This is a genomic window from Arthrobacter sp. Y3223151, assembly GCF_059091125.1.
On sequence record NZ_JBNHGI010000002.1, the window covers coordinates 225,332 to 449,697 of the forward strand.

General features: G+C 66.6%; 212 protein-coding genes, 1 tRNA gene and 6 riboswitches (2 of these 219 running past the window's edge). Of the genes, 95 read left to right on the forward strand and 118 right to left on the reverse strand.

What is annotated here, in order from left to right:
- On the reverse strand, positions 1-418 hold the beginning of the coding sequence (locus tag AC5RUP_RS04810; RefSeq protein ID WP_494090992.1) for an MFS transporter. 905 nt of this gene lie to the left of the window's left edge; only the first 418 of its 1,323 coding nucleotides appear in the window; its start codon is at positions 416-418; the stop codon falls past the left edge of the window.
- Between the two features lie 178 nt (positions 419-596).
- Here AC5RUP_RS04810 and AC5RUP_RS04815 point away from each other — a divergent pair, with 178 nt between their 5' ends.
- Positions 597-1,760, forward strand: coding sequence for a PucR family transcriptional regulator (locus AC5RUP_RS04815; protein ID WP_494153462.1), 1,164 nt, complete (start codon positions 597-599; stop codon positions 1,758-1,760).
- A 192-nt stretch (positions 1,761-1,952) separates the two neighbouring features.
- On the opposite strand, the gene AC5RUP_RS04820 is transcribed toward AC5RUP_RS04815, so the two are convergent.
- Positions 1,953-3,329, reverse strand: coding sequence for an NAD-dependent succinate-semialdehyde dehydrogenase (locus AC5RUP_RS04820; RefSeq protein ID WP_494153463.1), 1,377 nt, complete (start codon positions 3,327-3,329; stop codon positions 1,953-1,955).
- 176 nt (positions 3,330-3,505) lie between these two features.
- On the opposite strand from AC5RUP_RS04820, the gene AC5RUP_RS04825 reads away from it, so the two are divergent.
- Both AC5RUP_RS04825 and AC5RUP_RS04830 read left to right on the forward strand, forming a co-directional pair.
- Positions 3,506-4,267 (forward strand): FadR/GntR family transcriptional regulator, encoded by a 762-nt coding sequence (locus AC5RUP_RS04825; protein WP_494153464.1) that lies wholly within the window; start codon positions 3,506-3,508, stop codon positions 4,265-4,267.
- Positions 4,264-4,980, forward strand: a complete 717-nt coding sequence (locus AC5RUP_RS04830; protein ID WP_494153465.1) for a cache domain-containing protein — start codon at positions 4,264-4,266, stop codon at positions 4,978-4,980. The genes AC5RUP_RS04825 and AC5RUP_RS04830 overlap by 4 nt, the downstream gene beginning before the upstream one ends.
- Positions 4,981-4,996: 16 nt before the next feature.
- On the opposite strand, the gene AC5RUP_RS04835 is transcribed toward AC5RUP_RS04830, so the two are convergent.
- From AC5RUP_RS04835 to AC5RUP_RS04870, 8 genes are all read right to left on the reverse strand, one after another.
- Positions 4,997-5,845 (reverse strand): gamma-glutamyl-gamma-aminobutyrate hydrolase family protein, encoded by an 849-nt coding sequence (locus AC5RUP_RS04835; RefSeq protein ID WP_494153466.1) that lies wholly within the window; start codon positions 5,843-5,845, stop codon positions 4,997-4,999.
- The gene (locus tag AC5RUP_RS04840) at positions 5,842-6,579 is read right to left on the reverse strand and encodes a gamma-glutamyl-gamma-aminobutyrate hydrolase family protein (protein WP_494153467.1); all 738 of its coding nucleotides are present in this window, start codon (positions 6,577-6,579) and stop codon (positions 5,842-5,844) included. Before AC5RUP_RS04840 ends, AC5RUP_RS04835 begins: the two co-directional genes overlap by 4 nt.
- The gene (locus AC5RUP_RS04845) at positions 6,576-7,307 is read right to left on the reverse strand and encodes an ABC transporter substrate-binding protein (RefSeq protein ID WP_494014540.1); all 732 of its coding nucleotides are present in this window, start codon (positions 7,305-7,307) and stop codon (positions 6,576-6,578) included. The genes AC5RUP_RS04840 and AC5RUP_RS04845 overlap by 4 nt, the downstream gene beginning before the upstream one ends.
- Positions 7,304-8,731 carry a glutamine synthetase family protein gene (locus tag AC5RUP_RS04850; RefSeq protein ID WP_494153468.1) on the reverse strand — a complete coding sequence of 476 codons (1,428 nt, stop codon included), beginning with the start codon at positions 8,729-8,731 and terminating at the stop codon, positions 7,304-7,306. Before AC5RUP_RS04850 ends, AC5RUP_RS04845 begins: the two co-directional genes overlap by 4 nt.
- 34 nt (positions 8,732-8,765) lie before the next feature.
- Complete coding sequence (locus AC5RUP_RS04855) at positions 8,766-10,016, reverse strand: NAD(P)/FAD-dependent oxidoreductase (protein ID WP_494153469.1); 1,251 nt, start codon at positions 10,014-10,016, stop codon at positions 8,766-8,768.
- Positions 10,017-10,018: 2 nt separating this feature from the next.
- Positions 10,019-10,210 (reverse strand): ferredoxin, encoded by a 192-nt coding sequence (locus AC5RUP_RS04860; RefSeq protein WP_493968506.1) that lies wholly within the window; start codon positions 10,208-10,210, stop codon positions 10,019-10,021.
- A gap of 68 nt (positions 10,211-10,278) precedes the next feature.
- Positions 10,279-11,478: a cytochrome P450 gene (locus tag AC5RUP_RS04865; protein WP_494153470.1), complete on the reverse strand. Its 1,200-nt coding sequence runs from the start codon at positions 11,476-11,478 to the stop codon at positions 10,279-10,281.
- Between the two features lie 65 nt (positions 11,479-11,543).
- Positions 11,544-13,049, reverse strand: a complete 1,506-nt coding sequence (locus AC5RUP_RS04870) for an APC family permease (protein ID WP_494153471.1) — start codon at positions 13,047-13,049, stop codon at positions 11,544-11,546.
- Between the two features lie 478 nt (positions 13,050-13,527).
- On the opposite strand from AC5RUP_RS04870, the gene AC5RUP_RS04875 reads away from it, so the two are divergent.
- Positions 13,528-14,241 (forward strand): gamma-glutamyl-gamma-aminobutyrate hydrolase family protein, encoded by a 714-nt coding sequence (locus AC5RUP_RS04875; protein ID WP_494153472.1) that lies wholly within the window; start codon positions 13,528-13,530, stop codon positions 14,239-14,241.
- A 517-nt stretch (positions 14,242-14,758) separates the two neighbouring features.
- The gene (locus tag AC5RUP_RS04880) at positions 14,759-16,162 is read left to right on the forward strand and encodes a trimethylamine monooxygenase (protein ID WP_494153473.1); all 1,404 of its coding nucleotides are present in this window, start codon (positions 14,759-14,761) and stop codon (positions 16,160-16,162) included.
- Positions 16,163-16,287: 125 nt separating this feature from the next.
- Here the strand turns inward: AC5RUP_RS04880 and AC5RUP_RS04885 are convergent, their stop codons facing one another.
- The 3 genes from AC5RUP_RS04885 to AC5RUP_RS04895 form a co-directional block, all read right to left on the reverse strand.
- On the reverse strand, positions 16,288-16,686 hold the full coding sequence (locus tag AC5RUP_RS04885) for a hypothetical protein (RefSeq protein ID WP_494153474.1): 399 nt from the start codon (positions 16,684-16,686) through the stop codon (positions 16,288-16,290).
- A gap of 11 nt (positions 16,687-16,697) precedes the next feature.
- The gene (locus AC5RUP_RS04890; protein ID WP_494158325.1) at positions 16,698-17,171 is read right to left on the reverse strand and encodes a J domain-containing protein; all 474 of its coding nucleotides are present in this window, start codon (positions 17,169-17,171) and stop codon (positions 16,698-16,700) included.
- Between the two features lie 97 nt (positions 17,172-17,268).
- The gene (locus tag AC5RUP_RS04895) at positions 17,269-17,691 is read right to left on the reverse strand and encodes an Hsp20/alpha crystallin family protein (RefSeq protein ID WP_494153486.1); all 423 of its coding nucleotides are present in this window, start codon (positions 17,689-17,691) and stop codon (positions 17,269-17,271) included.
- A 105-nt stretch (positions 17,692-17,796) separates the two neighbouring features.
- Here AC5RUP_RS04895 and AC5RUP_RS04900 point away from each other — a divergent pair, with 105 nt between their 5' ends.
- Together AC5RUP_RS04900 and AC5RUP_RS04905 are read left to right on the forward strand one after the other, a co-directional pair.
- Positions 17,797-18,150, forward strand: a complete 354-nt coding sequence (locus tag AC5RUP_RS04900) for a MerR family transcriptional regulator (protein ID WP_494069288.1) — start codon at positions 17,797-17,799, stop codon at positions 18,148-18,150.
- A gap of 78 nt (positions 18,151-18,228) precedes the next feature.
- A complete protein-coding gene (locus AC5RUP_RS04905) occupies positions 18,229-18,852 on the forward strand; it encodes a class I SAM-dependent methyltransferase (protein WP_494153485.1) in 624 nt (207 codons plus the stop codon).
- A 49-nt stretch (positions 18,853-18,901) separates the two neighbouring features.
- Here AC5RUP_RS04905 and AC5RUP_RS04910 read toward each other — a convergent pair whose 3' ends face one another.
- Positions 18,902-19,126: a hypothetical protein gene (locus tag AC5RUP_RS04910; RefSeq protein ID WP_493978740.1), complete on the reverse strand. Its 225-nt coding sequence runs from the start codon at positions 19,124-19,126 to the stop codon at positions 18,902-18,904.
- Between the two features lie 151 nt (positions 19,127-19,277).
- On the opposite strand from AC5RUP_RS04910, the gene AC5RUP_RS04915 reads away from it, so the two are divergent.
- From AC5RUP_RS04915 to AC5RUP_RS04925, 3 genes are all read left to right on the forward strand, one after another.
- Positions 19,278-19,484, forward strand: coding sequence for a YegP family protein (locus AC5RUP_RS04915; protein WP_494153484.1), 207 nt, complete (start codon positions 19,278-19,280; stop codon positions 19,482-19,484).
- A 415-nt stretch (positions 19,485-19,899) separates the two neighbouring features.
- Complete coding sequence (locus AC5RUP_RS04920) at positions 19,900-21,294, forward strand: DNA cytosine methyltransferase (RefSeq protein ID WP_494153483.1); 1,395 nt, start codon at positions 19,900-19,902, stop codon at positions 21,292-21,294.
- Entirely contained in the window at positions 21,272-22,453 is a 1,182-nt protein-coding gene (locus AC5RUP_RS04925) for an MvaI/BcnI family restriction endonuclease (protein WP_494153482.1), read from the forward strand. Before AC5RUP_RS04920 ends, AC5RUP_RS04925 begins: the two co-directional genes overlap by 23 nt.
- Before the next feature lie 482 nt (positions 22,454-22,935).
- Here the strand turns inward: AC5RUP_RS04925 and AC5RUP_RS04930 are convergent, their stop codons facing one another.
- The 5 genes from AC5RUP_RS04930 to AC5RUP_RS04950 all read right to left on the reverse strand — a co-directional run bounded on the left by AC5RUP_RS04930 (position 22,936) and on the right by AC5RUP_RS04950 (position 33,169).
- Positions 22,936-23,364, reverse strand: a complete 429-nt coding sequence (locus AC5RUP_RS04930; protein ID WP_494158326.1) for a very short patch repair endonuclease — start codon at positions 23,362-23,364, stop codon at positions 22,936-22,938.
- 646 nt (positions 23,365-24,010) lie between these two features.
- Positions 24,011-25,018 (reverse strand): PD-(D/E)XK nuclease family protein, encoded by a 1,008-nt coding sequence (locus AC5RUP_RS04935; RefSeq protein ID WP_494153480.1) that lies wholly within the window; start codon positions 25,016-25,018, stop codon positions 24,011-24,013.
- Positions 25,019-25,028: 10 nt separating this feature from the next.
- Positions 25,029-30,383, reverse strand: coding sequence for a DEAD/DEAH box helicase (locus tag AC5RUP_RS04940; protein WP_494158327.1), 5,355 nt, complete (start codon positions 30,381-30,383; stop codon positions 25,029-25,031).
- A gap of 54 nt (positions 30,384-30,437) precedes the next feature.
- Positions 30,438-31,139 carry a hypothetical protein gene (locus tag AC5RUP_RS04945; protein ID WP_494158328.1) on the reverse strand — a complete coding sequence of 234 codons (702 nt, stop codon included), beginning with the start codon at positions 31,137-31,139 and terminating at the stop codon, positions 30,438-30,440.
- Positions 31,140-31,345: 206 nt separating this feature from the next.
- Positions 31,346-33,169, reverse strand: a complete 1,824-nt coding sequence (locus AC5RUP_RS04950) for a hypothetical protein (RefSeq protein WP_494153478.1) — start codon at positions 33,167-33,169, stop codon at positions 31,346-31,348.
- Between the two features lie 818 nt (positions 33,170-33,987).
- Here AC5RUP_RS04950 and AC5RUP_RS04955 point away from each other — a divergent pair.
- Positions 33,988-35,703 (forward strand): nuclease-related domain-containing DEAD/DEAH box helicase, encoded by a 1,716-nt coding sequence (locus tag AC5RUP_RS04955; protein ID WP_494153477.1) that lies wholly within the window; start codon positions 33,988-33,990, stop codon positions 35,701-35,703.
- 335 nt (positions 35,704-36,038) lie between these two features.
- On the opposite strand, the gene AC5RUP_RS04960 is transcribed toward AC5RUP_RS04955, so the two are convergent.
- On the reverse strand, positions 36,039-36,770 hold the full coding sequence (locus AC5RUP_RS04960) for a DUF2306 domain-containing protein (RefSeq protein WP_494153476.1): 732 nt from the start codon (positions 36,768-36,770) through the stop codon (positions 36,039-36,041).
- 108 nt (positions 36,771-36,878) lie between these two features.
- Here AC5RUP_RS04960 and AC5RUP_RS04965 point away from each other — a divergent pair, with 108 nt between their 5' ends.
- The 4 genes from AC5RUP_RS04965 (at position 36,879) to AC5RUP_RS04980 (ending at position 42,036) form a co-directional block, all read left to right on the forward strand.
- Positions 36,879-37,574, forward strand: a complete 696-nt coding sequence (locus AC5RUP_RS04965) for a TetR/AcrR family transcriptional regulator (RefSeq protein ID WP_494153475.1) — start codon at positions 36,879-36,881, stop codon at positions 37,572-37,574.
- A gap of 151 nt (positions 37,575-37,725) precedes the next feature.
- Positions 37,726-39,459: a serine hydrolase domain-containing protein gene (locus AC5RUP_RS04970; protein WP_494158329.1), complete on the forward strand. Its 1,734-nt coding sequence runs from the start codon at positions 37,726-37,728 to the stop codon at positions 39,457-39,459.
- A 100-nt stretch (positions 39,460-39,559) separates the two neighbouring features.
- Positions 39,560-40,501: a DMT family transporter gene (locus AC5RUP_RS04975; protein WP_494154357.1), complete on the forward strand. Its 942-nt coding sequence runs from the start codon at positions 39,560-39,562 to the stop codon at positions 40,499-40,501.
- A gap of 134 nt (positions 40,502-40,635) precedes the next feature.
- Positions 40,636-42,036, forward strand: coding sequence for a dihydrolipoyl dehydrogenase family protein (locus AC5RUP_RS04980; RefSeq protein WP_494154358.1), 1,401 nt, complete (start codon positions 40,636-40,638; stop codon positions 42,034-42,036).
- Here AC5RUP_RS04980 and AC5RUP_RS04985 read toward each other — a convergent pair.
- The 3 genes from AC5RUP_RS04985 to AC5RUP_RS04995 all read right to left on the reverse strand — a co-directional run bounded on the left by AC5RUP_RS04985 (position 42,033) and on the right by AC5RUP_RS04995 (position 43,446).
- Complete coding sequence (locus AC5RUP_RS04985; RefSeq protein WP_494158330.1) at positions 42,033-42,248, reverse strand: hypothetical protein; 216 nt, start codon at positions 42,246-42,248, stop codon at positions 42,033-42,035. The genes AC5RUP_RS04980 and AC5RUP_RS04985 overlap by 4 nt on opposite strands.
- Positions 42,249-42,253: 5 nt before the next feature.
- On the reverse strand, positions 42,254-42,598 hold the full coding sequence (locus AC5RUP_RS04990; RefSeq protein WP_494154360.1) for a hypothetical protein: 345 nt from the start codon (positions 42,596-42,598) through the stop codon (positions 42,254-42,256).
- Between the two features lie 104 nt (positions 42,599-42,702).
- Complete coding sequence (locus AC5RUP_RS04995; protein WP_494092811.1) at positions 42,703-43,446, reverse strand: ANTAR domain-containing protein; 744 nt, start codon at positions 43,444-43,446, stop codon at positions 42,703-42,705.
- A 213-nt stretch (positions 43,447-43,659) separates the two neighbouring features.
- On the opposite strand from AC5RUP_RS04995, the gene AC5RUP_RS05000 reads away from it, so the two are divergent.
- A complete protein-coding gene (locus AC5RUP_RS05000; protein WP_494154361.1) occupies positions 43,660-44,598 on the forward strand; it encodes a serine/threonine-protein kinase in 939 nt (312 codons plus the stop codon).
- Here AC5RUP_RS05000 and AC5RUP_RS05005 read toward each other — a convergent pair.
- On the reverse strand, positions 44,595-44,987 hold the full coding sequence (locus AC5RUP_RS05005) for a YkvA family protein (protein ID WP_494154362.1): 393 nt from the start codon (positions 44,985-44,987) through the stop codon (positions 44,595-44,597). The two genes, AC5RUP_RS05000 and AC5RUP_RS05005, sit on opposite strands and share 4 nt — an antisense overlap.
- 226 nt (positions 44,988-45,213) lie before the next feature.
- Here AC5RUP_RS05005 and AC5RUP_RS05010 point away from each other — a divergent pair, with 226 nt between their 5' ends.
- On the forward strand, positions 45,214-45,606 hold the full coding sequence (locus AC5RUP_RS05010; RefSeq protein WP_494001641.1) for a VOC family protein: 393 nt from the start codon (positions 45,214-45,216) through the stop codon (positions 45,604-45,606).
- Here AC5RUP_RS05010 and AC5RUP_RS05015 read toward each other — a convergent pair.
- The 7 genes from AC5RUP_RS05015 to AC5RUP_RS05045 are packed head-to-tail and all read right to left on the reverse strand — an operon-like array spanning position 45,551 to position 51,724.
- Positions 45,551-46,420: a glycosyltransferase family 2 protein gene (locus AC5RUP_RS05015; RefSeq protein WP_494158370.1), complete on the reverse strand. Its 870-nt coding sequence runs from the start codon at positions 46,418-46,420 to the stop codon at positions 45,551-45,553. The two genes, AC5RUP_RS05010 and AC5RUP_RS05015, sit on opposite strands and share 56 nt — an antisense overlap.
- A 59-nt stretch (positions 46,421-46,479) precedes the next feature.
- Positions 46,480-47,337, reverse strand: coding sequence for a prenyltransferase (locus AC5RUP_RS05020; RefSeq protein WP_494158331.1), 858 nt, complete (start codon positions 47,335-47,337; stop codon positions 46,480-46,482).
- Positions 47,334-47,681, reverse strand: coding sequence for a lycopene cyclase domain-containing protein (locus tag AC5RUP_RS05025; RefSeq protein WP_494158332.1), 348 nt, complete (start codon positions 47,679-47,681; stop codon positions 47,334-47,336). The genes AC5RUP_RS05020 and AC5RUP_RS05025 overlap by 4 nt, the downstream gene beginning before the upstream one ends.
- Positions 47,678-48,058 carry a lycopene cyclase domain-containing protein gene (locus tag AC5RUP_RS05030; RefSeq protein WP_494155389.1) on the reverse strand — a complete coding sequence of 127 codons (381 nt, stop codon included), beginning with the start codon at positions 48,056-48,058 and terminating at the stop codon, positions 47,678-47,680. Before AC5RUP_RS05030 ends, AC5RUP_RS05025 begins: the two co-directional genes overlap by 4 nt.
- Positions 48,055-49,743 carry a phytoene desaturase family protein gene (crtI, locus tag AC5RUP_RS05035; protein ID WP_494158333.1) on the reverse strand — a complete coding sequence of 563 codons (1,689 nt, stop codon included), beginning with the start codon at positions 49,741-49,743 and terminating at the stop codon, positions 48,055-48,057. Before crtI ends, AC5RUP_RS05030 begins: the two co-directional genes overlap by 4 nt.
- Positions 49,743-50,627, reverse strand: a complete 885-nt coding sequence (locus AC5RUP_RS05040; protein WP_494153890.1) for a phytoene/squalene synthase family protein — start codon at positions 50,625-50,627, stop codon at positions 49,743-49,745. The genes crtI and AC5RUP_RS05040 overlap by 1 nt, the downstream gene beginning before the upstream one ends.
- Positions 50,628-50,632: 5 nt before the next feature.
- Positions 50,633-51,724 carry a polyprenyl synthetase family protein gene (locus tag AC5RUP_RS05045; RefSeq protein WP_494153891.1) on the reverse strand — a complete coding sequence of 364 codons (1,092 nt, stop codon included), beginning with the start codon at positions 51,722-51,724 and terminating at the stop codon, positions 50,633-50,635.
- Between the two features lie 298 nt (positions 51,725-52,022).
- Between AC5RUP_RS05045 and AC5RUP_RS05050 the strand changes: the two genes are divergently transcribed.
- Entirely contained in the window at positions 52,023-52,298 is a 276-nt protein-coding gene (locus tag AC5RUP_RS05050) for a hypothetical protein (RefSeq protein ID WP_493987741.1), read from the forward strand.
- A gap of 79 nt (positions 52,299-52,377) precedes the next feature.
- A complete protein-coding gene (locus AC5RUP_RS05055) occupies positions 52,378-53,196 on the forward strand; it encodes a CPBP family intramembrane glutamic endopeptidase (protein WP_494069260.1) in 819 nt (272 codons plus the stop codon).
- Between the two features lie 137 nt (positions 53,197-53,333).
- On the opposite strand, the gene AC5RUP_RS05060 is transcribed toward AC5RUP_RS05055, so the two are convergent.
- The 6 genes from AC5RUP_RS05060 to AC5RUP_RS05085 all read right to left on the reverse strand — a co-directional run bounded on the left by AC5RUP_RS05060 (position 53,334) and on the right by AC5RUP_RS05085 (position 57,955).
- A complete protein-coding gene (locus tag AC5RUP_RS05060) occupies positions 53,334-53,894 on the reverse strand; it encodes a Dps family protein (protein ID WP_494001651.1) in 561 nt (186 codons plus the stop codon).
- A gap of 125 nt (positions 53,895-54,019) precedes the next feature.
- On the reverse strand, positions 54,020-54,823 hold the full coding sequence (locus AC5RUP_RS05065) for a TspO-related membrane protein (protein WP_494153892.1): 804 nt from the start codon (positions 54,821-54,823) through the stop codon (positions 54,020-54,022).
- Positions 54,824-54,891: 68 nt separating this feature from the next.
- Entirely contained in the window at positions 54,892-55,680 is a 789-nt protein-coding gene (locus AC5RUP_RS05070; protein WP_494153893.1) for an anti-sigma factor, read from the reverse strand.
- On the reverse strand, positions 55,667-56,239 hold the full coding sequence (locus AC5RUP_RS05075; RefSeq protein WP_494153894.1) for an RNA polymerase sigma factor: 573 nt from the start codon (positions 56,237-56,239) through the stop codon (positions 55,667-55,669). The genes AC5RUP_RS05070 and AC5RUP_RS05075 overlap by 14 nt, the downstream gene beginning before the upstream one ends.
- 64 nt (positions 56,240-56,303) lie before the next feature.
- The gene (locus AC5RUP_RS05080) at positions 56,304-56,996 is read right to left on the reverse strand and encodes a class F sortase (protein ID WP_494153895.1); all 693 of its coding nucleotides are present in this window, start codon (positions 56,994-56,996) and stop codon (positions 56,304-56,306) included.
- Positions 56,997-57,133: 137 nt separating this feature from the next.
- Positions 57,134-57,955 (reverse strand): DUF4397 domain-containing protein, encoded by an 822-nt coding sequence (locus tag AC5RUP_RS05085; protein WP_494153896.1) that lies wholly within the window; start codon positions 57,953-57,955, stop codon positions 57,134-57,136.
- Positions 57,956-58,145: 190 nt separating this feature from the next.
- Here AC5RUP_RS05085 and AC5RUP_RS05090 point away from each other — a divergent pair, with 190 nt between their 5' ends.
- The 3 genes from AC5RUP_RS05090 to AC5RUP_RS05100 all read left to right on the forward strand — a co-directional run bounded on the left by AC5RUP_RS05090 (position 58,146) and on the right by AC5RUP_RS05100 (position 60,799).
- On the forward strand, positions 58,146-58,661 hold the full coding sequence (locus tag AC5RUP_RS05090) for a DUF6328 family protein (protein WP_494153897.1): 516 nt from the start codon (positions 58,146-58,148) through the stop codon (positions 58,659-58,661).
- A 67-nt stretch (positions 58,662-58,728) separates the two neighbouring features.
- Complete coding sequence (locus AC5RUP_RS05095; RefSeq protein ID WP_494153898.1) at positions 58,729-60,324, forward strand: SDR family oxidoreductase; 1,596 nt, start codon at positions 58,729-58,731, stop codon at positions 60,322-60,324.
- Positions 60,325-60,334: 10 nt separating this feature from the next.
- Positions 60,335-60,799, forward strand: coding sequence for a hypothetical protein (locus AC5RUP_RS05100; protein ID WP_494153899.1), 465 nt, complete (start codon positions 60,335-60,337; stop codon positions 60,797-60,799).
- Positions 60,800-60,873: 74 nt separating this feature from the next.
- Here AC5RUP_RS05100 and AC5RUP_RS05105 read toward each other — a convergent pair whose 3' ends face one another.
- Both AC5RUP_RS05105 and AC5RUP_RS05110 read right to left on the reverse strand, forming a co-directional pair.
- Positions 60,874-61,689, reverse strand: coding sequence for a cache domain-containing protein (locus AC5RUP_RS05105; RefSeq protein WP_494158334.1), 816 nt, complete (start codon positions 61,687-61,689; stop codon positions 60,874-60,876).
- Positions 61,686-62,471, reverse strand: coding sequence for a winged helix-turn-helix domain-containing protein (locus tag AC5RUP_RS05110; protein WP_494154308.1), 786 nt, complete (start codon positions 62,469-62,471; stop codon positions 61,686-61,688). The genes AC5RUP_RS05105 and AC5RUP_RS05110 overlap by 4 nt, the downstream gene beginning before the upstream one ends.
- 185 nt (positions 62,472-62,656) lie before the next feature.
- Between AC5RUP_RS05110 and AC5RUP_RS05115 the strand changes: the two genes are divergently transcribed.
- The 4 genes from AC5RUP_RS05115 to AC5RUP_RS05130 all read left to right on the forward strand — a co-directional run bounded on the left by AC5RUP_RS05115 (position 62,657) and on the right by AC5RUP_RS05130 (position 66,891).
- Positions 62,657-63,721, forward strand: a complete 1,065-nt coding sequence (locus tag AC5RUP_RS05115) for an ABC transporter ATP-binding protein (RefSeq protein ID WP_494154307.1) — start codon at positions 62,657-62,659, stop codon at positions 63,719-63,721.
- A 43-nt stretch (positions 63,722-63,764) separates the two neighbouring features.
- Positions 63,765-64,964, forward strand: a complete 1,200-nt coding sequence (locus tag AC5RUP_RS05120) for an extracellular solute-binding protein (RefSeq protein WP_494154306.1) — start codon at positions 63,765-63,767, stop codon at positions 64,962-64,964.
- 182 nt (positions 64,965-65,146) lie between these two features.
- Positions 65,147-66,076 carry an ABC transporter permease gene (locus AC5RUP_RS05125; protein WP_494154305.1) on the forward strand — a complete coding sequence of 310 codons (930 nt, stop codon included), beginning with the start codon at positions 65,147-65,149 and terminating at the stop codon, positions 66,074-66,076.
- A gap of 11 nt (positions 66,077-66,087) precedes the next feature.
- Positions 66,088-66,891: an ABC transporter permease gene (locus tag AC5RUP_RS05130; protein ID WP_494026219.1), complete on the forward strand. Its 804-nt coding sequence runs from the start codon at positions 66,088-66,090 to the stop codon at positions 66,889-66,891.
- Positions 66,892-66,942: 51 nt separating this feature from the next.
- Here the strand turns inward: AC5RUP_RS05130 and AC5RUP_RS05135 are convergent, their stop codons facing one another.
- Entirely contained in the window at positions 66,943-68,010 is a 1,068-nt protein-coding gene (locus AC5RUP_RS05135) for an enoyl-CoA hydratase/isomerase family protein (RefSeq protein WP_494154304.1), read from the reverse strand.
- Positions 68,011-68,157: 147 nt separating this feature from the next.
- Here AC5RUP_RS05135 and AC5RUP_RS05140 point away from each other — a divergent pair, with 147 nt between their 5' ends.
- Positions 68,158-69,297 carry a copper resistance D family protein gene (locus AC5RUP_RS05140; protein ID WP_494133601.1) on the forward strand — a complete coding sequence of 380 codons (1,140 nt, stop codon included), beginning with the start codon at positions 68,158-68,160 and terminating at the stop codon, positions 69,295-69,297.
- Between the two features lie 61 nt (positions 69,298-69,358).
- On the opposite strand, the gene AC5RUP_RS05145 is transcribed toward AC5RUP_RS05140, so the two are convergent.
- On the reverse strand, positions 69,359-71,086 hold the full coding sequence (locus AC5RUP_RS05145) for a DUF4389 domain-containing protein (protein WP_494158335.1): 1,728 nt from the start codon (positions 71,084-71,086) through the stop codon (positions 69,359-69,361).
- A 390-nt stretch (positions 71,087-71,476) separates the two neighbouring features.
- Entirely contained in the window at positions 71,477-71,920 is a 444-nt protein-coding gene (locus AC5RUP_RS05150; RefSeq protein WP_494154327.1) for a glutaredoxin family protein, read from the reverse strand.
- A 141-nt stretch (positions 71,921-72,061) separates the two neighbouring features.
- On the opposite strand from AC5RUP_RS05150, the gene AC5RUP_RS05155 reads away from it, so the two are divergent.
- The gene (locus AC5RUP_RS05155; RefSeq protein WP_494158336.1) at positions 72,062-72,826 is read left to right on the forward strand and encodes a SurA N-terminal domain-containing protein; all 765 of its coding nucleotides are present in this window, start codon (positions 72,062-72,064) and stop codon (positions 72,824-72,826) included.
- A 106-nt stretch (positions 72,827-72,932) separates the two neighbouring features.
- On the opposite strand, the gene AC5RUP_RS05160 is transcribed toward AC5RUP_RS05155, so the two are convergent.
- The 3 genes from AC5RUP_RS05160 to AC5RUP_RS05170 form a co-directional block, all read right to left on the reverse strand.
- Positions 72,933-73,367, reverse strand: coding sequence for an Hsp20/alpha crystallin family protein (locus tag AC5RUP_RS05160; protein ID WP_494154329.1), 435 nt, complete (start codon positions 73,365-73,367; stop codon positions 72,933-72,935).
- Positions 73,368-73,523: 156 nt separating this feature from the next.
- Complete coding sequence (locus AC5RUP_RS05165; RefSeq protein WP_494133606.1) at positions 73,524-74,084, reverse strand: GNAT family N-acetyltransferase; 561 nt, start codon at positions 74,082-74,084, stop codon at positions 73,524-73,526.
- A 74-nt stretch (positions 74,085-74,158) separates the two neighbouring features.
- Complete coding sequence (locus tag AC5RUP_RS05170; RefSeq protein WP_494133607.1) at positions 74,159-74,719, reverse strand: type 1 glutamine amidotransferase domain-containing protein; 561 nt, start codon at positions 74,717-74,719, stop codon at positions 74,159-74,161.
- Positions 74,720-74,917: 198 nt separating this feature from the next.
- Here AC5RUP_RS05170 and AC5RUP_RS05175 point away from each other — a divergent pair, with 198 nt between their 5' ends.
- From AC5RUP_RS05175 to AC5RUP_RS05195, 5 genes are all read left to right on the forward strand, one after another.
- Positions 74,918-75,976, forward strand: a complete 1,059-nt coding sequence (locus AC5RUP_RS05175; protein WP_494154330.1) for an iron-containing redox enzyme family protein — start codon at positions 74,918-74,920, stop codon at positions 75,974-75,976.
- The gene (locus AC5RUP_RS05180) at positions 75,973-77,007 is read left to right on the forward strand and encodes a glycosyltransferase family 2 protein (RefSeq protein WP_494158337.1); all 1,035 of its coding nucleotides are present in this window, start codon (positions 75,973-75,975) and stop codon (positions 77,005-77,007) included. Before AC5RUP_RS05175 ends, AC5RUP_RS05180 begins: the two co-directional genes overlap by 4 nt.
- Positions 76,946-77,152 carry a CDGSH iron-sulfur domain-containing protein gene (locus tag AC5RUP_RS05185; RefSeq protein ID WP_494133610.1) on the forward strand — a complete coding sequence of 69 codons (207 nt, stop codon included), beginning with the start codon at positions 76,946-76,948 and terminating at the stop codon, positions 77,150-77,152. Before AC5RUP_RS05180 ends, AC5RUP_RS05185 begins: the two co-directional genes overlap by 62 nt.
- Before the next feature lie 117 nt (positions 77,153-77,269).
- Entirely contained in the window at positions 77,270-78,133 is an 864-nt protein-coding gene (locus AC5RUP_RS05190) for a phosphatase PAP2 family protein (RefSeq protein WP_494158338.1), read from the forward strand.
- A gap of 120 nt (positions 78,134-78,253) precedes the next feature.
- Positions 78,254-78,553 (forward strand): hypothetical protein, encoded by a 300-nt coding sequence (locus AC5RUP_RS05195; protein ID WP_494069231.1) that lies wholly within the window; start codon positions 78,254-78,256, stop codon positions 78,551-78,553.
- 21 nt (positions 78,554-78,574) lie between these two features.
- On the opposite strand, the gene AC5RUP_RS05200 is transcribed toward AC5RUP_RS05195, so the two are convergent.
- The 3 genes from AC5RUP_RS05200 to AC5RUP_RS05210 form a co-directional block, all read right to left on the reverse strand.
- The gene (locus AC5RUP_RS05200) at positions 78,575-79,123 is read right to left on the reverse strand and encodes a DUF488 domain-containing protein (protein ID WP_494154915.1); all 549 of its coding nucleotides are present in this window, start codon (positions 79,121-79,123) and stop codon (positions 78,575-78,577) included.
- Between the two features lie 13 nt (positions 79,124-79,136).
- A complete protein-coding gene (locus AC5RUP_RS05205; RefSeq protein ID WP_494154916.1) occupies positions 79,137-79,565 on the reverse strand; it encodes a LapA family protein in 429 nt (142 codons plus the stop codon).
- A gap of 196 nt (positions 79,566-79,761) precedes the next feature.
- Positions 79,762-80,556 carry a hypothetical protein gene (locus tag AC5RUP_RS05210; protein WP_494158339.1) on the reverse strand — a complete coding sequence of 265 codons (795 nt, stop codon included), beginning with the start codon at positions 80,554-80,556 and terminating at the stop codon, positions 79,762-79,764.
- A gap of 86 nt (positions 80,557-80,642) precedes the next feature.
- Here AC5RUP_RS05210 and glsA point away from each other — a divergent pair, with 86 nt between their 5' ends.
- The gene (gene glsA / locus AC5RUP_RS05215; protein ID WP_494158340.1) at positions 80,643-82,457 is read left to right on the forward strand and encodes a glutaminase A; all 1,815 of its coding nucleotides are present in this window, start codon (positions 80,643-80,645) and stop codon (positions 82,455-82,457) included.
- A gap of 4 nt (positions 82,458-82,461) precedes the next feature.
- Here glsA and AC5RUP_RS05220 read toward each other — a convergent pair whose 3' ends face one another.
- Positions 82,462-83,925 carry an aldehyde dehydrogenase family protein gene (locus tag AC5RUP_RS05220; RefSeq protein ID WP_494154377.1) on the reverse strand — a complete coding sequence of 488 codons (1,464 nt, stop codon included), beginning with the start codon at positions 83,923-83,925 and terminating at the stop codon, positions 82,462-82,464.
- Between the two features lie 286 nt (positions 83,926-84,211).
- On the opposite strand from AC5RUP_RS05220, the gene AC5RUP_RS05225 reads away from it, so the two are divergent.
- On the forward strand, positions 84,212-85,282 hold the full coding sequence (locus AC5RUP_RS05225) for an MBL fold metallo-hydrolase (RefSeq protein WP_494154378.1): 1,071 nt from the start codon (positions 84,212-84,214) through the stop codon (positions 85,280-85,282).
- On the forward strand, positions 85,279-86,640 hold the full coding sequence (locus AC5RUP_RS05230; protein ID WP_494154379.1) for an MFS transporter: 1,362 nt from the start codon (positions 85,279-85,281) through the stop codon (positions 86,638-86,640). Before AC5RUP_RS05225 ends, AC5RUP_RS05230 begins: the two co-directional genes overlap by 4 nt.
- Positions 86,641-86,823: 183 nt before the next feature.
- On the opposite strand, the gene AC5RUP_RS05235 is transcribed toward AC5RUP_RS05230, so the two are convergent.
- Complete coding sequence (locus AC5RUP_RS05235; RefSeq protein ID WP_494133620.1) at positions 86,824-87,756, reverse strand: LysR substrate-binding domain-containing protein; 933 nt, start codon at positions 87,754-87,756, stop codon at positions 86,824-86,826.
- A 250-nt stretch (positions 87,757-88,006) separates the two neighbouring features.
- Positions 88,007-88,171, forward strand: a riboswitch (cyclic di-AMP (ydaO/yuaA leader).
- A 3-nt stretch (positions 88,172-88,174) separates the two neighbouring features.
- On the opposite strand from AC5RUP_RS05235, the gene AC5RUP_RS05240 reads away from it, so the two are divergent.
- From AC5RUP_RS05240 to AC5RUP_RS05250, 3 genes are all read left to right on the forward strand, one after another.
- Entirely contained in the window at positions 88,175-89,080 is a 906-nt protein-coding gene (locus tag AC5RUP_RS05240) for a C40 family peptidase (protein ID WP_494158341.1), read from the forward strand.
- A gap of 465 nt (positions 89,081-89,545) precedes the next feature.
- Complete coding sequence (locus tag AC5RUP_RS05245; protein ID WP_494153794.1) at positions 89,546-90,982, forward strand: MDR family MFS transporter; 1,437 nt, start codon at positions 89,546-89,548, stop codon at positions 90,980-90,982.
- 239 nt (positions 90,983-91,221) lie between these two features.
- On the forward strand, positions 91,222-93,003 hold the full coding sequence (locus AC5RUP_RS05250; RefSeq protein ID WP_494153793.1) for an HNH endonuclease signature motif containing protein: 1,782 nt from the start codon (positions 91,222-91,224) through the stop codon (positions 93,001-93,003).
- A 95-nt stretch (positions 93,004-93,098) separates the two neighbouring features.
- Here the strand turns inward: AC5RUP_RS05250 and AC5RUP_RS05255 are convergent, their stop codons facing one another.
- Both AC5RUP_RS05255 and AC5RUP_RS05260 read right to left on the reverse strand, forming a co-directional pair.
- Positions 93,099-93,482, reverse strand: a complete 384-nt coding sequence (locus tag AC5RUP_RS05255) for a hypothetical protein (protein WP_494153792.1) — start codon at positions 93,480-93,482, stop codon at positions 93,099-93,101.
- A 106-nt stretch (positions 93,483-93,588) separates the two neighbouring features.
- On the reverse strand, positions 93,589-93,942 hold the full coding sequence (locus AC5RUP_RS05260; RefSeq protein WP_494153791.1) for a DUF3040 domain-containing protein: 354 nt from the start codon (positions 93,940-93,942) through the stop codon (positions 93,589-93,591).
- 402 nt (positions 93,943-94,344) lie between these two features.
- Here AC5RUP_RS05260 and AC5RUP_RS05265 point away from each other — a divergent pair, with 402 nt between their 5' ends.
- From AC5RUP_RS05265 to AC5RUP_RS05275, 3 genes are all read left to right on the forward strand, one after another.
- Positions 94,345-94,803 (forward strand): ferritin family protein, encoded by a 459-nt coding sequence (locus tag AC5RUP_RS05265; protein WP_494153790.1) that lies wholly within the window; start codon positions 94,345-94,347, stop codon positions 94,801-94,803.
- On the forward strand, positions 94,800-95,621 hold the full coding sequence (locus AC5RUP_RS05270; RefSeq protein WP_494153789.1) for a family 1 encapsulin nanocompartment shell protein: 822 nt from the start codon (positions 94,800-94,802) through the stop codon (positions 95,619-95,621). The genes AC5RUP_RS05265 and AC5RUP_RS05270 overlap by 4 nt, the downstream gene beginning before the upstream one ends.
- A 239-nt stretch (positions 95,622-95,860) precedes the next feature.
- Complete coding sequence (locus AC5RUP_RS05275; protein ID WP_494069217.1) at positions 95,861-96,511, forward strand: SDR family oxidoreductase; 651 nt, start codon at positions 95,861-95,863, stop codon at positions 96,509-96,511.
- A gap of 53 nt (positions 96,512-96,564) precedes the next feature.
- On the opposite strand, the gene AC5RUP_RS05280 is transcribed toward AC5RUP_RS05275, so the two are convergent.
- Positions 96,565-96,867, reverse strand: a complete 303-nt coding sequence (locus AC5RUP_RS05280) for a DUF4193 domain-containing protein (protein ID WP_493979582.1) — start codon at positions 96,865-96,867, stop codon at positions 96,565-96,567.
- 208 nt (positions 96,868-97,075) lie between these two features.
- Positions 97,076-97,825 (reverse strand): M50 family metallopeptidase, encoded by a 750-nt coding sequence (locus AC5RUP_RS05285; protein WP_494153788.1) that lies wholly within the window; start codon positions 97,823-97,825, stop codon positions 97,076-97,078.
- 72 nt (positions 97,826-97,897) lie between these two features.
- Here AC5RUP_RS05285 and AC5RUP_RS05290 point away from each other — a divergent pair, with 72 nt between their 5' ends.
- Both AC5RUP_RS05290 and AC5RUP_RS05295 read left to right on the forward strand, forming a co-directional pair.
- Positions 97,898-98,512 (forward strand): GyrI-like domain-containing protein, encoded by a 615-nt coding sequence (locus tag AC5RUP_RS05290; RefSeq protein ID WP_494153787.1) that lies wholly within the window; start codon positions 97,898-97,900, stop codon positions 98,510-98,512.
- 221 nt (positions 98,513-98,733) lie between these two features.
- Positions 98,734-99,162 (forward strand): DoxX family protein, encoded by a 429-nt coding sequence (locus AC5RUP_RS05295; RefSeq protein WP_494153786.1) that lies wholly within the window; start codon positions 98,734-98,736, stop codon positions 99,160-99,162.
- A 323-nt stretch (positions 99,163-99,485) separates the two neighbouring features.
- On the opposite strand, the gene AC5RUP_RS05300 is transcribed toward AC5RUP_RS05295, so the two are convergent.
- Positions 99,486-100,094 carry a helix-turn-helix domain-containing protein gene (locus AC5RUP_RS05300; protein ID WP_494153785.1) on the reverse strand — a complete coding sequence of 203 codons (609 nt, stop codon included), beginning with the start codon at positions 100,092-100,094 and terminating at the stop codon, positions 99,486-99,488.
- 298 nt (positions 100,095-100,392) lie between these two features.
- Between AC5RUP_RS05300 and AC5RUP_RS05305 the strand changes: the two genes are divergently transcribed.
- A complete protein-coding gene (locus tag AC5RUP_RS05305; protein WP_494133632.1) occupies positions 100,393-100,812 on the forward strand; it encodes a MarR family winged helix-turn-helix transcriptional regulator in 420 nt (139 codons plus the stop codon).
- A gap of 30 nt (positions 100,813-100,842) precedes the next feature.
- Here the strand turns inward: AC5RUP_RS05305 and AC5RUP_RS05310 are convergent, their stop codons facing one another.
- Positions 100,843-101,319: an acyl-CoA thioesterase gene (locus AC5RUP_RS05310; protein WP_494153784.1), complete on the reverse strand. Its 477-nt coding sequence runs from the start codon at positions 101,317-101,319 to the stop codon at positions 100,843-100,845.
- A gap of 113 nt (positions 101,320-101,432) precedes the next feature.
- Here AC5RUP_RS05310 and AC5RUP_RS05315 point away from each other — a divergent pair, with 113 nt between their 5' ends.
- From AC5RUP_RS05315 to AC5RUP_RS05325, 3 genes are read left to right on the forward strand one after another with little or no spacing between them, the layout of a single operon-like run.
- On the forward strand, positions 101,433-101,750 hold the full coding sequence (locus tag AC5RUP_RS05315; protein WP_494153783.1) for a hypothetical protein: 318 nt from the start codon (positions 101,433-101,435) through the stop codon (positions 101,748-101,750).
- A 52-nt stretch (positions 101,751-101,802) separates the two neighbouring features.
- The gene (locus AC5RUP_RS05320; protein ID WP_494158342.1) at positions 101,803-102,201 is read left to right on the forward strand and encodes a YidH family protein; all 399 of its coding nucleotides are present in this window, start codon (positions 101,803-101,805) and stop codon (positions 102,199-102,201) included.
- The gene (locus AC5RUP_RS05325; protein WP_494158343.1) at positions 102,201-102,551 is read left to right on the forward strand and encodes a DUF202 domain-containing protein; all 351 of its coding nucleotides are present in this window, start codon (positions 102,201-102,203) and stop codon (positions 102,549-102,551) included. Before AC5RUP_RS05320 ends, AC5RUP_RS05325 begins: the two co-directional genes overlap by 1 nt.
- Positions 102,552-102,719: 168 nt before the next feature.
- Here AC5RUP_RS05325 and AC5RUP_RS05330 read toward each other — a convergent pair whose 3' ends face one another.
- The gene (locus AC5RUP_RS05330) at positions 102,720-103,127 is read right to left on the reverse strand and encodes a YchJ family protein (RefSeq protein ID WP_494153955.1); all 408 of its coding nucleotides are present in this window, start codon (positions 103,125-103,127) and stop codon (positions 102,720-102,722) included.
- A gap of 2 nt (positions 103,128-103,129) precedes the next feature.
- Entirely contained in the window at positions 103,130-103,801 is a 672-nt protein-coding gene (locus AC5RUP_RS05335; protein ID WP_494069207.1) for a TetR family transcriptional regulator, read from the reverse strand.
- Positions 103,802-103,881: 80 nt separating this feature from the next.
- Here AC5RUP_RS05335 and AC5RUP_RS05340 point away from each other — a divergent pair, with 80 nt between their 5' ends.
- Entirely contained in the window at positions 103,882-104,379 is a 498-nt protein-coding gene (locus tag AC5RUP_RS05340) for a CarD family transcriptional regulator (protein WP_494069206.1), read from the forward strand.
- Positions 104,380-104,562: 183 nt separating this feature from the next.
- Here the strand turns inward: AC5RUP_RS05340 and AC5RUP_RS05345 are convergent, their stop codons facing one another.
- Positions 104,563-105,621, reverse strand: coding sequence for an App1 family protein phosphatidate phosphatase (locus AC5RUP_RS05345; protein WP_494153956.1), 1,059 nt, complete (start codon positions 105,619-105,621; stop codon positions 104,563-104,565).
- Between the two features lie 171 nt (positions 105,622-105,792).
- On the opposite strand from AC5RUP_RS05345, the gene AC5RUP_RS05350 reads away from it, so the two are divergent.
- The 3 genes from AC5RUP_RS05350 (at position 105,793) to AC5RUP_RS05360 (ending at position 108,203) form a co-directional block, all read left to right on the forward strand.
- Positions 105,793-106,188: an SRPBCC family protein gene (locus AC5RUP_RS05350; protein ID WP_494069204.1), complete on the forward strand. Its 396-nt coding sequence runs from the start codon at positions 105,793-105,795 to the stop codon at positions 106,186-106,188.
- A gap of 193 nt (positions 106,189-106,381) precedes the next feature.
- A complete protein-coding gene (locus AC5RUP_RS05355) occupies positions 106,382-106,852 on the forward strand; it encodes a DUF4383 domain-containing protein (RefSeq protein ID WP_494153957.1) in 471 nt (156 codons plus the stop codon).
- Positions 106,853-106,952: 100 nt separating this feature from the next.
- Positions 106,953-108,203 (forward strand): hypothetical protein, encoded by a 1,251-nt coding sequence (locus AC5RUP_RS05360; RefSeq protein WP_494069202.1) that lies wholly within the window; start codon positions 106,953-106,955, stop codon positions 108,201-108,203.
- A 165-nt stretch (positions 108,204-108,368) separates the two neighbouring features.
- Here the strand turns inward: AC5RUP_RS05360 and AC5RUP_RS05365 are convergent, their stop codons facing one another.
- Together AC5RUP_RS05365 and AC5RUP_RS05370 are read right to left on the reverse strand one after the other, a co-directional pair.
- Entirely contained in the window at positions 108,369-109,085 is a 717-nt protein-coding gene (locus AC5RUP_RS05365; RefSeq protein WP_494069201.1) for an NADPH-dependent FMN reductase, read from the reverse strand.
- Between the two features lie 280 nt (positions 109,086-109,365).
- Positions 109,366-109,875 carry an Lrp/AsnC family transcriptional regulator gene (locus tag AC5RUP_RS05370; RefSeq protein WP_494069200.1) on the reverse strand — a complete coding sequence of 170 codons (510 nt, stop codon included), beginning with the start codon at positions 109,873-109,875 and terminating at the stop codon, positions 109,366-109,368.
- A 132-nt stretch (positions 109,876-110,007) separates the two neighbouring features.
- Here AC5RUP_RS05370 and AC5RUP_RS05375 point away from each other — a divergent pair, with 132 nt between their 5' ends.
- Together AC5RUP_RS05375 and AC5RUP_RS05380 are read left to right on the forward strand one after the other, a co-directional pair.
- Positions 110,008-111,255, forward strand: a complete 1,248-nt coding sequence (locus AC5RUP_RS05375) for an NAD(P)/FAD-dependent oxidoreductase (RefSeq protein ID WP_494069199.1) — start codon at positions 110,008-110,010, stop codon at positions 111,253-111,255.
- A 90-nt stretch (positions 111,256-111,345) separates the two neighbouring features.
- A complete protein-coding gene (locus tag AC5RUP_RS05380) occupies positions 111,346-111,558 on the forward strand; it encodes a FitA-like ribbon-helix-helix domain-containing protein (RefSeq protein ID WP_494069198.1) in 213 nt (70 codons plus the stop codon).
- Between the two features lie 189 nt (positions 111,559-111,747).
- Here AC5RUP_RS05380 and AC5RUP_RS05385 read toward each other — a convergent pair whose 3' ends face one another.
- From AC5RUP_RS05385 to AC5RUP_RS05395, 3 genes are all read right to left on the reverse strand, one after another.
- Positions 111,748-113,058, reverse strand: coding sequence for an Nramp family divalent metal transporter (locus AC5RUP_RS05385; protein WP_494133639.1), 1,311 nt, complete (start codon positions 113,056-113,058; stop codon positions 111,748-111,750).
- A 320-nt stretch (positions 113,059-113,378) separates the two neighbouring features.
- Positions 113,379-113,882: a PIN domain-containing protein gene (locus tag AC5RUP_RS05390; RefSeq protein ID WP_494158344.1), complete on the reverse strand. Its 504-nt coding sequence runs from the start codon at positions 113,880-113,882 to the stop codon at positions 113,379-113,381.
- 20 nt (positions 113,883-113,902) lie between these two features.
- Positions 113,903-114,052 carry a hypothetical protein gene (locus AC5RUP_RS05395; protein WP_494069195.1) on the reverse strand — a complete coding sequence of 50 codons (150 nt, stop codon included), beginning with the start codon at positions 114,050-114,052 and terminating at the stop codon, positions 113,903-113,905.
- A gap of 29 nt (positions 114,053-114,081) precedes the next feature.
- A riboswitch (SAM riboswitch) is annotated at positions 114,082-114,204 on the reverse strand.
- A 222-nt stretch (positions 114,205-114,426) separates the two neighbouring features.
- Here AC5RUP_RS05395 and AC5RUP_RS05400 point away from each other — a divergent pair.
- From AC5RUP_RS05400 to AC5RUP_RS05410, 3 genes are all read left to right on the forward strand, one after another.
- Positions 114,427-118,011, forward strand: coding sequence for a TM0106 family RecB-like putative nuclease (locus tag AC5RUP_RS05400; RefSeq protein WP_494158345.1), 3,585 nt, complete (start codon positions 114,427-114,429; stop codon positions 118,009-118,011).
- A 228-nt stretch (positions 118,012-118,239) separates the two neighbouring features.
- Positions 118,240-118,869 carry a superoxide dismutase gene (locus tag AC5RUP_RS05405; RefSeq protein ID WP_493979557.1) on the forward strand — a complete coding sequence of 210 codons (630 nt, stop codon included), beginning with the start codon at positions 118,240-118,242 and terminating at the stop codon, positions 118,867-118,869.
- A gap of 145 nt (positions 118,870-119,014) precedes the next feature.
- Positions 119,015-119,440, forward strand: coding sequence for a pyridoxamine 5'-phosphate oxidase family protein (locus AC5RUP_RS05410; RefSeq protein WP_494154589.1), 426 nt, complete (start codon positions 119,015-119,017; stop codon positions 119,438-119,440).
- 99 nt (positions 119,441-119,539) lie between these two features.
- Here the strand turns inward: AC5RUP_RS05410 and AC5RUP_RS05415 are convergent, their stop codons facing one another.
- Positions 119,540-120,163 carry an FMN reductase gene (locus AC5RUP_RS05415; RefSeq protein ID WP_494014640.1) on the reverse strand — a complete coding sequence of 208 codons (624 nt, stop codon included), beginning with the start codon at positions 120,161-120,163 and terminating at the stop codon, positions 119,540-119,542.
- 177 nt (positions 120,164-120,340) lie between these two features.
- Between AC5RUP_RS05415 and fdhA the strand changes: the two genes are divergently transcribed.
- The 3 genes from fdhA (at position 120,341) to AC5RUP_RS05430 (ending at position 123,599) form a co-directional block, all read left to right on the forward strand.
- Positions 120,341-121,552, forward strand: coding sequence for a formaldehyde dehydrogenase, glutathione-independent (fdhA, locus tag AC5RUP_RS05420; RefSeq protein ID WP_494133642.1), 1,212 nt, complete (start codon positions 120,341-120,343; stop codon positions 121,550-121,552).
- A 34-nt stretch (positions 121,553-121,586) separates the two neighbouring features.
- On the forward strand, positions 121,587-121,988 hold the full coding sequence (locus AC5RUP_RS05425) for a GlcG/HbpS family heme-binding protein (protein ID WP_493979553.1): 402 nt from the start codon (positions 121,587-121,589) through the stop codon (positions 121,986-121,988).
- Between the two features lie 476 nt (positions 121,989-122,464).
- A riboswitch (cyclic di-AMP (ydaO/yuaA leader) is annotated at positions 122,465-122,642 on the forward strand.
- A 3-nt stretch (positions 122,643-122,645) separates the two neighbouring features.
- Positions 122,646-123,599 carry a M23 family metallopeptidase gene (locus AC5RUP_RS05430; protein WP_494153644.1) on the forward strand — a complete coding sequence of 318 codons (954 nt, stop codon included), beginning with the start codon at positions 122,646-122,648 and terminating at the stop codon, positions 123,597-123,599.
- A 79-nt stretch (positions 123,600-123,678) separates the two neighbouring features.
- Here the strand turns inward: AC5RUP_RS05430 and AC5RUP_RS05435 are convergent, their stop codons facing one another.
- Entirely contained in the window at positions 123,679-124,623 is a 945-nt protein-coding gene (locus AC5RUP_RS05435) for an aldo/keto reductase (RefSeq protein WP_494153643.1), read from the reverse strand.
- 150 nt (positions 124,624-124,773) lie between these two features.
- Between AC5RUP_RS05435 and AC5RUP_RS05440 the strand changes: the two genes are divergently transcribed.
- Entirely contained in the window at positions 124,774-125,202 is a 429-nt protein-coding gene (locus AC5RUP_RS05440) for a very short patch repair endonuclease (protein ID WP_494153642.1), read from the forward strand.
- Between the two features lie 103 nt (positions 125,203-125,305).
- Here AC5RUP_RS05440 and AC5RUP_RS05445 read toward each other — a convergent pair whose 3' ends face one another.
- The 3 genes from AC5RUP_RS05445 to AC5RUP_RS05455 all read right to left on the reverse strand — a co-directional run bounded on the left by AC5RUP_RS05445 (position 125,306) and on the right by AC5RUP_RS05455 (position 128,865).
- A complete protein-coding gene (locus AC5RUP_RS05445; RefSeq protein ID WP_494153641.1) occupies positions 125,306-127,000 on the reverse strand; it encodes a thiamine pyrophosphate-binding protein in 1,695 nt (564 codons plus the stop codon).
- Positions 126,997-128,058, reverse strand: a complete 1,062-nt coding sequence (speB, locus tag AC5RUP_RS05450) for an agmatinase (protein WP_494153640.1) — start codon at positions 128,056-128,058, stop codon at positions 126,997-126,999. The genes AC5RUP_RS05445 and speB overlap by 4 nt, the downstream gene beginning before the upstream one ends.
- 231 nt (positions 128,059-128,289) lie before the next feature.
- A complete protein-coding gene (locus AC5RUP_RS05455) occupies positions 128,290-128,865 on the reverse strand; it encodes a helix-turn-helix domain-containing protein (RefSeq protein WP_494069412.1) in 576 nt (191 codons plus the stop codon).
- A gap of 194 nt (positions 128,866-129,059) precedes the next feature.
- Here AC5RUP_RS05455 and AC5RUP_RS05460 point away from each other — a divergent pair, with 194 nt between their 5' ends.
- Positions 129,060-130,580, forward strand: coding sequence for a sodium:solute symporter family protein (locus tag AC5RUP_RS05460; RefSeq protein ID WP_494069411.1), 1,521 nt, complete (start codon positions 129,060-129,062; stop codon positions 130,578-130,580).
- Between the two features lie 17 nt (positions 130,581-130,597).
- On the opposite strand, the gene AC5RUP_RS05465 is transcribed toward AC5RUP_RS05460, so the two are convergent.
- Positions 130,598-131,422 carry a serine hydrolase gene (locus AC5RUP_RS05465; RefSeq protein ID WP_494153639.1) on the reverse strand — a complete coding sequence of 275 codons (825 nt, stop codon included), beginning with the start codon at positions 131,420-131,422 and terminating at the stop codon, positions 130,598-130,600.
- A gap of 47 nt (positions 131,423-131,469) precedes the next feature.
- Between AC5RUP_RS05465 and AC5RUP_RS05470 the strand changes: the two genes are divergently transcribed.
- Complete coding sequence (locus AC5RUP_RS05470; RefSeq protein WP_494153638.1) at positions 131,470-132,492, forward strand: LysR family transcriptional regulator; 1,023 nt, start codon at positions 131,470-131,472, stop codon at positions 132,490-132,492.
- Here the strand turns inward: AC5RUP_RS05470 and AC5RUP_RS05475 are convergent.
- The 4 genes from AC5RUP_RS05475 to AC5RUP_RS05490 form a co-directional block, all read right to left on the reverse strand.
- On the reverse strand, positions 132,476-133,966 hold the full coding sequence (locus AC5RUP_RS05475; protein WP_494153637.1) for an N-acyl-D-amino-acid deacylase family protein: 1,491 nt from the start codon (positions 133,964-133,966) through the stop codon (positions 132,476-132,478). The two genes, AC5RUP_RS05470 and AC5RUP_RS05475, sit on opposite strands and share 17 nt — an antisense overlap.
- A 136-nt stretch (positions 133,967-134,102) precedes the next feature.
- The gene (locus AC5RUP_RS05480) at positions 134,103-134,870 is read right to left on the reverse strand and encodes an amino acid ABC transporter ATP-binding protein (RefSeq protein WP_494153636.1); all 768 of its coding nucleotides are present in this window, start codon (positions 134,868-134,870) and stop codon (positions 134,103-134,105) included.
- Entirely contained in the window at positions 134,867-135,814 is a 948-nt protein-coding gene (locus tag AC5RUP_RS05485; protein WP_494153635.1) for an amino acid ABC transporter permease, read from the reverse strand. Before AC5RUP_RS05485 ends, AC5RUP_RS05480 begins: the two co-directional genes overlap by 4 nt.
- Positions 135,801-136,703, reverse strand: a complete 903-nt coding sequence (locus tag AC5RUP_RS05490) for an ABC transporter substrate-binding protein (RefSeq protein ID WP_494153634.1) — start codon at positions 136,701-136,703, stop codon at positions 135,801-135,803. Before AC5RUP_RS05490 ends, AC5RUP_RS05485 begins: the two co-directional genes overlap by 14 nt.
- 457 nt (positions 136,704-137,160) lie before the next feature.
- Here AC5RUP_RS05490 and AC5RUP_RS05495 point away from each other — a divergent pair, with 457 nt between their 5' ends.
- A complete protein-coding gene (locus AC5RUP_RS05495; RefSeq protein ID WP_494069422.1) occupies positions 137,161-138,264 on the forward strand; it encodes a VIT1/CCC1 transporter family protein in 1,104 nt (367 codons plus the stop codon).
- A 128-nt stretch (positions 138,265-138,392) separates the two neighbouring features.
- The gene (locus AC5RUP_RS05500) at positions 138,393-139,478 is read left to right on the forward strand and encodes a matrixin family metalloprotease (protein WP_494158346.1); all 1,086 of its coding nucleotides are present in this window, start codon (positions 138,393-138,395) and stop codon (positions 139,476-139,478) included.
- On the opposite strand, the gene AC5RUP_RS05505 is transcribed toward AC5RUP_RS05500, so the two are convergent.
- The 10 genes from AC5RUP_RS05505 to glyA form a co-directional block, all read right to left on the reverse strand.
- The gene (locus AC5RUP_RS05505; RefSeq protein ID WP_494158347.1) at positions 139,473-140,744 is read right to left on the reverse strand and encodes an LOG family protein; all 1,272 of its coding nucleotides are present in this window, start codon (positions 140,742-140,744) and stop codon (positions 139,473-139,475) included. The genes AC5RUP_RS05500 and AC5RUP_RS05505 overlap by 6 nt on opposite strands.
- A 107-nt stretch (positions 140,745-140,851) precedes the next feature.
- Positions 140,852-142,519, reverse strand: coding sequence for an MDR family MFS transporter (locus tag AC5RUP_RS05510; RefSeq protein WP_494158348.1), 1,668 nt, complete (start codon positions 142,517-142,519; stop codon positions 140,852-140,854).
- Positions 142,516-143,160, reverse strand: coding sequence for a TetR/AcrR family transcriptional regulator (locus AC5RUP_RS05515; protein WP_494154717.1), 645 nt, complete (start codon positions 143,158-143,160; stop codon positions 142,516-142,518). The genes AC5RUP_RS05510 and AC5RUP_RS05515 overlap by 4 nt, the downstream gene beginning before the upstream one ends.
- A 141-nt stretch (positions 143,161-143,301) precedes the next feature.
- On the reverse strand, positions 143,302-144,165 hold the full coding sequence (purU, locus tag AC5RUP_RS05520) for a formyltetrahydrofolate deformylase (protein ID WP_494154716.1): 864 nt from the start codon (positions 144,163-144,165) through the stop codon (positions 143,302-143,304).
- Positions 144,166-144,258: 93 nt separating this feature from the next.
- Positions 144,259-145,737 (reverse strand): L-serine ammonia-lyase, encoded by a 1,479-nt coding sequence (locus AC5RUP_RS05525; RefSeq protein WP_494158349.1) that lies wholly within the window; start codon positions 145,735-145,737, stop codon positions 144,259-144,261.
- Between the two features lies 1 nt (position 145,738).
- Positions 145,739-146,368, reverse strand: a complete 630-nt coding sequence (locus tag AC5RUP_RS05530; protein WP_494158350.1) for a sarcosine oxidase subunit gamma — start codon at positions 146,366-146,368, stop codon at positions 145,739-145,741.
- Positions 146,361-149,294, reverse strand: coding sequence for a sarcosine oxidase subunit alpha family protein (locus tag AC5RUP_RS05535; RefSeq protein ID WP_494158351.1), 2,934 nt, complete (start codon positions 149,292-149,294; stop codon positions 146,361-146,363). The genes AC5RUP_RS05530 and AC5RUP_RS05535 overlap by 8 nt, the downstream gene beginning before the upstream one ends.
- The gene (locus AC5RUP_RS05540) at positions 149,291-149,617 is read right to left on the reverse strand and encodes a sarcosine oxidase subunit delta (protein WP_494069402.1); all 327 of its coding nucleotides are present in this window, start codon (positions 149,615-149,617) and stop codon (positions 149,291-149,293) included. The genes AC5RUP_RS05535 and AC5RUP_RS05540 overlap by 4 nt, the downstream gene beginning before the upstream one ends.
- A 14-nt stretch (positions 149,618-149,631) precedes the next feature.
- A complete protein-coding gene (locus AC5RUP_RS05545; RefSeq protein WP_494091884.1) occupies positions 149,632-150,849 on the reverse strand; it encodes a sarcosine oxidase subunit beta family protein in 1,218 nt (405 codons plus the stop codon).
- On the reverse strand, positions 150,849-152,141 hold the full coding sequence (glyA, locus tag AC5RUP_RS05550) for a serine hydroxymethyltransferase (protein WP_494158352.1): 1,293 nt from the start codon (positions 152,139-152,141) through the stop codon (positions 150,849-150,851). Before glyA ends, AC5RUP_RS05545 begins: the two co-directional genes overlap by 1 nt.
- 172 nt (positions 152,142-152,313) lie before the next feature.
- Between glyA and AC5RUP_RS05555 the strand changes: the two genes are divergently transcribed.
- Positions 152,314-152,982, forward strand: coding sequence for a GntR family transcriptional regulator (locus tag AC5RUP_RS05555; protein ID WP_494133654.1), 669 nt, complete (start codon positions 152,314-152,316; stop codon positions 152,980-152,982).
- Positions 152,983-153,009: 27 nt separating this feature from the next.
- On the opposite strand, the gene AC5RUP_RS05560 is transcribed toward AC5RUP_RS05555, so the two are convergent.
- Positions 153,010-154,518 (reverse strand): PucR family transcriptional regulator, encoded by a 1,509-nt coding sequence (locus tag AC5RUP_RS05560; protein ID WP_494153692.1) that lies wholly within the window; start codon positions 154,516-154,518, stop codon positions 153,010-153,012.
- A 163-nt stretch (positions 154,519-154,681) separates the two neighbouring features.
- Between AC5RUP_RS05560 and AC5RUP_RS05565 the strand changes: the two genes are divergently transcribed.
- The 5 genes from AC5RUP_RS05565 (at position 154,682) to AC5RUP_RS05585 (ending at position 159,901) form a co-directional block, all read left to right on the forward strand.
- Complete coding sequence (locus AC5RUP_RS05565) at positions 154,682-156,268, forward strand: purine-cytosine permease family protein (RefSeq protein WP_494153691.1); 1,587 nt, start codon at positions 154,682-154,684, stop codon at positions 156,266-156,268.
- A 71-nt stretch (positions 156,269-156,339) separates the two neighbouring features.
- Positions 156,340-157,593, forward strand: coding sequence for a M24 family metallopeptidase (locus AC5RUP_RS05570; protein WP_494133657.1), 1,254 nt, complete (start codon positions 156,340-156,342; stop codon positions 157,591-157,593).
- A gap of 104 nt (positions 157,594-157,697) precedes the next feature.
- The gene (locus AC5RUP_RS05575) at positions 157,698-158,522 is read left to right on the forward strand and encodes a creatininase (protein WP_494153690.1); all 825 of its coding nucleotides are present in this window, start codon (positions 157,698-157,700) and stop codon (positions 158,520-158,522) included.
- Between the two features lie 85 nt (positions 158,523-158,607).
- Positions 158,608-159,030 carry a cupin domain-containing protein gene (locus AC5RUP_RS05580; RefSeq protein WP_494153689.1) on the forward strand — a complete coding sequence of 141 codons (423 nt, stop codon included), beginning with the start codon at positions 158,608-158,610 and terminating at the stop codon, positions 159,028-159,030.
- A 61-nt stretch (positions 159,031-159,091) separates the two neighbouring features.
- The gene (locus AC5RUP_RS05585; protein ID WP_494153688.1) at positions 159,092-159,901 is read left to right on the forward strand and encodes an IclR family transcriptional regulator; all 810 of its coding nucleotides are present in this window, start codon (positions 159,092-159,094) and stop codon (positions 159,899-159,901) included.
- A 40-nt stretch (positions 159,902-159,941) separates the two neighbouring features.
- Here AC5RUP_RS05585 and AC5RUP_RS05590 read toward each other — a convergent pair whose 3' ends face one another.
- Both AC5RUP_RS05590 and AC5RUP_RS05595 read right to left on the reverse strand, forming a co-directional pair.
- On the reverse strand, positions 159,942-161,084 hold the full coding sequence (locus AC5RUP_RS05590; protein WP_494153687.1) for an aromatic ring-hydroxylating oxygenase subunit alpha: 1,143 nt from the start codon (positions 161,082-161,084) through the stop codon (positions 159,942-159,944).
- 48 nt (positions 161,085-161,132) lie between these two features.
- Positions 161,133-162,338: an NAD(P)/FAD-dependent oxidoreductase gene (locus AC5RUP_RS05595; protein ID WP_494153686.1), complete on the reverse strand. Its 1,206-nt coding sequence runs from the start codon at positions 162,336-162,338 to the stop codon at positions 161,133-161,135.
- Between the two features lie 247 nt (positions 162,339-162,585).
- Between AC5RUP_RS05595 and AC5RUP_RS05600 the strand changes: the two genes are divergently transcribed.
- The 3 genes from AC5RUP_RS05600 to AC5RUP_RS05610 all read left to right on the forward strand — a co-directional run bounded on the left by AC5RUP_RS05600 (position 162,586) and on the right by AC5RUP_RS05610 (position 167,504).
- On the forward strand, positions 162,586-162,936 hold the full coding sequence (locus AC5RUP_RS05600) for a bifunctional 3-phenylpropionate/cinnamic acid dioxygenase ferredoxin subunit (protein WP_494001748.1): 351 nt from the start codon (positions 162,586-162,588) through the stop codon (positions 162,934-162,936).
- A gap of 31 nt (positions 162,937-162,967) precedes the next feature.
- Positions 162,968-164,878, forward strand: a complete 1,911-nt coding sequence (locus AC5RUP_RS05605; RefSeq protein ID WP_494153685.1) for a BCCT family transporter — start codon at positions 162,968-162,970, stop codon at positions 164,876-164,878.
- Positions 164,879-165,020: 142 nt separating this feature from the next.
- On the forward strand, positions 165,021-167,504 hold the full coding sequence (locus tag AC5RUP_RS05610; RefSeq protein ID WP_494158353.1) for a GcvT family protein: 2,484 nt from the start codon (positions 165,021-165,023) through the stop codon (positions 167,502-167,504).
- A gap of 63 nt (positions 167,505-167,567) precedes the next feature.
- On the opposite strand, the gene AC5RUP_RS05615 is transcribed toward AC5RUP_RS05610, so the two are convergent.
- The 5 genes from AC5RUP_RS05615 to pcrA all read right to left on the reverse strand — a co-directional run bounded on the left by AC5RUP_RS05615 (position 167,568) and on the right by pcrA (position 174,580).
- Positions 167,568-168,623, reverse strand: coding sequence for a zinc-dependent alcohol dehydrogenase family protein (locus AC5RUP_RS05615; protein ID WP_494158354.1), 1,056 nt, complete (start codon positions 168,621-168,623; stop codon positions 167,568-167,570).
- Positions 168,624-168,742: 119 nt separating this feature from the next.
- Positions 168,743-169,663 (reverse strand): succinate--CoA ligase subunit alpha, encoded by a 921-nt coding sequence (sucD, locus tag AC5RUP_RS05620; protein WP_494069387.1) that lies wholly within the window; start codon positions 169,661-169,663, stop codon positions 168,743-168,745.
- An 18-nt stretch (positions 169,664-169,681) separates the two neighbouring features.
- Positions 169,682-170,845, reverse strand: coding sequence for an ADP-forming succinate--CoA ligase subunit beta (sucC, locus tag AC5RUP_RS05625; protein ID WP_494001753.1), 1,164 nt, complete (start codon positions 170,843-170,845; stop codon positions 169,682-169,684).
- A gap of 215 nt (positions 170,846-171,060) precedes the next feature.
- On the reverse strand, positions 171,061-172,107 hold the full coding sequence (locus tag AC5RUP_RS05630) for a mechanosensitive ion channel family protein (protein ID WP_494158355.1): 1,047 nt from the start codon (positions 172,105-172,107) through the stop codon (positions 171,061-171,063).
- Positions 172,108-172,183: 76 nt separating this feature from the next.
- A complete protein-coding gene (pcrA, locus tag AC5RUP_RS05635; RefSeq protein WP_494154173.1) occupies positions 172,184-174,580 on the reverse strand; it encodes a DNA helicase PcrA in 2,397 nt (798 codons plus the stop codon).
- Positions 174,581-174,676: 96 nt separating this feature from the next.
- Here pcrA and AC5RUP_RS05640 point away from each other — a divergent pair, with 96 nt between their 5' ends.
- A complete protein-coding gene (locus AC5RUP_RS05640; RefSeq protein WP_494154174.1) occupies positions 174,677-175,333 on the forward strand; it encodes a hypothetical protein in 657 nt (218 codons plus the stop codon).
- A 17-nt stretch (positions 175,334-175,350) separates the two neighbouring features.
- Positions 175,351-175,423 (forward strand) — tRNA-Arg (locus AC5RUP_RS05645).
- A gap of 552 nt (positions 175,424-175,975) precedes the next feature.
- Here the strand turns inward: AC5RUP_RS05645 and AC5RUP_RS05650 are convergent.
- The 12 genes from AC5RUP_RS05650 to AC5RUP_RS05705 form a co-directional block, all read right to left on the reverse strand.
- Positions 175,976-177,205, reverse strand: coding sequence for an ROK family transcriptional regulator (locus AC5RUP_RS05650; RefSeq protein WP_494158356.1), 1,230 nt, complete (start codon positions 177,203-177,205; stop codon positions 175,976-175,978).
- A 114-nt stretch (positions 177,206-177,319) separates the two neighbouring features.
- On the reverse strand, positions 177,320-179,200 hold the full coding sequence (locus AC5RUP_RS05655) for an ABC transporter ATP-binding protein (protein ID WP_494154471.1): 1,881 nt from the start codon (positions 179,198-179,200) through the stop codon (positions 177,320-177,322).
- A gap of 169 nt (positions 179,201-179,369) precedes the next feature.
- A complete protein-coding gene (locus AC5RUP_RS05660) occupies positions 179,370-181,679 on the reverse strand; it encodes an FdhF/YdeP family oxidoreductase (protein WP_494154472.1) in 2,310 nt (769 codons plus the stop codon).
- Between the two features lie 51 nt (positions 181,680-181,730).
- A complete protein-coding gene (gene fdhD / locus AC5RUP_RS05665; protein ID WP_494154473.1) occupies positions 181,731-182,615 on the reverse strand; it encodes a formate dehydrogenase accessory sulfurtransferase FdhD in 885 nt (294 codons plus the stop codon).
- A gap of 71 nt (positions 182,616-182,686) precedes the next feature.
- Positions 182,687-183,856, reverse strand: a complete 1,170-nt coding sequence (locus tag AC5RUP_RS05670) for a molybdopterin molybdotransferase MoeA (RefSeq protein ID WP_494158357.1) — start codon at positions 183,854-183,856, stop codon at positions 182,687-182,689.
- Entirely contained in the window at positions 183,853-184,131 is a 279-nt protein-coding gene (locus tag AC5RUP_RS05675; protein WP_494158358.1) for a DUF6457 domain-containing protein, read from the reverse strand. The genes AC5RUP_RS05670 and AC5RUP_RS05675 overlap by 4 nt, the downstream gene beginning before the upstream one ends.
- A gap of 49 nt (positions 184,132-184,180) precedes the next feature.
- Positions 184,181-184,882 carry a molybdenum cofactor guanylyltransferase gene (gene mobA / locus AC5RUP_RS05680; RefSeq protein ID WP_494158359.1) on the reverse strand — a complete coding sequence of 234 codons (702 nt, stop codon included), beginning with the start codon at positions 184,880-184,882 and terminating at the stop codon, positions 184,181-184,183.
- Positions 184,879-185,379 (reverse strand): HNH endonuclease, encoded by a 501-nt coding sequence (locus AC5RUP_RS05685; protein ID WP_494069377.1) that lies wholly within the window; start codon positions 185,377-185,379, stop codon positions 184,879-184,881. Before AC5RUP_RS05685 ends, mobA begins: the two co-directional genes overlap by 4 nt.
- Before the next feature lie 319 nt (positions 185,380-185,698).
- Positions 185,699-186,490 carry an NlpC/P60 family protein gene (locus tag AC5RUP_RS05690; protein WP_494158360.1) on the reverse strand — a complete coding sequence of 264 codons (792 nt, stop codon included), beginning with the start codon at positions 186,488-186,490 and terminating at the stop codon, positions 185,699-185,701.
- Between the two features lie 4 nt (positions 186,491-186,494).
- Positions 186,495-186,663: riboswitch (cyclic di-AMP (ydaO/yuaA leader) on the reverse strand.
- A 395-nt stretch (positions 186,664-187,058) separates the two neighbouring features.
- Positions 187,059-187,769, reverse strand: a complete 711-nt coding sequence (locus AC5RUP_RS05695) for an NlpC/P60 family protein (RefSeq protein WP_494154520.1) — start codon at positions 187,767-187,769, stop codon at positions 187,059-187,061.
- Between the two features lie 16 nt (positions 187,770-187,785).
- Positions 187,786-187,959, reverse strand: a riboswitch (cyclic di-AMP (ydaO/yuaA leader).
- Between the two features lie 117 nt (positions 187,960-188,076).
- Positions 188,077-188,673, reverse strand: coding sequence for a M23 family metallopeptidase (locus AC5RUP_RS05700; RefSeq protein WP_494150433.1), 597 nt, complete (start codon positions 188,671-188,673; stop codon positions 188,077-188,079).
- Positions 188,674-188,850: 177 nt separating this feature from the next.
- Positions 188,851-189,064, reverse strand: a riboswitch (cyclic di-AMP (ydaO/yuaA leader).
- Positions 189,065-189,163: 99 nt separating this feature from the next.
- Positions 189,164-189,859, reverse strand: coding sequence for an iron-dependent transcriptional repressor DtxR (locus tag AC5RUP_RS05705; RefSeq protein ID WP_494154519.1), 696 nt, complete (start codon positions 189,857-189,859; stop codon positions 189,164-189,166).
- Positions 189,860-190,107: 248 nt separating this feature from the next.
- On the opposite strand from AC5RUP_RS05705, the gene serC reads away from it, so the two are divergent.
- Both serC and AC5RUP_RS05715 read left to right on the forward strand, forming a co-directional pair.
- Positions 190,108-191,241 (forward strand): phosphoserine transaminase, encoded by a 1,134-nt coding sequence (gene serC, locus AC5RUP_RS05710; protein WP_494154518.1) that lies wholly within the window; start codon positions 190,108-190,110, stop codon positions 191,239-191,241.
- 313 nt (positions 191,242-191,554) lie between these two features.
- Positions 191,555-193,489 carry an HNH endonuclease signature motif containing protein gene (locus AC5RUP_RS05715; protein ID WP_494158361.1) on the forward strand — a complete coding sequence of 645 codons (1,935 nt, stop codon included), beginning with the start codon at positions 191,555-191,557 and terminating at the stop codon, positions 193,487-193,489.
- 103 nt (positions 193,490-193,592) lie between these two features.
- Here the strand turns inward: AC5RUP_RS05715 and AC5RUP_RS05720 are convergent, their stop codons facing one another.
- The 3 genes from AC5RUP_RS05720 to AC5RUP_RS05730 are packed head-to-tail and all read right to left on the reverse strand — an operon-like array spanning position 193,593 to position 196,161.
- Positions 193,593-194,858: an MFS transporter gene (locus AC5RUP_RS05720; RefSeq protein ID WP_494154685.1), complete on the reverse strand. Its 1,266-nt coding sequence runs from the start codon at positions 194,856-194,858 to the stop codon at positions 193,593-193,595.
- Between the two features lie 48 nt (positions 194,859-194,906).
- Positions 194,907-195,767, reverse strand: coding sequence for a DUF3027 domain-containing protein (locus AC5RUP_RS05725; RefSeq protein ID WP_494154684.1), 861 nt, complete (start codon positions 195,765-195,767; stop codon positions 194,907-194,909).
- Positions 195,768-195,777: 10 nt separating this feature from the next.
- Positions 195,778-196,161: a cold-shock protein gene (locus AC5RUP_RS05730; RefSeq protein WP_493979440.1), complete on the reverse strand. Its 384-nt coding sequence runs from the start codon at positions 196,159-196,161 to the stop codon at positions 195,778-195,780.
- Positions 196,162-196,391: 230 nt separating this feature from the next.
- Here AC5RUP_RS05730 and AC5RUP_RS05735 point away from each other — a divergent pair, with 230 nt between their 5' ends.
- The 3 genes from AC5RUP_RS05735 to AC5RUP_RS05745 all read left to right on the forward strand — a co-directional run bounded on the left by AC5RUP_RS05735 (position 196,392) and on the right by AC5RUP_RS05745 (position 201,033).
- Complete coding sequence (locus tag AC5RUP_RS05735; protein ID WP_494154683.1) at positions 196,392-196,646, forward strand: hypothetical protein; 255 nt, start codon at positions 196,392-196,394, stop codon at positions 196,644-196,646.
- A 142-nt stretch (positions 196,647-196,788) separates the two neighbouring features.
- A complete protein-coding gene (locus tag AC5RUP_RS05740) occupies positions 196,789-199,377 on the forward strand; it encodes a helicase-associated domain-containing protein (protein ID WP_494158362.1) in 2,589 nt (862 codons plus the stop codon).
- Positions 199,378-201,033 (forward strand): DNA repair helicase XPB, encoded by a 1,656-nt coding sequence (locus AC5RUP_RS05745; protein ID WP_494154600.1) that lies wholly within the window; start codon positions 199,378-199,380, stop codon positions 201,031-201,033.
- A gap of 48 nt (positions 201,034-201,081) precedes the next feature.
- Here the strand turns inward: AC5RUP_RS05745 and AC5RUP_RS05750 are convergent, their stop codons facing one another.
- Positions 201,082-201,345 (reverse strand): hypothetical protein, encoded by a 264-nt coding sequence (locus AC5RUP_RS05750; protein ID WP_494069365.1) that lies wholly within the window; start codon positions 201,343-201,345, stop codon positions 201,082-201,084.
- 178 nt (positions 201,346-201,523) lie between these two features.
- On the opposite strand from AC5RUP_RS05750, the gene AC5RUP_RS05755 reads away from it, so the two are divergent.
- From AC5RUP_RS05755 to AC5RUP_RS05765, 3 genes are all read left to right on the forward strand, one after another.
- The gene (locus AC5RUP_RS05755) at positions 201,524-202,234 is read left to right on the forward strand and encodes a response regulator transcription factor (protein WP_494069364.1); all 711 of its coding nucleotides are present in this window, start codon (positions 201,524-201,526) and stop codon (positions 202,232-202,234) included.
- 3 nt (positions 202,235-202,237) lie between these two features.
- Positions 202,238-203,698, forward strand: coding sequence for a sensor histidine kinase (locus AC5RUP_RS05760; RefSeq protein ID WP_494154601.1), 1,461 nt, complete (start codon positions 202,238-202,240; stop codon positions 203,696-203,698).
- Positions 203,699-203,815: 117 nt separating this feature from the next.
- Positions 203,816-204,106, forward strand: coding sequence for a WXG100 family type VII secretion target (locus AC5RUP_RS05765; protein ID WP_493987611.1), 291 nt, complete (start codon positions 203,816-203,818; stop codon positions 204,104-204,106).
- Positions 204,107-204,254: 148 nt separating this feature from the next.
- Here the strand turns inward: AC5RUP_RS05765 and AC5RUP_RS05770 are convergent, their stop codons facing one another.
- Positions 204,255-205,250 (reverse strand): RNase H family protein, encoded by a 996-nt coding sequence (locus AC5RUP_RS05770; RefSeq protein WP_494154200.1) that lies wholly within the window; start codon positions 205,248-205,250, stop codon positions 204,255-204,257.
- Positions 205,251-205,337: 87 nt separating this feature from the next.
- Here AC5RUP_RS05770 and AC5RUP_RS05775 point away from each other — a divergent pair, with 87 nt between their 5' ends.
- A complete protein-coding gene (locus AC5RUP_RS05775; protein WP_494154199.1) occupies positions 205,338-206,270 on the forward strand; it encodes a DUF4031 domain-containing protein in 933 nt (310 codons plus the stop codon).
- A gap of 86 nt (positions 206,271-206,356) precedes the next feature.
- Here AC5RUP_RS05775 and groL read toward each other — a convergent pair whose 3' ends face one another.
- The gene (gene groL, locus AC5RUP_RS05780) at positions 206,357-207,985 is read right to left on the reverse strand and encodes a chaperonin GroEL (RefSeq protein WP_494014691.1); all 1,629 of its coding nucleotides are present in this window, start codon (positions 207,983-207,985) and stop codon (positions 206,357-206,359) included.
- 394 nt (positions 207,986-208,379) lie between these two features.
- Here groL and AC5RUP_RS05785 point away from each other — a divergent pair, with 394 nt between their 5' ends.
- Positions 208,380-208,910 (forward strand): TM2 domain-containing protein, encoded by a 531-nt coding sequence (locus AC5RUP_RS05785; RefSeq protein ID WP_494069360.1) that lies wholly within the window; start codon positions 208,380-208,382, stop codon positions 208,908-208,910.
- A gap of 113 nt (positions 208,911-209,023) precedes the next feature.
- Here AC5RUP_RS05785 and AC5RUP_RS05790 read toward each other — a convergent pair whose 3' ends face one another.
- From AC5RUP_RS05790 to AC5RUP_RS05800, 3 genes are all read right to left on the reverse strand, one after another.
- Positions 209,024-209,230, reverse strand: a complete 207-nt coding sequence (locus AC5RUP_RS05790; protein ID WP_127515201.1) for a cold-shock protein — start codon at positions 209,228-209,230, stop codon at positions 209,024-209,026.
- Between the two features lie 275 nt (positions 209,231-209,505).
- Positions 209,506-210,153 carry a LytR C-terminal domain-containing protein gene (locus tag AC5RUP_RS05795; RefSeq protein WP_494154198.1) on the reverse strand — a complete coding sequence of 216 codons (648 nt, stop codon included), beginning with the start codon at positions 210,151-210,153 and terminating at the stop codon, positions 209,506-209,508.
- Between the two features lie 60 nt (positions 210,154-210,213).
- Positions 210,214-210,522, reverse strand: a complete 309-nt coding sequence (locus AC5RUP_RS05800; protein ID WP_127515197.1) for a DUF3263 domain-containing protein — start codon at positions 210,520-210,522, stop codon at positions 210,214-210,216.
- 270 nt (positions 210,523-210,792) lie between these two features.
- On the opposite strand from AC5RUP_RS05800, the gene AC5RUP_RS05805 reads away from it, so the two are divergent.
- Together AC5RUP_RS05805 and AC5RUP_RS05810 are read left to right on the forward strand one after the other, a co-directional pair.
- Positions 210,793-211,548: a uracil-DNA glycosylase gene (locus tag AC5RUP_RS05805; RefSeq protein ID WP_494069358.1), complete on the forward strand. Its 756-nt coding sequence runs from the start codon at positions 210,793-210,795 to the stop codon at positions 211,546-211,548.
- A gap of 200 nt (positions 211,549-211,748) precedes the next feature.
- Entirely contained in the window at positions 211,749-212,636 is an 888-nt protein-coding gene (locus AC5RUP_RS05810; protein WP_494154197.1) for a siderophore-interacting protein, read from the forward strand.
- A gap of 78 nt (positions 212,637-212,714) precedes the next feature.
- On the opposite strand, the gene AC5RUP_RS05815 is transcribed toward AC5RUP_RS05810, so the two are convergent.
- Positions 212,715-214,343, reverse strand: a complete 1,629-nt coding sequence (locus AC5RUP_RS05815) for a threonine/serine exporter family protein (protein WP_494133685.1) — start codon at positions 214,341-214,343, stop codon at positions 212,715-212,717.
- 138 nt (positions 214,344-214,481) lie between these two features.
- Positions 214,482-216,005 carry an exo-alpha-sialidase gene (locus AC5RUP_RS05820; RefSeq protein WP_494158363.1) on the reverse strand — a complete coding sequence of 508 codons (1,524 nt, stop codon included), beginning with the start codon at positions 216,003-216,005 and terminating at the stop codon, positions 214,482-214,484.
- A 152-nt stretch (positions 216,006-216,157) separates the two neighbouring features.
- On the opposite strand from AC5RUP_RS05820, the gene AC5RUP_RS05825 reads away from it, so the two are divergent.
- From AC5RUP_RS05825 to AC5RUP_RS05845, 5 genes are all read left to right on the forward strand, one after another.
- On the forward strand, positions 216,158-217,558 hold the full coding sequence (locus AC5RUP_RS05825; protein ID WP_494069354.1) for an OFA family MFS transporter: 1,401 nt from the start codon (positions 216,158-216,160) through the stop codon (positions 217,556-217,558).
- A 1-nt stretch (position 217,559) separates the two neighbouring features.
- On the forward strand, positions 217,560-217,661 hold the full coding sequence (locus tag AC5RUP_RS05830) for an MFS transporter small subunit (protein WP_493968694.1): 102 nt from the start codon (positions 217,560-217,562) through the stop codon (positions 217,659-217,661).
- A gap of 125 nt (positions 217,662-217,786) precedes the next feature.
- Positions 217,787-219,205 carry a lipase maturation factor family protein gene (locus tag AC5RUP_RS05835; protein WP_494154091.1) on the forward strand — a complete coding sequence of 473 codons (1,419 nt, stop codon included), beginning with the start codon at positions 217,787-217,789 and terminating at the stop codon, positions 219,203-219,205.
- Positions 219,206-219,283: 78 nt separating this feature from the next.
- Positions 219,284-220,321 (forward strand): LLM class flavin-dependent oxidoreductase, encoded by a 1,038-nt coding sequence (locus AC5RUP_RS05840; RefSeq protein ID WP_494154090.1) that lies wholly within the window; start codon positions 219,284-219,286, stop codon positions 220,319-220,321.
- A 241-nt stretch (positions 220,322-220,562) separates the two neighbouring features.
- Positions 220,563-221,828, forward strand: coding sequence for a CAP domain-containing protein (locus AC5RUP_RS05845; protein ID WP_494154089.1), 1,266 nt, complete (start codon positions 220,563-220,565; stop codon positions 221,826-221,828).
- Between the two features lie 78 nt (positions 221,829-221,906).
- Here the strand turns inward: AC5RUP_RS05845 and AC5RUP_RS05850 are convergent, their stop codons facing one another.
- Both AC5RUP_RS05850 and AC5RUP_RS05855 read right to left on the reverse strand, forming a co-directional pair.
- Positions 221,907-222,071, reverse strand: coding sequence for a hypothetical protein (locus AC5RUP_RS05850; protein WP_494154088.1), 165 nt, complete (start codon positions 222,069-222,071; stop codon positions 221,907-221,909).
- Positions 222,072-222,111: 40 nt separating this feature from the next.
- Positions 222,112-222,630, reverse strand: a complete 519-nt coding sequence (locus AC5RUP_RS05855) for a hemerythrin domain-containing protein (protein ID WP_494154087.1) — start codon at positions 222,628-222,630, stop codon at positions 222,112-222,114.
- A 309-nt stretch (positions 222,631-222,939) separates the two neighbouring features.
- Here AC5RUP_RS05855 and AC5RUP_RS05860 point away from each other — a divergent pair, with 309 nt between their 5' ends.
- A complete protein-coding gene (locus AC5RUP_RS05860; RefSeq protein WP_494154086.1) occupies positions 222,940-223,542 on the forward strand; it encodes an NADPH-dependent FMN reductase in 603 nt (200 codons plus the stop codon).
- 198 nt (positions 223,543-223,740) lie between these two features.
- Here AC5RUP_RS05860 and AC5RUP_RS05865 read toward each other — a convergent pair whose 3' ends face one another.
- Positions 223,741-224,226, reverse strand: coding sequence for a general stress protein (locus AC5RUP_RS05865; RefSeq protein ID WP_494133693.1), 486 nt, complete (start codon positions 224,224-224,226; stop codon positions 223,741-223,743).
- 96 nt (positions 224,227-224,322) lie between these two features.
- Between AC5RUP_RS05865 and AC5RUP_RS05870 the strand changes: the two genes are divergently transcribed.
- On the forward strand, positions 224,323-224,366 hold the 5' end (the start) of the coding sequence (locus AC5RUP_RS05870; protein ID WP_494158364.1) for a MarR family winged helix-turn-helix transcriptional regulator. 493 nt of this gene lie beyond the right edge of the window; only the first 44 of its 537 coding nucleotides appear in the window; the start codon lies at positions 224,323-224,325; its stop codon lies beyond the right edge, outside the window.

Below are 224,366 nucleotides of genomic sequence, written 5' to 3' on the forward strand. Positions count from 1 at the left end.
CCACAAACAGTCCCTGGGCCACACGCAGCAGCACCAGCAGCACCGGGGCGGCCACGCCAATGGCGGCGTACGTCGGCAGCAGGCCGATCAGGCCGGTCACCACGCCGATGCCCACAATGGTGACCATCAAGGTCTTGCGGCGACCGATCTTGTCGCCCATGGCCCCGAAGAACATGCCACCCAGCGGTCGTGCCACCAGGCCGACGCCGAACGTGGCGAAGGACGCCAGCGCCGCCGCCGTTGCGTTCTCATTGGCGAAGTACTGGACATTGAACACCAGCGCCGCCGCCGCGCTGAACAGGAAGAAGTCGTACCACTCCATGGCAGTGCCGATGAGGGCACCGATGGAAACCTTCATCGCCTCCTTGTCCGTGATCTGCCGGGTGGCCCCGGCCTCTAGGTTCAAGGTTTCTGACATGGTTCCTCCGTGTTGGGTGTTCAGGTGTTCCGTTGTGCCGGACGCCACAACGCGTGACGATGCACACCAGCCTCCCAGAGTGTGCCGCGTCACACCCGCACGAAACGTTGCGGCTTTTCGCGGCTAAGATGTGCAAAAGCACACGATAGGGGTAAAAAACGCCATGGAAGCACCGCTCATGGCAAACCACGACGACGATGCCTCCGCAGCCCGTTGGAACCTGCTGCTGGACCAGCTGTCCGTGGACAAGCTGACGGACCTCTTCATCGAACGCATCCTGCAACTCGACGACTACCGGGACGGGGTGCTGCCGGCCAGCGAAATCCGCCGCACGGGGGCGGCCTCGTTCCGGGCGCTGATTGAGAGCCTGCGCCCCGGCGACGACAGCGAACGCCTCATCGCCGAGCGGCAAGGCATTTCATTGGACGTCGGTGTCTCCCGGGCGAGGACCGGCATCCCCGTGGAGTCCCTGATGACCGCAATCCGCATCGACTTCACCGTGATCTGGGGCGAACTCATGGCACTGGCGGGCCCGGACGACGCCGAGCTACTGGTGCGCCGGGCCGAAACGGTGTGGCAGGTGGTGGACTCCTACGCGGCGGAAACCCAAGCCATTTATATGGCCGAGCGCCAGCGCATGGCTCAGGAAGAATCCTCGGTGCGTCAAGGACATGTCGCCACAATATTCGGGCAGGTCGACCCGCCGTCGGAAACGCTCACCCGCATCGCCGACGAGCTCGGCATCGATGAAACTGCTCCCCTCGTGGTCGCGGCAGCCACAACCGACGACTCCGCCGCGCTTCGTGTGGAGGTTGCCTCGGCTTCCCGCCGTGGCACAGAAATATTCACCCACCCCCTGCCCGACGGACTCGTCGCCTTCTGGGCAGCCGATGACCGCCCGGGCAGCGCCGCCCGCGAAACCACCGAGCACATCAAGAACATCCGCTGCGGCCTGGTTGCCCAGGTCGGAGGCCTCACCGACCTGCGCGTCGCCGCCCAAACCGCCCGCGCCCTGGCGTCCTTGACCGAAGACAGCGATCAGCAGGCCCTCACGATGCAAAACGCCTGGGCCAGACTGGCTCGGCACCGCCTCTCCGAAACCGGAGTTCCGATTGTCCCCGACGTGGACGCCGCGCTGGCCCGATGCGGAACGGTGGAACGGGCCCGGCTGGTGGAAGCGGTCCGGTCCTACCTTTCCACGGGCAGCATCGCCCAGTCCGCAGACCAGCTCTTCTGCCACCGGAACACCCTGATGAACCGGCTGCGTCGCTTCACGGAATTAGTCGGCGTCGACGTGACCATCCCCCAACAAGCCGCCCGCCTCGTCGTCGCTTGGTCCTGACCGAGCGACGCAGCCAATCCCGCTGGCCAGGCCTCGCCGCATCTGGGAGTACCTCCGGATGGAAGTCCTGGCTGCGGGAGCCCAGCCGCGGCCCTGCTCGCAGGCCACGTGGAGCACGAGCACCCGGGCCACGAGCGCGGGGAAAAGGCCGGCGCGATTTGGCTCAGCGCTGCCGGCCGCTACCCTGTGCTGCTACTGGAGCGGGACCCTAATCAGTTTTTTGTTCACGAATTCATCCATGCCGAAACGGGCAAGTTCGCGACCAACGCCGGAGCGCTTAACCCCGCCGAAGGGCAGGTCGGCTTGGGAGTCGGGGGTGGAGTTGATGAACACCATGCCGGTGTCCAGACGGTCAGCGACTGCTTTTGCCTTCTCTACATCCGCACTGAAGACCGCGCCGCCTAGTCCATAGGGCGAGCTATTCGCCAGTTCGATGGCTTCCTCTGCATCGGCGACCTTGTAGATAACAGCAACGGGACCGAAGAGTTCCTTGAGGTGCGCCCGCATACCGGGCTTCACGTCAGTCAGAACCGTAGGCTCGACGAACGCGCCGGGACCGTCCACGTGCTTGCCTCCAGTACGCAGAGTGGCCCCTTTGGACACCGCGTCCTTGACCTGCTCGATGAGTTCGTCGGCAGCGGCCTTGGAAGACACCGGCCCGAACCGCGTCTCGGGCTGGAGCGGATCGCCCGGCTTGATGCGGGCCATGCGGGTGGTGAATTTTTCCACGAACTCGTCGTAAAGGTCCTCGACGACGAAAAACCGCTTTGATGCCGTGCAGGCCTGCCCGGCATTGCTCATCCGGCCGGCAACTGCCGACTTTACTGTTTGGTCCAAGTCGTCGCTGTCGAGGACGATGAAGGGGTCGCTTCCTCCCAGCTCGAGAACATATTTCTTCAGGTTTCGGCCGGCAACTTCGGCGACGGCGGCACCGGCGCGCTCGCTGCCAGTGAGGGAGACTCCCTGCACGCGGGGATCTGCAATGATCTCGGCAATCTGCTCGTTGGTGGCGAAGATGTTGATGTAGCCGCCGTCCAGTAATCCCGCATCCTCGAAGATCTGTTCCATGGCCAGTGCGGACCTCAGGCACTGCCGGGCATGCTTGAGCAGAATGGTATTCCCGAGCATCAGGTTCGGCGCGGCAAAGCGGGCCACCTGGTAGTACGGGTAATTCCACGGCATGATGCCCAGCAGCACGCCGATCGGCGCACTGCGGACAACGGCTTCACCCCCGCCCTTCACGGTCAGCCGCTCGTCGGCCATGAAGCCGGGACCTTCGATGGCGTAATACTCGTAGATGTCTGCAACGAGGCTGACCTCGCCCCGTGCCTGGCTAACGGGTTTGCCCATCTCCTGGCTGATGATCCTTGCGAGCCCTTCTTTGCGCTCGCGGTAAAGTCCTGCCACCCGCAGCAGGATGCTGGAGCGTTCCTGCACCATCGTATTGCGCCAAGAATCAAATGCGGCGTGGGCGCTTTTCACTGCCCCGGCGACCTCCTCGTCACTGGAGGCCGGCATTTCGCATAGAATTTCGCCCGTGGCCGGGTTAATTGTCCTGTAGTAGCTCATAAAGATTGAGCATACCTGTCATCGACTTCGGCAATCCAACATTCCCGACAAGCCCCCACCGCCGATTAACACTGTCCGGCATGAATGTCCTTTCATCGTTCAGCGGGTAGAATATCTATGTTCGAGATCAGACCGGAGAACCCGGCGTCTTGATTCGATCCCTAGGAGAACAACCCGTGGCTTCACCGATGGCGCTTCAGTCTCAAATCTATCGATCGTTGCCGGACATGGAACGCTCGGAGGCCATCGTCCGCCGGATCTCGACGGCAATCTCCTTAGGCATGCTGCGGGTCGGGGAACGCCTTCCGGTTGAGGCTGAGCTGTCAGAGATGTTTGGCGTCGCTGGCGCAACCCTTCGTGATGCCTTGGCAGAGTTGCGGGACCAAGGTGTGGTCGAAACCCGGCGGGGGCGCAACGGCGGCACTTTCGTGGTGAAGTTCCCTGCCACGCAGGAGGAGAACCTGCGCCAGTACCTGCGCGAGACCTCCATCGCTGACCTTCGCGATCTGGGCGACGAACAAACAGCCGTTGCTGCCGCCGCCGCCCGGCTGGCCTGCGACCGGGCAGATCCCAAGGACCTAGACCGGTTGGAACAATTGGCCCGCGGGCTTGAGCAGGCGGCTACCCCCGAGGTCCAAGCGCGGGCCGACAGCCGCTTCCACATCGAATTGGCGGTGGTAGCCCAATCGCCGCGGCTGACCAGCCAGGAGATCAGGCTGCAATCGGAAGTCGGGCAACTACTGTGGACTCCGCTGGCAGGCGTGTTCGATGCCCTGGCCGCCGCGCGTGAGCACTTGGGAATCGTGGCCGCAGTGCGGGAGGACGACCCCGACAGGGCGCAGCGCTTGGTCTTGGAACACATCCGCCGTAACACCTACCACTTGATCGATACCAAGCTGACCCTTACCCATGCCGGCGAAGAACAGGAGATTTCATGACCGCGCCAGCAACTTCACAGGCGGCCGAGAGTGCCGCCGCCATCGAGGCATGGCTTAACGGGCTTTACCAGGACCTCCACACGTCGTCCAAGAAGGTGGGACAGCGCCTAGAGGAAAAAGTCTCCCCCGGCAGCAAAATGTCGCCCACTGAAATAGTGGGCATCGGCGAAATGGCGGACTCTTTCCTAAATTCGCATGACATTGCTGTGGGCGCCGGCGAGATATTCTCCCTGTCCGCCATAAAGGACTCCCAAGGCGTCCTGGAATGGTGGACCCGAAACAATTCCGGGAACATTGAAAAATTCGGTTTCGACCTGGCCCCGGAAGGTGATCGTTTCTACGATTACGAGAAGCTACCCTGGTTCTCCATTGCCGCTAAAACGGGACAGCAATCGATCGCCGGACCCTACGTCGACTATCTGGGGTTCGACGAATACATCGTCACCTGTGCCGTTCCCACCTACGTGCATGGCACATTCATCGGTGTCACGGGATGCGACATCCGGGTCCGGGACTTGGAAAACAAGCTGATCCCGATCGTCCGCCGCATTCCGGGCGATGCAGCCCTCCTCAACGACCAGAACCGCGTGATTCTGGGCAATTCGGGGCGCTTCATTGTCGGTGAACGGATCAAGTCCGCGCCCGCAGGGTTCGGGTTCCTTCCGCTGGAGGTACCTAACCTGAACTTGCGGTTAATCTGCGCGACCGAGTAGCCGCGCAGATCAACGCTCAAACATTCACTCGATCAGCCAATCGTCCGAGGGCTCTGGCACCTCCGTTCCGGCGCTGTTCGTGCCTGCTCTGGCGGACGAACTCGGCAAACAACGCCATCCGGTCATCGGCGTTGCCGCCCGAATCCTCCGGGTGCCACTGCACGCCAACCACCCAGGTCTTGCCCGGATGCTCGGTTCCTTCAACAACACCGTCGTCGGCAACGGCCGTTACCGTCAGTTCCGCGCCCACCTGCCCTACGGCCTGGTGATGCCCCGACCGGACGGTCAGCCGTTCACAGTCCATGATCGAGGCCACCTTTGAGCCGGGGAGCAACCGGATGGACTCATCCAAAAACATCGGTTCCCCCGGTCCCCCGCGGTGCAGGTGCCACGGATCAAGATCCGGAATCAGGGTGCCGCCGCAGGCCACGTTCAGCAGCTGCGAGCCGCGGCAGATGGCCAGCATCGGCTGGTCCCGCTCGAGTACTCCCTGGATCAGCTCCAGGCAGTACTCGTCCGCTCGGCGGTCCACGCCGTAGGAGTTTGGCACCGGATCATGGTGGCCGTACAGCTTGCCGTCCACGTCTCCGCCGCCCAGGAAGAGCACGCCGTCGAAGTCCGCCAGCTTCTCGGCCGGCATGAACTCCGTGGCCGCGCTGTCCACCAGCTCGCCGCGCGCACCGGCGGCCAGCAGCGTCTCAAAGGCAGTCCGCGTGAATCGCTCCATGAGTTCCAGCGTCTGGTTCGTCATCCCGGGAAAGGTCAGGGAAACGACGACGCCGATGCGCGGCGCGTCCGCCGGCAGGTCGGCGAACCCGGCCGGCAGCACGGCCGCGGGGTCAACCCGGAGCTCCTCCCCGCTCACCGCGCACCCGCCGCGGTCAGTCCGCTCTCGGCGGTGGCACGGCGCCGTGCTGCCGCTTGAACCACCCACTGGAACAACGCGTGGTCGCTGGCATTGGTCTCCGCGGTGTCCTCCGGATGCCACTGGACGGCCAGCATCGGCGCTCCTGCAACTTCCACCGCTTCCACCACGCCGTCGGTGGCGGTGGCGGTGACCGTCAGGCCCTCGCCCAGTACTTCAATCGCCTGATGGTGGTAGGAGGAGACGTCCGCCGTCTCGCTCCCCACGACCTCGGCCAGCAGCGAACCTGCGGCGACCTGGACCGGATGGACTGTGCCCTTGTGCTGCACCTCCCCGGGTGCGAGGTGCTGGATCAGAGTCCCGCCGCGACCGACATTTAGCAGCTGCAGGCCGCGGCAGATGGCGAGCAGCGGCACGTCCGCGGCGAGGCAGCCTTCGATGATCTTGGTTTCGTAGTCGTCCTGTCCGTCGTAGTCGGTGGGCCAGTAGTGCTCGTCGGGCTCGGCACCATACAGGGACGGCGCCACGTCGGCTCCGCCGGGCAGCACGACCCCGTCCAGCCGGGCCAGCTGTTCCGCCGGACTCTCGCCGGTACCCGGAAACATGATCAGCGGCTCGCCGCCGGCACGAACAATGCAGCGCAGCACCGCGGCGGCCACGGCGACGCCGTCGTAGCGCAGTCCGTGGACGGAATTGGACCACATCCCCGGCACTCCAATCAAAGGCCGTCTCATGCCGGGACCTCCGTGCTCAGCGGGAACGGCAGGTGCGGCATCCACTCGGTCCACACGGCCTCCAGCCGGCCGTCGGAGACGACAACGCCCAGTGCGCGGTTGAGTTCGGCCAGCAGCTGCGGGTTGTCCTTCGCCACGCCGATGCCCCAGCGGTTGCCGGTCCGGGCGGTGAAGGCCACGTCGTATGCAGGGTCCTCTCCCAGCGGAACGGTCACGACGTCGTCGTCCACCATGGCGTCCACCTCGCCGTTGCGCAGCGCCGCGAGCATGTCACCGAAGACGTCGTCGCTGGCGCCGAACGCTACCGGAATGATCCCTGGGAAAGTGGAGGCGAGCCGCATATTTGCGCTGCCTTCGATGGCCGCGACCCGGTATCCGGAGAGTTCCTCCGGTGAACGTGCCGGATCGCCCTTCCGGACCAGGACGGTCTCGTCGAACACCGCGTACGGCTCGGTGAAGTCCACTATCGCCTGGCGTTCGGGGATGATTCCCTGACCGCACCAAACGGCGTCGACCCGGTGGTCCCGCACCGCCGGGAGCATGTCGTCCCAGGCCATGAACGCCCACTCCACCCGCAGGCCCATGGCGGAGGCGACCAGTTCGGCCGCTGCCGGTTCGTATCCGCGGCGGTTGCCCTCACTGTCCGCCAAATTGAACAGCGGCGGCGCCTCGGAGTCGATGCAGGCCAGGCGCAGGGTCCTCGGGGTCAACGTGCTGACGGCGCTCACGGGATGGTCTCCCAGTACATCTCGCGGTCCCACTCGGTGATGGCACCGCAGTAACGGGCCCATTCCTCCTGCTTCAGCTGCGTGTAGATCGCCACCAGGTCCTCGGGCAGCGCCGACGTGAGGTAGGTGTCGGACACGAACGCATCGATCGCGTCACCCAGCGTGAGCGGCAGTTGCCCGCCGACCGGGCCGCCGGCGCCGCCGTCGGGCATTCCGGGATCAAGCTGGCGGTCCAGCCCGTCCTGCATGGCCGCGATCAGCAGTGTGTGGGACAGGTAGGGGTTCACGGCCGCATCCGGCACGCGGTACTCCATCCGGCCGTTCGAAGAGATGCGGATCAGGCAGCCGCGGCTGTCGAGTCCCCAGTTGGCCAAGCTCGGCGCGAACTGGCCGGCATCCCAGAACCGCTTGTAGGAGTTCACGGTGGAGGCCATGACGGCCATCGACCCCGGGGCGTGGGCGAGCATGCCGCCGATGGCGTGCCTGGCCGTCTGTGAGACGTGCAGTTCCACCCGGCCGGCGTCCTCGGTAACGTTTGTGTCGCCGTCCCACAGGCTCAGGTTGTGATGGCAGCCGTTACCCATCTGGCCGTTGTAGGGCTTGGGCATGAAGCTGGCGGTGACGCCGAATTCGCGGGCTACCTGCTTGCAGATCTGCCGGTAGGTCACCAGCCGGTCGGCGGTGTTTTCCACCCGGTCGTACATCCAGTTCAGCTCGAGCTGGCCGTCGTCCTCGTAGTCGCCTTCAATCATGTCCAAGCCCATGGCCTTGGCGTAGGTGACCAACCTTTTGTAAATGGGGCGCATCCGCTCCAGGTTCTCCACCTGGTAGGCGGGGCTGGTGCCGGGCTTCTTGACAACCTCTAGGCCGGGTCCCTCCCACGTCATCTCCGGTTCGGTCCCGGAACGCACCTCGAAGCCGGTGCGGGCGGTGAACGCCTCGTGTGAGCGGATCAGCAGGGACCGGGTGTCGATCGGCATCAGGCGGCCACCGACCTCCGGAAGATGCGGAGGCTCGTAGGCGGTGCAGAAAATTCGGGCGACCGAGGTGTCCCAGGGCAGGACCACGAAAGTGTCCGGCTCCGGCAGCGCCCAGAACTCGCGGGCCTCGATGCCGCCGCCGATCAGGTTGCCGTGGCGGTCATTCTGCAGGTCCGACAGCGCGGTGCGGTGGAAGCAGATGCCCTTCTCCAAGTTGCGGCGGAAGTGATTGGCAGGAACCATTTTCGCTACCATGCGCGAGCCAATGGTCGGCAACGCATAGTAGACGTATTCAACACCGGCTTCTTCGATCTTGCGGCCAAGTTCGCGCACCGTTTCGGGGCGCAGGTTGCGCTCTTGGTGGCGGGCAAAGGCATCGCGGTCGCTCAAGACAGCCAGCATCTCGGTCGCGGCCTCGTCGGGGCGTACAGGGGTTAGTGTCATCTCAGTTTTCCTTCGGGTCTGTGGCCAGTCCGTTTTAGACGGCGGCGAGCTGGGAGCTTGCAGGCAGGCCGGCCTCGGTCACGAGCTTCCGGTAATGCAACTGGCGGTCGGCGGGCAGTGCGGAGGTAACGGCACCGATCAGCCGGCCGCCGAGGTAGTAGGCAAGAGCAGCACCGTCGGCGGGCCGGGACGGGTCCCCTTCAAGGACCTCGATCCGGTCTGCGACGGCTGGGCTGCCTACGCCCTGAACGCGGATACCGAAGATGTCCGTCCAGAATGAGGGCAGCGGCACAGTCGGTTCCGGGGTTTCCATTCCGTTCAGTCCGGCAACCAAGGCCGGTGCGGCGATCTTGGCGGTGTCGGCAGGTGTGGCCCAGTGCTCAACGCGGCGTGGGCCGGTGCCGGCGCGGCGGTCCGGGTAGCGCGCCACGTCGCCGACCGCGACCACGTGCACGGCCCCGAACACCCGCAGGTGCTCGTCGCAGAGCACGCCGTCAGTCAGGTCCAGGCCGTTGCCAGCCAACCAGTCGACGTTTGGCTTGGAACCGACAGCCTCGATTACGGCATCGGCCGGCACCTCTCGTCCGCCGGTCAGGCGGACCCCGGTGCAACGCTGCGGCCCGTCGGCGCCGTCGTCGTGCCAGGTGAATGAGGTGACGCGTTCCCCTGAGACGCACTCGACGCCGCGTTCGGTCAGGAAGTTGCGCATGCCCTTGCTCAGCTCGCGGCCGAGCGTGTGCTGCATCGGCCCGCTGCTACCTTCGATCAACGTCACCCGGCAGCCCAGCAGCGTGGCCGTGGCAGCTGCCTCGCAGCCGATGAATCCTGCGCCGACCACCACAATCCGGGCATCCGGGCGTAATTCCCGGTGCAGGCCCAGCGCGTCCTCCAGCGTGCGGATGACGTGCCGGCCATACAGCGGCCCGGGAACCCGGACGCGTGCCGGCCGCAGCCCGGTGGCGACCACCAGTCCGTCGTAGCTCACGTGCTCGCCAGAAGCGAGGGCGAGGGTCCGGTGCGCGAGGTTTGCGCGAGTGACCGGTGCTCCGAGCTTCCAGTCAATGTCGGCGGCGGTGCGGCGCTGCCGCAGAGTCACGGACGCCAGGGCTTCCTGCATCGAGCCGGGCGACTTCAGCAGTTCCTTCGAGAGCGGCGGCCGGTTGTAGGGAGGATGGACTTCTTCGCCGATCACGAGGATCTCCTCCTCCCAGCCGGCCGACCGCAACTGTTCAGCGGCACGTAAACCTCCCATCGAGGCTCCGGCGATGGCGATTCTGCGGGCCATGATCAGTCCTTGAGGAAGATCGCTTGGACGGGGCAGACGTCGATGGCTTCTTCGACCTCGTCCAGAAGGGAATCGTCGAACGTCGGCTCGTACTCGAGGACGCCGTCCGGGTTCATACGGAATACTTCCGGCGCGGCGATAGCGCACTGGCCATGGTTGTCGCACAAGCTGCGGTCGACATCAACGGTCTTCATGGGGTCCTGCTTTCTGTTAGTGCTGAAGTGCTGGGTGGTGCTGAAGTGCTAGTGGTGCTGTCTACGGTTTAGGTGCGCTTGGTGAAGCCGATCGGCAGGCGGATGGGCCCGGTGTTGCCGGAATCGGGCAGCCACTCGTCTCCCCCGGCCAGGTACGGGGCAGCGATGCGGCTGGCCAGCAGCGGCAGGGCCTCGCTCATATCCGCTCGTGCAACGAAGTGGCCCAGACAGTGGTGCACGCCGCCGCCGAAGCCGTAATGCGGCGCATGCTCGCCGAGCAGATCCATCTCCGGGTTGGGGAAGGCCTTCGGGTCGGTGCCGGAAGACTGGGTGAAAAGGTGTACCGTCGTGCCCTTCTCAATGAAGAGGTCCTGATAGGTGAAGTCCTCCACCGCTTCCCGGGTGACCCAGGTGACCGTCGGGTTAATCCGCATGACCTCTTCGACGGCCTTAGCGCCCAGTTCCGGGCGCTCCGCCAGCAGCTCCCACTGCTCTGGGTTGCGGATGAAGGACTGCATCGCCAGTCCCAACTGGTTGCGGGTGGTGTCCATGCCGCCGAAAATCAGCAGCACCAGAGCGTTGCGCAGCTCTTCATCGCTGAGCCGGTCTCCGTCGCGGCTGGCAAGTACCAAACGGCTGACAAAGTCCTCGCCCGGGTTTGCCTGGCGATCCTTGATCAGCTCGTCGGCGTATTCGTAGAGCTCCGCGACTGCCGCCTCCACCTTGTCCAAGTCCCGCTTGAACGTCACGCCGAGGGCCAGTCCAACAGTGGAGGCCAGCCGGGCGATCGTCGGCCACTCGCTCTCCGGAATCCCAAGAAGGATGGTGAGCACCCGAGTGGCATAGGGCTCGGCGAAGTCGCGGATAAACTCGCACTCGCCCTTGTCGATAAACGCGTCGATCAGTTCGTTGGCTAGGGCCTGGAACCGCGGCACCAGGTCCTTGATCAGCCGGGGCGAGAACGCCGGGTTAAGCAACCGGCGGATGCGGTGGTGGTCCTCGCCTTCCAGCACCAGCAGATTCTTGGTCCACCAGTCGTAGAACAAGCCGCCGTGGACCCCGTTGTGCGCTGGCCACTGGGCACTGCCCTGCTTCAGCTTGGGGCTCTTGAGCAGTTTGCTCACCTCGTCGTACCGCAGCACGGCGATGCCGTAATTGGTCCTCGCGTACCAGTTGGCCTCGCGTGCATTGCGCAGCTCTTCGGACTGCATGGCGAACGACGGATCCGAAATGTTCAGGTACGGAATGTCAACAGTGGGCGTACTCATGGGTAGAACCTTTTCCTCATCTTGCTATCGGTGAATTGCTGAGCTGGAAGGCTCGGACTGTAGTGCTAGGCGGACAGGGACGCGGAGGGTATGGCATCTCCTGCGGGAGCGTCGCCCTTCAGATAGGGCTTCTTCCACGCCATGTAGAGCAGGCCGATAAGCACGACCCCGACGGCGGAGATCAGCACAATGTAGTTGGCGAACCATCCCGCTTCCGGAGTCCGGGGCCAGGCCATGTTGATCATGCCCAACACACCCCACGCGAGAGCTGCGATGTTGACCGGAATGCTCCAGACCCCGAGCCGGAAAGCCCCAGCGGGCTTCCAGCCCTTCAAATGGGCCCGCAACGAGGCCAGGACAACCATTTGGAAGCCCATGTACATGCCCATAGCGGCGAACGAGATGATGGTGACCAGGGCATCTTCGGAAACCTTGGAGCCAACCACGATGATCGCCGGGACCAAACCGGCCAGCAGCAGAGCGTACGGCGGCACGTGCCGGGTCTCGCTGAACTTGCTGAGCAGTTTGCTGCCCGGCAGGATTCCATCGCGGGCCATCGAGTAGGCCAGCCGCGAGGACGCCGCTTGCAGGCTCAAGGCGCAAGAAACAAAGGAGATCAGCACGACGGCGAGCACCACCTTGAAGCCGACCGGTCCGAAGGCACCCAGCAACGCGCTACCGATGGGATCGGAGTTTTCCCCGGAGATCACGGCACCGAAGTCGGGCACGGCCAATATCAGCGACAAGCACACGAACATGGCAGCGAAACCGCCAATGTAGATGGTCATGCGCATGGCCTTGGGGATCCGGCGCCCAGGGTTCGGTACTTCTTCGGCAACATCGCCGCAGGCTTCGAAACCGTAGTACTGGTAAATGCCGATCAACCCGGCAGCGGCGAAGGCGATGAAGTAGTTGCTGCCTTCACCCGCCCCGAAACTCTGGAACAGCACGCTGAGATCGTGCTCCCGGGCTGTTACCAAGAGCCAGACACCGACGATGAGAGCTCCGCCGAGTTCCGCCAGCAGGCCCAGCATGGCCACCTTGCTCAGCACCTTGGTGCCTCCGAGGTTCAACACGGTAGCCAAGGCAATGACCGCCAATGCCGAAATGATCACCGAGTCGACGGTGCTTTCCATCCCCAGCAACAGGCTGAGAAACGGTCCGGCGCCGTAGGAAACGCTGGCGATGGTGGCCAGCAAAGCGCAGAGGTAGACCCACCCGTTCATCCAGCCCCACTTGCGTCCCCAAAGACGGCGGGACCAAGGGTAGACGCCGCCGGCAACGGGGTAGTTGGAGACTACTTCCCCGAAAACCGTGGCAACCAGCAGCTGGCCGATGCCGACAATGATCAGGGACCAGAACATCGGCGGTCCGGCCATCCCCAGCGAAGCCGCGAACAGTGAGTAAATCCCCACCACAGGGGACAGGTAGGTGAAGCCCAGGGAGACGTTCCCCCAGAACGTCATTTCGCGCTTAAATTGCTTCTCATACGAGTAGCCAAGGCTGGCAAGGTGCTCCGCGTCTTCATCGACGTCCGGACCTCCAGCGGGTCTCGTCATTTCGGCTGACATTGCGCTCCTTCAAAACGAATGGTCAGTGCGGTGAACGGGCCGTGAGAGCTGCCTCCCCGCGGTGATCGACGTCACAGTGAGGGCGATCACAAAAAACCCTACAAATGAATGTTTTATTTGGCAAGCACTTGACCGAAAGTGATGCTGCAAGCCGCGCAGCCACGAAAAACGGCCCCCAAATGGGCTCCAACCAATACATGCGGTAGCGAGAGATATCTCCCGCGCGCGTACCGCACCCGGCAGCGGCTATGTTGTGCAGACCAACTTCCGCGAGGGGCGCCGCCCGTTGTGTCGGTGACCTAGGACCTGGTGTGTCCGACGTAACATCTAAAACATCTGAATTTTAACGTTTAATTCCAGCGAAGATCGTGAGTTCATGCTGCTTCAACCTGCCGCGGATGCCGAGACATCCCAGCCAATAACCCGGCCCCGAATTCTTGTCACCTGTTCCCTAAGCGGACCTAAGAACGACCAATGGTTGACCGAATCCTTGACCGCCTACGCCCGGAACATCGGCCACGAACTGCACATGCAGGAGGCAGACTTCCTACTCCTCGACGTCGGGACTCCTGCTGCGCAGGCGATGGACGCGGCAGCCAGTCTCGACGGGTTTGATGGCCTACTGGTTCTTGGGGGCGGGGATATCCACCCCTCCCTCTACGGACAGCCACCAGCCGCAGCGCCGGGATATGGGGTGGATGCACGGGTCGATGAAGCAGAGATTGCGCTGGTTCGAAGCGCGGCCGCTTCGGGGCGGCCGGTGATGGGGATTTGCCGAGGCCTGCAGGTCATCAACGTTGCCTTCGGCGGCAGTTTGATTCAGGATCTGGGCCCGGATTCCATTCATCAGGTACACACGGAAGCTCCAGGCATGATCGGCCATGACGTCAAGGTCAAGCCGGATACCCTGCTCGCCACCGCCTTGGGCGCGGAAAGCATACCGGTCCTCTCCGGCCATCATCAGGCAGTTCAAAATCTCGGCACCGGGATGGTCACCGCTGCAGAGGCCCCAGACGGGATAATTGAAGCCATTGAACACCGGGAGCACTGGATTCTGGGAGTGCAGTGGCACCCCGAAGACCCCGGGACGACCTCGGGGCAACTCGCCTCACTGCTGCGCCTATTCATAGATCGGTGCCGGAGCGGCTTGCCGCCAGCGCCCGAGCCGGGCGGGCACACGCTCGTCGCCTGAAGTCCTCGCCTTAAAAACACCACTCCCTCTCCTTGAGGTATCGAAAGGTGAAGATCGTTGAAGCGATCCGAATCTAGAGAATGACGAATGCGTACTCGGGCCGTTCGGACTGCCGCGGCCCGAGTACGGACACGAAAGCGCAGGCCCTGCTCATCGGCCTCGCTCCTTCCGACGGCCTTGTCCTCTCGATGTTGCGGGAAACGTGACGGATCTCTCCGCTTTTGACTTGCCACACCCGACCTGATGCTATTGAGGAAGGCCAACCGGTGTTATTGGATCTTCGGTTGGCCGCTCCGAATCGCTCGCGCAGGCATCCTCGCCTGCCCGCGGACACGGTGCCCGTCTCCCCCTCGGGATTGATTATTCAGGGCCCGGCGCCTTCCTGCGCCGCCAGTGTCATACCGCTGCGCACCTAGCGCCTTTGTTCACCGCCACCGGTGCGCCGATACGGCCGTTCCGTGGATTCGGAGTGTCGAGCCTGACGGAGAGATCCAATGAATGAGGAGATGCATTTAATATGCGAGTCGGAATCATTGGTGCAGGACCCAGCGGCATGGCCCAATTGCGCGCGTTCGAATCAGCCCGCAAACTCGGAGCCGAAATCCCGGACATTGTGTGCTTCGAAAAGCAGTCCGATTGGGGCGGACAGTGGAACAGCAGCTGGCGCACCGGCCTGGACGCCGCCGGCGAGCCCGTGCACAGCAGCATGTACCGGCACCTGTGGTCGAACGGGCCCAAGGAAGTCCTCGAGTTTTCCGACTACACCTTTGATGAGCACTTCGGCCGACCCATCTCCTCTTTCCCGCCGCGGGAAGTCTTGTTCGACTACATCGCCGGACGCGTGGAGAAATCCGACGTCCGCAAGTACGTCCGGTTCAACACCGTGGCCCGCTGGGTCTCCTACGACGAGAAGTCCCGGGAATTCACCGTCACGGTCGAGGACCTCGCGGCGCACCGCACCGAAACGCACGTTTTCGACAAGCTCGTAGTCTCCACCGGCCACTTCTCCTACCCGAATGTGCCGGCGTTCGAGGGCATCAACAGCTTCCCGGGTGAAGTACTCCACGCCCACGACTTCCGCGGCGCCGAGCGGTTCGCCGGCAAGAACCTGCTCATGATCGGCAGCAGCTACTCCGCCGAGGACATCGGCATGCAGGCCCACAAGATGGGGGCGAAGTCCGTCACGTTCAGCTACCGCAGCGGCCCGATGGGCTTCGACTGGCCGGAGTCGGCGGTCGAGCGCCCGCTCGTGACCCGCTTCGAGGGCAGCACCGCGCACTTCAGCGACGGCACTGCCGGCGAGTTCGACGCCGTGATCCTGTGCACCGGCTACCTGCACAAGTACCCGTTCCTCCCCACCGAACTGTCGCTGCAGTCGCCGAACCTGCTCTACCCCGGCAACCTCTACAAGGGCGTGGTCTGGCAGCAGAACACCAACCTGTTCTATCTGGGCGCGCAGGACCAGTACTACACGTTCAACATGTTCGACGCGCAGGCATGGTTCGCCCGCGACGTGATGCTCGGCCGAATTGAACTGCCGTCGCTGCAGGAACGCCAAGCGGACATCCAGGCCTGGCTGAACCGTCAGGACGCACTCCCCGACCACGACGCCGAGGCCGATTTCCAGACCGACTACCTGCGCGACCTGATCGCCCTGACGGACTACCCCGAGTTCGACCTGGACGCCGTCGCGGTGCTGCTCAAGCAGTGGATGAAGGACAAAGAAGAGAACATCCTCGGCTACCGGGACATGATCCACCGTTCCGTCATGACCGGAACCATGGCCGCCCGGCACCACACCCGCTGGATCAACGCCATGGATGACAGCATGGCGCGCTACCTCGGCGGCCCCTCCGAGGACATGGACACCGGAGCGCTGGCCGCCCTGACCGGGGACACCAAGCAAGCCGCCGGCAGGTAGGACCCGCCAAGAACCACGGACGACGGCGGGTGGGCCGGGAGCGCTGCCTCCCCGCCACCCGCCGTCGTCACCTCCAGTGCCCCGGTTGAACCCGGGCTCAGGTGTTTACCCCGGTGGCCCAGCGCCTAGTGCCCGTTCCCGCCTGTTCCGTAGATGAACTCCTCGGCGTGGGACACGGCCTTTTTGAACGAGTCGTTGCGCAAGGCCGCCTGTTCCGGGCCGCCGTTGACGCTTTCCGTGTAGTTCGTGAAGCCCGGGCGCAGCGCCCAGATGCCACCGGCCGGCGGCAGGTAGAACACGGCGAAAGACCGGTGTTCGCCGTCGTCGTCCTCCCACACCGGCACGACGGCGACCGCAGCGCCGGTATCGACGTTGATCCACTGCGCACGCGGCCTCGGCTGGCCTTCCTCGAACACGCTCGGGTCCAAAAACGGCGCCGTCCCCGGCCCCCAGCGCTCCTCGAACCGTTCATGGAAAACGGGAAACAGGTGATGGTCGTACCGACGCCAACTGGAAACAGGCATTGATCCTCGCTTCATCGAAAGGGGAATAGCAGCCACTCAGGCCACACGGTATCGTCCGGCTCCGGTCGTGGGAAGCCGAGGTAGACCGGATCCGCCACCTGCATGGCCGGGCGCACTGCGGGCGCGGGACGGGGACGGGTCCTGGGCGTCGCGGGCCGTCCCCGCGAAGCCTCCTGCGCGCCGCCGGGCGCAGCCGCCGTTTGGTCGCCGCGGCGGCCGCCGGACGAAGCCCCCGTTTGCCCGCGTCCGCTGCCCACCCGGCGTCCGCGGTCGTAATCTCCTCGGCGTCCCGCGTCACCCAGCACGGAATAAGCCTGCAGGATGGCACCCATCGCCAGGCCGTCGGCGCGCGACCGCGGCGCATCGCCGTCGTGGTTCAAATCCGGGTGATGCATGCGCAGTAAGGCCCGGTAGGCGCGTCTGATGTCCGCCTCGCTGGCATCGGGCGCCACGCCGAGGATGGCGTAGAAGTCGGCGTCACCCATGCTGGCCTCCCTCCTGCTGCCGAAAACTGCCGCCGCTCATGGCCAGCCGGTGGCTCCGCCCGCGCCCGGGCGTCACCACCGGCTGCGATCCCACAGGTCAGGCGTCGATCATCTGCTTGGTGTCTCCGCTGCTGATCTCGATCTTGCGCGGCTTGGCCTGCTCGCGGATGGGGATCCGCAGGGCCAGCACGCCAGCCTCGTAGTTCGCCGTGACCTTGTCCGTATCCAGCGTGTCGCCCAGGATCAGCTGGCGGCTAAACGTGCCGCTGGGCCGTTCGGCGGCAACAACTTCCTTGCCGTCCTCGATCTTGGACTTGCGCTCCGCAGCAACCGTGAGGACATTGCGTTCCACGTCCAGGTCAATGGTGGACGGATCGACGCCGGGCAGGTCGAGTTCGACAACGAACTCCTCGCCCTCGCGCCACGCATCCATCGGCATCGCCACCGGGCGTGCCTGGTTTCCGAAGACCTGCTGGGTCAGGCGGTCCAGCTCACGGAAGGGATCAGTTCGCATCAACATGGCAGCCTCCTTCAGTTCTTCTCCTTGGCGCTCACCAAATCTGTGTTCGAGCGCATAGATATTATGACTCTGCGCTACTATGTTTGCAAGTCGGTTTTGGGAGGAATGTTGGCAAGCGAGAAGAAGCAGCCGCGGACGGACAAGGGTGTCTACGGCATCTCCGTGGTCTCCGACATCGTGGGCGTGGGCGAGCAGACCCTGCGCCTGTACGAACGGCGCGGCCTGCTGGAACCGGAGCGCACGGCGGGCGGCACCCGGCGGTACAGCCAGGACGACGTCGACCGCCTCCGCAGGATCGGCGAGCTCGTGGACGACGGCGTGAACCTGGCCGGCGTCGGCAAGGTCCTGGAGCTGGAAGACGACAACGCTTCGCTGCACCGGCAGCTCAAAGCGGCCAAGGAACGCGCCGCCGGACGGGAGCAGCGCGAAGAACCGGAGGAAACCACGCGGCCGGCCTGAACGCCCTCCCTTCCGCCCGGCACGCGGAGTATGGTCGACACCGGGACCTACATCGGAGCTAAACAGAGGACCACGCTCATGGGACTGCGAAGCGCGCTGTTCGCCGCGCAATACGATGCCGCCATTCGCCGCGAACCGGCGGAGCTCGCGTCACACCGCACCGCCTTGTTGTCCGGTTTGAGCGGGATTGTGTACGACGTCGGTGCGGGCACCGGCGCGAATCTGCCCTACTTCCCGCCGGGGTGCTCCGTGACATTGGTCGAGCCGGACCCGAACATGCGCAAGCGACTGGAGTCCAGAGTGGGGTCCCACTCCACAGCGCTGCGCGTCGTGGATGCGGTCGCCGAGGACTTGCCGGCCGAGGACGCCAGTGTGGACGCCGTGGTGTTCACCCTGGTGCTGTGCAGCGTGCCCGACCAGGCGGCGGCGCTGGCCGAGACCAAGCGCGTGCTCAAGCCGGGCGGCAAGCTCCTCTTCCTGGAGCACGTCCGCGGCCCGGGCGCGCACGGCAGGGTGCAGGACCTGCTGCAGCCGGTGTGGTCGTTCGCGGCACAAGGCTGCGAGCCCAACCGGAACACCGCGGCGGCGATAGCCGCCGCTGGCTTCGACGTCTCAGTGCAGGACGAGTTCGCCGTCGGCCCGGCATGGCTCCCGATAAATCCGATGGTGGCGGGCACGGCAACGCCCGGAGCCAACCGCTAGGCTGTCTCCGGGCGCTGCGCGGCGCGGCCGCTTTAGGCGGAAGCGTTGGTTACCCGAATCCCCCGAGCTTGTCCTTCATGCCGCCCAGCTTCTCGCCCAATCCTCCGGGGAGCTTGCCGAGCAGCGCGTCGACGTCGATGCCCAGCCTGGACAACAGCCCCGAGTCGCGCTCGGTGTCCACCTTCTCCGGCAGTTCTGCATCTGCCGCAACTGCCTGGTCCTCTTTTCCCTGCTGCTTAAGGAAATCGATGATCTGCTGCTTGTCGATCTGCATGGGTTTTTCCCTTCGCTAGCGTGTCAGCGTACTGACCACTCTCCTCGCGGCCGGCACGTGTGGCAAGGGCTCAAGACGGCAGCAAACGCCGGATGGCATACTGTTTGGACTCCACAGCGCTGTGGAAACCTCGTGGACAGGAACGCTAGACATGGCAGGGCATTTCGAAGTGATCAAGGCGCCCGACGGCGGCTACCGGGTCAGAATGCTGGACGGTAAGGGAAAACTCATGGCCGAATCGGTCACGTATCCGTCCCTCCAGGAGGCTAAGGACGGCATCGAGCTGGCCCGGGAAATCGCCGGCACCGGCCGGGTGATTGACCGAACGGACGGCGCGAATCCGGAGCCCGACGCGTAGCGTCGGAGGCCTGTACGTGTGGCGGAAAAGGGCATGCCCTCCAGCTCGCCAGCGGCGGGCGCGAAGAGGGCGTCGTCCACCGTTTCGGTCAATTTTCGGCCTGCGGCAGACCATCTGCCGCCCAGCCGGCCAGCTGCAGCGCCCCAGCGAGCAACAGGTAGGCGGCGATGAGCGACGCCGAGTGGCCGAAATGCTCCGTGCTTCGAGCAGAACTGGAAGCACTAGCGCCACATCGACAGCAATCTTCGGGCTGGTTAGGGCCTTTCGTCCGTGGTAATAGGTCCCCTCGGGCACTTTTGCGTCCTTCACGAGACGCGATCCACCGTGACACCTCGCGTATTGCCACCCAAGTTATCCACACCACTCACAGTTGTCCTGGAAATTGTGGGTCTGGTACGGCACAATTGATCAAGTGATGAAATACGTAGACCTCTTTGCCGGTTGTGGCGGACTTTCCCTTGGTGTTGAGCGAGCCGGAGGACGGCTCGTTGTGGCAGTCGAAAAATCTGATATGGCCGCAAGGACGTTCTTCCACAACCTTGTGGGAGACGCCTCCGACGTGCGGGAGTGGGACCGATTCGTAGCCTCGCCTACAGCCAATCAGGTACAACACGGAGTACTCGTCCGGGAACTGAGCGTCCTTCTGGCTGACGAGGATGTCATGGACACTCTGGCGGCCGAAGGAATCGATCTGGTCGTGGGAGGGCCACCCTGTCAGGGCTTCTCTCTGGCAGGCCGGCGCAATCCGGAAGACATTCGCAACAAACTGCCATGGGAGTACCTCGAGTTCGTCGAACGCACGAAGCCCAAAGCAGTCGTCATCGAGAACGTCCTCGGAATGCACCAGAAGTTCAGCAGCGAGGAAGAGTCGTCGTTCACCCAACTGCAGTGGGCACTAGCCGAGATCCATCCGGGGTACGTCGTACAGGGAGTTCAGGCCAACGCAATGCACTATGGTGCACCCCAGCATCGTCCGCGACTTATGATAATCGCGGTTAGGAAAGATGTAGCTGACGCGAAAGGCATCAAGTCAACAGGTGTGCTTTGGAAGTCGGACTTCTCCGACAAAGTGACCGCCCCGCTACCCGATCTAGCGCCGATCCCAACGATTGAAAGCAGTCGCGTCCGTACTGTCGCTGACGCCATTTCCGACCTCTCCCCTCATGCATCCAAGCCAGGGAAGGCATCGCGCGAATATGTTGCAGAATTGCGAAGCCCTGACTGGGGCATGCGTCTGGCTCCGGGCAAGCAGGAGCACAACCACATTCCCCGCCGGCATAATACTCGAACGGTACAGCGGTTCCGTCTGTATCAGTACCTCGCCGACTGCGGTCTTGACCAGCGCCTCCTCAGCCGCGCGGCTGCCTTGCCAGAATCGGATGCTGTTCTCTACGTAAAAAACGAGCTGTCAGACGCCGTCCTTCCCGCTGTCTCGCCTGACGGGACTGAGCTAGCCAGAACGCTAGAAGAACTTTCCGATCTCGTTTTCGCGCTCGCCACCAAGAAGCACTCCCAAAAAGTACTAGGTTGGAAACAGCCAGCACGTACCGTAGTCACCTTGCCCGACGACTACGTTCATCCAGTTGAACCACGTATTTTCACCGTCCGCGAAATGGCACGCTTTCAAGGCTTCCCGACGGCGTTCGAGTTTCTGGGCAAGGAAACCACCGGCGCGCATCGGCGCCGAGTCGAGGTACCCCAGTACTCTCAAGTGGGAAATGCGGTCTCTCCCTGGCTATCGTTGGCGGTTGGACGCCGCATAGCTGAATTACTGGGGGAGACCAAACTTGAGGGAACTGAACGACTTTGAGATAGAAAATATCGGGTTTCTTACTCGATATGGCTTGGACTACGGGCTTCTAGAGCCGACGCTCACAGGTCTCGGCAAAAGCATCATGGACGCCACAGCCGATATCCGATCATTTCTGCGCCGAAATGGCATCCACGACTTCGCAAGCCAACTGCAGGGCGTCGAGAACAAATCCGGGGTACCGGCCTCAGTCATTACAGCCGGTGGTGACTGCATGCGAGCCGACGCCACGTTGTACCGGCCACGAACCAAGGCGGGGGATCCAAGGATTTGGTTCTCGAAACTGAACAGATATTGCACCGCGGGAGACATCCTCGTCATCCTTTGGGCGCAGGAACGGATATGGGTACTCAATGCCACCCAAGTCCGCTTCGATGATGTAGCCAGCCGTCTTCCGGTCTATCGGAGCCTGCTCCGACCACTTGTCAGCCACCGAGAATCAGTGTTTGAGGAACTGCTAGACATGCTGACGAGGCTTTCTGCTAAAGGGTTCGTTCCGGCCATCAAACGCGGTGACACGGCTGTGGGGCACCTTCTCGAAACGGAACTCGGAATCAAAGCAAATTCCAAAAGGATTCCGGATTACAAAGGTGTCGAGCTCAAGGCTAGCCGGGCACGGGCTACGTCGAATCAGACAATGTTCGCACGAGTACCGGATTGGAAGATCAGCAAACTCAAAAGCTCCCGCGAGATACTCGATACGTTTGGATACGAGCGTGGAGATAATTTCAAGCTTTACTGCACGGTCAGCTCGCTGAGATTCAACTCACAAGGCCTCAAACTCTCCGTGGACGAGAAAGCGGGTCTACTGCACGAGGTGTCGGATCGACCCGAGATAGGAAGAGCAGTCACCTGGAGGATTAGAGACCTGCAGGATGCACTCGCTTCCAAACACGCTGATACGTTCTGGATTGATGCGGAGTCGAAGAACCGGGGTGGAACCGAATTCATTCACTTCCGCTCAGTCAGACAAACGACCAAGCCCGTCGTCGAGCAGATTGCTCCCATGCTCGTTGGGGGAACAATCACGCTGGACCACCTCATAAAACGATCTGGGGCGAAGGTAAGCGAAAAGGGGCCCCTATTCAAGATCAGCAAGAATCACTTCGATGATCTCTTCCCCGACCCCATATTCCACGATTTACGGCTCGAGCGGTAGCGAGATCTGCCCTCACATACGGAAATAATAGCGACAACGCGAACTGCTCCCGCGCTACTGCCACCGTGGCGAGACATCTTGAGCATCCTCGAATGTCTCGCCTGGGACCTCGGGCCCCTTCTCCCCGTGCGGATCCTTTTTCGTTGTAGGATCGGGCTTACGCTATCCTTACTGGCGATGAGGGCGAATAGTTCCGGAAAGAAGTTTAATGCGTGGGACTGCGGCACCCAAAAAATAGAAAGGCATTCGAAAATCGCAATACAGCTTTTCTGGAAACTCAGAAGTGGGACTCTAAACTGCAGCGGGTGACTGACACGTCCTGAATCGATCGGGAGAAGCTCCAACCGGCCACGGGAGGAACCATAAAAGTCGTCAAGAACTGGTCTCCATTCGATGAAGATCTTCACGTCAGCCGGTACGTGTACGACGTGCCGTGATGACCGCCTTCTCAACTTCAAGCTTCTCTATGAGATTAGATACTCTTATGCGGTGAACTCCGTATGCTCGTCCAGAAATTGTTTCATCTTGTCGAGTAGATCGCAATCGTTACCGATTTCGCATTCCCAAACGATCGAAACCTCCCATCCCATGGCGCGGAGCTCATCGCGCTGCCTAAGATCACGGTCCTGATTCCGCATACGCTTGTTAGCCCAAAACTCGGTATTAGATTTAGGCAAACGTGACCCAACCGGACAGGAGTGCCCGTGCCAGAAGCATCCGTTGACGAAAATCACCTTTCGCCTGCCGGGAAATACGAGATCTGGTTTTCCTGGCAGTTTCGGATCGTGAAGCCGGTATCTGTATCCAGCACTGTGAAGCAACCGCCTGAGCCGGAGTTCAGGCTTCGTATTCTTGGAACGAATGTTAGACATATGCGCGCTTCGCTGCATGGCACTCATGAAGTCAGCCATGGCACAATAATAAGTTGCCAGCGACCCTTTCGCACTGCGGCGGTCCCAGCTTCTGACTTTCTGAGCGGGGCCTGCGGAAACCGGCCGTCTCGCCGGCGTAGATCACTTTGCCTACTAGCCCGCGACACGTCCCGCCAGGCGATGACGAGGTTCATCTGATCACCTTCGAGTCTGGCGAGATCCGTTCGGCGTTGGCTATGGAAGCGGGAGGCTCTACTGCTGGCTTGTCCATAGCGAAGACACGATGCAGGAGTACGTTGCCGGTTTGCGTCCTAGTAGGCGAGCCCGTGGGCGTCGACATGTGGTTGAAGTCATAGTCAGCGTTGATGACTGCCGGTACTGATCAAAATCTGTAGGAGCGACGTGGGATTCAGGTCGTCGGCATGAGCGAAGCGTCGATGATCGCCTGCTTTGCGCTTCAGTGCCTGCGGCCCGGAGCCGTGGGTCCTGTTCCAGATTGATCGCCTAGCATACTCATCGGAGCAAAGTCCTAGGCCCATCTTGTCCTCAACGATCGAACTCATTCCCGCGAACCACAAAAAAGCGCGGTCACCTCGACTTGAAAAGTATGTTGCGAACCGAGAAGGTTGCTCTAAATCGTCGGCGTCAGAACCTATATCTCCAAGTGATCGACAATAGCTTGTTTCTAACCCGCGGGCACAACGCGTACTTCTGACATATCCCCCACTGACATAACTGACGGCTCTCCGCCTTGCTTGTGCTTACGACCCCTGAGCCGGATTGCTTGAAGGCGCTGTCCTATGATCGAGGGACCAGCTTGACCTTGAAATCCTCGAAGCCACACTCTTGCGCCTGACTCGCTCACAAGCAAAGACGCCCGTCCCTTAGGTTCGGACAACTGCTGCTCTACGATCCCATCTAAATGGTCAGGCCAGGCCTCGTCGTAAGCCGCCATCCATTGCGGCACACATTCCATTCGGACTGGACAAAATTCACAAACCCTTCTCTTCGGGTTAGCCGGAAGAGCTAATCCGCCTGAAACTCGCTGCCTATATTCGCGGATAGCAGTGTCGATGGATTCAACGATGTCAGGTTCATCTTCCAAATCCATGATTCCATGGACAGGACTGGCCAGAGTAGCGCGGATTTCGCTTTGCGGGAACGCCGTCTGTGCCAGCATACGATAACCAGCGATTTGCACTGACGCTCGTCTGCTTGGCTCCGAGCGGGCGTTCCAGGCGTCACGTCCCGTCTTGTACTCGACGACATGCACCAAATCCTTGGAGACGAGCAAGAGGTCTACCCTTCCCCGCATACCTCGTTTCTCATCCACCAGATCCTGTTCGGGCAATATTATAACGCTCGAATCGGCCCAGACGATCTCTCTTAGCTTGGCCTCAAAACGAGACAAGCGGATACCCATAACCCTCCCGCCCGGGAGGCTGTTGACGTCCACCCCGTGCCTCTTCCCGGCAGAAATATAGAGGTCTCGAAGATTTTGAGCCTTCTGGTCAACGTGAAGTTTTGCTGGAGCAACCCACTCCTCAAGCGCCGAATGCGCCCACCTACCGAGGCTGGAAGGGTCTGTAGATACGCCGCTCTTGAGTTGGCTGACACTCGGCCGAATGGATGCCATGCACTCAAGCATTCTGGGCAGAGCAGATGGCGTTATCCAGCTGATACTCTGGTCCATTTGGTACCCTTTAGACCAACTCACGCAGGCGGCTTAAAACAGCAGCCGGAGACCGATCCATTAGGAAGGTATCAGCAAATAGGATGGCGTGGCTCGGAAGTCGTTCAGATACTTCCACAAACAAAGTTGCACTCCGCTCACTGCTGCATTGTTCTGATACGCCTTCAAAGGGATGACAGGGAATTATGACGGCAGGATCGAAACCATTCCTCTCAAGGACAATAAAAGGGCTTTCATCATATTCGTCTAGTCTTCCACCGAAGGCATTAACCCAGCTTGAGCCTAAGTTTTGCAAGTGTCTCCGATCGACCTTCGGCTCGCCTCCTTCCAAAAGCTCGAAGAGAGATGCTCCAAGCCGCCAATCAAGCAACGCATGGAGACTCATATTCTGATAATCCCTGAGGCACTTGTAACACGAGCCCCCACAAGAGGAAAGGTGCGTTTCTTCAAATAATTCATCTTGAATCAAGTTTTTCATTTGAAGTAGTAACTGTTCAAAGTTGGACTTTTGTCCCAGGTAGGTCGAAAAGCCGGCGCCGTTTTCGAGTTGATCAGCGAGGAAGGCAAACGTCAAAGGCTCGCCCTCATGCAAGGCGGAATGAATGCCGGCAGTCAGTTCTTGGGGATGAATGTCTAGCCAAGTTGCAGCAGCCTTGCGGAGCATGAACGCAAATGAGTACCATCCAGCCCTTCGACCCTCTACGTTGTCTTCAAATCCGCCAAATTGAGTGTGAGTATTAGCTAGATTCAGTCGCCAACCATCAGAGGTGCCGGAAACCTGCGGCCCCACGAATACAAAATCGGTCTTCTGCACTACACCCAGAGAGACTTCCAAAGGATCATCGCTGTAATAACTGCGAAGGTTTGGTTTGATTAACCGTCGCTCCGTGTAGGTCGGGTACTTCAAATCTTGGACAAACTCGAACTGCTTTCCGCGATTATCGTTCACTACATACTTTGATCCGGCGCCCGAGAATGTTGTCAGACTATTCAGGGTGACTTTATCCAGCTCATGAAGATCTACGTGTGCGCGCGCAGGCATTGCATTTGGCGTCCAAGCAAAATTCCCGTCGAAGGGCCTGCGCTCTCGCCAAGGAGCGTAGAACCCCTTCGGCTCGCGCATTGCCACGGCATTGGCAATTCCCGGCTCCGCACCGCATTGTGGGCAAGGCTGTGCAACGTCGGGCTTTTTCTCTAAGTCGTTTAGATAAGAACATCGTCGACAGATGAAGACGATCTTCTCCGGTCCCCAGGGATGTTCCTGCTTGGGCTTGAACTGTCCCGGCGCCCAGGAGGCGATAGAGGTGGCACGATAAATCCAACCATCGCGGATGATTTCGCTTCCCGGTGAGAATGATGATATGGCCATTGCTGCATCCCGATCTACCGACATGTCAGGTGGCCATGGGAAGGACTGCTTTGGCTTGTTCAGGAATAGCTGCCGGATCTGAGACGGGAACCCAAACATGGGCAGGACACCATGCTCTGCGAGGCGCTGGCTTAAATCCTCGTGGCCGACAATTGTCGATTGCACGTTGTCGTCAATCTGTTGGTGGAGCCATTCAATCACCTCCGCGGTCCTACGCTCGAGCTCGTCCACAAATTTCGTGCCTATCAGTAGTTCTGCTGCAGATGACACTAGACTGGAAAAATTGTCGCTGCACCACTGTGATATTACGGGTCTTGTCTTGGTCCAATCCGATGCCAATCCAAAGGACCCGTGTGTATTATTCGTGAGATTCAGCTTTTCCAGCTCCACGAGTTTTCGCACTTCATTAGAGGCGAAGGATTGCCTCAGTATTTCAGCAGCTAGCACACGACGGCATACTTCCCAGCTGTCCATCGCCAGATATGGCCGAGGTGTGGGATCACTAATAATTGCGTCGGGATTCTCAAAATAGTGCTCGTCGTGGCTACGGGGCCGACAGACGGTTAAAGCGATCGACACCATCGATCCACGACGGCCCGCTCGTCCTACTCGCTGCTGGTAGTTGAATCGTGTTGGCGGCATGTTTCCCATGACGACGGCATCTAAGGAGCCGATGTCGACGCCCGCTTCCATGGTCGTTGTAACTGAAAGAAGGTCTAACTCATCCGGAAGATGATGGTCGTCCTCGCTCAAGAAGATTCCTTGGAACCGGGCTTGGCGGAGCTGCGCCTGTCGCTTATCCGTCTGTCCTGTGAGCTCCGCACAGTGGAGCCGGAAATATCCGTCCTCTGCCTCCGCGATGGACGCGTAATAGTCACGCACACGCTGCACGGGTACCGGCTTGCGCCCTAGATCACCGCGGCACTGGGTGCACACTCCAGCCCCAAAGAGCACATGCTGACGGCCACACGTGTTGCAGGCATAGCCATCCTCAGGTGCTTGTTGAAGGAAGACCAGATCCGGCATGATCAGAAATTTTTTCACTGCCTTTCCCCAGAAGGTTTCCACATCGTCCCGAAGACGTTGCCACTCCCCACCTCGTTTCAGTGCAACGGCTTTCCAGTATGCGCTAAGGGCTGCAGGAGGTTCCTCTAATTCACTCCTTAACCCCCAGAAGCGTCGTTTCTCCCCAAGAAGCCTCAGACTGGCCTGAGCAATGCCCGCCAACTCATTTGTACGCAAAGAATCAATAGAATCACTGCTGGAGGCTAGCCAACCCAGTCCTAAAGACTCAAAGTCTCGCCCAGAACCAGAAACGAGTGAAGAAATGACTTCCTCAGAAGTGCGGGCGCTGATCCTGCTTCGTAGCTCCTCAAGAGGCGCAGGCAGAACTTGCTTGAAAGACGGTTTCGGCCCCTTCCAATCATAGATTCCGGACCATGCGTGCTCCTGATTTGCAGAGTCTGCCGACTGCAGGTCGGCCGACGGCCCCGCAGGATTCATTCCCCGAGCCAGCAACCTTCCTGCTACATCCGAGGCAAGAGTCGTGATGCTCATTGATGAACTGATCGAAGACAGCACGTCATCCTCCGATTCCTCACCAACTCCGCGCCAAGCCTCTGAAAGCCGCACCGTAATTTCTGGGTGGTCCTTCACAAGTTGGTTGTAGGCAGGCAATCCATCGAAGTCTTGATACTTGATAAAGGATCTGGCTGCTGCAAGACCAGGAAGATCGGAGCTAGATCGTAGGCTATCGACAACTGCGGACCGTATCGCGTCCTGATAATGGCTGAGGCCAATGCCAGAAGCCAATTTGGCTGCATCCTGCCTACTGTCAGCGAAGACCACGCACTTCCGCTTGTCCGACGGCAGCTCACGCATTAGGTTCGTGATAAGAACCTGATTGACCTTCTCAAAGCCTGTCCTCATCGTTCTAATGGACGACCGCATTGCCCGGGGATCCGTTCGTGGCAGAGCACCCTCAGGTCCATATAAGATGCGCCAATCATCCCCACAATTGGGACAGTTGATTGGGAAGGGCGACGCTGTTGATGCGCCTCGTTCCTTTGGTTTCTTAGCGATTGCGCGGAAGACCCAACCGTTCGGATCGTCCTTCGGCTTAACTCCTCGGATATGCCCCGAAGCGGGCACAAATTTAGCAGGTGCGTATCGATACGCAATGTCACCCGCTGTCGTCTCCTTGTCCACTAAAGTGACGGGCTTCTGCATTCTGGGCCAATAAACGGCGTAGTTGTCAGCAGTCCTTTCAACGTTGGCATTGTCCGGTAACATTGAGATTTCCGCTACGTCGGCCAGCATTGGGAGATCGATGCTCTGGGCCTGTGTGCTTCCCTGAGGGACGAAGCCGCCCAGAAGGACTACTCCACAACTTTGGCAGTAAAGGAGCTCGAGCACCCGTGCACCACAATCACATCGCGGTGTCGGTGCAGAATGCAGTCGCCCAACACCGCTCGCTGTTGACCGATAACTAGGCATCGCAGAACACTGCGGATCACTACAAGCCCACATACCAGGGACGTTGCGAAAGAACATGTGGCTTCGCAGCTTGGGCCACTGACTGTCGAATGAGGCAGCTGATACCTTCTCTAAGACTGTCTCGGTAAGTGTCTTTGCGCTGACCGGGTCCACTGCAGGAAACAGCCGTGCGGCTAGAGCGGCAGTCGTACGAGGTTGAGGAACGGAGCCCGACTCACTATCGAAAAACGCGTCTTCTAGGAGTGGCCCATCTAGCGAGTCATCTAATTCATTAGTTGCTACACGGTGAGGAAAATCGTCTAGGAGGGAAAGTTTTACTTGGCGGCGCACAATGTTGCCTCTGATGAACTCGAAGGACTCCTTGTCAAGTCCGAAGAAATCAGCTAGATACTGCTGGTCCCTATCAGGATCGAGCGACGCTGACGCCGCAATCACTCGCAGTTGACCTGCTCGTTTACGTAGTCCAAGACGTGCTAATAGCCCACGGATTATATATGCAACCGCAGTTCCAGCGGTGCCCCGGTATGAATGCATTTCGTCGAGCACCAACGTGAAAACGTGTTCAGATGAACTGTCAAGCCAAGCGCGAGTGCGAGCAAATATTTTCTCTTCACGTTCGCGCATCATCATAACGTTCAACATGGAATAGTTGGTGATCATTATGTCCGGCGGAAAGGCAAGCATGTCCCACCGCGAGAACTGTTCTGCACCACCGGGGCGCTGAACGAAATACCTCTTATCACCAGGCTCTAGGCATGCTGCGCGATATAGATCATCGGCATCCCTTAGTAAACCACGCAACTTAGGGGTATTCTTCGGACCGGGGCTACCATATACCGGAGTCGAGCCGGTGTATCGGCCGAAATAGAAGCGGTTGCCACCTCGATTCTTATCAAACCATTCATGAGCCGAGTCGCTGTCAAGGGCTTTCCGAAGTCGAACAAGCTGATCGTCAACCAGCGCGTTCATAGGGTAAAGGACCAAAGTTCGAACAGCCGCCATGCGATCCGCCGTCTGCCGCCGTGATGGAGCGAAGTCCGCGCCACTATGCTTCCACCATGTGCTGCCGCTAAGGTCGTGCGACCCCCAGGAACGAGACTCTCTTAGCAGCTGCGCAAAGACAGGTAGCAAGAACGACTCCGTCTTACCCGCTCCAGTTCCAGGCGTGAGAACGAGATTACGGTTCGGCTCGGCCGTGAGCGCATTGCTTTGATGTGTGTACGGCTGCGCACCGGGTGGAAGCAGAGCACCGGAGAGAAACGCAGCCTCAACCGATGAGAGCCCCGCCGACCCGGCAGCCTCCTCAAACGATCCCTCCGCGAGAGCGTAGGAGGGACGCAGCTCGATACGTGGCTCCCTGTAAAGACCACCGTCTCGGTCCAACAACTCCCTTCGTTCCCGCATGATCGTATCGTCAGCTACGCCGAATGGAGTGTCATAGTAAGAAAGATACCGCTCGCTAAGCGCCCTAAAAGATTTGACTGGATCGATTCCGGCCATCGTTCCCCCTCATTGATTTCAGCGCGAAAGTCGCTTTGCCTGACAGTAATAGCATCAAAATTCTTGCCGGAGCGTCCGGGTCACATCGTCGGCCACCCGTCTCGGAACATTTACGAAAACCGACCTATTACCAATTATCAAGGGCAAGATCCCGGAACATCCACGCATCAGCTCGGCGTGTTGTCTTGGAAGTCCTAGAACTGAGGGGTACGAAACTTCTCCTATATCACGATCATCGGACGGAGTCCATCGCAGGACACGATCGTTGAGACGGTTGAGCTCTAACCATTGGCCTTCCGCGCGCTCAACGCCATACCAGTGGTTGTCCGATCGAATCCAATACTTGACTGGCCCGTTCAGTCGCTGTCGATAGAGGCCGTTTTCAACTTTGTCTTCCCACCTGACGAAGCGGTACGTAATCTCATCGAACCGCTCAAGATGAGTCGCACCATAATTGACCGGCCCAGGGGAAATATCCTTCGGAAATATGATGGGATCCAGCAGAAACTTTTCAGCGCCGTACCGGTCACCCAAAAAACGAATTCCTGCCGTCGCAGCAAGAGTGACAAGATCATGATAGGAGTCATACATGACGAAGAGACTCTTGGGTAGGATGTTTACACGTGATGCATCCTCGTCCGGGTGCAACCAGAGCGGCTCAACGTTGGAGTGGTCAATATAGTGACGGATCGCGTACGGTCTGCATCCGGTAACTAATGCTAGCCCCTGGTTCCCTGGCAGAATATGCATGGCCATTGCTCTAGCTTGCCAACTGGACGTGGCCCAATCGAGACGTATATATCCTAGCGTCTCAAGGTCGAAGATGACACGGTCTAATGACGTTTTGTCGGGCTCGTGCATCACCTCCCTGTACATTCCACCCAAAACCTGTCTCAGTTGGGCAACTGATCCTCTGCCATGATGACCGAGCCAAACAAGAAGCAAAGAAGAGTGATCACTAACTACCATCGAATGACAGACCTCACTAGGAGGAGAAGATTTTCAATTTCATCGTCCTTAACATCAGGGACAATCTCGAGGAGCCTCACCCAAGTGCCGTGTGAGGCGTTTATGGCGTTTCGATCGACGAGCACTCCTTTATTTGCCAGCCGGCGTGTTGTCGGCTTCAGCCCTACCTTGCCGGCGACATACCAAATAGCAGTCGGAGGGACACTTAGCTCACAAAGAAGCGGTTCAGATTCGCAACCCCGCGCTCTCATCCAGCTGGGCCACCGGGGAAGTTGCCCTTCAGAAATGAAGCCATCTTCATGGATAAACCAATGGTGTCGCCTGCGGTTGACCAGAAGTTTGTCACCCACTTCGTGGGCCGGCGCAAGTGATTCATCATCAGGGACTGCAAATTTTACTGCTTTGGGATCTATCGTCGTGAAACGGAGATTATGTCTCTCGGATACCACCATTGAATGTTCGCCGACATTTAGGTTCAGAGTCGAAAGCGGCATGGGGCGACCGTTAGCTAAAAATTGCTGCGCTCGTCCTCCATCGATGGTGAGAGAGTATGTCCCTTCTGCACTTGGCACGACGAGGGAAGGCTCCGCGCCCCTAAGATAATAGGTGATATTAGCCAGTGTCTTAATTCGCATTCCACCGATTAAAGAAGGACGTTTATCCGATTCTTCAACGGAATCTCCGATAGCATAGACTTTATTCAGAAACGCGGCAATCTCTGGACGATCAAGTTTGACATCGAGCAGCAATTCCCAGCCGTCTATCAACTGACCAAACTGCGAACCCTTTCGAAACGTTGCTCCGATGCTCTCGAGTTGCTCCTGCATCTGGTGGACATCGCTTTGTGGGATGAGAATAGAAACGGTTTTCAGGCCCCCAACAGCGCGCCGAGACATCAGAGAGTCGGGATCTTCCGTCGGCCCGAATATCCACAGCCTTCGAGGGACGATCCGGACGCGTGCATGCTCATTGTCCGACCACATTCGTCGCACAAGTAACGTTGAAGCGTCGGCTACGGGAAGTCCCTCAGCGATAAAGATGTCATTGGAGTATCCGCGCTCGACTTTCAGGGAACCGTCACCGGTCTCCGAGATCAGTTCAAAAGAATTCCACTTAGCTTCGACAGGGATCACCCACTCTATGGTCCATGCGGTGACGTCGATCCACAGCTCAGCTTCGATCGTCTTGATAGAGACCTGCCGTTTAAGCCCATCCCACCGATCGGCAGCCGAACGGACTATCGCAAGCAATTCTTCGCGTCTGGCAGTGCTAGTAGAATCCATCGCGCCCCTGAAGCCAGGCGAAAATTGTTCACGCCGATCATTCCAGCGTCGAATTTCGGAAAGAAGTGCGGCATTACTCACCGTAGACAGCGTCGTCTTCCCCATTGCAGCAAATAGACCGATAAGTCGGTGGTGGTCTTGCCTGCTTAGTAAAGCTTGTGACCGGGGGTAACCGATCCTGTTATGCCCTCCTAGCACCTTTATAGTGCTCGGTCCCAGCCAATCTTGCGCGTTAATCCAGTCGTTGACCGCCAGCCACATATTGACAGCATCATCAAAAGAGGCGTTGAGTTGTGCAAATATCGCTGGTCTTCCGAGAAGCTGGGCCAAACGCTTGTAGTACATATTAGCCGAGCCGTCTTTATCATTTCCCATGCGACCGGCGGCGATGACAGTTAATGCGAGAATTGGCAATACAGGCGGAGGATTTTTTGTATCCCCGTTTGCCTTCCACGCTCCGCACTTGCGGGCGACAGGAAAGAAAATTTGTGTACCGCGGTGAAAATCAAGCTCAACGGCGATCGATTCGGCCAAGTCGGCTAAGGCATTGTCGACCTCAGGAAGGCTGGACTCAATAATCTGTTCGTCAATAAAGAGAACTACTGGGTCAGCTGGATCCTGATCAGCAAACCATATCTCTTCCAGCCGCTCCTGCCAATATTTATAGCCGTGGATCGCAGATCCCCCCTCTTCGCGCAGGCACTCGCGCCATAGACATACGTTCCTGCCCTACCAAGCACCCGTATGCATTCACCATAAACCATGCCAGTGACAGTCTCCTTATGTACCACGTTTTCTGCGTAGTCGTGCGTTTAGTCCAAGGTGGCCCGGATCGTTCTAATATTCGAAGTGCGGCCCTGCGGCCATGTGAGGGACACTGTGTACCAAGGGTCGCCCAAGCCTGTCCTGGTTGTCCTACCACGATTGTCAGCGGCTGCAGATTTCGATCAGGATAGGCTTGCGCCGCCATTGTCCAGACAGTCCGGCTGGCGACAGCATTTCGTCGTAGGGGTTTCACAGTCCAATTCAAAAACACATCCTGCTTCAGAACTAGGTCGGCATCATGATGTTATTTCGACGCCTCTCGGCAAGTCGCCGACGGACGGCTGCGCCGTTGTTCGCGCATAAAGAATTGTCTTCAGCTAACTTGTGCTCGGCCCGATCCGACTGTAAGGCATGAGAAGTCAGGTCCCGGTTATTTCAAATGCAGTCCTCGCTGAGACGCGGAGGCAGGATGGAGTTTAGATCGTTATCAGCGAATCCCACGTTCGTTCGGCGCTGCCACAAGATGGGAAGCTCGTGCTCCGAGCGGAGTTTACTTGGCTTATTACTAAGGACATGGGAGGGGAACAATGGTGCGGTGCTTTCCGGAGGAGCCGGAGTTCGGGGACGGGTTTTCGGCGGAGCAGGCGGTCTGGGCAAAACTACGGGACAACTTGCCTGACGAGGTGGTGCTGGCACATTCAGTTCAAGTGCGTCACGGCCGAGCCGAACATGAGATCGACCTGCTGATCCTCTGGCCGGGTGTAGGCCTTGCCGCCATCGAGGTCAAGGGCGGGCTGGTCAGCGTTGACGAGGGCCAGTGGTACCAGTCCGACAGGGGCGGCCGACACAAACTCCAGAGCCCCGTCGCGCAGTCCCAGTCCTCGATGCACGCTTTCCGAACGTGGATCGGGGGACAGCTCGGGACGCCTCTCTCGAGCCGCTTCGCTTACATGGTCTGCCTGCCGTACACGAACGTGCCGCAAGACTGGTCGATGGCCGGCTGCCCGCGTTCGTTAGTGCTGGACGCAGAGGATCTCGCCAACCTCCCGGAGAAGATCCGGCGGGCCATCGAGACCGAAGGCAGCGGCGCAAGTTCCCTGGCGCCGTCGTACATGGAACGTATCATCGGCCGCCTAACCGGAACCCTGCCCTTGATCGACAGGGAATCGGCGGAGGCTCAGGAGCTGGAAGACCGTCAGGACCAGCTCACGGAACGCCAGTCCGTCCTGCTAGCCGCAACCCGGGACCTAACAAGGGTCCGATTCGCCGGCGGGGCAGGGAGCGGCAAGACGTGGTTGGCGGTGGAGAAAGCCAAAAGATTGTGCCGGGAACGCAAGAGCGTAGGCCTGTTCTGCTACAACAAGGGGCTCGGGCAGTACTTGCAGGAGCGGACGTCGGGCTGGCGCCACGCAAAGCCGGCTTTCACTGGCGAGTTCCATGAGTACGTGCGCGCTCTCGGCGTTCCTGACGGGTCGGGCCAAGCGTATTTCGATGAAGAGATGCCCCGCCTGCTCAAGGAACTGGCGGCGGACTTGCCGCACGAGCAGAAGCTGGACGCCGTTGTCGTCGATGAAGCACAGGACTTCGCCCCGCTTTGGTGGGAGGCGCTGCTCGCCTGCCTCAAGGATCCCGCAGCTGGCGAGGCCTATGCGTTCATGGACGACCGCCAGGATGTCTACCGGCGATGGACCGGCGTGGGGGTGGACGGAGTGGCCGGCCCGATCAGCAACTTTGTCCCGATCCACATTGACGAGAACCTGCGCAACACGCGGCGGATTGCCGACACGTTCAAGGACTTCGCCGGTGAGTACTTTAAGCCGCGCGGTGGTACGGGGCTTCCGGTCCGGTTCGTCCAGTGCAGCACCGATGATGCCTTGGATGTGGCCGGCGATTGCGTGGACTCTCTGATCGAGGAAGGGTGGGCCAACAACCAGATCGCGCTGCTTACGACCCGGCATCGTCATCCGGTGCACCAAAGCTATTTTGAAGGTGGAGTGATCGCCGAGTATTGGCGGGACTTTCACGCCAATAAAGAAGAGTTCTACGGGCATGTGCTCGGCTTCAAGGGACTTGAACGGTCCGTGGTGATCCTTTGTGCCAACGGCTTCAAGGAGCTGGACCGCGCGCCGGAGCAACTTTACGTGGGGCTGTCCCGGGCCAGGAGCCTGCTCGTGGTGGTCGGTGACATGGACTCACTAGCTCAAGCCGGCGGATTACAGCTGGAGGCAGCGCTGAAGAGAGCCGAGCCTTGGTTCCCAGCGCTACCCGAGGCTGAAGATACGCCGGTGAATGTAGGACCGTGAACCGCGCGGTCCCCGGAAGCTAAACCGTAGGTCCCGGACGCTAGGTTTGCCGCATGAGAAGCAATCAGGCGCCGGAAGTGGCTGGTGACGGTACGACGACATGTCCGCGCTGCAGCCACGAAGCCTGGCCCGTGGTCTACGGCACGTGGGTACCATCTCTCGATGATCCGGAGGCCAAGGTGATCCGTGCAGGATGTGTCATCGAACCGGGCAGCCCTCATTGGCAGTGTCTGAATGATGAATGCGGCTACTCTTGGCGTGTTTGGGAACCCTGACCCGGCCGAATCGCATTCTGTAAGGACCGGTGATTTGCAGGACGACGTTGCCGGCGCCGGTCATCGCGCAGCCCCTGTCGGGAGTGCCGTGGCTCTGCCGGATATGCGCCTCGAGTACCCGGACCTCCGGGAACGGCGGCGGATGAAGTACTCGGCGACGGCGAGGTTGAGCAGCCAGGCCGCCCCCATGAGCACCGCACGGCTCAGTTCGTTGGTCGGCCCCAACAGGAGAATCCACGGGATGGTCACTAAGGCTTGCGTTCCCGCCGCGATTCCGATGGCGTAGCCGCGGGCCATCCAGGCACCGTGAGCGGCGAAGTCGCGCCGCTTGATCGCGAGGATGCCCAGGATGATGCTCGCCGTCATGCCCGTGCCGAACACCAGTCGAAGGACGAGCAGGATGACGCCGTCGTCGGGCGGGAGGTCGTAGAAGACGGACATCCAGAGGCCGGAGAGGGCAGCCAGCAGGCCGGCTGGGATGAGGACAACCCCGGCGATGCGGTGCCAGCTGCGCCGGCCTCGCTTGCCGCGACGGAGCGAGGGCACAAACTGGAAGGCCCCGACCAGGCTGTAGACGATGGCCGCAGGGATGTGGATCAGCACGGGAAGAGGCGAGTCGAAGAACCGCTCGTTGGCCGGCGTGACCGCCGCTCCCCCGGTCAGCTCGGCCACGCGGATCGACCCGAAGATGACCGGGATGAGGCTGACGAAGATCAAGCCGGCAGGTATGAGCCAGCGGCCGCGGGGCCGGCGCCCGGAGGCCTTGGTGACGGCGATGGTTGCTGCAGCCATGGTTAGTTCCCCAAAGTCTTGGGTGTACGGCGTACACCTTGTGATCTAAAGGTAGGTGTACGTTGTACACTTGTCAAGAGATAGCTGCCGTCAGAAAGGGTGGTCCTGATGGCTCAGCAGGTGGAGTCGGCACGCCGCACCCCGCTGAACAGGGAGCGGGTGTTGAGCGCCGCCGTCGCTCTTGCCGACGAAGCCGGCGTCGACGCGCTCAGCATGCGCAAGCTGGCTCAGGAGCTGGGCGTGGTGCCGATGGCCCTCTATAAGCACGTCGCCAACAAGGAAGAACTGCTCGACGGCATGGTCGACGTCATCGTCGGCGAGATCGAGACGCGACCCAACGGGACCGACTGGCGGAACGCCGTCCGTCAGCGGGTGTTGTCGGCCCGGGAGGTCCTGCTGCGCCACCCGTGGGCCCGCCAAGTGCTCGAGTCACGCACCAACAAGACGCCGGTTGTCCTGGATTACATGGACTCGGTGATCGGCATGTTCCGCGCCGGCGGATTCTCGGTCGACCTCACCCACCACGTGATGCACGCCCTCGGCAGCCGGATGTGGGGTTTCACCCAGGAACTGTTCGACGACCAGCAAAGCGCGCCCGCGGACGTTCCGCCGGAGATGCTGCGCGCGATGGCCGAGCGGTATCCGCACATCGCGGAAGTGGCCATGGCCGGATCCCACGACGAGGGGTCCGTGGTCGGCCAGGGCTGCGACGACCAGTTCGAGTTCGAGTTCGCGCTGGACCTCCTCCTCGACGGATTCGAAAGGCTGCACCAGCAGGGATGGACGTCGGCGCGGCGGTCATGAAGCCCGCGGCCTGCCGTCGCTCATGTGCGCGATCCGCGCGCCAGCCGCCAGTGACCCACGTGGCCAGGTGCGCGGTGGGCTTCATTCCATTGTGCTCTCATGCGCCAGCCTCTACCGTGAATGAACCGCAATCCGAACCGCAGGAGCGGGCATGGGCAATAACCGCGGACGGATGGGGCGGACGCCGTTGCAGTTCCGGACCGCCTTCACTCTCGCTTGTGCCGCCGCCTGCCTCCTCGCCGTCGGGACCTGTTCGGCAGCCTTGGGAACCTGGCCTGCGGCGGCTGCGGCCGGCGGCGCGGCAGCCACCACGACAGCGGCATCGGCGCCCCCGCTCCCGGGCCGCGGTGCGCCCGACCCGGCCTTTGCGGCAGTTGACGCCTACTTGCAAGACCAGATTGAGGCCCTCGGGGTTCCGGGAGTCTCCCTCGCCATCATCCGAGACGGCGGACTGGTGCACCAGGCGGCGTTCGGCAGCGCCGATGACTCGGGGCGCCCCATGACCGCCCAGACGCCGGTTCTTCTGGCGTCGACCAGCAAATCCCTGACCGCCATCGCCGTGATGCAGCAGGTGGAGGCCGGCCTGCTGGAGCTTGACGAACCCGTGCGGACCTACCTGCCGTGGTTCAGCATGCGTGACCACCGCGCGGCCGCCATCACGGTCCGCCATCTGCTCCATCAGACCAGCGGGCTGTCCACGGCAGACGGCTCGGCTTACGCAGCATCGGATACCCAGGATCCTGCAGCGCTGGAACAGGGCGTGCGGGATCTGTCCGGCGCCAGCCTGGCTAGCCCGCCGGGGGCAACGTTCGCCTACTCCGATGCCAACTACAACGTCCTCGGCCTCTTGGTGCAGACCGTTTCCGGCCAACCCTTCGGGGACTACATGCAGGACCAGGTGTTCACGCCGCTCGAGATGGCCAACACCCACACCACGCGGGCAGCTGCGCGCGCGGATGGCCTGGCGTCGGGCTACTCACTGTGGTTCGGCACCTTGTGGCGACAGACGGACGTGCCGGCCGCGGTAACGGGGATGCCCTCGACCGTGATGTACTCATCGGCCCAGGATCTCGGCCACGAGTTGATCGCCCTGCTGCACGGCGGCGCCTACCTGGACCGCCAAATCCTCCGGCCGGAAAGCGTGGGGACGCTGCTGACGCCCCGGGTCCGTGTGGACGAGTCCAAAAGGTATGCCATGGCGTGGTTTGCGCGCCCCCTGCTGGAATCCGCTCACCCGGACGCCTCTCCCGAAGGGGACGGCGACCTGCCGTTGCTGCTGGAGCATCAAGGCGAATGGGGAAACACGCACACCTATCAGGCCATGGTTCCGTCCTCCGGGCTGGGCCTTGCCCTGCTGATCAACGGGAACGACACATCCGCGCCGTCCCGACTGCAGGCGCTGGACAGCAATGTCCTGCGGATTCTCCACGGACAGCCTCCCGAACCCCTGGCCGCGGACGAGGACTGGCTGCAGCAGTACGGTTGGGCCGTCGCCCTGGCGCTGCTGCTCGCCGAGCTGGCGAGCCTCGCGCTGGCGCTCCACTTCCTGGCGCGGAAACGCATCGGCCCGCGTCGCGGCGGCCCTGCCACCACAGCCGGAGCCAGCTCCGCCGGCACGCGCGGAAACGACCCGGCCGGCATGGCGCGGTACCGTGGAGTGATTGTGCTCTGGGCCGCCGTGGCCCTGGCCCTGGACGCGTTCCTCGTCTGGTTGGGATTCGTTTACGCACCTGCCCGGTTCGAAACCTACCTGGCCGTCATCATCCGCCAGCTTCCCGACGTCGGTGCCGCGCTTGTACCGGCACTGACGCTGGCCATCGTCTGCTCCCTCCCCCGGACGGTGTGGCTGCTGTCCCGGCTCTGGATGCCCCGGCACGCCGCTTGACTAAGCCAAGACCCCCGGGCGACACAAGGCTGCGGCCCGGCGCAGTGTTTAGCACGTAGGGTGTGTGGGACAAGCGCCGGAAACCGACCCAAGGAGGAAAATGCGCGCCTACGTCCTCCTCCTGCTGGTGGTCGTCTTCTATGCCGGAAATATCCTGACCGGCAAGGCGCTCAGCGACCTGCCGCCTTTGACCATCGCGTTCTTCCGGGTCTTCATTGCCTTCCTGGTGCTGTTCCCGCTGGGATACCGCAGCGCCTGGCAGTCCCGCCGCCTGTTCCTCCAGCACCGCAAACCGCTGCTGCTGCTGACCCTCACGGGAGTCGCTCTCTTTAATACGCTGATTTACAGCGCCCTCCAATTCACCTCGGCCACCAACGTTTCCGTGCTGGAGGCATCGGTTCCGGCGGCAACGGTGGCCCTAAGCTTCTGGCTGCTGCGCGAACGGCTGCGGTCTATCCAATGGTTCGGCGTCGTGCTCTCCCTGTGCGGGGCGCTGTGGGTGGTGACCAACGGGCAGCTGATGAGCCTCGCGGACCTGTCCTGGAACATCGGCGACGCCATTATGGCGGCGGCCGCGGTGTCCTGGGCGGTGTATTCGATCGCGGTGAAGAAGTATCTGCACCTGTTCCCCTCCTACGGGGCGGTCCTGGTCATGACCGGACTGTCGGTCATGATCCTGCTGCCCGTCATGGTGGCGGAGTGGATGGTGGTGGGTGTCCCGCAGATCGGCGGAGGCCACTGGTCGGGCCTGGTGTACCTCGGCGTCTTTCCGTCGGTAATTGCCCTGATGCTCTACAACCGGGCCGTTGCAGTCCTCGGGGCGTCCCAGACGTCCGTGTTCCTGAACTTCGTGCCTGTCTTCACGATGCTCGGTGCGTATCTGCTGCTGAATGAGAGCATCAGCGGCATGCAGCTGCTCGGCGCAGCCCTGGTGATGTGCGGCGTGTTTTTCACCACCCGGGACACGAGGACCGTCCGGCGCAAGGGCTCGCGCCCTGCCCTGGAACCCCGCAAGGATGCGGCGCCGGAGGAGATCCCGTAAGCCCACCTCCCGGCGGGAACGCTCGACGCCGGTCGGCGTAGGGTGGCCTTGAGGCGGCATCATGCGCCGCGGGCCGAGGGCGCGCCCGGTGAGTAGCGCATGGTCCGTGAAAGCAACCCGAGGGAAGGATGGACATGGAACCCGAGGATTTCGACCTGCTGGTAGTCGGCGGCGGGAAGGCCGGCAAATCGCTGGCCATGGACCTGGCCAAATCCGGCCAAAAGGTGGCGATGGTCGAGCGGGCGATGGTCGGCGGCACCTGCATCAACGTGGCATGCATCCCCACCAAGACGCTCATCCAGTCCGGCCGGGTGCTGGACACCGTGCGCCGGGCGGCCGAGTTCGGCGTGGCAGGCGCGGAGCAGCCACGCATGGACCTCGACCTGCTGCGCCTCCGCAAGGAGGACGTGGTGGACACCATGGTCGCCGGGCAGCAGAAGCTGTTCACGGGATCAGGCATGGACTTTATCCTGGGTGAGGCCAAGTTCGTCGCCGGGAAAACCGTGGAAGTGGCGCTGAACGACGGCGGCACCCGCCTCCTGCGCGGCACCGACGTCGTGCTCAACCTGGGCACCGAGCCGGCCCTGCCCCCCATCGACGGCCTGGCCGAATCCGGGGTGCAGACCAGCAACACCCTGCTGCACCTGGAACAGCTGCCGGCGAGCATCGTGATCCTGGGCGGCGGCTACATCGGCTGCGAGTTCGCCGACCTGCTGAACACCATCGGCGTGCAGGTCACGGTGATCCAACGCGCCGGGCAGCTGCTGCCGCGGGAGGACGCCGACGTGGCCGAACTGGTGGCCGGGAAGTTCACCGACGCCGGGATCACGCTGAAACTCGAGGCGTCCGCGGAGAAGATCGAGCGCGCCGCCGACGGGAGCGTGACCGTGACCCTTTCCACCGGGGAGACCGTCACCGCGGACGACGTACTGGTGGCGCTGGGGCGGCGGCCGATGACCGACGGGATCGGGCTGGAGAAGGCCGGGGTGGAGCTGACGGACAAGGGCTTCGTCCAAGTTGACGAGCAACTGCGCACCACGGCCGACGGCGTGTGGGCCGCCGGCGACGCGGCCGGCTCGCCGCAGTTCACCCACGCCTCCTACGACGACTACCGGATCCTGAAAACCAACCTGGCTGCCGCGCGGGGCGAGGGCGAGCCGCGGTCCACCCAGGGACGGCTGATCCCTTACACCGTCTTCACTACGCCGGAGCTCGCCAGGGTGGGGATGACGGAGGCCCAGGCCCGAGAGGCCGGCCACGAGGTGCGGATTGCCAGGATGCCGGTGAGCGCGATTCCGCGCGCCCGGACCCTCGGTCAGCTCGACGGCGAGTGGAAGGCCGTGCTGGACCGAAAGACCGGCAAGATCCTGGGTGCCGCGCTGCTGGGAACAGGGGCCAGCGAGGCGATCGCGGTGCTGCAGATGGCGATGATCGGCGGGATGGACTTCTCCACGGTGCGCGATGCCGTCATCACACACCCCACCGTCTCCGAGGGGTTAAACCTGCTGTTCACACCCGCGTGGCTGGAGGACTAGGCGCCTAGGCGGCTTCGGTTGTCACCGTCCTCCAGGTCTTCGTCCCGCATTTCGAGCTCCGCGGTGAGGGCGTAGTACTGGACGAACGCGTCCCGGGCCGGGTGCTCGCAGTCCAGCTGTTCGAAGCACTGGTTGCTGAGCGTCAGGAGCTGGTCCGTGGAAAGGACCGACAGATCGCGGGGAAACGCCGGGGACCCGGGCGGTGGCGTCATGCTGTTCACGCTGCCCCCTGGAATCGGGCCCGGCCCGCGGGCGCGTCGGGGCACTCCGGGAGATCCGTGGGCGCGGTGATCGCCAGCCTGCCGGTGAAGGGGGCGGCCTGCGACGCAGTGACTGCTTCTCCGGCACTGAACAGCTCGAGCATCTGCAGGCCGCGGCGTTCAATGTGCTGCGCATCGGAAAGATCGACCGTGACCACCATTCCGTGGGCCAGGCGGTCCATGCGTTGGACAAGAGGTAAGAGGGCCGTGCAACTGTCGGCCGTCAGGCATCCGCCCACTTCGATGAACGCCGAGACGCGGTCGATATCCAGCCGGACGAGTACTCGCAGTTTGTGCTCCATGATCGACGCTCCAATGAGTGGATCGATGGCCAACTGCTTAACCGGGATCAACCGTACAAGAACTTCACCCCGTTGCTCAAGGGTTTGAGGCGATGCGGTGCCGGCTATTTGTCGAAGTGGGTTTCGGCGGAGGGGGTTCCGGTGGAGGCGACGATGTCGGAGGCCAGGTCGCGGAGTTTGATGTTGCGCGTATTGGAGGCGGATTTGAGCATCGCGATCGCTTCGTCCTGGCTGCAGCGGCTTTGGCCCATGATGATCCCGACGGCCACGGCAATGGTCGTTCGGGATTCCAGCGCCGCCTTCAGGTCAGCCTCGGTCTCGCGGTGGCGGGCCAGCCGGACCGCAAGGGACAGTGCCTGGGAGGCCTGATGGGCATATTGCTCGGCCGCGTGAAGGGCGTCCGCGTCAAACCTCCGTGGCCGGTCGGAGTAGAGGTTCAGCCCGGCGCTGTCGCCGGTTTCGAGGGGGATCGGCACGGCCAGGATGGACCGGATGCCCTCGGCCATGACGTCCTTGGTGTAGGCGGGCCAGCTCGTCTCCACCTGCAGGTCGGCGATGTGCACGACCGTCTGCTCGCGGGCCGCGCGCAGGCAGGGTCCGTCGGAATATTCGTACTGAATCTCGTCCATCTTCTGCGCCCGATCGCTGCTGCTGGCGACCGTGCCGGCCTTTTTATGCCGCAGCAGCGTGATGCCGCTCAGGAGTTCCTCGCCGGGCTGGGACAGGTTGTGCACGGCCAGCCGGGCCACCGCGTTGAGGAACGCCTCGATGTCCGCGCTGTCTGCCGCCAGACCGTGAAGGAAATCCCTGACTGTCGTCTCGGAATCATCAAAAATCTCGCCCGTCATGATGTCCTCCAGTGGTGCTCCGGCGTAGGCTCCACGCTACACCCTGTGAGGCGGGTCACAGCCAGGGCAAGTGGAGCGAAGTCTGCACCTACGGCCTCCCCGCCGCCCGCTGATAACGATTCGGACTACCGATCGCTTCAGGCAACTATTTGGCACTCGGCACCGTACGATGCTAAGTGTGCTGTCAAAAGGCCAGCCGGAAAGCAGGAGACGTTGACCAGTACGCCTCATTCAAGTCGGGCCGGCACCCTCCTGGGCGGGCGGTACCGGCTCAAGGAACTTGTCGGGACCGGAGCGAGCGCGCGGGTGTATCGGGCGGAGGATGCAGTCTTGGGGCGCGAGGTGGCCGTCAAGGTCATCCAGCGGCCCTCGATGAACGAGGCGGAGTTCCACCGCGATGACGCTGAAATCAAGCTCCTCGCGCGGCTGAACCACCCCAACCTGGTAATCCTGCTGGACGCGGGCATCGACCGGGTGGAGGCGGCACACCCGCAGATCTACCTGGTCATGGAGCTGATCGAAGGCGCGGACCTGCGCAGGCGCCTCACGGAGGGTCCGTTGCCGCCGCGCCACGTGGCCCAGGTCGGTCGCGAGCTGGCGGAGGGAATCTCCTACATCCACAACAACTCGGTGGTCCATCGCGACATCAAGCCCGGCAACATCATGCTGTTCAATTACGACGACGACGCCTCCCGGCTCCGGGCCAAGCTCACCGACTTCGGCATCGCCGTCGTGATCTCCGAAGATGCCCGCGAGGACGGCATCTACGGGACCGCCGCCTACCTGAGCCCGGAGCAGGCCAAGGGCGAGCCGGCCGGCCCGGTCAGCGACATCTACTCGCTGGGACTTGTGCTGCTGGAGTGCCTGACCGGCAAGCCCGCCTATCCCGGCCCGCCGCTGGAGGCGGCGGTTGCGCGGCTGCTGCGGGATCCAGAGATCCCGGCCAGCCTCGGGCCCGACTGGGTGCTGTTGCTGGGCGCCATGACGGCGGCCGACCCGGCGGACCGCCCCACCGCACGGGAGGTGGCGCTGGCGCTGGAGGAGATGGAGATTTCGCTCCGGGGCAGGCGTCGGCTGTGGGGCAGGCGCAGGCTGGACGCCCCCGTCGTCCCGAACCATGGGCCCCAGCGCCTGAAAGCGGCCGCGCGCTAAGGCTTTCGAGGCCGCTCTGCCGGTCCGAAGCCCGACGCCGGAAGCCCGGCCAACCGTTCAATCACGCGAAGTCCCGCCGCGGTACCCGTCCAGTGCCGGCGCAGCGCCTCCGGCCCGGCCGTCCGGATCAGCAGCCGCAGGCCCCAGGCCACGACCAGGACGTCGTCGGCGTAACCGATGACGGGAAGGAAATCGGGCACCAGGTCGAGGGGGCTGGCCAGGTAGGCCAGCAGCAGCACGAGCAGCATTCGGACCCGGGCAGGTACCGTGCGGTCCCCCGCCAGCCGGCGCAGCAGCCGCAGCAGATCCGGCAGCAGGCGCAGGGAGTCCCGCATTCCCACGGTCTCCGGGTGCTGACGGGCGTACCACCACAGGCCGGCCAGCAGCACCGATAGACCAGGACGAGGCCACCGGCAACACCGACCAGCAGGTCAACCCAGTCCACGTTCTGCTCCCTTCCCGGCACGGCCCGACGTCGTCCTTTTCTTGGCCGCGCTACGGCAACTGTAGGGCAGACAGGGACGTCCATGTGCGGTAGCGTCCAACCATCACGGCGGCCCGGCGATTGCCGGGGCGGTTCGGCAATCCTTCGAAGGGAGACCCATGCTGCGCGGAATGAGTACGGTCAGTTACTACACCCCGGACCTGCCGGCGGCGGTCGAGTGGTACTCCGACCTGCTGGGGAAGAAGCCCTACTTTGAGCAGCCGGGCTATGCGGAGTTCCGGGTCGGCGACTACGAACATGAGCTGGGGCTGATCGACACCATGCACGCTCCGCCCGGGCACGCTATCGACCCCGGCGGCGCGATCCTCTACTGGCATGTGGACGATGTGCGGGCCGTGCGGCAGCGCCTGCTGGACAAGGGTGCGAAGGAGTTGGAGCCCGTCACGGAACGCGGCCACGGATTCGTCACGGCCTCGGTCGTGGATCCGTTCGGCAACGTGCTGGGCATCATGCAGAACCCGCACTACCTGGAGATGCTGGGCTCCTCCGCTCCTGCGTCCTGACGTTGAGGCGCCGCAGCCACCGCTGCCCGGGTGGCTGGACCGCCCAGTTCACCGTCACGGTGCTGAAGGCCCACCGGAAGCGTTGGGCAAACGCGGCCCGGTCGGCGAAGATCCGGCCGGCCGCGCCGACGCGCAGCCGCCAGTCGAACCGGATCCGCGCCCACGGAGCCAGTTGGAAGCTCAGGTCCAGGTCGTCGTGGATGTCCTGCCGGTCGCGGTGGATGCCTGCCCTCGCCCGTTCCCACGCCGTCCGGCGTATGGCGAAGTTCGATCCCCACACCGGGGTGGCCGCCATCGCGAGGCCGGCGCCGATCCGGTAGCCGGAGCCATACGCGGCGCTGGCCAGCCAGGCCACCGGCCGCGGCAGGTCGTAAAACCGGCCCGGACCGGTCAGCGCGTCCAGGCAGGGATCGGCGTCGAAGGCGGCACCGATCCGGGCCAGCCATTCGGCGGGAGGACGGGTGTCGGCGTCGCAGCGGACGATCACCGCGGCGGCGGCATCGAGCTCCGGGACGGCGGCGAAACCGGCAGCGGGGGCGGCGAGGCTGGGAGCGGCGGCGGGGGTGTCGAAGCGGGCGGCAGTGTCGAAGCCGGCGACGGCGGCGTCGTAGCCGGCTGCCGATGCGGCCGGAATCCCTGGGCGTGGTTCGACGACGACGCGGGCACCGGCGGCCCGTGCCACGTGCGCCGAGGAATCGGTGCAGTTGTTGTCCACGACGATGACATCGAAGGGCGCACGCGTCTGCCGCCCCAGCAGCGCGAGGCACTCGGCGAGCGCCGCGGCGTCGTCGAGCACCGGGATCACCACGGTCATGATGGTGCGATGCAGGTCCCCGGGACTGGCCTCGGCGGCCCCGTCGTAGCCCCGCGGTCTCACCGGACTCCCGCGTACCAGATCAGCAGCATGGTGACCAGGAAACCGACCACGTAGTTCAGCCACAGGAACCGTTTCCACCCCGCGTTCGCGGCCGCCGAGCCGGCGTCGTCGATTCCGGCGAAGCGCAGCACGTTGGCCAGGTAGGGCAGGGCCAGGAGCCCGGCCAGCGGGCCCGGCCATTCGGCGGCCAGCATCAGCAGTCCGGCCGCGGCGTAGGCGGCGGCGGAGACCAGCACGGTACGGCGGGCACCCAGCACCGTGCCGATCGATCCGAGCCCGGCCTCGCGGTCCGGGACCACATCCTGCACCGCGCCGAAGGCATGGCTGGCCACGCCCCACAGGAAGTACGCGGCCAACAGCGCCCACAGCCCCGGGGTAAAGCCGGCGCCGGCCAGGACCAGCCCATAAACCGCGGGCGAGACGAAGTGCGTGCTGGAGGTCAGCGAATCCAGGAACGGCCGTTCCTTGAACCGCAGACCCGGCGCGCTGTAGGCGTAGACCGCGGCCAGCGAGATAAGCAGCACCAGGTTGGACGCCACGCTGCCCGCTACCGCCAGGACGGCGATGAACGGCACTGTGGCCACGGCGCTGGCCTGCAGGATCGAGCGGTGTCGTGCCCTGTCCACCACCGCCCCCTCGGCCCCGCCCTTGCGCGGGTTGAGCAGGTCCGATTCGTAGTCGAAGACGTCGTTAATGCCGTACATCGCCAGGTTGTACGGGACCAGGAAGAAGATCGTGCCCACCACCAGCAGCCAGTCGACGCCGCCGGAGGCCAGCAGGTATCCGGCGGCGAAGGGGTAGGCGGTGTTGACCCAGGACACCGGCCGGGAGGTGATGACCAGTTCGCGGATCACGACGGTTCCCCTCCCCGGTCTCCCCTGTCTTCGGCGCGGCGGCGGCGCGGACCCGTGAGCAACAGCCACACCGCGGGCAGCAGCAGCGCCGCGCCCAGCGGGTAGGCGAAGTCCTCGATCGGCGCCAGGCCGATCCGGAGCCCGGCCAGGGCGTGTCCGCCGTAGTCGAACAGCCCGGAGGCGATCATGACGTTGTCGAACACGGCGGTGAGCACCCACAGCGCCGCGACGGACAGGCCGGCCGCCGCTGCTGCCCCGCGGGGCACCCGCCGGGCCAGGACAGCGCCCACTGCCGCCACCATCGCGACGCCGAGGAAGACCGCATTCAGCTCCAGGAAACTCACGCCGGACCACCGCCCGCCGTCGTGCCGTCGTCGTGGCTGAGCAACTGCGGTCCGGCCGTGCTGACACCCCGCCGGTGCCGGCCCCACGCCAGCAGCCCGGTGAACAGGATCATGGTTTGGTAGCAGAGGAAGGCCAGGAAGAACGCCTCCTCGAGCGGCAACTGGGGACCCAGCATCAGGCCGGTCATCAGCGGCGAGTCGCGGTGCACAAAGATTCCCAGCGCGATCGCCCAGACGTCCCAGGCCAGGAAGTACGCCAGTCCGATGGCCAGGGTGACGGCGGCCGCGACCGGCCGGGCGAAGAAGAACAGCTTGTAGCGCGCGTCCAGCAGGGCCATGCAGCCCAGCAGCGCCACCAGCACGGCCAGGTAGATCATGTGCTCCTCCCCGCACTGTCCGACGACGGCGCGGGGCCGGGCGCCGCCGGGTCCGGTTCCGGCAGCGCCCCGGGCGTCCCGATCCCCTCCACGGCCTTGAGTACCAGTTCCGCACTGATCAGGCACATGGGCACGCCGATGCCCGGCCGGACCGAGCTGCCGGCGTAGTGCAGCCCGTCCACCCGGCGGCTCCGGTTGCCCGGGCGCAGGAAGGCGCTCTGCCGCAGGGTGTGCGCCGCACCCAGCGCGCTGCCGCGCCACGCGTTGAAGCCGTCCGCGAAGTCCGCCGGGCCGTAGGTGCGCCGGACGGCGATCCGGCCGCGGAGGTTCGCGACTCCCGCCCAGGCGGCCAGCTGGTCGATGGCCGCGTCCGCGACCGCTTCCACGGCGGCCGCCCCGGACCCGTCGTCGCCGCCCGCGCCCCAGGCCGGAGCCGCAGGGGCGGGAACCAGGATGAACACGTTTTCGTCCCCGGGCGGCGCCGCCCCGGCGTCGGTGGCGCTGGGCTTGCACACGTAGATGGAGGTCTCCCGGGCCAACGCCCGCCCGGAGCGAATGCGGCCGAAGTTCTCCTTCCAGTCCCGGGTGAAGAGCAGGTTGTGGTGGGCCAGCTGCGGCAGCGGCCCGCGCACGCCCAGGCAGACCAACACGGCGCTGGGACCGGGGTCGCGGCGGCGCCACACCCGTTCCGGGTGGCTGCGCAGGTGCGCCGGCAGCAGCGCGGTCTCCACGTGGTGCAGATCGGCCGCGGCGACGACGATGCCCGCCGCCGTCCGGTGTTCGGCACCGGCGGCATCGGACCAGAGCACTGCCTCGCAGCGCGCCTTCGCGCCGGAGCGCCCGGTGACGATGTGCCGGGCGGTGGCGCGGGTTTCGATCCGGACGCCGGCCTCCCGCGCCAGCCGCTCCATCGCATCGACCAGGGCGGCGAATCCGCCCATCGGGTAGTACACGCCGTCGTCGAGGTCCAGGTGGCTCATCAGGTGGTACATGGCCGGCGCCCGGTACGGGCTGGTACCCAGGAACACCGCCGGGTACCCCAACACCTGATGCAGCCGCGGGTCCGTGAACCGTTCGCGGACGTAACGGTCCAGGCTCCAGCCCAGCAGCTTGGCCAGCCGGGGCGCCCGGCGCAGCACCTGCGGGTGGGCCAGGCCGCGCAGGCTGGCGAAGTCGTCGTACAGGAAGTGCTCCTTGGCCAACCGGTACGTTTCGGCTGCCTCGTCCAGGTAGCGGTGCAGCGCCGGCCCGGACCCCGGTTGCAGTCCTTCGAACAGTCCCGCCACGTTGTCGCGGCCCGAGCGGACCTCCGTGGCCTCCGGATACGCCTCGAACCAGATCCGGTAGCCGGGGTCCAGCCTCACCAGCTCCAGCGCCTCCGCTGCGCTGGAGCCCATCAGCTTAAACCAGTGGTCGATCACCTCCGGCATCAGGTACCAGGACGGGCCGGTGTCGAAGCGGAAGCCGTCGCGCTCGTGCCGTCCCGCCCGGCCGCCGAGGCCGGAGCGCTGCTCCAGCAGGGTGACGCGGTGCCCCGCCCGGGCCAGCAGCCCGGCCGTTGCCAGTCCGGAGACCCCGCCGCCGATGACCACCACGGGTTGCCCCTTAACGCCGCCGGACAGCGGCGCCGTTCCCGCTGCCCGTCGGCGGGCGGTCAGCCTGGTTTTGAACGAGGCGGTGCGCATCAGGCGGCGCTCCTTCCACGCAGCCGCTGGCGGGCGAGGATCCGCAGGGCGATCGCGGCCTTCTGCGGCGTGCCGACGCGCACCCGGCGGGACAGCAGCTCCTCCGCCGGTATCCGTTCCAGCCGGTTCACCAGCGCGCTGAACAAGGCATGGGCCAGTTCGACGGCGCTGCAGGCGCCGGGCGGGAGCAGCGCAATGCCCCGCCGGGCGGCAGCGAGGTCCGCGCGGATGTCGGCCACCAGCGCGAGCTTCCGTTCCTCGTCCAACGCCTCGGCGCGCGTCTGCGGGAAGTAGCTGCGGCCCAGTTCGGCCCGGTCGGCGGCGAGGTCGCGCAGGAAGTTGACCTTTTGGAAGGCGGAGCCCAGCCGGCGGGCGGCTGCGCTGAGTTCGTCGTCCCGGCCGGGTGTCGCGCCGGGCATGGTTTGGAACACCCGCAGGCACATCAGGCCCACGACCTCGGCGGAGCCGTAGATGTAGTCCGCCAACGAATCCGCGGTGTGTTCGGCCACCGTGATATCCGCGCGCATGGAGGTGAAAAACGGCCGGGTCAGGTCGGCGCCGATGTTGCACGCGCGGGCGGTTCCGGCGAACGCGTGCACCACCATGTTGGTGCTGTAACCGGTCAGCAGCGCGGTTTCGGTCTCGTGTTCCAGCCGGTTCAGCTGGTCGCGCACGGCCACGGCGTCGAGCCCCGCCGCGGCAGCCGCGCCGTCGACCGCTTCGTCGGCCACCCGCACCAGCGCATAGATGTTGGCGATGTGCCGGCGTTCCTCCGGCCCGAGCAGCCGGCACGCCAGCCCGAAAGAGGTGGAATAGCGGGCAATCACGACGCCAGCGCTGCGGCCCGCGGCGTCGGTATAGCGGAGCAGTGGGTTCGGTTCCATGGCCGCTAATTCCCCCTCGTCAGCACGTGGTTGCAGACCCGTGCCAGTTCCCTGAACGCGCCGGCGTCCAGGGGCAGGCTGCGGGACTCCTCGAGCGCTTCGTCCACCAGGCTGCGGGCCAGCCCCATCGCCTGCGCGTCGGCACCGCAGTCCTTGAGCGCCGCACGGACCTCGCCGACCCCCGCCTCGCCGCGGCGAAACGCGGCCAGCAGGTCATCGAACCCATCCGCCTCCGCCGCATACGCGGTCAGCACGGTGCGTTTACCTTCGCGCAGGTCCGATTCGGCAGACTTGCCCGTGGTACCAGGCTCCCCGAAAGTCCCCAGAACGTCGTCCACAATTTGGTAGGCCAGGCCGATGCGGCGACCCACCGCGGCGAGCGCCTCGGCCGGGTGTCGGTCGGCACCGGCCAGCAGCGCCCCGGCCTGCAGCGGCGCCTCGAACGAGTACGCCGCCGTCTTCAAACTTTCCATGCCGAGGACGTCACCCAGGCGCGGGCTCTCCGTCGAGGCGGACAGCAGGACATCGTCGAGTTCGCCCGCCGCCGAGGCAAAGACGGCGTCATGGACCGTATCCATCAGCACGTCGGCGCACGGCAGCCCCGCGCCGGAGCTGCCGGCCATCCGCAGGGCACCGGTCAGCAGGAGGTCGCCGGCAATGATCGACGCCGCGTGGCCCAGGTGTTCGGCCTCGGGACGGGACAACCCCAGACCCACGGCGTCGTCCCGGTAACGGGCTCCGATGGTCGGCAGGCCGCGGCGGAGGAAGTCCCTGTCGATGACGTCGTCGTGCACCACCAACGCGATGTGCAGCAGCTCGAATGCCGCGCCCAGCCGGGCGCAGCGGCCTGGATCCTCGCCGCCGAAAGATCTGTAGGCGAGCTGCACCATCCTGGGCCGCATCCGCTTGCCGCCGCCCAGCGCGGCATCAATGCGGTCCCACAGCACGGGGAAAGTACGCGAGAGCGTGCCGGCCCGGCTGCGGTTCTCTGCTGTGAAACGCTGAAGCTCCGCTTCGACGAGGGGGCCTACGCGTCGCCAGCCACAGGGGTCCGACGCTGCCTCGGCGGCCGCGCGGCTTTCGGCGTTCAAAGTCATGACTGACCTTCTCCCCAAGGTTGGGACGCGGTGGCTGCCCCCGCCAGTTGTGCAATTCGTTGTTCCATAGTGTGCGTCACCGGGCCCCGCTGCGCGACCATTCCCGCCAATTGACGTGGTCCGTATCCCCAAGTACACGGCCGGTTTGGCGAGCCCGGGGCCAATGTCCGGCAAAGGCTTGCCAGCGGCTGTCCCATCATGGAAAGTGGTAAGCACACTTAGCATCGTTGGGGTAGATCGTCCGGACCCTGACGCCAGGTGAGGCCGGTTAAGGCTTCCTCGCGAAAAGGAAAGAACCATGACACCGACACCGCAACAACCCGTCACCGACGACAGCATCAAGGTCCGCCAGCTCAGCCACTACCAGTTCACCTGGGTGGCTGGCGAGCCAGGCGCCCCGGGCACCTGGACCCTGCAACTGGTCCTCGACCAGGGCGCATGGGAAGAGGTGCTGACGCTGGATGCCGACGACGCCGACAATCTCCAGGACCTCCTTTCCACCGCGGAGACCGTGTACTACGACATCAAACGCCGCACGCTGATGTTCGGCACCACCAAGGCCGGCCACCACTAGCCAGCGCCGGAGTGGAACCAACCGGGCGCTAAGCCGTCAACGGTTTCCGCGCGGGCGGCTGTGCTGCCATGCTGGTTGCGTGACAACAATCTCGACCGAACCACCCCGGACCGCGCTGAGCTGGAAACTGGTGCCGGCGGTGTTCCTCTCGGCGTCCGGCGTGCTGCTTTTTGCCGTCGAGAATGGCCCCCTTGGCTATAGCCTGCTCGCGCTGAGCGTGGCCACGGCGGCGCTGGTCGACCTGGAGTTTGTGCGGCACCTCGGGCTGATCGCGGCGGGAATGCTGATCATCAGCCTGGTACCGCTGAACGCCGACCTGAGCATCGGGCACATGGCCCTGATGGGTGGCGCCCTCGCGCTGGCCGTCCTGGTGCCGTGGCTGGTGTCGAGGTTTGTCTACCGCGAGAAAATCATCAGATTCCCGATCAACACCGGCCGTAAATGGCCGTTGTCTGCCAAGCTGTACCTCATCGGCGTGGTGGCTCTCGGCTATTTCATCCTGCCGGTGTACCTGGTCAGCACGGGCGTCTACCAAAACTGGCCGGACGCCTCCGACCCCACGATCTTCTGGCGGCTCTTTCTCGGCGTGAACGCCGTTGGCATCTGGGACGAACTGTTCTTCATTTGCACCACCTTCACGCTGCTGCGCCGGCACTTTCCCGACTGGCTCGCGAACATCCTGCAAGCCGTCGTGTTCTCGTCCTTCCTATGGGAAATCGGCTACCAGGCGTGGGGGCCGCTGCTGACCTTCCCGTTCGCGCTGCTGCAGGGCTATACCTTCAAACTGACGAAGTCGTTCACCTACGTGGTATCCGTGCACCTGATCTTCGACTTCGTGCTGTTCCTGGCGCTGGTGCACGCGCACAACCGCGACTGGCTGCCGATCTTCCTGTACTGACCCTGCTGCTCCCGCGCGCACCGGCGGACGCAAAGGGGTCGGGGGCACGGGGGACGCAAAGGGGCCCGGCGGCACTCCCTGTGTGGAGTGCCGCCGGGCCCTGGATGCGGCGAGGCGCGCCGGAGGGCGCCGCCTGCCTACTTGGTCTTCTTGGCCGCGCCCTTTTCGGTCCGGGCGCCTTCGGTCGCCAATTCGCCGGCGCTGTTTTCCAGGTGTGCGCGCATGAACCACTGGAACAGCTCCAGCTCGGCGGTCTGGCCGATCAGCATGTCCTCCGTGACCGGATCGATCTCACCGACGGTTTCGATGGCCTCGCGGTGGTCCGAGATCACGCCGTTGTACACCACGTCCAGGGCGGCCAGATGCTCGGCGGTCCCGGCACGGTGGATGTCGTAGTCATCCCAGCTGCGTTCCTTGACCAGGGCGCCCGGTAAACCGTTCGGCGAGACGCCCAAGGTGGCGATGCGCTCGGCGGTCTCGTCGATCATGGCGCGGACCTTTTCGATCTGCGGGTCCAGCATTTCGTGGACGCCGATGAAGTCGCGGCCCACCACGTTCCAATGTGCGTGCTTGAGCGTCAGCTGCAGGTCGTTGAGGGCGTGAAGCCGCATCTGCAACAGGTCGGCAACCTTGACACCCTCTTCAAGTTCGAGCCCCGGTACGGTGTAGCTTGCCTTCGATCGGTTCGTTTCCGCCATGAGAAACCTCCTTGTGTAGGTGCTGCCGCTTGTCGGCGTGCTGCTATGTCCAACCTAGCCATGGCCGGCAGTTTCGTCCCGTCGGAGCCGCGTCCGTCAGCCAAGGGCGAAATTCAGCACCCTTACTAATCTCCCGGGGCTCCCCTGGCAATGAACCGGATGACGACGGCGGAGAGCAGCACCACCGCCGCGCAGATGCCGGCCGCAATCGCGGTGCCTTCGTCGACCAGCCCGCCGTCCAGACGTCCGACGGCGATCCAGGCCAGGCCCCAGGTGGTCGCCAGTGCAGGCGCAAGCCGGCCGCGGCTGTAGAGGGCGGTCCCGACCCCGACCGCCGCCGCGACGGCAAGCACGATGGCGGACAGCAGGGTCACCGGCAGCCCCACGCCGTCCAGCCCGGACGCCGCGAGGACGGCGGAGGTGTTGGCGACCGTGGCCACCGTGACCCACCCCAGGTACAGCCCGAAGGTGCCGTCGGTGATCAGGCTGTCCAGCCACGAGCCGGACGTGGACCAGACCAGCAGCACGAGGATGCGCGCCAGCACCGCCAGCAGGACAATGATCACGATCAGGCTGAACACCAGCAGGCCGGCCTGCACCACCCAGATCCAGGCGGCGTTCAGGAGCATGGCCGCCACGGCCCAGGGTCGCAGGGCGGCGTGCCGTTCCGACTGCCGCTGTGCCGGCAGCAGTTGCCACACCGCGTAGGCCAGCAGGCCCAGGTAAATGAGCGACCAGATGCGGAAGGCGGCCGAGGCCGGGGCCAGCGGCGTCGAGTCCTCGTTCAGCCAACCCCCTGCCGCCTCCTGGATCGGGGTCCCCATGAGCGCCCCGCTGCCGAGAAAGGCGGCGGCAATGGCCACCAGGGAACTGGCCAACACCAGGATCGGCACGGCCGGCCGTGTCCTCGTCTCCGTTTGCTGCTGCATGGTTCCTCCGGCTGTCGACGGATGTTCGGGTGCGCTGCGGGACCTTCCTGTCGTTACCGGAGGGACGGCTAGGTATCGAGGGTGCCGCGGACGATGCTGACGCTGGAGTGCTCGGGGTTTCCGTCCAGCGGTTCGTCCGAGACGTCGACGATGGGGAACTGCGACAGGTCCAGCCCGTCCGGGATGGCGAACCTGCCGGTGTCCGAGTCCATCACGCCGAGGCTGACCAGGGCGGACAAATCCGGCGCTATCAGCCACACCTCCTGGTATCCCTGTGCCTCGTTCTCGCTCAGCCGGATCTCAAGTTCCCTGGTGCCGTTGGCTTCCACTACCCGGGCCGTTCCGGTGGCCGCGTATTGCTCCAGCGGTTCCAACTGCGCCTGCGCCAATGTGGCAGCGTTGCGGGTGACGCCCCAGGAGATGCCGATGGCGGCAACAATCACCACCGCGGCCGCCGCGGCCAGCCAGGCGGGCAGGTGCCGGGAGGGCAGGCGCCGGGAGGACGGAGGCCCGGCGGGGAGGCGTCGGGAAGCGTTGGGCTTGCCAGACACCCCCCGCGCTGAGATGGTCCGGGATGGTCGGCGGCCCGCCGGGGTGGTTTCCGGGTGACCCTGCAAAGGGTCCGCGGCCAGTTCGGGGGACAGCGCGAGTTCCCTGTGAATGGTTTCCCACACCGCCGGGCCGGGCGACTTTAGGGTTGGTTCGGGGTTGGCCCTGGCCGCCTCCACCGCCCGGCGCAGCGCTTGGTACTCCTGGGCGCACTGGCTGCAGCGGCGCAGATGGTCCCTGTCGGATGGGTTGCCGACGGCGTCGTCCAGCGCCAGCAAGCTGATCAGTTCCGGTTCAAGATGCTGCATGGTCGACCTCCAATCGGCTCCTCAGGTGGTGCAAACTGCGATGAATATGGCTCTTGACGGTACCAACGGGAAGGTCCAGCCGGTGGGAGATCTGCTCGTGGGTCAGATCCTCGTAGAACGCCAGGCGCATGATGGATCCCTTAGGTTCACCCAGCCGCTCCAGCTCATCGTCCAGCAGCAGGCGGTCCGCGAGGATTTCCGGCGACTGGGAGTCCCGGGCGAATTCGGGGTCGGGCATGACCGCCGAAACGGCCCGGAGTTTGTGCTGCTCCCGGGCGGCGGAGGAATACGCATCGGCGATGGCGCGGCGGGTAATTCCCACGATCCACGCCGGCAACCGGCCGAGCGCGGGATCGAATCCTTCCCGGGATCGCCACGCCCGGATGAAAACTTCCTGGGTGATATCGTCCGCCGCGGAGGCGTCCCGCAGGGCCCTGGAGGCCAGCGTGTGGACGAGCGGGGCCAGGTGCCGGTAGGCCTCGGCGATGGCAGCCTCTTCACCGGCGGCGAAGGCTGCGTCGATGTCCGTATCCCACGCGTCGAAAGGATGAGGTACCAAGCCTGCGTCCTTCCGGCTGGTCGGAGGAAACGCCACGCGAACAGTTGTTGCGGGACCGGAGAAGTCAGTCGGGAACTGCCGTGACAACCACATTGTGGCTGTAATCCTCTCGCGCGTCCAGCCATTGGCCGCCGCAGGTGACCAGCTTGAGCAGCGGTTTTCCATCACGGCGAAAGATGCCGTTTCCGTCGAAGTCGTCCTTATCCATCAGCGCGACCTCGGTGACGCGGTAGGTCACGGGATCGGCGGCAGCCCGTTGCACCGTGATGCGTGCGCCCTGCTCGAGCTGCCTCAGTTCGGAGAAGGGAGCCAGGCCCGCCAGGGTGTCGACGTGGGCCGCTATCACCGCGGTCCCCGTCCGGTCGCCCGGCGCGGCACCGTAGCGGTACCAACCCGCCTGCTCCACCGACTCGGGGATCTCCAAGGCGTTATCCGTATTGACGCCGACGTCGACGACGCGCACATCGATTGACGTGCCGTCCACGAGCAGTCGGGTGGGCGGGGCCTCCTCGCTGCCGGCGGTCAGTGGCGCGGCCAGCCGCACCGGAATGTCCGCAGGGTCCGGGATTTTGTCGGCCGGCGGGGCGGCGGTTTCGCGGGGCAGGGCGGGGGTTTCGGAAGGTGCCGGGGAGGCGGCCGGAACCAGCTGCCGGCCCGCGGCCGGCTGCATCGGCGCGGTACAGCCGGTGGCGGCGATCAAGACACCGCAGCACAGTAGCCCTGCGCGGGTGCCCATCGTCGTCGGTACGGTTGCCATGATTCTTTCCTCGCGGAGTGGTGTCGGTGTCGGTGCGGAAACGATGGTTGCCGGCGGCAAAATGGAAGCCGCCGGAGGGATGGAAGCCGGCGGCGCCCCGGGCTGGCGCCGCCGGCTTCTTTTCAGACCCGTCGCAGTTAGTCGGTGGTGCGAACCGCTTGCCTGCGACGGGCGACTACGCCGGTGCCGAGGAGCAGCAGCACTGCCCCGCCGGCAACCGCGGCGATGGTGTAGTCCGGGCCGGCCTCAGCAGCCGCGCCCGACATGCCGCCCGGCACTGCGCCCGGCGCGGAATGCAGTCCTTCGATGTTCTGCACCGCAAGGGCCAGGTTGCCGTCATCCAGGCTGCCCCAGGCGTAGACGACCGTGTGGGTGCCCTCCGCCACCGGCACGTCGGCCGGCCCGATCACCGGTTCGGTGGTGCCCGCCGCGGCTACCGCCGCGGAGATGGTGCCCGGGTCCAGGGTGAGGGTCTGTTCGTCCGGGTTGGACAGGCCCTGGATCACGGGGGACCCGCCGGCCAGCACGTCGACGGCGGGGGCGGCGGCCGTGTGGCGCACGGTCAGCTTGCCCTTGCCGGCGTCAATAGCCGAGACGTCGTTGGTGAACAGGTTCGCCGTGGGATTGCCCTCGGCGTCCAGGTTGGCCACGGCCGTGTAGTTGCCGCCGCCCTCCAGTTGGACATCCACCGGGCCAATGGCGGGGCTGTCGGCGTTCTCGGCGTCCGAGGCGGTGATGGCCAGCGAGTACGCGCCCGCAGGCAGTGCCAGCGGTCCGGCCAGGTCGCCGGGAGCGAAATCATCCAGCGTCCGCTCGCCGTTCACCCACACGTCCACCGTCAAATCCGGGACGCCGTGCAGGACCGAGAGTTGGGCTTCCTGTTCGGCCGCCTGGGCGGGACTTGCCACGCCGAGTGCCAGAAGCCCCAGGGCTGAAACCGTAACGATGCTCTTACGCATTTTGTTCTCCTTCAACGGCCCGGGTGCTCCGGGCTGATCGGTGCTTACACCCCTACTACTGTCCGGGCAGGGTGTTTGGATGCACTTTCATGGAAAATTTTTTTGCCGGCACCCCTCCCCTCCCCCTGGAGGCACCGCCGTCGTACTTCCCGGTTGAGTGCAGAGCCGCCGGAGACGCTAAGTTTTTCCTATGGCTACGGAAGACCGCGTTAACGAACATTCAAAGGGCCGGACCGAAACCTTCGAGGAGAAGCTGGACCGGAATTGGAACGAACTGCTGCAGGAGCTGCGGGTGATGCAGACCGGCGCGCAGATCATCACCGCGTTCCTGATGACGCTTCCCTTCCAGAGCCGCTTCAGCGATCTGGCCCCGTACCAGGTGAGCCTGTACATCGCGCTGTTGGTGCTCGCGGCGCTCATGACCGGGGTGATCCTGACGCCGGTGGCGATCCACCGCCAGCTGTTCGGGCTGCACCTCAAGGACGCGACCGTGGCACACGGGCACCGGATCGTGAGGGTCGCGGTGCTGGGGATCGGGCTGCTGGCCACCGGCTGCGTGGCGTTCATCGTGGACGTGATCGCCGGGGACATCCCTGCCCTGGCGGTGGGCGGCGGCGTGCTGGCGTCGATGTTCTTCCTGCTGTGGATCCTGCCGTACCTGCTGCAGCGCGGGCTGCGCGGTGCAGAGCCGCGCTCCCGGGACTGAACTGCCGCGGGGCTTTCCCGCTCCTTAACCCCGTGACAGGGCCCGCCGCGGGTGGAAGCATGGCGACATGGCCACTCCACCGGAACCGACGCCGCAGCTGGTGCTGGTCACCGGCGCCACCGGCTACATCGGCGGGCGGCTGGTTCCGCGGCTGCTGGCCCGCGGCTACGCCGTCCGCGTCCTGGTCCGTTCACCGGGCAAGCTCGCGGCGGTTCCATGGCACGACGACGTGGACATCGTTGCCGGCGACCTCGCCGACGCCGACGACGCCAAGCGGGCCTGCGCCGGCGTGCGGACCGTGTTCTATCTGGTGCACTCCATGGCCTCCGGGACCGACTTTGAGGAGCGCGAACTGGCAATAGCGCGCACGGTCGCGGCCGCCGCCGCCGCGGCCGGGGCGCAGCGGATCGTCTATCTGGGCGGGCTGCATCCGGAGAACGTCGAGCTGTCCCGCCACATGCGTTCGCGCGCCGCCGTGGGCCGGGCGCTGCTGGAAGGCGAGGTGCCGGCGGCGGTCTTCCAGGCCGGCGTCGTAATTGGCTCGGGTTCCGCCTCCTTCGAGATGATCCGGCACCTGGCCGAAAACCTGCCGGTCATGCCGGCGCCCAGCTGGGTGCGGCGCACCGTGGAGCCGATAGCGATCAGCGATGTGCTGCACTACCTGGAACGGGCGCCGGAGCTGCCGGCCGGGCTGAACCGCACCTTCGACATCGGCTCGCGGGAACGGATCACCTACGCGGGGCTGATGTACGGATACGCGCGCGAGGCCGGGCTGGCGCGGCGGCTGATTTATGCCCTGCCGATTCCGGCTCCCGCGCTGGCCGGCTGGTGGGTGGCGCTGACGACTCCGATACCGCACGCCATGGCCGTGCCGTTGGTGGAGTCACTCCAGCACGACGCCGTCTCCGCCGAGCAGGACATCGACCGCTACATCCCGCCGCCCGAGGGCGGGCTGACCGGGTACCGCCGCGCGGTGCAGCTGGCGCTGGGCAAGATGGCCAGCGGCGAGGTGGAAACCAGCTGGACCAACGCCTCCAACAGCCCGCCGTCGGACCCGCTGCCCAGCGACCCGGAGTGGGCGGGCCGCACCGTCTTCGTCGACGCGCGGGAACGCGGCTCCGCCGTTGCCGCGGATGACATCTGGCGGGTGATCCAGGGAATCGGCGGGGACAACGGCTGGTACTCGTGGCCCGCGGCCTGGGCCATCCGGGGCGTGCTGGACAAATTGGTGGGCGGCGCCGGACACAACCGCGGCCGGCGGCACGCCGACCGGCTCAGCGTGGGCGACGCCGTTGACTGGTGGCGGGTGGAGGCCATCGAGGACGCGCCCGAGCGCCGGCTGCTGCGGCTGCACGCCGAGATGAAGGTGCCGGGCCAGGCCTGGCTGGAACTGTCGGTGGTCCCGGCGGACGGCGGCAGCATCTACCGGCAGCGCGCCATCTACTTCCCCACCGGGCTCTCCGGAAAGCTCTACTGGTGGCTGGTGCTCCCGTTCCACGGGCTGATCTTCCCCTCCATGGCCCGCAACATCATTCGCCGCGCCGCCGGGCTCGGGGCTGGCGGGGGTGGGGCTTCCGCGGACGCGGCATACAAACTCGGGGTCGCCGGACTCGGGGCTGCCGGACGTGGGGCTGCCGGTGACGCGACAACCGGCAAGCGCTAGAGTGCCCACCATGACAAAGCGACCGGAGGACGTGCCCGCCGAAAAGTACCGGCGCCCCGCCGGCCTCGACGACGCCACCCTCGAGGCCCTGGGCAAAATCTCCGAGGCACTGGAAGCAGTGGAACACGCCCGCGGCCTGCTGTACGGCTTTCACCGGCTCACCGGTACGGCCGACCTGGCGCTGGGCGAGGCAGTGCAGCTGCTGCGCAAGGCCGGACACCATGAACTGGCCGAGCGGGTCGATCGGGAGATCGTGGGCCGCAACGTCATCGAGGGGCATTGGACGTTCCAGATCATCGACGAGTACGACGAGATCTACTACGGCCCCTTCAAGGAGCTGGAGCGGCAGGCACGTGAAACGCTGGCCGGCGGCCGCAAGCACCTGTTCGAAGCTTCCATGAAAGAGGACCGGCGCACTCACGGGCTCCGTAACCACGAGGCAAACGCCCCGGGCCAGCGCGACGCCGGCGCCTGATCCCGGCCGGCACGATCCCGCAAGCGACTTCCAGGACCGGCCTTCACGCCACGACGTTCGCCGTCGGCTGCCCGCTACGCTTGCGGGTGCACAACCGCCAGCGGCAGCCGGCCGCAGTCCAGCACGACCAGTTCGCCATTGTTGTACCGGTCGCCGCGGGGCGGCACCGTCCGCGGGCGGCCCGTCGCGGGCGGACCGGGCGGGCTTTTCGGATCTCCGCCTCCCCCTGTCGCCGGACCGGACGCCGGCACGGCACCCGGTGCCAGCAGCGTGCCGGCAGCCAGCTGGGCGTCGGCGGAGACCACCACCCGGCCGGCACGGTTGACCAGGGCTGCCGCCGGGTGCAGTTTCTTCAGGGCCGGCAGCAGCAGCGGTTCCAGCGATTCGACAAAGACGTCGGCACCGGCCACGCCGACGCGCCGGTCCCCCACCGCGACCGGGACCGTCATGGTCATGGTGTATTCGTCGGTGCAGAGGAAGTCCACGTAGGGTCCGGTGACATGCGGCAGTCCGGTCTCCATCGGCTTGGTGAACCATTCACGGCGCATATAGGCGTCGGATGCCGAAGCCAGGGCGGGCAAGACCAGCCGCTCCATGCTCTCGCCCTGCCACCAGGCCATGTGCCAGGAAGCGTCGGCGACTGCGTGGGCAGCGGCCACAAAGCCGGAGCCGACCACGGGCCATCGCCCGCTCCCCACCAGCGCAGCGGCCATCGGCTGCATGGTCGCGGTGATCTGCTTGCCGCCCGGCGGCCGGGCCGGGTCCTCAAACAGCCCGGCCAGGGCGGGCACCCACGCGTTCACTTCGGCCAGGATGTCTTCGAAGAATCCGGTGACCTCGGCGAGCGGATCCGCCGCACCTGCTGGTGCCGGTTCGGTCATGGCGTTCATCCCGTCCTCCTTCGGGCGGTAGCGGGGGTCGGGCCGGCGGGCCGGTCGGTCAGCCGGGCGTGTTCATCGATCAGCGCCGCCAATCCGGTCTGGATCTGCGCGCTCACTGTCTCGCGCGCCGTCGCGGCATCGGCGGCGGCAACCGCATCGGCAATGCGATCGCACAGCTGCACCATCGCGGCGTCGAACTCTGCGTCCTCGTGCAGCACCGACAACAACGGACCAAAGTCCTTGTAGAGCCGGACAAATTCACGCGTCAGCCGCGCCGACTGGCTCAATGCTGCCAACTCCAGCAGGAAATCGCCGACGACGGCTCCGCCGGTGCCTGTCGAACGGGAAGCATGCAGGATCCGGCGCAGCATTTCAGCGTCGTCGGGATCCGCAAAATCCGCCGCCAGTTCGGCGGCGGTCGCCGCAATGGCACGGTAATGGATGGCCAGGTCGCGCAGCTCCACCCGGCTCATCCGGCCCAGGCGGTCGCGGACCAGTTCCGCACGCCGTCCGGTGGGGACGGTGACGAAGGTGCCTCCGTCGCGGCCCCGCCGGGTGGCCACCAGCCCGCGGGACCGCAGGCCCACCAAGGCTTCCCGGGCCGTCACGGTAGCCACGCCCATGGAGGAAGCCAGCTCGGCCTCGCTGGGCAGCCGGTCGCCGTCGGCCAGCACACCCGCGGCAATCCCTTCCAGGATCCGGTCCTCCACGCGCTGCGCCTTGCCGCCCTCGCCCAGCGGGGCGAAGACCGCGGCGAGCAGGCGCTGGCGCGGCGGTGAGTCCTTGGGCATGCGTCGATCCTTCCAGACGGACCGTCCGCAGGGCTGCAGGACGCGGCGGAGGGCCTACGCCCGGAACGGGCCGTCACAAGAAATCTACACGATGTGACCCGCTTTACATTTAACCTCTGGTTTCATAGGTTTAGGCAAGACGATGTAGTCCACGCCACATCAGCCCTTCCTGAAAGGACCCAGCCGTGCAAGCCACAGCCACCTCCGCAACCACCGCGCCGGACAGCACGGGGGCCTCCGCCACGCCTGCCATCTCCCTGCAGCAGGTCGCGAAGACCTTCGGCGACTTCACCGCCGTCAAAGGGTTGGACCTGGACATCCGCCAAGGCGAGTTCTTCTCCTTGCTGGGCCCCTCCGGCTCCGGGAAGACCACCGTGCTGCGAATGATCGCCGGCTTCGAACTCCCCAGCTCCGGCCGCATCGACCTGGCCGGCCGCGACGTCACCCGCAAGGCGCCGTTCGAACGCGACGTCAACACCGTGTTCCAGGACTACGCGCTCTTCCCGCACCTGAGCGTGGCACAGAACGTGGAGTACGGGCTCAAGCTGCGCAAGACGCCCCGGAGCGAGCGCCGCAGGCTGGTGAACGAGGCGCTGGAGATGATCCGCCTGCCCCGGGTGGCCGACCGGCTGCCCTCGCAGCTCTCCGGCGGGCAGCGCCAGCGCGTTGCCCTGGCCCGGGCACTGGTCCTGCGCCCGCAGGTACTGCTGCTGGACGAGCCACTCGGCGCGCTGGACAAGCAGCTGCGCGAACAGATGCAGGTGGAACTGAAGCAAATCCAGCGCACCGTGGGCATCACGTTCGTCTTCGTGACCCACGATCAGGAAGAAGCGCTCACGCTCTCGGACCGGGTCGCCGTCTTCAACGAAGGCGTGGTGGAGCAGGTGGGCACGCCCGAGGATCTGTACGAACGCCCCGGCAGCAGGTTCGTCGCCTCCTTCCTCGGCAACACCAACCTGGTGGAGGGTGCGCTCGCCCGGCAGCTCACCGGCTCCGACGCCCTGCTGAGCATCCGTCCGGAGCGCATCCACATCCGCCGCCTCGACGAGCCGGTGGAAGCCGGGCTGTCCACCGTGGAAGCGGAGATCGAGGAGGTCATCTACACCGGCCCCTCCACCCGCTACGTGGCGCGCACCGGCGTCGGCCAGACCCTGATTGTCCAGGAGCAGAACGATTCCCGTGCCTCCGGCGCCGGGCGTGGCGACCGGGTCCGGCTGCAGTGGTCCTCCCGCTTCAACTACACCGTCTAGACCTGCACCACCAGCACTACGCACCCTGAAGGAAAGGTACTCCATGAAGATCACCAAGGCACTGCCGCTGGCGGCACTCGCCTCGCTCTCGCTGGTCCTGGCCGGCTGCGGCGGCTCCGCTCCCGCCTCGTCCGCCGGCGGCGGCATCCAGGTCCCTGACCTCCCGGCCGCCACCGAGGTGGGCGAGTCCGAGGGCGAAGTCAACATCATTGCCTGGGCCGGTTTCGTCGAGGACGGCTCCACCAACCCCGACGCCGACTGGGTCACCGAGTTCGAAAAAGAGACCCAGTGCGAGGTCAACCGCAAGGTCGGCGCCACCAGCGACGAGATGGTCCAGCTGATGCGCACCGGCGAGTACGACCTGGTCTCGGCCTCCGGCGATGCCTCGCTGCGCCTGATTGCCGGCGGCGACGTCGCCCCGATCAACACCGACCTGATCCCGAACTTCGGCCACATCGTGGACGGCCTGAAGGGCCAGATCTACGACACGCTCAACGGCAAGACCTACGGCGTTCCCATCGGCCGCGGCGCCAACGTCCTGATGTACAACACCGAGGCGGTGCCCGAAGCCCCCGACTCGTGGGAAGCCACCTGGGACCCGAACAGCGAGTACGCCGGCGAGATCATGGCCTACGATTCGCCAATCTTCATCGCCGACGCGGCCCTCTACCTGATGGCCACCCAGCCGGACCTGGGGATTACCAACCCCTACGCGCTGGATAAGGAGCAGCTGGCCGCGGCGGTGGAACTGCTCAAGACCCAGAACGGCGTCGCCGGCGAGTACTGGAACGACGCGCTCAAGGCCGTCTCCTCCATCTCCTCCGGGACCGCGTCGCTGGGCACCGGCTGGCAGGTCATCGTGAACATCGCCCAGGCCGACGGCGGAAAGGTTGAGTCCGTGCTGCCGAAGGAAGGCGCCACCGGCTGGTCCGACACGTGGATGCTCTCCGCGCAGTCCAAGAACCCCAACTGCGCCTACCAGTGGATGGACTGGGCTTCCTCCGCCGAGGTGAACGCCAAGATGGCGCAGAACTTCGGCATGGCCCCGGCCAACGCGCTGGCGTGCGAAGGCTCCAAGAAGAACGAGGAGCACTGCGCCACCTACCACGCCACGGACGAGGACTACTACAAGCAGGTGTGGATGTGGACCACCCCGGTGGAGCAGTGCATTGACGGCCGCACCGACGCCACGTGCACCAACTACCAGGAGTGGACCAAGGCCTGGACCGAGGTCAAGGGCTAGTCCCTCCCTCCAGCACCCCTCCCCCATGGCAGGGGCGCGCCGCGCGGTGAGCACCGCCGTCGTGCCCCTGCTGTGGAGGGCGCTCCTCAGCACGACGCCGGTGTCCCCACCGGCCGTGCACACGCATCCTGATCAGCACGCATCTGAAGGAGGAACGGCGGGCAGGCCCGCCGGAAACCACCATGGCAGCACCAACGATCGAACCGGAGACCGCGGCCGGCAGTGCCCCGGCGCCGGGCAGCGAGCGCAGCGGACTGGGCGACCGGATCTCCCGACTGTTCTACGCCCGGCCCAAACTGCGGCTGACCGCGCTCCTGACCCTGCCGCTGGCCTGGCTGGGCGTGCTGTACATCGGATCGCTGATCCTGTTGTTCATCACCGCTTTCTGGACCACCGACTCCTTCACCTCTAAGGTGATCCCCGCGTTCACCGTGGAGAACTTCGTGGAGATCCTCACCGTGCCGGCCTATCAGTTCACCGCGCTGCGGACCATCGGCATCGCGCTGGCCGTGACCGTGCTGTGCGCCGCGCTGGCGCTGCCGCTGGGACTGTACATGGCCAAGGTCGCCTCGCCGCGGATGCGCGCGGTCCTGGCCATCGGCATCACGCTGCCGCTGTGGGCCGGATACCTGGTGAAGGTGTTCTCCTGGCGCATCACGTTCTCCAGCGGCGGCCCGCTGGACTGGCTGCTGGCCCCGCTGGGCATGACCGGGCCGGGCTACGGCACCGCGGCGCTCGTGGTCACGCTGGCTTACCTGTGGTTCCCGTACATGGCGGTGCCGGTGTACTCGGCCTTCCGCCAGATCCCGGACAACCTGTTCGACGCTTCCTCCGACCTGGGCGCGAAGGCCTGGTCCACTGTGCGCACCGTGGCCGTCCCGCTGTTGAAGCCGGCGTTCATTGCCGGCTCCATCTTCACGTTCTCGCTGAGCCTGGGCGACTACATCGCCGCGCAGTTCGTCGGCGGGAAAACGCAGGTGATCGGCACGGTGATCGCCTCCAACATCAACCTCAATCCGCCGCTGGCCGCCGCCTTCGGCACCGTGCCCATTGTGGTGGTTGTCCTGTACCTCTTCCTGGCCCGCAAGTCCGGCGCCCTCAAGCAGCTTTAGGAACTTCACCGATGAGACTCTCCTCCTCCGCCAAGGTCACCCTGCGCCTGTTCGCCGGGCTGGTGATGGCCGCCATCTACCTGCCGCTGCTGCTGGTGATCGTCAACTCGTTCAACGCCACCACCTCCGGCGCGTTTCCGATCACCGAATTCACCACCCGCTGGTGGGAAGCCGCCTTCCGCAACGAGGGGGTGCGAGAGGCGCTCTGGACCTCGCTGCGCGTGGCCACGGTAGCCACCGTGATTGCCCTGGTGCTGGGCAGCATGATCGCGTTCGCGCTCTCCCGGTACGACTTCTTCGGGAAGAACACGGTCAACCTGCTGGTGGTGCTGCCCATCGCACTGCCGGGCATTGTCACCGGCGTGGCACTGAACAACACGTTCAAGACGGTGCTGGAACCGCTGGGCATCGGCCTCGGGCTGTTCTCGGTGATCGTGGGCCACGCGACCTTCTGCATCGTGATGGTGTTCAACAACGTGCAGGCCAGGCTCGGCCGGATGAACAAGGGCCTGGAAGAGGCCGCCATGGACATGGGCGCCAACGTGGTCAAGACCTTCTTCCAGGTCACCTTCCCGGGTTTCCGCTCGGCATTCGTGGCCGGCGGCCTCCTGGCCTTCGCGTTGAGCTTCGACGAGATTGTGGTGACCACCTTCACGGCCCCGCCCGGTACCGAGACCCTGCCGATCTGGATCTTCAACAACATGGCCCGGCCCAACCAGGCGCCGGTGGTGAACGTGATCGCCGCGGTACTGATCATCGTGTCGATGATCCCGGTCTACCTGAGCCAGCGGATGACCGGAGACGATAAGAAGTAGCAACAGCAGGAACGGCGCGGGTTTCCGGTTTCCGGGGCCCGCGCCGTTCGTTTAGCTGCCCGCGGCGGGTTGTGCCGCCACCGTTGCGGCCAGGCCCAGTTCGTCCTCGCCGAGGTCCGCGAAGTAGGACTCGACGGCGGCACGGTCCACCTCCGCGAGCGTGGCCGGGTTCCACCGCGGATTGCGGTCCTTGTCGATCACCTGGGCGCGCACGCCCTCGGCGAAGTCCGGGGCAGCAACCAGCCGGATGCCCAGGCGGTAGTCCTGGTCCAGCACCTCCTCCAGCGTCTCCATTTTGCCTGCGCGGCGGAGGGCCTCGAGCGTGAGCTTCACGGCCGTGGGCGATTTCAGGGCGATCTCCTCGGCTGCGGCCTGTGCGGCCGGGACCAGCGAGTTCCGCAGGGCGGCGAGGATCTGCTCCGCGTCGTCGTATGCGTAGCACTCATCGATCCAGTGGCGTTCCTTGTCCAGGTCCGACGCCGGGACGTCCGTGTGGGAGAAGGCCGCCATGGCCTCGATGGCGGGGGCTTCGGCGAGCGCGGCCGCCAGCGCCGGCAGCTCGGCGCTGTCCACGAAGTAGTCGGCCAGGCCCATCACGATGGCGTCGGCTCCGGTCCCGGTGCCTGCGGTCAGCGCGAGGTGGGTGCCGAGCTCCCCCGGTGCCCTCGAGTACAGGAAGCAGCCCCCGACGTCGGGAATGAACCCGATCCGGGTCTCCGGCATGCCGACCTTGGTCCGCTCCGTCACGACCCGGTAGGACGCGTGTGCCGACACTCCGACGCCGCCGCCGAGCACCACGCCGTCCATGAACGCCACGATCGGCTTCGGGTAACGGGAGATCAGCGAATTCATCCGGTACTCGTCTTCCCAGAAGAGCTGGTCGCCGCCGTCCTTCATGTGCCGGTAGATGGCCACGATGTCGCCGCCGGCGCACAGTCCCCGTTCCCCGGCGCCGGAAATCAGGACGGTCTCGACGGCGTCGTCCTCGGCCCACTCGCGGAGGGCCGCCGTGATCGACGTGATCATTGAGTCGTTGAGGGCGTTGATCGCCTTCGGACGGTTCAGGACGATGTGGCCCAGGCGGCCGGTGCGCTGCAGCAGTATCTCGTTGGTATTCATCGCTGGACAGCCTACCCGGCGGCGGCCGCCGCGTCAGCGGGAGTGGGGCAGCTGGCGGCGGCAACCGGCTGAGGCGGGAACGGTTGAAGGGCGGCCGTGGGTGTTCGGCCTCTCGACGCCGCGAGGTGGGCAGCCTATCCTGCACGAATGACCCATCCCGACGCGGAACCGGGCACGCAGCCGCCGTCCGGAGCTCCGGAACGGGGCACGCAGCCGGCATCCGGACCTCCGGAACCGCCACTGCGCCGGCTGCCGGTGTGGGCTGTTGCGGGCTGCTGCCTGCTGCTGGGGGCCGGCCTGATGGTCCTGGGACTTGCCGCGGGAGGCGCGGTCGCGCCGCCCCTGCCGGGTCTGCCCTCGGCGGGAGCAGCGACCGCGTGGGGGCTTCCGGCGGCAACGCTGCTGGCCACCGTCGGCATGGTCCTCGCCGTCGGCTTCGCCTGCGTGGCGCTGCTTACCCTCCCCGCGGGAAGCCAAGAACTGTCGCCTGCCGGCCGGAGGCTGGTCGTCTTGGCGGCCGCGCTGGGAGCCGCTGCAGTGCCGGCCGTGGTGGTCCGCCTTTGGTTTACCGGGAGCGAACTGCTCGGCGTGCCCGTCACCCAACTGGACCCCGCGGAGCTGATGCGGGTGGTCTTGGAGGTCAGGCCCGGCAGGGTCCTGCTCTTCCAAGCAGCACTGACGGTCGTGGCGGCGGTGACCGCGCGGTTCTCGCGCACGGCGACCGGCGCGGGACTGGCGCTGATCCTGCTGGTGGCGGCCCTCGCCATGCCGCCGCTGGCGGGCCACGCCTCCAGTCACGATGAACACTTCCTGGCGGTTGCCAGCCTGGGCCTTCATGTATCCGCCGCGGGCCTCTGGGCGGGCGGGTTGGCGGGCGTGGCGTACCTGGCGCTGCAGCCACCCGACGACTTCCTGCGGACCGTGCGGCGCTACAGCACGCTGGCGCTGGCCTGCGCCACGGCGGTGGCTGCCAGCGGCATGGTCAATGCCGTGCTCCAGGTTCAGGCCCCGGCCGCGTTGGTCTCCGGCTACGGGTTCCTGGTGTTGGGCAAGGCGGCGGCGTTCGCGCTGTTGATTGTGTGCGGCTGGCTGCATCGCCGCACGACGCTGCGCGCCTTTGCTGTCCGGGAACGTGCTCCCGCCGGCCTCCCGGCCATGGCGGATCCCGGGCTGTCGGCCGGACCCGCGCCGCTGCGGCCGTTCCTCCGGCTGGCCGCCGCCGAGCTCGTGGTGATGGCGGCGGCCTACGGCCTGGCGTTAGCGCTGGCGCGGACGCCCCTGCCCTAGCTGGGCACGCGGCGTGGCCGCCTGGAACGCGGGTGAAGGCTGCCGGGAGCAGTCTCTTGGCTTAGGTCGTTCCTGGCGGGCGGGTCCACGGCTCCGGTCCCCCGTTGCCCGGGGGCGGTGTTCCGGGTGTCCCGGGTTCTTGCGGCCGGGCTGTCGGCGCCTGCGGGTTGGCGGGCCCTTGCGCTGCGGCCGGAGCCGACGGATCGACGGGCCCCTGCGCTGCGGCCGTGGCAGACGGGTCGACGGGCCCCTGGTCGAGGCGGAAGGGCGGGTACTCGTCGCGCATCAGCAAGACGTAGGCCGCCACCCGGTAGGCCCAGCGGTTGATGCCGACGATCAGGGCGAACAGCTCCTGCCGGTAGCGGCCGCTGAAGAGCAGGATCACCGCGGTGATCAGCACGAGCAAACCCAGCAGCGAGGGGCCCCACGTGGCCGGGGACGCATACGAGTCCTCGCCCCAGCCCCTGCCCCAGCCCCGGTCCCAGGCCGCTCCGGTGCCGCTGGTGAAGATGCCGACAATGAGCAGGTGCGGGATGGCCAGCAGCCACCATTTCACCAGCACGAGCCAGTGCGAGAGACGCTGCGGGTACGCCACGTCCAGGTCGGCCGGGTAGTCCGCGGCGGCCAAGGTGAATGGCGGATACCGGTCCGTGCCCAGCGCGGAGTACCCATAGAAACCCACGCGCCAGGACCAGCGCAGCACACCGACGTTGAACCAGAACCAGGACCTCGGATAACGCCCGGTGAACAGGATCACGATCCCGGCCGCGATCGTGGCCACCAGCACGGCGATCCACAGCACGGCCAGGACGATGTAATGCGGAATCGCCAAGAGCCACTTGACGAGCCACAGCCAGCGCGAGAGCCGGCCGTCCAGGAAGCCGGCCACCAGTACCGGGTAGATCTGCGTCGACCTTCCCCACCCGGCATTCCCGGCCGGCGCGGCGCCGGGGCCCTGGCCCGGGCGGCGGTACGGATCCATGCCGTCCGGCTGGCCCGGACGGGATCGATCCGGATCGATGTCGCGGCCCAGGCCGGCGGAGCCGAGCAACAGGAGGGGAATACCGATGACCAGGCCGATCAGCCCGGCGATCAACAGGCCGTTGCCGGCCGGTCCCAGCACGTCGGATCGTGCCCCTGCCTGCGCCTCCACCCACACCGGGCGGGAAGCGTCCGCGTTCATCACGACCAGTGACCATTGGCCGGGTTGCAGATCCCAGGCAATCTGCTGCGGGCCGCTGCCGGAGGTCGATTCCGTCCAGAAGTCCTGCTCGCCGGGCGGGGCCGGCACGCGGTCCCCTTCCGAGGTCACCTCGTCGTCGTCATCGAACCACGACGAGCGCCCCGGCCGGTCCCCGGTGTCGGAGCGGGAGGCGTCACCCAGCGAGGTGTAGGAGACGCCCTCCAGGTAGGCCGCCGCGTCGGAGGCCTCGGCGATGCCCACGAACACCTCTTGGTCCGGGACCACGGGGGTGACGCGCACCTGGAAACTGGCCAGGTCTCCGAGTGCCGGAATATTGGGCATTCCCGCAGCCCCGGCGTCGACGTCCACGGAAGGACCGACCAGGGCATACCCCGTGCTCTGGTACTGTTCCGTCGGCCCGGTCAGGTAGCGGCCGTTGCCCTGCACGGCGCTGGCACCCAGAATGACGGCGGCGCTGATGGTCAAGGCCAGCCCGGCGACGGTCAGCAACACGCCGAGGACCAGCAGCACCCAGTGTCCGGGCTTCATCCGTGCGGCTGGCGGCGCCGGACCGGGCGCGGGAGGCGGGGCAGGTTGGGCGGTCATGACGGTCCTTTCGCAGCGCGTGCCGGAACCGTGCCCGGATTAGGCGCCTACGGCTGGGGTTGCAGGATGCGGGCAGCCAGATCGGCGCCCAACTACCGGGTTCTCTTGCGTCAGCGCGTCAGCAATCCGCTGAGCGATCTTCAACGTCGCACCGTGGGGACTGGCAGAGGCAATCGAAACCCGCATCGTGCCACCTCCCCCTGGGTGCGCTTCCCCGTGACAGTGCATCTCCAGCGCCCGGCTCCCGCTTCATGCAGCAGGAACGGGGCCCGTCTGGACGCCGGCGCACATCAGGCAGCCCAGTCCGTCACATGCCCGGCCTCGCGCTCGACGCGCGTGGCTGCAGGCACCATGGTACTCAGCCGCTCCGACCGGCGATAGGGTCTACGCTCACCTGCCGGCCAAGGCCCGGCCGACAAGGGCGGGCTCAGGGTTCGTCAGGACCTCGCCGCCCAGCAACACCGTGGGGACGGTTTCATTTCCGTGGTTGTGCTGCCGGACGTACGCCGCGCCGTCCCGGTCCTGCCAGATGTTCACCCAGTGGGCGGCCCGGCCGTGGCGGCCCAGGGTTGCCCGGAGCCGCAGGCAGTAGACGCAGCCGGGCCGCCAGAAGATGACCACCCGGCCGGAGTCGTCGGTTTGGTCCCGCAACGTGGTCCAGGGGGCGGCCCGCCGGCTGCCGAAGAAGGGACTGACCGCCCACGCGCCGGCCAGCAGCAGCGTGGCGAAGATGATGCCGGGCAGCCATTCGCCGTCCTGGCCCTTATAGAGCAGGGCAGCCACGCCCAGCCCGGCCAAAGCTGCTGCGGGAAACCATCGCTCGTAGCGTTTCATGGACACAGCGTACGCGCGCCCTACCGCCGGTCCCGACGCCTTCCCTCCGCTTTTGCCTAGGTTTCTCCCAGCTTTCGCCACGGCAACACACATGGTGGGCCAGTAGTGTCGCTGACTTATGCACCGAGATGGGAGAACAGTGTGACTAAGAAGTGGTTATTGAGCCTGGCCGTTGCCGGCTCCATCGCCGTCCTCACCGCTTGCGGGGCGCCGGCGGAGAGCGGTTCGAGCCCGGCGGCCTCCGCGGAAGCCGGCGCGGGCGCGGAAGTGCAGGCCCAGCTGCCGGAGCCGGATCTTGAAGGCATTCCGGACGTGGTGGCCGTGGTCAACGGGACGGAAATTCCCAAGGACAAGTTCACCGCCGCGTACGAAGGGCAGTTCCAGCAGATGGCCATGCAGTCCCAGATGACGGGGCAGGAAGTGGACCAGGACGCGCTGAAGAAGCAGACGGCCGAGGCCATGGTCGGCACGCAGCTGCTGATCCAGGAAGCGGACACCCGCGGGATCAAGGCGTCCGACAAGGAGGTGCAGGCCTCACTGGAGGAGATGGCGAAGGCCAACCAGTTCAAGACCGTGGACGAGCTCATGGCCGCCATCAAGGAACAGGGCATGACCGAGGGCGAGGTCAATGCCGAGATGGAGACCCAGGTCCGGGTGGACAAGCTGATTGCCGAGGAGGCAGGCGACGCCAAGCCCACCGAGGACGAGCTGAAGGCCGCCTACGAGCAGGCCAAGAAGCAGCAGGAGCAGATGGGCGAACAGACCGGCCAGAAGGCCGAGGTCCCCTCGATGAAGGAAATGCGGCCGAACCTGGAACAGCAGATCCAGGCGCAGAAGGAAACCGAAGCCACGCAGGCCCTGGTGACGGACCTGCGTGAGAAGGCGGACGTCAAGATCCACCTCTGATTCCTCTCTTGCGAAACTACGACGACGGTGCCCGCCTCAGCGGGCACCGTCGTCGTAGTTGTGGGGCGGCTGACGAAGTTGTCGGGCGGCTGACGGAACCGGGGCCCTACCCGCGCCTGACCTGTATCTTTTGCCGCGGCGTTTCCGGCCCCGGCTGCGGAACCGGGGCCTTGATCTCCAGCACCCCGTCCCGGTAGGTGGCGGTGATGTCCTCGTCCTTGACACCCTGGGGCAGCGGCACGCTGCGGGAGAAGGATCCGTAGCGGAACTCCGAGCGGTAACTGCCCTTCTCCTTCTGTTCTTTCCGCTCATGGCGCTCGGCGTGGATATGCAACTGCCCCTCGGAGACCGAAATCTCCGCATCCTTTTCCGGGTCGATACCCGGCAACTCGGCGCGGATCGTCAGGACGTTGTCCTTGATCTCCTCCTCCACCCGGATCATGGATTTTTCGTGTTCACCTTCGAAGAAGCGGCGGAACGGCTCCGCCAGTTCGAAGGGCGAGCGGCGCTCGAACGGCGACCACCTGGACACATCACTCATGGCTCACACTCCTGTGGCAGAAACCGGCAGGCCGGCGGCCAAGCGCCGCCCGCCCGTCATACCCTTCAGTTTTCGCAGGTGCAGGTCCCGGCATAACGCACCCGGTGCGTTCGGCACGGCTACATGGTATAGCTGCCCGGCATAAACCGGAATGGGTCAGGTCTGCGGGCGGATCGCGGCATAGAGCAGCATGTCCCGGCGCACGCCGCCGATGGTTTGGTAGCTGCGCAGCAGGCCCTCGCGGCCGAAACCTGCGGACTCGGCGGTCCGGACCGAGGCGTTGTTCCAGGGCTCGATGTAAAGCTCCAGCCGGTGCAGTTCCGGGATGGTCCAGGCGAAGGCCGCGAGCGCCGCGAGCGCATCCGCTGCCCGGCCGCGCCCCCGGTGTGCCGGGGCCATCAGGTAACCGGCGGTGGCCCGGCCTTCCGGCAGGTAGGTCAGCCACAGCCCGATCTGGCCGACCGCCCGGTCCGACTCCGAATCTGCCACCGCGAAGGAGTACCCCGCACCGGAGGTGAACCGCCCGTTCTGGCGCAGGATCCACTCCACCGCATCATCCTCCCGGCACGGCGAGGGAATGGAACTGATCAGCGGGATGTATGGATCCTGGGCCAGCTCCAACGCCAGGTGGGCGTCCTCGCTGCGGAATTGGCGCAGCACCACGCTGCCCCGCGCCGGCGTGACCTCCGGCCAAGCCAAGGGCAGGCGTGCATCCATGTCTGCGATGGTGCCGGTTCCCCTGCGCGTGGCCGGCACCGGCGGCGCGGAAGGGACCGGCGATACCTCCGGGCTCAAGTGGTTTCGGCCAGGACGTCCATGATGCCGCCCACGAACTGGTCCAGATCGCCCGGGTTGCGGGAGGTGATCAGGGTCCAGCCGTGCTCGCGGTCGATCACCACGGGCTCGTCGTCCCACTGGCCGCCCGAATTCATGATGTCCGCCTTGAGCGAGATATAGGAGGTGAGGGTCTTGCCGCGGGTGCGCCCGGTTTCCACCAGGAGCCACGGGCCGTGGCAGATGGCGGCGATCGGCCGGCCGGATTCGGAGAACGACCGCACGATGCCCTGGGCATCCGGATCCAGCCGCAGTTGGTCCGCGTTCAGCGTCCCGCCGGGCAGGACCAGCAGGTCGTAGTCGCCGTCGGAAACATCCGGCAAGGGTTTGTCCACCGGGATTTTTTCGCCGCGGTCCCAGTCCCCGACCATGGTTTCCACGTCGCCGGCTTCGGGTGCCGCGATCGTCACGTCGACCCCGGCCGCGCGCAGTTTTTCAACCGGGACTTTCAGCTCGTCCTGTTCGACGCCGCGGTTGCTCACCGCTACCAGGACCTTTTTGCCTGCAATTTCGGGCATGTTTTCCGTCCTTCCAGTCGAGATGTTCGGACATCTTCCACCTTGCCATTGCTGGGAAGCGAAGCCAAGGCGCTGCCGCGCAGGTGCCGCCGCCGGCAGGCGCCCGGCGCCGTGCCAACTCTTGACGTGTCCCGGGGGCCGGGGTCAACTGGAGATCACGAACCGGCGCGACGTGCGCCGATCCAGTAAGGAGACGCCGTGAAGCTCCCACACCCCCGGGGTCTTGTCAGCGAGACATTGTTGAGCGCCCTGCACAGCAGCCAGATTCCCGACGCGCTCCCGGAGCTGCAGGCCGCGGCCGAGAACACGCTGGCCGTCACCGAGGACGTCCTGTTCGACGAGGACCTGCAGCTGGCACTGTTCTGCTTGTACGAACTTCACTACGGCGGGCTGGACGGCGTGGACGACTGGTGGGAGTGGAACCTGCCCCTCCTGCGGGTCCGCGCCCTGATCGAGCAGCGGATGGAGGCCCGGCTGCGGGCGGCCGTCTCCGTTTCGGCCCCGCAACAGCTTTCGCCGCAGGCGGTGGCGGACCGGCTGTTCGAGCTGGCGGCCGACGACGACGGGCCCAGCCTCTCCGCGTTCATGGCCCGCGAGGCCTCGCTGGAACAGGCCAAGGAATTTTTGGTCCTTCGCTCGGTGTACCAGTTGAAGGAAGCGGATCCGCACACCTGGGCCATCCCCCGGCTGGACGGGCGGGCCAAGTCGGCCATGGTGGAGATCCAGGCCGACGAATACGGGGGCGGCAAGCCCGGCCGGATGCACTCGGAGCTCTTCGCCCGCACCATGCGCGGCCTGGGGCTGGACCCCTCCTTCGGAGCCTATGTGGACTCCGTCCCGGCCATCACGCTGGCGTCGGTCAACAGCATGTCGCTGTTCGGGCTGCAGCGGCGGCTGCGCGGAGCGATCTGCGGCCACCTGGCCATTTACGAGATGACCTCTTCGATCCCCAACGGCAAATACGCGCGTGGTTTCCGCCGGCTGGGTTTCGACGGCGATGTGACGGAATACTTCGAGGAACACGTGGAGGCCGATGCTGTCCACGAACAAATCGCCGGGCGGGACCTGGCCGGCGGGCTGATCGCCGAGCACCCGGTCCTGGCGGCCGACGTGTTCTTTGGCGCGGGCAGCGCGCTCTACCTGGACGGGCTGGCCGGCGGCTGGCAGCTGGATGCCTGGAGCTCCGGCCGTTCGGCGCTGCGCCAGCCCCTGGATGCGGGCCAGCAGGCACCGGTCGCCGCCGGCGCCTCGGTGTGAGGATCGAGTACGTCCTGCCGCTGAAGTGGCAGGACGGTGGCGGCGACGCCGAACTGACCCGGTATCTGCTGTCCCTGCCGGAGTGGGTGGACGTGACGGTGGTGGACGGCTCGGCGGAGCCGGTTTTCGCCGGGCATCACCGACTCTGGCGGCGGCGCGTGCAGCATCTCCGCCCGGACGGGCCGCCCACGCCCAACGGGAAGGTGCAGGGGGTGCTGACCGGATTGCGGCACGCGCGGCATGACCGGGTCATCATTGCCGACGACGACGTCCGTTACACCCCGGAGAACCTTGCCGCCGTCGCGGAATTACTGGGGCAGGCCGAGCTGGTGCGCCCGCAGAACTACTTTGCCCCGCTGCCGTGGCATGCCCGCTGGGACACCGCGCGGTCCCTCCTGAACCGGGCGATCGCGTCCGACTACCCCGGCACGCTCGGCGTCCGCCGCTCGCTGCTGCTGAGGACCGGCGGCTACCGCGGCGACGTGTTGTTCGAGAACCTGGAACTGATCCGCACGGTCCAGGCGGCGGGTGGACGCCAGGTGTGGGCCGACGGCATCTATGTCCGGCGGCTGCCGCCGACCTTCCGGCACTTCGTGGGCCAGCGGGTCCGGCAGGCCTACGATTCACAGACCCAGCCCGCGCGCCTGGCCGTCGAACTGCTGCTGGCCCCGCTCCTGCTGCTGCAGGCCCGCCGGCCGGCGGGCTACGGGGTGTGGGCCGCCGCCGCCGTCGTCCTTGCGGAAGCGGGGCGGCGGCGTGCCGGCGGTGCCCGCGTGTTCGGCGCGCGCGCCGCGCTGTGGGCACCGCTGTGGGTGCTGGAGCGGGCCGTGGCCTCATGGCTTGCCGTGGGCTGGCGCTGTGCGGGCGGCGTGCCGTATGCCGGCCGTCGGCTGCGGAGCGCGGCCAGCAGCCCGGCCTCACTGCGGCGGCGGTTCAGCCACCTCAACGCCTCGATAGGAGAAAACAATGATGAGCCAGGAACCGACGGAAATCGTCGTCTGCCCCGACGGGCCGCTGCTGGTGCGCGGTGACTTTGCCCTCGTGGACGGCGACGGGGCGGCGGTGCCCCGCACGCGGGAGACGGTTGCCCTGTGCCGCTGCGGCGCGTCGGGCATCAAACCGTACTGCGACGGAACGCACAAGCTGCTCGCGGCGAGGCGGAAGGCCGCGCAGTAGCGCGGTCGTGCGGCCCAGTAGCCCGGTGGAAGTCGGCGCAGTAGCGCGGTTGTGCGGCGTCGTAGCTCGCCCGCGCGACGCTGCAGGAGCGCCACGCGACGCTGCTGAGGGTGCGCCGTGCCTGACGAAGTGAACGACGACGCCGGGGCACCGTCCCGGCCAGTCGACGGGCTGCGTGAAGAGCGCTTTCTGGGCGGGCGGGACCTGACCAGGTGGAGCACGCCGCCGGGCAGGTTCCTGGCGCGGGGAATGCACCGCCTCAGCAGCATCCTGGGTCCACACGCCGCGTTGATCCTCACGCTGGCCGCAGGAGCGCTGGTCGCCGTGCTGCTCACCGTCGCGTCGGCGGAGATCTACGAGGCGGTGACCGACGAAGACGGCGTTGCCGAATTCGATCAGCCGGTCCTGGACGCGGCACAAAGCGTCCGGTCGCCCTGGCTCAATACGGCGGTTACCGCGTTCACGAACATCGGCGGGCCCATCGGGATGCCGATCCTCGCGTTGCTGGTCATGGCTATCCTGACCTTCCGCCGGCGGTCCTGGACGCCGGCCATCCTCATCACCACCGCCGCCGCCGGGTCGCTGTTGATGACGGTTGCCGCCAAGCAGTTCATAGGACGCGCCCGCCCGGCGCTGCGGGAGGCGGTGCCGCCCTTCGAATATTCGGCGTCCTTTCCCAGCGGGCACTCCCTCAACGCGGTCGTCATCGCCGGCGTGGTGGCCTACCTGCTCATCCTGCGCCAGGCCAGGCGGCGGTCGAAGATCCTCACGGTCGGCGCCGCGGCCCTGTTCGCGGTGGCCATGGGATTGAGCAGGGTCTTTCTGGGCCATCACTGGTTCACCGATGTCCTGGTCGCCTGGACCCTCGGCGTAGCGTGGCTGGCGCTGGTCATCACCGCCCACCGCCTGTACCTCACCGTCTGGCACCGCGGGGCCGGCCGGGAGTCAACCAGAAGGAGATCCCCGCCCGCGGCACCCTAGCGGCACCTCGGGCAGATGCCTTCAGGCGGGTTCGACCAGGACGCCGGCCAAGGTTGCCGAGCACCCCGCTGGCGAGTGGGCGGGGATAGTCTGGAAGTCCCGACGTACAAGGAGATGCCCATGAGTTCCGTCCTCCCCACCCTGCTCACCAGCACCGGCCTGCTCGGCGGTTTCAAGACCGGCCAGGCGACCAAGAACCGCCCGCTGGCCGGCGCCGTGCTGGCCGCTGCGGGAGCCGGAGCCTTCGCGATGTGGCAGCGCAACGCCGGCACCGGCCGGGCGGCGGCACTGACCGGTGGCTATCTGACGGCCTTCGGCGTGTCCCACCCGCTGGCCAAGAAGATCGGCGCCTGGCCGGCGGTTTATACGGTGACGGCTGCGACAGCACTGGCTTCGCTGGTCTTCGGCCGCAAGCGCTGACCGCCCCCCAGCGCGCGGGCGTCAGGCCGCCGGCAGGTCCCAGTACAACCGGCCGGCATCGGTTCGCGCACCCGCCGACGGCTCGTGCAAGGATTTCTTGCCGCCGGGCAGCAGGTGCACCACCTCAAAGGCGTGCAGCAGTACCAAGACGTCCGAGATGATCCGGCGGTGGCAGCGCCACCACACGCTCTCGCTGCACATGATCGCCACGTCGGCGGCCTCGGCGTCGGTCAGCAGGCGTCCCAGTCCGTTGGCAAATTCCGGGGTGCGGGTGTAGGCGGCATAGGCCCGGAACGCAGCGACTTGCCACCAGCTGTCCGGCTCCGGCTCGCCGGCGGGAATCCGCCGTCGTCCGCCCAACTCTTCTTCCCAGCGGTAGCCGAGGCCCGCCGTCGGAAGCCATTCGGTGAGCGCGTCGCGGCCCATGTCCGGATGCTTGCGGCTGCCCGGGAAGCGTCGGACATCGAGGACCTTTTGCACGCCGGCACCGTGGAGCAGTTCGGCCAGCTCTTCGGGCGTGCTGGTGCCGTGACCGACCGTGTACAGCCGGCGGTGTACGTCTTGTGGCATCTGCGACCCCGGGTTAACGCGGGACCGAACCGTTCTTGCGGCTTACGCGGGTGCGGTAGCGCAGCTGGATGATGCGGGCAGCCCCGGCGGCGGCGACGAAGATTCCCCCGGCGACCGACGCCACGAACAGCGCCAGCCCCAGTGCGACCTGCCCCTCGAAACCGAAATAGCGCAGCAGGACCTGGTCCTGGTTCTGCGCGATGAACACAATCAGCAGCACCAGCAGGAGCAGGGCAACGACCACCGACGTCCAGATCATCCCCAGCCGCGTGCCTTGTTGCCTCGCCTCGCGCCCATCCTTGCCTGTCCCGCCGGTTTTGGGCCCAAGGCCGTCGGGCGTGCCCTGCCCGGAGCCACCGGACGGCCCGGCTCCCGATCGGCCGGTGTTGGTGCCCCCGGCCTCGGCTCCGTCCCGTCCCGTGCCCTGCGGATTGGAAGTCATTGCTGTCCTGCCTTTCGCCGCGGCGCCTTTTCCCTCAGCGTAGACGATGCATCAGCGCAGCGACACCGGCGTCAGACCGTGAACACGTCGTGCACCGCGACGTGATGCACTTCGATGTGGCCGCCTGGCAGCTTCCAGCCATGAACGGGACGGCCTGCCGCATGGCCGAGCCTTCGAGGTCCGCTGCCGGCCCTTGCTAGTCCGCGAGGTTGCTGCGCAACAGCTTGAAAAAGCGCTTCTGGTAGTCCGGCCATTCGTCGCTCACCAGGACGCGTTCAATCCCCTGCCGGACCCACTCGGCGTCCCAGTAGCCCAGCTTGACCAGTTGGGGCAGCAGAACCGCCAGCTTGCGGTTCTCCCAGGGATTGCCCTCATCGAACTGCATAGCGCTGGCACCCTTGATTCCGGGTACGTGGAACAGTTCCTTGAGCGTCACGTCGATTAGGCCCGGCCGCGCCCGCAGGAACTTTAGAAAGTCGATGGCTTTAACCTGCGTCTGGCTCAACAGCAGGAGCATCGCGCCTCGATGCGCCGGGGCGGGCACGAGGCCGTCGCGGACCCAGTCAAACATCGCGTCGATACCGCGGTTGCGGTCCCAGCCTTTGGGATTGCGCAGGTAGCGGGCCGCCCATGCCTCGACGAACAGGTCCAGGTGGCCCGGAAACAACACCGGCGGCACGTCGCGCGCAACTTTGAAATCGGTGTAGGACAGGCCGGCGGACCGTTCCGCGCCGATGCAGGCCATGTGGGCGATGTCCGCGGCGGCCCAATGATCGGGCTGCAACGGGCCCCGCCACCACCCGTCCGGCGAGCGCTCGCCGGTCGGCTCTGCCGAGACCACCATCCGGAGCCTCCGGACCATCGACTTCTGGCGCCGCTTTTCGCTGTCCGGCATGGCTGCCGCGTAGCCAAGGACCCCGGCGCGATCACCGGCGCTCAGCAAGTCGAACAGCGGATTGTCGGCGGCCGGCACCGGCCCGGGATCGGTCATACCGCCAATCTAACCTGCCGGGTTCCGGGCTTGGCCTAGCCCGGTCCCGGTGGTTGTACGTTCCAGCCACCCCATAGGCTGGCATCATGGACTCCCCTATCCAGAGCTATCTCCGCACCCTGCACGCCGAGCTCGCCGGCCTCAAGGACGGCAAGCCGTACGGCGGGATTCCCGCGATGGCCGGCGCGGACCCGAACAAGTTCGCCATCTGCTTGGCCACCGTGGACGGCTACGTGTACGAGGTCGGCGATTCGAACGAAGAGTTCACCATCCAGTCCATTTCCAAGCCCTTCACGTACGGGCTGGCGCTCTCCGACCTGGGTCTGGACGCCGTGGACCGCAAGGTGGACGTGGAGCCGTCGGGCAACGCCTTTAACGAGATCTCGCTGGCTCCGGGCACCGGCCGACCGGCCAACGCGATGATCAATGCCGGGGCGCTAACCGCCACCTCCCTGATCAAGGGCAGCGGCGGCAAGACGGGTTTCCGGCGCATCCTTGAGCACTATTCCGCCTTCGCCGGCCGCGACCTGTCGGTCAGCGAGCGCACGTTCCAGTCGGAGGCGCGGCACGGCTACCGCAACCGGGCGCTGGCCCACCTGCTGCGCTCCTTCGAGATCATCGAGCAGGATCCGGATCCGGTGGCCGAGGACTACTTCCGGCAATGCTCGGTGCTCGTCACTTGCCGCGACCTCTCGGTCATGGCGGCCACCCTGGCCAACGGCGGCACGAACCCGCTCACCGGAAAGCAGGTGCTGGACCTGGAGGTGGAGGAACGGGTCCTCTCCGTGATGGCTACCTGCGGCATGTACGACGACGCCGGTGCGTGGCTCTCGGACGTGGGCATGCCGGCAAAGTCCGGGGTCGGCGGCGGCCTGCTCGCGGTGCTGCCGGGCCAGTTGGGCCTGGCCGTTTATTCGCCGCCGCTGGACGACCACGGCAGCAGCGTGCGCGGCGTGGCGGCCAGCCGGCGGATCTCGCACGACATGGGGCTGCACTTCGTCCGGGCCGCGCGCACCGGCCGCAACGCCATCCGCGCCAGCTACGACATCACCGACGCCCCCTCCGGGATCCGCCGCAACGACGAGGCCGCCGAGGTGCTGCGCGCCAACGGGCACCGCGCCCGCGTGATCGAGCTGAACGGAGACCTGCTGTTTGCCGGCACGGAATCCATGGTGCGCGAGGTCAGCGACCTGGACGAGTCGGTGGAACTCGTCATCCTGGACATGCGCCGGGTGGACGAAACCGCCCCGGTCGCCCTGGACATGCTGGAGCAGCTTCGCGCCTCGCTCGCGGATGCCGGGCGCGAACTGGTGATGATCGACGGCGAGGGCGCCCTCGCGCAGCGGTTCGAGGAATCCGGGCGGCCGGTGCCGTCGTTCGCCACCCGCAGCACCGCCGTCGAATTCGCCGAGAACCGGCTGATCGCCGGCTATGGCGACGAGCTCTGCAGGCCCGCCACGGTGGAGGTGCCCGATTCGCCCGCGCTCAGCCCGCTCGGCCCGGAGGACTCCGCCGCGCTCGCGGAGCTGATGGAAGAGCGCGAGTATGACGAAGGCGAGCTCATCCGCCGGGTCGGCCAGCGCTTCGCCGGTGTCTATTTCATCCTGTCCGGCCGCGTCACCACCACCTCCACCGGGCCGGAGAACACCAGGGTCAAACTCACCACCCTCAGCGCCGGCATGACGTTCGGTGAAATGGCGCTCGGCAGCGCGGACCGGCAGGAAACCACCGTGCGCGCCGTTGGCCCGGTTCGGGTCAGGCTCCTCCCGGCCGAAACCATGAGCCGGCTGGAGAGCGAAAACCCGCGCCTCGCCGTCGAACTCTGGAAAGCCCTGACCCGCGACGCGTACGCGCACGTGGACCGGTACATGCGCGAAACGGCCGTGCGCATCCGCGACTGACAGCTCAGAACGGGTACTGCGCGTGCCCGTTCTGCTGGATGGTGATCCAGCGCTCCTCGGTGAACGAATTGATGCCGGCCTGCCCGCCGAACTTGCCGTAGCCCGACGCCTGGATGCCGCCGAACGGGGCCATCGGCTCATCCAGCACCGGCTGGTCGTTGACGTGGCCAATGCCGGTCTTGAGCCGCTGTGCCACCTCGATGCCCTCGGCCAGGTTCTCCGTGATGACGCCCGAGGTCAGGCCGTAGTTAGTGTCGTTCGCCAGCTTCACCGCCTGTTCCGGTCCGTCCACCTCCATCACCGTCGTCGCCGAACCGAAGATCTCCTCGTCGTAGATCCGCATCTCTTCGGTGATCCCGGAGAGCACGGTCGCGGGCACCACGGCCTGGGCCGCCTTCCCGCCGCCGGCCAGCACCGTCGCGCCCTTGGACACGGCGTCGTCGATCAATGCATACTGCCGGTCCGCCGAGGCCTGCGTGACCTGCGGCCCGATCACCGTGTCCTGCTTCATCGGGTCCCCGGTGGGCAGCTTGGCGACCTTCTCCGCAAACCGGCTCGAGAACTCCTCGGAAATGCTGCGGTCCACGATCACGCGATCCACCGACATGCAGATCTGCCCGGCGTTCATGAACGAGCCGAAGGTCGCCGCTTGCACGGCGTAGTCGACGTCGGCGTCCTTGAGCACCACCAGGGAGTTCTTGCCGCCGAGCTCAAGCACCGCGGGCTTCAGGTTTTGCGCCGCCAGCGTGCCGATGATGCGTCCCACCTTGGTGGAACCGGTGAAGTTCACGTTCCGCACCCGGGGGTCGGAGACCAGGGTGCTCACCACCTCGTTCGCGTCCGCCCGGTCGTTCGTGATGACGTTCAGTACTCCCGGGGGCAGGCCCGCATCCAGCAAAGCGTCCGCCAGGAACAGGCCGCAGGAAAGCGGCGCGTCCTCGCTGGGCTTGAGCACCACGGTGTTTCCCACGGCCATCGGGATGGCCATGGCCCGCATGCCCAGGATGAAGGGCGCGTTCCACGGAGACAGCGCCGCCACCACCCCGTAGGGCTGCCGGACGGAGAACGAGAACTTGCCGGGCAGGTCGGTGGCCAGCACGTCGCCGCGCGGTGCGGTGGTGGCTGCGGCTGCCGAGCGCAGGATGTTGGCGGCGAGCTGGACATTAAACCCGGCCCAGACCGCCACGCCGCCCACTTCTCCGGCCATCAACTCGATGCCCTGCTGCATCCGTTCCTCGAACAGGTCCGCCGCTTTCAGGAAAATCTTGGCCCGCTGGGTGGGAGGCGTTGCGGCCCACGCGTCGAAGGCCGCCGAGGCCGCGTCAACCGCTCGCGTGACGTCTTCCGGCCCGGCGGCAGCGACGGTGGCGAAGGGTTCGCCCGTGTAAGGGCCGATGTCCTCGGTGGTCTTGCCGGAGGCTGCCGGGACGTGCTCGCCGTTGATGATCAACTCACGCGTGATGGGCATGGCGCTCATTCCTTTCCGAAGTGGCTGGGCCGCGCCGCCGGCCACAGCCGAAGCGCCGGCCGTCCCCGCAGCCCGGATAAGGCGGAGCCTACTCCCGCCGTCGGGCCCGGACAATGGCAAGGACGCGGATGAGGGCAGGCTGCCGGCCGCTTGCTTGCCTGCGTCATAAGTAAAAGCGTTTAAGTTGGCCGGTTATTACCGTTTTACGAAACTGTGTGTGAGCCGCATCATGGAATTCAGGTTCCGCCGGTACCACAGGCGGAAAGAATTTCGAGGAGCTCGACCCATGACCCTTTCCCTCAAGCCGCACGTCGTCACGCTGGGCACGGCGGGCGGTCCCCGCTGGTGGACCGGTGAGAACGCCGGCCGCCGCACCGGCATCGCCACCGCCGTCGTCGTCGGCGATGCCGTCTATCTAGTCGATGCCGGCAACGGCGTCGGACGCCAGCTGATGAAAGCTGGCCTGCAGGTTTCGTCCCTGCGCGGGATTTTCCTGACCCACCTGCACTCAGACCACACGATCGACTTGGCCGGGCTGGCGATTTTCGGCCTATTCACCCTCACCCCGGGACAGCGGAGCATCCGCATCCTGGGACCGGGCGACCGCGGTGAATTGCCGCCGCCCTCCCCCCGCGCCACGGTCCCGCCGTCGCCCGTTTTCCCGCAGTTGCCGACGCCGGGCACCCGGGACATGTTCCACCACCTGATGCAGGCGTACGCCACCGATCTCAACGACCGGGTCATCGACGCCCTGCGCCCCTCGCCGCTGGACTATTTCGTGGCCGAAGACATCGTCGTCCCCGAGGCCATCGGCTACCACCCGAACCAGAACCCGACGCCGGCCGGGATGGAGCCGTTCGAAATCTACCGCGACGAACTGGTCACCGTGACAGCGACCCTGGTGGAGCATCCGCCCGTGGCACCCGCCTTCGCCTTCCGGTTCGACACGGCCGAAGGCTCGGTCACGATCTCCGGCGACACCGCCCCTTGCCAAAACCTGGTGCGACTGGCCCGCGGCACGGACCTGCTCCTGCACGAGGCCATCGACTTCGACTGGGTGCAGCGGGCGTACGGCAGCATCGATACCGACGAAGCCCGGGCCTCCATCGACCACCACCGCAGGTCCCACACCTCGCCGCAGGACGCCATCGCGATTGCGCGGCAGGCCTGCGCCCGCACCCTGGCGCTGCACCACCTGGTGCCGGGAACCACGCCGGACGCCGTCTGGCAGGCACACGGCAAAGACTTCAACGGCACGTTCCTGATCCCCGACGATCTGGACGTTATCTCCTTCTCTTCCAGCGACCCGGAATTCACCGGAGTCGCCGATCATGACGAAATGGCGGTTGCACCATGAGCAATGACACGACGACGGCGTCGGCCCCTGCCACGAACGACAGGCAACCCGGGGACCTGAAGGTCCCCAGCCTCAACACCCCGGAAATGCGGCGCATCCTGGCGTCAAGCTTCCTGGGCAGCGCCATCGAATTCTACGATTTCATCCTCTACGCCACCGCGGCGGCGCTGGTTTTCAACACGGTGTTCTTCGTGAACCTGGACCCCGCAGTGGGGATCTTCGCCTCGTTCGCCACACTGGCGGTCGGCTACATCGCACGGCCGCTCGGCGGGATCATCTTCGGCCACTTCGGTGACCGGCTGGGGCGCAAGGGCGTGCTGATCACCTCCATGGTGCTCATGGGCGTCGCCACCACCCTGATCGGCCTGCTGCCGACCACGGCGCAGATAGGCATGGCCGCTCCGCTGGCGCTGATCGTCCTGCGCATCGTCCAGGGCTTGGCCGTCGGGGGCGAGTGGGGCGGTGCCATGCTGATGGGCCTGGAACACGCTCCAAAGGAACGCCGCGGGTTCGCGGCCAGCTTCGCCAACATGGGAGGTCCCGCCGGCGCGGTGTTGGCCACCCTCGCGGTTTCGGCCGTGTCCGTACTGCCGGACGAGCAGTTCCTGACCTGGGGCTGGCGGCTGCCGTTCCTGATCAGCATCGTCCTGGTGGGCATCGGCCTGATCGTCCGCCTCAAGGTTGCCGAGTCCCCGCTGTTCCTGGCGCTGGAGGACAAGGCCGAGGAGAAAAAGATCCCGATTCTCGAGGTGCTGACGAAGTACCCGAAGAACGTGATCATGGGCACGCTGGTGGGGATGAGCTCCTACACCGTCCAGGGCCTGATGACCGTCTGGGCCATCTCCTACGTGGTGGACGAGGTCGGCCTGGACCGCACCAGCGTCCTGAACGTCAAAGCGTTGGGCGCGGCGCTGACCGTCGTCGCCATCTGGTTTGCGGCCCGGCACAGCGACAAGCTCGGCCGCCGGCCCGTCATGCTGATCGGCATCACCGCCGGCGCGGTACTGGCCTTCCCCATCATGTGGATGCTGGAGCTCGGGACCCTGTGGCTGTTCGCGATCGGGCTGTTCCTGGCCAACGGCGTCATCCAGGGCACGATCTTCGGCCCGTTCGGGGCGTTTACCGCAGAGCTGTTCCCAACCCGGATGCGCTACACCGGCGCCTCGCTGGTCTACCAGCTCTCCTCGACTCTGGGCGCAGGTTTCACGCCAATGATCGCCAGCGGCCTGGTGCTGGCGGCCGGCGGCGCGCTGTGGCTGGTGGCGACAGTCTGGGCCGGCGCGTTCGTCCTCGCGGGGCTGTGCATCCTGGCGATCAAGGAAGGAAAGGACCAGGACCTTACCGCGGAGAACATGTAGTTCCTCCAGCCATGCGTTTAACCGCGACGGCGGCCGTTGCCCGGGGCAGCGGCCGCCGTCGCGGTTAAGCATTGTCACGCCGTCGTGTGCCCGCCCCGGCACTTTGCTGGCCGCGTCGCCGAGGCGGGTCACGCCGTCGTGTGCCCGCCCGTCACCTTGCTCGCCGAAACTGACAGGGCTGGGTCACGCCGTCGTGTGCTCGTCCCATCCGCTCGCCGCCGCGCCGCCGACCTCGGCGCAGAAGTCCAGGAATGTCCGCAGCCTGAGGCTGGGCCGGGTGACGCTGGCGTAGGCCACACAGACGTCGCTGTGCCCGACCGGTCCGTCGATTTCCACCGTGGCCAGGGGAAGCCCGTCGTAGCTGTAATTGCCCGGCGGGCGCTGCACCAGCACGGTGTAGCCGAGGCCGCGCGCCACCATGCCCCGCACCGCCTCAAAACTTGACGAACGCCAGGCGATCTTCGGATCCAGCCCGGACAGCCGCAGATTGACCAGCTGGTTGTCGCGCACGGTGGGGATGTCCAGCGAGACAAAGTCCTCTTCGGCCAGCTCGGCCAGCCGGACGCTTTTCCGGGAAGCCAGCGGGTGGTCCGCGGCCAGCAGGACGTAGGGCCGGCCTTCCTTGACGGTGCGGGCCTGCACGCCGGGCAACAGGTGCCGAGTGTGCGTCAGCACCGCATCCAGGTAGCCCTCTTGCATCCGGTGCTGCAGCTCGGCGGCTTCGCCTTCCTCCATGGTCACGGTGAGGCGCGGATGCGGCTTGATGAACCGTTCGCTGATCACCGGAACCCAGAAGGCGGACAGGGTGCTGTAACAGCCGATGGCCAGCGGGCCGACCAACCCCTGCTGGCGCTCGATGATGCTGTTCTGCACGTCGTCGGCATGCCGGACCAGGCTCCGGACGTCGCGCAGGAACTGCTGCCCGACGCCGGTCAGGGCGATTCCGCGGGACCGGTGCCGGACCATCAGCTGCGCGCCGACGATCCGCTCCAGCTCTGTCAGCGCTTGGGACATGGCCGCCTGCGAGATGTGGCTGGCGGCCGCGGCGGCCGAGATTGAGCCATGATCGGCCACTGCGACAAAGTACTGCAGCTGTTTAATCGTGAAGTCCACCACTCTGCCAGCGTACAAGTTGGCCCGCACCGGCTGCGTAACCAGCAGATTGTTGCGCCCGATGTACCGTGTCGGGCGCTTTCCAGCGGCCGCGGAGAGCTTGCGTGCTCCCCAACGATGGATGGCTTTCAGGTTATGCACAGGTAAATTTCAGGGCTTGGACAGTTACCGAACCGTTATGTAATGTTTTCATCACGTCGGCGATCATGCGCCGATGTCCTCGGAGGGTATTGCCTAGCTCTGCCAGCCTTTCCGAGTTCGTTCGCTAGACATCTGGCAGAGGCGGGGGACCCACTTTCCGGGCCCCTCTTGGGGCTCTTGGGGTTAAGTCGTACGGAGTGCATACCGCGCTGCCGCACGGCCGGGTGACTCCCACCCGAACCCGACAGCTTACCTCGCAGGCATTGGGAGAGGTATCTTCTTGCTGCTCAAAAACAATCGCGCACGCCACCGTGCCACCCCGGTCCGCAACGCCACCGTGGCCGGTCTGTCCCAGGCTGTCTCGTCCCGCGCCGGAACCGTCGGCCGCGGCGCCGCCGTCGTCACCGCCGCCGGTGGCCTGATGCTGGGTGCCGGCCTGCCGGCCAATGCCGCCGCCGATGTCACGGTCCCGACCTACGGCGCTGCCAACGCGACGGACACCGTTGCCGCTCCGGCCAACGCCGGCTTCGAGGTGGAGCGCGCTTCCGTTACCAGCTCGGCTGTCGACGCCGGTGCCACCACGCACACCGTGGTCGCGGGCGACACCGTGGGCACGATCGCCGCCCAGTACGGCAAAAATGTGCAGGACGTGTTGGCCATCAACGGCCTGGGCGCGTACTCGATCATTTACCCGGGCGACCAGATCGTGCTGACCGGATCCGCGCAGGGCACCCAGTCCGGTGGCGGCCAGGCAGCGCAGGGTGGCGGCGGAGCCGCTACGACCCTGGCTGCGTCGACCGACGCCGCGACTGTCTCGCTGGCCAGCGCCGACATCAAGCCCGCCTCAACCGGCGGCAACCAGAGCATCGTGGACATCGCCATGTCGGCACAGGGAACGCCCTACGTCTGGGGCGGCACCTCCACGGCCGGCTGGGACTGCTCCGGCTTCACCCAGTGGGTCTACGCACAGGCTGGTGTCGACCTGCCCCGCCTCAGCCAGCACCAGGGCAGCGCCCTGACCCCGACCAGCAACCCGCAGCCGGGCGACCTGGTGGTGCAGAACGGCGGCGGCCACGTGGGCATCTACTTGGGCGGCGGCAAGATGATCAGCGCCCTGAACCCGAGCCAGGGCACCTTGGTGCACGACGTGAACGCCATGCCCGTTACCGGTTACTACACGATGTAACCACCCCAAAGACTCCTGGACCGGCTATTCCCCCAACGGCCGGTCCAGGATCACAGGGAAGCCTCGTCGGCCTTGCGCCGGCGGGGCTTCTCCTCTTTTAACGCGTGCGGGGATTCTCACTCCACTTCTACTATGGGCGGGAGTGCTCCTCTTGACGGGGACCGGGGCGGGAACCATTCGCGCGCGTACCCTCCCCCGCAGGTGGCGGTTCGCGCCCGGCGGCGAGCACCGGCGTCGTTGTTTATTCGAGGTTGACGGCCGGGAATAGGAGTCAAAGGGGGCAGGTTAAGCTACTACTCCGCCTGCGCCCGGCGTTTTTGGGCTGTTTCCGGCCGCCCGCAACAGCACGATTTCCACTCGAGGATCTTCCCGTGAATAAAGATATGTCGACGAACAGAGCCTCGGCACGGCCCGGACCTGCCCGCAGCGGGCTGACGTCTGATGAGTCGTGGCCGGAACCGCCGCGTGATTGGCATCCTGTTGGTCTCAGCGTTCGTGGTGATCCTGAACGAGACCATCATGTCCGTCGCGCTGACCGAACTGATGGGCGACCTGGACATCAGCGCCCGCGCGGCGCAGTGGCTGACCACGGCGTTCATGCTGACGATGGCGGTGGTCATCCCGGTGACCGGGTTCCTTCTGCAGCGTTTCACCACCCGTCAGGTCTTCACCGCGTCGATGGCGCTGTTCTCCGCGGGAACGCTGCTGGCCGCGCTGGCTCCCGGGTTCGAAGTGCTGCTGGTGGCCCGCGTGGTCCAGGCGTCGGGCACCGCGATCATGATGCCGCTGCTGATGACCACGCTGATGAACCTGGTGCCGGCCGAGGACCGCGGCAAGACGATGGGCAACGTCTCGATTGTCATATCGGTGGCGCCGGCCATCGGCCCGACCATCTCCGGCATCATCCTCAACACCTTGTCCTGGCGCTGGATGTTCTGGCTGGTGCTGCCGATCGCGCTGGCCATGCTGGCGGTCGGCAACCGGCGGATCCAGAACGTGACCGAGCCCCGGCCGGTGCCGCTGGACCTGCCGTCCGTGGCGCTCTCCGCCATCGGCTTCGGCGGCCTGATCTACGGCCTCAGCCAGGTCGGCGCCGGGCACGGAACAACGACGGCGGGTCCGGGCACGGGTGCCGCCATGTGGGTTGCGTTTGCGGCCGGCGGCGTGGGGCTGCTGGTATTCCTGCTGCGTCAGGTCAGGCTGCAGCGCTCCGACAGGGCGTTGCTGGACCTGCGGACCTTCCGCTCCGGCAACTTCTCCGTGTCCGTCGGGCTGATGGCTGTCAGCATGGCCGCGCTGTTCGGCACCATCATTCTGCTCCCTATATATATGCAGCAGGTTTTGGGGCTCGAGCCGCTGCAGGTCGGGTTGATGCTGCTGCCGGGCGGGCTGTTGATGGGCCTGCTGGCCCCGGCCGTCGGACGGCTCTATGACAAGTTCGGCCCGATGGTGCTGCTGGTGCCGGGGACGACGGTAGTCAGCGCCGTGCTCTGGTTTTTCTCCACGGTCGGCGAGGACACCGCCCCGCTGACGCTGCTGGCGGCGCACATCGTGCTCAGTGTGGGCCTGGCGCTGCTGTTCACGCCGTTGTTCTCCGCTGGTCTCGGGTCGGTGCGGAGGCAGCTGTACTCGCACGGGAGCGCCGTCATCGGCACGGTGCAGCAAGTGGCCGGCGCCGCGGGCACCGCCATGTTCGTCACCGTCATGTCCATGCAGGCGGCCGCCCTTTCCGCCGGAGGTGCGGCAACGACGACGGCGGTGGCAGGCGGTGTGCGGATGGCTTTCCTGACCGGCGCCCTCATCTCCATCGTGGCCGTGGCGGCGGCGTTCTTCATCCGGAAACCGGTGGAGGAGCCTGCCGACGAGCCGGCTTCAGTGGACGGCGCGCCGGTCGCCCGCTGACGGTGCTTCTGGAGCCCAGCTGCACTTATCCGGCCGAGCTCCTTCACGCCCCAGTCGGTCGAGGTCCGGTCGCTTGAGCCGGTCAACGTCGGACTGCACACATCGAGAACGCTTGACGCTCGATTCCCGTGCTTGAGCACTCATTCACTTCTTCTCCACAGCCAGCCCCGTGCGCGTGCTCATCCACATACCGACCCTTGGTTCTCCTACCCTGTTCGAGGGCTTCATAGGCTGTATTTATGGCGATTGAGGTGCTGGATGAGGCTCCGGGAGCAGGGCAGGATGATTCCGTCCTGCTGGCCCGGATCCGCGCCGAGGTCAGTGAACTGAATCATCGCCTTCGGCGCGACGGGCTGACCCGCAGTACCAAGTCGGTGGCCCGGACGGCGGCACAGGTTGAAGAGCTGGCCAACATTGTTGGTCAAACCCAGCTGATTCTGGCTGGCATCATCAAAGCGCAAAACATCGCCGCCGTTGGAGAAACGGACAAGCCGCATGACCCCGAGGAACCAAATCAACGTCTGCGCGGCGCCTACAAAACGAACGAAGACTATCTGCGGGCGAAGCTGGGCATTCCCCGGCAGGAGGCTGCACGACGCTTCCAGCTCGCCGAAGCCACCGAAGTCCGCCCGGCGCCCCAGGGTAAGCCTGTTGTGCCGCCCAGGCTGCCGGTGCTCGCCCGTGCAATGGACGAAGGAATGGTCTCCGGCCAAGCCGCAACTCTTATCCGGAAGGCTGTCGACGGGCTGCGTCGCACCGCCTGCCCGGAGCAGCTCCGCAAGATGGAAGAGGCACTGGTTCAGCATGCCTCCGATTACGACACCGACTCGCTCAGGCTGCTGATCCGGCATTGGGAAGGCGGCCTCAACCCAACCGGCGCCGACCTGGGGCCAGCCGAGCTCAAAGCACGTCAGGGCCTGTTCTATCGCGGGCGGCGCAATGGCCTGCACTGCTACGAAATCAACGCCACCGACGAGCAGAACGAGGTTCTTGCAACCGTCTACAACACCGCCACCAACCCTCGGTTGAGGGAAGGAACGGCCACGGCCGGGGCAGTAGGATTCAACACGGTCGACGCACCTGACACCGACTCCCAAATGAACGGCGCTTCCGAGAACGACGCCGACACAGACGCGGATGCTGAGGACAGCGGAGCGGACGTTTTAGTTGATGCGACGGTAGAGGACGGGCGTACCCGCCAGCAGAAGCAGCTCGACGGACTCATTGGTGCCTGCAAAATCGCTCTCACCACCGATCTTCTGCCAGCCGCTGGCGGACGCCGCCCGCAACTGCTGGTCACCATCGACTACCAGGACTTGGCCTCCGAAGTCGGACGTCCGGGAACCAGCATCTTCTCCGGGCCGCTGACCGCCAAGACAATCCGGCGGATAGCTTGCGATGCCGACATCATCCCGGTGATCCTCTCCGGTACGGGTGCGATTCTGGATGTCGGCCAGTCCCAGCGGTTATTTCCGAAGTACATGCGGCTGGCGATCATTGCCAGGGACGGAGGTTGCGCCTTCCCCGGCTGTACTGCGCCCGCTCCCTGGACCGAAGTGCATCACATCCAGTGGTTTGAAAAGGGTGGTTTGACCTCTGTCGACAATGGCGTCTTGCTCTGCGGGCACCACCACCATCTGCTGCATCAGGGCGATTGGCGGGTCGAGGTGAGCAAGGGCGTGCCTTGGTTCTTACCGCCGCTCAGCGTCGACCCGGCTCAAAAGCCTCTTCGCAACCACGTGTGGTTGAAAGCCGCGCGGCTGCCCGAACGCCAGCCGGAGCCGGCCGAGGCGGGCTCAGGCTCCGGTCCGCCCGGCGGCCCTTCACCGGGTGGAGGCGGCCCATTAGACTCTGACGCGGCGGTCCGCAGGGCGGCCGTGCGCCACTCCAATCCGTCGCAGGTCCCGATGCAGTCGGAACTCGATATCGGGGTGGACAGAGCCGCGGGAGCCACCGCGCACAGCAAAAGTTCCAGTCCATTTGACGGTTGGCCAGCCCAGCCTGACATGCCCCCGTTCTGATAACGGGCGTTGCCGCCGGGCGCAACTCCCTCGGTGACCCATAAGCTCTCCCATTCCGCGCAAGAGCGTTTGGGAGTGGTCAGTTGGTTGCCTGACTACCCAGCACCGTTGTTGTCGCAGGCTTGCTGCATGGAGGCCAGGGCGTCGGCCGGAATCTGGTCGCCGGACTCGGCGATCTGCGACATCGGCCCTGTGATCTCGGCGGGAACGCCGGCTGCGTCGGCGGCAGAAACCAGACCCCCGAGCATCTCCTTTTCCTTTGGACCGATGCTGCCGTCCTGAATCGGGGCACACACCTGCTTGACTGCTTCCCCGACCGCTGCGTTGGCCAAGTTGGACGCGGCTTGGTTCACAGCCTCGGAAGCAGAATTAGCGGCCTGGTCGACGGCGTCGGAGGCGGCCTGCTCGACCTGCGCACAGCCGGTGGCAAGCAGGGCGACGAGCGGCAGCATGAGCAAGGCGGAGTTTCGGCGAATCACCCTGCAACTTTACTATGCCGCGGTAGCGTTCCCGATAACGCGTCCGCGTCGCCGGGCCGTTCCCTAGCGGTCCGCCGTGGACTCGTCGGCCGCGCCGGGCCGTTCCCTAGCGGTCCGCCGTGAACTTGCCCGCGGCGATGAGCAGGAGACCTCCGGCTGCGGCGGCCACGGCGCCGGTCACCGTACTTGCAGCCACCGTTGCCACCCCCGCCGCCATGAGCCAGCGGCCCTGGCGGCGCCGCTTCTGAACCTGTGCCGGCGGAGGACTTTGCTGGCCGACGATAGGCAGCGAAAGCGTGATCACCGCGCCGGTGTCGCCCTGCGCAGCCGCGTCGGCTCCCTGCTGAAAGTTCAGCGTTCCGGCGGGCATCGACAGCGCCCGGGCTAACGCCGGATCTTCGGCGGCGAGATGCCGTTTAATTTGTGCGAATTCGCGTCGTTCTGCGTCAGAAAGTTGCATCGTTGGTGCCGGCCCGTTCTGTGATGGACGCGTGCACCTGCGTGTGGTTCTTCATGGGATTTTTCCGGTGGGTACTGCGTAGGGCCTTTTAGCACTATGAAAATCAAAGACCGCCGAACAGTCGGTTGCGAAGTGTTACGCCGACGTGTCACGGGGAATGAAAAAGGGCGGATTTCACCGGCAGAAGCCCTCATTCGATGGGGCAATCCTAGCGCCCGAAAATGGCCGATCTCGGCCGGCGAGAGATCGACAAAAACGCAGCAGCTCGGCCGATCTGTGGCTACGCCTCAGGGGCACACGGTAGCCAGGCCGCACTCCCGGGCCATCGGGCCGTCAAAGGTAGTCAGCCGGCGGGGCCGTGGCTACGCTGGCAGAGAGGCACAACCTCACGGAGGAATCCAGATGGGCTTTGACCAGTACCACGAACCCGCCGCAGAGCTCTCCGCCGAGACGCGGACCTTTGCGCGAATGTGCGCCAACCTGACAGAGGAGGCCGAGGCGATCGGCTGGTACGAACAACGGATGTCCCTGGAGAAGGACCCGGAATCGGTCGCCATCATGGAGGATTCCCTGGCGGAGGAGTTCAAACATTTCAGCATGGACCTCGAGTTTCTCCTGCGCAGGAAGCCTAAATGGCGCCAGATCGCCCGGGGCACGCTCTTTCAGGACGGCGACATTGTGGCCAACGGCGGGGCGGCCGAGGCAGCAACGGCTGCCGGCACGGACGAAACTGTAGTCCCCGCGCCCGGGCCGGTCGGCCAGCCTCCGTCGGGTGCGGTAACTCGTACGTACCCTCGCCGGAGGCGACCCGGTTCTGATTCGTCCCTGGGAATCGGCAGCCTCAAGGAGGACTTCTCATGACCATGGATCACCTGCTGCGCGAGCACGCCCCCATCTCCGACGGTGGGTGGGAGCTATTGGACCGGGAGGCCAAGGAGCGGCTCACCGTCGCGCTCGGGGCCCGCAAAATGGTGGATTTCGCTGGTCCGTTCGGCTGGGAGTATTCGGCGACAAATCTCGGCCGCACCGAAAGCATCACGGGTCCGGCCCTGGCCGACGGCGTGGCGACGCGACGGCGCGGGGTGCTGCCCCTGGTGGAGATGCGCGCACCGTTCAAGGTTTCCCGGCTGGAACTGCTTGACCACGACCGGGGTGCGGCCGATGTGGACCTCACGGACTTGGCCGAGGCGGCGATGCAGATTGCCATTGCGGAGAACGCGGCCGTATTCCATGGCTGGAGACAGGTGGGCATTGAGGGGGTCACGAGCGCCACCCCGCATTCGCCGGTTCCCCGCGTGAATGACTTCAATGACTACCCCAAGCGTATTGCCAAGGCCGTATCGGCGCTGCTCCAGGCCGGCATCGGAGGTCCGTTCGGCCTGGCGCTCGGGCCCGGACACTACACGGCCGTGGTGGAGGCGACCGAGCGCGGCGGCTACCTGCTGTCCGAGCATCTGCGCAAGTTGCTGGGCGGTCCGATTGTCTGGGCGCCGGGAGTCCGCGGGGCGATCGTCATGAGCCTGCGCGGCGGGGATTTCCTGTTCGAATCCGGCCAGGACCTCTCGGTGGGGTATGACCGGCACGACGAAGAGTTCGTGTACCTGTACATCGAGCAGTCCTTCAGTTTCCGGGTGGCCACGCCGGAAGCCGGGATCCATCTCACCGGCAGCGACGGCTAAGACGGCGAAATCGGAGGGCCGGGCCCGCAGCGGACCCAGGCAAAACCCGCGAAAACCAGATGAGCCGCACCAGCCGCCAGGCGGGCGCCGCGCAGCCAGCACAGCGACAAGCAGTGACCGAACAAGGCACAGTTGGGGCCGGGTTACGGCCGGGCCGCCAGCGCCGCCTGTGATGCCGGCCATTGGCCGCCGCTCGACTCCGTGCCTAGATTGGGATGGACCACACCGAAAGGAACCCCATGTCACGCATTGCCATTTTCGGAGGCCACGGCAAGGTCGCGCTGCACTTGTCCCGCATCCTCACCGCTCAGGGCCACGAAGTCAGCTCCATCATCCGCAATCCGGACCACGTCGCCGATGTCCGGGAAACCGGTGCGGTGCCGGTGATCGCCGACGTCGAGAAGACGACCACCGACGACCTGGCAGACCAGCTGCGCGGCCACGACGCCGTCGTCTGGTCGGCCGGCGCTGGCGGAGGCAATCCCGCCCGGACCTATGCGGTGGACCGGGACGCGGCCATCCGGTCGATGGACGCAGCCGTGGCGGCCGGGGTGCAGCGCTACATCATGGTGTCTTATCTGGGCGCCGGCAAGAACCACGGCGTGCCGGAGGACAACGCGTTCTTCCCCTACGCCGATGCCAAGGCCGCCGCGGACGACTACTTGAAGTCCACATCACTGGACTGGACAATCCTGGGGCCAAGCTCGTTGACGCTGCAGCCCGCGACCGGGAAGATCCAAGCCGGACCGGGTACTCCCGGCGGTGAAGTGAGCCGCGAAGACGTTGCAATGGTGGCGGCCGAAGTGCTGGCCGTTCCTGCCACGGCAGGCAAGGTGATCGAGTTCATCAACGGCGGCACGCCGATCCGCGAGGCCGTCCGAAGCGTGTGATTTAACCACAGAACCCCGCGCTGGTCCCAGCGCGGGGTTCGGAAGTTGGGGATTTAGCCTTCGCAGTCGCGGCAGTACTTCTCGCCGTTCTTTTCGCGGGCTACTTGGCTGCGGTGACGGACGAGGAAGCAGGAGCCACAGGTGAATTCGTCCTCACGGGGAGGAACAACCTGAACCACCAGTTCTTCACCGGAGAGGTCGGCACCGGGCAGATCGATGCCCTCGGCGGTGTCCGAGTCTTCGACGTCGATCAGCGCGGTCTTCGCACCACCGGAGCGCTGAGCCTGAAGGGCTTCGAGCGACTCATTATTGTTGTCGTCGTCCTTGTTGCGCGGTGCGTCGTAATCGGTTGCCATGCGGGTTTAAAACTCCTGAAGTTCTCGTTGTTTTGACCTATCTGCGAGCGCCCATCATAGCTGCTGTTCCACAGATTTCAACATCGGTCAACAACGTCTCACACACGGCGATAATTCCCGTGCAACGACGCGGTCCCTGCGGGCCCCACGGCGAATGACATTGCTGTGAGCAGGGCCACTCCGGAAGGCCGAGGGGACCGGGAATCCGTTACAGAACCGCCAGCGGGACGACAGCGGCGGCGGTCGCCACGGCAGCCGCCCAGCAAAGCAGGATGACCACCGCGAACCCGGCCAGCCAGAGCGCGGCCGGGACACCGGTCCGGCGCGCCATGATGAAGGCGTCGGAATTGGCCAGCTGGTGCCGGCGCCGGGTGTGCACGCTCACCAGATTCAGCCAGTCCCGCACGGCCCCCACCAGAAGCCCAACGCCGATGGCGAGCGTCAGGTGCCCGAGCCACTCCACCGGCGCGAACCACACCAGCAGCTGAGCGCCTACCGCCAACCCCACGGCGATGACGACGCCCTCGAGGTTCCGGATGAACAGGAGCGTGGCCAGCAGCAGCAGCGCGCTGACGGACAGGGCGGCACCGGACCAGCCGCCGAAGGCGGCCCACACCAGCGCTGCCCCGACCAGCGCGGGCACCGGGTATCCCCAGAAACCGGTCCAGGCCGCTGCTGCCCGGCCCGCCCCGCGACTGATCATGGCGCCGGATTGGTCGAACCGCAAATGGATTCCGCGCACCAGCCGCCCCGTGGCCAGCGCCGCGAACGCGTGTCCAAGCTCATGGACCGCTGTGACGAACAACCCGAAATACCGCCAACTTGCTCGGGGCACCGACAAGAGCAGCGCCGCGGCCAAGATGGCCGCCAGTTCCGGCACTCCGGCTTGGAGTGGTTCACCGCGCATGAAGCCGGCGGCGATCCTGGCCCACCATTCGGCGGCGAATTGCTGCAGCATGTTCCTCGTTTCATCCGTGACTAGGCGATATAACTAGACCACACTGCCCACTGCCCACCACCGGAAAGCCCCATGGACAAGCTGGATTTCAAGAAGGACCAAAAGGAGCTGTACGCCCCGGGCAAGGATTTCCAGCTGGTTACCGTACCGCCCATGCAGTTCCTGCAGGCGGACGGGCACGGCGATCCGAACACGGCAGCCGCGTACGGGCAGGCGGTCGAGGCCTTGTACGCAGTGTCCTACACGCTGAAGTTCGCCAGCAAGAAGCAACTCGGGCGCGACTATGTCGTCGGTCCGCTGGAAGGCCTCTGGTGGGCGGAGGACATGACCGCCTTCACCCGGCGGGCCAAGGACGAGTGGTCGTGGACGATGATGATCCGCCAGCCTGACTGGCTGGAGCCGGAACACATCGAAGACGCGATGCGGCACGCGGCAACCACAAAGGATCTTCCCGCGGTGGGATCGCTCCGGCACGGTTCGCTGGACGAGGGGCTAAGCGTCCAGGTCATGCACGTGGGTGCATACGACGACGAAGGGCCGGTCCTGGCCCGCCTGAGGGATGAATTCCTACCGGCCAACGAGTTGGAACCGAACGGGCACCACCACGAGATCTATCTCGGCGACCCGCGCAAGACCGAACCGGCCAAGCTCAAGACAATCCTGCGCCAACCGGTCCGCCGCGCCTGAGCTTAAGGGGGCAGGCTCTCTGGCGTCCTGGGTTCGGGACGGCCAGCCCGTGCGGGCCAGCCGGGTTATGGGGTCCTGCCCGCCTCGGACGGTCAGCCAAGACCCGAAAGTTGACACTTCAACCTATTTGCTGTCAATATTTGATTGAAGCGTCAAGTTATTGATGCTTATCGCTCGTTCCAGACGGCCGATCCTCTGACCATTGAAACGGTGAAAACATCATGACTAATTCCGCTTTGACCACCACTGCACGCACAGTTCTTCGCGTCGTCCTAGGCTTCCTCTTCGTCGCCCACGGCTGGCAGAAGTTCAACGAATGGACCATCGCCGGCACCCAGGCCGCCTTCGGCCAGATGGGCATCCCGGCCGCCAATGTCGCCGCACCGATCGTGGCCGGCCTGGAGCTCGCCGGCGGCATCGCCCTGATCCTCGGCCTGCTGACGCGGCTGGTGGCGGCCCTGTTGACGCTGGACATGCTCGGCGCCCTGGTGCTCGTCCACGCTCCCGCCGGCGTCTTCGTGGACGGCGGCGGCTACGAACTGGTGCTGCTGCTCGGCGCCGCAGCGCTGGCGCTGGCACTGGTTGGCCCCGGCCGGATCTCCGTGGACCGCGCCGTCTTCGGCAAGACCAAGCTGGCCCCCCTGGCCTAAGTTCTGAGGCGGCCCGGCCGGACCCCGCCGGGCAGCCCCCGGAACAGGAGGTAACCGCAACGGGCAACCGCCCGAACGGGCAACTCCGGATCGAGCGGGCGCCCGAACAACGGGCGGACACCGAAACGGGCAGGCGCATCCGAAAGGCTGCACCTGCCCGTTTTGCTGTCCCCGGCCGCAGCCGTTCGCGCACGCGCCGCAGACGCCGGCGCAGTGTACGGAGGCGAGCAGCGGCGGCGGGGTCGTTGCCGGAACACGTCCAGCCGCGTGGCGCATGCGCACGGCGACTGAATGCCTTCAGCACGTCCATGCCGCGGGTATCGTCAGGCGGCCCTCAGCATGGCCGGCGGCCCACCTTGAGCGCCCTTCTCCAGGCCCCCGCCCGCATCCGCCGGGGCGTGCGGCGCCAGGTCGCGGTCGGCGAGGACTGCAGCAAGCAGGTCATCGGCGTCAATATACTGCAGGCACCCATCGGTCAGGCCGACAGAACGCCGGCCGGCCGAATCTGCATCCTGCCGCCCCCTGTCGGCCAGGTTCCCTGAGGCCACACACTGTGCCAGGGGCGGCGGCACGGGCGCACTGCCGCCAAGGCCGGAAGAGTCCGGATCGGCCGGCGACGTCTCCCCGCCGGTCAGTTCCTGCCGCGCAGGGCCAGCGGGTTGCGCGGCCCATGGCGTGGACTGAAGATGCAGCACGGCCTTTCCTTCGGCCGCCGCCAATTCACGGTGCACTGCTGCCAGGAAGGCGGCCAGCCCCGATCCCAGCGACGCGCAGACTGCCGCCAGGATCTCCGAGGAGGCCTCCTTACGGCCGCGTTCAATCTCCGAGAGGTACTGAAGGGACACGCCGGCCCGGCTGGCCACGTCGTCGAGGGTCCGCCGCTGGCGCCGGCGCTCCCTGCGCAGCACCGCCCCATAGACGTCGCGGAGCAAAGGCGGAGGCCCTGAACCTGGACCTCGGTGAAGCTTCTGAAGTTCGAGCACGCCGGAGCTCCCTTCTGGCTGCTTCCATCGTAGGAAGCGGCGCCGTCGGCGTCAGCAGGGTCTGCTCTGGGCAGAAAGCGGCTCCGTCTTAGCCCCACCGCGCGCCCCAGAATGCAGCCCGCCGGGCTTAACGGCGTGCCCGTCAGAACACGGTTGATGTCAGCCCCGGGGTGCTTTTGCCTTCGGAGCGGCGGCGTGTCCGGCAATTTCAGTCGATCGGCCGCGCGGACCCTTGTAGGGTGGCGGCATGGCACCTCTACGACCTATCGGTTATTGGCTGAAGCTTGTTGACCGGCTGCTCGACGAGCAGTTCATCGAGACCATGGAGGAACACGGCATCACCCGCCGGCAGTGGCAGATGATGAACCTGCTCGCGGACAAGCCATCCACCGCCGGCGAACTCGCGGAAGCCCTGGGACCTTTCATCCCGGAGGAAGAGGGCGAAGGGCCCCAGGAACCGGTCGAAGAACTTGTGGAAAGCGGCTGGGTCAGCGCCGAGAACGGTCACTATGCGCTGACCGACACCGGGCGGGCCAGCCTTGCCTCACTCGGCGAGGTGGTCGACCGCGCGCGCGCCCGCATGGCGGACGGCATCAGCGAGGAAGAGTACACAGCCACCCTCGACGTGCTGGAGCGGATCGCCCGCAACCTCGGCTGGGAGGGCTAGGCACGACGGCGGCCCATCGCCGTCGTCGTCTCAGCGGAAGTTGGACTCCCCCAGGTAGGGTTCCAGGATCGATCGCTGGCGCTCATTCAGGCGCAGGAGCCGGCCTGTGTCCGTGTGGAAGAACGCGAGCGTGGTTTCGGCCAGCACGCACTGCTCGGCGGTTACCGGGTCCATGATCCGGTAGGCGATGGTCAGGCTGGCGCCCTTGATCGCGCTGACCCAGACCTCCACGTGTGCCGGGATGTTGCGGTAACTGAGCGGCCGGACGTACTTCACCCGGTGCTCCGCCACCAAAGCCTGGGTGGACTCGGGCAGGTCGGAGAAGACCGGCAGGTCCACCTCGAGCCCGGGACCGCCGGTGCCGGCCGGAGGCCCGAACGCGTGGATGCGTGCTTCCTCCAGGATGCGCAGGATTTCCACGTTGTTGATGTGCCCGTAGGCATCCATGTCTCCCCAACGCATCGGCACGTTGCAGGTGAGGCGCTGGGCGGAAGGTGTCTGAGTCATCGCTCGATTTACTTTACCGGCCGTTTACGCAGGGGAAACCGTTTGGCATTCCGCATGGTGAACCCTATAGTGGGAGGGCGCCACAGGGTGTGACGCGCAACACAGGTCTCGTGATGAACACATACAAAACAGAAGATACAGCCAGCAACACCGTGGGATTCGACGTTTGGGTGGACGTCGAACTGCACATAGATACCGAGTTGGGACTCATCCAGTTCTGCCTCGAGGGGGAACGCGTTCTGGGGTGGTCCGACCATATTGACGCCATCGCTGCGGCTGCCGCGGATTCCGGCGGCGCCGCCCAGTGGTGCGAAAAATACTCCAAACTCCTGGTGCCGAGTTCGCGCAAGGGGGCGGGCAACCGCTTCTTCACCGTGGCCCGCATGGACCAGGACAACGACGACGACCGGGACCGGCCGGCGGCCGTCTGATATGTGACGCTGCCGTCGCTGCGCCTGCTGCGGACACGGTTACCATGAAGCCGTGCCTACTTCTTCGCCCCCGCCCAGCCCGGAACGCGGCAAACTCGCCGGCAAACTGCTCCGCGGCGGCACCGAGCCCGACCCGAGGTTCACGCTGGCCAACGAGCGTACCTTCCTGGCGTGGATCCGCACCTCGTTGGCGCTCCTGGCCGGCGGCATCGCGGTGGAGGTCTTCACCGGCGGCGTCTTCGTCCCGGAAATCCGCAAGACCATCGCCATCATCCTCCTGATCCTGGCCATGGCGATCGGCGGCGGCTCGTTCTTCCGCTGGCTCAACGTCGAGCGGGCCATGCGCCACAAGACTCCCCTGCCGCTGCCGCTGATTGCACCGATCCTGGCGGTAGGCGGCGGTGTGGTGGCGGCGCTGCTGGTGGTCTTCGTCGTCCTGCGGCCGTCCTGATGCGACGCGCCCGTGCCGTGCCGGAGCCGGAACACCACGACGCCGGTCTGCAGCCCGAACGCACGTCCCTGGCCTGGAGCCGGACCACCCTGGCCATGATCGTGGCGACAGCCATGTTCCTGCGCTGGATGCCGGAATACGGCTGGTTCACCGGGACCCTGGTCGGTGTGGCGTTGTGCACGGCGTTCGGCATCTACATCACGCAAAAGCTCCGGTACCGCCGGGCGGTCTCCGGCGTGGCCGACGAGAGGATCCACGCCGACGCCGCGGCTGCCGCCTGGGTTGCCGGCAGCGTGGTGGTGCTCGGCGCGCTCGGCATCTATGCCGTCCTGTTCCTGGCCTTGGACTGAACGACGACGGCGGCCGCCTGATCGCGCTTGCGCGGCGCGGAGGTCGCCGCGGCAGTGGCGGCGGTGGTGAGCCCGACGTCGCTCGCGCGGCGTGATGCCGGGCGCGCGGGCGACTGACGGACGGCCCGGGTGGTATCAGCGGCTCGTCTCGGCCGGGCTGCGCCGGAGTCAGGCTATGGCGTCGCGGTAGACCCAGCGGCCGTCCTCGCGAACGAATGTGCTCTTCTCCTGCTGCGTGCGGTCCCGGCCGCCCTCGCGGTAGCCGGCGCGGAATTCCACGGTGCCCGCGCGGTCGGATTCGCCGCCGCGGACGGTCTTGAGGATTTCCAGTCCGGTCCAGTGCAGCGCGGGGTCCAGCTCAAGCTGCGCGGGCCGCGTTTCCGAATGCCACGTGCGCAGCAGATAGGCGGCATCCCCGGCGACGAACGCCGTGTAGCGCGACCGCATCAGCGCCTCCGCCGTCGGCGCCTCCGCCTCGCCGCGGTGGAACGGCCCACAGCACTCGCCGTACGGCCGGCCGCTCCGGCACGGACACGGCGTCGTCGTCGTAAGGACCGGGGTTCGCGTGTTTCGCATGGTCAGTGGGACAGCTGCAGGGCAGCCGCGTAAATGTCGGGCAGGTTGTCATTCCGGCCGGCCTCGCGCCGGGCCACCCAAACCTCGAAGGCGACCCGGACCACTGCCGCACAGGTCTCGAACGCCAGCCTGATCTGCAGGTCGCTCACCCCGTCGCGGCCAAACCGGTCCATCAGGGCCTCCACCAGCCCGGTGGTCCGGGTGGCATTGTGCTTAAGCATGGCCGCTTTAAGCAGGGGCTCCTTGCGGATGAGCTGGTTGACGAGCAACATGCGGCGGGCTGCCGGGGCGTCGTTGTCCGCATACCCCTGCATGACCTCTTGGTAGACGCGCTCAAGCTCTTCGCGCGGGTTGCCGGCCGGATCGATTGTGAGCAGCCCGGCCTCGAGCGCGGCGTCGAAATCCTGATGCGCCGGCAGCGCGGCTTCTTCCTTGCTGGTGAAGTACCGGAAGAACGTGCGCTGGGAAATCCCGGCAGCGTGGGCGATGCCGTCCACCGTGGTGGCATCCACGCCGTGTTCCCGGAACAGATGCAGCGCGGCCTCGCTGATTTCCGTCCGGGTCTGGCGCCGGCGCCGCTCCCTTAATCCGGGTGCAGCGACAGGGAGCTCAGCCGTGGTCGGGCCGGGCACATCGGTTCTGGAAGCGCCGCTGGTCGGCGTTTTCTGTGGCATAGCAGCTTCCAAGATACCCCATATTTGAGTATTCGCTGCCAATGTGGCAGTATCTGCCATAATGGCATGAAAGGGCATCAATGAACATTAAAGTTGGCGACACCCTCGTCTATCCCCCACACGGCGCTGTTACCGTTACCGATCTCCGGACCCGTCCGTTCAAGGACTGCCAGACCAAGTTCGTTCAGTTCCGCGCGCATCACGACGGCCTGCTGATCGAACTGCCGCTGGGCAACGCGGAAACGGTCGGCGTACGCAAGGCCATCAGCAAAAAGGGCGTCAAGGAAGTCTTTGCGATCCTGAAGGCGAAGGTGCCGGAGGATCAGGAAAACTGGTCGCGCCGGTTCAAGGCCAACCAGGAGAAGATCAACAGCGGCGACATCTACCGGGTCAGCGAAGTGGTCCGCGACCTCTCGCTGCGGGCCATCGAACGCGGCTCATCGGCCGGTGAAAAGCACCAGCTCGAACAGGCCATGCGGATCCTGTCCTCGGAGCTTGCGCTGGCCGAAAAGACTGACAACGACACGGCGCGGGCCATGATCGAAGCCGTTTTCGGCCCGGTGGAGGCCACCGTTTAACAGGCCGCGCCCGCAGGAATGACGTCCGGGCACTGCCGCTTGACGGCGCCCCGCTCCTCCACGAGCGGGGCGCCGCCGTCGTTAAAGGTTTCCCAGCCGCGGGGCGCCGTCGGCGCTAAAGGATTCCCAGCTGTGGGGCGCCGTCGTCGTTAGAGGATTCCCAGCCGTGGGGCGGCGCCGTCGTTAGAGGATTCCCAGCTGCTGAAGCTGGTTCGCCAGGCCTTTCCCGTCGGAGGCGTAGATCCACGGGATGCTGCGCGCGGGTCCGACCGGGCCGTCCTGTGAACGGCCGCCGGCCAGTACGGCTTCGCTGACCGACAGCTGGCGGATGGCGATGGCCGCCACGTGCTCGGGATAGCGCAGCGCAAAGCCGGCGTAGATGGCTTCGTCGTGCTGGCCGTCGTCGCCGATCAGCAGCCACTTGATCTTCGGGAATTCTTCGGCCAGCCGCCGCAGCTGGTCCACCTTGTGCATCTGACCGCTGCGGAACCAGCGGTCCTTCGTCGGCCCCCAGTCGGTGAGCAGCAGCGCACCGTCCGGATACATGTTCCGGGACAGGAACCGCGTCAACGTCTGGGCAACGTTCCAGGCACCGGTGGAAAGATACAAGACCGGGCTCCCCGGATGCTCGCGCGTGACCCGCTCCAGCATCACGGCCATGCCCGGCGTCGCGTTGCGCGCATGTTCATCCAGCACGAACGTGTTCCAGGCCGCGAGCATCGGGCGGGGCAGCGCCGTGACCATGACGGTGTCATCGACGTCGGACACCACGCCGAAGCGGGCGTCCGGCGGCACCACGTAGACCGCGGCTTCCACCGGTTCCGAGTCCTCGCAGCGCAGCGTGACGGTGTGCCAGCCCGGAGCCAGGCTCACCGAAACCTTGGCGTCCACCACGCCGCCCCGGTCGGCGACCACCTGGTGCTCGATGCCGTCGGCGTGGATCGCCACCCGGGCGTTGGCCACGGGCGGGCTGATGAAATTGCGCCAGCCGCGGATGCCGTCGGCCACCAGCTTCGAGGGCATGCGGCCGTTGTCGAAGGCCCCGGGCCGCGCCATCACGACCCGGGCCAGCACGCGGACCCAGCCGTCGGTACCGTAGCCGGTGAACGGCATGACGGTGGCCACGTCGCCGCGCTGCCGTGCCCGCCGTTCCCGGACCGCCTGCCAGCGGTCTTCGAGGCGCATGCCGATGTGGGCTGCCTTCTCCTGGAGATCGTCGCCGTTGCCGGTAAGGGATGCCATGGTCCAAGTCTGTCATGCACACGCTTTCCGGCTCGAACCCGCGGCAGCGCGCCCCCCACCGCGCCAACCACGGGGCACGCCCGACGGCGACACCAGCCCGCGGTTCCTCCCGGCGGTGCCGCCGCCTCCCCGGGTCTTGCCCGCGTCGAAGCGAACCTGAAGACTGGCCACATGACGTTTGCATCGCGGCACATCAGCATCGCCATCAACCGCCCCGCTGGAGAGGTCTACGAGTTCGCCGCCAAACCCGAGAACATGCCGCAGTGGGCCGCCGGGCTCAGCTCCTCCATCGGTGTGGTCGACGACGCCTGGGTCGCCGAGACCGACGATGGGCCGGTGCGGGTCACGTTTACCGAACGCAATGAGTTCGGCGTGCTGGACCACTACGTGACGTTGCCGTCGGGCGAATCTGTTTACAACCCGCTGCGCGTGCTCGGCAACGGCGACGGCGCGGAGGTCGTGTTCACCCTGTACCGCCGTGACGGCATGGACGAGGCGGCGTTCGAAGCCGATGCCGCGGCCGTGGACCGGGACCTGCACACGCTCAAGAGGCTGCTCGAGGCCTAAACCGGCCCCGGTTCCGGACCACCCGAGAAGCCGCGACGACAAGACTGGCGGGCCCACCGCCGTCGTCATTTTTTCCCGCCACAGCGGGCCAACGGACGTAAACTGAAAGCGCTGGTTCTGACGTCAGATGCGCCCCTACCAACAGCCGGGTTGTTACTCGACGAAGTTTCAAACTCATTGTCTGGGAGGAGAAATGACTACCGCATCACCGCATGCCCATCACGCACACGTCTCGCGCGGAAATGTGCGTAATGCCGCGATGACTTCGGGAATTGTTCTCTTTGTGATCGGTGTGCTGGGCTTCATTCCCGGCATCACCATGGAGTACGGAGAAATGGCTTTCGCCAGCGGCTCCGGCGCCATGCTGATCAACGCGTTCCAAGTGTCCATGCTGCTCAACATCGTCTACCTGGTGGTAGGCGTGGTGGGCTACATCATGAGCCGCACCACCAGTGGTGCCCGGGACTTCCTCATGGGAGCGGGCATCCTGTACCTGGCGATGTGGCTGTACGGCCTGATCGTCGGCCCCGGCGAATCAGCGGCCAACTTCCTGTCCACCAATGCAGCCACCATCTGGCTCAACTTCGTCCTGGGCGCCGTGATGCTGGCCCTGGCCATCGCCTACATGGTGCGCCACCGGGACGAGGCGCGCGAGGCACGCTAACCGAAACCGCCCCGCCGGGTTTTCGGCGGACGGTTCGCTGCGGACCCCAGTCGACATGACTGGGGTTCGCTGACTTCCGGGGCCATCGGATACTGGCTCCGTGATACTCATGATCCTGTGCGGCGTGCTGGTGACCGCCGGGCTGGCCGCGGTGGCCTTCCGGGGCGGGGAGCGGTTCCAGCCTCCGCCGGGCCGTGACGAGGACCTGCGTCGGGCCGACGGCGCCCCTGTCCTCGACCGTGGCACTGACACGAACGACGACGGCGCCCTCGTGTTCGACGCCGGCACCCACGGGAACGACGACGGAGCCTTCGTCCTAGACGGCGGCGGTCACGGGAACGACGAGGGAGCCCTCGTGCACTACGGCGGCGCAGTCGTGGACGACGACGGTGTGCTCGTACTGGACGGCGACACCCACGGGAACGACGACGGTGCGCTCGTACTCGACGGCAACACCCACGGAGACCGCGACCGTGCGCTCGTCCTCGACGGCGGCACCCCCGGGAACGGCGACGTAGCACTTCTGCGCCGCGGCCGTGCCCTGCCCAGCGGCGGCGGTGCACTCCTGGCGCACGTTGCGCGCAAGGTGCTGTGGTGGGCGACAGTGCTGCTGGTTGCAGGCGGGGTGGCCGGGCTGTGCATGGCGGGCGCCGGCGGCCGGTTGATCATGCGCCTGTTGGCGGTGACGTCGCCGGAAGACGACGGAAGGCTGACCGATAACAACCAGACCATCGGGGAGATCAGCCTGGAGGGGACCGGGGGCTTCGTCCTGTTCGGCGTGGCCATCGGTTGCGGAACGGCACTCCTTTACGGCCTGGTGCGGCGGTGGTTGCCGGCCGGCCCGGCCGGTGGAGCTGCCTTCGGGCTGTTGTTGTTATTAGTACTCGGCACAGTGCTTGGGCCGTTGCAGCCGGACAGCCGGGACTTTGAGGTGGTGGGCCCTGGCTGGCTCTCGATCGCGGCCTTCTCCGCGCTGGCCATTGCCCACGGCATGCTCGTCGCGGTGGCCACGGCTTGGCTGTCCCGTCGCGTCCCGCTGCTTCGGACGGCCAAGGACCTGCAGTGGTATCTTCCGCTGCTGCTCCTACTGGTCCCGCTGGGCGGCGCCAGCGTGGTGGTCGCGGCCTGGATCGTCGCCGCCATCGCCATGGGCTGGGCACTTGCAGCCCTCAGGTTGAAGTTCTTCTCGGACCGGTTTCCGGGGCGGCATGCGGGCTCGGGACGGCGGGAAGAGCTGCTGCAGCGGAGGGTCCTGCTGGGCGGACGCATCGCTTTGGTGGTGTTGGCCGCGGCCTGCACACCCGGTTTCGTCATCTCCATGGCCACCATCCTTGCGGCCGAGCGGGGGTAGTCCACCGACTGCTTCGGCGGGTTCAGCCGACGAAACGGTGCCGGCCCCAGAGAACAGCACCGCCCCCGCCGGATGGGGAACCGGCGGGGGCGGTGTTGGCGGCCCGGAGGCCGGCGGCAGGACAGCCCGCCGAACGGAGACGGCGGGCGGGCCGGGCTTGGGGTACTAAACGGCGGCGTCCTGCGGAGTGCGGATGGTGGCGAAGCCTTGTGCCCACAGCACAAGCTGGTCGATCATCGGAGCGAGCGTGCCGGCATTCTGCTCGGTCGGCTTGAACTCGGAGAAGTTCTCGAAGTCGGTGAACAGCGAGAACATCACCTGGTTGCGGACCACGGCCACCTGCAGCTCGGCCAGCATATTGCGCAGGTGTTCGGCAGCGCGGACGCCGCCCATCGAGCCGTAGGAAACGATGCCGGCAGCCTTGTTGTTGAACTCGACGTTCAGGTAGGACAACGCGTTGGCCAGGGCGGACGAGACGGTGTGGTTGTATTCGTTGGCCACGAAGACGTAGCCGTCAAACTCGCTGATCTTGGCCGACCAGGCCTTGGTGTGGTCGGCCTGGTAGTTCTGGTACGCGGCCGGGTAGGCCTCGTCCAGCAGCGGCAGGTTGAAGTCGGCGATGTCGACGACCTCAAAGGTGGCGTCCGTCCGGGAGGCCAGTTCGGCGGCGACCCAGTTGGCGACGGAGTCATTGACCCGGCCCGGGCGCGTGCTGCCGGTGATGATGGCGATCTTGGGGAGGCCGGCGACGGCTTCGCTGCTAGCGGCCTCGACCGGCTGGGCGACGGGTGCATCCGTGCGGGGCTCCGCAGCGGAGGCCGCGGGGTTGGCGGCAGACCGGCGGGCGCTGGACTTGCTGAAAAGATTCTTAAACCAGGACATTGCAGCCTTCGATTGATTGCTTGAGCTTTCAACTATCCTATCCGGCCGAAGAATGACATGTCAACAAAGGTGCACACAGCCCGCTCCGAGGGATGGGTGAGCGGCTGGAATCCGCCCTGAATCCGGGCCAGCGCGCGGTGCAGAGGCGGGCCTCTTCCGGGGGTTCCGCAGTCAAGGTGCGGGCGTGCTCCGGAAAGCCGGGGAGTTGCGCGAACTGGTGCCGCGGCTGCACTCCGGCTAGGCAGGATACGGGCGTGCTCTGGAAAACCGGCCCCGCGAATCAGGGAGCGAGCGAACTGCCGGGCGGGCGGACGTGTTCGAAGATGACCGTGGTATTCGTGCCGGCAACCTCGGGGCGGACGCTGAGGTTGTTCGCGACCAGGTCGCGCAGTGCGTTGGAGTCCGCCACGGCTACATGGATCAGGAAGTCGCGGTCGCCGGTCACGAAGAAGATCCCCTCTACCGCGGGCAGGCCTGACAGGAAGTCCTTGAACTGGGTCAGGTTCGACCGCGCGTGCGCCTGCAAGCGGATGGAGATCAGCGCCTGCAGGCCGCGCCCCACGGCCGCAGGGTCCACGTCGGCATGGAAGCCGCGGATCACGCCGCGTTCGCGCAGGGAGCGGATCCGGCTCAGGCACGTCGAGGGGGCGATGCCGGCGGCCGCCGCGATGGCGTTGTTGGGGGTGCGGGCGTCGGCTTGGAGCATCTCGACGATCAACCGGTCGATGCGGTCCAGCCCCGACCCCGCGGGAGCCCCGAACGGGCGTCGAAGATCGTTCGATTCGGCCATGTGATCGCCACCACTTTCTGAACTTACTGCCTGCATGCCTCACTCTTACAGAATCTTCTCCTAACCGCTTGAGAAACGGGTAAACATTCTTCAGGATGGGTCCGAGAGAAGAGTCGACCCGAGGAGCACACGATGTACTCTCGCGCACACGCCCCGAGCACCGCTGTCGTCGTGGGTGCAGGCATGGTTGGCTTGGCCACCGCCTGGCATCTGCAGGAACGCGGCGTGGAAGTCACCGTTCTGGACCGATCCGGCGTCGCCGCCGGCGCCTCGTGGGGCAATGCCGGCTGGCTCACCCCTGGCATGGCCATGCCGTTGTCGGACCCGACCGTCTGGACCTACGGGCCCAAGGCGCTGGTTGACCCGACGGCGCCGCTGCACATTCCTGCCCGCCTGGACCCGCAGTTGTGGAAGTTCCTGGCCCGCTTCGCGCTGCACGGCACGCAGAAGGCCTGGGACCGGACCATGGCCGCGCTGACGCCGATCGACAAGATGGCGCTGGAGAGCTTCGATGAGTTGACCGATAACGGCGTCGAATCGTGGACGCGCAAGGGACCCTTCATCGTCGGTTTCGAGGAGGAGAAGGAAAGCCGCCACTTTGTGCACGAGCTGGCCAGCGTGGAGAAGGCCGGCCAGTCCGTCCCGCTGAGCCGCCTGGACAACCCCCAGGTCAAGGTGCCGCAGCTGTCCGCCGGCGTCTCGACGGTGTTCGAACTGGAAGGCCAGCGGTTCCTTGAGCCCGGCCCGTTCGTCGAGGCCCTTGCTGCATCCGTAGTGGCACGCGGCGGGAAGATCATTTCCGGCGCCGAGGTCCGCTCCCTGCGCCACGGCCACACCGGGATTTCGGTGGAGACCTACGCGCATGAGCCGTTCCACGCCGACGTCGTGGTGCTGGCCACCGGCGCCTGGCTGCCCGATCTCGCCAAGCCGCTGGGCGTTCGCACCATGGTGCAGGCCGGGCGCGGTTACTCATTCAGCGTGGCCACCGACCAGCCGGCCGAGTTCCCCATCTACTTCCCGGCGCGCCGCGTGGCCTGCACCCCCTACGAGGGACGGCTGCGCATCGCCGGAACCATGGAGTTCCGCGGCCCGGACGAACCGCTGCAGACCGGGCGGATCGACGCGATCCTGGCCGCCGTGCGGCCGCTGTTCACCAACATGGACCTGGAGCACCTCGAGGATATCTGGGTTGGCCCGCGACCGGTCACGCCCGACGGGCTGCCCCTCATCGGCGCCACCCGCTCCCCCGGCGTCTACGTTGCCGGCGGGCACGGGATGTGGGGCATCGTGCTGGGTCCGGCGACCGGCAAGCTGCTGGCCGAACAGATTGTCACCGGCCGGGTGCCCGACGAGATCCGGCCGTTCGATCCGCTGCGCTGACGGCCCGCTAACGGCCCGCTGACAGCTCGTCGGGGCGGGACTAGTATGGGCGGCACTTGGGGCGCAATGCTCCACGGGAAGGTGGCTGTCATGGAATCGCTCACGGTGCCCGAGCTGGACGCGCGGACCATGGAAGGACTCCGGATCCTCGCCGATACGCACCATCGCTCACCCGAAGCTGAGGCCCGGGCGATCCTTGTGCAGGCAGTCCGTGGGCTGGGCGAGGCGGACGAACTCCTGGCCTCGATCATTGGCGACGACGATTCGGCCGACGACCGCAAACGCCGGACCGGCCGGGAGTAGGCGAGCTCGATGCCGCGCGGCACCCGACCGCGCAGGCAGTCGACGCGCTAAAACCGCGCCGGCGCCGTCGAGCGCACAAAACCGCGCCGCCGCCGCCCAGCGCTCAATACCGGGCCCCCGCCGTCGTCGTTGCTTAAACAAGCGCTGCCCCGCACCGAAACGGTACGGGGCAGCGGAGCCTGCGGGAAATTAGCCGCCGAAGAGCGGCGAGACGGAGTTCCACAACTGGTAGACACCGAGGACCACGAACAGCAGGGCACAGATGCCCAGCGCGATGTTCGTGTGCAGGCGGTTGGCCCATTCCTTCGGGATCCGCTTGCCGTTGAGCAGGCCCAGCAGCGTCAGCGCCAGGAACGGCATGAACAACGACCCCAGTGCGCCGTAGAGCAGGATCAGCGCGATCGGCTTGCCCAGCATGAACAGCAGCATGGGCGGGAACGTCAGCCAGAGGACGTAGAACTTGAAGTACTTGCCGCCCACGCGCGTGTCCGGGTGGCCGGACTCCTTCTTGCGCATGTTGCCCCAGAAGTCGGCGAACATCAGGGACACGCCGTTCCAGACGCCGATGATGGAGGAGAAGGAGGCGGCCCAGAAACCGACGAGGAACCCGGTGCCGACCACGTCTCCGTACTCATCCTTGAGCACCCCGTACAGGTCCAGCAGTCCTTCGTCGCCGGCGCTCAGCGAAACACCCGCGGTGCGGACCACCTCGGCGCCGACGATCAGCATGGCGATGACGAAGATGCCGGTCATGACGTAGGCCACGGAGTTGTCGATGCGCATGACGCGCATCCACTTGGGCGTGTGCCAGCCCTTTTCGCGCAGCCAGTAGCCGTAGGCCGCCAGCGTGATGGTGCCGCCCACGCCGCCCGCAAGCGCAAGGGTGTAGAACACCGCGCCCTCTTCCTGCGGGATCATCGGCACGAGGCCGCCGATCATCTCCGGGATGTTGGGCACGGCGATGACGGCCAGCCCGACGACGGTGACGAACATCAGCCCGACGAAGAAGGCGGTGATCTTCTCGAAGGTGGCGTATTTGCCGAACCAGACCATGACGAATCCGGCCAGGCCCATCATGATCGCCCAGGCCCACAGCGGCAGCACCGGGAACATTGCGGCCAACGGCAGCGCTGCCGATGACATTGCCGTGGCACCGTAGACGAAGCCCCAGATCATGATGTACGGACCGAAGTACCACGTGGTCCAGCGGCCCAGCGAGCGCCAGCCCTCGAAGATGGTCTTGCCCGTGGCCAGGGTAAAGCGTCCGGCACCTTCAACCAGGATGATTTTCAGGATGACGCCGACGATCACCGCCCAGAAGAGCCCGTAGCCGTAGCGGGACCCCGCCACCAGCGTGGCCACCATGTCCGCGGCGCCGACGCCCGTGGCGGCGACAACGAGACCGGGACCGACGATCTTCCACTTGGCGGGAGCACCGCCGTCGTTATCCACCCGTGCAGCGGCATCGAGCGTGCCCGGGGCATTGTTCTCAGTGGCCATGAGCCATGTATTCCTTACCGTGATGGAGCTTGTCCGCAGAAAAGAGGGGGCAAGAGTGCCGCCCGTCACCGGACCCCGTCTAGTTTCTCACGCGTTCTGAACGCCCGGTCGGTAAATAGCCGAGGGGGCCACTCGCGGAACCGTTCGGCGCAGCCCAGGCACCCTTCGGCGGGAAAGTCACGTGCGATTGTGGCCGTTCGCATAGGCGCTGCGGTGGGTTACGGGGTCGCGGGGCGCACGGACGGGGGCGTGGCTCGGGGGTCGGTGCTGGGTGCTCGGTGCTGGGATTGCGGCGGGCTCGGGAAGCAGACGCTGCAGGCCTACGGGCGGGCCGGCACCCAAGGGTCGCAGGCTTCCACCGCAAGCCGCCGATAGCCCTCGGCGTTGCCGGACACCACGGTCAGGCAGTGCCTGGAGGCGGTCGCGGCGATCAGCGACTCGACGGCCGGCACGTCCTGGATGGCCAGCGGCGCCCAGGCCTCGGCCACCCGCTGGTCCACCGGCAGGATAAAGGCCGAAAAGCGCGCGGTCAGCTCGATCAGCCACGCGTCGGCCTGCCCGGTCAGCGCGGCGTCCTGGGTGCTCAGCGCGCGCAGCTCCCCCAGGGTCAGGGCGGAGATGTAAACCCGGGAGCGGCGCCGCCGCCGCAGGAAGTCGACGACGGCGGGGGCCGGGCTTTCGCGCCTGAGCTCGACCACGACGTCGGTGTCCAGCAGCAGCCCGCGGGCCCGCCGCGGTCCGGAAGCTGCTGCCGGCGCCTGCGCGGCTGCGGGAGTCCGAGGTGTCGGCGCGGCCGGCGCCTGCGCGGCTGCGGGGGCTTTCACTGTCGGCACGGTCCGCGTGGTCATTGTGCCGCGGCGATGTCGTGCTGCTGCCCGCGGGCCTGCCGTGCGGCATCCAGCAGGAAGTCCACGAAGGCCTCGCGCGCTGCCGAAACCTGTTCGTAGTCGGCCAGGCTCAAGACCTGGAGTTGCGGGGAGGGAGGGATGTCCATGGCAGCCGGCGCCGGGCGCCGCGTCCTTTCGCGTGCTCTTGCCCGCATCGGTAGCCAAGGGCTGATGCAGGCCGCTTCGTCATCCGAACCACCCAACGAGCGTGGGGTTGGTATGTGGCCAAGTCGGAGCTTGGCGGCCACAGTTCTTGAAGCTGTTGGCAGTATAGCCAGACCGGCCGCCTGACCATCGGAGACCGCGGTCACATCGCGTAACAGGGAACCCCGGCGTCGAGCGGCTGCCCCTTTTCGCGAAAATGTCGGTGCCGGACGGTAGACCTATAACTGCCGGCAGGCACCGGCTGGCGGCGGGATATCGTTGGGGGGACCCGCCGCCGGCCGGGTTGGCACCTGCGCACCTGTTTGAAGGAGGCACCGTGTTTCTGCTCGACTCCGAAGTCGACGGGGCTGACCGCGACCTGGTCTACACAGCCAGCGACCTCGTCGTTGCCGCCCAGTGCGAGTACCAGCTGCTGCGCAAGCTGGACGAGAAGCTGGGGCGCTCCCCCGTGGCGGATTTTGGCCGCGACGAGATGCTCGAGCGCACGGCGGAATTGGGCGATCTGCACGAACACCGGGTCTTGCAGCACTTCCGCGACACCTTCGGCGCCGGCGTGGTGGAGATTGCCGAGACCCGCAGTTACACCCGGCAGGATTTGCAGGCCAAGCACGACGAGTCGATCGCGGCGCTGCGCTCCGGCGCGGACGTGGTGTTCCAGGCGTCCTTCTTCGACGGCCGGTTCCATGGACGGTCCGATTTCCTGGTCAAAACCCACGACGACGGCGGGGCTGCCGCCTACGCGGTCTATGACACCAAGCTTGCCCGCCACGCCAAGGTCACTGCGCTGCTGCAGCTGGCCGCGTACGGAGACCAACTCCTGGCAGCCGGCATCGCCGCGGATCCCAGGGTGACGCTGGTGTTGGGCGACCGGCGGCACAGCAACCACAGCCTCACCGACCTGCTGCCGGTCTTCCGCGAACGCCGCACCAGGTTCCTGAACCTCGTCACCGCACACCGCGAACAGCCGGACCCGGTCCGTTGGGGGAATGAAAGGGTCACCGCCTGCGGGCGCTGCAACTACTGCGCCGAACAGGTTGAGCTGCACCGGGACCTGCTGCTGGTCGCGAACATGAGCACGCTGCGCCGGCGCAAGCTCCGCGCGGCCGGAATCTTCACCATCGACCAATTGGCCGCCCTGGAACTTCCACCCGGTGACTCACCCGACGGCGCGCTGGCCCGGCTCCGCGACCAGGCAAGGATGCAGACCGGATCCGCCAAGCCGGACGGCCGCGTGACCTACCGGAAGGACGGCGCGGAACACGAGGTTTCGTACCGCGTGCTGGAGCAGCACACGCTGTCCCGCCTGCCTGCGCCCGACCCCGGCGACATCTACTTCGATTTCGAGGGCGACCCGCTGTGGCAGGACGAGGACGGCGTGTGGGGCCTGGAGTACCTTTTCGGCGTGGTGGAAAACCCGCCGGCTGCCGGCACGGCCCCGCCGTTCAAGCCCTTCTGGGCGCACAGCCGCGCCGGCGAACGGCAGGCGCTGGCGGACTTCCTGGAGTATATCGCCGATCGGCGGCGCCGGTATCCGGGGATGCACATTTACCACTACGCCAACTACGAGAAGGCTGCATTGCGCCGGCTGTCGCTGCAGCATCTGGTGGGTGAGGAAGCCGTGGATGATCTGCTGCGCGAGGGCATCCTGGTGGACCTCTACGACACGGTCCGGCACAGCCTGCGGATCTCGGAAAACTCCTACAGCATCAAGAAGCTCGAGCCCTTGTACATGGGAGACAACCTGCGGTCCGGCGACGTCAAGGACGCCGGAGCCTCCGTGGTCGCGTACGCCCGCTACTGTGCGGCCCGGGACGCCGGCAACGAGGCCGAGGCAGACACGGTCCTGAAAAGCATTGCGGACTACAACGAGTACGACTGCCTCTCGACGCTGGAACTGCGCAATTGGCTCCTGCGGTTGGCGGCCGGGCGCGGAGTCGTGCCGGGGCACGCGGCCGCCCCCGCGGCGGCCGCTGCCTCCGCCGGCAGTGGGACGTTGGCCGCCGACGACGAGCCGTTGCCGCCGGAGGAGCGGCGGCTGCAGGACTACGTCGAGGCTGCCGCCGACAGGGCCGCCCGCCGCAACGAGACGCTGTCCGACGATGAACAGGCCGTCGCCATGGTCGCGGCCTCGGTCGGCTACCACCGGCGGGAAGCGAAGCAGTACTGGTGGGCGCATTTCGACCGGCTCGACGCCCCGATGGAGGACTGGGCGGATACCCGCGACGTCTTCACCGTGTATTCCGCGCGCGTCGTTTCCGGGTGGGAGAAGCCGACGCCGCGCAGCAACCCGGTCCGCGTGCTGCGGCTTACCGGGAGGCTGGCGCCCGGATCCACCATCAAGGAAGGCAGCCTGCTCTGCCGGCTCTACGACCAGCCCTTCCCGGCGTTTCTCTGCGACCAGAACGACGGCGTCAAGCACCGCGCGTTCTGTTTCGGCGCGGAGGTGCTGGAACTGGGTGCCGACGGGGAGAAGGACACGCTTCTGGTGAAGGAGCGGCTGCCCCGCGGTGCCGACGAGTACAACGAGCCGCCGGTGGCGCTCACCCCCGACCAACCGCTGCCCACCAGCTCCATCCGGCAGGCCCTCGCAGACCTGGCCGCTGCGGTTGCCGGCACACTGCCGGGCTTCCCGGCCGACCCGGCGCTGGACCTGCTGCGCCGGCGCCCGCCGCGACTGGCAACGCTGGCGCGGCTGCCCGAGGTCCAGGACCACCCGGACGGCTATGTGGACGCCATCACCGCCGCCGTCGCAGATCTGGACGATTCCTACCTGGCGGTCCAGGGACCGCCGGGTACCGGCAAGACCTACGTCGGTTCGCACGCCGTCGCCCGGTTGGTGGCCCGGGGCTGGAAGGTCGGTGTCGTCGGCCAGTCGCATGCTGTGGTGGACAACATGCTGCGCGCGGCCATCGAGAAGGCCGGCGTGCCGCCGGAAGTCGTTGCCAAGAAACCCAACGGCGACCATGACCTGCCGTGGCCCAACCGGAGTACGGACGACGTGGCCCGGTTGCTCGCTTCCCCGGGGGGCGCGTTGATTGGAGGCACGGCATGGACCATGACGGGGTCTGCTGTCCCGCCGAAGTCGTTGGATCTGCTGGTCATCGATGAAGCCGGCCAGTTCTCGCTGGCCAACACGCTGGCCGTCTCCCGGGCCGCCAGGCGCCTGCTGCTGCTGGGTGATCCGCAGCAGCTGCCCCAGGTCACCCAGGGAACGCATCCGGAACCGGTCGACGAGTCGGCGCTCGGGTGGCTCTCCGACGGCCATGCCACGCTGCCGCCGGAGCTGGGCTATTTCCTCGCCCTGAGCTGGCGCATGCACCCGGACCTGTGCCGTGCCGTCTCCGTCCTGGCCTACGAGGGGCGGCTCAAGTCGGCGCCGGCCGCCGCGCTGCGGCAGCTGGAAGGAGCTCCGCCCGGGGTGGAATGCGTGTACGTGAACCACCACGGGAACGCGACGTCGTCGCCCGAAGAGGCCGCCGAGGTACTGGCCCAGGTCCGCCGGCATCTGGGCCTGCCCTGGCGCGCGGACGGCACGGCCCGGCCGCGCCCCCTGGCCGGAACGGACATCCTCGTGGTGGCACCCTACAACGCCCAGGTCCAGCTGATCCGCTCCGTGCTGGACGGCGCAGGACTGGCAGAGGTCCGGGTAGGCACGGTGGACAAGTTCCAGGGCCAGGAAGCGCCGGTCGTGATCGTTTCCACCGCCGTGTCAGCCGCGGCCGAGGCGCCGCGCGGCATGGAATTCGTGCTGAACCGGAACCGCAACAACGTCGCCGTCTCGCGCGGACAGTGGCGGGCGGTCATCGTGCGCTCGCGCGCCCTGACCGACTACTTGCCCGCCCGGCCCGCCGGCCTGGAGGAGCTGGGTGCCTTCGCGGGGCTCTGCGACTGCGCGGATTGACCCCCACCGCGCCCGCTCTCTGGAGGTGAAAATGTCGTCTCAGGGGGCAAACCGCCCGTCGGGCTGCGGATGCGGGGCTACGTCAGTGGCGAAATTCGCTACGGTGCCAGCCTCGGTCATGTTTGAATGAGGATTGGCAGCTTGGCGGGCCAACCACCCGTTGTCCGTGCCGGCTGGAAGTGTGCACTGAGTAGTTTTCCGCACAGTAATTCCGACGAGAGGAAGAACATGAGCAAGTACGAACTGCCCCAGCTCGACTACGATTACGCGGCCCTCGAGCCGCATATCTCGGCGAGGATCATGGAGCTGCACCACTCCAAGCACCACGCCACCTACGTGGCCGGCGCGAACACCGCGCTGGAGCAGCTGGCCGAGGCCCGTTCCAAGGGCGAATTCGGCAACGTGCCCAAGCTGTCGAAGGACCTGGCGTTCCACTTGGGCGGCCACACCAACCACTCGATCTTCTGGAAGAACCTCTCCCCGGAAGGCGGCGACAAGCCCACCGGAGAGCTGGCCTCCGCCATCGATGAGTACTTCGGCTCCTTCGACGCGTTCCGCGGCCACTTCGGCGCCGCCGCGCTGAGCCTGCAGGGCTCGGGCTGGGCCGTGCTGGCCTACGAACCCCTGGGCGGCAACCTGGTCATCGAGCAGCTCTACGACCAGCAGGGCAACATCCCGGTGGGCACCATTCCGCTGCTGATGCTGGACATGTGGGAGCACGCCTTCTACCTCGACTATGTCAACGTCAAGGCCGACTACGTCAAGGCGTTCTGGAACATCGTCAACTGGGCCGACGTCGCAGCCCGCTTCGACGCCGCCCGCGCCGGCGCTTCCGCGCTGATCACCCCGGCCAAGTAACACTGCCGGCCGTGCTCGGGCACGGGAGATAACTCAGGCACCGCCGCTGGGCCGGACAACCGGCCCAGCGGCGGTGCCTCGTCGTTGAGAGGTCCGTTTGTATCAAGGACTTCCTTTCACCGAACCGATGCAGAAGGATGAAGGCATGATGTTCGAACACGACGACGCGGTCCTTGAGCTCAGCGACGAGCAATCGTGGATGCTGCTGGAGAGGACGAAGCATGGCCGCCTCGTCCTCACGGCCGCCGGGGAGACCGACATTTTCCCCATCAACTATGTTGCGCGCGATGGCAGGCTCGTCCTGCGCACGGCGCCGGGCACCAAGCTGGCCGAATTGACGATCAACGACCAGGTCTTGTTCGAGGCCGACGGCATCAGCAGCGAAGAAGCATGGAGCGTCGTCGTCAAAGGCACGGCCCGCGTACTGCAGGACCAGGAGGACATCGCGGCCGCGGAAGCACTGCCGGTCGAGACCTGGATCCCGACCCTTAAGGATTTCTATGTGGAAGTGAAGCCGGCCAGCATCGGCGGACGCCACTTCAAACTGGGTCAACAACCCGAACGTTTTTAGCCACGGCAAAGGCCCGGTCCGGGTGGTCGCGCTGCGCGGGTGCGCATCGCTAAACCACTCCCGACCGGGCCTTCGTCTTGCTCAGCGGTAGTTGCTCATTCAGTGGCCGACGCTGGCAAGGATCTCCTCGAAGCTTTTGGATTCGACGCCGCCGCGGCCGCGCTCGGTCACCGGCGCGCCCTCCACCAGGTCAACCAGTTCGGCGGCCGCCCGGTCCGAGCGCTCGGACAGTCCGCCGGTTCCCGCCTCACCGGCACCCCAGTCCTCCGGTGCGGCAAAGACCGTGGTTTGTACCGTGCGGGCACGGAGGTAGCTGAACAGCGGACGGACGGCGTAGTCCAGGGCCAGCGAGTGGCGGGCGCTGCCACCGGTGGCGCCCATCAGCACCGGCTTGCCGGCAAGCGCGCGCGGCTCGACCACATCGAAGAAGGACTTGAACAGCCCGCTGTAGGAGGCGCTGAAGACCGGGGTCACCACGATCAGCGCATCGGCTGCCACGGTTGCCTTGAGCACTTCGTCCAGCTTCGGCGCGGCGTAGCCGGTCACCATGTTGTTGGCGATATCGACGGCGTAATCGCGCAGCTCCACCAGTCGAACCTCGGCCTCGACGCCCTTCAGGCGGAACTGGTCCACGGCAGAGGCCGCCAACTGGTCAGCCAGCATACGGCTCGAGGACGGAACGCCGAGTCCGGCGGATATAACAACGATCTTGCGCTCTGACACTGAGACCCTCCTGGTTTGTTCATGCAATCGCATCTAGATGGGTCAACCAAGGCACCGCGAAGATTATTCCGGGACCCGGGACTGCAGGGGCAAGGCCGCCTCAACCCTAGCCAGCCCCCGTCCAAGAGGGCTACCGTGGCACCCACCACCCGTGACTTTCGGATCAGAGGAATCCCCATGAGCAGCAATCGAGCAGTGGCTTACAAGGAACCCGGCAAGGTCGAAGTGATCGACATCGACTATCCAAGTTTCACGCTCAAGGATGGTCCGGGGGTCCACCCGGACAACGTGGGCCGGCAGGTATCGCACGGAGTCATCCTGCGCACCGTTGCCACCAACATCTGCGGCTCCGACCAGCACATGGTCCGGGGCCGTACTACTGCCCCGAAGAACCTGGTCTTGGGCCATGAAATCACCGGCGAAGTCGTCGACGTCGGCTCCGACGTGGAGTTCATCAAGGTCGGCGACATCGTCTCCGTCCCCTTCAACATCGCGTGCGGACGCTGCCGGAACTGCAAGGAGCGGAAGACCGGCATCTGCCTGAACGTGAATCCCGAGCGCCCGGGCAGCGCCTACGGCTACGTGGACATGGGCGGCTGGGTGGGCGGCCAGGCCGAGTACGTGCTGGTCCCCTACGCCGACTGGAACCTGCTGAAGTTCCCGGACAAGGACCAGGCGCTCGAGAAGATCATGGACCTGACCATGCTCTCCGATATCTTCCCCACCGGCTTCCACGGCGCCGTCACCGCCGGGGTGGGGGTTGGCTCCACCGTGTACATTGCCGGAGCGGGGCCCGTGGGGTTGGCCGCCGCCGCCAGTGCCCAGTTGCTGGGCGCCGCCGTCGTGATTGTCGGGGACATGAACGAGGGCCGCCTTGCCCAGGCGCGCAGCTTCGGCTGCGAAACCGTGGACGTCTCCCAAGGCCATCCCAGGGACCAGATTGAGCAGCTTTTGGGCGTCCCGGAGGTGGATTGCGGCGTGGACGCGGTGGGTTTCGAGGCCCGCGGGCACGGCAAGGACGCCCAAGAGGCGCCGGCCACCGTGCTGAACTCGCTGATGGAGATCACTGCGGCCGGCGGGGCGCTGGGCATCCCGGGGCTGTACGTCACCGGCGATCCGGGCGGGATCGACGAGGCCGCGCAGAAAGGCTCACTCTCGCTCTCGCTGGGCACGGGCTGGGCCAAGTCGCTGTCTTTCACCACGGGACAGTGCCCGGTGATGAAGTACCACCGCGGCCTGATGATGGCCATCCTGCATGACCGGGTGCAGATCGCGAAGGCCGTGAATGCCACGGCAATCCCCTTGGAGGACGCGCCGAAGGGCTATGCGGAGTTCGACGCCGGTGCCGCCACCAAATACGTGCTCAACCCCAACGGTTACATCAACTAGGGCCCCGCGACGGGCCTCGGATTTAGGAGCAAACATGGACACCGTCACCCTGGAAGACGCCCGCCGGGTCATTGCCGCCGCCGAGGCCAAAGCCGCCGACATCGGCCAGCCGATGAACATCGCCGTGGCCGATGCCGGCGGGAACCTGGTCTCGCATGTGCGGATGGACGGGGCGTGGCTGGGCAGCATCGACATTTCGATCAACAAGGCCTTCACCTCGCGGGCGTTCGACATCCAGACCAAGGACCTGGGCGACAACTCGCAGCCGGGCAACCAGTTCTACGGCATCCATGCCAGCAACCACGGCCGGATCATGATCTTCGCTGGCGGCATCCCGCTCTCCCGCGACGGCCAGGTGGTCGGTTCCATCGGCGTCAGCGGCGGCTCCGGGGAGCAGGACCAGTCTGTGGCGGAGGCCGGAGCGGCGGCACTCTAGCCCGGGGCTTTTCAGCGGGCGCGCCCGATTCCCGGCGTCGCCGCCTGCCGGACCGGCCGACCGGCTGCGCGGGCATCGTCTCCGGCGTCGACGCCGGACTTTCGGCCTGGGCCGGATCGGCCCGGCCGCCCCTCCTACTGCTTGTTGCGGTCATCACTGCGCGCATCCGCGGCTGCCGCCATCTGCGCCACGATCCGCCTGCGCAGATTTTCCAGGCGAGCGCGAGGTAGCGGCTTGGACGCCCACAGGGAGTTCCGGCGCGCCGTGGTATCGGTCACCGCCGGGAGCGCAATTGGGCTCCGAGCCTCCCACAAACACCGGCAGGACGGGCGGAAATCGCCGCCAGACCGCACTTCTGGTGACAAGGAACACGGATAACGAATTTGTAACGCCGCGTGTCGCTCCGGTAATTTTGAATTTGTTCCTATCTATCTAGGTAGGCATCCGGTCCGCCCGTCTAACCCTGCCAGCGGACCGGAAGAATCGAGCTTTACATCGAAGGCAGGGGCGGAGGAACCACTTACGGTGCTTGGGGGCACCTCGGGGTGAAGTCCTCACCGGTACAAGTCCAACTCTGGAATCCGACTGCCGGCAGGACCGAGTGAACTCTCGCTCGAATCCGACAGCTAACTTCGCAGGCGCAAGAGAGGAAACCCTGTGAACAACCCTGTGCGCGGTCGTCGCCGTTCCGACACCCCCACGAAGTCCCTGTCCAAGATCTCGCGTTCCGCTCTGGCGAAGATCACCCGTTCCAGCGAGGGCTCCCCTGCCCGCCGCGAAAAGGAAGCATCCCCGGCGGCCTACTCCCTCGCCCGCAAGACCGGCCTGGCTGCCGTTGCCGCCGGCATCTTGGCCGCGGCAGTGGTCCCGGTGGCCCAAGCCGGCGGCACTACCGGTGTTGGTTCCGACCGCGCCTCCGAGCAAAGCCCCGTGCAGATTCAGGCGGCCAAGGAGGCCGAACTCGGGTTTGACCGGGCCAAGGTAGCCAGCAAGGCTACGCCGGAGGAAGCCCAGGTTGCCGCCGCGGCCGCCGACAAGAAGAAGGCCGACGAAAAGGCAGCGGCCGCCAAGAAGGCCGAGGCCGAGAAGAAGGCGAAGGCCGAAGCTACGGCCAAGAAGGAAGCTGCCGCCAAGAAGGCTGCCGCGGAGAAGAAGGCGAAGGCTGCGGCCGCAGCCAAGAAGGCCGCCGAAGCAAAGGCGAAGACCGCCGGCTTTGCGACCGGCAAACTGGCCGCTCCGATCCCGAACATGAACCAGACCTCCGGCTTCGGCTACCGCCAGAACCCGATCACCGGGGCTGCCGGCGAGCTGCACACCGGCATTGACTACGCCATGGCCTGTGGCACCCCTGTCCATGCGGCCGACGGCGGCAAGGTCGTCGAGGCTGGCTGGCAGGTTGGCGGCGGCGGCAACCGCATCGTGGTTCAGCACGGCAGCGGCCTGAAGACCACCTACAACCACCTGCAGTCGATCGGCGTTTCGCTGGGCCAGAAGGTCGCCAAGGGCCAGGCCATCGGCCAGCTGGGCACCACCGGCAACTCCACCGGCTGCCACCTGCACTTCGAGGTCGTCAAGGACGGTCAGCTCGTGGATCCGGCCGGCTGGCTCTAACCCACTTTTGACGACGGCGGAGCTTCCGCCACCGACAACGGCGATGCCACGCGGCATCGCCGTCGTCGTTAAGGGCCGGTCAGGCGAAGGGCTGCGACACCCTGTCCAGGGCGGCAACTTCGTCGGCGGTCAGCTCGACATGTGTGGCGGCCATCAGGTCCGGCAGCTGTTCGGGCGTGCGGGCGCTGGCCAGCGGAGCGGTAATGCCGGGCTTAGTCAGCAGCCAGGCGAGCGCGGTCGTCGTGAGAGAGATGCCGCGCGACTGGGCGACGGTCTCCAAGGCGTCCACCACGGCGAAGCCCTCGGTCGTGAGGTAATCACGGAGCATGCCGCCGCGCGGGCTGCTGTCGGCGTCATCCGTCGAGTGGTACTTGCCGGACAGGAAACCGGAAGCGAGCGAGAAGTACGGGAAAACCGAGAGGTTGTGTTCCCGGGCCAACGGAGCGTAGCCCTGTTCGTAGTCTTTGCGGGCCACCAGGTTGTAGTGCGGCTGCAGCGCGACCGGCAGCGCAAACCCGTTCTGCTGCGCGATGTTCATCCACTCGGCGATCCGCTCCGGGGACAGGTTGGACAAGCCGATCTGGCGGACCTTGCCTTCTCTCACCAGGGCGTCGAAGGCGGCGGCTGCCTCAATCAACGGGGTGCCCTCGTCGTCGTAATGGGCGTAGTACAGGTCGATGTATTCGGTGCCCAGCCGCTGCAGCGAAGCCTCGGCGGCAGCAGCCACGTTCACCGCAGACAGCCCCTGGAGCTCCGGATGACCCCCGACCTTCGTGGCGATGACGACCGATTCGCGGTTATTCCGGTCCGCCATCCAGCGGCCGATGATCTCCTCCGATTCGCCCCCGCGGTTTCCCGGAACCCACGCGGAGTAGCTGTCCGCCGTGTCGATGAAGTTGCCGCCGGCCTCGGTGAAGGCATCCAGCACCTGCTGTGAACCGGACTCGTCCGAGGTCCAGCCGAAGGTGTTGCCGCCCAGAGCGAGCGGGTAGATCTTGATGTCCGAAGTGCCGATCAAGCGCATCGAAGGTCCTTTCGAAGGTCAGGGGCGGCCTTCGCATGCCGCTTACGTTTAACCTAGCAGCGGCGGACGCGTTCCCCGGACGCGGGAACGGCGCAGCCTGGCTGGCCGGGAGCCCCGCCGGGCCGTACCTCGCTCCCCTAGACTTTACGCATGGCCGACTCGCTGACCCCGCAGCAGCGCAGCGCCAACATGGCCAAAATCCGCGGCAAAAACACCAAACCCGAGCTGTTGGTCCGGAAACTGCTGCATGCCAAGGGATACCGCTACCGCCTGCATGGCAGCGCAGGCGGCGGGAAACTGCCGGGCAAACCGGATCTGGTCTTCGCCGGACGGCGGAAAGTGATCTTCGTCAACGGCTGCTTCTGGCATGCCCATGACTGCAGGGTCGGCCGGCATGCGCCGAAGTCCAACGCCGGCTTCTGGGAGGCCAAACGGACGCGTACGGCTGCCCGCGACGAAGCCCAACGGTCGGCGCTGCAGGCGGCCGGCTGGCAGGTCCTCACCGTCTGGGAGTGCGAGTTCAAGAAGGCCGGCGATCTGGCCGCGCTTGAGGACAAGCTGGTCGCTTTCCTCGCCTGAGCCGGACCGCCGAGCCGAGAGCCCCTCCGCCCGCGGGCAGAATCCGGGGTGAAGGGGCTCTTGGCCAAGGGGACGCGGCCATGGGGCCGCCGTCGGGGTTGGGTCAGACGTGAGTGGGGGCAAACATCTTCAGCAGTGTCTCGACGACGACGACGTTCGGTCCCTCGGCGGCGAAGCTTTCCCGGAGTGCGGGGCCGACATCCTCCGGCGCCACCCTGCGTGCCGGCACGCCAAAGGCCTGTGCCAGGGCCACGAAATCCGGCCGCGCCAGTTCCGTTGCCGTCGCCCGGCCGAACGTGCCTTCCATATACTCGCGCAGGATGCCGTAGCCGCCGTCGTCCACAATCAGCCAGGTGACCGGCAGGTCATGCTGCCGGACGGTGGCCAGCTCGCTGATCGAATACATCGCCGAGCCGTCGCCGGAGACGGCCAGCACGCGGGCTGGCTTTCCTTGGCTGGCCAGGCCGACGCTGCCGCCGATGGCGCCGGGAAAACCGTAGCCCAGGCCGCCGGCGCCCTGGGCCGAGTGGAACTCGCCGTCGCGCGAGTCCCAGCAGCTCCAGGCCCAGTACGCGGAGATGGTCATGTCCCAGAAGGTTTGCATGTCGTCCGGCACGGCCTCGCGGATGTCCGCCATGAAGGTCCGCTCCTTGGCCAGGTCCTGGCCGTCCAGGCGGGCCTGGACCTTGGCCAGCGTGTCCTTGACCAGCTGCTCGGGCGTCTGGCCATGCCAGTCGGGTCCGTTACCCGGATTGCCGGAGAGGGCTGCGTCCAGAGCCTGCAGTGCCTGGCCGGCGTCAGCGCGGATTCCCAGCGCCGGACCGTTGGATTCCAGGACGCGGGGTTCGGCGTCGATCTGGATGATTCGGCCCCGCGGTTCCATGGTGAAATAGTTGCTCGTCACTTCCCCCAGCGACGAGCCCACGACCAACAGGACGTCCGCATCTTCGAGGAGGTCGGTGACGTACCGGTCCTCGACCCAGGACTGCAGCGAGAGCTCGTGGTTCCACGGGAACGCGCCGTTGCCGCCCGGCGAACAGACGACCGGGGCACGCAGCTTTTCCGCGATGGAACGCAGCCACGGTTCGGCCTTGCCCCGCCGGGCGCCGCCGCCGGCGATGATGGCCGGCCGCTTGGCCTCGGAGAGCCAGTGCACGGCTTCCTTGACCAGCTCGGTCCGCGGCGGGTTGTCGAATGCCTCGGCCAGCGCGTCCTCGACCGGCGGCACCATGATCGGGTCCAGCAGCACGTTCTGCGGAACCTCCACCCAGACCGGCCCCTGCGGCGACGAAATGGCTTCGGTCCATGCGTCCTGGATGGCCGACGGGATGCCGGACGCGTGCTGGATCAACCGCTGGCTCTTGGTGACGTTGGCGGCCGAGGCCTTCTGGTCGTCGAGCTGGTGCAGCATGCCCTTGCGGCGTGCGCCCAAACCTTCAAGCGGAATCTGGCTGGCAATGACCACCATCGGCACGCCGGTGGCGTAGGCCTCCTGCAGCCCGGCCAACGAGGTCAGGGCGCCGGGGCCGGTGGAGAGGAACAGCACGCCGACCTCGCCGGTGGCACGCGAGAACCCGTCCGCCGCGAACGCGGAGTTGTTCTCCACCCGGGAGGAGACGAAGCGCAACGAAGAACGGGACAAGGCGTCGAACAATCCCAAGGCATGCTGCCCCGGAATCCCGAACACCGTCGTCGCGCCCAGGGCGCTGAGGGTTTCGACGACGAGGTCCCCGCCGTTGCGGACGGCCGGTTCCGCCGGTGCCGCTGCGGTGGAGGGGGCTTTCCCTGCTGCTGTCATTCGAAGGACTCCTGATCCGATCCGTCGCCGCTGCCGACGGTGGCGCCCGCGCGCTTCAGCGCCTGGGCGCTGTAGCCATTGCCGGACCCGCCTGCCGCGGTGTCGGCCATCAGCGAGACTAGTTCGTAGGCCACGTGGCTGCCGGCGACCCCTGTCATTTCCGCGTGGTCGTAGGCGGGGGCCACTTCCACGACGTCGGCGCCGACGAGGTTCATGCCGCGGAAGCCGCGGATGATTTCCAGCAGCTCGCGGCTGGTGATGCCGCCGGCCTCCGGGGTTCCGGTGCCGGGTGCGTGGGCCGGATCCAGCACGTCGATGTCGACCGAAATATAGAGCGGGGTGTCGCCGATCCGGTCGCGCAGCTTGGCCACCACGTCGCGGACACCCTCGTAGTAGACGTCCGAGCTGGTGACAATGCCGAAGCCGAAACGATGGTCGTCGTCGAGGTCCTTCTTGCCGTAGAGCGGGCCGCGAGTGCCCACGTGGCAAATCGCCTCGGTGTCCAGGATGCCTTCCTCCACCGCGCGGCGGAACGGGGTGCCGTGCGTGTACTCGGCCCCGAAGTAGGTGTCCCACGTATCGAGGTGCGCGTCGAAATGCAGCATGGCGACCGGGCCGCCGGCACGCTCGGCTGCCGCGCGGAGCAGCGGCAGCGCGATGGTGTGGTCACCGCCGAGGGTGACCAGCTTGGTGCCGGAGGCGGTCAGGTCGAGGGCGTTCTGCTGAATGGTCTCGATGGCCTCGTTGATGTTGAACGGGTTCACCGCCATGTCGCCGGCGTCGGCCACCTGGACCTCTTCGAACGGGCTGAGGTCCCACGCGGGGTTGTACGGCCGCAGCAGCCGCGACGCCTCGCGGACGTGGTTGGCGCCGAACCGGGCGCCGGGACGGTAGGACACGCCTGAATCGAACGGAACCCCGACGACGGCGATGTCCGCCTGCTGCACCTGGTCCAGGCGGGGCAGCCGGGCGAAGGTGGCGGCTCCGGCGTACCGCGGGATGCGGGACGAATCGATCGGGCCGAGATGGCCGTTGGCTTCCACACGAAGCTCTTCCATGGTTCTCCTCTAAGGGGCGCGGGCGGCAGGTAAGTTGCGGATCCCAAGCGGCGCGACGCATGCGGGGTGCGATCGCTCGCGTGGTTGCCTTATGTGCAACATCTGTTGCCTGTGATGTTATTTGTGGTGGGGGTAACAGTCAAGACCGCAGGCCGGGCGGCCCGGGAACTAGCGCGCGGCACGGACGCGACCGCGGCAGGGGAAACCACCTCGCGGCAGGGGCAACGGGAACTAGCGTGCGGCCGCCGGGACCAGCGTCCAGGTGACGATGGCCTCTTCGTCGGTCTCGTTAATCCAGGTGTGCGGCTCCCGCCCGGAGAAGGAAATGGTGTCGCCGGCGTCGAGTTTGTAGCGTTCTGAGGTAAAGATCAAGGTAATGCTCCCCGCGATCACATGAAGGACATCCACGTCGCAGTCCACGGAGTAGAGATCGGCTTCCCCGCGGCCCCGCGGCTCGATCACGGCGCGGATGATCTGCAGCCGGCGCTCGTGCCGGGCGGTCAGCAACTCCTCCTTGATGCCTTCGCCGCCCAGGTTGATCCGCGGCCCCTCTCCCGCGCGCGAGACATGCGTTTCCGGCATCGAGAAAAGGTCCCCGATGGAGATGGACAGCACCTGGCACAGGGTGACCAGCGATGCCACCGACGGCGAGGTCAGGTCGCGCTCCACCCGGCTGAGGAATCCCTTGGTGAGCCCCGTCGAATCCGCCACCTGTTCGATGGTCATGCGCTGGCCTTGGCGTGCGGCGCGGATCCGCGATCCGATGGCCACCGGGTCATTGCTGGGTTCGACTGGCAGTGCCTTCACTGATCATCCTTCTCGGTGCAGAGTTAAGGGAAGCGGCGTGCAGTGGCAGGGAAATAGCCCCGGCCGAAACCGGGGCAGCCTGCCGAGTTGACCTGTGCCCCGTGCCACATTTAGCTTAACACTCAACACTTGTTGCCTCACAGGCAATTTTCCGCATGTCGCCCGCACTATCTTCATTCCCCTTGGAGTCCCCCATGGACAGTCAAATCGTCAACGTCGTCATTGTGGTGGCCTATCTGGCCGCCATGCTGCTCTTCGGGTGGTGGGGCAAATCCCGCACCAAGAACACCAGCGACTATCTGGTGGCCGGCCGCCGCCTCGGCCCCGTCCTCTACACCGGCACGATGGCCGCCGTCGTCCTGGGCGGAGCCTCCACCGTCGGCGGCGTCGGCCTGGGCTACAAGTGGGGCATCTCCGGGATGTGGCTGGTGGTCGCGATCGGCTCCGGCGTGCTGCTGCTGAGCCTGCTCTTCGCCCCGACCCTGCAGAAGCTGAAAATCTACACCGTGGCGCAGATGCTCACGCTGCGGTACGGCGTGCATGCCACCAAGGTGTCGGGCATCGTCATGCTGGCGTACACGCTCATGCTCTGCGCCACGTCCACCGGGGCCTACGCCACCATCATGGTGGTGCTCTTCGGCTGGGAGCGCTGGCTGTCCATCGCCGTCGGCGGCGCCATTGTGCTGATTTACTCCACGGTCGGCGGCATGTGGTCCATCACGCTGGCCGACATGGCACAGTTCATTATCAAAACCGTCGGCGTCTTCCTGCTGATGCTGCCGTTCACCTGGTCAGCCGCCGGCGGCCTGGACGGCATCCGCTCGCGCGTCGATGCGGAGTTCTTCTCGCTGACCGGCATCGGCGTCCAGACCATCATCACCTACTTCGTGGTCTACACGCTGGGCCTGCTGATCGGCCAGGACATCTGGCAGCGCGTCTTCACCGCCCGTAACCCCCGGGTCGCCCGCTGGGGCGGCGCAACGGCCGGCGTCTACTGCATCCTCTACGGAGCCGCCGGCGCCCTGATCGGCATGGCCGCCTCCGTGGCGCTGCCCGCCATCGAAGTCGAGGACGACGTCTACGCAGACGTTGCCATGAACCTGCTGCCCATCGGCATCGGCGGCATAGTGCTGGCCGCGGCCGTGGCCGCGATGATGTCGACGGCGTCCGGCTGCCTGATCGCCGCGGCAACGGTGGCGCGCGCCGACGTGGTGCCATTCGTGGCCTCCTGGTTCGGCAAGCACGTCCACTACGACCACGAGAACACCGAACACGATGTGGCCGGCAACCGGTGGTGGGTCTTCGGACTGGGTGCGGTCTCAATCCTGCTGGCCATCGTGGTGCAGGACGTGGTCGCTGCACTGACCATTGCCTACGACATCCTGGTGGGCGGCCTGCTGGTCGCAATCCTGGGCGGCCTGGTCTGGAAGCGCGGCACCGGCCTGGGCGCCGCGTGGTCGATGGCGGCCGGCACCATCGTCACGCTGACCACCATGATCGTGCTGGAGATCAACGCCGAGGAGCAGTATGCCGGCATTTACGCCAACGAGCCGATCTACTACGGCCTGATCGCCTCCGCGCTGGTCTACGTGGTGGTGTCGCTGCTCACGAAGCCCACCGATGCCGCCGTGCGCCAGGCGTGGGACCGCCGGGTGGCGGGGCAGGCAACGGAGGAAGTCCCGGTCGAGGGCCCCGACGAGGTCGCCACGCGCTGACGCTGGCGCTGGTCCGGTTAGGAGACGACGACGGCGGGGCGGTCCTCAAGGGACCGCCCCGCTTGGGCGTGGATTGCGGAGGCGACTGCGCCCACGGCTTCCAGAGCCTGGGCTTCCTCGAAGCCGCTGGTGCAGACGGCCAGGATGTACGATCCCGGACGGCCTGGTTCTCCGACGAAAGCGACGTCGTGGTGGATCCCTTCTACCCAGCCGGATTTGCTTCCCCACGGCGTACCCGGCGGCAAGGAGCGTGCGATGACCGGGTGTTCCTGGCGCCGCAGCAATCCCAACATAAACTGTGTGCCGGAGTTACTGACGGCCGCACCCGACACGATGGTCTGCATGATGCGCGCCATATCATGCGCGGTTGTTTCATGCGTGTAACCCACGTCCCGGGCTGCATGATCGCTGATCATCCGCTCAAGCTTCGAAGACCGTGCAGAACAGAGGTCCAAGGTTTCTGTCACCGCTTCCATCCCCAGAACTTCCAGCACCATATTCGTAGCGGGGTTGGACGAGGCATAAATCATCCGACCTAATGCTTCGGCAAGCGTCACCTCGCTGCCCGCGGATGGCATACCCTGGTCTTTCTCTTCTTCTTCGAAGGTGAATTCGCCACTCACTGCGCTCGGAAAAGAGTCCTTAACCGGCATTCGTTGGTCCAAGCCAATAACTCCATCTTCTACTGCCCGCATGGCGGCCAAGAGAACGGGCAGTTTGATAGTGCTCGCTGCATAGAAAACCTCATTGGGCCTCCTGCTGGACAACACCGATCCATCCGCTGCCACCGCAAGGTAGGAAATCCGCGGAGCACCATCGCTATAGGGAGAAATCACCGGCATAGCCTCATATTCTCACGTACGACAATGTGCGGGGAGATAATTGCCACATGCTGTCCTCAAGCCGCCTTCTGGCCATACTCGCAGTGTCGCAAACAGGCAGTATTTCCGCGGCTGCTAAGACACTGAAGGTGACGGCGTCGGCCGTCTCACACCAGATTTCAACCTTGGAAAAGCAATTGGACACCAAGCTGATTGAACGCGGTGCCCGCGGCGTATGGCTCACGGCTGCGGGGACCAGACTTGCCGAATACTGCGAGTCGATTGCGGACCTCATGGAACGTGCTGAATTGGAGACTCGTGGCCTTGGGGCCGGGGAACGGGGCTACCTGAACCTGGGCTTCTTTGCCTCCGCGGGTGCCCACCTGGTCCCGGCTGCCTTGTCCGCCTTTATGGAGACCCGCCCAACCGTGAACCTGAATCTCATACCTGGCCAGCCCCCAGAACTGCTGCCCCGGTTGCTGAACGCTGAGTTGGACGTTGCCGTGGTCTTCGACTATTCGGCGTCACCCGATTCCCAGGACGCCTTTGCCGGAATGCCTAAGCTTGAGTACGAACCGCTGCTCATCGATCCGCATTTTCTGGCTGTCCCACCTACTTACAGATCGAACTCAGCCGGCCCGATCGGCATGAACGAACTCTCCGGCGAGCAATGGATAGCCACACAAGGCTCCCATCATGAGGTGCCGCTGGTCGACCGCCTCTGCGCAGCGGCCGGCTTTTCCCCACAAGTTCGGTGCCGCACCGACTACTACGACATCGCCCTGGGACTGGTATCAGCCGGAATAGGATTCGCGCTCCTGCCTGCTTTAAGCCTGGGTCCGGGCGATACCGCTGACCGGCGCGGGGTGCCGCTTCGCCGTGTCGCTACGCAGCATCCGACATCACGGCGAGTGCTCGTAGCCACCCGGAGCGATAACCCGAACCCCCTCGTGCCCGCGTTTTTGGAACATCTGCGTGAGTCGGCCCGGCACCGTATCGCAGACGCCAATCGACTGGTGGCCCTCGTTGATGCATCGTCGCAGTCGAGGACTCGTGCAACTGGGGCAACGGGATTCAGGCCGCGCCGGTGACCGTCGTCTGACGACGGACGGTGCGGCCAGGAGATGCCTCCAGCAACTGCTGATCCCGCAAGACCTCTTGGCCGGCGACAAACACGTGTTCGATTCCCGCAGGCCTTAGCAGGGGCTCTGCAAAGGTTGCTTGGTCGGCAACGCGCTGCGGGTCGAAGACGACGATATCTGCCACGGCCCCCGGGGCCAAGACCCCGCGCCCTGAAAGACCAAAGCGCCGCGCGGGGAGGGCGGTCATCCGATGGACTGCATCCTCCAATGTCAGCACTCCCAGCTCCCGCACGTAGCGGCCAAGCACCCGGGGAAATGTGCCCGCCCATCGGGGGTGCGGCTTTCCCTCCTTGGGAACGCCGTCCGAGCCAATCATGGTGCCAGCATGCGCGAGCACGCGCTGCATGTCCGATTCGTCCATTGAGTGGGAAATGATTGTTACCGCTCCGGCTTCGGTGAGCAGGAGATCTGCCGCATAGTCGACGGGATCCTTGCCCGCTTGCGCCGCGAGCCAAGCGATGGATCGGCCTTGCGCACCGGGATGGCGGGATGCCGCGGCAACGTCGATTTTGTCCCACCCGACGTTGCCCACAGTGTTCTCCCAGCCGGGTTCCCCCTGTTCAATCGACACCCGCATCCGTGCCCGCTGCTCAGGAATCGCCAATCGACTCAACAAGGCGTGGAATCCGCCTTCGGATGCCCAAGGCGGCAGCAGTGCATGCAGCGATGTACTCCCGGCAACGTACGGATAGACATCGCAGGTGACATCCAGCCCCTCCACACGGGCGGCATCCATCATTTCCAAGGTCCGAACCGATTTTCCGTGACTGAGACTTCCGGCAGTCTTGTGGTGGGATACATGCAGGGCGGTTCCTGACTCCCGCGCAATCGAGAATGCTTCCTCGAGAGCTTGTTCGACCCGGCTCATCTCGTCGCGTAGATGCGTGACATAGGGTACGCCCAGCCGGGCCGACACTTGGCCCAACGCGACCAGTTCCCCTGTCTCTGCGTAGGTACCCGGCGGATAAATCAAGCCCGATGACCATCCCGCTGCACCTGCTTTCAAGTTGGCAGCAAGCGAGTAGCACATCGCCTCTATCTCGTGCTCCGTCGCCGGACGCTGGTCAAATCCCATGACCGCTGCCCGTAGCGTCGAATGCCCTAGCAGCGACGCAATGTTGTTGACCCGGCCAATGTCGTCATGTCGTCCAGCGAAACCGGAAAAATTTACTGCTGGATCAGCAGCGCTTCCCAAAAGGGCACAGCAAAATTCGCGCAGACGTGCATCGTTCCGCCCATCAGCGGCGGCCGGAAACATGGACGTGCCGCAATTCCCTGCGATCTCCGTTGTCACTCCCTGACGAACTGCCGCGGTTGCCAAGTCGGAAAGCGCGGCCCCCGTTTCGGGGTCCAGGGCAACGGCATCGGAGTGGGTGTGGACGTCGATGAACCCCGGACTAACCACCATGCCGGAGACATCCACTACAGTGCATGCTTTCCCGTCCACCCCGCTCGGATCAACAACTCTCCCGTCTGCGAAGGCGACATCGGTTTGCCGGGCAGCGGTTCCGGTACCATCCACCAGCAACCCGCCCCGAAGCAGATAAGCCCGGCACATGTCAGTGGACCCTGGCGAGGAATTCGGCGGTTCGTCTGCGGACGGGAGAGTTGAGCACTTGATCTCCCGTGCCCTCTTCGACGATGACCCCGTCTTCCATGAATACGACCCTGTCAGCTACGTTCCGTGCGAAAGACATTTCATGGGTCACCACGACCATGGTCATTCCGGATTTCGCCAGGTCCTGCATGACTGACAGGACTTCCCCGACAAGTTCCGGGTCCAATGCAGATGTCGGTTCATCGAAAAGCATCAGTTCCGGTTCCATCGCCAGGGCACGCGCTATGGCTACCCGCTGTTGCTGGCCGCCCGATAACTGCGCCGGATGGTAGTGCATCCGGTCCTGAAGCCCCACGCTCGTCAGCAATCGTTCCGCCAAAGCTTGGGCCGCCGCCCGCGACTGCCGTTTGACCTGCCAAGGTCCCTCGATCACGTTTTCCAACGCCGTCATGTGCGGAAAGAGGTTAAAGCGCTGAAAAACCATCCCTATACGCTGACGCTGGCGGCGTAGATCGTTGTAGCGGCGCTCCAGCAGAGTGCCATCCGGTTGCACGATGTAGCCCATCAACTCGCCGTTGATGTACACCCTGCCGGAGTCGATGGTCTCCAATTGGTTCAGACACCGCAGCAAGGTGGTCTTGCCGGACCCGGATGGACCAATGATGCAAACGACTTCTCCAGCATCGACCTTCAGATCGATGCCCCGCAGCACCTCCGTATCGCCGAATGTCTTGCGGACCGATTGCACGTTGACGACAGGCTCACTCATGGTTCCTGCAACTTCCCCGGTCGTGGGACGGACAAATTCGTGATTACCTTCGAGCGCAGCGGGGTCCGTCCATCAAACCCCTTTGAATAACGCTTCTCCAGATAGTGCTGCCCGATAGTGGCAACCGTGGTGAGGACCAGGTACCAGATAGAGGCAACGATGAGCATCGAAATCACCTCGAAATTCCCGAGATAGATGCGTTGAACAACGGTCAGTAGGTCCGCGCCCGCGATAATCGAGACCAATGATGAAGTCTTCAGCATCGAGATGAACTGGTTGCCTGTGGGCGGCAAAATGATGCGCATAGCCTGGGGCAGGACGACTCGGCCCATGACGCCACGCTTGGACATGCCCATCGCTTCCGCGGCTTCGCGTTGCCCCTGGTCCACTGAGATGATTCCGGCACGGATGATTTGGGACATGTACGCGCCCTCGTTGATGGCAAGTCCAAGCAGCCCGGCCACGAATGGCGTAATCACTGAGGCTTCCACGCCGAAGAGCTTGGGCCCTCCAAAGGGGACACCGAACTCCAGTCGAGGAAAGATGACCCCCAGGTTGAACCAAAACAACAACTGGACCAGCAGCGGAGTACCCCTGAAAAACCAGGAGAATGCGCCGGCGACGATGCGGAGCACGGGGTTGCGGGAAAGCTGCATTACGGCGACTACCAACCCGATGAGGATTCCAATCACCATGGAGATCACGCTAAGGGCGATGGTGATCCACAGTCCTTCAAGAATGGGCGCCGCCACAATGTAGTTGGCCACCACATCCCAATGGATGTTGGGAGTGACAACCAGAACGTAAATCACCCAGAATCCAAAGAGGCCGGCTGCAGTTCCACCGATCCAGCGGCCCCAGGCGGGCGGCCGTTTGGAGTTGAGGGGCAGGACAGGTGCCACTTCCGGTTGCGCTTCAGACTCGGCCGCGTCAGCTGCCTGCATTGATTTCCGCGCTCTCCACTGCTGCCGCTTTTACGTTGTATTTTTCCAAGAGCTTCTGATACTCACCATTGTCGATCAGTTCTTGAAGCGCCGCTTGGACTGCCTTGGCCAGTTCCATGTTGCTCTTGTCCACGGCCATACCCCAGGGACCGGCTTCGTATTGCTTCTCAAGGACCTCGTACTTGCCGGTCTTGGAAGCCAGCTCCACCGCTACCGGCAAGTCAACCATCGTTCCAATAGCGCGGTCGGTGTCCAGCTGCAGCAGGCCGGTGGGTGCGTCCTCCGATTCGGAGATTTTCATCGGCGTCTCACACTCCGAAGAGGAGTAGTCCTGCAGGATCGCGAGATTGGACGAACCCTTGGCGCCAACAACCGGCTGACCGCACAAGTCCGAAATGTCCTTGATGTCGTCGGGGTTGCCCTTCTTCACCATGATCGCCCCGCCAGCGACGAAGTAATCGATGAAGTTGACTGCCTGACGGCGCTCTTCCGTGTCGCTCATAGAGGAGATGGCAAGATCCCATTGCTTGGACTGCAGTCCCGGGATGAGTCCAGGGAACGATGCGTTGGTAATTTCGAACTCAAGGCCCAGCTGTTCAGCTATCAACTCCGCCAGCTCAGGATCGACGCCGATCAGCTCAGTAGTCCCGTCCTTGTACATTTCCATCGGTGGATAACCCTCCGCCGTGGCAACCTTGAGCACGCCCTTCTCTTTGAGCTCCTCCGGAACCAGGCTGGCAGCACTTGAACCAGCAGGAGTCTCGCCTACCGCTCCAGCCTCATCCGCCCCGCCAGGCGAAGCGGACCGGCCGCATCCTGTCAGCGCCAGCATGGCCACCAAGCCCGCACCGGCTACAACCCTGCCCACTCCGATCAGACGAGTCTTCATTCTCTTCTCCGCTCTTGAGTTCATAGAAAGTCCTCCCGAGGTCAAAACGCCTGCCTACGGGTCCAGCTTCTTCTAACTGCCAAGCATCGTGTCATTCCCCCCGCGGGGAGACAATGAATTTCAGGAATTCGATATCGGGCATCAATTATTTTCAGCGCTCTCCGCGAGGTGAGGGGAGGGGCTGGGCTTTACAGCTACAATGGAGGTTGCGAAGGGGAGTAGCTCCACCGCCGCGCGGTTCACGCGCACTGGGCGTGGAGGCCTGTCGACACACTGGCCAGCGTTAGCGGCCCGGCAGTCCACCTGAGCGCAGGGCAGGTACCGCCTGATCCGCTGCGCCCGGGCGAGCGAGACCTTCGGTCAGTTGATAGTTAACTGACCGGAGATCATCGAACCGTCTCCGGTCCGACTCAGGAGCAGCGTGACAACGAGCCCCGATCCAGCCGGCCCCGACCCCATGGACGCCCAACCCGACGGCAAGGCTTCGCCGTCGAAATCCGACATCCGGCTGTGGCGCCGCTATCTTGCCGACGAACGCGCCGAAGCCGCCATCTACCGCGACCTGGCAAGGCGCCGCGAGGGCGAGGAACGCGAGATCCTGCTGGCCCTGGCCGACGCGGAGGGGCGGCACGAAAAACACTGGCGCGACCTGCTGGGCAAGCATGCCGGGCAAAGGCTGCGGCCGTCGTTGCGCCGGACCGTGCTGCGGTTCCTGGCCCGCAGCTTCGGCTCGGTGTTCGTGCTGGCCCTCGCACAGCGGGCCGAGAGCCGCTCCCCCTACGGCAGTGAGCCTGCGGCGACCGAGGCGATGGCCGCCGACGAACTAATTCACGAAGAGGTCATCCGCGGCCTCGCCACCCGCGGCCGCGCCCGGCTCTCCGGCAACTTCCGGGCGGCGGTCTTCGGCGCGAACGACGGGCTGGTCTCGAACCTGGCACTGATCATGGGTATCGGCGCCACCGGGGTCTCCAGCGGATTCATCCTGTTCAGCGGCTTCGCCGGCCTCCTCGCCGGCGCACTGTCCATGGGCGCCGGCGAGTACGTGTCCGTGCGCTCCCAGCGCGAGTTGCTCTCTGCCACCCGCCCCACCCAGATCACTTTGCAGGCAGCGCCGGACCTGGACCTGAACGCGAATGAACTCGTGCTCGTGTACCGCGCTCGAGGTATGACCCCGGAAGCAGCCGAACACCGTGCCGCCGAGCGGATGGGCTACCTGGACTGCGACTGCGATCCGAGCCTTTCCCTGCAGCCGCCGGAAACGTACATCAACGACTACCAGGAGATCGGCACCGGCTGGAATGCCGCCCTCTCCAGTTTCCTGTTCTTCTCCAGCGGCGCGCTGATTCCGATCCTGCCCTACATCTTCGGCATGCAGGGCACGGCAGCAGTGGTGGTCGCGCTCGTGCTGGTCGGCCTGGCACTGCTGGTGACCGGCGGAATCGTGGGACTGCTGTCCGGGGCCTCGCCGCTCAAGCGTGCCTTGCGGCAGCTGGCGATCGGCTTCGGTGCCGCCCTGGCCACCTACCTGCTGGGTTCCTTGTTCGGCACCACGGCGCTCTGATTCCGCCGGTGGCCCGGCCTGTTCACCCGCCGGCCACCGGACAGAACCCTACCGTTTGTCTCACGGCTTGGTTACCCTGAGGCAAGCGGGGCAACGATGCACCGCCGTCCGCCATGCCGAGGGGGACCATGAGTTGGCCGCCGACCGAAGGCCCGGGCCATGCGCCGGGTGGGGCCCGGCCTGTGCCGGAAGCCGGGACGGAGCAGGCACCGGTCACCTCCGGCTCCGTTGAGCGCCGGAAGCCCGACGCCGACCAGGGGCAGGTCTGGATCAACCCAACGGCGCGGCAGGTGCGCACTCCCGGGCAGCAGCCCGTACTGCCAACGGTCTCGCATGCCCCGCCCGTCCGGCGGGAACCTGACCTCCGGGGCCCGTCACCGTTCGGCAAATTCATGCTGCTGGCCGCCGCTGCGTCGCTGGCGGCGTGGGCCTTCATCTGGATGGCACAGCCAAGTCCCGCCCCGGCGGTGCAACCCGGCGCGGCCGCCGCCCTGAATGGCGTTCCGCTCGACGCCGGCTCCACCGTCAAGGGTCCGGGCCACGGTGGTTTTCCGCCGCCGGGAGTCGACGCCGCGGACGAACCGCTGGGGCTGCCCGTGCCGATCGACGAGGAGAACAAATCCTACGAATTCCTGCCCTCGCCGTCCAAGCAGGACTACCTCGCCTACGACCCGTGCCGCCCGATCCGGTATGTGGTCCGCGCGGCCGACTCCCCCGCGGGCAGCACGGAACTCGTCCATCAGGCAGTGGACCACGTCTCGGAGGCCACTGGCCTGCAATTCATTTACGAAGGGACCACCACCGAAGGGCCCGCCGAGCGGCGCCGGTCCTACCAGCCCGAACGCTACGGCGAGCGGTGGGCACCGGTGCTGATCGCCTGGTCGGACCCGAAGCAAAGCCCGTCCTTGGCCGGTCCGACCATCGGCCTGGGCGGCAGCGGATGGGCGTCGCGGGGCGGGGTTTCCGCTTACGTGTCGGGTCAGATCGAACTGGACACCCCGCAGTTCCGCCAGCTGCTTGGTGCGCCCGGGGGCGACGACGCCGCCCGGGCCATCATCATGCACGAGCTGGGCCACCTGATCGGCCTGGACCACGTTGACGACCCCACCCAGCTGATGTACGCGCAGGCCTCGCACGACATCCTCACCTTTGCCGACGGCGACCTCACCGGCCTGGCGTTGCTGGGCCAGGGCGAGTGCGTGCCCGAGCTATAGAACGTCCAGGGCCTGCTCCACGGTATCCACCAGGTGCACGGCGCCCTCCATGGGCCGCCCCCGCGCCAGCGCCTGCAGCAGCGGCCAGGCCGGCAGTTCCTCGGTCCAGTACTTGCGCCCGACCAGCACCATCGGCGAGAGCGCTTCCGGGGTGGCGTAGTAGTTTTCGCAGGCGTCCTGGAAAATTTCCTGCACCGTCCCGCCGGCGCCGGGCAGGAACACGATTCCGCCGTCGCAGCGCTGCAGCAGCACGGCCTCGCGCAGGGCGTTGCCGAAGTACTTGGCAATGTGGGTGGCAAACAGGTTCGGCGGCTCGTGCCCGTAGTGCCAGGTTGGGATGCCCAGATTCGCGACGCCGGGTCCGGCCCCGGCGAGCACGTCGGCCGCCGCGCGGGCCCAGTCGGTGACGGACGGCCGGAAGCCGGGGACGCCGGCCAGACGGTCCAGCGCGTCGGAAAACTCATCATCCCCGGACGCGGAGAGTCGCGCGCCCAGGTTGGCGGCCTCCATCGCCCCCGGGCCGCCGCCGGTCGCCACGGCATAGCCCTCCCTGGCGAGCAGCCTGCCGAGCCGGGCGGCGCCGTCGTAAATGGTGCTGCCCCGCTCGGCAGCGTGCCCGCCCATCACCCCCACCATCCTCCGGTCGGCGAACACGGTGGAAAACAGCGCCTCCATCGCGTCGCCGATGGCATGGTCGTGCAGGCTTGCCGCGAGGGTGGAGTCCAGGTCGTGGCGGGTCGCGGACCGCGACGACCAGGCGTAGACCTGCGCGTCCAGCGTCCCTTCGTAGGGTCCGGTGTCCAGCCCGCTGTAGAGCTCTGCGGCGGTGTACACCTGGCCGCGGTACGGGTCGAACGGGACGCCGGGCAGCGTGGGAAAGATCAGCGCGCCGTTGCGGTGCAGCCAGTCCTCGGTGGCCGCCTCGAACGTGCACCCAAGGAACACCGAGCCGGCCGGGTCCATGCTGAGCAGGGCCTTTGTGCGGCCGCTGAGGTCCACCGATTGGAAGTGCCAGCCGTTCATCGACGGCGGTCCCCCGTCCGGCCGCGATCGCCAGGTGCGCTGCGGCTCGCCGTCTGGCTGCCGGCCGTCGGGCCCCCCGCCTGGCCGCGGTTCCCTGGATGGCCTCGCAGGGCTGTCGGGCCGTCGTCCGCCGTCGCCCGCAGCCCCGGGTCGCGGAGCCTGGGCGACGAGCCGGTCGAAGTGCTCGAGCGACTCAATCTCGACGACGCGCGGTTCCTTGTGCAGTGCCGCTGACGCTCCCATGCAGCCAGCATAACCGTCGACGTGAAGCCGTCGGAGGCCGCGACCGGACCGGCTACACGCTCCGGCCTGCCGCCGCCGCGGCGGTTACGTGCCCGTGCTCCGGCGCGCTACCTGTTGCTGGCTTCGGCCTGGCGCAGGTCCGTCTTCGCCGGCTGGTTGCCCTCGCTCGCGGAGGTGATCGCGATATTGCCCTCCGCGGCTGCCTCGGCCAGGATGTCAGGCTCCAGCGAGGTGGCCAACGGCTTTTCCACCACGAACATGCACAGCACAGTGGCGACAACGGCCATCGGCACCATGAACAGGAAGAGCGGCATCAGGGCTTCGTTGTAGGACTCGACGATGATGTCGTGCACCGGTGCGGGCAGGCCTGCGACCATGTCCGGCGTCAGCGAATTGCCGCCTCCGGTGGCCGCGACGGCAGCGGCCGGCAGGCGGTCGTTGAGGAGGTCGACCAGGCGGTGGGCGAACAGGCTCCCCACCACGGCCGAGCCGAGCGTGGCGCCGATCTGGCGGAAGAAGTTGTTGGCCGCCGTCGCCGTGCCCACCTGCCGCAGCGGGAAGGAGTTCTGCACGATCAGCACCAGGATCTGCATGTTCAGGCCAAGGCCAAGGCCCAGCAGGCCCAGGTAAACGCAGAGCACCCAGACGGCCGTGTCCGCGCGCACGAAGTACATCAGCAGCAGGGCTACCGCCATGACCGCCGATCCGACGACCGGCATCCATTTGTAACGGCCGGTCCTGGAGACCAGGATTCCGGAGGTCATGGACGACGCGAGCAGCGCGGCCATCATGGGAATCATCAGCATCCCGGCCGCCGTCGCCGACACGCCGGCAGCCATCTGGAAGTAGGTGGGCATGTAGCCGAGGGCGCCGAACATGGCCACGGAGATCAGCAGGCCCGCGATGGTGGTCATGATGAAGTTGCGGTCGCGGAACATGGACATGGGGATGATGGGTTCGGCGGTCTTGCGCTCCACCAGCACGAACCCGACGGCGGCCAGTACAGTGCCTGCTATGAGGGCGATCAGCACCGGGTCCGACCATGCGAAGGTGCTGCCGCCCCAACTGCTCACCAGGACCAGGCCGGTGGTCGCGGCCGCCATCAGCAGCATGCCCCAGAGATCGAGCTTTGGCCGCACCTTGACCGGCCGGGACTTCAGGAAGAACAGCGCGCCAATCAAGGCCAAGACACCCACCGGAATGTTGAACCAGAAGGCCCAGCGCCAGCCCGGTCCCTCGGTAAACCAGCCGCCCAGCAGCGGTCCGACCACCGAGGAGAACGCAAAGACTCCGCCCATGGCGCCCATGTACTTGCCGCGTTCCCGGGCGGGAACCACATCGGCGATGATGGCCTGCGACAGGATCATCAGTCCGCCGCCGCCCAGCCCCTGCACCACACGGGAAGCAATGAGCCAGCCCATGTCCGGCGCCAGGGCGCCGATGACCGAGCCGATCAAAAACATGATGATCGCGGCGACCAGCAGGTATTTGCGGCCGATCTGGTCTCCCAGCTTGCCGTAGATGGGCATCATGACCGTGGCGGCCAGGATGTAGGCCGTGATCACCCAGAGCATCAGGTTGGCGCCGTTGAGCTCGCCCACGATGGTGGGCAGTGCAGTCGCCAGGATGGTCTGGTTCAGGGCGGCCAGCAACATGGCCATCATCAGCGCAACGAACACCAGCATCAGGTTGCCATGGCTGTGGCCATGCTGCCCCGGCCGGGACGTCGCGGATGCCGGTGGACGCTGTAGCGCCTGTCGGCTCTCGTTCTTCATTCGGATTCCTTCAGAACTGCGCGCAGCAAGGCCAGACTGTGTTCCAGGGCCTCGGTCTGCGATTCCAGGGTGGGTTGGGACATGGTTTTTTGCATGGCAAAGCGGATTGCCGCGCCTGCCGTCATGACCAGCATGCGGGCGGCGTCTTCGGCGGTGTACTGCCCGCCGACGGGATGGGCGGCCAGGATGCGTTCCGCGTCCGCGAGCCGGTCGGAGCCGGCGAGCAGTTCGGCGACTGCGGTGGTGACCAATTGCTCCACCTTGACGATGTACTGGACGCGGCGGTGCAGCAGGTGCGGGTGCTTGCGCAGGATCAGGTGGCGGGTGGCATCGTCTCCGCCTTGGATGGAGCGGGTGACCGCCAGCATCAACTTGCCGACTTCGTCCAGCAGATTGGCGTGGACGTCGAATTCGGCCAGCATGGCATCGTCAAGCACCGGCTCGCGCAGGCCCAAGACCGCGTCTTCCTTGCACGTGAAGTAGTTGAAGAAGGTGCGCTGGGAAACTCCGGCGGAGAGGGCCACCGCATCCACGGTGACGCTCTCAATTCCGTCTTCCAGCGCCGCTTCCGCCGCGGCGTCATGCAGAGCGGCCCAGCACTCGGCGCGCTTGCGCTCACGCAGGGAATTTAGTTGACTCACCGAACCAGTGTGCCAGCACCCCCGCTCTTTGCACAAGTGCAAACATTCATTCCTGCAAGAATTTGAGCAACGTCACACCGGGGGATGAAAGAGAGGACCGGTGCCGCTCGGCGGGTAAGAAACCAGCCAACCCGCGCACTCCTACCGCAGCACCACGGTGCGGTTTCCGTGCAGGACGACCCGGCCCTCGCAGTGCCACTTGACCGCGTTGGTCAGGGCCTTGCACTCGGTGTCGCGGCCGGCGGCGACCAGGTCCTCCGGCCCGAAGGTGTGGTCGACTTCCACCGTCTGCTGGGCGATGATCGGGCCTTCGTCGAGTTCGGCGTTGACGTAGTGCGCGGTGGCCCCCACGGTTTTCACGCCCTTTTCGTAGGCCTGGTGATAGGGCTTGGCCCCCTTGAAGCTGGGCAGGAAGGAGTGGTGGATGTTGATGGTGCGGCCGGTCAGCTCGCGGCTCAGGTGGTCGCTGAGGACCTGCATGTAGCGGGCCAGCACTACCAGCTCCACGTTGTGGGCATCGATCAGTTGCAGCAGCTCGGCCTCGGCGGCCGGTTTCGTGTCCGGCGTGACCGGCACGTGGTAATACGGGACCTCATGCCATTCCACCAGCCCCTTGTGGTCCAGATGGTTGGACACGACGGCGACAATTTCCACCGGCAGCTCCCCCATCCGGGAGCGGAAGAGCAGGTCGTTCAGGCAGTGCCCGAACTTTGACACCATCACCAGCACCCGCCGCCTGCGGCCCTTGGGTTCCAGCTGCCACGCCATGCCGTACTGCTCGGCCAACGGCGCAAACGCCTCGCGCAGCCGCTCCGTGGAGTTGGCTCCGCCGTTCTCCCCGGCGAAGTCGGTGCGCATGAAGAAATGCCCGGCCCGCCGGTCGTCGAACTGCTTGAGCTCCTGGATGCTCTGGCGGTGCTCGACCAGGAAACCCGAGACCGCGTGGACGATCCCGAGCCGCTCCGGGCAGTCGAGGGTCAGGATGTGCTCGTGGTGGATCGGCATGTTGCTACCCCGTTTTCGGTCTGGCTTGGTGTGGCGGTTTTGACGGACCTGCCGTCCGGGCTGGTTCCGCGCAGGCGGTTCAGCTGCGGCTGTTCAGCATTCGACGACGTTGACGGCCAGCCCGCCGCGCGACGTCTCCTTGTACTTGGACATCATGTCCGCACCGGTATCCCGCATGGTCTTGATGGCCATATCCAGGGACACCCGATGGTCGCCGTCGCCGGCCAGCGCCAGCCGTGCGGCGTTGATCGCCTTGACGCTGGCAATGGCGTTGCGTTCGATGCACGGAATCTGCACCAGCCCGCCCACCGGATCACAGGTCAGCCCCAAATTGTGCTCGATTCCGACCTCGGCGGCGTTTTCCACCTGCTCCGGTGTCCCGCCGAGCACCGCGCACAATGCACCGGCCGCCATCGAACAGGCGGATCCGACCTCGCCCTGGCAACCGACCTCCGCCCCGGAGATCGAGGCGTTGGTCTTGAACAAGATGCCGATGGCTGCCGCGGTGAGCAGAAAATCCACCACCGCATCATCGTCCGCGCCGGGCACGAACCTCATGTAGTAGTGCAGCACGGCGGGCAGGATTCCGGCCGCGCCGTTGGTGGGCGCCGTGACAATCCGCCCGCCGGAGGCGTTTTCCTCGTTAACCGCCAACGCGTACAGGTTCACCCACTCCATCGCCCACAGCGGGTCGGCGTTTGGCGTGCCTTCCGCTGCCAGCGCCGCCTCGGCGGCGCGCAGCCTGCGCCGCAGCCCCGGGGCACGACGGCGGACCAGCAGTGAACCGGGCAGGGTCTCCTCGGTGCGGGTACAGCCGTTTTCCACGCACTCTTGCATCACGGCCCAGATCCGCAGGAGGGCCGCCCGCAGTTCGGCTTCGCTGCGCCAGGTGAGCTCGTTGGCCAGCATCACGCCGGCTATCGACGTTCCGGCCTCGCGGCAGCGGGAAAGCAGTTCCGCGGCACTGGAGAACGGGTACGGGAGCGAGTCGCCGTCCGCGGGAGAGCCCGCCGCACCGGCGTCACGCGCGGTGACACCGCCGCCGCTGTGCTCCCCTGCGTCGGCGTCGCGCGCGGCCTCTTCCGCCGCGCGTTCGGCCTCTTCGGCGGTGACGACGAACCCGCCGCCCACCGAGTAATAGGAGGATGCACGCAGCGGTGAGCCACCGGCGTCGTATGCGGTGAAGGTCATCCCGTTGGGGTGCGCCGGCAGCGAGCGGCGGCGGTGCAGCACCAGGTCCGTCGCGCGGTCGAACGCCACCGGGTGCGTGCCGGCCAAGCGCAGCTTCCGCCCGGCTACCGCCTCCTCCACCTGCGCGTCCGCGGCATCCGGATCAACGGTTTCCGGGTCCTCGCCCTGCAGGCCCAGGATCACGGCCTTGTCCGATCCGTGGCCGGCCCCGGTGGCACCGAGCGAGCCGAACAGCTCCGACTTCACCCGGGCCACCGCCTCCAGCAGCCCGTCGGCCGCCAGCGACTCGGCGAACTGCCGGGCGGCCCGCATGGGCCCCACCGTGTGCGACGACGACGGTCCGATGCCGATCGAGAACAGGTCCAGCGCGCTCAGTGCCATGTCAATCGACCTCGGGCGAGGCGAACTCCGTCATGGCGTCCAGCAGCCAGCGGGCGGTGTAGTCCGCGAACGAGGCCCGCGGCATGATCCGGTAGACCTGGCCGCCGTCCTGCTCCGCGGTCTGCCACAGCAGCACCGGCACCGGGCCCAGCTGAGTGGTGATCGCCGTGCCGGGCCGGAACGCCCGCGGGTGCAGGTCCGCGTGGCAGCCCTTCTCCAGCACCAGCCGGGCCGAGGGTCCGGAAAGTTCCAGCGTGGTGCGGTTCGCGGACAGGTCGACGACGGCGCCCGGCTCACCGCCGAGCGCGTTGGCCAGTTCCGCCGTGGCGTCCGTGCCTTCGGGCCCGACCAGCAGGAACTCGTCCGGCCCCAGCCACAGGATGGCGGTCGTGTCCGCGTCCCCGGAAACCTGGCCGTGTCCGGCCGGCAACGGCAGCCCGGCGGCGGCCTCAAGCGCCTTGGCGCCGGCCGATCCCGGCTCGGCCCGCAGGCCGACCATGTTCAGGAACGGGACTTCCCGCAGGCTGACGCCGCGTTCGCCGGCCACGGCGCCCTGGCTGATTGCCTCGGTCAAATGCGCCAGCGGGCTGCGGCGCAGTGCTGCGATGTTGGTCAAGACCTGTTCAGCCATCACGACGGCTCCCTTCGGGGTCGTAGAGTACGGATTCTGCGATGACGACGTCCACCAGCTGCCCGTTGACGGGTGCCTGCAGCGTCTCGCCGATGCGGTTGCGGCCGTTCTTGATCAGGGCCAGGCCGAAGCTGCGGCCCAGCGCGGCGCTGTGGTAGCTGGAGGTCACGTGCCCCTCCATCGGCACCGGTGCCTCGGCCGGCGCGATCCGGGTGCCCTGGTTGACCAGCTGGGCGCCCTCCGGCAGCCGGAACGACTTGTCCACCGGCAGGACCCCGACCAGCTGCTTGCGGTCCTCGCGCAGGTTGTCCGCGCGGGTGTAGGAACGCTTGCCCACGAAGTCCTTGGCCTTGGAGACCACCCAGTCCATCCCGGCGTCCTGCGGGGTGACCGTGCCGTCCGTGTCCTGGCCGACGATGATGAAGCCCTTCTCGGCGCGCAGCACGTGCATGGTCTCGGTGCCGTACGGGGTGATGTTGAACTCCGCGCCGGCCTCGGCCACGTCTTCCCAAACCTTCAGGCCGAACCAGGAGGACACATTGATCTCGAATGCCAGCTCGCCGGAGAACGAGATCCGGCAGACGCGGGCCGGGATACCGGAGGCCAGCGTGGTCTCCCGAAACGCCATGAACGGGAAGGCGTCGTTGTCCAGGTCCAGCTCGGGCGCCAGCTTGGCGATGACCGCGCGGGACTTCGGGCCCACGACGGCGACCGTGGTGTACTGCTCCGTGACCGAGTTGCACACGACGTCCAGCTCCGGCCATTCGGTCTGCAGCCACTCCTCCAGCCAGTCCAGCACCTTGGCCGCACCGCCGGTCGTGGTCGTCATGAAGTACCGGTCTTCGTCCAGGCGCAGCGTCACGCCGTCGTCGAAGATCATGCCGTCCGGGGTGCACATCAGCCCGTAGCGGCCCAGGCCGGGCTTCAGCTTCTTAAACGCGTTGGTGTACATCCGGTTCAGGAATTCGCCGGCATCCTTGCCGCGGATCTCGATCTTGCCCAGGGTGGTCGCGTCCATGAAGCCGACCGATTCGCGGACGGCGGCGCATTCGCGCAGCACCGCGGCGTCCATGTCCTCCCCCGGCTGCGGGAAGTACCAGGGCCGCTTCCACTGTCCGACGTCCTCGAACAGCGCACCGTGGGCGACGTGCCACCGATGGATCGAGGTCAGCCGCGCCGGGTCGAGCAGCTCCCCTCGCTGCCGGCCGGCCAGTGCGGCGAACGCCACCGGAGTGTAGGGGGCGCGGTAGGCGGTGGTGCCGATGCTGCCGACGTCGGGATTGTTCAGCGCCGCCGCGATGACGCCGATGGCGTTGACCCCGGAGGTCTTGCCCTGGTCGTTGGCGGTGCTGATCGACGTGTAGCGCTTCACATGCTCCACGCTGCGCATTCCGGCGCCGGTCGAACGCAGCACGTCGGCGACCGTCTGGTCGCGCTGGAAGTCCACGAAGTGGTTCTTCCAGCCGGCAGCCTCGCCGTCGAGGGCGGGAACCAGCCACAGCGGCCGAATCGGGGAGACGGTTTCGGCGGCGGCAGCGGGGACCTCCGGGTCCACGCTGAAGCCGGCGCGGGTGGCCGCGGCGGCACCGGCGGCAGCGCCCTCCCGCAGGCTGCCGGCCAGATCCAGGGTGCCGTTGCCGGCGCCGGCGGTCTGCTGGTCCTTGACCGCGTGGCCGGGCACGAAGGCCGCCAGGCCGTCGTTCCAGGCCAGCCGGCGCTCGCGCTGGCTGTGCAGGTGCACCACCGGGCTCCAGCCGCCGGAGACGGCCAACAGGTCCGCCTCGATTGTTTCCGGTTCCCCGGTCAGCTGCCCCTCGGCATCCAAACCGCTGACGACGACGGCGCTGATCCGCCCGCCGTCGTTCCGGCCTTCGGTGTCCACCACGGCGCTGCCGGTGATCAGGCGGGCGCCCGCCGCGCTGGCCGTCTCGGCGGCGTCGCCGCCGATCCCGGGACGTGCGTCCACCACGGCCGCGACGGTGATGCCCGCCGCGCTCAGGTCGGCGACCAGCTGGTACGCCGAGTCGTTGTTGGTGGCAACGACCACCTGGTTGCCGGCGGCCACCGCGTACCGGTTGAGGTAGCTGCGGACGGCGGAGGCCAGCATGATGCCGGGGCGGTCATTGTTCGCGAAGACGATGGGACGTTCGTGCGCGCCGGTGGCGAGCACCACCTGCCTGGCGCGAACGTGCCAGATGCGTTCGCGGGAGACTCCGGCCCCCAGCTCGCCGGCCAGGTGGTCGGTGCGGCGCTGGACGGCCACCACGTAGTTGCTGTCGTAACTGCCGAACGCCGTGGTGCGGGCAAGGTAGGTGAGCTCTTCGGCCGCGGACAACTCGGCGACGGTCCGGTCCACCCACTCCTGCGCGGGCAGGCCGTTTATGGTCTCGCCGCGGCCCGACAGCAGCGAGCCGCCGGCCTCCGGCTGCTCGTCCATCAGGATCACGCGCGCACCGCTCCGGGCTGCCTCGCGGGCCGCGGCGAGGCCGGCCGGTCCGGCGCCGACCACCAGCACGTCGGTGTGCACGTACTTGCGGTCGTAGACCGCCTCATCCGTCCGGGGGTCCAGCTGGCCCAGGCCGCTCAGCAACCTGGCGTCCATCCCGTCCGTCAGCTCCAGGGCCGTAGCCGGCAGCATGGACTCGTCGACGTGCCCGGCGTAGCGGGCACTGACCTTGACCAGGGCGTTGGGCTCTTCCACTCCGGCCGACATGATGCCGCGCGGGCGGCCTAGGTAGAGCGAGTCGCCCACGGTGACCTTGCCGGCCGCGAGCAGCGCGGAGGCCAGCGTGTCCCCGGCGTAGCCGGTGTAGCTGTCGCCGTCGAGCGTGAAGTTCAGCGGCTTGTTCCGGTCGATCCGGGCAGCGGCGCCGGCTGGGGCGGCAAGCCGCCGGGGCTGGTTGGCGATGTTGCCGGTGGCGGTCATTTCGCTCCTCCTTCGGCCGGCTGGGCCTTGGCACCCGCGAGGCTGCCGAGTTCGATCGGTGGTGTCTCGCCGGGCTTGTACACGGCCTTGAATTCGTAGCTGACGGTGTCTCGCACCGCGTTGAACCAGCGCCGGCAGCCGGTGCTGTGCACCCAGCGTTCGGCGAAGAGGCCCTTGGGGTTGGCGCGGTAGAAGAGGAACTTCGCCCATTCCGCGTCGCTCAGCTGGTTCGGGTCCGCCGGGTAGGCCACGTGGGCCTGGCCGCCGTAGTGGTATTCGGTCTCGTCGCGTGGCCCGCACCAGGGGCATTCGATCAGAAGCATCTCGGTCGTCCTTCCTAGTGGGCCACGGCGGCGGCGCCGTGTTCGTCGATGAGGTGTCCGGTCTCGAACCGGTCCAGGGCAAACGGCGCGTTCAGCGGGTGCGGTTCGTCCGTGGCGATGGTGTGGGCGAAGGTGTAGCCGGCGCCCGGCGTTCCCTTGAAGCCGCCGGTTCCCCAGCCGCAGTTCACGTAGAGCTGGTCGATCGGCGTCTTGGACACGATCGGCGAGGCGTCCATCGTGGTGTCGACGATGCCGCCCCAGGTCCGCAGCACGTGGGCGCGGGCGAAGATCGGGAAGAGCTCGACGGCGGCCGCCATCTGTTCCTCGATGACGTGGAAGGCGCCGCGCTGGCCGTAGCCGTTGTAGGTGTCGATGCCCGCGCCCATGACCAGTTCGCCCTTGTGTGCCTGGGAGACGTAGACGTGGACGTGGTTGGACATGACCACCGTGGGGTGGACCGGCTCGTGCAGTTCGGAGACGAGCGCCTGCAGCGGGTGGGACTGGATGGGCAGCTCGAAGCCGGCCAGTTCGGCGAGCACCGAGCTGTGTCCGGCGCCGGCCAGGCCGACCTTGCCGGCGTTGATCCGGCCGCGGCTGGTTTCTACGCCGACCACCCGGTCGCCGTCCTTGAGGAATCCGGTGACCTCGCAGTTCTGGATGATGTCCACGCCCATCTCGTCGCACTTGCGGGCGAAGGCCCAGGCCACGTGGTCGTGCTTGGCGATGCCGGCGCGGGGCTGGTAGGTCGCCCCCATGACCGGGTAGCGGATGTTGTCCCCGGTGTTGATGATGGGGCACAGTTCCTTGACCTGGTCCGGGGTGATCCACTCGGCGTCCACGCCGTTGAGCTGGTTGGCGTTCACCCGGCGGATGCTCTCGCGCACGTCCTGCAGGGTGTGCGCCAGGTTCATCACGCCGCGCTGGGAGAAGAGGAAATCGTATTCCAGTTCCTCCGGCAGTTGCTCCCAGAGTTTGAGCGAGTGCTCGTAGATTCCCGCGCTCTCGTCCCACAGGTAGTTGGAGCGGATGATCGTGGTGTTGCGGGCCATGTTGCCGCCGGCCAGCCAGCCGCGCTCCAGCACCGCGATGTTGGTCATGCCGTGGTTCTTGGCCAGATAGTAGGCGGTGGCCAGGCCGTGGCCGCCGCCGCCGACGATCACGGCGTCGTACGAGGATTTCGGCTCCGGATTCCGCCAGAGGAAGTCCGGGTGCTCGGGCAGCAGATCGGCCATTATTCGGCTCCGTTCGGCTCGGCGTTCAGGTTGGGGTACAGCGGGAACTTCTCCGCCAGCAGGGCCACGCGGCCGCGCAGCTCGGTGAGCAGCTCCGCGTCTGGTGCACGGGTCAGTGCGGCGGCAATGATGTCTGCCACCTCGGTGAATTCGGCGGCGCCGAAGCCGCGGGTGGCCAAGGCAGGGGTTCCGATCCGCAGGCCGGAGGAGACCATCGGCGGGCGAGGATCGAACGGAACGGCGTTGCGGTTGACTGTGATGCCGATGGAGTGCAGCCGGTCCTCGGCCTGCTGGCCGTCCAGGTCCGAGTTGCGCAGGTCCACCAAGACCAGGTGCACGTCGGTGCCGCCGCTGACCAGGCTGATGCCGGCGGCCGCAACGTCGTCGGCCAGCAGCCGCTGGGCCAGAAGCTGCGAGCCCTCGAGGGTCCGTTGCTGGCGGTCCGCGAACTCGTCGGAGGCGGCAAACTTGAAGGCCACCGCCTTGGCGGCCACCACGTGCTCCAAGGGGCCGCCCTGCTGACCGGGGAACACCGCGGAGTTGATCTTCTTGGCCAGCTCCTGCTTGGACAGGATCACGCCACCGCGCGGCCCGCCGAGCGTCTTGTGCGTGGTGGTGGTGACGACGTCGGCGTACGGCACCGGGTTCGGGTGCAGCCCGGCGGCCACCAGGCCGGCGAAGTGCGCCATGTCCACCATCAGGTACGCGCCGACCTTGTCAGCGATGCGGCGGAACTCCGCGAAGTCCAGCTGGCGGGTGTAGGCGGACCAGCCGGCCACAATCAGTTTGGGCTTGTGCTCGACGGCGAGGCGTTCCAGCTCTGCCATGTCGATCCTGTGGTCGGACTCGGAGACCCCGTAGGGCACGACGTTGTAGAGCTTGCCGGAGAAGTTGATCTTCATGCCGTGGGTCAGATGCCCGCCGTGGGCCAGGTTCAGGCCCAGGATGGTGTCGCCCGGGGTCAGCAGCGCGAACATGGCCGCTGCGTTGGCCTGGGCACCCGAGTGCGGCTGGACGTTGGCGGCTTCGGCGCCGAACAGTGCCTTCACCCGGTCGATGGCCAGCTGCTCGATCACGTCCACGTGCTCGCAGCCGCCGTAGTAGCGCCGGCCCGGGTAGCCCTCGGCGTACTTGTTGGTCAGCACCGAGCCCTGGGCCTCCATCACCGCGGTGGGGGCGAAGTTTTCCGACGCGATCATCTCCAGCGTGGACTGCTGGCGTTCCAGCTCCCGTGCAATGGCACCGGCGACCTCGGGATCGGCCGCAGCCAATCCGGTTGTCAGGGTGTTCACCATCCGACTTCTCCTTCGAAGAACCTGGTCAACCAAACAACTAATGTTTGACTGATATATCAGAACTGATTGCCATAGTATGGTGGAGATCACACCCTGTCAAGAGGTCCTTCCGGCATCGAATTCCCGGCCGGCAGGACCCCGATCAGATCAGCGGACCATTAGGAGCATCATGAGCATCACCGCGGAAACCGATGCCGGGACCGAGCCGCTGTCGCTGGCCGAGCAGGCCTACCGGGCGCTGCGGGACAAGCTGATCATGTTGGATATCCGCCCCGGCGCACCCATCAATGACGGGCAGCTGGCGGCGGAACTCGGCTTTGGCCGCACCCCGGTGCGCGAGGCCCTGAAAAAACTGGAGATCGACCACCTGGTGGTCTCCTATCCGCGCCGCGGGACCTTCGCGACCATCGTGGACATCACCGAGCTGGCCGCCGTGTCGGAACTGCGCCGCGTGCTGGAACCCCTGGCGGCCCGCAAGGCCGCGGAGTCGGCCGGGGAGGCCATGCGCGCGGAACTGTCGCAGCTGGCGCGGGACATCGGGAAGCTCGACGACGACCGGCCCGACAAACACGACCTGATGCGTTATGACCTCAGCGTGCACCGGGCCATCTATCGCGCCGCGGGCAACCCCTACCTCGAGGACACCCTGATCAGGCTGGACAACCTGGCCACCCGCATCTGGTGCCTCGTGCTGGATAAGGTGCCGTCTGTCGCGGGCCACATCACCGAGCACGTGGAACTGCTGGACTCAATTGTCGACGGCGACGCGGACCACGCCGCCGGCCTGGCCCTCGAGCACATCATCGGCTTCGAAAAGGCCATCCGCGCGGTGTTGTAGCGCGGACGGCGCCCTTGGCGGAGCCGCTCAGCTGCCGATGTCGGCGGGCGAGGGGTTCTTGGCCAAGCGGACCGCCAGGTTGAGTCCGGACATCTTGGGCGTGCCCCGGGGGTCCTCGCCGATGAGATCAAAAATCTTGCGCAGCCGCTTATGCAGCGTTTGGCGTTCCACGAAAAGGATCCGCGCAGTCTCTGCGGAATTGCAGCCACTCATGAGCCAGGCGTCGAGGGTGTCCAGCAGCCGCGTCCCCCGCCTCCGGTCGTAGTCCATCAGCTCGCCGAGCAGTTCCTGGGTGATTCGTCCGGCGACCGGTCCGGAGAGCTCGCGGGCCGCCAGCCGCTCCAGGACAAAATCCTCGCAGTCTCGGATGTTGCTTTCCAAGTCGTCGGGAGCCCCCACCGACTGGGTCAGCCTGGCCTCGACCAGGGACGAGTGGGCGTGCAACGGCGTGGCAACCGTCGGCCCGATGGCACCCGCCACCGCCAGGCCGCGGAAGTCCTCCCGCAACCCGGCCAGGATTTCCCGCCGCTCCTGGCGCGTGCCGCTGATGCTGAGCTGGACCAAGGCGCACAGGCTCTCGCCGTCCAGATAGGTCCGGGCGTCCGGACACCGGTTCTTGAGAATCCTCTCCGCCACTCCGCGGACGCTGGTCAGCCCTATCCGGCGAAACACCATGACGAAGGCCGGCTGCACGGTCGACAGGCCCGCGGCGGTGCACAACTCATGGATTTGGGATGCGCCGGCGCCGCTGACGACGGCCCGCATCAGGGCGGTGTGGGCAATCTGCTGCGCCGTCGGCCTGTGCTGCTGCGACACGGCGAGCGCCAGGATGCCGCCGATCCGCTCCCCCACCGTCTTCAGCAACTCCGGGGCAACATCCCGGCGGCTTTGAAGCCGCAGGCGCGCCGACACCAGGCTGCCAACGAAAATGTCCGATTCCACATTCACGGAGGTGGGATCGGGCGGGAAGCCGCCGGCAAACTCCAAGACGGTCCCGCTGGGGTCCAGCAGCGCCGCCTCGATCCGCAGCGCCTGCGAGACAATCTCGATCAGGGGGCTCAGTGCCGGACCGGAAGAAGCCAGGTGTTCCGCCAAGCGCTGCGAGATGGAATCGGCGGTTTGCAGGGCCGTGACATGTTCGGACACGACTTTCCGGTTGACTTCTTCCGCAATCTCCACGAACGGGACCACCCGCCGCAGCTCGATCAGCGGCAGCCCAGCCTCTTCGGCTGCCTCCACAAGCTCGGCCGAGAGGGAGCGGCCGGAGCCCGCGGTCTGGATCGCCAAGGCGGTCACATGCCGGGCCGCCAGGCTGCGGATGTACTCGTGCTGGGCGGCGGGCCGGAGGTTCAACAACGCGTCCCCGCCGCTCAGCAGCAGCTCCTGGCCGCGCAGCAGCGGCGCTATCTCCAGCACTTCGCTCGAATGGACCCACCTGACCTTGCCGGCGGGAATCTGGCGTTTACCCGCCCGCACCAGCGGACTGGCGCGCTGCATCAGTTCAAGTCCAAGCACATCCGACAACATCACGACCATGGATAATCCCGCCTCTGAGCAGCCCGACCGACGCCGGGGTGACAGTCCGTCACCTGCCGTGCCTCCAAGTGGTTACGGTCCGAATATACGCTGTGAGCTGCATCACCTCCTAGTCTGGGTGAAGTCCAGCTCCGCCTCGCGTTGCAATCGTCAGGAGACCGCCATGAGCCAGAGATCCGCCACGAAATCCGAACAGGCCACCCAACACGTAGAAGACATCCTGCAGCCGGTTCCCGAATCGGCCCGCACCACAAAGCTGTCCGGCCAGTTCTGGATTTGGGCGGGCGCCAACGTCGCCCCGATCAACTGGATCCTGGGAGCCCTGGGCATCCACCTCGGCCTCGGCCTGGCCGATACGCTGACGGTCCTGATTGCAGGGAACGTCATCGGCATGCTGGGGTTTGGCTTCTTCGTCCTGCTGGGACAACGCACCGGCGCCACCGGGATGCTTTTGGCCCGCGGGGCCTTCGGGCGGCGCGGCGCCTATCTGCCCGCGGCGATCCAGGCCGTGATCGCCATCGGCTGGTCCGCCGTCAACACCTGGGTGATCCTGGATCTGGTCATGGCCCTGTTCGGCATGATCGGCTGGGTCGACCCCAATCTGACGAACATGGGCTGGCGCATCGCCACGGCGGCCGTGATCATGGGGATTCAGGTCGCCATTTGTTACCGCGGCTACCGCGCGATCGCCCGGTTCGAGCGCATCACGATGCCGCCCACGGTGCTGGTGCTGATCGCCATGTCGATCGTGGCCTGGACGCAGCTCGATATCGACTGGACCTACCAGGGCCCGGTCGGCGAGGTACTCACCGGGATGCCGCGGATCGCGGCGATGTCCTCCATCATGACCGCCATCGGCATCGGCTGGGGCATCGGCTGGTTCACCTACGCCCCCGACTATTCCCGCTTCGTCAGCAAGAAGATCAAGCCGTCCAAGCTGTACATGGCCAGCGTTTTGGGCCAGTTCCTTCCCGTCGTCTGGCTCGGCGTCCTGGGCGCCAGCCTGGCCACAAAGAACGGCACCGCTGATCCGGGCCAGCTCATCGTCGAAAGCTACGGCGCCTTTGCCATTCCGGTCATCCTGCTGGTCATCCATGGCCCCATCGCCACGAACATCATCAACATGTACACCTTCAGTGTCGCCACGCAGGCGCTGGACATCCAGGTGTCGCGCAAGAAGCTGTCGATCCTGGTGGGTTGCCTGGCCATGGCCGCGGTCATCGGTTTCATGTTCGCGACGGACTTTGCCCACCTCCTGCACAACTGGATCATCTCCATCGCAGCGTGGGTCGCCACATGGGGCGGGATCATGGCCGTGCACTACTACGTCTTCGAGCGCCGCCACAAGAACTACAGCTATCTGTTCCGCTCACTCGGTGACACCCAGCTCAAGGCCTTCAATCCGGCAGCCTTTATTGCCTTCTTCGCCGGCATCTTCATGACCTGGATGTGCATGTACGGCTCGGTGCCCATCCTCCAGGGCCCCCTGGCGCGGGCCGTCGGCGGCGTCGACTTCTCCTGGCTGGGCGGCACGCTGACCGCCGCCACCGTCTACTTCGTCCTCGGCTACCCCCGGTTCCGCTCACGGATAGCCGCCGGCGTTCCCCTCGGCCTCAAGCAGGACAGCTCCGACGAGGAGTTCCTTAAGAACCACGGCAGCTGCGAAACAGCCTTGAGCGACTCCGACGAGACCGTCGAGACCGACACTCCCCCCGCTCCCGACAACCGGGCGGCTACCCCCACCACCTAGCCGCCGCCGTGGACCCGCAGCAACGTGTCCACACCACAACGTCCCACGTACGACCGCACTAAGGAGTATCCATGACCATCGCCCCCAGCTCAGCCAACAGCGTTTCCGAACTCGAGCGACTGAAGGTCCTGCACAACGGAGAAAAACAGCAACTGACCTTCTCCGATGCGGAGTTCGAACGTCGCCTGACCGGCCTGCGCTCCATCATGGCCGCCAAGGAGCTCGACGCGGTCATCCTGACCAGCTACCACGGCATCAAGTACTACTCGGACTTCCTGTACACGACGTTTGGCCGCAACTACGCCCTGGTAGTCACCGCGGACGACTCGGTCACGGTCACCGCCAACATCGACGCCGGCATGCCGTGGCGTACCAGCTACGGCGAGAACATCGTCTACACGGACTGGAAGCGCGACAACTTCTACTTCGGCCTCCAGGAGGCCCTGCGCCAGCGCGGCGTCAGCGCCCGCCGCCTCGGCGTGGAGGACGACGCCCTGCCGTTGATGACCCGTCAGCGCATCCAGGCCGCCTTCGACGGCGCCGAACTGCTCGACGTCTCCCAGGACGCGATGCGGCAGCGGATGATCAAGTCGGCCGAGGAAATCGAGGTCATCAAGCACGGCGCCCGCATCGGCGACCTGGGCGGCGAGGCCATCAAGGCCGCCATCCGCGAAGGCATCAGCGAGTACGAGGTGGCGCTGATCGGCACCGAGGCCATGGTCCACGAAATCGCCCGCACCTTCCCCCACCGGGAGGTCCGCGACACCTGGGTCTGGTTCCAGTCCGGCATCAACACCGACGGCGCCCACAACTGGGCCACCACCCGCAAGCTGCAGCGCGGTGACATCCTCTCCCTGAACTGCTTCCCGATGACCTCCGGTTATTACACGGCGCTGGAGCGGACCCTGTTCCTGGGCGAGCCGGACGAGCGCTCGCTCGAACTGTGGAACATCAACGTGGAGGTCCACCGCCGCGGGCTGGAACTGATCAAGCCCGGCGCCGTCTGCAAGGACATCGCCGCCGAGCTGAACGAGATCTACATCGGCCACGGGCTGCTGGCTAACCGCACCTTCGGGTACGGCCACTCGTTCGGTGTCCTCTCGCACTACTACGGACGCGAGGCCGGCCTGGAACTGCGCGAGGACATCGACACCGTCCTGGAACCGGGCATGGTCGTTTCCATGGAGCCGATGATCACCGTCGCCGACGGCGAACCCGGCGCCGGCGGCTACCGCGAACACGACATCCTCGTCATCGGCGAAGACAGCGTGGAAAACATCACCAAGTTTGGTTTCGGTCCGGAGCACAACATCATCCAGGCCTGACCAGACCTGCCGGGGGCGGGGCCGTCCGGTCCCGCCCCCGGCAGCACCACCTTAAATCCACCGCCCATCGCGCATGAGCCGCACAACGATCGTTTGGAGCAAGCATGCCTGCCAGCGTGTACATGGAAGAACTCGACGCCTTTACCTATCGGGAACGCATCGCCGAAGACAACGCCGCCGTGCTGATCCCGGTCGGCTCCATTGAGCAGCACGGACCGCATATGCCGCTCAACGTCGATGTTCTGCTATCTACGGCATTGGCCGGCGCGACGGCGTCGTCCATCGGTGGTGTTGTCGCCGCTCCCGTCGTCTACGGGTACAAGTCCCAGCAACGCTCCGGCGGCGGCAACCACCTCCCCGGCACCACCAGCCTCGACGCGGCGACGGTCATTTCCATCGCCAAGACGCTGACCTTGGAATTCGCCCGGCACGGCGCACGGAACATTGCCTTTATTAACGGCCATTTCGAGAACTACCAGTTCCTGTACGAAGGCGTCGACCTGGCGCTCCGCGAACTGCACCAAAGCGGCGTCCAGGACGTCAAGGTGGTGCTGCTCTCCTACTGGGACTTCGTTGACGAGCGGACCATCAGCGAGCTGTACCCGGACGGCTTCACCGGCTGGGACCTGGAGCACGGCGGCGTGCTGGAAACCTCGCTCATGCTTCACCTCTACCCGGAGCGCGTCCGCATGGACAAGGTCGTCGACGCTCCCCCCGCCGTCCTGCCGAACTACGATGTCCTGCCCGTCAACCCCGACCTGACACCGGCCTCCGGCTGCCTGTCCTCGGCAGCCGACGCGACCGCTGCCAAGGGCAGAATCCTCCTCGAACGGGCATCGGCCGGCATGGCTGCGGCGCTGTCCCGCGAGTTCTCTCCCACCGCCCGGCACGTCGGCGCCGCCAGCCCCGAATCCGTCCCGGCACTGTAGGACCACGCCCATCGTGCGCGTCTGCACGCCTACCCTGCGCGTCTGCTTGAGCGCCCGGCAGGTTCCGTCGCTGAAGGGAGACAGCATGCTGGAACGACGCGGCGACTTCGCCTTTGACTACAACCTCCACGAAGGCACCGCCCCGGTGAAGATGCAGTGGCTGTTCCAGGAGCAGTCACGCCTGCCCGTGGCCGTTCAGGCCTGGGAGTTGCCGCCGGGCGGGACGGAAGGGATGCACTCCCATCCAGCGGGCGGCCGCGCGCTCGAAGAACTCTACGTGGTGATGGAGGGAACCGCCCGGATGACCGTGGACGGCCGGGTCCACCAACTCCACGCCGGTGATGCCGTGCTCGCCCCGGTGGGTTCCGAGCACGATCTGGCAAACACCGGCAGCGGACCGCTGCGGGTGCTCGTGGTCTGGGGAGAACCCGGCGCAGCCGACTACTCGTCCTTCGGTTCACACCGTGCCGCCCGGGCCGCCCGCTCCCCCGGGGCCACGTCGGACTGACAACGCTACATGTCCTGCCCCGGCGGCGCCACGTCCCGGCCGGCAATGAGATTATGGTCCTATGGCCGATCCTGAAGAGCTCGACGACGAGGCGTCGCCGGAGAACCTGAACCGTGGTGTGCAGTCTGTGGACCGCGCCATCACCGTGCTCGAGATCCTGGCCCGTCGTGGCGCCGCCGGTGTCAGCGACATCGCCGACGAAATGGGCGTGCACAAGTCCACCGCCTCGCGGCTGCTGGCATCCCTGGACCAGCGCGGCATGGTGCAGCAGAACAGCGAGCGCGGCAAATACCAGCTCGGCTTCAGCATCCTGCGGCTCGCGAACTCGATCCCCGGGAACCTGAGCCTGGTGCGCGAGGCCCGCCCGGTGCTGGAGCGACTGGCGGAACAGTACAAGGAAACCGTGAACCTGGCGGTCCTGCGTTCCAATTATGCCGTCAACGTGGACCAGGCCCGGGGTACCTCCACTCTGGCGACGTCCGACTGGATCGGCAGCCTGACGCCCCTGCACGCCACCTCCAGCGGTAAGGTCCTGCTGGCGGGGCTCACATCCGAAGACCGGCTCAAGATCGTGAAGCAAACCCGGTTGCCGGCGCAGACCGCGAACACGATCACCTCCCGGCAGAAACTGGAAAAGGAGCTGCTCCAGGTCTCCGCCCAGGGCTACGCCGTCGTCGAGGAAGAATTCGAGATCGGCCTGAATTCCATTGCTGTTCCGGTATGGGACCACCTGGGAACCGTCATCGGGTCCGTCAGCATTTCCGGCCCGGCCTTCCGGTTCAAGCCCGAGCAGATTAACGGGCTGGTCGAGGACATCAAGCAGGCCGGGCAGGACATCAGCGCCCGGATGGGCCACTCCCGGGACAGCTGACCGCCGCCGGCTACCCCATGACGACGGCGGCGCCCGGCTGTCATTTGGCGACGGCGGCGGGCTCTCGGGCCAGGCGGGCCGTGACCCACTCGTGGAACGCGCTGATGTGGTGTTCGCTGGGCACCAGCACGCCGCCGTTGGCGTAAATCTTTGATCCCATCGCCGGCTGGCAGCGTTCGCAGGCGTCGAAGTCCTGCTGGTTCACCCGGTGAAAGAGCTCCACCGAGGCCGTCAGATCCTTCCCCGCTTCCACCACGCTGGGCATATACAGCCAGTCGCACTCGACCACGGTCCGGTCCGCGGCCAGCGGGAACATCCGGTGGATGATCACGTGGTCCGGCACCAGGTTGACGAAGACCGTGGGTTTGATCGTGACGGCGTAATAGCGCCGGTCCTGGTCCTCCGCGATGCCCGGAATCCGTTCCAGGCCCTCCGAGCCGTCCACCGTGAAGCCCTTGACGTCGTCGCCGAATTCGGCGCCGTGGCCCACGAAGTACTGCGCGGCCAGCCCGTCGGCGAACTCCGGCAGCACTTCCGTCAGCTCCGGATGGATGGTCGCGCAGTGATAGCACTCCATGAAGTTCTCAATGATGAGCTTCCAGTTGGCCTTCACGTCGTACCTGATCCGCCGGCCCAGGCTGAGGTTGGCGATGTCGTAGCCGTCGATCGCGCCGGCGTCGCCCAGTCGCTCCTCGATGGCCCCCACCACATCGTCGTCGAACGACGGCGGTTCCTCCGCGAGGCACAACCACACGTAGCCCAGGTATTCGCGCACCGGGACGTCCACCAGCCCGTACTTTTGCCGGTCGATGTCCGGCATCTTGGTGAGGTTGGGCGCCGCGATGAGCTTGCCATCGAAGTCGTACGTCCAGGCGTGGTAGGGGCATTGGAACGAGCGTCCCGCTTCCCCGCTCTCTTCCATGCAGAGTTTGACGCCGCGGTGCCGGCAGATGTTGTAGTACGCACGGACGGTGCCCTTGCGGTTGCGGGTCACGATGACCGATTCGCGGCCGACCTGCACGGTCCGGTAGGCACCGGCCTTGTCCAAGTCGGCGGACCTGACCGCACAGAACCACATCTGCTCGAAAATGCGTTCCTGCTCGGCCCGGAAGACGTCGTCGTCAACATAGGTATGGCCGGGCAGGGTGGCGATCAGGCTATCCGAGACGATCTCAGCGGTCATGGGTACTCCTTGTGTACAGAACTCGCGGCGGGAGAATGGGGGCGTTGCTCAGGATGCGGTGGCGAATTCGCCCGAAGGGACGTCCAGGTGCCGTTCGGCTTCCCGGTTAAGGAATTTGCGCCACCTGGTGAACTGGCGGACCTGGTTGACCCCCAGCACGGCAACGGGGTCGGCCCCGGCGTAGTAGACGGCGAGGAAGCTGTTGTCTTCGAGGCAGCCGTGCTCTATCTCAACCCGATCGTGGCCGTGCACGTGGCCGGCAAACTGAATGCGCGCGCCGTATTGGTCGGACCAGAAATAGGGCGGGTTGACCGGCGGCAGGGCCGCGGTGTCCTGCAACAGCGCTGCCACTGCGACGGCCGGTTGCTCCAAGGCCCCGGTCCAGTGCTCAACCCGCTGGTGCGCCCCGGCGCGCGGATTCCACCAGGCCGCGCAGTCGCCCACGGCCACCACGGAGGAGAGACTGGTGCGGCCGACCGAGTCGCAGAGCACGCCGTTGCCCAGCTCGATGCCGGAGCCGAGCAGCCAGTCGGTGTTCGGCTGCCCGCCGATGCCCACCAAGACGATGTCGGCGGGGAGTTCCCGCCCGTCGTCGAGCACCACGTGGCTGACGTTTTCGCCGCTGGTCTGGAAGGACCGGACAGCCGTGCCGCACAGCATCTCCACCCCGCCGGCCGAGTGCAGCCCGGCGACGGCCGCACCCATCTCGGCGCCCAGGGCGCCGGACAGAGGGGCAGCCGACCGCTCCACCACGGTGACGTCCAGGCCCGCGTCGCGCGCGGTGGAAGCGGTCTCGGCGCCGATGAAGCCTGCCCCGATCACAACCATCTTCCGGCCGGGAAGCAGTTGGCCGCGCAGCGCACGGGCATCGTCCAACGTGCGGAGGGTGAAAACGTTCGCGCAGCCATGGACTTCGGGCAGCACCCGGGCGGAGGACCCGGTGGCCACGACCACTCCGTCCGCGGCGAGGCTCCGTCCGTCGCTCAGCGATACGGTCATCGACTCCGGGTCGAGGCCTACCGCCTTGACACCCAAAATCCATTCGGCGGCCAAATCGTCGTCCCCGGCGACCAGCGCCAGGTCCGCCTCCGAGATCCGGCCGGCCAGGAAGTCCTTGGACAGCGGCGGACGGTCGTAGGGCGGATGCACTTCGTCTCCAACGACGATCAGTCGGCCGGCAAAACCTTGGCTGCGTGCCGCCCGGGCGGCAGAAAGCCCAGACAGCGAAGCTCCGATGACAACAAGGGTCTGCATCGATAGGGCCTTTCACGGCAGGAGGGTCCACGTTTTTCCAAAACAAGCAGCGCCTGACGCAACTCGACGCGCTATGTGAAACAGCGTGAGGTCGGATGCCGCGTGTGTCAAGGGGTAAGGACCCGCAAAAAAGAATTTGCCCAAACCCTTGACATTGAAATGTGACCGGGCACACTGTTGCCTATCGTGAACACCGTTGTTCATGACGGAACTTGGCACGCTGTGTCGTTGCGAAAGAAGGCGCCCCATGCATCAGGCCTGCCCTTTAAGCCAGCTAACCCCCGGCGACGCCATCCGGCTGGACACCTCGCCTCCCATCGCCGTCTTCCACACGGAAGAGGGCGAACTCTTTGCCATTGACGACACGTGCACCCACCAGGACGCCTCGCTTGCGGACGGCTGGGTGGAGGGCTGCGAAGTCGAGTGCCCGCTGCACGCGTCGAAGTTCAATCTGCGCACCGGCGTCGTTGACGCGCCGCCGGCAAAACTCCCGGTCCGCGTCCACGGTGTCTCCGTCGTGGACGGCATCATCATGGTCCAGGAATCAGAAGAGGCCCCGAATCTCCCGCCCGGCCTGCAGGTCGACGGGTTCGTGTAGCCGGGCCTTCGTCATCCACCAAAGGAACCAGATGTCAGTAAACAACGATCTCGCAGTTGATGATGGCCCACCCGACAACGAGGTGCAGCGGGTGCTGGCCCGGGAGCCCTCCGACAGACCGGCCAATGCGCCGCCGGATCGAGCGGACACCGAGGAGGACACCCGGATCCTGGCCGAGCTTCGGGAGAGCGAGAACGAGCAGGCGCTGGCGGGCCGCCAGCGGACGAGCGGAGGCTTGGACAAGACGGTCTTCGCCGTGGCCGGCGCCCTCGCCGTCGCTTTCGTAGCCTGGGGTTTCCTCGCCACCGAGCATCTCGGCAGCACCTCGGTCACCGTACTGAACTGGGTGATGGAGAATACCGGTTGGCTCTTTATTCTGCTGGCCTCGCTCTTCGTGGTTTTCGTGCTGTGGCTGGCGATAGGCCGGTTCGGCAACATCCCGCTGTCCAAGGACGGCGAGAAGCCGGAGTTCCGCACCATCTCCTGGATCTCCATGATGTTCGCCGCCGGCATGGGCATCGGCCTGATGTTCTACGGCGTGGCAGAACCGATGTACCACTACATCGCCCCGCCGCCCGGCACCGTCGACGGGCAGACGCCCGAGGCAATCCAGACGGCGATGGCCACCTCGCTGTTCCACTGGACGCTGCATCCGTGGGCGATGTACGCCGTCGTCGGCATTGCCATGGCCTACGGCACCTACCGGCTGGGCCGCAGGCAGCTGATCTCGGCAATCTTCACGTCCCTGTTCGGCAGCAAGACGGTGGAGGGACCGGCCGGGAAGTTCATCAACATCCTCGCCATCTTCGCCACCCTCTTCGGCACCGCCGCGTCACTCGGCCTCGGCGCCCTGCAAATCGGCAGCGGCCTGGCCTTCAACGGCTGGGTGGGAGAGCTGGCCACCGGCGTGCTCGTGGTCATCATCGCCGTGCTCACGGCCTGCTTCATCGCCTCGGCCGTCTCCGGGATCCGCCGCGGCATTCAGTGGCTGGCCAACATCAACATGGTGCTGGCCGTGGTCCTGGCGCTGATCGTGTTCCTGGCCGGGCCCACGCTGTTCATCCTGAACCTCGTGCCGGCCGCCGTCGGAGATTACGCCCGCGACCTGGCCGAGATGGCCTCCCGCACCGAAGCGGTGGGGGACGAGGCGCTGCGCAGCTGGATGTCCGGCTGGACGGTGTTCTACTGGGCCTGGTGGGTGTCCTGGACACCGTTCGTCGGGATGTTCATTGCCCGCATCAGCCGCGGCCGCACCATCCGCCAGTTCGTCACCGGCGTGCTGCTGGTGCCGAGCGTTGTGAGCGTCGCCTGGTTCGCGATCTTCGGCGGCGCCAGCTTCGGCGTGCAGGCCGCGGCGGACGCCTCACCGGATGCCGGCGACGGGCTGGTGGACATGGTCGACGGCGAACCGACCATCTCCTTCGACGGCGCACTCTTCGATCTGCTGCAAAACCTGCCGTTGCCGAACATCCTGGCCGGCGCGGTGGCGATCTTGGCGATGGTGCTAGTGGGGATCTTCTTCGTCACGGGCGCCGATTCGGCCTCGCTGGTGATGGCTTCGCTCAGTTCCAACGGGGCCGAAGAGCCCTCCCGCGGCGTCGTGATCTTCTGGGGTGCGCTGACCGGCGGAGTCGCCGCGGTGATGCTGCTGGCCGGCGGGGACCAGCCGGCCGAGGCCCTGAACGGGCTTAAAAACATCACCATCGTGGTGGCGTTGCCGTTCGTCCTGGTGATGCTGCTGATGTGCATTGCGCTGGCCAAAGACCTGCGCCGTGACCCGCTGGCGCTGCGCCGGCGGCTCGCCGACTCCGTGGTGGAGCGCGCCATCCGTTCCGGGGTGGGCCTGCACGGCGGCAGCAGGTTCGACCTGGTCACCAGGCACGAATGCGACGACACGTGTCCCGAAGGGAAGTGCCCGGCCGCCGCTCCGCCGCCCGCCTAGGCAGCCCTAGCCCTGCGGCGGGCGGCCCGGGCAACCGGACGCCCGCCGCCCCAAACGCCACCCCCACAACGCATGGCCCCACATCTAAACGCATGGCCCCGCATCTCTTGCCCCGCCCTGCTACCTGAAGGAGCATTACCGCATGAGCACTTCCCCGCGCATCGTCATCATCGGAGCAGGGATCGTCGGCGCCAATCTGGCGGACGAACTGGCCGCCCGCGGCCGGACGAACGTCACCGTCCTGGAGCAGGGCCCGCTGCATCTGGCCGGCGGGTCGAGTTCGCACGCACCCGGACTGGTCTTCCAGACCAATCCGTCCAAGACCATGACCGAATTCGCCCGTTACACCGTGGGCAAAATGCGCTCGCTCACGGCCGACGGCACCTCCTGCTTCAACCCGGTGGGAGGGCTGGAGGTGGCCACCACCCCCGCCCGGTTCGAGGAGCTCAAGCGCAGGGCCGGCTTCGCCGCCTCCTGGGGCGTGGAGGCCCGGCTGATCGATCCGGACGAATGCGAAAAGCACCATCCGCTGCTGCCGGCCGGCAACGTGCTCGGCGGCCTGCACATTCCCTCCGACGGGCTGGCCCTCGCGGCCCGCGCCGTCCGGCTGCTGATCGCCCGCGCCTCCGCCGCCGGCGTCGAGTTCCGCGGTTCCACCACCGTGACGGGCATTGAGCACGACGGCGGACGGGTCACCGCGGTGGAGACCGACACCGGGCGGGTGCCCGCCGACGTCGTGGTCTGCTGTGCCGGCTTCTGGGGGCCGAAGATCGGCGCCATGGCCGGCATGACGGTGCCGCTGCTTCCGCTGGCGCACCAGTACGTCAAGACGTCGGCGCTGCCGGCGCTGGCAGGCCGGAACGAACTGCCCAACGGTGCCCGGCTGCCGATCCTGCGCCACCAGGACGAGGACCTGTACTTCCGCGAGCACGGCGACCGGCTGGGCATCGGTTCCTACGCGCACCGGCCCATGCCGGTGGACCTGGACTGGCTGCCGGCTGTCGCGCCGGCGGACGTCTCCGACGACCGCATGCCGTCGCGGCTGGATTTCACGGCGGCGGACTTCGAACCGTCCTGGCGGGAAAGCGAGCGGCTGCTGCCGGCGCTCCGCGGCGCGGGCATCACCGACGGCTTCAACGGCGTCTTTTCCTTCACCCCCGACGGCGGCCCTGTGATCGGGGAGTCCCCGGACATCGCCGGCTTTTACCTGGCCGAAGCCGTCTGGGTCACCCATTCGGCGGGTGTGGCCAAGGCAGTGGCAGAACTGCTGGTGGACGGGCGGTCGCAGACGGACCTGCACGAATGCGATGTGCGCCGGTTCGAAGACGTCCAGCTGGCCCCCGAATACATCAGCGAGACGTCGCAGCAGAACTTCGTGGAGATCTACGACGTGCTGCACCCGCTGCAACCGCGCGAATCCCCGCGGAACCTGCGCACCAGCCCCTTCTTCGGCCGCCAGCAAGAGCTTGGCGCGGTCTTCCTGGAATCCGGCGGCTGGGAGCGCCCGCACTGGTATGAGGCCAACGCGGCGCTGCTGGCGGCGCTGCCGCAGGACTGGCGGGAACCGGAGCGCGACGCCTGGGCCGCCCGTTACCACTCCCCCATCGCCGCCGCCGAAGCGTGGAAGACGCGCACCGCCGTCGCCATGTACGACATGACGCCGCTGAAGCGGGTGGAGGTGACCGGGCCGGGAGCCCTGGCCCTGCTGCAGCGGCTGGGCACCGGGCAGCTGAACAAGAAACCCGGGGCGGTGACTTACTGCCTGTTGCTGGATTCCGGCGGCGGCATCCGCAGCGACATCACGGTGGCGCGGCTGGCGCCGGAGCGGTTCCAGGCCGGCATCAACAACAACGCCGACTACGAGTACCTGCGCGGCGAGGCGGCCGCGCAATCGCAGGCCGACCCGGCCCAGTGGGTCCGGGTCGGGGACATTACCGCCGGCACCTGCTGCATCGGGCTCTGGGGCCCGCTGGCGCGCGGCGTGATGGCCAAGGTCAGCAGCGACGACTTCAGCAACGACTCGCTCAAGTACTTCCGCACGGCCCAGGTCCGTATTGCCGGCCTCTCCGTCACCGCGATGCGGCTCTCCTATGTGGGCGAGCTGGGCTGGGAGCTGTACACCACGGCCGATCAGGGGCTCAGGCTCTGGGACGCGCTGTTCGACGCCGGGCAGGAGCTCGGGATTATCGCCGCCGGCCGGGCCGCGTTCAACAGCCTGCGGCTGGAAAAGGGCTACCGGCTCTGGGGCACCGACGTGACCACCGAGCACACGCCGGAGGAGGCGGGCCTCGGGTTTGCGGTCAAGGCCGACAAGGGCGGGTTCGTGGGCGCCGCCGCGCTGGCCGCCGCGGGCGCTCCGGCCCGCCGGCTGCGCTGCCTGACCATCGACGACGGCCGGTCGGTGGTGCTGGGCAAGGAGCCGGTGTACGTGGACGACGTCCCGTCCGGCTACGTCACCAGCGCGGCCTTCGGCTACACGGTGGGCCGGCCGGTGGCGTACGCGTGGCTCCCTGCGGACATCGCGGAGGGAGACGGCGTCGAGATCGAATACTTCGGCCGCCGCATCCCGGCCACCGTCGCCGCCGAGCCGCTGGTCGACCCCGGCATGGAACGCCTGCGCGGCTGACCGTCGGCGCCGACGGGGCGCCTGCGCGGCCGGCCGTCCGCGCCGACGGGAAGACCGCCGCGGCTAGGGCCGCAGCAGCACCTTGATGGCGCGGCGTTCGTCCATGGCACGGTAGGCTTCCGCGGCGTCGGCCAGGGGCATGACCGCGTCGAAGACCTTGCCGGGGTTAATCTTCCCGGACAAGACGTCCTCGAGGAGTTCCGGAAGGTATTCGCGGGTGGGCGCGGCGCCGCCGGCGACGGAAATGTTCTTCGAGAACAGCACGCCGATGGGCAGTTCGGCGCCGCCGGCGGGGACACCTACGAACCCGACGGAACCGCCGGGCCTGGTGCAGCGCAACGCCTGGTCCATCGACTCCGCCGTGCCCACGCATTCGAGCACGGAGTCGGCCAGCACGCCGCCGAGCAGCCCCTTGACCTTTTCGGCTGCGGCCTTCCCGCGTTCCGCCACCACGTCGGTCGCCCCGAATTCGCGGGCCAGTGCCGCCCGGTCGTCGTAGCGGGACATCGCGATGATCCGCTCGGCGCCCAGCCGCCGGGCCGCCAGCACCCCGCACAGCCCGACGGCGCCGTCGCCCACGACGACGACGGTGCGTCCCGGGCCGACCTTGGCGCTGATGGCAGCGTGGTGTCCCGTCCCCATCACGTCGGAGAGCGTGAGCAGGCTCTTCGCCAGCTCCTCCCCCGGTTCGGTCACGCCGGGCACCACAACCAACGTGGCGTCCGCGTGGGGGACCCGCACGGCTTCGCCCTGCCCGCCGTCAACCGGCAGGCCGTGCTCGTCCCGGCCTCCCCAACTGGCCCGGCGTTCGCACGAGGTTTGCACGCCGTTGCGGCAGGGCGGGCACTCGCCGCAGCTGATGGCCCACGGGGCGATGACGAAGTCGCCGGCGGACAGCGCCTGCACCGCGTCGCCGGTGGCCTCGACCACGCCGATGAGTTCGTGGCCGATGGGATGCGGCCTGCCCGGCTCGCGGATGCCGCGATAGGGCCACAGATCGGAGCCGCAGACGCAGGTGGCGCTCACGCGCACGATCGCGTCGGTGGGGGCAAGGATTTCCGGGTCGGGGCGTTCCTCGACCCGGATGTCGCCCGGTCCGTGGATGATGGCAGCGCGCATAAAACCTCCTGTGCAGTGGTGGTGCTTTTCCAGCCTAACCGGGCCGCCGCGGCAGCCGGGAACGGGCGAAGCCCGCCACCTTGCGCAGGTGGCGGGCTTCGGTGCCGTAGGCGAAGGGCCTAGAGGTTGGACGGTTCCTCGTGGTCCGGGTAGACCTCGCGCAGCAGGTGCGCGGTCTCGGACGGGGTCTTGCCGACCTTCACGCCCGCGGCCTCGAGGGCCTCCTTCTTGGCCTGGGCCGTGCCGGAGGAGCCGGAGACGATGGCGCCGGCGTGGCCCATGGTCTTGCCCTCGGGCGCGGTGAAGCCGGCCACGTAGCCGACGACCGGCTTGGTGACGTTGGCCTTGATGTACTCGGCGGCACGCTCCTCGGCGTCGCCGCCGATTTCGCCGATCATCACGATCGCCTTGGTTTCCGGATCGGCCTCGAACGCGGCCAGGGCGTCGATGTGGGTGGTGCCGATGACCGGGTCGCCGCCGATGCCGATGGCGGTGGAGAAGCCGAGGTCGCGCAGCTCGTACATCATCTGGTAGGTCAGTGTGCCGGACTTGGAGACCAGGCCCACGCCGCCCTTGCCGGTGATGTTCGCCGGGGTGATGCCCACCAGCGACTCGCCGGGCGTGATGATGCCCGGGCAGTTCGGGCCGATGATGCGGGTGATCTGGTTGCCGTCGGAGTCCTTCTTGGACTGTGCCAGCGCCCAGAACTCGGCGGAGTCCTGCACCGGCACGCCCTCGGTGATGACGACGACCAGGCCGATTTCGGCCTCGATGGCCTCGACCACGGCGTCCTTGGTGAAGGCCGGCGGGACGAAGACGATGGAGACGTCGGCGCCGGTCTCGGTGACGGCTTCCTTGACGGTGCCGAAGACCGGCAGGGTCTTCTCGCCGTGGGTGACGGTGGTGCCGGCCTTGCGCGCGTTCACACCGCCAACGATGTTGGTGCCGGCGTGCAGCATGCGTGCCGTGTGCTTGGAGCCTTCGCCACCGGTGATGCCCTGGACGATGACCTTCGAGTCCTTGTTGATGAAGATAGACATGTTTTAGTTCCTCGGTCCTTAGGCGTTGGCCAGCTCGGCGGCCTTGTCGGCGCCCTGGTCCATGGTCAGGGCCAGGGTGACCAGCGGGTGGTTGGCGTTGAGCAGGATCTGCCGGCCTTCGTCGACATTGTTGCCGTCGAGACGGACGACCAGCGGCTTGCTGGCCTTCTCGCCCAGGATTTCCAGGGCCTTGACGATGCCGTTTGCCACGGCGTCGCAGGCGGTGATGCCGCCGAAGACGTTCACGAACACGCTCTTGACCTGCTCGTCGTTGAGGATGACGTCCAGGCCGGCGGCCATGACCTCGGCCGAGGCGCCGCCGCCGATGTCCAGGAAGTTGGCGGGCTTGACGTTGCCGTGCTTCTCGCCGGCGTAGGCGACGACGTCCAGGGTGGACATGACCAGGCCTGCGCCGTTGCCGATGATGCCAACCTGACCGTCGAGCTTGACGTAGTTCAGGTCCAGTTCCTTGGCCTTGGCCTCGAGCGGATCCGCGGCGTCCTTGTCCTCGAGCTCCTCGTGGCCGGGCTGGCGGAAGGAGGCGTTCTCGTCCAGCGAGACCTTGCCGTCCAGGGCGACGATGTCGCCGGCGCCGGTCTTGACCAGCGGGTTGACCTCCACCAGGGTGGCGTCTTCCTTGATGAACACGTCCCAGAGCTTGACGATGACCTCGGCGACCTTCGGGCGAAGGTCTTCGGCGAAGCCGGCCTCGGCAACGATCTCGTCGGCCTTGGCCTGGTCGATGCCGACGGCCGGGTCGATGGCAACCTTGGCCAGGGCGTCCGGGCGCTCCACAGCCAGCTGCTCGATCTCCATGCCGCCCTCCACCGAGCACATGGCCAGGTAGTTGCGGTTGGCGCGGTCCAGCAGCACGGAGAAGTAGTACTCCTCGGCGATGTCGGCGCCCTGCGCGATCATGACCTTCTTGACCGTGTGGCCCTTGATGTCCATGCCGAGGATGTTGGAGGCGTACTCGTATGCCTCGTCGGGGGTCTTGGCGACCTTGACGCCACCGGCCTTGCCGCGGCCTCCGACCTTCACCTGAGCCTTGACGACAACTACGCCGCCAATTTTCTCAGCAGCTGCCTTGGCTTCTTCTGGGGTGTACGCAACGATTCCAGCCAGCACGGGTACTCCGTGTGCCTCGAAGAGATCGCGCGCCTGGTATTCATACAGGTCCACGGGTTGTGTCCTTCTACGTCGAAGTCGTTTCTGACTCGGAGCGGCATCCGCGGTTGGCCGTGGCGGTGACCACGGACGGCTGCGGTTGCCTGCAGTGCTCCATGGGGAACTCTAGCCCCTTTGGCCTCGGGCGCCGGTCCCAGAGTACCGCTTTAGTGGCCAAGGGCACACTTCTACGACTTGTAGAAGTACCCGGTTTTGAGGTATCGGCGCCGTCACCGCTTGCCGCTGCCTTCGCGAGGAACGACGGCGGCCTCCCCGCCCTGGGCGGCGGTGTCCCCGTCCTGGGCGGTCGTTCCCCCGCCCTGCGCTGCGGCTGCTGCCGGTGCGCTGCCCCTGATCACGGTCTGGTTCAGCAACGGAATGCGCAGGCCTTCCTCGGCCAACGCTTCCTTCAGGCGGGCCCGCATCTTGCGCGCGATTGCCCACTGTTCCAACGGCTTCGTGCGGATGGCCAGCCGGATCACCACGGATTCGCCGGTCAGTGCTTCCACACCCCAGACCTCCGGATCGTCCAAAATCAGCCTGCGGTTGTCCTCGTCCATGCGCAGTTCCATGGCGGTCTTGAGGATCAACTCGGAGACCTTCTCCACATCGGAGTCGTACGGCACGGGGATGTCCAGCACGGCCCGCGCCCAGCCCTGGGAGGAGTTACCCACCCGCAGGATCTCCCCGTTGCGAACGTGCCACAGCGTGCCGTCCACGGCGCGCACCTGGGTGACCCGCAGACCGACCGACTCCACGGTGCCGGAGGCCTCGCCCAAGTCGACCACGTCGCCGATGCCGTACTGGTCTTCGGCCACCATGAACAGCCCGGACAGGTAGTCCTTGACCAGGGTCTGTGCGCCGAAGCCGATGGCGACGCCGGCAATACCGGCACTGGCCAGTACCGGGCCAAGGTTGAATTCCAGCTCCGTGAGCACCATCAGGACGGTGAGGGTGGCCAGCACGATGGTGGTGATCGAACGCAGCACCGATCCGATCGTCTTCGAGCGCTGTGCCCGGCGAACCGCGGCGATCGGCGAGTCCTGAATCAGCCAGTAGCGCGGGTCTTTCGTGTTCTTGGGCGCCGCAGGGTCGAATTTGTCCAGCTTGGCGGTCTCGCCGTCGGCGATCTTTCCGGTGACGCGTTTGATCACCATCCGCAGCACAATGTTCAGCAGGAATCCACCCAGCAGGATCAGCGAAACGCGCAGCGGCTTGTCAAGCCAAAAATCGGGGGTTGCCAGCCGTTCCAGAGTCCTAATGTCCACGTGGTCCATGGATAAGAACGGTAAGCGCCCCGTCGCGCCGCTGCCAAATGCACCGTCGCAAACGTGGCGCATCTCCCAGCGGGGGTCAGCCCATCTTGGTCAGCGGCGCATAACGCAGCAGCAGCCGCTTCTCGCCGGCATCGAATTTCACCTTGGCCACCGTCTTGTCGCCGGCTCCTTCGAGGCCCAGGACCGTCCCGTTGCCGAAGCTCGCGTGGTTGACCTTGTCGCCGATGGACAGCGCGATGACTTCCTTCTGCGGCTGCACCCGTCCGGCCCGGGTCTTAGCGCTGGTGATCGACGGCGCCGATCCCCTCATGTTGCTGATGTCCTGGCTGCCCGACGTCCCGGCGCCCCAGTGCGATCCCGAGTAGCGGCTGGAGCCGAAGCTGCCCGCGGAGGCAAAGGTCGGGCGGGCCGTGCCTTCGCGTTTCCAGTCAATGAGTTCGGCCGGCACCTCTTCGATGAACTGGCTGGCCGGATTGAACTGGCTCTGGCCCCACATGCTGCGCGACTCGGACCGGGTCAGGTACAGCCGCTGGCGGGCGCGGGTCAGGCCCACGTAGGCCAACCGGCGCTCTTCGGCCAGCTCCGTCGGGTCGGTCATGGAGCGCTGGTGGGGGAAGATTCCGTGTTCCATGCCGGTGAGGAAGACCACCGGAAACTCCAGGCCCTTGGCGGTGTGCAGCGTCATCAGCGTCACCACGCCCTGGTCCTGGGCCAGCCGAGCCGCCTCGCTGTCCGGGGCGTCGGGCACCTGGTCCGCGTCGGCCACCAGCGCCACCTGTTCCAGGAACTCGGACAGCGACCCTTCCGGGTTGTCCCGTTCGTACTCGCGCACCACGGCCACGAGTTCGGCCAGGTTTTCCACGCGGGATTCATCCTGCGGGTCGCTGCTCTGGCGCAGCATCGCCAGGTAGCCGGTCTGCTCCAGCACGGCCTCCAGCGCGGCTGCCGCGCCGGATCCAGCGGCCACCTCGGCCAGGTCGTCGATGAGCTTCACGAAGCCGGCGACCGCGTTCACCGACCGGGTGGCCATGCCGGGTGCCTCCTCGGCACGGCGCAGCGCCTCCATGAATGAGATCCGGTCCCGTTCCGCCAGCGCCGCGACGGCGTACTCGGCACGGTCGCCGATCCCGCGCTTCGGTTCGTTGAGGATGCGGCGCAGGTTAACGACGTCGTCCGGGTTGGCCAGGACCCGCAGGTAGGCCAGCGCGTCCTTGATTTCCTTGCGTTCGTAGAAGCGGGTGCCGCCGACCACCTTGTAGGGCAGCCCCACCCGGACCAGCAGGTCCTCGATGGAACGGGACTGGGCGTTGGTCCGGTAGAAGATGGCGATGTCGCCGGGGCGGATCCCCTCGGAGTCCTGCAACCGGTCGATCTCGCCGGTGATGAAGCGGGCCTCGTCGTGCTCGTTCTCGCCCACGTAGCCGATGATCTTCTCGCCGTCGCCCTCGGCGGTCCAGAGCCGCTTGGCCGGGCGGTCGGGGTTCCGGGAGATCACCGAGTTGGCCGCGGTGAGGATGGTCTGGGTCGACCGGTAGTTCTGTTCCAGCAGGATGGTGCGCGCGCTGGCGTAGTCCTTCTCGAAATCGACGATGTTGCGCACGTCGGCCCCGCGGAAGGCGTAGATCGACTGGTCGGAGTCGCCCACCACCGTCAGCTCGCCGGCCGGCACCGACCCGTCCTCGGACTCCCGGGTCAGCTCGCGCACCAGCCGGTACTGGGCATGGTTGGTGTCCTGGTATTCGTCCACCAGCACATGGCGGAACCGGCGGCGGTACGAGTCGGCAATAGCCGGGAACGCCTGGAAAATGAACACCACCTGCGCGATCAGGTCGTCGAAGTCCATGGCGTTGGCCTGGCGCATCCGCTGGGTGTACCCGGTGTAGACCGAGGCCACCGCCTGCTCGAACGGATCCGAATAGTTGGCGCTGGAGGCGAAGGACTCGTCGTCGATCAGTTCATTCTTCAGCGCCGAGATCTTGTGCTGGATGGACTTGGGCGGGAAGCGCTTCGGGTCCAGGTCCAGCCCCTTGGCCACCTGGCTGACCATCCGCAGCGTGTCGGCGGAATCGTAAATGGAGAAGTTGGAGTTCAGTCCCACGTGCTTGGCCTCGCGGCGCAGGATCTTCACGCAGGATGAGTGGAACGTGGAAATCCACATCCGCTTGGCCGGGTCCCCCACCAGCGACTCGATCCGCTCCCGCATCTCCGCGGCGGCCTTGTTCGTGAAGGTGATGGCGAGGATTTCTCCCGGCCGTGCGCGGCGTGTCGCCAGCAGGTACGCGATGCGGTGGCTGAGCACCCGTGTCTTGCCGGATCCGGCACCGGCGACGATCAGCAGTGGGGAGCCGACATGCTTGACCGCCTCTTCCTGCTGCGGGTTCAGCCCCGAGAGCAGCTCTTCGGCTCCGGGCACATGCGGAGCGGGCGGAGAGGCAACATGCGGGTCGAACGCCGGGTCGGTGAGGAAATCCATGGTGCCCTAAGTCTATTAGCCACCACCGACACTGCGGGACGCCGGCGGCGACTTCCGCCAACGGCCGACGCAGGAGTGCCCCGGCATAATAGTTGTATGTCCAAAACCCCAGCACAGCGCGCGAAGAAACACGGTGCGGCGGCGGCCCCAGCCCCCGGCAGCAGTGCCGTCGCGAGGCCTGCCGTTCCCGGCGGCACCCGGTCTCCCCAGCGCGCTGCCGGCAACGCGAACCTGATCATCATCGCCGGGGCCGCTGCCTCGGCCTTTCTGTTCGGCTACTCGTTCCTGCTGGTGATGCCGCAGTTCTCCCAGCTGACCGGGGGGCTGGCCATGCCGGACACGCTCATCGGCGGATACTCCACCGAGTACGTCCAGCAGGTGCGCACCGCGTTCGGCGAAGACGGTGCCGGGCAATACAACTACTGGCACAAAACCGCCGACACCATCTTCCCGCTGCTGTTCGGCTTCACCTGGCTGATCCTGCTGGGGCAGCAAATCCGCCGCCTCGGCTGGCGCTGGCTCGCCTGGGCCGTCGTCGTGCTTTACGTGGCAGCGGATCTGGGGGAAAACCTCGCCGTCGACGCCATGCTGGCCACGGACCCGGTCGGCGACGCGTCACTCGCGAGCTTTCTCACCGTCGCCAAGTCCGTCCTGTTCGGGCTGAGCCTGGTCGCCGCAGTCGTCGCGGTCTTTACCCGCAAACCCCGGCCGGCCGAAGGCTCAGCAGCCGCACCGGCGGGCGGCGCCGTTTAAGCTAAGCTTTTGGCGTTGCCCCCGTAGCTCAGGGGATAGAGCACCGCTCTCCTAAAGCGGGTGTCGGCAGTTCGAATCTGCCCGGGGGCACTTCACTGCCGGGCCTGCCGGCAAAATGCCAGGCAAACGTGCGGGCGGCGTGCCCGGACACGTGCAGGCGCCCGTTAACTGGGGCAGCCGACCGCCGCCTGTGCAACCCCCCACGGAAGCACAGACGGTAGCCGGCTGTAGTGCCTTCCACCAGAGCGGCCGGAAATTCCTGTCAGCTGGGACCGCTGGTTCCGGGTCTTCCCGTTCGCCGGAGCCAGCAGCATCTTCCCGCCACCTGTTGGCCGACGGCCGAGCCGTTCCCCTGAAGCACGTAGGCCGCTGAAGGGACCGTTCATTTCCCAAAGCGTGAGTACTCCAGGCACTGCCGTCACCCTATATCTAAATCGATTGGATTTAATAAAGCAACTCGTGAGACGGTTGTGGCGCGGCGTACCCGGCTAGATGACGCCGGCAGTTGGGGGAAGCGGGACCGCCACCCGCATAGTGGGACGCAGTACGGCGTCCGTCTGATGGTGCAGCACGGCTCTGCCCGTCGGGGTGGGAAGCGCGACGGCGACCGCGTAGTGAAGCACTCCCCTGCCCGCGTCCCGGCTAGCCGCCCAGGATCAGCCCGCTGGCCTTGGGCGAGAGAGCATCATCCAACACCAAGCAGGCGCCGCCGATGGCCCCCACCTCGAAGCCCAGCGGGGACGAAACCACATCAACCTCATGGATCGCCCGCGAGACGAACCGTTTGTTGATCTCCTCCCGCAGGATGGGCAGCGCGAGCTCGTCCAGGCCGTCCCACAGCGGGCCGCCGAAGATGACCCGGTCCACGTCCAAAATGTTGGCCACCTGGCCCACGGATCCGCCCAGCAACCCGGCGGCCCGTCCGATGATCGCCGCGGCCGCCGGCTCCCCCTCGCTGGCCATGCGGCAGAGCGTGACGATCCTTTCCGTGGCCTGGTGCCGGTCCCCCAGCTCGGCGTCGGCCGGGAAGACGCCGGCCTCCACGGCCTGCCGGAACAGCGTGCCGAAGTTCAGTGCCATGCCCACGCAGGTGCGTTTTCCGCAGTCACACAGCGGGACCTCCGCCTCCACCGGAAAATGACCGATCTCGCCGATGTTGCTGGAGGCGCCGCGCAGCACCTGTCCGTCGAGCACGATGCCGGCGCCCAGGCCCGTGCCCAGGTAAACGAACACGAAGTTCTCCGGCTCCCGCCGTCCGCTGGCCCACAGTTCCGCCACCGCCGCGGCCGTCGTGTCCTTGTCCATCAGCACCGGCAGGCCCGTTAGGTCGCGCAGGGGTTCGCGCAGCGGCACCGACGTCCACTCGCGCATCATCGGCGGATCCACCACCATCCCTTCGGCCGCGTCGATCGGCCCGGGCGCGGCCAGCCCGATGCCCAGGATGCGGTGGCGTTCGATTCCGGCAGCGGCGATGAGCGCCTCCGCCGCGGCGGCCATGGCGGCGGCCATCCCGTCCGGCTGGCCGGCGGCGGGCACGTCGTGCCGGGCACGCGCCACCACCTCGCCGTCGAGATTCAGCATGACCAGGGTCATGACCACGGGGTCGAGGTGGATGCCGATGGCCAGCCGGCTGGAAAGTTCCAGCTGCAGAACTGTGCGCGGCTTGCCGGGCCCGCTGACGGTCTTGCGGTCCTCGCGCACCAGGCCTTCGTCCACCAGCCGGCGCACCACGTTGGAGATGGTCTGCGGAGACAGCCCGGTGCTCTCCACCAGTTCCACCCGGGCGATTCCCCCGCGGGCACGTCGAATGGCGTTAAGGATCACGGCCTGGTTGTAGCCGCCCAGGCGGCCCAGGTTGGTTCCGCGCTGCATTGCACCCGCTTTCCACTCATTCGACGTGTGGGACCCAGAGCAACTCTAGTCATTGAGCGGGCGGACCACACCCGCCACGCGGCCACCCTTCCGGCGCGGCCCGGACCGCCGCCCTCAGGCCAAACCGGCCACCCGGGTGTCGCTGAGGAACTGGGTCCGGTACAGCTCGGCGTAGCGGCCCTCCAAAGCCAGCAGCTCGGCGTGCGTGCCCTGCTCCGCAATCCGGCCGCCCTCAATGACCAGGATCCGGTCGGCGGAGCGCACGGTGGACAGCCGGTGGGCAATGACGACGGCGGTGCGCCCCTCGAGTGCCTCGCTGAGCGCCGCCTGCACGGCGGCTTCGTTGGTGGAGTCCAAGGCCGCCGTCGCCTCGTCCAGGATCACCACCCGGGGATGGCCCAGCAGCAGGCGGGCGATGGTCATCCGCTGCCGTTCGCCGCCGGAGAGCCGGTAGCCGCGCTCCCCCACCATGGTGTCCAGGCCGTCCGGCAGGGAACGGATCAGGTCCTGCAGCCGGGCGCGGCGCAGCACGTCCCAAATCTCCTCGTCGCTGGCCTCCGGCCGGGCCAACAGCAGGTTGGAGCGGATGGTCTCGTGGAACAGGTGCCCGTCCTGGGTCACCATGCCGATGGTGCCGCGCAGGGCCTCGAAGCTCAGGTCACGGACATCGGTGCCCGAAAGCTCGACGGAACCGGAGTCCACGTCGTACAGGCGGGCCAACAGTTGAGCCATGGTGGATTTTCCGGCCCCGGAGGAGCCCACCAGCGCCACCGTCTGGCCCGGCTCCACCCGGAAGCTGATCCCGTGCAGCACCTCCTCGCCGCCACGGGCGTCGAGGGTGGCCACTTCCTCCAGCGAGGCCAGCGACACCTTGTCCGCGGACGGGTAGGCGAACCGCACGTCCTTGAACTCGACGGAGACGGGGCCCGGCGGCACGGCAGCGGCGTCGTCCTTTTCGGTGATCAGGGGCTTCAGGTCCAGCACCTCGAAGACGCGCTCGAAGCTGACCAGCGCACTGGAGATCTCCACCCGGGCGTTCGCCAGGGCCGTCAGCGGCGCGTACAGGCGGGTGAGCAGGAGAGCCAGCGTCACTACCTCGCCCGGATCCAGCTGGCCGATGATCGCGTAGAAACCACCGAGGCCGTAGACCAGGGCCAGGGCCAGCGCCGAGACCAGGGTGAGCGCCGTGACGAACACCCACTGCATCACCGCCGTCTTGATGCCGATGTCGCGCACGCGCTGGGCCCGGAGCTTGAACTCGCGGGACTCGTCGGCGGGCCGGCCGAAGAGCTTGACCAGCGTGGCCCCGGGCGCGGAGAACCGTTCGGTCATCTGCGTGCTCATGGCGGCGTTGTGGTTGGCGGTTTCCCGGCGCAGTTCGGCGAGCCGGCTGCCCATCCGGCGGGCCGGCAGCAGGAACACCGGCAGCAGCAGCAGCGCCAGCAGGGTGACCTGCCAGGAGGTGTTCAGCATGACGATCAGCGTGAGGATCAGCGCCACGAGGTTGCTCACCACGCCGGAGAGCGTTCCCGCAAAGGCCCGCTGCGCCCCGATGACGTCGTTGTTCAGCCGGCTGACCAGCGCGCCGGTGCGGGTGCGCATGAAGAAGGCGATCGGCATCTTCTGGACGTGGTCGAACACGGCGGTGCGCAGGTCCAGGATGATGTCCTCGCCCAGCCCGGAGGAAATCCACCGGGTCACCATGCTGAGCCCGGCGTCGGCGATGGCCACCAGGGCGATGACGACGGCGAGCCAGATCACTACCTCGACGCCGGTCCGGGCCACGATCGCGTCCACCACCCGGCCGGCGAGAACCGGCGTGGCGACGGCCAGCGTGGCTGTGACCACGGAGAGCAGCACAAAGACCACGATCTTGCCCTTGTAGGGCGCGGCGAACGCAAAGGTCCGGCGGACAGTCTCCCGCGAGAAGGACTTCTGCTCCTTCGAGTGCGAAAGCCGGTACAGCGAACTCCAGGCTGCCCCTTCCATGGACATGATGGCTCCTAACGGCTGATGGTGCTACTGCCACCCTAGAACCATTCCGAGCGCCCTGGTGTTCCTGCCGGCGGCCATGCGGCCGGAAGCTGTCCGGGATTGCGCTGCCGGGCAGGCGAAAGGCGCCGGCCTGACGAGTGCAGGACCGGCGCCTTTCACCCGCCCGGCGTCAGCTGAGCTGCTTCTCCTCGTGCGGAACGAAGCGGACCGTCATCGCCTTGAAGCCCGGAGTGTTGGACTCCCGTGCCACCAGGTCCCGGTGGACCAGCGCGTTGGCCTCCGGGAAGTAGGCGGCCGCGCAGCCCCGCGCCGTCGGGTAGGACACCAGGCGGAACTCGTCCGCGCGGCGCTCGGTGCCCTTGAACGTGCTGATCACGTCCACCAGGTCGCGGTCGGCGAAGCCCAGTTCGGCCAGGTCGTCGGGGTGCACCAGGATGACCCGCCGCCCGTTGGAGATGCCCCGGTAGCGGTCGTCCAGGCCGTAGAACGTGGTGTTGTACTGGTCGTGGCTGCGCATGGTCTGCAGGATCAGGTGTCCCTCGGGCGCCTCCAGGTACTCCAGCGGGCTGACCGTAAACCGTGCCTTGCCGATGTCGGTGGCGAAGGACCGCGTGTCGCGCGGCGGGTTCGGCAGCACGAAGCCGCTCTTGTTCCGGATCCGCGTGTTGAAGTCCTCGAAGCCCGGCAGCACGCGGGAGATGTGGTCCCGGATTACGTCGTAGTCCTCGGCCATCGCCCGCCAGTCCACCGGGTGGTCGTCGCCGAAGGTGGCCTGGGCCATCCGCGCGATGATCACCGGTTCGGCCAGCAGGTGCTCGCTGACCGGCTCCAGCCGGCCCTGCGTGGACCGGACGACGGACATGGAGTCTTCCACCGAGAGGAACTGGGCGCCCTTCGGATGCTTGTCATCCCGGTCGGTGCGGCCCAGCGTCGGCAGGATCAGCGACGTCTTGCCGTGCACCACGTGGGAGCGGTTGGGTTTGGTGGAGACGTGCACGGTCAGGCCGGCCTTCATCATCCCGCTCTCGAGCAGCTCGGTCTCCGAGTTGGCCAGCGCGAAGTTGCCGCCCATGGAGACGAAGACGTCGACCTTGTCCTCGTGGAAGCGGTCGATCGCCTCGGTGGAATCGACGCCGTGCTCGCGCGGCGAGGTGATGCCGAACTCCTTGTCCAGCGCCGCCAGCATCCATTCCTTGGGCTTCTCCCAGATGCCCATGGTGCGGTCGCCCTGGACGTTGGAGTGGCCGCGGACCGGGCAGGCGCCCGCCCCGGGCTTGCCGAAGTTGCCCTGGAGCAGCAGCAGGTTCACGATCTCGCGCAGGGTATCGACCGAATGCGGCTGCTGGGTCAGGCCCAGCGCCCAGCAGATGATGGTGGCCGTGGACTTGGCCAGCAGCCCGGCGACCTTGGCGATCTCCAGCCGCGACAGCCCGGTGGCCTTCTCCGTTTCGGTCCAGTCGATGTGCCGGCGGGCTTCGACGTACTCCTCGAAACCTTCGGTGTTCGCCTCGATGAACGCCTTGTCCACGACGGTGCCCGGCGCGCGGTCTTCTTCTTCCAGCAGCAGGTGTCCCAGCGCCTGGAAGAGGGCGAGGTCCCCGCCCACCTTGATCTGCAGGAATTCGTCGGCCAGCGCGGTGCCGCCGCGCAGCAGCCCGTCCACCGACTGCGGGTCCTTGAACGCCATCAGGCCGGTTTCGGGCAGCGGGTTCACCGCCACGATGGTGCCGCCGTTGTCCTTGCACTCCTTGAGCGCGGAGAGCATGCGCGGATGGTTGGTCCCGGGGTTCTGTCCCACCACGAAGATCAGCTCCGAGTGGTGGATGTCCTCCAGCGACACGGTGCCCTTGCCGATGCCGATGGTCGGGTTCAGCGCGCTGCCGGAGGACTCGTGGCACATGTTGGAGCAGTCCGGCAGGTTGTTGGTGCCCAGCGAGCGTGCGAACAGCTGGTACATGAACGCGGTCTCGTTGGCGGTCCGGCCCGAGGTGTAGAACACGCAGCGGTCCGGCGTCGTGGCCCTGATGCGTTCGCCAATCAGGCTGAACGCGTCCGCCCACGAGATCGGCGAATAGTGCGTCTCGCCCTCGCGGATGATGACCGGCTCCGTGATCCGGCCCTGCTGGCCCAGCCAGTACTCGGTCTTCGTGGAGAGCTCTTCGATGGAGTGGCGCGCCCAGAACTCGGGCGTGACGGTGCGCTTCGTGTTCTCCTCCGCGACGGCCTTGGCGCCGTTTTCGCAGAACTCGGCCGGCTTGCGCGGACCGGTGATGGATTCGGGCCAGGCGCAACCCGGGCAGTCGAAACCGCCCCGCTGGTTGATCCTGAGCAAGGACCGGGCGGTGCGGGAGACGCCGGCCTGTTCGATGCCGCGCTCCAACGCAACCTTCACCGCCGGAATACCGGCGGCGACCTTCTTCGGTTCCTTGACCTTCAGGGTGCTTTCATCAATGTCATTCACGGGTGCCGGACGAGTCATGCCCCTAATGTATCCCGGCTCACACCGGTTCCCCGACTCACCCGGCGCGTCTCACACGAAATTCCCGACGGCGGCGCCCACCCGTTCCGGGTGGGCATAGACGTTAATGCTGCGGCCGCGGCTGAAGCCGGCCAGCGTCAGCCCCACCTTTTCCGCCAGTTCGACGGCGAGCGAGGACGGCGCGCTCACCGCCGAGAGGACGGGGATGCCTGCGAGATAGGCCTTTTGGACCAATTCGAACGAGGCGCGCCCGGAGACCTGCAGCACCGTGTTGCGCAGCGGCAGCCGACCCTCGCGCAGCGCCCAACCCACCACCTTGTCCACCGCGTTGTGCCGGCCCACGTCTTCGCGCAGGCAGAGCAGTTCGCCCGCGACGCTGAACAGGCCGGCGGCGTGGACGCCGCCGGTGCGCTCGAAGACCTGCTGCTGTTCGCGCAGCCGGTCCGGCAACTGCAGCAGGATGTCCAGCGGCACGTCGCCGCCGGCACCGATGCCGTCCGGGCCCAGGGAGGCTCCGCCGTCGTCATTCTGCAGCGGGAAGCGGGAGCGTTTCGTCACGGCGTCGATCGAGGCGGTGCCGCAGATGCCGCACGCGCTGCTAGTGACCACCTGCCGGTCGAGCCGCGGATCCGGCAGCGCCACCCCCGGCGCCAACTGGGCCTCCACCACGTTGAAGGTCTGCCGCCCATCCTCGTCCTCGCCGGCGCAGAAGCGCATCGAGACGAGGTGTTCGGGCGACCAGATGACGCCCTCGGAGACCAGGAAGCCGGCCACCAGGTCGAAGTCGTCGCCCGGGGTGCGCATGGTGATGGAGAACGCGCGGCCGGCCAGCCGGATCTCCAGCGGCTCTTCCACCGCCATCACGTCCTCGCGGCGGCGCGGCGGCGCATCGAGACTGAGTTTGAGCACCTTGCGGCGCTGCGTCAAGCGGCCCATGAAGTTCTCCTCTACTGCCTGTAACAAGGGTAAGGCAGCCACAGGGCTGTATGGCTCAGCAGGACACGTCGTTACCAGGGCAGTTCGAGGGCCGGCAACTGCTCGCCGGGTTCGGCGCCGGCGGCCGGCACCACCATCACCCCTTCGGCGGCCGCCAGTCCCCGCATCATCGCCGAACCGATGCGGTCCGCGGGGACGGCACCTCCATCCGGCGACAGGCCATAGGGCACCAGCCGGTCCTGATCGTGCAACGGCGGCATGGCAGTCCCGGCGGACACGCTGCGCAGCGGGGCCAGCGGCCGGCCGGTCATCCCGGCCAGCACCGGAGCCGCCAGTGTCAGCAGCGCCATCATGGCGGCCAGCGGATTGCCCGGCAGGCCCACCAGCAGCCGGCCGTCTGCCAGCCGGGCCAGCAGTGCCGGATGCCCCGGGCGCATCCGGATGGACGGGACCAGGATCGTGGCCGCGTCCGCGTCCAGCACCCGGCGCAGATGGTCGGCGGAGGAGTGGCCGGTTCCGCCGGTGGTGACCACGACGTCGCCGCCGCAGCCGGCGATGGCTTCCGCGGTGGCCGCGAAGTCGTCGGGCAGCCGCCGGCTGTCCATCACGTGGCCGCCGAGCCGGGCGATGATGGCCGGCAGCGTCGGCCCGAACGTGTCCCGGACCCGGCCCGGCGCGGGAATGCCGGAGGTGACGACTTCGTCGCCCGTGAGCAGCAGGGCCAGCTGCGGCACGGGGGCAACGGGGAGCGCGTCGTGGCCGCACACGGCCGCGACGGCCAGATGCGCGGGGGTCAGCACGGTTCCGGCGGAGATGACGACGGCGCCGGCGGCGGTCTCTTCGCCGGCCGGACGGATGTGCCGCCCGGGGGCCAGTTCCCGCGCGTCGGTTCCCGCGCACAGCTCCAGCCGGTCAGTCGCCGCGGTGCCGCATTCGCTGCGCAGCACGCTGTCCGTGCCGTTGGGGATCAGCCCTCCGGTGACGACCGGGGCGGCCAGTCCGGGCCGCAGGGCGCTGCCGGCCGGCACCAACTGCCACGGCCCCGTGCCGGCAACGGCCCAGCCGTCCATGGCGGAGGAGGCGTAGTGCGGGACCGGAACCAGGGCCGTCAGGTCGCGGGCCAGCGTGCGCCCGGCGCAGGCGGTCAGCTCCTCGTTCGCGGGGTGAGGCCGCCCCGCCTTCCGGCCGGCGGCATAGGCGGCTCTGCGGGCATCGTCCCAGCGCAGGCCGGAGCCGCTCACTCCTGCACTGCGCCGTGCCGGCGCGCCACTTCGTCGGCCACCCTGGAGGCGGCGCGCATGGCCACCTCGGGTGTGGCCTGTCCGGTGGCTGCGGCAAGGCCGGCGGCGTAGCCCACCACGAAGGTGGTCAGCGGCGCCGCCGGGCGGACCACGCTGTGCGCCGCGACGCCGGCCAGCCCCAGCACGGCGTCGATGTCAACGGGCGTGTCTTCGATTTCCAGCGCCTGGAGCAGTTCGCTGACAAAGGGGGAGAGCTTTTCGGCCGCTCCGGACACAATGGCCTCCGATCCGCCCGGTGCGGGCAAGTACAACGCTTGTTTCAGGCTACGGCGCGGGCCGGGCAATGCCAAAGCGGCCCGCGTCGTCCCAGGTGTCGACGTCAGAGGTGTGGTCCCCTGATAGACCCTCGAGCCTGATCTCGGCAGCCGGCAGGCCGCCGAGCAGCCGCCTGACCGGCTGGCCGGCCAGCCCGGCCGCTCCCCCGGCGTTGCGCACCGCCGCCTCCAACGCTGCGCTGTCCGCGCAGCAAGCCAGCGGCTGCTGTTTGCCGTCGGCGTCCACCGGGATCCACAGCCTGGCTTCCGGCCGGCCGACGGCGTGGCGCAGCAGAAGTTCCGGCAGCCCGGCCAGCATCGGCATGTCGCAGGCGAGGAGCAGCGTGAACGGCGCCCGCCGAGAGCCACCGCCGTCGTCGTCCTGCGCCCGCCGGGAGGCACCGCCGTCGTCGTCCCGTAACAGCGCCTGGATCCCCGCCGCGATGCCCGCTGCCGGGCCGGAGAACGGCGGGTCTTCCCGGGTGAGCGTCAGCCGCAGCGGCCGCGGAACGAGCGTGCGGCGGAACGCTTCCACTTCCTCCGACAGGTCATCGGGGCCGACGACGGAGACCCGGTGGGCCCCGCGGACGGCCTCCAGCGTGCGGCGCAACAGGGTGGATCCCTCGAGCCGCAACAGTGCCTTGGGGCTGCCGCCCAGGCGCGAGGACCGGCCGCCGGCCAGCACGACGGCGTCGAAAATCGGAGCCGTCACGCGGCGGTATGGGTGTCGAGGAACTGGCTCCAGGCCGGGGCGGGGCGGTCCAGGTCGCGGATCCGCCAGCGGGCGCCGCTGGGCGGCCGGGGCGTGAAGCGCAGGCTCCAGCCCATTTGGGCCAGCGTGCGGTCGCCCTTGGCGTTGTTGCAGCGCAGGCAGCAGGCCACCAAATTCTCCCAACTGTCTTCTCCCCCGCGGGACCGGGGCTTGACATGGTCCACCGTGGTGGCTGTCTTCCCGCAGTAGGCGCAGAGGTGGTTGTCGCGGCGCAGGACGCCGCGGCGGGTGACCGCGGTGTCCTTGTTGTACGGCATCTTAATGTAGCGGTTGAGCAGGATGACCGAGGGTCGGCCCAGTATGTCGTTGGGGCCGACGACGGGGTCTCCGTCTTCGGCAAGCACGCTGGCTTTTCCGGTGAGCACAAGAAGCAGCGCCCGGCGGAAGGTGACAACCGCCAGGGGCTCGTAACCAGCATTCAGGACGAGTGTGCGCATGCACATTCCTCTAGGTCTGGCCAACCCGACCGGCGCTTCAGATCCCGGTCCGGGACTGGATTTTCTGCACTGACAGTCAAAGAGTATGACGGCGAGTGCGTTCCGCGCTAACTTTTTCGCCGCCTGTGGGCCGTCTGAATGGTGCCGCCGGCGGTCCGGCGGCCCGGCGGAGGGCACCCGCGGGGCCCGCCGTGGGCCCTGACGAGGCCGGTCCAGCGCAGGCGTCTGTCCGCCCGGAAACGCCGACGGCCCCGGTGCACGCGCTGGGCGTGGACCGGGGCCGTCGGGACGGTCCCTGCGGACCGGAGAAGGCTGTTGCCTAGTTGACGCGGATGGCTACGTAGCCGGATCCGACGTCCGCGCTGGCCAGTGCGGTGGTGTAACCGGTCCAGCCGCCGTGGATGGCCTGGCCGTTGCCCACGTAGATGGCGATGTGCGCAACGCCTGCGCCGCCGTCGGAGTAGTAGAGCAGATCGCCCGGCTGCGGGGTGGACACCTGGGTGCCGTAGCTGAAGAACTGTGCGGGTGCGAGGTCGCCCACCGAGAAGCCGGCGGCGCGCAGGGCCTTCTCCACCATGGCGGTGCAGTCCTGCGAGATGCCGATCTGGCCGTACGCGGAGGACACCAGGGTGGAGGCCACGCCGCTAGCGGAAGCTTCGGCCTTGGCCGGCGCTGCCTTGGCCGCGGGAGCGGCGGCGGCCTTGACCTCGACCGCGGGAGCGGCGGCCTGGACGGCGCCCTGGGCGGTGTCTGCGGCCTCCTCGACAACCGGGGCCACTTCCTCGGCCACGGCTTCGACAACAGGCTCAGGCTCCGGGGCCGGAGTGGACTTGATGGCGGGACGCGAGAAGGTCAGCTCGACGGCACTCGAAGCCTGGACGGTGTCCACCTGCACGCGGCTGGGAACGGACACGGTGGATGCGGTGCGTTCGATGGAGGTTGACTGCGCGGGAACCGCGGCGGTCAGGGCCAGTCCGGACGCGGCAGCGATCACGGCTGCCGAGCGACCCATGGATCCGGCATTGGACGAGACGGCTTTGGAAATCGTCTCCAGCGGGTTGGTGCGGACGGAAACGGCGCGGTGGCGCCCCGTAGCGGTGTCATTGAACACGTTAAAGGCCTCTCCCAATGCCTGCGAGGTGAGCTGTCGGATTCGGATGGGAGTGCATCCGGCCGCAGCCCTCCCCGGCAATGCCTGAGAGTGCTGGCGACTTAACCCCAAGGGTTCCTGTACGGAACCCGAAATTGGTTCCCCCGCCTCTGCCCGCGAAGTTTTTTGCGAACGGACTCCGGACGGTGGCAGAGCTCGGCAATCCACCCGGAGGTCCCAGCCGTTTGGCAACTGGCACGCGTTAGAGCGTATACGATCAATCACGCATTGTCACATTCTGATCACGGCGCGGTGATGTTTTGATTACGACAGGCCCTCGGAGCCCTCCTTCCGGACGGTTCCGGGACGGCGTTGGTACGAAGCGTGCCGCTTGCGTCTCGGGGCCTCGCCCAAGCTCCAGGCGCCGTTTCCGCGCAGGCCTTCCGCGTGTGGCGCCGCGCCGTCGTTGCGCGCCGTCGTCCCCGCGCCGTCCCCGCGCCGTTTCCGCGCAGATCTTCCGCGCACCGGGTTTTAACGCCCGCAGCGCGCCCCGAAGGACGCGCCGCGAGAAAACCGTGACAGGAAGGGTTTAGCCTGCAGGACGGATGAAGACCGGGCCGGAGCCGATGTAGGCGCTGCCCAGGACAGTGCTGTAGCCCGCCCACCCACCGTGGACCGCCTGGCCGTTGCCGACGTAGATGGCCACGTGGGCCACGCCGGCGCCGCCGTTGGCGTAGTAGATGATGTCGCCGGGCTGCGGGGTGGCCACCTGCGTGCCGTAGGCAAAGAACTGCGCCGGGGCCAGGTCGCCCACCGCGAAGCCTGCCGCGCGCAGGGCGTTCTCGACCAGGGCCGTGCAGTCCTGGGCGACACCGATCTGTCCGTAGGCGGCCGCGACGATGGCGCCTGCGGCTCCGCTGGCGGCAGCCTCGCCGGCCTTCTTGACGGTCTTGGTTTCGTTCGACCCGGCGTCGTTGCCGGTCGTGGGGTTGATTTCGTTGGAGACGGCCTGGACAACCGGCTCCGGTGCGGGAGTGGAGGTGATCCCCGCGCGTTCGAAGGTCAGCTTCACGGCTGCGGAGGCCTGCACGGCTTCCACCTGCACGCGGGCCGGGGCCTCGACCCCTCGGTCAGCGTTGACGGCCTGGGCCGGGATGGTACCGGTCAGAACCAGGCCGGTAGCGGCGGCGATCACGGCACCCTGACGTCCCATGGTTCCCGCATTCGCGGACACAGCCTTGGAAATCGTCTCAAGCGGGCTCGTGCGGACGGGGGTCGCACGATGGCGGCCCGCAGTAATGCTCTTGGACACGGTCTGTACCTCTCCCAAATGCCTGCGAAGTGAGCTGTCGGGTTCGGATGGGAGTTCATCCGGCCGGCCGGCTTGCGGGCTGGTGGCCCGGGCCTGCTCGGCTTTACCCCAAGGACACCGTGCGATGTCCGGGAAGTGGTTCCCCCGCCTCTGCCATGCGATTCGGTGCGAACGAACTTCGGGCGACGGCAGAGTTCGGCATTCCGCCCGAAGGTGCCAGCCTGTTGACGACTGGCACGGGTGAAACCTTATAACAGTTTGCGGGATGTGTCACGTTCCGGTTACGGCGTGTTCATCACAGCCAGCCGGTGGGGTCCACCAGCTTGTCGTTGACCATTACTTCGAAGTGGAGATGGCAGCCGGTTGACGCGCCGGTGGTGCCGCTTTGGCCCACCATCTCCCCGCGCTGCACGGTCGCACCGACCGAGGTGTCAATGGTGCTCAGGTGGTTGTAGGTGGTCTTCAGGCCGTTGCCGTGGTCCACCACGATCCGGTTGCCGCCGCCGCCGACCTGGAAGCCCGCCTCGACGACGGTCCCGCCGGCCGCTGCGTGGACCGGGGTGCCGCAGGCTGCTCCGTAGTCCTGGCCGGTATGCAGCTCCCCGGCGTAGCCGGTGATGGGACTGACGCGGTAGCCGAACGGCGAGGTCATGGTCAGCTCGTCCATCGGCTGCGAGAGGGAGCCTTCGCTGCTGACCACCTGGGCATTGCTGCCCGAGGCGACCATGACCTGCTTCAGCTTCGTGTCCGGGTCGAACTTGCTGGTCAGTCCGGCACGCTCAAACGTCAGCCGGGCTTCGGTGGCGGCGGAGATGCTGCTGGCGGCCGGGGCATCCTGCGGGGCGTCGGCAGTGGCGCCGGCCGTCGTCGGCAGCATCACGGTCAGGGCCATCCCGGAGGCGGCTGCAACGATCGCTGTCTTATGCCCGACGTCGCGTGCGGCTGCTGCTACCGGCGAGGGTGCCGGCTGGGCGCGGCGTCGGCCGGCTGTTGCGGCACGTGGGCGTGAGTGTTCGGCCGGGGCGGTTGAACGGCGCCGTCCCGAGGCTTTGTGTCCTGCCAAAATTCTTTTACCTCTCCCAAAGCGCCTGCGAAGTTAGCTGTCGGATTCGAGTCAAGAGAAAACTCGGCCACACCGCACAGAGCGCCGGTGGAACGATTCACCGGGGCTTTGCCCGCTGCGGCTTCACCCCAAGGCAGCGAACAAACTGCCGCTTGGTGGGTCCTCCGCCCCTGTCTCACGGATACACGCCTCCGCCGACAGGGTTCGGCTTGCGAAGGGTGTGGGAATCGATGTCTCGATGCCCGGGTCAACTATACGTAAAACTCCGCGAAAGTAATAAATCCGTTATCCGGGGTGCGTGTTTTCAAGGGTCAACGTTTCATCGCATTGATACAAAGATGTGCGCGGCAACTTCCGGAGGCAGTTCCAAGGCCCCTTCGATCCCCGGCACGCGCACGGAAATGTACTCGCCGGCGGTCTCCAACTGAAGGCTTGCGCCGGGCTTCAGCCCGCCCTCTTCCAGCTGGAGCAATAGTTCCGGTTCCACCTGGATGGGCTCCGCCAGCCTGACGATGCTCACCTCTTTGTCGGACGTGTAGCTGCCCATGGCCTGTGCCAGATTGAGCACGCCGGTGGTGAACACTTCGGCCGGCTGGCCCCCGAGCGCTTCCAGGCCCGGGATGGGATTGCCGTACGGCGAAACCGTCGGCCTGCCCAGCAGTTCGTAGAGCCGCTGCTCGACCCGCTCGCTCATCACGTGCTCCCAGCGGCAGGCCTCGTCATGCACGTAGGCCCAGTCCAGTCCGATGACGTCGGAGAGCAACCGCTCGGCCAGCCGGTGCTTGCGCATCACTTCGGTTGCTTTTCGACGGCCCAGCTCGGTCAGTTCCAGATGCCTGTCGCCGGTGACGACTACGAGTCCGTCCCGTTCCATCCGCCCGATCGTCTGCGACACGGTCGGGCCCGAGTGCCGCAGCCGCTCGGCGATCCTGGCGCGCAGCGCGACGATGTTCTCTTCTTCGAGCTCGAGGATAGTGCGCAGGTACATCTCGGTAGTGTCGATGAGATCAGTCAATGGCTTCTTGCTCCTCGGCGCGGTGAAAAGGCTGCTCCAGCAGCTTGCATGAGGGTGTTTTCCCCTCCCCAGCCTAGCCTGTTTTCCTTACCGGACCGGCAGCTACGCCGCGGGCTGACGCGCCGAGCGGCCAACGCAACAATGCCAGCTTCAACTAACGGCAGCCCTTTGCGTTGAGGCAGAATGAGACGGGCGTTCAACGGCGAACCGCCATCGAGATCATTGCCACCACGCCAGGAAAGGTATTCATGAGCGATACCCAGTCCATCAGCATTCCCGCCGACCTGCTGCCGAAGGACGGGCGTTTTGGCGCCGGCCCGTCCAAGGTGCGCCCGGAACAGGTCGACGCCCTGGTCGCCGCCGGCAAGAACCTCCTGGGCACGTCGCACCGTCAGGCACCGGTGAAGAATCTCGTGGGCAGCGTCCGCGAAGGGCTCAAGGAGTTCTTCAAGGCGCCGCAGGGCTACGAGGTCATCCTCGGCGTTGGCGGCTCGACGGCGTTTTGGGACGTTGCGTCCTTCGGACTGGTAGAGCAGAAGGCCCAGCACCTGTCCTTCGGGGAGTTCAGTTCCAAGTTCGCCGCGGCCACCAACAAGGCTCCGTTCCTGGCCGAGTCCAGCATCATCACTTCGGAATTCGGCTCCCGGCCGGAGCCGCGGGCAGAGGCCGGCGTGGATGTCTATGCGTGGGCGCAGAACGAAACCTCCACCGGCGTGGCCGCTCCGGTGCAGCGTGTGGATGGTGCCGACGACGGAGCCTTGGTCCTCATCGACGCCACCTCCGCAGCGGGCGGGCTCGACGTCGACGTCACGCAGAGCGACGTCTACTACTTCGCGCCCCAGAAAAACTTCGCGTCCGACGGCGGCCTGTGGCTGGGCGTCTTCTCCCCCGCGGCGCTGGAACGGGCCGCCCGGATCGGTGCCACCGACCGGTGGATTCCCGACTTCCTCAATCTGGAAACGGCCATCGACAACTCGCTGAAGAACCAGACCTACAACACGCCCGCGCTGGCAACCTTGGTCACGCTCAACGCCCAGATCGAGTGGCTGAACGGCAACGGCGGCCTGGACTTCGCTTCCGGCCGCACCGCCGATTCGGCAGGACGGGTGTACCAGTGGGCGGAGGCTTCCGCCGTGGCGACCCCGTATGTGGCGAACCCGGAGCACCGCTCCAACGTCATTGCGACGGTGGACTTCGACGACTCGGTTGACGCCGCAGCGGTCGCCAAGGTGCTGCGCGCTAACGGAGTGGTGGACGTTGAGCCGTACCGCAAGCTCGGCCGCAACCAGCTGCGCATCGCCACCTTTGTCGCCGTGGAGCCGGAGGACGTCAGCGCACTGCTGGCCTGCATCGACTACGTGGTGGACCGGCTGCAGGGCTGACTCCCCGACGTCCCCCCGGCGTCGCGCCGCTTCGCAAAGGTCCGGCTTCCGTTCGCGGCGGCGGGACCTTATGCGTTGGCAGCGTTGCCTAGGGCGTTGCGCCAGGGGTGAGCGTCAGCGACGTGCGTCAGCAGTCTGCGTCAGCAGTCTGCGTCGGCAGTCTGCGTCAGCGGCGTGCCTCATTGGCGTGCGTCAGCAGCTCGCCTGTGCACGATGGTGCCGGCAGCGTTGCGTCCCACCAGCGTCGTCCCGCCGTCCAGCGAGCCTGAATGCTCGCCCCTAGACTGTCCGATGCAGCAGATAGCGTGTGGATATGGAGGGCGAGGGCGACGAGCTTCGATTCCCGGTTCCGGGACAGGGACTGGTGATGGACCTTGGGGTGCCCTCGCGTCCGGACAGTTCCCTGCTGGAAGCGCTGCTGCAGCACGTGGTGGCAGAAGCGCTGCTCCGGCGGTATGGCATCGGGCCTGATCGCGCCGGGCTCTTTCCGGCTGCCGCTGACCCTGATACATCTGATCCCAGCTCGGCCAGCGGGGTAGGCCTGCCCGTAGTGCCGGAGGACGCGGGCGGTGAGCCTGTGGTGCCCGAGGGCGGGGTGGGGGTGCCTGCCGTGCTGGCCGGTTTGTTGGCGGTGGTGGAGCCGACGGAACTGGATGACGTGCAGACCATGGATTATCTTTTGGCTGCGGCGCGGGTGGAGGCGTGGGTGCAGTCCTGCCGGGTCAAGGCGTTGGACCGCTTCGCCCGGCTGCGTCCCGGGATGGGCGGGGACCGCGACCCGGAAGGCTTTTCCCGCTTCGCGCGCCAGGAGATCTCGGCGCATCTGTGCACCGGTGACGCCGCGGCGCGGGCCATGCTGGCCGACGCCCGGCAGATCTGCACGCACCTGCCGGGCACTCTCGAGGCGATGGGCCGCAGCGACCTGGACTTGTCGCGCGCGAAGGCGCTGGCCCGCGGCTGCGCGGACCTGCCGGCCGAATGCCTGCAGGATTTCGAGGCCGCGGTGCTGCCCGGCGCCGGGGACGTCACACTGGATACCGTCCGGTCCCGGGCCCGGCGGATGCGGGACCGGCTACACCCGGAATCCCTGGCCCAACGGCACCGGCGGGCGAACGAGTCCCGCGACGTGCAACTGACCGACCAGGACGACGGGATGGCCGAACTGTGGATCCGGACCAGCGCGGACAAGGCGCACCTGGTCTTCGACCGGATCCAAGCCACAGCTAGCTCCCTCCAAGGCCCGGACGAGGCCAGGGCCCTGCCCCAACTCCGCGCCGACGTGTTCTCTGACCTCATACTGGCCGGCCGCACCTGCCCGGCCGCCGCGGCGGATACTACGACGGCGAACGACACCGTACCGGCGGCGCCGGCCGTGGCACCGGTAACCGCCGGCAGCGGCAGCGGCCGCTTCGTTGGAGGCGTGTCCGGGGACGGGACTGTCGTTCCAGAGCCGACGACCGCGGGCGATGGGGGCGCCCAGGCCACACCCAGCGGCGGTAACTGTGGTGGTGCGGGGCCGGGGATGCTGGTCACGGTGCCCCTGGCCACGCTGCTGGGATTGAGCGAGGAGCCCGGGGACTTGGCCGGGCACGGCCGGATCCCGGCAGGCATGGGACGGGAACTGGCGCAGCTGGCCAAGTCCTGGTTGCCGGTGCTCACCGACGACCACGGCCAGGCAATCGCGGCCGCCCGGAAACTGCGGACTCCGCCCGAATGGCTCAAACGCCTGGTCCGGGTCCGGGACCGGCACTGCCGCTTCCCCGGCTGCCGCCGCGCCGCCAGATACTGCGAAATCGACCACATCCAAGGGTGGGACGACGGCGGGCCAACCCTGCCGGAAAACCTGCAGTGCCTGTGCAGCGCCCACCACGCGTCGAAGACCGCCGGGCACATCCAAGCCGAGGCCGGCCCACACGGTCAGATCACATGGACCACGCGCACCGGCCACCGCAAGACCACCCACCCGGACGAGGGCTGGGACACCCTCCTGCCCCGTCCAAAGGACACGGAAGCGCCAGCCAACGGAGAAAACGAAGAGAACACCGACGGCGCCCCAGATGCAGCCGGAGACAACGCCCGCGGCGCCGCAGATGCAGCCAGAGACACCGACGGCGCCGCACCCGCCGCGGGAGACGCCGCCGCCTGCGACATCAGCGACCGCGGTGACCAAGCACCACCAAAACGATCGCTGGGCGGCATCGAACTGCCCGACGACAACACCGACCCCAACGCGCCACCCCCATTCTGAGCTTCCCGCGGCACGAGCAGAAGATGTCGGGGCGCCTGCGGAGAATGCCGTAACCTCAGCAGAGAATGCGGGGTGCGTGGGGCGCCTGCGGTCTCGGAATCTCTTAGCCGCGCCGGTCCGGCACGCCGTAGGTGATGGTTAGTTTCCGGGCCGCAGAGCGGTCGAAGCGCAGACGCATGTGGTGGGCACGCCAGGCCCACACGATCCCGATCGCGGCTGCGGCCACGCCGGACAGCGCGGCCACCCCCAGCCCCCAGCGCGGGCCAAAGCTGTTGGCCACCAAACCGACCAGAGGCGCACCGATCGGGGTCCCACCCATCAGGATGGCCATGTACAAAGACATGACGCGCCCGCGCATCATGGGAGCGGTCGTGGTCTGCACATACGCATTGGCGCTGGTCATGATCGTGATGGCGGCAGCGCCGACCGGCACGAGCGCCAGCCCGAACAGCCAAACCGTGGGGGCCAACCCTGCCACCGTGCAGGCGATGCCGAAGGCCACCGACGCGCCGAAGATATAGCGCAGCCGGGGGCGGTCCCGCCGTGCGCTAAGCAGCGAACCGGTGACCGAACCCGCGGCCATGACCGAGGAGAGCAAACCGAAATCGCCGGCATGCCCGCCGAACTCCGTGCGCGCCATGGAGGCGACAAAGACGGAAAAGTTCAGGCCGAAGGTACCGATGATAAAGATGGCAGCGAGCACGACCACCAGGTCGGGCCGCTGCTTCACATACCGGAAGCCTTCGAGGATCTGCCCGCGTCCCTTGGCGGCCTTCTCCCGCAGGTGAAGCTCCTGCCGTCGGATGGCGAGCAGCGCCGCGATCATTGCCGCGAAGGTGGCGGTGTTGATCAAAAATACCGGTCCGGGACCGATGGCGACGGTGAGCACACCGGCAATGGCCGGCCCGACCATCCTGGCCAGGTTGAAGGACGTGCTGTTCAGCGCCACCGCGTTGGGCAGGTAATCGTCGCGCACCACGTCCGAGACGAACGTCTGCCGTGCCGGCGCATCCACCGCTGTCACCATGCCGAGTGCCAGGGCAAAGGCGTAGACGTGCCACAACTGGGCGACGTCGGCGATCACCATCAATCCCAACGCCAAGCCCAGCACGGCCATCGAAATCTGGGTGGCCATCAGCAGCTTTTGCCGGTCAAAGCGGTCGGCAACCAGCCCGGCCCAGGGGGCCAGGACCAGTTGTGGCCCCATCTGCAGAGCCATGACGATGCCCATGGCAGCGGCGTCCTGCTCGGTCAGGATGTCGTAGACCAGCCAGTCCTGCGCCGTGCGCTGCATCCATGTGCCGATATTGGAGACCAAGGCCCCAATGAACCAGATCCGGTAGTTGAACAACCTCAGTGAACGAAACACGCTTTACCGCCCTTTCCGGCTGCATACCTGCCTCGTCGATGGGTCGCGTCAGGACGTAGTTTCGGCGCCGTCCTCGGTCGCGGTGACGTCGAAGGCCTCGGTCGCGGTGACGTCGGAGGCCTCGGCGCCGGTGACGTCGGAGGCCTCGGTCGCGGTGCCGTCGGAGGCCTCGGCGCCGTAGCCGTCGGTTACGTCCTCCGTGACCGGGCGCAGGTCCTCGGCTGCGGGCACGCCGTCCGCGGCTACATCGGAATCGTCTGCCTCGGTCCGATCCGTCGCTGCCACATCATCGCCAGCAGCTGCCTCGGCGCCGTCCGCGGCTTCCTCGGTGCGATCCGTCGCCGTCGCATCGTCGGCGGCAGCAGGCTCGGAGCGTTCCGCCGCCTCCGCTACTTCGTTCGCGGCAGCAGGCTCGGAGCGTTCCGCCTTCTCTGCCCCATCGTTTGCAGCAGCGGCCTCGGAGCGTTCCGCCGCTTCTGCTTCCGCCGCAGCCGCGGCTTCTTCGGGCCGAACCCGATCGGCCCAGGGCACCCACTCGGGGGCCAGCAGCGACTTCTCGGAGGGAAGCAGGCCCACTTCGCAAACAGTTGCTTCCTTGCCCCGCGGCACCCGGGCCAGCGTGGCGAACCACTGCCAGCCCGCGTAGCCCGCCAATTGGGCCTCGAACCGGTGGGTGACCAGACGGTCGCCGTCGGCAAAGGTGCCGACGTGTGCGCCGATCTGCTCGGACGGCGCGATCTCCAGCACGCCGTCACGCGCACGGTCCACCGCGGCGGCCAACACAGGGTCCAATTTGGGAGCGCGTCTGGCGGGACGACGCCGGGGCGCCGCCTCGGCCTGCGGCTCGTCGGCGACGGCTTGCCCCGCGTCAACCGTTTCAGCGCCGGCGTCGGTCATGTTTTCAGTCATCGAGGCCGCTCTACGCGTCCAGGTCGTCGGCTACGCGGCGGAGCACCGCGGCAACCTTCGACGCGTGGGAGCGCTCCGGGTAGCGGCCCCTGCGCAGGCCGTTGGAGATTTCGTCCAGCAGCTTGATCAGGTCTTCGGTGATCACGGCCATGTCCTCGGCCGGCTTCCGCGTCGCCCGGACCACCGAGGGAGCGGCGTCGAGGATGCGCGCCGAGAGCGCGGAGGGGCCGCGCCGGCCATCGGCTATGCCGAATTCCATCCGGGTGCCTGGCTTGACGTCTTTGACGCCGGCCGGCAGCGCCGAGGCGTGCAGGAACACTTCCTGTCCGTCCTCGCTGGCCAGGAATCCAAACCCTTTATCCGTGTCAAACCACTTGACTTTGCCGATGGGCACTTTGCTTACCTCGTTCTGCTTCATGATGCAGCGGTACCGCACGCTGCTGCGTTCTTACCATGGGCCCCGCCGGTAGCACAGCGGTCGCACACGCGACCGCGCCGAATCGGGGAAAGTCTGTCTCTAGGTTATCGCGTTCCGCTGACCGCCGAGCCCGTTGCCCGCCGCTTTCCGCTCGTGGCGTGAGCGCCGGGAATGAGGCTCCGGAATGGCGGCTGTAATCTGGTGTCATGCCCGCAACCGTCCCCGCCCACAATGCGTCCCGCCCCGCCGAGTCCGGTGTTTTGCACCGAGTGCTGGTCCTTGCCGCCGTCGTCGCGCTGTTGGCCGGTTTGGGCAGCCTGGGCGTGATTTTGGCCGGCGCCATGGCCGGAACCGAGGTGTGGGCCGGCTTTCTGGGACTGACTTGGTTCTGCTTTCCCATCGCCTTCGTGCTGATGGTGCTGCTGGTGGCCGGCAGCGTCCGCCGCCGCCGACGCAGCTAGCGGCGTAGCCACCCCTGCCCCACGACGGGCTGGTCCCCGCCGCTCCCGGCCGCCAAGACCTTCGCGGCCGGGCACCGTAGGCCGCAAGACCACCCCGTCCCTACACCGCTGGGCCGCAGCGGCGCGGGGTAACGTTAATCCGGTGTCCTCCATCCGCGCCCTGGCCGGCCAGTTGGCCGCCCGCAGCGACGCCGAGCTGCGGCAGCTGTTCGGCGCCCGTCCGGATCTCTGCCTGCCGGCCGTGCCGGACTTTTCTGCACTGGCTGCGCGCGCGTGCACGCGGATCAGCCTGCAGCGGGTGCTGGAACAGCTGTCCCGGCCCGAGCTGGACGTACTCGAAGCGGTAGTGCTCAGCACCGACGTGGATGCCGGACGCGCCGCCGACGCCCGCTCCCTGCGGCCGTTGCTCCTGCCGCCCGACGGCACCGCGTGGCTTCACGAACTGGGCTCCTGCCTGGCGCGGCTGCATGGACTCGCCCTGCTGCTGCTCGCCGAACCGCCCTCCCACGACGACGGCGGTGCCGCCCCTCCTTCCCCGGCTTACCTACCGGTGGCGAGCCTGGCCGAAGCACTCGGACCGTACCCGTCAGGCCTCGGCCGCAGCTACGCAGCCCTGGCCTCAGCCAGCCCCGCGGCCGCCGACCATATGATCCGGACGGCGCGGCTGCTGCGGGAGGCCGGTCATGCCCTCCCCGCCGACGTTGCCGAGCCGGACCCGGACGAAGGCTCCGGCGCCCCGTCCCCCGGCGTCCGGGCAGCCGCCGCCCTCGAGAGCTGGCTCGCCGACCCGCGGACCTGGCCGGCACTGATGGCCCAGGCACCGGAGCATACGGAGGAGCTGCTCGGGAAGTTCCGCCGCTCCCCGCTCGGGGCGCTGCCGCACCCGCTCGCCGATACCGGCCCGCGAGACACTACCTCGCCCATCGACTGGCTGGCCTCCCACGCGCTGCTGGTGCCCATCGACGCATCGCACGTGGAACTCCCCCGGCCAGTGGGCCTGGCGGTGCGCGGCGGCGCCGTGGCTGACCCTTGGCACACGCGGCCGCCGGAGGTTGCAGCCCGGCAGGTCCGGAATTCGCTGCGTGACAACGCGGCCTTCTCCGCCGCGGCCGAGACGCTGCGCCTGGTGGCCGAACTGTTGGAACAGATACGCCGGGGCCCGGTGGCCACGCTGCGGGCCGGCGGCGTGGGTGTCCGCGAAGTCCGGCGGCTGGCCGAGGCGTTGCGGATCGAACCGGGAATGACCAGCTGGCTGCTGGAGCTGTCCGCCGCCGCCGGCCTGGTCGTCCTGGACGTAGACACCTCCCGCTGGGTGGTCCCTGCGGGTGCCGCGTTCGGCTCCCTCGAGCGCCGGGACCAATGGCAGCTGCTGGTCGCGTCCTGGCTACAGCTGGACCGGGCGCCGTCATTGGTGGGCGGGCGGACCCCGTCGGACACCGCCATCAATGCGCTGGCAGCCGAGGCATCGCGGCCCGACGCACCGGCAGTCCGGCGCCACGTGCTCGAGGCACTGGACGAACTCTGCGGTGCGGCCGATTCCGCCGGCGGCCAAGCGGGGCACGGCACAGCGGAGCAGGGCGGACTGGCCGACAGCACGCCGGCGCCCACGCCGGAAGCGATTACCGCCTACCTCGTCTGGCGACGGCCCCGGCAGCAGCGCCGGTTCAAGCGCCTGGTTCCGGGCATCCTGACCGAGGCCGCGCGGCTGGGTCTCACCGGCTCCGGTGCGCTGACCGATCTGGGGCGGGCCACAGCGCAGGACCGGCTGGCCGACGCCGCCGCGCTGCTGGCGGAGCAGCTGCCGGCACCGCTGGACCAATTCATGCTGCAGGCGGACCTGACGGCCGTTGCTCCCGGGTATCTGGCCCCGGATATCGCCGCCGAGCTGTCCCTGCTGTCGAACGCGGAAGGCCAGGGCCCGGCGGCCATCTACCGGTTCTCGGCCGACAGCATCCGGCGCGCCCTGGACGCCGGCCGGGATGCGGCCGGGATCCTCGGCTTCCTGACCCGGCATTCGGCCACCGGCGTGCCGCAGCCGCTGGAGTACCTGGTGGAGGACACCGCCTCCCGGCACGGTGCGCTGCGGGTGGGATCGGCCGCGGGTTTCCTGCGCAGCGACGACGAAGATGCCCTGACGGACCTCCTCGCCGACCCGCGCACGGCCCGCCTGGGCCTGCGCCGGCTGGCCCCTACGGTGCTGGTGTCGCGGGCCAGTTCCCGCGACCTACTCGCCTCCCTGCGCCAGCTCGGTTATGCGCCGGCTCCGGAGGCCGACGACGGCGTGGCCCTGGGCGGCGGGGCCGGCACCGGCGGCGGCAGGGCAGGCACCGGCGGCGGCAGCACTTCCGCTGACAGCACCCCGGCCGATGGTGCCGCGGCGGCGCAGGCCGGCCGCGCGCCGTCGTCGTTCCCGGTCAGGACGAACCCCTGGGAACTCAGCGCCGAAGACACCGATGCCCAGCTGGCGATGCTGCGGAGCAGCGGCGTTCCCGCCCGCCCGGCCGCCGAGGCCGGGCCGTTGCTGGCGCTGGAAACGCTGCGCACCGCGGTCCGGTTGAAACAGAAGGTGCGGATCGGCATCGTGGACCCGGACGGCAACCACCGGCGCCAGGTGATGCTCCCGCTGTCCGTCAGCGGCGGGCGGGTGCGCGTCTTCGACCCCGACCGTGACAGCGAGCGCACCGTCTCCATCCACCGCGTGATGGACATTGAACTAGTGGAGGGCAGCTGAATGGCCAACGGACCCCTGATCGTGCAAAGCGACAAGACCATCCTGCTGGAAGTGGACCACGAACAGGCCACCGAGGCCCGGCACGCCATCGCCGCGTTCGCCGAACTGGAGCGCGCACCGGAGCACATGCATTCCTACCGGATCACTCCGCTGGGACTGTGGAACGCCCGCGCCGCCGGGCTGGACGCCGAACAGGTGCTGGACACGCTGCTGAACTACTCCCGCTTCCCGGTGCCGCACGCGTTGCTCGTGGACATCGAGGACACCATGTCCCGGTACGGGCGGCTGCGGCTGGAGAAGGACCCGCAGCATGGCCTCGTGCTGCGCACCACCGACTACCCGGTGCTCGAAGAGGTCATCCACGCCAAGAAGATCCAGCCGCTGCTGGGTCCGCGGATCGATGCCGAGACCACCGTGGTGCACTCCTCCCAGCGCGGCCAGCTCAAGCAACTGCTGCTCAAGCTGGGCTGGCCCGCGGAGGACCTGGCCGGCTACGTCGACGGCACGCCGCATCCGATCGCGCTGGCCGAATCCGCGGAACCCGGGGGCTGGCAGTTGCGGCCGTACCAGCGCCTGGCCGTGGAGAATTTCTGGGCTGGCGGTTCCGGCGTCGTCGTCCTGCCCTGCGGGGCCGGCAAGACGCTGGTCGGCGCGGCCGCGATGGCCACCAGCTCCACCACCACCCTGGTGCTGGTGACCAACACCGTCTCCGCGCGGCAGTGGAAGGACGAACTGGTCCGCCGGACCTCCCTGACCGCCGAGGAGGTGGGCGAATACTCCGGCTCGGTCAAGGAGGTCCGGCCGGTCACCATCGCCACCTACCAGGTGCTGACCATGCGCCGCGGCGGGCTGTACCCGCACCTGGAGCTCCTGAATGCCAACGACTGGGGTCTGATCATCTACGACGAGGTGCACCTGCTCCCGGCCCCGATGTTCCGGATGACCGCTGACCTGCAGGCGCGGCGGCGGCTGGGGCTGACCGCGACGCTGGTGCGCGAGGACGGCCGCGAGGGCGAGGTGTTCTCGCTGATCGGCCCGAAGCGCTACGACGCGCCGTGGAAGGACATCGAGGCGCAGGGCTACATCGCCCCCGCGGACTGCGTCGAAGTGCGGGTGGACCTGCCGCGGGACGAGCGGGTGGCCTACGCCATGGCCGACGACGGCGACAAGTACCGGCTGTGCGCAACATCCCCGACCAAGACCCCGGTGGTCGATGCCCTGGTGCGGGCGCACCGGGGCGAGCAGCTGCTGGTGATCGGACAGTACATCGACCAACTGGACGAGATTGCCGCACACCTGGACGCGCCCGTGATCAAGGGCGAGACCTCGGTGAAGGAACGGCAGCGGCTATTTGACGCGTTCCGCCGCGGCGAACTGCAGACGCTGGTCGTCTCTAAGGTCGCCAACTTCTCCATCGACCTGCCCGAAGCCACCGTGGCCATCCAGGTGTCCGGCTCGTTCGGCTCGCGGCAGGAAGAAGCCCAGCGCCTGGGCCGGCTCCTGCGCCCGAAGTCGGACGGCCGGGCTGCCCGGTTCTACACGGTGGTGGCGCGGGACACACTGGACCAGGACTTCGCGGCCAAACGCCAGCGCTTCCTGGCCGAGCAGGGCTACGCCTACACCATCAAGGACGCCAACGACGTGCTGCAGCCGTAGGCCGGTCCGGAGCTGCCGCCGTAGGCCGGTCCGGACCGGCCGCCGGCCTCAGCGCAGGCCGCCGTTTCGGTACAGCTGCATGAAGGCCTCTTCGCGGACCTCCTCCAGCCGCTGGTAATCAACCGCCCAGCGGCGCCGGTCCATCCGGCGACGGGCAAGGCTTCGGCGTGTGGTGCCCGCCGCCGCGCTCAGCGCCCTCGCCGTGTCGCGGAGCAACTGCCGGAGGTCCAAGCGTCGGGAACCGTCGAACTCCTCAACCGCCTCGTAAATATCCGTTGCTTTGGATTCGCGGGCCAATACTGCTGACTGCATGATTTCCCTTTCGGCTTGTGCCGGACTTTCGCCGACGAATCAAGAATCCGTCGCCGACAGGTGTGGCGGCATCGGGCAAACGACCCATTTGCCCCGGCCGGGCATGGGGCATCCGGGCCGCCCTGCACGCGCAGCATTCATTCAGCAAACTCCCAGAAACCGGGAGCACACTGAAAGGGTGAAAAAGCCTGAGCCCGAAGCCAAACTGCTGGTCGTCGACGACGAGCCGAACATCCGGGAACTGCTGTCCACCTCGCTGCGGTTCGCAGGATTCGAGGTAGTGGCTGCGGCCAACGGCCGCGAGGCCCTGGACGCCGCCGAAGAGCATGCACCGGATCTGGCCGTGCTGGACGTGATGCTGCCAGACATGGACGGGTTCACCGTCACCCGCAAGCTGCGGGCCTCCGGCCGGCATTTCCCGGTGGTCTTCCTCACCGCCCGCGACGAAACCGAAGACAAGGTCACCGGCCTGACGGTCGGCGGCGACGACTACGTGACCAAGCCGTTCAGCCTGGACGAAGTGGTGGCCCGGATCCGCGCCGTGCTCCGCCGCACCCGGCCGCTGCTGGAAGACGACGCGATCATCCAGGTGGATGACCTGGAGCTCGACGACGACGCGCACGAGGTGCGCCGGGGCGGCGACGTCATCGACCTCTCCCCCACGGAGTTCAAGCTGCTGCGCTACCTGATGCTGAACCCCAACCGCGTGCTCTCCAAGGCGCAGATCCTCGACCATGTCTGGGAGTACGACTTCAACGGCGACGCCTCCATCGTCGAGTCCTACATTTCCTACCTGCGCCGGAAGATCGACACGAATCCGGATACTCCGCCGCTGATCCAGACCAAGCGCGGGGTTGGGTACCTCCTGCGCACGGCCGACCGCCGCTGATCCATGCTGGATCGATGGAAGTCAGCATCCCTGCGGTCCCAGCTGGTGCTGATCATGGGCGTGCTCATGGTCGCCACCCTGACCCTGACCTCGGCGCTGATCCTGACCCTGCTTCACGACACGCTGGTAAGGCAGCTGGACAACGACCTGACCAAGAACCGCCAGTCCATCTCGTCCTTCCTGGTCCGTGAGGCGACGGCCCCCACCGGGATGTCCTACCCGTCGACGAGGTACTACGGTGCCTTGTTCACCCGCGGCGGCGAGCTCACGATCGACACCAACCCAACGGGTGACCGCCCGGACCTGCGGGACATCACTCCCGACAGGGCCCAGGCACTCCAAGGCCGGGGTTTCCACGTTCCCGGCACCGATCGGGACAGCCAGGGCTGGCGGGTGTGGGTCACGCCCCTCCAGAACGACTCCGGCTCCGTCGCGGTGGCGGTGAGCTACAACGAGGTGAACAGCACCTTCGACGAAGTCGCGGCCAGCACGCTCCTCATCGCCGTCTCGGCCACGGTGGCCGCCATCGGCATCGTGTGGCTGGTCGTCACCCGATCCTTCCGGCCCTTGGCCAGGGTGGAGAAAACGGCAGCGGCCATCGCCGCGGGGGACCTCTCCCGGCGCGTCGACGTGCTGAACCCGGCGACCGAAGTGGGCCGGCTGTCCAGTTCGCTGAACGCCATGCTCGCGCACATCGAAACCGCCTTCGCGTCCCGGACCGCGTCTGAGCAGCGCATGCGGCGCTTCGTCCAGGATGCCTCGCACGAGCTGCGCACCCCGCTGGTCACCATCCGCGGTTTCTCCGAGCTTTACCGGCACGGCGCGCTGCAGACGCCCGACGACGTCGGTGCGGCCATGGGCCGGATCGAGAGTGAAGCCAAGCGCATGGGCCAGCTCGTGGAAGACCTGCTGACCCTGGCACGGGTGGATGAACAGCGTCCGCTCGAAACCAGGCCGTTGGATCTCCTCATGCTCGGCAACGATGCTGCTTTGGACGCACGGGCCAGCGCCCCCAACCGTGCCATTACGGTCGTGGGGCTCGACGGCGGGGCGCCGCGGCCCGCGCCGATCGTGGGCGACGAGGCCCGGCTGCGCCAGGTTGTCGCCAACTTGGTCACGAACGCCCTGCGCTACACACCCGACGGCTCACCGCTGGAGATCGCCGTCGGCGTCCAGCCGGCGAGCGACGACCGCTTGAATTCTGTTCTGGAGATCCGCGACCACGGCCCGGGCATCTCCGAGGACGAGGCCGCACGGGTGTTCGAACGTTTTTACCGGGCGGACACCTCCCGCGATCGCGAAACCGGCGGCACTGGGCTGGGCCTGGCCATCGTCGCGGCCCTGGTGGCCCAGCATGACGGCAGCGTCAGGTTGACGGATACCCCGGGCGGCGGGGCAACCATGTCCATCCGGATCCCGTATCAGCCGCCGGCGGACGAGGACGGCGCCTTCCACCTCGGGTGACCGCAGCGCCCGTCCCGCAGGGGTTTTCCACATCCGTCGGCTTGGGTCTCGCGGCGTCTTCCGCGGCTGCCTAGCCTGAACCGTGTCGGACAGATTCATCCACGAGCGGAGGACACCATGGCCGTATTCCAGGTAGACAGCGAGGCTCTTGCCGCCAAGAGCATGGCCGTGCAGGGCACCATCGGACGGCTGCAGGCGGAGGTGAACACCATGCAATCCGGGCTGCGCGAATTGGAGTCGCTGTGGACCGGTTCGGCGGCGACGAACTTCCAGCAGCTGATCACGGACTGGCGGGCCACCCAGCTGAAGGTGGAGGAATCGCTGGCCAGCATCAACGCGGCGTTGTCCCACGCCTCCCAGCAGTACTCGCAGGCCGAGGAGGCCAACGCCCGGATGTTCCTGGCCTGACCGTTGTCCGGCCGGGTGCGGGTGCGCGGCGGCAGGGGGCAGTCCGGCAGGGTGCGGGTGCGCGGCGGCAGGGGGCAGTCCGGCAGGGTGCCGGGTGTGCGCGTGCGGGTCCGGTCGGGTGTACCGCGGCCGCCCCGCGGCCGGCCGTTCAGTCCTGCTCGGGTGTGCCCTGGTGGAAGCGCAGCCGCCAGCGCCCGCCCTCGCGCAGCCAGAGCGAACTGCGCAGGGCGGAACCGTCGCGGCGGACGCTGCGGTAGGTCAGCAGGATGCTGTCTTCCTCCAGCCGTTCGACGGCGAAGACCTCCAGCGAGGCGTCCAGCTCGAGGCTTTCCTGGAGTTCGCTGATCATGGCGTCCCGCGTCCACATCCGGCCTGCTTCGCCAATCTCGGCGAAGTCGGGGTGCAGCAGCACGGCCAGGCGCCCGTAGTCAGCCCGGACGGCGGGGCTGAGCAGCTCCCTCTCGAGCCGCACCACCAGCTCTTCCGCGGCGTCCCCGACAGCGGCCGGGTCGGCGAAGTCTTCCAGCTCGGAAAAAAGATCGGGTTCCGGCACGACTGCGGCCGCCGGCCGGGCAGACGGGGTGTTTCCCGGACGGGCGGCGGCAGCCGGGTTGTTTCCCGAGCGGGCGGCGGCAGCCTGCGCCGATCCGAGTACGGCGCTGCCGGAGGTTCCCGGTCCGCCGGGAAAGCCCGGGCCGGCCGGTGCGCCGGTGCCGTTCTGGAAGGCGAGGGCCACCGCTCGGGCCCGTTCGTCGGCGGCTTCGTTCAGCCTGTGTCCGGCGTGGCCCTTTACCCACTCGAACTCGTAGCTGCGGCCCTTGATCGCGGCGTCGATGTCTTTGAGCAGGTCGACGTTCAGCACCGGCTTGCCGTCGGCCTTCTTCCAGCCCCGCCGTTTCCAGCCCGGCATCCATTTGGTCACGCAGTTGATCACGTACTGGCTGTCGCACAACACGCGCAGGTGTTCCTGTGGCAGGTGCGCCGTGGCCCGGAACAGGTCCAGCACGGCCATCAGCTCGCCCTGGTTGTTGGTGCCGTGCGGCCAGCCCCCGGCAGCCCACGCCGTGTCGTCGATGTACCAGGCCCAGCCCGCGGGTCCGGGGTTGCCGAGCGCGGAGCCGTCGGCGGCAGCAGTAATAGTCATGATCTCCATCTTTTCAGATCCGGCCACCGTTCCTGCCCGCGCTGCGGCGGGGCGCGGGGCAGACATTCCTGGCCCTAGGCTGGGCACGTGGCAATACTCATCGATCCTCCGCTCTGGCCCGCGCACGGCACCCACTTTTCCCACCTGGTCTCCGACACGTCGCTGGCCGAACTCCACCGCTTCGCCGCGGCCGCCGGTATCCGCGAGCGGGCCTTCGACCGGGACCATTACGATGTGCCGGCCAGCCGCTACGCCGAGCTGGTCAGGCTGGGCGCCGTCGAAGTCAGCGCCGGTGACCTGACCCGCCGGCTGCAGGCGAGCGGGTTGCGGGTACCGGCCCGTCAGCGCCCGGAGAGACTGCGCAGGGTACTGCTCCGCCGGTGGAACGAGCTGCTGCCCGGGCAGGAGGACCTCGGCCGCGACCTGCTGGACCGTTGGGGAGAACCCCACCGCCACTACCACGGCCCCGGCCACCTGCTGGCTGTCCTGGAGGCGCTGGAACAGCTCACTCCCCCGGCCGGGTCTCCGGCCGGGTCCGCTCCCCGGCCACGGGCAGTATGGTTGGCGGCCTGGTTCCACGACGCCGTCTACAACGGCCGGCCCGGCGTCGACGAACAGGAATCGGCTGATCTCGCGGCTGCCTGGCTGCCGGCCGCGGGCTGCAGCGGCGAGGAGACGGCCGAAGTCGTCCGGCTGGTCCTGCTCACGGCCACCCATTCGCCCGGCCCGCACGATGGACCCGGTGCCCTGCTGTGCGACGCCGACCTGTCCGTCCTCGGCGGAACGCCGGCGGAGTACCGCAGCTATGTCCGGGACGTCCGCAAAGACTATGCGCACGTGCCCGACGCCGACTTCGCCGCCGGGCGCACCGCCGTCGTCCGCGGTCTGCTGGCGCTGGATCCGCTCTACCGGACCCCGTCCGCCCGGGAGAAGTGGCTGGAGCGTGCCCGGCACAACCTCTCCGCCGAGCTGGAAGCCTGGCACGAGAGGCCCGACTGGCTCGCTCCGGAAAGGGGTTAAAGGCCGCGAGGCGCGGCTCCCATGATGGGAACCGCGCCTCGCTGAAACCGTGGCCTGCTGTCAGGCCGAGGTGGTGGCGGGGAAGCTTAGAAGCCGCCCATGCCGCCCATCTCGTCGCCGCCCGGCATGGCCGGAGCGGCCTTCTCCGGCTTGTCGGCAACAACGGCTTCGGTGGTCAGGAACAGGCCGGCGATGGAGGCCGCGTTCTGCAGGGCAGAGCGGGTCACCTTGACCGGATCGTTCACGCCCGCAGCCAGCAGGTCCTCGTAGACACCGGTGGCGGCGTTCAGGCCGTGGCCGTCGGCCAGGCCGCGGACCTTGTCGGCCACGACGCCCGGCTCCAGGCCGGCGTTGAGGGCGATCTGCTTCAGCGGAGCGTCGATGGCAACCTTGACGATGTTGGCGCCGGTTGCTTCGTCGCCTTCGAGGTTGAGGTTGGCGAACGCCTTGGCGCCAGCCTGGATCAGGGCCACGCCGCCACCGGCGACGATGCCTTCCTCAACGGCAGCCTTCGCGTTGCGGACAGCGTCCTCGATGCGGTGCTTGCGCTCCTTGAGCTCGACCTCGGTTGCGGCACCGGCCTTGATGACTGCCACGCCGCCGGCCAGCTTGGCCAGGCGCTCCTGCAGCTTCTCGCGGTCGTAGTCGGAATCGGAGTTCTCGATCTCAGCACGGATCTGGTTGACGCGCCCGGCGATGGCGTCGGCTTCGCCGGCACCTTCGACGATGGTGGTCTCGTCCTTGGTGACAACCACCTTGCGGGCCTGGCCCAGCAGGTCCAGGGTGGCGTTCTCCAGCTTGAGGCCGACCTCTTCGGCGATGACCTGGCCGCCGGTCAGGATGGCGATGTCGGCCAGCATGGCCTTGCGGCGGTCGCCGAAGCCCGGAGCCTTGACGGCCACGGACTTGAAGGTGCCGCGCATCTTGTTCACGATCAGGGTGGCCAGGGCCTCGGCCTCGACGTCCTCAGCGATGATCAGCAGCGGCTTGCCGGACTGCATGACCTTCTCCAGGATGCCAACCAGGTCCTTCACGTTGGAGATCTTGGAGTTGACGATCAGGATGTACGGATCCTCGAGGACCGTTTCCTGGCGCTCTGCGTCGGTGACGAAGTAGGCGGACAGGTAGCCCTTGTCGAAGCGCATGCCTTCGGTGAGCTCAAGCTCCAGGCCGAAGGTGTTGGACTCCTCGACCGTGACGACGCCTTCCTTGCCCACCTTGTCCAGGGCCTCGGCGATCAGCTCGCCGATCTGCGGATCTCCGGCGGAGATCGACGCGGTGGCGGCAATCTGTTCCTTGGTCTCGATTTCCTTGGCGGAAGCGATGAGCTCGGCGGTGACGGCGTCAACAGCCTTCTCGATGCCGCGCTTCAGGCTCAGCGGGTCGGCGCCGGCAGCAACGTTGCGCAGGCCTTCCTTGACCAGGGCCTGGGCCAGGACGGTGGCGGTGGTGGTGCCGTCACCGGCGACGTCGTCGGTCTTCTTGGCGACTTCCTTGACCAGCTCGGCGCCGATCTTCTCGTACGGGTCGTCCAGCTCGATCTCCTTGGCGATGGAAACACCATCGTTGGTGATCGTGGGGGCGCCCCACTTCTTCTCGAGCACGACGTTGCGGCCACGCGGGCCGAGGGTTACCTTAACGGCGTCAGCGAGGGTGTTGAGCCCGCGCTCGAGGCCGCGGCGGGCCTCTTCGTCAAATGCAATGATCTTTGCCATAGCGGCTTACGTCCCTTCTGGACAGTAGACACTGGACGCAGCTTTTGACGGCTGCTGGCCACCTGCGGTGCCCGCGACGGACGGCTCACGACGACGGCGAATTCGGTACGCCGCGCCGCTCACCTCACCGAGGTGGCGGGTTTCACTCCCTACGGGCTTTCTTAGCAGTCAGCCCGCGAGAGTGCTAACTCAATAATTAGCACTCGCAGGTGTCGAGTGCAAGCTGTTGGGCCTGCCGGATGACACGCTTCCCCGGCTGAGATCCCCCTGAGCGCCCCCGGGCCAACAATCAGGGTGGACCCCCATGGAAACGGCAGGCCCCCCGCGCGTAGATTGGCAGGCAAGACAGCGCACGCGAACAATCGGCCCGGCAGCGGGCAAAGGTCGGAGAACCATGTCTGAAATACCGGACGAGAAGAACACCAGCAACCCCACCGAGCCCCTGGCACCGGGCACCAACCCGACGAGGCCGCTCGGCGGACGGCCGCCGTACGGCGCACCGGGGCAGCAATACCCGCAACCCGGCCAGCCGGGTTACGGGGCTCCGGGGCAACAGCAGCCCGCACCGGGCCAGCAGCCCTTCGGCCAGCAACCGTACGGCGCCCCGGGACAGCAGTACCCGCAGCCCGGCCAGCCGGGCCAAGGCCAGCCCTACGGCCAGCAGCAGTACTACGGGGCTCCCCCGGGCTACTACTACCCGGAGCAGAAGTCCCGGCTGATCGGCGGGCTGCTGGGCATCCTGCTGGGCGGCCTCGGCGTCCACCGGTTCTACCTGGGCCACGTCGCCATCGGCGTGGTGCAGATTGTGGTCACGTTCCTGACGTTTGGCCTCGGCGCCGTGTGGGGGTTCGTCGAGGGCATCATGATCCTGGTCGGGGCAGAGCCGTTCAAGCGCGATGCCCGCGGGGTCCCGCTCAAGGAGTAGCCCGACCGGCGCGAGCCCGACCGGCGCGAGCCCGACCGGCGCGAGCCCGGCCGGCGCGAGGAACCGGCGGCGGAGGCACCCCAGCCTCCGCCGCCGTCGTCGTTCTGGGTCTGCTACGGGGCGACCCGGACCTCTTCTGCCTGCGGGCCCTTCTGGCCCTGGCCGATCTGGAACTCTACGCGCTGCCCCTCGTCGAGGGAACGGTAACCATCCATTTGAATAGCGGACCAGTGGACAAAAACGTCGGAATTTTCTTCGTCCACGGTGATGAAGCCGTAGCCCTTTTCCGCGTTGAACCATTTGACGGTTCCCAGCGCCATAGCGTTCTCCATACTCAGTAGTTCCAGCCTGCCGTGTACGGTTCAGCGGCAGGATGGTTTCACCTTAACCACGCAGCGGGGTGAAGTGAGCTACCGCACACTTAAATGTTATTGAGGCGTAACCGAAATTCCGCTTGGAGGGCGCGCTGCATGGGTAGCGGAATCACGGTGCCGCGGGCGATCGGCGGGCCCGGCCGGCGCACAACCTGGGGCGCACGATCCATTGAGGCCCGGCCCGGCGAACGCCTCATGGGCGGCCCGGCCCGGGGAATGCCTTACTGGTAGCCTGGACCCAGCGCCACTGTGACGTACTGCGAGACGTTGCCGTTTTCCTGGATCGCGCTGATGCCCAGCAATTGGCCGAGGGCCCGCGCGTTGGCTTCCTGGCCCGGGTTGTAGAAGATCACCGAGCCGGCGAGCGGGGCGCCGCCCCAGTTGTCCACCACCGCGATCGACCAGCCGTCCGCCTGCACCCGCTGCGATACTGTTCCGGCCAGTCCGGTCACGCCGGTGCCGTTGAGGATCATCACCGGGTCCTGCTTGTTCACCGCCGGTGCCTCTTCCGTGGGTTCCTCGGTCGGCTCCTCGGTCGCTTCCTCGGTGGGCTCTTCCGTTGCCTCCTCGGTCGGCTCCGCGGTGGCGGTCGCTTCCGGCTCGGTGGTTTCGGTTTCCTGCGCCGTTGGCGCGGGCGAAACGCTGGCCGCAGGTGTGGCCTGGCCGGCGGCCGGGGTCGAAGATCCCCCGCCTCCCAGCAGCGGGAGCACGAAGAACGACAGGGCGCCCACCGCCAGCGCCAGTACCGCGGCCAGGACGATCAGGCCCAGGCCGTTGGACTTCGGCGTCGCCATCCGTGCGCGGTGCACACCGTGGCGGTCTGAAGTTTCAGGGACCTGGTCGAACTCATCCCGGGGGTACTTGCTCATCGCTTTCAGTGCATCCTTGTGGTGGCGAAACGGAAACCGGCCTACCGGGCCGTCCCGGATCTAGGCGTCGGTGCCCAGCCGGCGAGCAGTGCGCGCGCGCTGGCGGGACGTACGTAGTCTACGCAATCTCTTCACCAGCATCGGATCGTGCGCCAACGCGTCCTCGGTGTCGATCAACGCATTCAGGATTTGGTAGTAGTGCGTGGCGGACATGTCGAACAGTTCGCGGATGGCCTGTTCCTTGGCTCCGGCGTACTTCCACCACTGCCGCTCCAAGGCCAGCATGCGCTGGTCGCGTTCGCTCAGCGGGCTGGCGTCGTCAACCTCGGCCTCGAGTGAAAAGGCACTGGCCTCGGCCGAACCCGCCACAACACACCTGCGCTTCCTAGTACTTGCTGACAGCAATCAATACCTCCTCCATGATAAAGGCGAATTACAGGCATGTCATTCACCGCCCCGGGCCCGTCCCGAACGGCCGAGCGGGCGCCGTCTGGAAGGCCGGTTTGCCTGCCGACGGACATGCCCGCGATGGTTGACAACTTGCCGGCGGGTGGGTCGCGGTGAGCATTTGGGCCGGCGGTCGGCAGTGCCCGCGATGCTGATTGCCTGCCCGCGGGTGGTTTCCGCAAAGATGGAACGGTGAACTACGACGACGGTGCCCTCTTTCCGCTGCCCGCCCACCCGCCTGCCGCGGACTTTGGCGCCCCGTACCCGTTTGCCTCCCCCCGGGAGCTCTCCGCCGTGATTCATCCCGAGTGGGCCGAGGTGCTCGCTCCCGCCGAACCTCTGCTCTGGGACCTGGCGTCCTACCTTGACGGCGAGCGCGCCGCCGGAAAGACCTTGCTGCCCGCGCCGGCCAACGTGTTGCGGGCGTTCCAGCGGCCGCTGTCCAAGGTCAAGGTCCTGATCGTCGGCCAGGATCCCTATCCCACACCGGGACACTCGATCGGACTGGCCTTCGCCGTCGAACGGCACGTGCGTCCTCTGCCGCGCAGCCTGGCCAACATCTACCGGGAACTGCAGATGGATTTGGGTATCCGGCCGCCGCAGCACGGAGACCTGAGTGCCTGGAGCGACCAAGGCGTGCTGTTGCTCAACCGCGCGCTGACCGTGGAGGCAGGCAAGGCCGGCTCCCACCGCAACAAGGGGTGGGAGCAGATCACCGAACTCGCGGTCCGGGCGCTGGCCCAGCGCGGCGGCCCGCTGGTGGCACTGCTCTGGGGCCGGGAAGCCCAGCAGTTGGCTCCGGTACTGGAGCAGGTGCCGCGGATCGAGACGGTGCACCCCAGCCCCCTGTCGGCCTCCCGCGGATTCTTTGGGTCGCGGCCCTTCAGCCGGGTTAACGAGCTGCTGGCCGCCCAGGGAGCCGAACCCGTGCACTGGGAGCTGCGCTGAGCCGGTTCGGGCAGCTGGGCCTCAAGCCGGGCTGTGCAGCCGGGTCGTGCAGCTAGCTGGGCCTCAAGCCGGGCGCCGGGCCTCCGGCTGGGCCGCTCACGTCGGCCCATGTGACCTTCACCATCCGCAAATTGGGATTACCTGACGGGTGGATTAGGTTTACCTAAGTAGCAGTTTCCCTTCGTCAGGAGTAGTGCAGGATGCAGACACAACCGGCAGCAGCCCCCGCCCGCGCGGGACGGAGCGCTCAGCCGCCGAAGGTGCAGACCAACCTCCAGGTGACGCGCACCGAGTGGATTTCACAGCACATGGTCCGGGTCTACGCCGGCGGCGAGGCGTTCGATTCGTTCGCCGAAAGGTTCGCGGCCAAGGACGCCACGGACCAGTACATCAAGATCTTTTTCCTGGACCCCGCGCTCGACGTGGAGCTTCCTGTCAACGTCGCGGAGCTGAAGGAAACGCTTCCGGCCGACAAGCTGCCGGTCACCCGCACCTACACCGTGCGACGGCTGGACCGTGACACCCGCGAAGTGGTGGTCGACTTTGTGGTCCACGGCGACGAAGGCCTCGCCGGCCCCTGGGCCGCCCAGGCCAAGCCGGGCGACTGGATGATGTTCAGCGGACCCGGTGGCGCGTACCGGCCCGATCCCGACGCCGACTGGTACCTTTTGGCCGGCGACGACGCGGCGCTGCCGGCCGTGGCTGCCGCCATCGAGGCACTGGCCCCGGACGCGCGCGGCTACGCCTTCCTGGAAGTGGACTCCGAGGCGGACATGCAGGAACTAAACGCTCCGGCCAACCTGGAAATCCGCTGGCTGTTCCGGCGCGGCCAAACGCCCGGGACCGCTACCCTGCTGCGCGACGCCATAGCGGGCCTGGACTGGCCCGACGGCCGCGTGGACGCATTCGTCCACGGCGAGCGCGACGAGGTGAAGTCCCTGCGCGATGTCCTGTTCAAGGACCACGGGTTGTCCCGCGGACAGGTCTCCATCTCGGGCTACTGGGCCTACGGCCGGGCCGAAGACGCCTTCCAGGCGGAGAAGCGCACCCCGGCGGGCCAGATCTTCCCGGAGAACTACCCGGCCTGAGCCGGGATCGCCGGGGCTCCCCCCGGCGCCCAGCCCGGCACCCGGCGGCCACCCTCGCGCCCGGCGGATCCGGCGTCCTTAGCGGCGCCGGGCCCGCCGGTTTTCGTTCGAGCCCAGTCCCTTGGTGAACGGCCGGGCCAGGTTGTCGCCGAGCACCGTACCGCCGGCGATGGCCAGGATCACCGTCAGCGCACCGAACAGCCCCAGGATGCCGTTGAACGGCGCCTCCGAGTTGACGGTCAGCTCGAAGATGGACCGGAACACGGACAGCCCGGGCAGCAGGAACAGCACGGCCGGCACCGCCACCACCAGCTGCGGAGAGCCCATCCGCAGGCCCACGATGCGCCCGAGGAACCCGATCACCACGGCGCCGACGGCCGGACCGATCCGGTCCCCGATCCCCGCCCACACCGCGAAGTCGTAGATCAACAACCCGACCAGCCCGACGGCGGCCGTGGGCAGCAGCATGTTCAGCTTGGTCTGCTCCGTCATGCTGAGGGCAATGGTCGCCACGACGAGCAGCAGCGCCCGCACCACATAGGGGTACTGGCCTTGGCCCTCCACGAAGACTTCGGGCAGGCTGACGCCGAGCATCGAGCCGCCCACCAGCCCCACGGCGACGCCGGCGGCAATCGCAGCGAAGGTAAAGAAGGCCGAGAGGTAACGCCCCGACGCGGTGACCGGGAAGCCGTTAATCGCATCCTGGGTGGCGGAGACCAGCCGACCGGTCGGCAGGAGGAACAGGATGCCGCCGGCGATCACCAGCGACGGGCTCATCGGCACGTGCAGCGTCCAGAAGAGCAGCGCCATGACAGTGGCCAGGCAGGCGCCGATGCCGGTGATGAAGAAGTCCGGCATCCGCCATTTGCTCAACTTCCGCCCCACCAAGCCCATCAACACGGTGGAGATGCCGCCCACCAGGGCCGCGAAGACGCTGCCGCCGAGGAAGGCAATGATGAAGCCGGAGAACACGCCGCCGGCCGCGATGGCCATCCACCGGGCGAAGGGCTTGGGACGCGAGGTGATCTCCTGCAGCCGTTCCTTGGCTTCGCTGCGGCCCACCCCGCCGTTGACGATGTCGGTGACCAGTTCGTGCACCAGGGACAGGCCGGCGTAATTGTTGGTCCAGGACCGCACCACCCGCATCACGGTGATGGGAATCGTGTCCGGCTTGGCGTAGTTGATCACCACGGACTGGTTGGTGATGTCCACGTCGATGTCGCTGAGCCCGAAGGCCGCGGTCACGGCGATGATGCTGGTCTCCACCTCCAGCGCGCCGGCCCCGTAGCGGAACATGGTTTCCGCCACGTCCAGGGCAAAATCCAGCGTGATGCGGGCTGAGGCATCGACCCCGGCCGTCTGGATCATCGGGTTCGCGTAGGGGCTGCCGGCCAGCCTCTCGACTATGCTCATCGGCGCGGTGGGCGGCGCCTCGCCCTGCACGAGCTTGCGCAGCATCCGGCGGGCCGCCGCGTTGGAGCGCGAGGCCGCCGCGGAGGCGGGCAGCGGCGCGGTGCCGCTGGGGACGGGCTTGACCTGCTTGGCTACCGGCCGGTCCGTCGGACGTGGCACCGGAGGGTGGGTGGTCTGGGGTCCTGCGGCCGAACCGGCGCGTCCGGTGCCGGAGCCGCGGCCGGCGTCGTTGGCCGGGATGTTTTTCGGCTTGATGATCGGCAGCATTCCCGCCTGCGGAGTCATGGGTGACATGGATTCCTGGTCTGGGTCCTTGTCCTGCAATCCCTCTCCGTTCTGCGTCTCCGCCACCGCCAGGCGGCGCTCGTTGATCCCGGGTTAAATCCTTGCACACCTCGCTGGGAGGGCACCGGGTTGGTGCCGAGGCGCGCGTCACGTCTCGCGGACATCACCGCTGACGACGTCGATGCTGAACTCCCGGGTGCGGCTCGCCGCCGGGGCGCCGATGGAAGGTTCGTCCGCCGGTTCAGCGGTGCAGGTGAAGGAAACGGTCAGGCCCCCGGCCGCGACGTCCGCCGGGGTCACCGTGCGGACAGGATGGAGGTAGCGGGCTTCTCCCCCGGGGCCCAGGTCCTGGGGCGGGAAATCCGCGGCGTTGTCGAACCCGCCGGAGAGCCGCACCCGCAGGTGCTGCGGTCCCAGCAGCTTTGCCCGCCCGGCAAAGACGAGCAGGTCCCCGGCACGGTGGCCGGGCGCCGGCCGGTCACCGGCCTGGCTGCGGACCTCCTCCAGCACCATGTCGAAGCGCAGCGGGTAGTCCTTGGGCACCGGCAGCGGCCCGGTCACCGGGCCCGGCCCGGCCGCGTCGTCGTCGTCCCGGGCCGTGACGGCCCCGCGCGGCCAGGCCGCCAGCAGCCGCCCCGGATCTGCCGTGGCATAGACGATCTCGCGGCCGCCCTGCCGCTGGTACAGCACCCCGATGCGGCCGTCCGGCAGCCGCACCGCGGCCGGCCCGCTGGCACCGCTCCCGTAAAGGGTGAGCTTGTGCGGCCACGAGTGCCCGTTGTCCCTCGAGAGGCTGAGTACCACGTTGCGGGGCAGCAGCGGGTCCTGGCAATTGGCGGCCAGCAGCCAGCGGTCGCTGGCCGGTGCGGCCAGCCCGCCCACGGCCGGCAGCCCGTCGAAGCGGACCAGGGAGCCGCTGCTCCCGGGATCGGACAGTTCGTCGACCGGCTGCAGCGGCCCGTAGCTGTGCCCGCCGTCGTCCGAGACCGCGGCCCACCGCCGGGGAGCAGCCCAGGTATGCAGCAGTACGCGGCCGTCGGCCAGGCAGACGGCCGCACTTCCGCCGTCTCCCGCGGCCGGGCCGGCGTCCCGTGCGGGCAGCGGCTTTCCCAATGTCCAGGTGTCCCCGTGGTCGTCGCTGTAGCAGGAGGCGGCCCCCGCGCCCTCGGCCATCACCGCGAACTGCACCAGCAACCGCCCGGCAAACTGGCCGGCGTGCACGCCGGTGCCCGGCCCGGCAGCGGCCAGCCGCGTGATCGCGTCCGAGGCACGCCGTGGGGCGACCGACCGATGCTGCCAGGTGGTGCCGTCGTCGTCGGAAGACAGCAGTTCGAAGCGGCGCGCCGTGGCCGCGGGGTCCGGCCCCGCGTCGCCGCCTCCGGCCGCGGCGACGAAGGCCAGGAAAATCCGCCCGGTGGCGGCGTCGGAGAACAGCCCCGGCCGGCCCGCCGCGTGTCCGGACGTGTCCGCCCACGCCACCTGCTGCGGTTCCCAGGTCGCTCCGCCGTCGAAACTGCGGCGCAGCAGCAGGTCGCCGGCCGCAGGCGGCCGGCCCTGCCTGCCCAGGCCTGCATAGGCGACGACGGCGCTGCCTGCCGGCGTCACGGCGAGCGCCGGAGCCCGGTACTGCCGGTAGCCCTCCACGCCCCGAACGGCGAGGACCTGTTCCATGCCTCCACCGTACCGGCCGCGGCACCCCGAGGGCAGTACTGGACGACACGCCGGATCAATCCGGTTGCCTGGCCCAACCATCGGCCACTATGTGAACTGAAGCACACGTTGCAGTTCCACCTCGCACCCCTCTCCTGAAAGGACGCCCGACGATGAGTTGGTTGGACCGATCGCATACGATCGCCCCTCCGGGCTTTAACCGCTGGCTGATTCCGCCGGCGGCGCTTGCCGTGCATTTGTGCATCGGCCAGGCCTACGCGACCAGTGTGTACAAGAACGCCCTGGTCGCCCACTTCGACGTAAGCCTGACCGAGATCGGCATCATCTTCTCCATCGCCATGGTGATGCTCGGGCTCTCCGCCGCCGTCATGGGCACCTGGGTGGACCGCAACGGTCCGCGCATGGCGATGTTCACCTCCGCAATGTTCTGGAGCTCCGGATTCCTGGTCGGCTCGATGGGCATCTTCACCGAACAGCTCTGGCTGGTCTACCTGGGCTATGGCGTGATCGGCGGCATCGGTCTGGGCATCGGCTACATCTCCCCGGTATCCACCCTGATCAAGTGGTTCCCGGACCGCCCCGGCCTGGCCACGGGCATGGCGATCATGGGCTTTGGCGGCGGCGCGCTGATCGCCAGCCCGGTCTCCACCGCGCTGCTGCAGTTCTACGACCCCAGTTTCGACGGGACCCCGGGCTGGGTGGCCAGCGGCGACGCCGTCGGCAAGCTGTTCCTGACCCTGGCCGTGGTGTACCTGGCCTACATGCTGTTCGGTGCCTTCACGATCAAGGTTCCGGCGGCCGGCTGGAAGCCCGAAGGCTTCGACGCCTCGAAGGTCAAGGCCAAGGCCCTGGTCACCACGGCGAACGTGTCGGCGAAGAACGCCATCAAGACCCGCCAGTTCTGGCTGGTCTGGATCGCCCTGTTCTGCAACGTCACGGCAGGCATCGGCATTCTGGAGCAGGCCTCCCCGATGATCCAGGACTTCTTCCGCCAGCCCGACGGCGTCTCGCTGGTGTCCGCGGGCGTGGCGGCCGGATTCGTGGGGCTGCTCTCGATTGCGAACATGGGCGGCCGGTTTGTCTGGTCCACCACCTCCGACTATCTGGGCCGCAAGAACAACTACATGCTGTACCTGGGCGTGGGCGCCGCCCTGTACGTGGTGCTCGCCCTGTTCGGCTACACCTCCACCGGGCTGTACGTGCTGCTGGCGGCCGTCATCATCAGCTTCTACGGCGGCGGCTTCGCCACCGTGCCGGCCTACCTGCGCGACCTGTTCGGCACCTTCCAGGTGGGCGCCATCCACGGCCGCCTGCTCACGGCCTGGTCCGCCGCCGGCATCGCGGGCCCGTTGATCGTGAACGCCTTCCTGGATGCCCAGGGCAAGCCGGGCGAGCTGACGGCGCAGGCCTACCAGCCTGCCCTGCTCACCATGGTGGGCCTGCTGGTCATCGGCTTCATTGCCAACCTGATGGTCAAGCCGGTGGACAGCAAGTACCACGAGGCACCGGCCAGGGATGCCGGCGAAGCCGCGATGGCCGGAAAGGAGGCCTGAGATGAAGAAAGCCCAAGTAGCCCTCGGCTGGGTGCTGGTCGGCGTGCCGCTGCTCTACGGCGTCAGCCAGACGCTGCTGAAGGTCTCCGCACTCTTCGGCTGACCCCACTCCGCACACCGCTTCGCCGGCCGGCCCGGTGAAGCCCAATCCCCCGGCAGGCCCGGCTCCTTTGAGAGCCGGGCCTGCTGCTTGACAGCGGACCGGCCGGTCGTAGCGTTGGACCTGCCATGGAATGGTTCAGTGCCGAGGGGTTCGAGTTGGCGCGGCAGGTGCTGCAGCGGGGCATCGCCGCGGTGTTCCTGATCGCCTTCGCCTCGGCGCTGGCCCAGTTCCCGGCCCTGTTGGGCGAACACGGGCTGCTGCCCGTGCCTCGGTTGCTGGAGCGAAGAGCCCCGCGCGGCTTCACCCTCTTCCGCTGGGGGTACACGGACCGCCGGCTGCGGGCGGTGGCGTGGGCCGGCGTCGTGATCTCAGCGCTGCTGGTGGCCGGGCTACCGCAGCTGGGACCGCCGTGGCTGCCGATGATCGCGTTCCTGGCCCTGTGGTTCCTGTACATGTCCATCGTGAATGTTGGCCAGACGTTCTACGGCTTCGGCTGGGAGACGCTGCTGCTCGAGGCCGGCTTCCTGGCCGCCTTCCTGGGCTCGGACCGGGTGGCGCCGCCCGCCCCGGTGCTGTGGCTGTTCATCTGGCTGGTATTCCGGCTGGAGTTCGGCGCCGGCATGATCAAGATGCGCGGCGACCCGGTCTGGCGGGACCTGACCGCCCTGTACTACCACCACGAGACCCAGCCGATGCCCAATCCGGCCAGCTGGTTTTTCCACCACCTGCCCAAACCGCTGCACAAGGTGGAGGTGGCCGGCAATCATTTTGCCCAGCTGGTGGTGCCGTTCTTCCTGTTTTTCCCGCAGCCGGTGGGCAGCATGGCGGCCGCGGTCGTGATCGTCACGCAGCTCTGGCTGGTGGCCTCGGGCAACTTCGCGTGGCTGAACACCCTGACCATCCTGCTCGCCTTCGCTGCGGTGTCCGACGACGCGGTACAGGCCATCCTGCCGGTCGGCGACTTCACGCCCGAATACCAGCAGGAACCGGTGTGGTTCACCGTTGTGGTGCTCGCGGTGTGCGCCCTGCTGGTGTACTTGAGCTATTGGCCGTTGAAGAACCTGTTCAGCCGGCAGCAGCTGATGAACGCCAGTTTCAACAGTTGGCACCTGGCCAATGCCTACGGCGCCTTCGGCTCCATCACGCGGCAACGCTACGAAGTGGCCGTGGAAGGGTCCGCCGACGGCGTCCACTGGCGCGAGTACGGGTTCAAGGGCAAGCCCGGAGACCCGCAGCGGATGCCGCGGCAGTTCGCCCCCTACCACTTGAGGCTGGACTGGCTGATGTGGTTTCTGGCGCTGGGCTCCCACGGCGATAACTGGTTCCTTCCGTTGCTGGTACGGCTGCTGGAAGCCGACAAAGCCACGCTGAAGCTGCTCAGGCACGATCCGTTCGACGGCGAACGGCCGCTCTACGTGCGCGCAACGCTCTACCACTACCGGTTTTCCACCTGGGCGGAAAAACGAAGCACCGGCCAATGGTGGATCCGCCGGGAGTCCGGCCAACTGGTTCCCCCGCTCTCCCGCCCCCGCGCCGCGGAATAACCCTGGCCGGCCCGCGGTTGCCGCCAGTAGACACCATGCATATGCATATATGCCTCACCTAGGAAAGGCGGCCACCGCGTGGCACAGACAATCGAACTCGGGCTGGACACCTTCGGGGACGTCACCACCGGAGCCGACGGCAAGCTCCTGCCGCACGATGAGGTCATTCGGAACGTGATCGCCGAAGCCAAGCTGGCCGACGAGGTCGGCCTGGACTTCATCGGCATCGGCGAACACCACCGCGAGGACTTCGCCGTGTCCGCCCCCGATGTGGTGCTGGCCGCGATCGCCGGCCAGACCAGCCGCATCCGCCTGGGCTCGGCCGTGACCGTGCTCAGCTCCGACGACCCGGTCCGGGTGTTCCAGCGTTTCTCCACCCTGGACGCCGCCTCGAACGGTCGCGCCGAAGTCATCTTGGGCCGCGGCTCCTTCACGGAGTCCTTCCCGCTGTTCGGCCTGGACCTGGCCGACTACGACGTCCTCTTCGACGAGAAGCTCCACCTCTTCACCGAACTGCTCAAGGAAGAGCCCGTCACCTGGGCCGGCCGCACCCGGCCGCGGCTGGACAACAAGCGGGTTTACCCGCCCACGGCCTCCGGCAGCCTGAAAACCTGGATTGCCGTCGGCGGCACCCCGCAGTCGGTGGTCCGCGCGGCCCACTACGGCCTGCCGCTGATGCTGGCCATCATCGGCGGGGCACCGATGAACTTCGCCCCCTTCACCGAGCTCTACCAGCGTGCGCTGGACCAGTTCGAAAAGCCGGCGCTGCCCGTCGGAGCGCACTCCCCCGGCTACATCGCGGACACGGACGAGCAGGCCCGCGAGGAGATGTGGCTGCCCTATGCGGACATGCAGGAGCGGATCGGCCGCGAGCGCGGCTGGAGCCGGATGACCCGCGGCCAGTTCGAGGCCGAGGCGGGCCCGGACGGCGCCCTGTTCGTCGGCTCCCCGGAGACCGTGGCCACCAAGATCGTGAAGGTCGCCAAGGGCCTGGGCCTGTCCCGCTGGGACATGAAGTACAGCCTTGGCACCCTCCCGCACGAGAAGCTGATGAACTCCATCGAGCTCTACGGCACCAAGGTGGCGCCGCTGGTGCGGGAGCAGTTGGCGAAGTAGGCGCCAGTCCGGCGAAGCTGTCGCGCCAAAGCCGGTAGAACAGGCCTCATCCGGCGGCGTAGACGCCACACCGGCTTGGCGCGCCAAAGCGTTCGACGGCGGCGGGAGGCTTTGCGGGGAAGCCTCCCGCCGCCGTCGTACTCGCCTTGGTGGTGAATTTTTGGGTGGGCAAGACCCTGCGGTGGTTCAGCCATCGTGGTTTTAACGTTCAACCCGTACCCTGAATGATGTGCGCGTTCTAGTGAAACCATTCATTGCAATTATCCTGCTGCTCGCCCTCGCCTTCGCGGGGGTGGCCCCGGCCTCGGCGGTCACCAGGAACGCGCAGGATCCGTTCGTGGCCGAAGTGCTGCGGCTGACCAACCTTTACCGCGCGCAGAACGGCCTCTCGCCCGTGGTCTGGAACCAGAACGTCGGCAATGTCGCCCAGCAGTGGTCCGAGGAACTGAACACGCGGATCAACAAGAACACGCTGGACATGAACAAAATCCATCGCCCGGGCTACGGCAGCAAGGAGATCCCGCGCGGTTTCGACTGGTACACCGAGAACATCGCGATCAACAACTCCGCCCGCGAGGTCGTGGACTGGTGGATGAACTCCCCCGCGCACCGCGCCGGCCTGCTCAGCCCCAACGCCACGGACATCGGCGTGGGGTATATGAAAACCACGCACAAGGACTGGTACGGGATGTACGTGGCGGTGGCGAACATGGCCGGTTACGAAACCACCCGGGCAACGCTGCCCCCGCATCCGGGCATGGTCCGCGCCAGCTTCCAGCACGGCGACGTCGCGGCCATCGACTCCGCGGGGAACCTCTACGCCTACGACTCGGCCAAGGGCCACGACCTTTACAAGCGCCGGCTCGTGGCGAGTGGGTTCAAGGGAGTGTCACAGGTGCAGGTGGCCGACTGGAACGCCGACGGCGTGCTCGATGTGGTGGTGCGTTGGAAGTCCGGCAAACTGACGGCGCACTTCGGCAAGCCGGACGGCGGGCTGGAAAGTGCCGCCACCATCGGATCCAGCGGGTGGGGAAACTACGACGTCACCGTTGCCGCGTGGAAACAGGCCGACCCCTACCCGGCCCTGCTGGCCCGCAACACCGATACCGGCCGGCTCTACTACTATCCGAACCCGGCCGGGCTCAAGCACGGCAGCCGCACGCTGCTGGGCACCGGTTGGAAGTCCCTGCCGATCTTCACGGCCGACATCGACGGTGACGCCAAGATGGACGTGGTCGCCAAGACACCCCAGGGGCAGCTCAAGCTGTACCGGTCCAACGGCGCCGGTAAGTTCATCTCCGAGACCAGGCGGATCATCGGCTCCTCCGGCTGGAACGCGATGACCCATCTGTCCCTGATCCGGGACCATCTGGGCGACGGAAAGCAGGGCGTGCTGGCCCGCGACTCCCGCGGCAATCTGTACCACTACCCGGTGCTGATCAACAAGCTTGGCTCGCGGGCCGTCATCGGCGTCGGCGGCTGGCAGACCCTGATCATCGGCAGCTGACTGGAGGGCGCCGGGGCGGCCCGAGGGCCGGCGGCGTCCAGCCGTGTTCCTGACCCGGCGAGCGCCGGGGCGGCCCTGCTACGCGTCCCCGCCCAGGGGCTGCTCCCCTTCCGGCCCGACGCCGTCCTTGTCCGCCGGCAGCTTGTCTTCGAGGTCCCGGTCGATCTCCGATCCGGGCTCGATGACGATGCCGTCTTCGTTCTGCGGGATGTCCGGATCCAGTTCCGGGCGGTCTTCGCTCACAGCATTGCTCCCTTCACCGACGCTTACCTCCTGAATACCCTCAGCCGTGGGCGTGCTTGCTCTCGTCCGGAGCATGCACATGCGTGCCCCCGACGAGTTCCACCAGGCCTTCCACCGCCGAAGACAAGGACAGATCCGGAGTCCGGGCGATGAAAGGCACCAGCAGCCTGTTCTCCTTCTCGATGTGCAGCGCGAACACGCTGCACATCGACGCGGCAACCGTGGCCGCCTCAATTCCTTCGGCGCCCCGCAGCTCGTCCAGCAGCGAGGCCAGCGCCGTGTGGTCGGCCAGCAGCGACTCCACCAGGAGCCGGGCTTCCCCGGTCGAACCGGCCGGCCCGTACAGTTGGGCTTCTTCCAACTCTGCGTGCGGCAGCATTTCCCGTTCGCCCCACTCCAGCAGGATGCCGTGCGCGTTGTAAATGGTGTCTTCGTCACCGGTGTCGAAGGCCCGGGTAAGTTCCGCCGTCGTCGCCTGCAGCCGGGCCAGCATCTCCCTGTGGTGGCGAACGACGGCGGCCGCGGCCGCGTTCTCTGCCTCGACATTGCTGTCGGTCACCGCATGCTCCTCCGGTCGAGGTGTGGCCGCCTGCAGGCGGACCGGGTCTGTCCATTGTCAATGCGGGCAGGCAGGCTGTCGAGGGCCCGGCCACCCCACCTACCCGGTTCCCGGGGGCTGACAATCATCCCGGGCTTCGTGGGGAAAGTGCAGAGGATCTTGCCGGTCGTGGTGCCGCTCCGCCCGCTGCTCTGGCGGCGTGCGGCACGTCGTGCTAGTACGGGAGTGGCCTGACGTTCGCCAGGCCGGGTCAATCCGGACCTCAGGAAGAATGCCGGTTCCGGCCGGCTGACTGGAAGGAAAACCGTCATGCCCAACTATCGGATCGGATATTTTGTCGGGAGCCTGGCCAGCGGGTCCATCAACCGGACCCTTTCGAAGGCGCTGATCAAGCTGGCCCCGGAGGGTTTGGAGTTCAATGAGATCCCCATCCGGGACCTCCCCCTCTATAACTCGGATTACGACGCCGACTACCCCGCCGAGGGCCGGGCACTGAAGGAAGCGGTGGAGGCCTCCGACGGCATCCTTTTCATCTCCCCCGAATACAACCGGTCCATCCCGGGCGCCTTGAAGAACGCCATCGACTGGGGGTCCCGCCCGTGGGGGACCAACTCCTTCGCCCGCAAGCCGACCGGCATCATCGGCGCTTCCCCGGGAGGCATCGGCACCGCCGTCATGCAGTCGAGTATGCGCAGCGTTCTCAGCTTCCTGGACGCCCCGCAACTCAACGCACCCGAGGCCTACATCAGCTTCAGGCCGGACATCTACGGTGACGACGGCGAGGTCAGGGACGAGTCCACGCAGGCCTTCCTGCGCCACTACATGGAGGAGTACTCCGCCTTCGTCCAGCGTGTCCTTGACGCGAACGCCGCCGGACACATTGGAGACGAAGATCCCGAATCCCGCAAATAACGCCACAACGACGCAAAGTCATCGACTCATGTCATTGATGGGCAGGGTCCCCCAAGGCGCAGGGTGAACCAGCGGAGCAGACTGTCCCGGACCTGTCGACGCCGGCAGAGCCTGCTGGTGGGATGGGCCTGTCGAGGGTGACCCGCGGCCCGTGCCCTCCCGCGGTCCGCCAAGGGGACGCCGGCACCCCTCGGGAGGCTACCGATTGGTGATGGCAGCCGCCGTCGCGAAGTAGTCGGCGTCGACCATGACGGCGTAGCGCTCGGCTTCGAGGGACTTGACCGACTTGAAGTCCCGGCGTCCGCCGGTGCTCCAATGCCCGATAAAACCGAAAGCGGCCCCCCATACGGCTGCGATAACGACGCTTCCCAGCAGCACACTCAGCCAGACAATGCCGGGGACGAAGAGGCCGAACAGAAGTCCGATGAGCAGGCCGAACCAGGCGCCGCCCGCAGCTCCGGCCAGCGCGGCTTTACCCTTGGTCATCCGGCCCGTGACCTGCTCCACGCTGCTGATGCCGAGGCCGACAATGCGTACGTGCTCCACCGGGAACTTCTCGTCGGAGAGGCGGTCCACCAGGCGCTGTGCCTGCAGGTAATCCTTGAACTCGGCAAGCACGGCCGAGGTTCCCGGAGCCGCCGGAACGGAAACAGTCGACTGATGCTGGAATGGTTCGCTGGTCATGTTTCTACCTCCAGTGGTGTTGCTTCTGTGGACACCACAAGCCTAACAAATTTAGTTAGGTTAGCCGAACCGAACCTTTCCCGCTAGGCTTCTCCCATGACCGATACAGCGACACAAGCGGGCGACGGCGGCAGGCCGAC

What these genes read in the sequence shown, in the direction of transcription:
- AC5RUP_RS05830 (WP_493968694.1), top strand. Translation starts at nt 217,560, where the DNA reads ATGAAGAAAGCCCAAGTAGCCCTCGGCTGGGTGCTGGTCGGCGTGCCG.
- AC5RUP_RS05860 (WP_494154086.1), top strand. Translation starts at nt 222,940, where the DNA reads ATGCCCAACTATCGGATCGGATATTTTGTCGGGAGCCTGGCCAGCGGG.
- AC5RUP_RS05590 (WP_494153687.1), bottom strand. Translation starts at nt 161,084, where the DNA reads ATGACCGCTGAGATCGTCTCGGATAGCCTGATCGCCACCCTGCCCGGC.
- AC5RUP_RS05815 (WP_494133685.1), bottom strand. Translation starts at nt 214,343, where the DNA reads ATGTCACCCATGACTCCGCAGGCGGGAATGCTGCCGATCATCAAGCCG.
- AC5RUP_RS05160 (WP_494154329.1), bottom strand. Translation starts at nt 73,367, where the DNA reads ATGAGTGATGTGTCCAGGTGGTCGCCGTTCGAGCGCCGCTCGCCCTTC.
- AC5RUP_RS05505 (WP_494158347.1), bottom strand. Translation starts at nt 140,744, where the DNA reads ATGGGAGCGTCAGCGGCACTGCACAAGGAACCGCGCGTCGTCGAGATT.
- AC5RUP_RS05810 (WP_494154197.1), top strand. Translation starts at nt 211,749, where the DNA reads ATGCAGACACAACCGGCAGCAGCCCCCGCCCGCGCGGGACGGAGCGCT.
- AC5RUP_RS04870 (WP_494153471.1), bottom strand. Translation starts at nt 13,049, where the DNA reads ATGTCAGCCGAAATGACGAGACCCGCTGGAGGTCCGGACGTCGATGAA.
- AC5RUP_RS05310 (WP_494153784.1), bottom strand. Translation starts at nt 101,319, where the DNA reads ATGACTCAGACACCTTCCGCCCAGCGCCTCACCTGCAACGTGCCGATG.
- AC5RUP_RS04900 (WP_494069288.1), top strand. Translation starts at nt 17,797, where the DNA reads ATGTTGGCAAGCGAGAAGAAGCAGCCGCGGACGGACAAGGGTGTCTAC.
- AC5RUP_RS05425 (WP_493979553.1), top strand. Translation starts at nt 121,587, where the DNA reads ATGGACACCGTCACCCTGGAAGACGCCCGCCGGGTCATTGCCGCCGCC.
- AC5RUP_RS05365 (WP_494069201.1), bottom strand. Translation starts at nt 109,085, where the DNA reads ATGTCCTGGTTTAAGAATCTTTTCAGCAAGTCCAGCGCCCGCCGGTCT.
- AC5RUP_RS04915 (WP_494153484.1), top strand. Translation starts at nt 19,278, where the DNA reads ATGGCAGGGCATTTCGAAGTGATCAAGGCGCCCGACGGCGGCTACCGG.
- AC5RUP_RS04995 (WP_494092811.1), bottom strand. Translation starts at nt 43,446, where the DNA reads ATGACGGGCGAGATTTTTGATGATTCCGAGACGACAGTCAGGGATTTC.
- AC5RUP_RS05130 (WP_494026219.1), top strand. Translation starts at nt 66,088, where the DNA reads ATGAGACTCTCCTCCTCCGCCAAGGTCACCCTGCGCCTGTTCGCCGGG.
- AC5RUP_RS05630 (WP_494158355.1), bottom strand. Translation starts at nt 172,107, where the DNA reads ATGGACCACGTGGACATTAGGACTCTGGAACGGCTGGCAACCCCCGAT.
- AC5RUP_RS05220 (WP_494154377.1), bottom strand. Translation starts at nt 83,925, where the DNA reads ATGCCCATCACGCGTGAGTTGATCATCAACGGCGAGCACGTCCCGGCA.
- AC5RUP_RS05535 (WP_494158351.1), bottom strand. Translation starts at nt 149,294, where the DNA reads ATGACCGCCACCGGCAACATCGCCAACCAGCCCCGGCGGCTTGCCGCC.
- glsA (WP_494158340.1), top strand. Translation starts at nt 80,643, where the DNA reads ATGGACTCCCCTATCCAGAGCTATCTCCGCACCCTGCACGCCGAGCTC.
- AC5RUP_RS05095 (WP_494153898.1), top strand. Translation starts at nt 58,729, where the DNA reads ATGGCCACTCCACCGGAACCGACGCCGCAGCTGGTGCTGGTCACCGGC.
- AC5RUP_RS04885 (WP_494153474.1), bottom strand. Translation starts at nt 16,686, where the DNA reads ATGCCTGTTTCCAGTTGGCGTCGGTACGACCATCACCTGTTTCCCGTT.
- AC5RUP_RS05380 (WP_494069198.1), top strand. Translation starts at nt 111,346, where the DNA reads ATGGAATCGCTCACGGTGCCCGAGCTGGACGCGCGGACCATGGAAGGA.
- AC5RUP_RS05140 (WP_494133601.1), top strand. Translation starts at nt 68,158, where the DNA reads ATGACCCATCCCGACGCGGAACCGGGCACGCAGCCGCCGTCCGGAGCT.
- AC5RUP_RS05575 (WP_494153690.1), top strand. Translation starts at nt 157,698, where the DNA reads ATGCCTGCCAGCGTGTACATGGAAGAACTCGACGCCTTTACCTATCGG.
- AC5RUP_RS05325 (WP_494158343.1), top strand. Translation starts at nt 102,201, where the DNA reads ATGCGACGCGCCCGTGCCGTGCCGGAGCCGGAACACCACGACGCCGGT.
- AC5RUP_RS04830 (WP_494153465.1), top strand. Translation starts at nt 4,264, where the DNA reads ATGACCGCGCCAGCAACTTCACAGGCGGCCGAGAGTGCCGCCGCCATC.
- AC5RUP_RS05350 (WP_494069204.1), top strand. Translation starts at nt 105,793, where the DNA reads ATGACGTTTGCATCGCGGCACATCAGCATCGCCATCAACCGCCCCGCT.
- AC5RUP_RS05465 (WP_494153639.1), bottom strand. Translation starts at nt 131,422, where the DNA reads ATGCCGGTGATTTCTCCCTATAGCGATGGTGCTCCGCGGATTTCCTAC.
- AC5RUP_RS05060 (WP_494001651.1), bottom strand. Translation starts at nt 53,894, where the DNA reads ATGGCGGAAACGAACCGATCGAAGGCAAGCTACACCGTACCGGGGCTC.
- AC5RUP_RS05510 (WP_494158348.1), bottom strand. Translation starts at nt 142,519, where the DNA reads ATGAAGAACGAGAGCCGACAGGCGCTACAGCGTCCACCGGCATCCGCG.
- AC5RUP_RS05605 (WP_494153685.1), top strand. Translation starts at nt 162,968, where the DNA reads ATGTCAGTAAACAACGATCTCGCAGTTGATGATGGCCCACCCGACAAC.
- AC5RUP_RS05385 (WP_494133639.1), bottom strand. Translation starts at nt 113,058, where the DNA reads ATGGCCACTGAGAACAATGCCCCGGGCACGCTCGATGCCGCTGCACGG.
- AC5RUP_RS05090 (WP_494153897.1), top strand. Translation starts at nt 58,146, where the DNA reads ATGGCTACGGAAGACCGCGTTAACGAACATTCAAAGGGCCGGACCGAA.
- AC5RUP_RS04920 (WP_494153483.1), top strand. Translation starts at nt 19,900, where the DNA reads ATGAAATACGTAGACCTCTTTGCCGGTTGTGGCGGACTTTCCCTTGGT.
- crtI (WP_494158333.1), bottom strand. Translation starts at nt 49,743, where the DNA reads ATGCGCACCGCCTCGTTCAAAACCAGGCTGACCGCCCGCCGACGGGCA.
- AC5RUP_RS04910 (WP_493978740.1), bottom strand. Translation starts at nt 19,126, where the DNA reads ATGCAGATCGACAAGCAGCAGATCATCGATTTCCTTAAGCAGCAGGGA.
- AC5RUP_RS04860 (WP_493968506.1), bottom strand. Translation starts at nt 10,210, where the DNA reads ATGAAGACCGTTGATGTCGACCGCAGCTTGTGCGACAACCATGGCCAG.
- AC5RUP_RS05865 (WP_494133693.1), bottom strand. Translation starts at nt 224,226, where the DNA reads ATGACCAGCGAACCATTCCAGCATCAGTCGACTGTTTCCGTTCCGGCG.
- AC5RUP_RS05785 (WP_494069360.1), top strand. Translation starts at nt 208,380, where the DNA reads ATGTCTGAAATACCGGACGAGAAGAACACCAGCAACCCCACCGAGCCC.
- AC5RUP_RS05735 (WP_494154683.1), top strand. Translation starts at nt 196,392, where the DNA reads ATGCCCGCAACCGTCCCCGCCCACAATGCGTCCCGCCCCGCCGAGTCC.
- AC5RUP_RS05295 (WP_494153786.1), top strand. Translation starts at nt 98,734, where the DNA reads ATGACTAATTCCGCTTTGACCACCACTGCACGCACAGTTCTTCGCGTC.
- AC5RUP_RS05685 (WP_494069377.1), bottom strand. Translation starts at nt 185,379, where the DNA reads ATGCGCACACTCGTCCTGAATGCTGGTTACGAGCCCCTGGCGGTTGTC.
- AC5RUP_RS04930 (WP_494158326.1), bottom strand. Translation starts at nt 23,364, where the DNA reads ATGGCTGACTTCATGAGTGCCATGCAGCGAAGCGCGCATATGTCTAAC.
- AC5RUP_RS05410 (WP_494154589.1), top strand. Translation starts at nt 119,015, where the DNA reads ATGATGTTCGAACACGACGACGCGGTCCTTGAGCTCAGCGACGAGCAA.
- AC5RUP_RS04985 (WP_494158330.1), bottom strand. Translation starts at nt 42,248, where the DNA reads ATGACGCCACCGCCCGGGTCCCCGGCGTTTCCCCGCGATCTGTCGGTC.
- AC5RUP_RS05030 (WP_494155389.1), bottom strand. Translation starts at nt 48,058, where the DNA reads ATGATCTACCTGGCCGTGCTGGTGGCGCTGCTGGGCTGCATGGCCCTG.
- AC5RUP_RS05795 (WP_494154198.1), bottom strand. Translation starts at nt 210,153, where the DNA reads ATGAGCAAGTACCCCCGGGATGAGTTCGACCAGGTCCCTGAAACTTCA.
- AC5RUP_RS05750 (WP_494069365.1), bottom strand. Translation starts at nt 201,345, where the DNA reads ATGCAGTCAGCAGTATTGGCCCGCGAATCCAAAGCAACGGATATTTAC.
- AC5RUP_RS04945 (WP_494158328.1), bottom strand. Translation starts at nt 31,139, where the DNA reads ATGGCCATGCATATTCTGCCAGGGAACCAGGGGCTAGCATTAGTTACC.
- AC5RUP_RS05205 (WP_494154916.1), bottom strand. Translation starts at nt 79,565, where the DNA reads ATGACTTCCAATCCGCAGGGCACGGGACGGGACGGAGCCGAGGCCGGG.
- AC5RUP_RS05355 (WP_494153957.1), top strand. Translation starts at nt 106,382, where the DNA reads ATGACTACCGCATCACCGCATGCCCATCACGCACACGTCTCGCGCGGA.
- AC5RUP_RS05150 (WP_494154327.1), bottom strand. Translation starts at nt 71,920, where the DNA reads ATGAAACGCTACGAGCGATGGTTTCCCGCAGCAGCTTTGGCCGGGCTG.
- AC5RUP_RS05080 (WP_494153895.1), bottom strand. Translation starts at nt 56,996, where the DNA reads ATGGCAACCGTACCGACGACGATGGGCACCCGCGCAGGGCTACTGTGC.
- AC5RUP_RS05230 (WP_494154379.1), top strand. Translation starts at nt 85,279, where the DNA reads ATGAGCAATGACACGACGACGGCGTCGGCCCCTGCCACGAACGACAGG.
- AC5RUP_RS05700 (WP_494150433.1), bottom strand. Translation starts at nt 188,673, where the DNA reads ATGGCCCTGACCGTGATGCTGCCGACGACGGCCGGCGCCACTGCCGAC.
- AC5RUP_RS05260 (WP_494153791.1), bottom strand. Translation starts at nt 93,942, where the DNA reads ATGCAACTTTCTGACGCAGAACGACGCGAATTCGCACAAATTAAACGG.
- AC5RUP_RS04980 (WP_494154358.1), top strand. Translation starts at nt 40,636, where the DNA reads ATGGAACCCGAGGATTTCGACCTGCTGGTAGTCGGCGGCGGGAAGGCC.
- AC5RUP_RS04815 (WP_494153462.1), top strand. Translation starts at nt 597, where the DNA reads ATGGCAAACCACGACGACGATGCCTCCGCAGCCCGTTGGAACCTGCTG.
- groL (WP_494014691.1), bottom strand. Translation starts at nt 207,985, where the DNA reads ATGGCAAAGATCATTGCATTTGACGAAGAGGCCCGCCGCGGCCTCGAG.
- AC5RUP_RS05285 (WP_494153788.1), bottom strand. Translation starts at nt 97,825, where the DNA reads ATGCTGCAGCAATTCGCCGCCGAATGGTGGGCCAGGATCGCCGCCGGC.
- AC5RUP_RS04855 (WP_494153469.1), bottom strand. Translation starts at nt 10,016, where the DNA reads ATGGCCCGCAGAATCGCCATCGCCGGAGCCTCGATGGGAGGTTTACGT.
- AC5RUP_RS05820 (WP_494158363.1), bottom strand. Translation starts at nt 216,005, where the DNA reads ATGGAACAGGTCCTCGCCGTTCGGGGCGTGGAGGGCTACCGGCAGTAC.
- serC (WP_494154518.1), top strand. Translation starts at nt 190,108, where the DNA reads ATGAGCGATACCCAGTCCATCAGCATTCCCGCCGACCTGCTGCCGAAG.
- AC5RUP_RS05480 (WP_494153636.1), bottom strand. Translation starts at nt 134,870, where the DNA reads ATGAGTGAGCCTGTCGTCAACGTGCAATCGGTCCGCAAGACATTCGGC.
- AC5RUP_RS04890 (WP_494158325.1), bottom strand. Translation starts at nt 17,171, where the DNA reads ATGGGTGACGCCGACTTCTACGCCATCCTCGGCGTGGCGCCCGATGCC.
- AC5RUP_RS04895 (WP_494153486.1), bottom strand. Translation starts at nt 17,691, where the DNA reads ATGTTGATGCGAACTGATCCCTTCCGTGAGCTGGACCGCCTGACCCAG.
- AC5RUP_RS05725 (WP_494154684.1), bottom strand. Translation starts at nt 195,767, where the DNA reads ATGACTGAAAACATGACCGACGCCGGCGCTGAAACGGTTGACGCGGGG.
- AC5RUP_RS05585 (WP_494153688.1), top strand. Translation starts at nt 159,092, where the DNA reads ATGGCCGATCCTGAAGAGCTCGACGACGAGGCGTCGCCGGAGAACCTG.
- AC5RUP_RS05335 (WP_494069207.1), bottom strand. Translation starts at nt 103,801, where the DNA reads ATGCCACAGAAAACGCCGACCAGCGGCGCTTCCAGAACCGATGTGCCC.
- AC5RUP_RS05655 (WP_494154471.1), bottom strand. Translation starts at nt 179,200, where the DNA reads ATGTCCATGGAAGGGGCAGCCTGGAGTTCGCTGTACCGGCTTTCGCAC.
- AC5RUP_RS04975 (WP_494154357.1), top strand. Translation starts at nt 39,560, where the DNA reads ATGCGCGCCTACGTCCTCCTCCTGCTGGTGGTCGTCTTCTATGCCGGA.
- AC5RUP_RS04965 (WP_494153475.1), top strand. Translation starts at nt 36,879, where the DNA reads ATGGCTCAGCAGGTGGAGTCGGCACGCCGCACCCCGCTGAACAGGGAG.
- AC5RUP_RS05290 (WP_494153787.1), top strand. Translation starts at nt 97,898, where the DNA reads ATGGACAAGCTGGATTTCAAGAAGGACCAAAAGGAGCTGTACGCCCCG.
- AC5RUP_RS05145 (WP_494158335.1), bottom strand. Translation starts at nt 71,086, where the DNA reads ATGACCGCCCAACCTGCCCCGCCTCCCGCGCCCGGTCCGGCGCCGCCA.
- AC5RUP_RS05315 (WP_494153783.1), top strand. Translation starts at nt 101,433, where the DNA reads ATGAACACATACAAAACAGAAGATACAGCCAGCAACACCGTGGGATTC.
- AC5RUP_RS05280 (WP_493979582.1), bottom strand. Translation starts at nt 96,867, where the DNA reads ATGGCAACCGATTACGACGCACCGCGCAACAAGGACGACGACAACAAT.
- AC5RUP_RS05770 (WP_494154200.1), bottom strand. Translation starts at nt 205,250, where the DNA reads ATGACTATTACTGCTGCCGCCGACGGCTCCGCGCTCGGCAACCCCGGA.
- AC5RUP_RS05435 (WP_494153643.1), bottom strand. Translation starts at nt 124,623, where the DNA reads ATGCGCTTGATCGGCACTTCGGACATCAAGATCTACCCGCTCGCTCTG.
- pcrA (WP_494154173.1), bottom strand. Translation starts at nt 174,580, where the DNA reads ATGGATTTCCTCACCGACCCGGCGTTCGACCCGCATGTTGCCTCTCCG.
- AC5RUP_RS05610 (WP_494158353.1), top strand. Translation starts at nt 165,021, where the DNA reads ATGAGCACTTCCCCGCGCATCGTCATCATCGGAGCAGGGATCGTCGGC.
- AC5RUP_RS04970 (WP_494158329.1), top strand. Translation starts at nt 37,726, where the DNA reads ATGGGCAATAACCGCGGACGGATGGGGCGGACGCCGTTGCAGTTCCGG.
- AC5RUP_RS05615 (WP_494158354.1), bottom strand. Translation starts at nt 168,623, where the DNA reads ATGCGCGCTGCCATCATCCACGGACCGGGCGACATCCGGGTCGAGGAA.
- AC5RUP_RS05105 (WP_494158334.1), bottom strand. Translation starts at nt 61,689, where the DNA reads ATGAACGCCATGACCGAACCGGCACCAGCAGGTGCGGCGGATCCGCTC.
- AC5RUP_RS04850 (WP_494153468.1), bottom strand. Translation starts at nt 8,731, where the DNA reads ATGACACTAACCCCTGTACGCCCCGACGAGGCCGCGACCGAGATGCTG.
- AC5RUP_RS05165 (WP_494133606.1), bottom strand. Translation starts at nt 74,084, where the DNA reads ATGGATGCACGCCTGCCCTTGGCTTGGCCGGAGGTCACGCCGGCGCGG.
- AC5RUP_RS05660 (WP_494154472.1), bottom strand. Translation starts at nt 181,679, where the DNA reads ATGACTCGTCCGGCACCCGTGAATGACATTGATGAAAGCACCCTGAAG.
- AC5RUP_RS05250 (WP_494153793.1), top strand. Translation starts at nt 91,222, where the DNA reads ATGGCGATTGAGGTGCTGGATGAGGCTCCGGGAGCAGGGCAGGATGAT.
- AC5RUP_RS05745 (WP_494154600.1), top strand. Translation starts at nt 199,378, where the DNA reads ATGGCCAACGGACCCCTGATCGTGCAAAGCGACAAGACCATCCTGCTG.
- AC5RUP_RS05375 (WP_494069199.1), top strand. Translation starts at nt 110,008, where the DNA reads ATGTACTCTCGCGCACACGCCCCGAGCACCGCTGTCGTCGTGGGTGCA.
- AC5RUP_RS05470 (WP_494153638.1), top strand. Translation starts at nt 131,470, where the DNA reads ATGCTGTCCTCAAGCCGCCTTCTGGCCATACTCGCAGTGTCGCAAACA.
- AC5RUP_RS05085 (WP_494153896.1), bottom strand. Translation starts at nt 57,955, where the DNA reads ATGCGTAAGAGCATCGTTACGGTTTCAGCCCTGGGGCTTCTGGCACTC.
- AC5RUP_RS05405 (WP_493979557.1), top strand. Translation starts at nt 118,240, where the DNA reads ATGAGCAAGTACGAACTGCCCCAGCTCGACTACGATTACGCGGCCCTC.
- AC5RUP_RS04865 (WP_494153470.1), bottom strand. Translation starts at nt 11,478, where the DNA reads ATGAGTACGCCCACTGTTGACATTCCGTACCTGAACATTTCGGATCCG.
- AC5RUP_RS04905 (WP_494153485.1), top strand. Translation starts at nt 18,229, where the DNA reads ATGGGACTGCGAAGCGCGCTGTTCGCCGCGCAATACGATGCCGCCATT.
- AC5RUP_RS05600 (WP_494001748.1), top strand. Translation starts at nt 162,586, where the DNA reads ATGCATCAGGCCTGCCCTTTAAGCCAGCTAACCCCCGGCGACGCCATC.
- AC5RUP_RS05265 (WP_494153790.1), top strand. Translation starts at nt 94,345, where the DNA reads ATGGGCTTTGACCAGTACCACGAACCCGCCGCAGAGCTCTCCGCCGAG.
- AC5RUP_RS05070 (WP_494153893.1), bottom strand. Translation starts at nt 55,680, where the DNA reads ATGCAGCATCTTGAACCGGAACTGATCAGCTTGCTGGCGCTGGACGAC.
- AC5RUP_RS05395 (WP_494069195.1), bottom strand. Translation starts at nt 114,052, where the DNA reads ATGGACATCCCTCCCTCCCCGCAACTCCAGGTCTTGAGCCTGGCCGAC.
- AC5RUP_RS05485 (WP_494153635.1), bottom strand. Translation starts at nt 135,814, where the DNA reads ATGCAGGCAGCTGACGCGGCCGAGTCTGAAGCGCAACCGGAAGTGGCA.
- AC5RUP_RS05125 (WP_494154305.1), top strand. Translation starts at nt 65,147, where the DNA reads ATGGCAGCACCAACGATCGAACCGGAGACCGCGGCCGGCAGTGCCCCG.
- AC5RUP_RS05460 (WP_494069411.1), top strand. Translation starts at nt 129,060, where the DNA reads ATGGACAGTCAAATCGTCAACGTCGTCATTGTGGTGGCCTATCTGGCC.
- AC5RUP_RS05210 (WP_494158339.1), bottom strand. Translation starts at nt 80,556, where the DNA reads ATGACCGATCCCGGGCCGGTGCCGGCCGCCGACAATCCGCTGTTCGAC.
- AC5RUP_RS05135 (WP_494154304.1), bottom strand. Translation starts at nt 68,010, where the DNA reads ATGAATACCAACGAGATACTGCTGCAGCGCACCGGCCGCCTGGGCCAC.
- AC5RUP_RS05500 (WP_494158346.1), top strand. Translation starts at nt 138,393, where the DNA reads ATGAGTTGGCCGCCGACCGAAGGCCCGGGCCATGCGCCGGGTGGGGCC.
- AC5RUP_RS05065 (WP_494153892.1), bottom strand. Translation starts at nt 54,823, where the DNA reads ATGCAGCAGCAAACGGAGACGAGGACACGGCCGGCCGTGCCGATCCTG.
- AC5RUP_RS05835 (WP_494154091.1), top strand. Translation starts at nt 217,787, where the DNA reads ATGGAATGGTTCAGTGCCGAGGGGTTCGAGTTGGCGCGGCAGGTGCTG.
- fdhD (WP_494154473.1), bottom strand. Translation starts at nt 182,615, where the DNA reads ATGGGCCGCTTGACGCAGCGCCGCAAGGTGCTCAAACTCAGTCTCGAT.
- AC5RUP_RS05650 (WP_494158356.1), bottom strand. Translation starts at nt 177,205, where the DNA reads ATGCAGCGCGGAACCAACCTGGGCCGCCTGGGCGGCTACAACCAGGCC.
- AC5RUP_RS05495 (WP_494069422.1), top strand. Translation starts at nt 137,161, where the DNA reads ATGGACGCCCAACCCGACGGCAAGGCTTCGCCGTCGAAATCCGACATC.
- AC5RUP_RS05580 (WP_494153689.1), top strand. Translation starts at nt 158,608, where the DNA reads ATGCTGGAACGACGCGGCGACTTCGCCTTTGACTACAACCTCCACGAA.
- AC5RUP_RS05525 (WP_494158349.1), bottom strand. Translation starts at nt 145,737, where the DNA reads ATGGCACTGAGCGCGCTGGACCTGTTCTCGATCGGCATCGGACCGTCG.
- AC5RUP_RS05440 (WP_494153642.1), top strand. Translation starts at nt 124,774, where the DNA reads ATGGCCGACTCGCTGACCCCGCAGCAGCGCAGCGCCAACATGGCCAAA.
- AC5RUP_RS05170 (WP_494133607.1), bottom strand. Translation starts at nt 74,719, where the DNA reads ATGCCCGAAATTGCAGGCAAAAAGGTCCTGGTAGCGGTGAGCAACCGC.
- AC5RUP_RS04960 (WP_494153476.1), bottom strand. Translation starts at nt 36,770, where the DNA reads ATGGCTGCAGCAACCATCGCCGTCACCAAGGCCTCCGGGCGCCGGCCC.
- AC5RUP_RS05275 (WP_494069217.1), top strand. Translation starts at nt 95,861, where the DNA reads ATGTCACGCATTGCCATTTTCGGAGGCCACGGCAAGGTCGCGCTGCAC.
- AC5RUP_RS04880 (WP_494153473.1), top strand. Translation starts at nt 14,759, where the DNA reads ATGCGAGTCGGAATCATTGGTGCAGGACCCAGCGGCATGGCCCAATTG.
- AC5RUP_RS04820 (WP_494153463.1), bottom strand. Translation starts at nt 3,329, where the DNA reads ATGAGCTACTACAGGACAATTAACCCGGCCACGGGCGAAATTCTATGC.
- AC5RUP_RS05225 (WP_494154378.1), top strand. Translation starts at nt 84,212, where the DNA reads ATGACCCTTTCCCTCAAGCCGCACGTCGTCACGCTGGGCACGGCGGGC.
- AC5RUP_RS05555 (WP_494133654.1), top strand. Translation starts at nt 152,314, where the DNA reads ATGAGCATCACCGCGGAAACCGATGCCGGGACCGAGCCGCTGTCGCTG.
- AC5RUP_RS05050 (WP_493987741.1), top strand. Translation starts at nt 52,023, where the DNA reads ATGACACCGACACCGCAACAACCCGTCACCGACGACAGCATCAAGGTC.
- AC5RUP_RS04935 (WP_494153480.1), bottom strand. Translation starts at nt 25,018, where the DNA reads ATGGACCAGAGTATCAGCTGGATAACGCCATCTGCTCTGCCCAGAATG.
- AC5RUP_RS04940 (WP_494158327.1), bottom strand. Translation starts at nt 30,383, where the DNA reads ATGGCCGGAATCGATCCAGTCAAATCTTTTAGGGCGCTTAGCGAGCGG.
- AC5RUP_RS05040 (WP_494153890.1), bottom strand. Translation starts at nt 50,627, where the DNA reads ATGGAACCGAACCCACTGCTCCGCTATACCGACGCCGCGGGCCGCAGC.
- AC5RUP_RS05045 (WP_494153891.1), bottom strand. Translation starts at nt 51,724, where the DNA reads ATGACTTTGAACGCCGAAAGCCGCGCGGCCGCCGAGGCAGCGTCGGAC.
- AC5RUP_RS05560 (WP_494153692.1), bottom strand. Translation starts at nt 154,518, where the DNA reads ATGGTCGTGATGTTGTCGGATGTGCTTGGACTTGAACTGATGCAGCGC.
- AC5RUP_RS05305 (WP_494133632.1), top strand. Translation starts at nt 100,393, where the DNA reads ATGGCACCTCTACGACCTATCGGTTATTGGCTGAAGCTTGTTGACCGG.
- AC5RUP_RS05010 (WP_494001641.1), top strand. Translation starts at nt 45,214, where the DNA reads ATGAGTACGGTCAGTTACTACACCCCGGACCTGCCGGCGGCGGTCGAG.
- AC5RUP_RS05565 (WP_494153691.1), top strand. Translation starts at nt 154,682, where the DNA reads ATGAGCCAGAGATCCGCCACGAAATCCGAACAGGCCACCCAACACGTA.
- AC5RUP_RS05765 (WP_493987611.1), top strand. Translation starts at nt 203,816, where the DNA reads ATGGCCGTATTCCAGGTAGACAGCGAGGCTCTTGCCGCCAAGAGCATG.
- AC5RUP_RS05640 (WP_494154174.1), top strand. Translation starts at nt 174,677, where the DNA reads ATGTCCAAAACCCCAGCACAGCGCGCGAAGAAACACGGTGCGGCGGCG.
- fdhA (WP_494133642.1), top strand. Translation starts at nt 120,341, where the DNA reads ATGAGCAGCAATCGAGCAGTGGCTTACAAGGAACCCGGCAAGGTCGAA.
- AC5RUP_RS05110 (WP_494154308.1), bottom strand. Translation starts at nt 62,471, where the DNA reads ATGCCCAAGGACTCACCGCCGCGCCAGCGCCTGCTCGCCGCGGTCTTC.
- AC5RUP_RS05760 (WP_494154601.1), top strand. Translation starts at nt 202,238, where the DNA reads ATGCTGGATCGATGGAAGTCAGCATCCCTGCGGTCCCAGCTGGTGCTG.
- AC5RUP_RS05445 (WP_494153641.1), bottom strand. Translation starts at nt 127,000, where the DNA reads ATGACAGCAGCAGGGAAAGCCCCCTCCACCGCAGCGGCACCGGCGGAA.
- AC5RUP_RS05370 (WP_494069200.1), bottom strand. Translation starts at nt 109,875, where the DNA reads ATGGCCGAATCGAACGATCTTCGACGCCCGTTCGGGGCTCCCGCGGGG.
- AC5RUP_RS04840 (WP_494153467.1), bottom strand. Translation starts at nt 6,579, where the DNA reads ATGAGACGGCCTTTGATTGGAGTGCCGGGGATGTGGTCCAATTCCGTC.
- AC5RUP_RS05540 (WP_494069402.1), bottom strand. Translation starts at nt 149,617, where the DNA reads ATGCTTCTGATCGAATGCCCCTGGTGCGGGCCACGCGACGAGACCGAA.
- AC5RUP_RS05825 (WP_494069354.1), top strand. Translation starts at nt 216,158, where the DNA reads ATGAGTTGGTTGGACCGATCGCATACGATCGCCCCTCCGGGCTTTAAC.
- AC5RUP_RS05185 (WP_494133610.1), top strand. Translation starts at nt 76,946, where the DNA reads ATGAGCCAGGAACCGACGGAAATCGTCGTCTGCCCCGACGGGCCGCTG.
- AC5RUP_RS05790 (WP_127515201.1), bottom strand. Translation starts at nt 209,230, where the DNA reads ATGGCGCTGGGAACCGTCAAATGGTTCAACGCGGAAAAGGGCTACGGC.
- AC5RUP_RS05100 (WP_494153899.1), top strand. Translation starts at nt 60,335, where the DNA reads ATGACAAAGCGACCGGAGGACGTGCCCGCCGAAAAGTACCGGCGCCCC.
- AC5RUP_RS05545 (WP_494091884.1), bottom strand. Translation starts at nt 150,849, where the DNA reads ATGGCCGATCTGCTGCCCGAGCACCCGGACTTCCTCTGGCGGAATCCG.
- AC5RUP_RS05200 (WP_494154915.1), bottom strand. Translation starts at nt 79,123, where the DNA reads ATGCCACAAGACGTACACCGCCGGCTGTACACGGTCGGTCACGGCACC.
- AC5RUP_RS04990 (WP_494154360.1), bottom strand. Translation starts at nt 42,598, where the DNA reads ATGGAGCACAAACTGCGAGTACTCGTCCGGCTGGATATCGACCGCGTC.
- AC5RUP_RS05490 (WP_494153634.1), bottom strand. Translation starts at nt 136,703, where the DNA reads ATGAAGACTCGTCTGATCGGAGTGGGCAGGGTTGTAGCCGGTGCGGGC.
- AC5RUP_RS05120 (WP_494154306.1), top strand. Translation starts at nt 63,765, where the DNA reads ATGAAGATCACCAAGGCACTGCCGCTGGCGGCACTCGCCTCGCTCTCG.
- AC5RUP_RS05570 (WP_494133657.1), top strand. Translation starts at nt 156,340, where the DNA reads ATGACCATCGCCCCCAGCTCAGCCAACAGCGTTTCCGAACTCGAGCGA.
- AC5RUP_RS05195 (WP_494069231.1), top strand. Translation starts at nt 78,254, where the DNA reads ATGAGTTCCGTCCTCCCCACCCTGCTCACCAGCACCGGCCTGCTCGGC.
- AC5RUP_RS05270 (WP_494153789.1), top strand. Translation starts at nt 94,800, where the DNA reads ATGACCATGGATCACCTGCTGCGCGAGCACGCCCCCATCTCCGACGGT.
- AC5RUP_RS05015 (WP_494158370.1), bottom strand. Translation starts at nt 46,420, where the DNA reads ATGACCGTGGTGATCCCGGTGCTCGACGACGCCGCGGCGCTCGCCGAG.
- AC5RUP_RS05330 (WP_494153955.1), bottom strand. Translation starts at nt 103,127, where the DNA reads ATGCGAAACACGCGAACCCCGGTCCTTACGACGACGACGCCGTGTCCG.
- AC5RUP_RS04955 (WP_494153477.1), top strand. Translation starts at nt 33,988, where the DNA reads ATGGTGCGGTGCTTTCCGGAGGAGCCGGAGTTCGGGGACGGGTTTTCG.
- AC5RUP_RS05595 (WP_494153686.1), bottom strand. Translation starts at nt 162,338, where the DNA reads ATGCAGACCCTTGTTGTCATCGGAGCTTCGCTGTCTGGGCTTTCTGCC.
- sucD (WP_494069387.1), bottom strand. Translation starts at nt 169,663, where the DNA reads ATGTCTATCTTCATCAACAAGGACTCGAAGGTCATCGTCCAGGGCATC.
- AC5RUP_RS05530 (WP_494158350.1), bottom strand. Translation starts at nt 146,368, where the DNA reads ATGGCTGAACAGGTCTTGACCAACATCGCAGCACTGCGCCGCAGCCCG.
- AC5RUP_RS05345 (WP_494153956.1), bottom strand. Translation starts at nt 105,621, where the DNA reads ATGGCATCCCTTACCGGCAACGGCGACGATCTCCAGGAGAAGGCAGCC.
- AC5RUP_RS05715 (WP_494158361.1), top strand. Translation starts at nt 191,555, where the DNA reads ATGGAGGGCGAGGGCGACGAGCTTCGATTCCCGGTTCCGGGACAGGGA.
- purU (WP_494154716.1), bottom strand. Translation starts at nt 144,165, where the DNA reads ATGCCGATCCACCACGAGCACATCCTGACCCTCGACTGCCCGGAGCGG.
- AC5RUP_RS05340 (WP_494069206.1), top strand. Translation starts at nt 103,882, where the DNA reads ATGAACATTAAAGTTGGCGACACCCTCGTCTATCCCCCACACGGCGCT.
- speB (WP_494153640.1), bottom strand. Translation starts at nt 128,058, where the DNA reads ATGGAAGAGCTTCGTGTGGAAGCCAACGGCCATCTCGGCCCGATCGAT.